Source organism: Providencia sp. CIM-Carb-044 (genome assembly GCF_033901115.1).
Taxonomy (GTDB): domain Bacteria; phylum Pseudomonadota; class Gammaproteobacteria; order Enterobacterales; family Enterobacteriaceae; genus Providencia; species Providencia hangzhouensis.
The window spans coordinates 403701-634386 of the sequence record NZ_JAXADV010000002.1; the positions used below are offsets into that span (position 1 = coordinate 403701).

At 39.6% G+C, this 230686-nt stretch carries 214 protein-coding genes, 1 tRNA gene, 6 pseudogenes and 1 riboswitch (1 of these 222 running past the window's edge); of the genes and pseudogenes, 105 read left to right on the forward strand and 116 right to left on the reverse strand.

Annotated features, from left to right (window positions below):
* Nucleotides 1-230, forward strand: the 3' end of a protein-coding gene (gene dsbB, locus SJ312_RS05155; RefSeq protein ID WP_004254030.1) for a disulfide bond formation protein DsbB. It extends 286 nt beyond the left edge of the window; 230 of the gene's 516 nt are visible here — the last part of the coding sequence; its start codon lies beyond the left edge, outside the window; its stop codon occupies nucleotides 228-230.
* A 58-nt stretch (nucleotides 231-288) separates the two neighbouring features.
* Here dsbB and SJ312_RS05160 read toward each other — a convergent pair whose 3' ends face one another.
* The 4 genes from SJ312_RS05160 to SJ312_RS05175 all read right to left on the reverse strand — a co-directional run bounded on the left by SJ312_RS05160 (nucleotide 289) and on the right by SJ312_RS05175 (nucleotide 4857).
* Nucleotides 289-2571, reverse strand: coding sequence for an FdhF/YdeP family oxidoreductase (locus tag SJ312_RS05160; RefSeq protein ID WP_112307137.1), 2283 nt, complete (start codon nucleotides 2569-2571; stop codon nucleotides 289-291).
* Between the two features lie 281 nt (nucleotides 2572-2852).
* A complete protein-coding gene (locus SJ312_RS05165; RefSeq protein WP_004254028.1) occupies nucleotides 2853-3152 on the reverse strand; it encodes a DUF333 domain-containing protein in 300 nt (99 codons plus the stop codon).
* Between the two features lie 46 nt (nucleotides 3153-3198).
* Nucleotides 3199-3531 carry a DMT family transporter gene (locus tag SJ312_RS05170; protein ID WP_004254027.1) on the reverse strand — a complete coding sequence of 111 codons (333 nt, stop codon included), beginning with the start codon at nucleotides 3529-3531 and terminating at the stop codon, nucleotides 3199-3201.
* Nucleotides 3532-3657: 126 nt separating this feature from the next.
* Nucleotides 3658-4857, reverse strand: a complete 1200-nt coding sequence (locus SJ312_RS05175; protein WP_164565264.1) for a sugar transporter — start codon at nucleotides 4855-4857, stop codon at nucleotides 3658-3660.
* Between the two features lie 371 nt (nucleotides 4858-5228).
* Between SJ312_RS05175 and SJ312_RS05180 the strand changes: the two genes are divergently transcribed.
* Nucleotides 5229-5450, forward strand: coding sequence for a DUF2594 family protein (locus tag SJ312_RS05180; RefSeq protein WP_004253922.1), 222 nt, complete (start codon nucleotides 5229-5231; stop codon nucleotides 5448-5450).
* 176 nt (nucleotides 5451-5626) lie between these two features.
* Here the strand turns inward: SJ312_RS05180 and SJ312_RS05185 are convergent, their stop codons facing one another.
* The 7 genes and pseudogenes from SJ312_RS05185 to SJ312_RS05215 all read right to left on the reverse strand — a co-directional run bounded on the left by SJ312_RS05185 (nucleotide 5627) and on the right by SJ312_RS05215 (nucleotide 13462).
* Nucleotides 5627-5905, reverse strand: a complete 279-nt coding sequence (locus SJ312_RS05185) for a hypothetical protein (RefSeq protein ID WP_004253921.1) — start codon at nucleotides 5903-5905, stop codon at nucleotides 5627-5629.
* A gap of 200 nt (nucleotides 5906-6105) precedes the next feature.
* On the reverse strand, nucleotides 6106-7488 hold the full coding sequence (locus SJ312_RS05190) for an alanine/glycine:cation symporter family protein (protein WP_094960510.1): 1383 nt from the start codon (nucleotides 7486-7488) through the stop codon (nucleotides 6106-6108).
* Between the two features lie 346 nt (nucleotides 7489-7834).
* A complete protein-coding gene (htpX, locus tag SJ312_RS05195) occupies nucleotides 7835-8716 on the reverse strand; it encodes a protease HtpX (RefSeq protein ID WP_004253918.1) in 882 nt (293 codons plus the stop codon).
* Nucleotides 8717-9133: 417 nt separating this feature from the next.
* A complete protein-coding gene (locus SJ312_RS05200; RefSeq protein WP_094960509.1) occupies nucleotides 9134-9832 on the reverse strand; it encodes a cell envelope biogenesis protein TolA in 699 nt (232 codons plus the stop codon).
* A 286-nt stretch (nucleotides 9833-10118) separates the two neighbouring features.
* On the reverse strand, nucleotides 10119-12161 hold the full coding sequence (gene prc, locus SJ312_RS05205) for a carboxy terminal-processing peptidase (protein WP_004253916.1): 2043 nt from the start codon (nucleotides 12159-12161) through the stop codon (nucleotides 10119-10121).
* Nucleotides 12162-12180: 19 nt separating this feature from the next.
* Nucleotides 12181-12870 (reverse strand): RNA chaperone ProQ, encoded by a 690-nt coding sequence (gene proQ, locus SJ312_RS05210; protein WP_036957687.1) that lies wholly within the window; start codon nucleotides 12868-12870, stop codon nucleotides 12181-12183.
* Nucleotides 12871-12980: 110 nt separating this feature from the next.
* A pseudogene (locus SJ312_RS05215) lies at nucleotides 12981-13462 on the reverse strand (GAF domain-containing protein).
* A gap of 132 nt (nucleotides 13463-13594) precedes the next feature.
* Here SJ312_RS05215 and yebS point away from each other — a divergent pair.
* The 3 genes from yebS to SJ312_RS05230 all read left to right on the forward strand — a co-directional run bounded on the left by yebS (nucleotide 13595) and on the right by SJ312_RS05230 (nucleotide 17516).
* A complete protein-coding gene (gene yebS / locus SJ312_RS05220) occupies nucleotides 13595-14821 on the forward strand; it encodes a membrane integrity lipid transport subunit YebS (protein ID WP_094960507.1) in 1227 nt (408 codons plus the stop codon).
* A complete protein-coding gene (locus SJ312_RS05225; protein ID WP_110591781.1) occupies nucleotides 14796-17135 on the forward strand; it encodes a PqiB family protein in 2340 nt (779 codons plus the stop codon). The genes yebS and SJ312_RS05225 overlap by 26 nt, the downstream gene beginning before the upstream one ends.
* A 147-nt stretch (nucleotides 17136-17282) precedes the next feature.
* A complete protein-coding gene (locus SJ312_RS05230; protein ID WP_004253902.1) occupies nucleotides 17283-17516 on the forward strand; it encodes a DUF1480 family protein in 234 nt (77 codons plus the stop codon).
* Nucleotides 17517-17938: 422 nt separating this feature from the next.
* On the opposite strand, the gene SJ312_RS05235 is transcribed toward SJ312_RS05230, so the two are convergent.
* The 4 genes from SJ312_RS05235 to ftnA all read right to left on the reverse strand — a co-directional run bounded on the left by SJ312_RS05235 (nucleotide 17939) and on the right by ftnA (nucleotide 20376).
* On the reverse strand, nucleotides 17939-18286 hold the full coding sequence (locus SJ312_RS05235) for a YebY family protein (protein ID WP_004253900.1): 348 nt from the start codon (nucleotides 18284-18286) through the stop codon (nucleotides 17939-17941).
* 64 nt (nucleotides 18287-18350) lie between these two features.
* Nucleotides 18351-19247, reverse strand: a complete 897-nt coding sequence (gene copD / locus SJ312_RS05240) for a copper homeostasis membrane protein CopD (protein ID WP_110591782.1) — start codon at nucleotides 19245-19247, stop codon at nucleotides 18351-18353.
* 1 nt (nucleotide 19248) lies between these two features.
* A complete protein-coding gene (gene copC, locus SJ312_RS05245) occupies nucleotides 19249-19635 on the reverse strand; it encodes a copper homeostasis periplasmic binding protein CopC (RefSeq protein ID WP_004253895.1) in 387 nt (128 codons plus the stop codon).
* Nucleotides 19636-19872: 237 nt separating this feature from the next.
* Nucleotides 19873-20376, reverse strand: a complete 504-nt coding sequence (gene ftnA, locus SJ312_RS05250) for a non-heme ferritin (RefSeq protein WP_004253892.1) — start codon at nucleotides 20374-20376, stop codon at nucleotides 19873-19875.
* 291 nt (nucleotides 20377-20667) lie between these two features.
* On the opposite strand from ftnA, the gene SJ312_RS05255 reads away from it, so the two are divergent.
* Entirely contained in the window at nucleotides 20668-20898 is a 231-nt protein-coding gene (locus SJ312_RS05255) for a DNA polymerase III subunit theta (RefSeq protein ID WP_004253885.1), read from the forward strand.
* Nucleotides 20899-20977: 79 nt separating this feature from the next.
* Here the strand turns inward: SJ312_RS05255 and yebF are convergent, their stop codons facing one another.
* Complete coding sequence (gene yebF, locus SJ312_RS05260; RefSeq protein ID WP_004253880.1) at nucleotides 20978-21343, reverse strand: protein YebF; 366 nt, start codon at nucleotides 21341-21343, stop codon at nucleotides 20978-20980.
* A gap of 180 nt (nucleotides 21344-21523) precedes the next feature.
* Nucleotides 21524-21703 (reverse strand): YoaH family protein, encoded by a 180-nt coding sequence (locus SJ312_RS05265; protein WP_004253877.1) that lies wholly within the window; start codon nucleotides 21701-21703, stop codon nucleotides 21524-21526.
* A 124-nt stretch (nucleotides 21704-21827) separates the two neighbouring features.
* Between SJ312_RS05265 and pabB the strand changes: the two genes are divergently transcribed.
* The 8 genes from pabB to mntP all read left to right on the forward strand — a co-directional run bounded on the left by pabB (nucleotide 21828) and on the right by mntP (nucleotide 30261).
* Complete coding sequence (gene pabB / locus SJ312_RS05270) at nucleotides 21828-23198, forward strand: aminodeoxychorismate synthase component 1 (protein WP_110591783.1); 1371 nt, start codon at nucleotides 21828-21830, stop codon at nucleotides 23196-23198.
* Entirely contained in the window at nucleotides 23191-23751 is a 561-nt protein-coding gene (locus SJ312_RS05275) for a CoA pyrophosphatase (RefSeq protein ID WP_004253869.1), read from the forward strand. Before pabB ends, SJ312_RS05275 begins: the two co-directional genes overlap by 8 nt.
* A 280-nt stretch (nucleotides 23752-24031) precedes the next feature.
* Nucleotides 24032-25396 (forward strand): L-serine ammonia-lyase, encoded by a 1365-nt coding sequence (locus SJ312_RS05280; protein ID WP_036957685.1) that lies wholly within the window; start codon nucleotides 24032-24034, stop codon nucleotides 25394-25396.
* A 681-nt stretch (nucleotides 25397-26077) separates the two neighbouring features.
* Nucleotides 26078-27040 (forward strand): PTS mannose transporter subunit IIAB, encoded by a 963-nt coding sequence (gene manX / locus SJ312_RS05285; RefSeq protein WP_206535593.1) that lies wholly within the window; start codon nucleotides 26078-26080, stop codon nucleotides 27038-27040.
* A gap of 81 nt (nucleotides 27041-27121) precedes the next feature.
* Nucleotides 27122-27925 carry a PTS mannose/fructose/sorbose transporter subunit IIC gene (locus SJ312_RS05290; protein WP_004253851.1) on the forward strand — a complete coding sequence of 268 codons (804 nt, stop codon included), beginning with the start codon at nucleotides 27122-27124 and terminating at the stop codon, nucleotides 27923-27925.
* A 12-nt stretch (nucleotides 27926-27937) separates the two neighbouring features.
* On the forward strand, nucleotides 27938-28789 hold the full coding sequence (locus SJ312_RS05295; RefSeq protein ID WP_004253848.1) for a PTS mannose transporter subunit IID: 852 nt from the start codon (nucleotides 27938-27940) through the stop codon (nucleotides 28787-28789).
* 89 nt (nucleotides 28790-28878) lie between these two features.
* A complete protein-coding gene (locus tag SJ312_RS05300; protein WP_004253844.1) occupies nucleotides 28879-29337 on the forward strand; it encodes a DUF986 family protein in 459 nt (152 codons plus the stop codon).
* 151 nt (nucleotides 29338-29488) lie between these two features.
* Nucleotides 29489-29632: riboswitch (yybP-ykoY riboswitch) on the forward strand.
* Between the two features lie 47 nt (nucleotides 29633-29679).
* Nucleotides 29680-30261, forward strand: coding sequence for a manganese efflux pump MntP (mntP, locus tag SJ312_RS05305; RefSeq protein WP_004911288.1), 582 nt, complete (start codon nucleotides 29680-29682; stop codon nucleotides 30259-30261).
* Nucleotides 30262-30293: 32 nt separating this feature from the next.
* On the opposite strand, the gene rlmA is transcribed toward mntP, so the two are convergent.
* Nucleotides 30294-31118, reverse strand: a complete 825-nt coding sequence (rlmA, locus tag SJ312_RS05310; protein WP_036957684.1) for a 23S rRNA (guanine(745)-N(1))-methyltransferase — start codon at nucleotides 31116-31118, stop codon at nucleotides 30294-30296.
* 133 nt (nucleotides 31119-31251) lie between these two features.
* Here rlmA and SJ312_RS05315 point away from each other — a divergent pair, with 133 nt between their 5' ends.
* Nucleotides 31252-31722: a GNAT family N-acetyltransferase gene (locus SJ312_RS05315; RefSeq protein WP_036957683.1), complete on the forward strand. Its 471-nt coding sequence runs from the start codon at nucleotides 31252-31254 to the stop codon at nucleotides 31720-31722.
* 103 nt (nucleotides 31723-31825) lie between these two features.
* Here SJ312_RS05315 and SJ312_RS05320 read toward each other — a convergent pair whose 3' ends face one another.
* Nucleotides 31826-32563: a phosphatase gene (locus SJ312_RS05320; RefSeq protein ID WP_319867126.1), complete on the reverse strand. Its 738-nt coding sequence runs from the start codon at nucleotides 32561-32563 to the stop codon at nucleotides 31826-31828.
* A 208-nt stretch (nucleotides 32564-32771) separates the two neighbouring features.
* Nucleotides 32772-34001: an alanine racemase gene (gene alr / locus SJ312_RS05325; RefSeq protein ID WP_319867128.1), complete on the reverse strand. Its 1230-nt coding sequence runs from the start codon at nucleotides 33999-34001 to the stop codon at nucleotides 32772-32774.
* A 380-nt stretch (nucleotides 34002-34381) separates the two neighbouring features.
* Between alr and SJ312_RS05330 the strand changes: the two are divergent.
* A pseudogene (locus tag SJ312_RS05330) lies at nucleotides 34382-35480 on the forward strand (porin).
* 358 nt (nucleotides 35481-35838) lie between these two features.
* Here the strand turns inward: SJ312_RS05330 and SJ312_RS05335 are convergent.
* Complete coding sequence (locus tag SJ312_RS05335; protein ID WP_004253824.1) at nucleotides 35839-36822, reverse strand: aldo/keto reductase; 984 nt, start codon at nucleotides 36820-36822, stop codon at nucleotides 35839-35841.
* A 61-nt stretch (nucleotides 36823-36883) separates the two neighbouring features.
* On the opposite strand from SJ312_RS05335, the gene SJ312_RS05340 reads away from it, so the two are divergent.
* Nucleotides 36884-37825, forward strand: coding sequence for a LysR family transcriptional regulator (locus tag SJ312_RS05340; RefSeq protein WP_110591787.1), 942 nt, complete (start codon nucleotides 36884-36886; stop codon nucleotides 37823-37825).
* Between the two features lie 229 nt (nucleotides 37826-38054).
* On the forward strand, nucleotides 38055-38537 hold the full coding sequence (locus tag SJ312_RS05345; RefSeq protein ID WP_110591788.1) for a glutathione peroxidase: 483 nt from the start codon (nucleotides 38055-38057) through the stop codon (nucleotides 38535-38537).
* 123 nt (nucleotides 38538-38660) lie between these two features.
* Here SJ312_RS05345 and guaA read toward each other — a convergent pair whose 3' ends face one another.
* Nucleotides 38661-40238 (reverse strand): glutamine-hydrolyzing GMP synthase, encoded by a 1578-nt coding sequence (gene guaA, locus SJ312_RS05350; RefSeq protein ID WP_136135441.1) that lies wholly within the window; start codon nucleotides 40236-40238, stop codon nucleotides 38661-38663.
* An 85-nt stretch (nucleotides 40239-40323) separates the two neighbouring features.
* Nucleotides 40324-41790, reverse strand: a complete 1467-nt coding sequence (gene guaB / locus SJ312_RS05355; protein WP_004253607.1) for an IMP dehydrogenase — start codon at nucleotides 41788-41790, stop codon at nucleotides 40324-40326.
* Between the two features lie 171 nt (nucleotides 41791-41961).
* Between guaB and xseA the strand changes: the two genes are divergently transcribed.
* A complete protein-coding gene (gene xseA / locus SJ312_RS05360) occupies nucleotides 41962-43329 on the forward strand; it encodes an exodeoxyribonuclease VII large subunit (RefSeq protein ID WP_165879788.1) in 1368 nt (455 codons plus the stop codon).
* A 62-nt stretch (nucleotides 43330-43391) separates the two neighbouring features.
* On the opposite strand, the gene SJ312_RS05365 is transcribed toward xseA, so the two are convergent.
* From SJ312_RS05365 to maeB, 5 genes are all read right to left on the reverse strand, one after another.
* Nucleotides 43392-45650 (reverse strand): TonB-dependent receptor domain-containing protein, encoded by a 2259-nt coding sequence (locus tag SJ312_RS05365; protein WP_319867132.1) that lies wholly within the window; start codon nucleotides 45648-45650, stop codon nucleotides 43392-43394.
* A 140-nt stretch (nucleotides 45651-45790) separates the two neighbouring features.
* The gene (locus tag SJ312_RS05370; RefSeq protein WP_165879783.1) at nucleotides 45791-47923 is read right to left on the reverse strand and encodes a S9 family peptidase; all 2133 of its coding nucleotides are present in this window, start codon (nucleotides 47921-47923) and stop codon (nucleotides 45791-45793) included.
* A 12-nt stretch (nucleotides 47924-47935) separates the two neighbouring features.
* Nucleotides 47936-48739: a cell envelope integrity protein TolA gene (locus tag SJ312_RS05375; protein WP_165879781.1), complete on the reverse strand. Its 804-nt coding sequence runs from the start codon at nucleotides 48737-48739 to the stop codon at nucleotides 47936-47938.
* Nucleotides 48740-48884: 145 nt separating this feature from the next.
* Nucleotides 48885-49751, reverse strand: coding sequence for a ChaN family lipoprotein (locus SJ312_RS05380; protein WP_228677085.1), 867 nt, complete (start codon nucleotides 49749-49751; stop codon nucleotides 48885-48887).
* Nucleotides 49752-49869: 118 nt separating this feature from the next.
* On the reverse strand, nucleotides 49870-52149 hold the full coding sequence (gene maeB / locus SJ312_RS05385; protein ID WP_004253593.1) for an NADP-dependent oxaloacetate-decarboxylating malate dehydrogenase: 2280 nt from the start codon (nucleotides 52147-52149) through the stop codon (nucleotides 49870-49872).
* A 531-nt stretch (nucleotides 52150-52680) separates the two neighbouring features.
* Here maeB and SJ312_RS05390 point away from each other — a divergent pair.
* The 4 genes from SJ312_RS05390 (at nucleotide 52681) to SJ312_RS05405 (ending at nucleotide 55628) form a co-directional block, all read left to right on the forward strand.
* Nucleotides 52681-53301: a LuxR C-terminal-related transcriptional regulator gene (locus tag SJ312_RS05390; RefSeq protein WP_036957668.1), complete on the forward strand. Its 621-nt coding sequence runs from the start codon at nucleotides 52681-52683 to the stop codon at nucleotides 53299-53301.
* Between the two features lie 146 nt (nucleotides 53302-53447).
* Complete coding sequence (locus SJ312_RS05395; RefSeq protein ID WP_036957666.1) at nucleotides 53448-53819, forward strand: ArsC family reductase; 372 nt, start codon at nucleotides 53448-53450, stop codon at nucleotides 53817-53819.
* A gap of 13 nt (nucleotides 53820-53832) precedes the next feature.
* The gene (dapE, locus tag SJ312_RS05400) at nucleotides 53833-54963 is read left to right on the forward strand and encodes a succinyl-diaminopimelate desuccinylase (protein ID WP_110591794.1); all 1131 of its coding nucleotides are present in this window, start codon (nucleotides 53833-53835) and stop codon (nucleotides 54961-54963) included.
* Nucleotides 54960-55628: a M15 family metallopeptidase gene (locus tag SJ312_RS05405; RefSeq protein ID WP_153673363.1), complete on the forward strand. Its 669-nt coding sequence runs from the start codon at nucleotides 54960-54962 to the stop codon at nucleotides 55626-55628. The genes dapE and SJ312_RS05405 overlap by 4 nt, the downstream gene beginning before the upstream one ends.
* A 54-nt stretch (nucleotides 55629-55682) precedes the next feature.
* Here SJ312_RS05405 and SJ312_RS05410 read toward each other — a convergent pair whose 3' ends face one another.
* Nucleotides 55683-56075 carry a DUF454 family protein gene (locus tag SJ312_RS05410; protein ID WP_094960491.1) on the reverse strand — a complete coding sequence of 131 codons (393 nt, stop codon included), beginning with the start codon at nucleotides 56073-56075 and terminating at the stop codon, nucleotides 55683-55685.
* A 328-nt stretch (nucleotides 56076-56403) separates the two neighbouring features.
* Here SJ312_RS05410 and SJ312_RS05415 point away from each other — a divergent pair, with 328 nt between their 5' ends.
* Nucleotides 56404-56595 (forward strand): YpfN family protein, encoded by a 192-nt coding sequence (locus SJ312_RS05415; RefSeq protein WP_004253577.1) that lies wholly within the window; start codon nucleotides 56404-56406, stop codon nucleotides 56593-56595.
* Here the strand turns inward: SJ312_RS05415 and SJ312_RS05420 are convergent.
* Nucleotides 56576-58597, reverse strand: coding sequence for a tRNA(Met) cytidine acetyltransferase TmcA (locus tag SJ312_RS05420; RefSeq protein ID WP_165879778.1), 2022 nt, complete (start codon nucleotides 58595-58597; stop codon nucleotides 56576-56578). The two genes, SJ312_RS05415 and SJ312_RS05420, sit on opposite strands and share 20 nt — an antisense overlap.
* Nucleotides 58598-58604: 7 nt before the next feature.
* Complete coding sequence (locus SJ312_RS05425; RefSeq protein WP_004253572.1) at nucleotides 58605-59057, reverse strand: DUF441 domain-containing protein; 453 nt, start codon at nucleotides 59055-59057, stop codon at nucleotides 58605-58607.
* 582 nt (nucleotides 59058-59639) lie between these two features.
* On the opposite strand from SJ312_RS05425, the gene SJ312_RS05430 reads away from it, so the two are divergent.
* The 5 genes and pseudogenes from SJ312_RS05430 to SJ312_RS05450 all read left to right on the forward strand — a co-directional run.
* A complete protein-coding gene (locus SJ312_RS05430) occupies nucleotides 59640-60065 on the forward strand; it encodes a PPC domain-containing DNA-binding protein (protein WP_036957661.1) in 426 nt (141 codons plus the stop codon).
* A gap of 36 nt (nucleotides 60066-60101) precedes the next feature.
* On the forward strand, nucleotides 60102-60683 hold the full coding sequence (locus SJ312_RS05435; RefSeq protein ID WP_036957659.1) for a membrane protein: 582 nt from the start codon (nucleotides 60102-60104) through the stop codon (nucleotides 60681-60683).
* A complete protein-coding gene (locus SJ312_RS05440; protein WP_096863898.1) occupies nucleotides 60684-61388 on the forward strand; it encodes an energy-coupling factor transporter transmembrane component T in 705 nt (234 codons plus the stop codon). It begins immediately after the preceding gene.
* Nucleotides 61379-62242, forward strand: coding sequence for an energy-coupling factor ABC transporter ATP-binding protein (locus SJ312_RS05445; protein ID WP_272574621.1), 864 nt, complete (start codon nucleotides 61379-61381; stop codon nucleotides 62240-62242). The genes SJ312_RS05440 and SJ312_RS05445 overlap by 10 nt, the downstream gene beginning before the upstream one ends.
* A 52-nt stretch (nucleotides 62243-62294) precedes the next feature.
* Nucleotides 62295-63050: pseudogene (locus SJ312_RS05450) on the forward strand (energy-coupling factor ABC transporter ATP-binding protein); the annotation flags it as partial.
* 53 nt (nucleotides 63051-63103) lie between these two features.
* Here SJ312_RS05450 and purC read toward each other — a convergent pair.
* The 4 genes from purC to dapA all read right to left on the reverse strand — a co-directional run bounded on the left by purC (nucleotide 63104) and on the right by dapA (nucleotide 67064).
* Nucleotides 63104-63817, reverse strand: coding sequence for a phosphoribosylaminoimidazolesuccinocarboxamide synthase (gene purC / locus SJ312_RS05455; protein ID WP_004911363.1), 714 nt, complete (start codon nucleotides 63815-63817; stop codon nucleotides 63104-63106).
* Between the two features lie 417 nt (nucleotides 63818-64234).
* Nucleotides 64235-64891, reverse strand: a complete 657-nt coding sequence (locus SJ312_RS05460) for a hypothetical protein (protein WP_243750205.1) — start codon at nucleotides 64889-64891, stop codon at nucleotides 64235-64237.
* A gap of 192 nt (nucleotides 64892-65083) precedes the next feature.
* Nucleotides 65084-66139 carry an outer membrane protein assembly factor BamC gene (gene bamC, locus SJ312_RS05465; RefSeq protein ID WP_004253551.1) on the reverse strand — a complete coding sequence of 352 codons (1056 nt, stop codon included), beginning with the start codon at nucleotides 66137-66139 and terminating at the stop codon, nucleotides 65084-65086.
* A 16-nt stretch (nucleotides 66140-66155) separates the two neighbouring features.
* Nucleotides 66156-67064, reverse strand: a complete 909-nt coding sequence (dapA, locus tag SJ312_RS05470) for a 4-hydroxy-tetrahydrodipicolinate synthase (protein ID WP_004253550.1) — start codon at nucleotides 67062-67064, stop codon at nucleotides 66156-66158.
* A gap of 287 nt (nucleotides 67065-67351) precedes the next feature.
* Between dapA and SJ312_RS05475 the strand changes: the two genes are divergently transcribed.
* Nucleotides 67352-67909, forward strand: a complete 558-nt coding sequence (locus SJ312_RS05475) for a glycine cleavage system transcriptional repressor (RefSeq protein ID WP_004253549.1) — start codon at nucleotides 67352-67354, stop codon at nucleotides 67907-67909.
* A 14-nt stretch (nucleotides 67910-67923) separates the two neighbouring features.
* Complete coding sequence (bcp, locus tag SJ312_RS05480) at nucleotides 67924-68394, forward strand: thioredoxin-dependent thiol peroxidase (RefSeq protein WP_004253548.1); 471 nt, start codon at nucleotides 67924-67926, stop codon at nucleotides 68392-68394.
* Nucleotides 68395-68441: 47 nt separating this feature from the next.
* On the opposite strand, the gene SJ312_RS05485 is transcribed toward bcp, so the two are convergent.
* Nucleotides 68442-69506, reverse strand: a complete 1065-nt coding sequence (locus SJ312_RS05485; RefSeq protein ID WP_004253547.1) for an AI-2E family transporter — start codon at nucleotides 69504-69506, stop codon at nucleotides 68442-68444.
* A 196-nt stretch (nucleotides 69507-69702) separates the two neighbouring features.
* On the opposite strand from SJ312_RS05485, the gene SJ312_RS05490 reads away from it, so the two are divergent.
* Entirely contained in the window at nucleotides 69703-71166 is a 1464-nt protein-coding gene (locus SJ312_RS05490; RefSeq protein WP_319867143.1) for a M48 family metallopeptidase, read from the forward strand.
* A 12-nt stretch (nucleotides 71167-71178) separates the two neighbouring features.
* Nucleotides 71179-71535 carry an arsenate reductase (glutaredoxin) gene (gene arsC / locus SJ312_RS05495; RefSeq protein WP_319867145.1) on the forward strand — a complete coding sequence of 119 codons (357 nt, stop codon included), beginning with the start codon at nucleotides 71179-71181 and terminating at the stop codon, nucleotides 71533-71535.
* 43 nt (nucleotides 71536-71578) lie between these two features.
* Here arsC and hda read toward each other — a convergent pair whose 3' ends face one another.
* The 3 genes from hda to upp all read right to left on the reverse strand — a co-directional run bounded on the left by hda (nucleotide 71579) and on the right by upp (nucleotide 74428).
* Entirely contained in the window at nucleotides 71579-72280 is a 702-nt protein-coding gene (gene hda, locus SJ312_RS05500; RefSeq protein ID WP_036957653.1) for a DnaA inactivator Hda, read from the reverse strand.
* A gap of 127 nt (nucleotides 72281-72407) precedes the next feature.
* Nucleotides 72408-73703, reverse strand: a complete 1296-nt coding sequence (uraA, locus tag SJ312_RS05505) for a uracil permease (RefSeq protein WP_004253542.1) — start codon at nucleotides 73701-73703, stop codon at nucleotides 72408-72410.
* A gap of 98 nt (nucleotides 73704-73801) precedes the next feature.
* A complete protein-coding gene (gene upp, locus SJ312_RS05510) occupies nucleotides 73802-74428 on the reverse strand; it encodes a uracil phosphoribosyltransferase (protein ID WP_004253541.1) in 627 nt (208 codons plus the stop codon).
* Between the two features lie 354 nt (nucleotides 74429-74782).
* Between upp and purM the strand changes: the two genes are divergently transcribed.
* From purM to yegS, 14 genes and pseudogenes are all read left to right on the forward strand, one after another.
* Nucleotides 74783-75823: a phosphoribosylformylglycinamidine cyclo-ligase gene (gene purM / locus SJ312_RS05515; protein ID WP_036957652.1), complete on the forward strand. Its 1041-nt coding sequence runs from the start codon at nucleotides 74783-74785 to the stop codon at nucleotides 75821-75823.
* Complete coding sequence (gene purN / locus SJ312_RS05520; protein ID WP_319867147.1) at nucleotides 75823-76461, forward strand: phosphoribosylglycinamide formyltransferase; 639 nt, start codon at nucleotides 75823-75825, stop codon at nucleotides 76459-76461. Before purM ends, purN begins: the two co-directional genes overlap by 1 nt.
* 238 nt (nucleotides 76462-76699) lie before the next feature.
* On the forward strand, nucleotides 76700-77287 hold the full coding sequence (gene speG, locus SJ312_RS05525; protein WP_004253538.1) for a spermidine N1-acetyltransferase: 588 nt from the start codon (nucleotides 76700-76702) through the stop codon (nucleotides 77285-77287).
* A 54-nt stretch (nucleotides 77288-77341) separates the two neighbouring features.
* The gene (ppk1, locus tag SJ312_RS05530; RefSeq protein ID WP_004253537.1) at nucleotides 77342-79411 is read left to right on the forward strand and encodes a polyphosphate kinase 1; all 2070 of its coding nucleotides are present in this window, start codon (nucleotides 77342-77344) and stop codon (nucleotides 79409-79411) included.
* 4 nt (nucleotides 79412-79415) lie between these two features.
* Entirely contained in the window at nucleotides 79416-80945 is a 1530-nt protein-coding gene (locus tag SJ312_RS05535) for an exopolyphosphatase (RefSeq protein ID WP_136135138.1), read from the forward strand.
* A 360-nt stretch (nucleotides 80946-81305) separates the two neighbouring features.
* Nucleotides 81306-82592, forward strand: a pseudogene (mgtE, locus tag SJ312_RS05540) (magnesium transporter); the annotation flags it as partial.
* 585 nt (nucleotides 82593-83177) lie between these two features.
* A complete protein-coding gene (locus tag SJ312_RS05545; RefSeq protein WP_094960480.1) occupies nucleotides 83178-84530 on the forward strand; it encodes an MFS transporter in 1353 nt (450 codons plus the stop codon).
* A gap of 248 nt (nucleotides 84531-84778) precedes the next feature.
* The gene (locus SJ312_RS05550; RefSeq protein ID WP_094960479.1) at nucleotides 84779-86023 is read left to right on the forward strand and encodes an MdtA/MuxA family multidrug efflux RND transporter periplasmic adaptor subunit; all 1245 of its coding nucleotides are present in this window, start codon (nucleotides 84779-84781) and stop codon (nucleotides 86021-86023) included.
* Nucleotides 86023-89145: an MdtB/MuxB family multidrug efflux RND transporter permease subunit gene (locus tag SJ312_RS05555; RefSeq protein ID WP_110591802.1), complete on the forward strand. Its 3123-nt coding sequence runs from the start codon at nucleotides 86023-86025 to the stop codon at nucleotides 89143-89145. Before SJ312_RS05550 ends, SJ312_RS05555 begins: the two co-directional genes overlap by 1 nt.
* Entirely contained in the window at nucleotides 89145-92246 is a 3102-nt protein-coding gene (gene mdtC / locus SJ312_RS05560; protein ID WP_165879770.1) for a multidrug efflux RND transporter permease subunit MdtC, read from the forward strand. The genes SJ312_RS05555 and mdtC overlap by 1 nt, the downstream gene beginning before the upstream one ends.
* Nucleotides 92236-93624: a two-component system sensor histidine kinase BaeS gene (gene baeS, locus SJ312_RS05565; RefSeq protein ID WP_004253515.1), complete on the forward strand. Its 1389-nt coding sequence runs from the start codon at nucleotides 92236-92238 to the stop codon at nucleotides 93622-93624. The genes mdtC and baeS overlap by 11 nt, the downstream gene beginning before the upstream one ends.
* 2 nt (nucleotides 93625-93626) lie before the next feature.
* Nucleotides 93627-94334, forward strand: a complete 708-nt coding sequence (gene baeR, locus SJ312_RS05570; protein ID WP_405029949.1) for a two-component system response regulator BaeR — start codon at nucleotides 93627-93629, stop codon at nucleotides 94332-94334.
* A 128-nt stretch (nucleotides 94335-94462) separates the two neighbouring features.
* Complete coding sequence (gene yegQ, locus SJ312_RS05575) at nucleotides 94463-95848, forward strand: tRNA 5-hydroxyuridine modification protein YegQ (protein WP_004253511.1); 1386 nt, start codon at nucleotides 94463-94465, stop codon at nucleotides 95846-95848.
* Between the two features lie 462 nt (nucleotides 95849-96310).
* On the forward strand, nucleotides 96311-97210 hold the full coding sequence (yegS, locus tag SJ312_RS05580; protein ID WP_096863891.1) for a lipid kinase YegS: 900 nt from the start codon (nucleotides 96311-96313) through the stop codon (nucleotides 97208-97210).
* Nucleotides 97211-97256: 46 nt separating this feature from the next.
* Here the strand turns inward: yegS and thiD are convergent, their stop codons facing one another.
* The 3 genes from thiD to SJ312_RS05595 form a co-directional block, all read right to left on the reverse strand.
* Nucleotides 97257-98054, reverse strand: coding sequence for a bifunctional hydroxymethylpyrimidine kinase/phosphomethylpyrimidine kinase (gene thiD, locus SJ312_RS05585; protein WP_004253495.1), 798 nt, complete (start codon nucleotides 98052-98054; stop codon nucleotides 97257-97259).
* Between the two features lie 191 nt (nucleotides 98055-98245).
* The gene (locus tag SJ312_RS05590; RefSeq protein ID WP_319867156.1) at nucleotides 98246-99112 is read right to left on the reverse strand and encodes a YjjW family glycine radical enzyme activase; all 867 of its coding nucleotides are present in this window, start codon (nucleotides 99110-99112) and stop codon (nucleotides 98246-98248) included.
* Nucleotides 99084-100640 (reverse strand): YjjI family glycine radical enzyme, encoded by a 1557-nt coding sequence (locus SJ312_RS05595; protein WP_319867158.1) that lies wholly within the window; start codon nucleotides 100638-100640, stop codon nucleotides 99084-99086. Before SJ312_RS05595 ends, SJ312_RS05590 begins: the two co-directional genes overlap by 29 nt.
* Nucleotides 100641-101310: 670 nt before the next feature.
* Between SJ312_RS05595 and pagP the strand changes: the two genes are divergently transcribed.
* Nucleotides 101311-101886 (forward strand): lipid IV(A) palmitoyltransferase PagP, encoded by a 576-nt coding sequence (pagP, locus tag SJ312_RS05600; protein WP_094960472.1) that lies wholly within the window; start codon nucleotides 101311-101313, stop codon nucleotides 101884-101886.
* Between the two features lie 75 nt (nucleotides 101887-101961).
* On the opposite strand, the gene SJ312_RS05605 is transcribed toward pagP, so the two are convergent.
* Nucleotides 101962-103338, reverse strand: a complete 1377-nt coding sequence (locus tag SJ312_RS05605; protein ID WP_036957645.1) for an amino acid permease — start codon at nucleotides 103336-103338, stop codon at nucleotides 101962-101964.
* A 230-nt stretch (nucleotides 103339-103568) separates the two neighbouring features.
* Nucleotides 103569-103715 (reverse strand): PhoP/PhoQ regulator MgrB, encoded by a 147-nt coding sequence (mgrB, locus tag SJ312_RS05610; RefSeq protein ID WP_004253482.1) that lies wholly within the window; start codon nucleotides 103713-103715, stop codon nucleotides 103569-103571.
* 333 nt (nucleotides 103716-104048) lie between these two features.
* On the opposite strand from mgrB, the gene SJ312_RS05615 reads away from it, so the two are divergent.
* On the forward strand, nucleotides 104049-104432 hold the full coding sequence (locus SJ312_RS05615; protein ID WP_004253477.1) for a helix-turn-helix domain-containing protein: 384 nt from the start codon (nucleotides 104049-104051) through the stop codon (nucleotides 104430-104432).
* Between the two features lie 225 nt (nucleotides 104433-104657).
* Nucleotides 104658-105470, forward strand: coding sequence for a sugar-phosphatase (gene yidA, locus SJ312_RS05620; RefSeq protein WP_004253474.1), 813 nt, complete (start codon nucleotides 104658-104660; stop codon nucleotides 105468-105470).
* A 67-nt stretch (nucleotides 105471-105537) separates the two neighbouring features.
* On the opposite strand, the gene yddG is transcribed toward yidA, so the two are convergent.
* Nucleotides 105538-106437: an aromatic amino acid DMT transporter YddG gene (gene yddG, locus SJ312_RS05625; protein WP_094960471.1), complete on the reverse strand. Its 900-nt coding sequence runs from the start codon at nucleotides 106435-106437 to the stop codon at nucleotides 105538-105540.
* 188 nt (nucleotides 106438-106625) lie between these two features.
* The gene (locus SJ312_RS05630) at nucleotides 106626-108086 is read right to left on the reverse strand and encodes an alanine/glycine:cation symporter family protein (RefSeq protein WP_094960470.1); all 1461 of its coding nucleotides are present in this window, start codon (nucleotides 108084-108086) and stop codon (nucleotides 106626-106628) included.
* Between the two features lie 581 nt (nucleotides 108087-108667).
* Here SJ312_RS05630 and SJ312_RS05635 point away from each other — a divergent pair.
* Nucleotides 108668-108916: a DinI-like family protein gene (locus SJ312_RS05635; protein ID WP_004253462.1), complete on the forward strand. Its 249-nt coding sequence runs from the start codon at nucleotides 108668-108670 to the stop codon at nucleotides 108914-108916.
* Nucleotides 108917-109289: 373 nt separating this feature from the next.
* Nucleotides 109290-109661, forward strand: coding sequence for a hypothetical protein (locus tag SJ312_RS05640; protein ID WP_036957640.1), 372 nt, complete (start codon nucleotides 109290-109292; stop codon nucleotides 109659-109661).
* A 59-nt stretch (nucleotides 109662-109720) separates the two neighbouring features.
* Here SJ312_RS05640 and SJ312_RS05645 read toward each other — a convergent pair whose 3' ends face one another.
* Nucleotides 109721-110098: a hypothetical protein gene (locus SJ312_RS05645; RefSeq protein ID WP_110591808.1), complete on the reverse strand. Its 378-nt coding sequence runs from the start codon at nucleotides 110096-110098 to the stop codon at nucleotides 109721-109723.
* A gap of 286 nt (nucleotides 110099-110384) precedes the next feature.
* Here SJ312_RS05645 and SJ312_RS05650 point away from each other — a divergent pair, with 286 nt between their 5' ends.
* Nucleotides 110385-110609 (forward strand): hypothetical protein, encoded by a 225-nt coding sequence (locus SJ312_RS05650; RefSeq protein ID WP_094960468.1) that lies wholly within the window; start codon nucleotides 110385-110387, stop codon nucleotides 110607-110609.
* Nucleotides 110610-110798: 189 nt separating this feature from the next.
* The gene (locus SJ312_RS05655) at nucleotides 110799-111137 is read left to right on the forward strand and encodes a hypothetical protein (protein ID WP_004253447.1); all 339 of its coding nucleotides are present in this window, start codon (nucleotides 110799-110801) and stop codon (nucleotides 111135-111137) included.
* Between the two features lie 40 nt (nucleotides 111138-111177).
* Here SJ312_RS05655 and SJ312_RS05660 read toward each other — a convergent pair whose 3' ends face one another.
* Entirely contained in the window at nucleotides 111178-111681 is a 504-nt protein-coding gene (locus tag SJ312_RS05660; protein WP_110591809.1) for a DUF1543 domain-containing protein, read from the reverse strand.
* Between the two features lie 279 nt (nucleotides 111682-111960).
* On the opposite strand from SJ312_RS05660, the gene SJ312_RS05665 reads away from it, so the two are divergent.
* A complete protein-coding gene (locus SJ312_RS05665; RefSeq protein ID WP_110591810.1) occupies nucleotides 111961-113112 on the forward strand; it encodes a pyridoxal phosphate-dependent aminotransferase in 1152 nt (383 codons plus the stop codon).
* 43 nt (nucleotides 113113-113155) lie between these two features.
* Here the strand turns inward: SJ312_RS05665 and SJ312_RS05670 are convergent, their stop codons facing one another.
* Nucleotides 113156-113500: a DMT family protein gene (locus tag SJ312_RS05670; RefSeq protein WP_094960466.1), complete on the reverse strand. Its 345-nt coding sequence runs from the start codon at nucleotides 113498-113500 to the stop codon at nucleotides 113156-113158.
* Nucleotides 113501-113634: 134 nt separating this feature from the next.
* Here SJ312_RS05670 and SJ312_RS05675 point away from each other — a divergent pair, with 134 nt between their 5' ends.
* Both SJ312_RS05675 and SJ312_RS05680 read left to right on the forward strand, forming a co-directional pair.
* Nucleotides 113635-114126, forward strand: coding sequence for an N-acetyltransferase (locus SJ312_RS05675; RefSeq protein WP_110591811.1), 492 nt, complete (start codon nucleotides 113635-113637; stop codon nucleotides 114124-114126).
* A gap of 85 nt (nucleotides 114127-114211) precedes the next feature.
* Nucleotides 114212-114994: a class I SAM-dependent methyltransferase gene (locus SJ312_RS05680; RefSeq protein WP_110591812.1), complete on the forward strand. Its 783-nt coding sequence runs from the start codon at nucleotides 114212-114214 to the stop codon at nucleotides 114992-114994.
* Nucleotides 114995-115040: 46 nt separating this feature from the next.
* Here the strand turns inward: SJ312_RS05680 and SJ312_RS05685 are convergent, their stop codons facing one another.
* Both SJ312_RS05685 and SJ312_RS05690 read right to left on the reverse strand, forming a co-directional pair.
* Nucleotides 115041-115379, reverse strand: a complete 339-nt coding sequence (locus tag SJ312_RS05685) for a hypothetical protein (protein ID WP_226616956.1) — start codon at nucleotides 115377-115379, stop codon at nucleotides 115041-115043.
* Nucleotides 115380-115590: 211 nt separating this feature from the next.
* Entirely contained in the window at nucleotides 115591-115929 is a 339-nt protein-coding gene (locus SJ312_RS05690; protein ID WP_004253427.1) for a GlpM family protein, read from the reverse strand.
* A 357-nt stretch (nucleotides 115930-116286) separates the two neighbouring features.
* Here SJ312_RS05690 and SJ312_RS05695 point away from each other — a divergent pair, with 357 nt between their 5' ends.
* Nucleotides 116287-117939, forward strand: coding sequence for a methyl-accepting chemotaxis protein (locus tag SJ312_RS05695; RefSeq protein ID WP_110591813.1), 1653 nt, complete (start codon nucleotides 116287-116289; stop codon nucleotides 117937-117939).
* Nucleotides 117940-118146: 207 nt separating this feature from the next.
* Nucleotides 118147-118989 (forward strand): MBL fold metallo-hydrolase, encoded by an 843-nt coding sequence (locus tag SJ312_RS05700; protein WP_272574627.1) that lies wholly within the window; start codon nucleotides 118147-118149, stop codon nucleotides 118987-118989.
* A 91-nt stretch (nucleotides 118990-119080) separates the two neighbouring features.
* On the opposite strand, the gene SJ312_RS05705 is transcribed toward SJ312_RS05700, so the two are convergent.
* Nucleotides 119081-119470, reverse strand: coding sequence for a nuclear transport factor 2 family protein (locus SJ312_RS05705; protein ID WP_096863880.1), 390 nt, complete (start codon nucleotides 119468-119470; stop codon nucleotides 119081-119083).
* An 829-nt stretch (nucleotides 119471-120299) separates the two neighbouring features.
* On the opposite strand from SJ312_RS05705, the gene SJ312_RS05710 reads away from it, so the two are divergent.
* The 3 genes from SJ312_RS05710 (at nucleotide 120300) to tam (ending at nucleotide 122553) form a co-directional block, all read left to right on the forward strand.
* Nucleotides 120300-120509 carry a hypothetical protein gene (locus SJ312_RS05710; protein ID WP_004253420.1) on the forward strand — a complete coding sequence of 70 codons (210 nt, stop codon included), beginning with the start codon at nucleotides 120300-120302 and terminating at the stop codon, nucleotides 120507-120509.
* A gap of 330 nt (nucleotides 120510-120839) precedes the next feature.
* Nucleotides 120840-121727, forward strand: coding sequence for a PhzF family phenazine biosynthesis protein (locus SJ312_RS05715; protein ID WP_319867165.1), 888 nt, complete (start codon nucleotides 120840-120842; stop codon nucleotides 121725-121727).
* 67 nt (nucleotides 121728-121794) lie between these two features.
* Nucleotides 121795-122553: a trans-aconitate 2-methyltransferase gene (gene tam, locus SJ312_RS05720; protein ID WP_153673352.1), complete on the forward strand. Its 759-nt coding sequence runs from the start codon at nucleotides 121795-121797 to the stop codon at nucleotides 122551-122553.
* Nucleotides 122554-122600: 47 nt separating this feature from the next.
* Here the strand turns inward: tam and SJ312_RS05725 are convergent, their stop codons facing one another.
* Nucleotides 122601-122957, reverse strand: a complete 357-nt coding sequence (locus SJ312_RS05725) for an MmcQ/YjbR family DNA-binding protein (protein ID WP_165119709.1) — start codon at nucleotides 122955-122957, stop codon at nucleotides 122601-122603.
* 822 nt (nucleotides 122958-123779) lie between these two features.
* On the opposite strand from SJ312_RS05725, the gene SJ312_RS05730 reads away from it, so the two are divergent.
* The 4 genes and pseudogenes from SJ312_RS05730 to SJ312_RS05745 form a co-directional block, all read left to right on the forward strand.
* On the forward strand, nucleotides 123780-124103 hold the full coding sequence (locus SJ312_RS05730; protein ID WP_004253408.1) for a helix-turn-helix domain-containing protein: 324 nt from the start codon (nucleotides 123780-123782) through the stop codon (nucleotides 124101-124103).
* Between the two features lie 55 nt (nucleotides 124104-124158).
* Nucleotides 124159-124389 (forward strand): helix-turn-helix domain-containing protein, encoded by a 231-nt coding sequence (locus SJ312_RS05735; RefSeq protein WP_096863878.1) that lies wholly within the window; start codon nucleotides 124159-124161, stop codon nucleotides 124387-124389.
* 479 nt (nucleotides 124390-124868) lie between these two features.
* The gene (locus tag SJ312_RS05740) at nucleotides 124869-125126 is read left to right on the forward strand and encodes a YjhX family toxin (RefSeq protein ID WP_071585852.1); all 258 of its coding nucleotides are present in this window, start codon (nucleotides 124869-124871) and stop codon (nucleotides 125124-125126) included.
* 40 nt (nucleotides 125127-125166) lie between these two features.
* Nucleotides 125167-126282, forward strand: a pseudogene (locus SJ312_RS05745) (SAM-dependent methyltransferase); the annotation flags it as partial.
* 265 nt (nucleotides 126283-126547) lie between these two features.
* Here SJ312_RS05745 and SJ312_RS05750 read toward each other — a convergent pair.
* Entirely contained in the window at nucleotides 126548-126919 is a 372-nt protein-coding gene (locus SJ312_RS05750; protein ID WP_226616959.1) for a DUF4113 domain-containing protein, read from the reverse strand.
* Nucleotides 126920-127059: 140 nt separating this feature from the next.
* Complete coding sequence (locus SJ312_RS05755; protein WP_110591820.1) at nucleotides 127060-127626, reverse strand: hypothetical protein; 567 nt, start codon at nucleotides 127624-127626, stop codon at nucleotides 127060-127062.
* Nucleotides 127627-127752: 126 nt separating this feature from the next.
* Between SJ312_RS05755 and SJ312_RS05760 the strand changes: the two genes are divergently transcribed.
* Nucleotides 127753-128079, forward strand: coding sequence for a hypothetical protein (locus SJ312_RS05760; RefSeq protein ID WP_096863875.1), 327 nt, complete (start codon nucleotides 127753-127755; stop codon nucleotides 128077-128079).
* 34 nt (nucleotides 128080-128113) lie between these two features.
* Here the strand turns inward: SJ312_RS05760 and SJ312_RS05765 are convergent, their stop codons facing one another.
* Complete coding sequence (locus SJ312_RS05765) at nucleotides 128114-128473, reverse strand: hypothetical protein (RefSeq protein WP_004253383.1); 360 nt, start codon at nucleotides 128471-128473, stop codon at nucleotides 128114-128116.
* A gap of 278 nt (nucleotides 128474-128751) precedes the next feature.
* On the opposite strand from SJ312_RS05765, the gene SJ312_RS05770 reads away from it, so the two are divergent.
* Complete coding sequence (locus SJ312_RS05770) at nucleotides 128752-128994, forward strand: Rap1a/Tai family immunity protein (RefSeq protein WP_036957627.1); 243 nt, start codon at nucleotides 128752-128754, stop codon at nucleotides 128992-128994.
* A 69-nt stretch (nucleotides 128995-129063) separates the two neighbouring features.
* Here SJ312_RS05770 and SJ312_RS05775 read toward each other — a convergent pair whose 3' ends face one another.
* The 6 genes from SJ312_RS05775 to SJ312_RS05800 form a co-directional block, all read right to left on the reverse strand.
* Nucleotides 129064-129795: a hypothetical protein gene (locus tag SJ312_RS05775; protein WP_094960453.1), complete on the reverse strand. Its 732-nt coding sequence runs from the start codon at nucleotides 129793-129795 to the stop codon at nucleotides 129064-129066.
* An 18-nt stretch (nucleotides 129796-129813) separates the two neighbouring features.
* Nucleotides 129814-130164 (reverse strand): hypothetical protein, encoded by a 351-nt coding sequence (locus tag SJ312_RS05780; protein ID WP_004253374.1) that lies wholly within the window; start codon nucleotides 130162-130164, stop codon nucleotides 129814-129816.
* Nucleotides 130165-130528: 364 nt separating this feature from the next.
* Entirely contained in the window at nucleotides 130529-130789 is a 261-nt protein-coding gene (locus SJ312_RS05785) for a bacteriocin immunity protein (protein WP_094960452.1), read from the reverse strand.
* A gap of 2 nt (nucleotides 130790-130791) precedes the next feature.
* Nucleotides 130792-131124 carry an HNH endonuclease gene (locus SJ312_RS05790; protein ID WP_319867170.1) on the reverse strand — a complete coding sequence of 111 codons (333 nt, stop codon included), beginning with the start codon at nucleotides 131122-131124 and terminating at the stop codon, nucleotides 130792-130794.
* A complete protein-coding gene (locus SJ312_RS05795; protein WP_319867172.1) occupies nucleotides 131090-131572 on the reverse strand; it encodes a hypothetical protein in 483 nt (160 codons plus the stop codon). The genes SJ312_RS05790 and SJ312_RS05795 overlap by 35 nt, the downstream gene beginning before the upstream one ends.
* A 118-nt stretch (nucleotides 131573-131690) precedes the next feature.
* Nucleotides 131691-132014: a colicin-like bacteriocin tRNase domain-containing protein gene (locus SJ312_RS05800; RefSeq protein WP_140172509.1), complete on the reverse strand. Its 324-nt coding sequence runs from the start codon at nucleotides 132012-132014 to the stop codon at nucleotides 131691-131693.
* On the opposite strand from SJ312_RS05800, the pseudogene SJ312_RS05805 reads away from it, so the two are divergent.
* A pseudogene (locus SJ312_RS05805) lies at nucleotides 131969-132160 on the forward strand (integrase); the annotation flags it as partial. The gene SJ312_RS05800 and the pseudogene SJ312_RS05805 sit on opposite strands and share 46 nt — an antisense overlap.
* Nucleotides 132161-132279: 119 nt before the next feature.
* Here the strand turns inward: SJ312_RS05805 and icd are convergent.
* Nucleotides 132280-133533, reverse strand: coding sequence for an NADP-dependent isocitrate dehydrogenase (gene icd / locus SJ312_RS05810; protein WP_004253371.1), 1254 nt, complete (start codon nucleotides 133531-133533; stop codon nucleotides 132280-132282).
* A gap of 540 nt (nucleotides 133534-134073) precedes the next feature.
* On the opposite strand from icd, the gene rluE reads away from it, so the two are divergent.
* The 9 genes from rluE (at nucleotide 134074) to SJ312_RS05855 (ending at nucleotide 143105) form a co-directional block, all read left to right on the forward strand.
* Nucleotides 134074-134724, forward strand: coding sequence for a 23S rRNA pseudouridine(2457) synthase RluE (gene rluE, locus SJ312_RS05815; protein WP_319867175.1), 651 nt, complete (start codon nucleotides 134074-134076; stop codon nucleotides 134722-134724).
* Complete coding sequence (locus tag SJ312_RS05820) at nucleotides 134717-135166, forward strand: NUDIX hydrolase (protein ID WP_319867177.1); 450 nt, start codon at nucleotides 134717-134719, stop codon at nucleotides 135164-135166. Before rluE ends, SJ312_RS05820 begins: the two co-directional genes overlap by 8 nt.
* Nucleotides 135167-135305: 139 nt before the next feature.
* Nucleotides 135306-136409 (forward strand): tRNA 2-thiouridine(34) synthase MnmA, encoded by a 1104-nt coding sequence (gene mnmA, locus SJ312_RS05825; RefSeq protein WP_319867248.1) that lies wholly within the window; start codon nucleotides 135306-135308, stop codon nucleotides 136407-136409.
* Between the two features lie 2 nt (nucleotides 136410-136411).
* Nucleotides 136412-137038, forward strand: coding sequence for a high frequency lysogenization protein HflD (gene hflD / locus SJ312_RS05830; RefSeq protein WP_319867178.1), 627 nt, complete (start codon nucleotides 136412-136414; stop codon nucleotides 137036-137038).
* 17 nt (nucleotides 137039-137055) lie between these two features.
* Complete coding sequence (gene purB / locus SJ312_RS05835; protein WP_110591827.1) at nucleotides 137056-138426, forward strand: adenylosuccinate lyase; 1371 nt, start codon at nucleotides 137056-137058, stop codon at nucleotides 138424-138426.
* Nucleotides 138427-138667: 241 nt separating this feature from the next.
* Complete coding sequence (phoP, locus tag SJ312_RS05840; protein ID WP_004253350.1) at nucleotides 138668-139342, forward strand: two-component system response regulator PhoP; 675 nt, start codon at nucleotides 138668-138670, stop codon at nucleotides 139340-139342.
* A 1-nt stretch (nucleotide 139343) separates the two neighbouring features.
* Complete coding sequence (gene phoQ, locus SJ312_RS05845) at nucleotides 139344-140801, forward strand: two-component system sensor histidine kinase PhoQ (protein ID WP_319867180.1); 1458 nt, start codon at nucleotides 139344-139346, stop codon at nucleotides 140799-140801.
* Between the two features lie 248 nt (nucleotides 140802-141049).
* Nucleotides 141050-142174, forward strand: coding sequence for a cupin domain-containing protein (locus SJ312_RS05850; protein WP_004253337.1), 1125 nt, complete (start codon nucleotides 141050-141052; stop codon nucleotides 142172-142174).
* A 331-nt stretch (nucleotides 142175-142505) separates the two neighbouring features.
* Nucleotides 142506-143105 carry a LysE family translocator gene (locus SJ312_RS05855; protein ID WP_110591829.1) on the forward strand — a complete coding sequence of 200 codons (600 nt, stop codon included), beginning with the start codon at nucleotides 142506-142508 and terminating at the stop codon, nucleotides 143103-143105.
* Nucleotides 143106-143272: 167 nt separating this feature from the next.
* Here the strand turns inward: SJ312_RS05855 and pepT are convergent, their stop codons facing one another.
* Nucleotides 143273-144508 (reverse strand): peptidase T, encoded by a 1236-nt coding sequence (gene pepT, locus SJ312_RS05860; RefSeq protein ID WP_004253330.1) that lies wholly within the window; start codon nucleotides 144506-144508, stop codon nucleotides 143273-143275.
* Nucleotides 144509-144893: 385 nt separating this feature from the next.
* On the opposite strand from pepT, the gene SJ312_RS05865 reads away from it, so the two are divergent.
* Complete coding sequence (locus SJ312_RS05865) at nucleotides 144894-145604, forward strand: SDR family oxidoreductase (protein WP_004253328.1); 711 nt, start codon at nucleotides 144894-144896, stop codon at nucleotides 145602-145604.
* Between the two features lie 51 nt (nucleotides 145605-145655).
* Here SJ312_RS05865 and cobB read toward each other — a convergent pair whose 3' ends face one another.
* Nucleotides 145656-146489, reverse strand: coding sequence for a Sir2 family NAD+-dependent deacetylase (gene cobB / locus SJ312_RS05870; protein WP_110592593.1), 834 nt, complete (start codon nucleotides 146487-146489; stop codon nucleotides 145656-145658).
* A 419-nt stretch (nucleotides 146490-146908) separates the two neighbouring features.
* Between cobB and SJ312_RS05875 the strand changes: the two genes are divergently transcribed.
* Nucleotides 146909-147397, forward strand: a complete 489-nt coding sequence (locus SJ312_RS05875; protein WP_094960443.1) for a TIGR00645 family protein — start codon at nucleotides 146909-146911, stop codon at nucleotides 147395-147397.
* A gap of 139 nt (nucleotides 147398-147536) precedes the next feature.
* Nucleotides 147537-148082 carry a class IV adenylate cyclase gene (locus SJ312_RS05880; RefSeq protein WP_004253319.1) on the forward strand — a complete coding sequence of 182 codons (546 nt, stop codon included), beginning with the start codon at nucleotides 147537-147539 and terminating at the stop codon, nucleotides 148080-148082.
* A gap of 75 nt (nucleotides 148083-148157) precedes the next feature.
* On the opposite strand, the gene lolE is transcribed toward SJ312_RS05880, so the two are convergent.
* From lolE to lolC, 3 genes are read right to left on the reverse strand one after another with little or no spacing between them, the layout of a single operon-like run.
* A complete protein-coding gene (lolE, locus tag SJ312_RS05885; protein WP_004253316.1) occupies nucleotides 148158-149405 on the reverse strand; it encodes a lipoprotein-releasing ABC transporter permease subunit LolE in 1248 nt (415 codons plus the stop codon).
* Complete coding sequence (lolD, locus tag SJ312_RS05890) at nucleotides 149405-150106, reverse strand: lipoprotein-releasing ABC transporter ATP-binding protein LolD (protein WP_096863868.1); 702 nt, start codon at nucleotides 150104-150106, stop codon at nucleotides 149405-149407. The genes lolE and lolD overlap by 1 nt, the downstream gene beginning before the upstream one ends.
* The gene (gene lolC / locus SJ312_RS05895) at nucleotides 150099-151301 is read right to left on the reverse strand and encodes a lipoprotein-releasing ABC transporter permease subunit LolC (protein ID WP_004253308.1); all 1203 of its coding nucleotides are present in this window, start codon (nucleotides 151299-151301) and stop codon (nucleotides 150099-150101) included. The genes lolD and lolC overlap by 8 nt, the downstream gene beginning before the upstream one ends.
* A gap of 276 nt (nucleotides 151302-151577) precedes the next feature.
* Here lolC and mfd point away from each other — a divergent pair, with 276 nt between their 5' ends.
* Nucleotides 151578-155021 carry a transcription-repair coupling factor gene (gene mfd / locus SJ312_RS05900; RefSeq protein WP_112308296.1) on the forward strand — a complete coding sequence of 1148 codons (3444 nt, stop codon included), beginning with the start codon at nucleotides 151578-151580 and terminating at the stop codon, nucleotides 155019-155021.
* A gap of 69 nt (nucleotides 155022-155090) precedes the next feature.
* Here the strand turns inward: mfd and umoD are convergent, their stop codons facing one another.
* The 22 genes from umoD to yceD form a co-directional block, all read right to left on the reverse strand.
* The gene (gene umoD, locus SJ312_RS05905; protein WP_004253302.1) at nucleotides 155091-155687 is read right to left on the reverse strand and encodes a UmoD family flagellar biogenesis regulator; all 597 of its coding nucleotides are present in this window, start codon (nucleotides 155685-155687) and stop codon (nucleotides 155091-155093) included.
* A 591-nt stretch (nucleotides 155688-156278) separates the two neighbouring features.
* Nucleotides 156279-157583 carry an NAD(P)/FAD-dependent oxidoreductase gene (locus SJ312_RS05910; protein ID WP_004253300.1) on the reverse strand — a complete coding sequence of 435 codons (1305 nt, stop codon included), beginning with the start codon at nucleotides 157581-157583 and terminating at the stop codon, nucleotides 156279-156281.
* Nucleotides 157584-157995: 412 nt separating this feature from the next.
* On the reverse strand, nucleotides 157996-159615 hold the full coding sequence (locus SJ312_RS05915) for a bifunctional metallophosphatase/5'-nucleotidase (protein WP_319867184.1): 1620 nt from the start codon (nucleotides 159613-159615) through the stop codon (nucleotides 157996-157998).
* A 35-nt stretch (nucleotides 159616-159650) separates the two neighbouring features.
* The gene (locus SJ312_RS05920; RefSeq protein WP_004253295.1) at nucleotides 159651-161003 is read right to left on the reverse strand and encodes an OprD family outer membrane porin; all 1353 of its coding nucleotides are present in this window, start codon (nucleotides 161001-161003) and stop codon (nucleotides 159651-159653) included.
* Nucleotides 161004-162345: 1342 nt separating this feature from the next.
* Nucleotides 162346-163365, reverse strand: a complete 1020-nt coding sequence (nagZ, locus tag SJ312_RS05925) for a beta-N-acetylhexosaminidase (RefSeq protein ID WP_094960434.1) — start codon at nucleotides 163363-163365, stop codon at nucleotides 162346-162348.
* Between the two features lie 64 nt (nucleotides 163366-163429).
* Nucleotides 163430-164302, reverse strand: a complete 873-nt coding sequence (locus tag SJ312_RS05930) for a phosphotransferase (protein WP_319867186.1) — start codon at nucleotides 164300-164302, stop codon at nucleotides 163430-163432.
* The gene (gene lpoB / locus SJ312_RS05935; protein ID WP_004253278.1) at nucleotides 164295-164873 is read right to left on the reverse strand and encodes a penicillin-binding protein activator LpoB; all 579 of its coding nucleotides are present in this window, start codon (nucleotides 164871-164873) and stop codon (nucleotides 164295-164297) included. Before lpoB ends, SJ312_RS05930 begins: the two co-directional genes overlap by 8 nt.
* 2 nt (nucleotides 164874-164875) lie before the next feature.
* Complete coding sequence (locus tag SJ312_RS05940; RefSeq protein ID WP_004253275.1) at nucleotides 164876-165268, reverse strand: YcfL family protein; 393 nt, start codon at nucleotides 165266-165268, stop codon at nucleotides 164876-164878.
* Between the two features lie 13 nt (nucleotides 165269-165281).
* A complete protein-coding gene (hinT, locus tag SJ312_RS05945) occupies nucleotides 165282-165632 on the reverse strand; it encodes a purine nucleoside phosphoramidase (protein WP_036957623.1) in 351 nt (116 codons plus the stop codon).
* Nucleotides 165633-165672: 40 nt separating this feature from the next.
* A complete protein-coding gene (locus SJ312_RS05950) occupies nucleotides 165673-166464 on the reverse strand; it encodes a metal-dependent hydrolase (RefSeq protein ID WP_004253269.1) in 792 nt (263 codons plus the stop codon).
* A gap of 12 nt (nucleotides 166465-166476) precedes the next feature.
* The gene (gene holB / locus SJ312_RS05955; RefSeq protein ID WP_110591836.1) at nucleotides 166477-167469 is read right to left on the reverse strand and encodes a DNA polymerase III subunit delta'; all 993 of its coding nucleotides are present in this window, start codon (nucleotides 167467-167469) and stop codon (nucleotides 166477-166479) included.
* A 24-nt stretch (nucleotides 167470-167493) separates the two neighbouring features.
* Complete coding sequence (tmk, locus tag SJ312_RS05960) at nucleotides 167494-168123, reverse strand: dTMP kinase (protein WP_004253248.1); 630 nt, start codon at nucleotides 168121-168123, stop codon at nucleotides 167494-167496.
* A gap of 5 nt (nucleotides 168124-168128) precedes the next feature.
* Nucleotides 168129-169151, reverse strand: coding sequence for an endolytic transglycosylase MltG (mltG, locus tag SJ312_RS05965; RefSeq protein ID WP_096863863.1), 1023 nt, complete (start codon nucleotides 169149-169151; stop codon nucleotides 168129-168131).
* A 52-nt stretch (nucleotides 169152-169203) separates the two neighbouring features.
* On the reverse strand, nucleotides 169204-170034 hold the full coding sequence (gene pabC / locus SJ312_RS05970) for an aminodeoxychorismate lyase (RefSeq protein ID WP_153673343.1): 831 nt from the start codon (nucleotides 170032-170034) through the stop codon (nucleotides 169204-169206).
* 150 nt (nucleotides 170035-170184) lie between these two features.
* A complete protein-coding gene (fabF, locus tag SJ312_RS05975; RefSeq protein ID WP_071585850.1) occupies nucleotides 170185-171435 on the reverse strand; it encodes a beta-ketoacyl-ACP synthase II in 1251 nt (416 codons plus the stop codon).
* Nucleotides 171436-171512: 77 nt separating this feature from the next.
* Complete coding sequence (gene acpP / locus SJ312_RS05980; protein WP_004253236.1) at nucleotides 171513-171749, reverse strand: acyl carrier protein; 237 nt, start codon at nucleotides 171747-171749, stop codon at nucleotides 171513-171515.
* A gap of 155 nt (nucleotides 171750-171904) precedes the next feature.
* Nucleotides 171905-172639, reverse strand: coding sequence for a 3-oxoacyl-ACP reductase FabG (gene fabG, locus SJ312_RS05985; RefSeq protein WP_004253233.1), 735 nt, complete (start codon nucleotides 172637-172639; stop codon nucleotides 171905-171907).
* 7 nt (nucleotides 172640-172646) lie between these two features.
* Nucleotides 172647-173579 (reverse strand): ACP S-malonyltransferase, encoded by a 933-nt coding sequence (fabD, locus tag SJ312_RS05990; RefSeq protein ID WP_319867191.1) that lies wholly within the window; start codon nucleotides 173577-173579, stop codon nucleotides 172647-172649.
* 18 nt (nucleotides 173580-173597) lie between these two features.
* A complete protein-coding gene (locus tag SJ312_RS05995; protein WP_094960620.1) occupies nucleotides 173598-174548 on the reverse strand; it encodes a beta-ketoacyl-ACP synthase III in 951 nt (316 codons plus the stop codon).
* A 9-nt stretch (nucleotides 174549-174557) separates the two neighbouring features.
* On the reverse strand, nucleotides 174558-175598 hold the full coding sequence (gene plsX, locus SJ312_RS06000) for a phosphate acyltransferase PlsX (RefSeq protein ID WP_094960424.1): 1041 nt from the start codon (nucleotides 175596-175598) through the stop codon (nucleotides 174558-174560).
* Between the two features lie 12 nt (nucleotides 175599-175610).
* Entirely contained in the window at nucleotides 175611-175781 is a 171-nt protein-coding gene (rpmF, locus tag SJ312_RS06005; RefSeq protein WP_004253223.1) for a 50S ribosomal protein L32, read from the reverse strand.
* A gap of 12 nt (nucleotides 175782-175793) precedes the next feature.
* Nucleotides 175794-176318 (reverse strand): 23S rRNA accumulation protein YceD, encoded by a 525-nt coding sequence (gene yceD / locus SJ312_RS06010; protein WP_004253206.1) that lies wholly within the window; start codon nucleotides 176316-176318, stop codon nucleotides 175794-175796.
* Between the two features lie 143 nt (nucleotides 176319-176461).
* On the opposite strand from yceD, the gene SJ312_RS06015 reads away from it, so the two are divergent.
* On the forward strand, nucleotides 176462-177049 hold the full coding sequence (locus SJ312_RS06015; RefSeq protein WP_110591839.1) for a Maf family protein: 588 nt from the start codon (nucleotides 176462-176464) through the stop codon (nucleotides 177047-177049).
* 42 nt (nucleotides 177050-177091) lie between these two features.
* Here the strand turns inward: SJ312_RS06015 and rluC are convergent, their stop codons facing one another.
* Nucleotides 177092-178051 (reverse strand): 23S rRNA pseudouridine(955/2504/2580) synthase RluC, encoded by a 960-nt coding sequence (gene rluC / locus SJ312_RS06020; RefSeq protein ID WP_110591840.1) that lies wholly within the window; start codon nucleotides 178049-178051, stop codon nucleotides 177092-177094.
* A 543-nt stretch (nucleotides 178052-178594) separates the two neighbouring features.
* Between rluC and rne the strand changes: the two genes are divergently transcribed.
* Together rne and SJ312_RS06030 are read left to right on the forward strand one after the other, a co-directional pair.
* A complete protein-coding gene (rne, locus tag SJ312_RS06025; protein ID WP_165880204.1) occupies nucleotides 178595-181873 on the forward strand; it encodes a ribonuclease E in 3279 nt (1092 codons plus the stop codon).
* A 198-nt stretch (nucleotides 181874-182071) separates the two neighbouring features.
* A complete protein-coding gene (locus SJ312_RS06030; protein WP_004253191.1) occupies nucleotides 182072-182362 on the forward strand; it encodes a putative quinol monooxygenase in 291 nt (96 codons plus the stop codon).
* A 220-nt stretch (nucleotides 182363-182582) separates the two neighbouring features.
* Here SJ312_RS06030 and SJ312_RS06035 read toward each other — a convergent pair whose 3' ends face one another.
* Genes SJ312_RS06035 through SJ312_RS06045 form a run of 3 tightly spaced genes read right to left on the reverse strand, consistent with a single transcriptional unit; the run spans nucleotide 182583 to nucleotide 186282 of the window.
* Nucleotides 182583-183398 (reverse strand): dimethyl sulfoxide reductase anchor subunit family protein, encoded by an 816-nt coding sequence (locus SJ312_RS06035; RefSeq protein WP_136134352.1) that lies wholly within the window; start codon nucleotides 183396-183398, stop codon nucleotides 182583-182585.
* Between the two features lie 2 nt (nucleotides 183399-183400).
* The gene (locus SJ312_RS06040) at nucleotides 183401-183949 is read right to left on the reverse strand and encodes a 4Fe-4S dicluster domain-containing protein (protein WP_165119705.1); all 549 of its coding nucleotides are present in this window, start codon (nucleotides 183947-183949) and stop codon (nucleotides 183401-183403) included.
* Nucleotides 183950-183951: 2 nt separating this feature from the next.
* Nucleotides 183952-186282, reverse strand: coding sequence for a molybdopterin-dependent oxidoreductase (locus SJ312_RS06045; RefSeq protein WP_153673340.1), 2331 nt, complete (start codon nucleotides 186280-186282; stop codon nucleotides 183952-183954).
* A 210-nt stretch (nucleotides 186283-186492) separates the two neighbouring features.
* Here SJ312_RS06045 and SJ312_RS06050 point away from each other — a divergent pair, with 210 nt between their 5' ends.
* Nucleotides 186493-187182: a helix-turn-helix domain-containing protein gene (locus tag SJ312_RS06050; protein WP_036958098.1), complete on the forward strand. Its 690-nt coding sequence runs from the start codon at nucleotides 186493-186495 to the stop codon at nucleotides 187180-187182.
* 66 nt (nucleotides 187183-187248) lie between these two features.
* On the opposite strand, the gene tmaR is transcribed toward SJ312_RS06050, so the two are convergent.
* A complete protein-coding gene (gene tmaR / locus SJ312_RS06055) occupies nucleotides 187249-187581 on the reverse strand; it encodes a PTS system regulator TmaR (protein ID WP_004253179.1) in 333 nt (110 codons plus the stop codon).
* 124 nt (nucleotides 187582-187705) lie between these two features.
* A complete protein-coding gene (locus SJ312_RS06060) occupies nucleotides 187706-188989 on the reverse strand; it encodes an MFS transporter (RefSeq protein WP_004253175.1) in 1284 nt (427 codons plus the stop codon).
* Between the two features lie 347 nt (nucleotides 188990-189336).
* Between SJ312_RS06060 and sbcB the strand changes: the two genes are divergently transcribed.
* Complete coding sequence (gene sbcB / locus SJ312_RS06065; protein WP_319867196.1) at nucleotides 189337-190764, forward strand: exodeoxyribonuclease I; 1428 nt, start codon at nucleotides 189337-189339, stop codon at nucleotides 190762-190764.
* A 72-nt stretch (nucleotides 190765-190836) separates the two neighbouring features.
* On the opposite strand, the gene dld is transcribed toward sbcB, so the two are convergent.
* From dld to yieE, 9 genes are all read right to left on the reverse strand, one after another.
* Nucleotides 190837-192576, reverse strand: a complete 1740-nt coding sequence (gene dld, locus SJ312_RS06070) for a D-lactate dehydrogenase (protein ID WP_004253168.1) — start codon at nucleotides 192574-192576, stop codon at nucleotides 190837-190839.
* A 298-nt stretch (nucleotides 192577-192874) separates the two neighbouring features.
* Nucleotides 192875-194260 carry an APC family permease gene (locus tag SJ312_RS06075; RefSeq protein WP_110591844.1) on the reverse strand — a complete coding sequence of 462 codons (1386 nt, stop codon included), beginning with the start codon at nucleotides 194258-194260 and terminating at the stop codon, nucleotides 192875-192877.
* Entirely contained in the window at nucleotides 194250-194462 is a 213-nt protein-coding gene (locus SJ312_RS06080) for a hypothetical protein (RefSeq protein ID WP_004253162.1), read from the reverse strand. The genes SJ312_RS06075 and SJ312_RS06080 overlap by 11 nt, the downstream gene beginning before the upstream one ends.
* 360 nt (nucleotides 194463-194822) lie before the next feature.
* Nucleotides 194823-196805, reverse strand: coding sequence for a ligand-gated channel protein (locus SJ312_RS06085; protein WP_096863852.1), 1983 nt, complete (start codon nucleotides 196803-196805; stop codon nucleotides 194823-194825).
* A 268-nt stretch (nucleotides 196806-197073) separates the two neighbouring features.
* Nucleotides 197074-197862 (reverse strand): ABC transporter ATP-binding protein, encoded by a 789-nt coding sequence (locus SJ312_RS06090; protein WP_094960415.1) that lies wholly within the window; start codon nucleotides 197860-197862, stop codon nucleotides 197074-197076.
* Nucleotides 197856-198950 (reverse strand): FecCD family ABC transporter permease, encoded by a 1095-nt coding sequence (locus tag SJ312_RS06095; protein ID WP_004253151.1) that lies wholly within the window; start codon nucleotides 198948-198950, stop codon nucleotides 197856-197858. Before SJ312_RS06095 ends, SJ312_RS06090 begins: the two co-directional genes overlap by 7 nt.
* Nucleotides 198951-198969: 19 nt before the next feature.
* The gene (locus SJ312_RS06100; RefSeq protein WP_187710389.1) at nucleotides 198970-200106 is read right to left on the reverse strand and encodes an ABC transporter substrate-binding protein; all 1137 of its coding nucleotides are present in this window, start codon (nucleotides 200104-200106) and stop codon (nucleotides 198970-198972) included.
* Nucleotides 200107-200356: 250 nt separating this feature from the next.
* Entirely contained in the window at nucleotides 200357-201847 is a 1491-nt protein-coding gene (locus SJ312_RS06105; protein ID WP_004253146.1) for an amino acid permease, read from the reverse strand.
* Between the two features lie 406 nt (nucleotides 201848-202253).
* Complete coding sequence (gene yieE, locus SJ312_RS06110; protein ID WP_004253145.1) at nucleotides 202254-203117, reverse strand: DNA-binding transcriptional regulator YeiE; 864 nt, start codon at nucleotides 203115-203117, stop codon at nucleotides 202254-202256.
* A gap of 194 nt (nucleotides 203118-203311) precedes the next feature.
* Between yieE and SJ312_RS06115 the strand changes: the two genes are divergently transcribed.
* Nucleotides 203312-204391 carry a YeiH family protein gene (locus SJ312_RS06115; RefSeq protein ID WP_110591848.1) on the forward strand — a complete coding sequence of 360 codons (1080 nt, stop codon included), beginning with the start codon at nucleotides 203312-203314 and terminating at the stop codon, nucleotides 204389-204391.
* Nucleotides 204392-204491: 100 nt separating this feature from the next.
* Nucleotides 204492-205337 (forward strand): deoxyribonuclease IV, encoded by an 846-nt coding sequence (gene nfo / locus SJ312_RS06120; protein ID WP_036957604.1) that lies wholly within the window; start codon nucleotides 204492-204494, stop codon nucleotides 205335-205337.
* A 63-nt stretch (nucleotides 205338-205400) separates the two neighbouring features.
* On the opposite strand, the gene fruK is transcribed toward nfo, so the two are convergent.
* Nucleotides 205401-206336 (reverse strand): 1-phosphofructokinase, encoded by a 936-nt coding sequence (fruK, locus tag SJ312_RS06125; protein WP_004253135.1) that lies wholly within the window; start codon nucleotides 206334-206336, stop codon nucleotides 205401-205403.
* A gap of 164 nt (nucleotides 206337-206500) precedes the next feature.
* Between fruK and SJ312_RS06130 the strand changes: the two genes are divergently transcribed.
* The 3 genes from SJ312_RS06130 to yeiP all read left to right on the forward strand — a co-directional run bounded on the left by SJ312_RS06130 (nucleotide 206501) and on the right by yeiP (nucleotide 209069).
* Nucleotides 206501-206938 (forward strand): nucleotide triphosphate diphosphatase NUDT15, encoded by a 438-nt coding sequence (locus SJ312_RS06130; RefSeq protein WP_004253127.1) that lies wholly within the window; start codon nucleotides 206501-206503, stop codon nucleotides 206936-206938.
* 160 nt (nucleotides 206939-207098) lie between these two features.
* Complete coding sequence (gene mtr, locus SJ312_RS06135) at nucleotides 207099-208343, forward strand: tryptophan permease (protein ID WP_110591849.1); 1245 nt, start codon at nucleotides 207099-207101, stop codon at nucleotides 208341-208343.
* Nucleotides 208344-208496: 153 nt separating this feature from the next.
* Nucleotides 208497-209069, forward strand: a complete 573-nt coding sequence (yeiP, locus tag SJ312_RS06140) for an elongation factor P-like protein YeiP (protein WP_004253124.1) — start codon at nucleotides 208497-208499, stop codon at nucleotides 209067-209069.
* 136 nt (nucleotides 209070-209205) lie between these two features.
* On the opposite strand, the gene SJ312_RS06145 is transcribed toward yeiP, so the two are convergent.
* Nucleotides 209206-209550 carry a hypothetical protein gene (locus tag SJ312_RS06145; RefSeq protein WP_004253122.1) on the reverse strand — a complete coding sequence of 115 codons (345 nt, stop codon included), beginning with the start codon at nucleotides 209548-209550 and terminating at the stop codon, nucleotides 209206-209208.
* A 336-nt stretch (nucleotides 209551-209886) separates the two neighbouring features.
* Between SJ312_RS06145 and SJ312_RS06150 the strand changes: the two genes are divergently transcribed.
* Together SJ312_RS06150 and mepS are read left to right on the forward strand one after the other, a co-directional pair.
* Nucleotides 209887-210486 carry a YrbL family protein gene (locus tag SJ312_RS06150; RefSeq protein WP_004253120.1) on the forward strand — a complete coding sequence of 200 codons (600 nt, stop codon included), beginning with the start codon at nucleotides 209887-209889 and terminating at the stop codon, nucleotides 210484-210486.
* A gap of 815 nt (nucleotides 210487-211301) precedes the next feature.
* On the forward strand, nucleotides 211302-211886 hold the full coding sequence (gene mepS / locus SJ312_RS06155; RefSeq protein WP_004253117.1) for a bifunctional murein DD-endopeptidase/murein LD-carboxypeptidase: 585 nt from the start codon (nucleotides 211302-211304) through the stop codon (nucleotides 211884-211886).
* Nucleotides 211887-212146: 260 nt separating this feature from the next.
* Here the strand turns inward: mepS and SJ312_RS06160 are convergent, their stop codons facing one another.
* The 3 genes from SJ312_RS06160 to rsuA all read right to left on the reverse strand — a co-directional run bounded on the left by SJ312_RS06160 (nucleotide 212147) and on the right by rsuA (nucleotide 215028).
* Nucleotides 212147-212488, reverse strand: a complete 342-nt coding sequence (locus SJ312_RS06160) for a hypothetical protein (protein ID WP_004260080.1) — start codon at nucleotides 212486-212488, stop codon at nucleotides 212147-212149.
* Nucleotides 212489-213117: 629 nt separating this feature from the next.
* On the reverse strand, nucleotides 213118-214302 hold the full coding sequence (locus tag SJ312_RS06165) for a Bcr/CflA family multidrug efflux MFS transporter (RefSeq protein ID WP_110591851.1): 1185 nt from the start codon (nucleotides 214300-214302) through the stop codon (nucleotides 213118-213120).
* Nucleotides 214303-214320: 18 nt separating this feature from the next.
* Nucleotides 214321-215028, reverse strand: a complete 708-nt coding sequence (gene rsuA / locus SJ312_RS06170) for a 16S rRNA pseudouridine(516) synthase RsuA (protein WP_110591852.1) — start codon at nucleotides 215026-215028, stop codon at nucleotides 214321-214323.
* A 223-nt stretch (nucleotides 215029-215251) separates the two neighbouring features.
* Between rsuA and SJ312_RS06175 the strand changes: the two genes are divergently transcribed.
* Both SJ312_RS06175 and rplY read left to right on the forward strand, forming a co-directional pair.
* Nucleotides 215252-217009, forward strand: a complete 1758-nt coding sequence (locus SJ312_RS06175) for a DEAD/DEAH box helicase (RefSeq protein WP_319867203.1) — start codon at nucleotides 215252-215254, stop codon at nucleotides 217007-217009.
* A gap of 165 nt (nucleotides 217010-217174) precedes the next feature.
* Entirely contained in the window at nucleotides 217175-217456 is a 282-nt protein-coding gene (rplY, locus tag SJ312_RS06180) for a 50S ribosomal protein L25 (protein WP_004260060.1), read from the forward strand.
* A gap of 97 nt (nucleotides 217457-217553) precedes the next feature.
* Here the strand turns inward: rplY and yejK are convergent, their stop codons facing one another.
* Nucleotides 217554-218555, reverse strand: coding sequence for a nucleoid-associated protein YejK (yejK, locus tag SJ312_RS06185; protein WP_004260056.1), 1002 nt, complete (start codon nucleotides 218553-218555; stop codon nucleotides 217554-217556).
* Between the two features lie 242 nt (nucleotides 218556-218797).
* On the opposite strand from yejK, the gene SJ312_RS06190 reads away from it, so the two are divergent.
* The 3 genes from SJ312_RS06190 to SJ312_RS06200 all read left to right on the forward strand — a co-directional run bounded on the left by SJ312_RS06190 (nucleotide 218798) and on the right by SJ312_RS06200 (nucleotide 220912).
* Nucleotides 218798-219025, forward strand: coding sequence for a YejL family protein (locus SJ312_RS06190; RefSeq protein WP_004911940.1), 228 nt, complete (start codon nucleotides 218798-218800; stop codon nucleotides 219023-219025).
* 21 nt (nucleotides 219026-219046) lie between these two features.
* Nucleotides 219047-220762 (forward strand): LPS biosynthesis-modulating metalloenzyme YejM, encoded by a 1716-nt coding sequence (gene yejM / locus SJ312_RS06195; RefSeq protein WP_110591854.1) that lies wholly within the window; start codon nucleotides 219047-219049, stop codon nucleotides 220760-220762.
* A gap of 73 nt (nucleotides 220763-220835) precedes the next feature.
* Nucleotides 220836-220912 (forward strand) — tRNA-Pro (locus SJ312_RS06200).
* An 85-nt stretch (nucleotides 220913-220997) separates the two neighbouring features.
* Here SJ312_RS06200 and SJ312_RS06205 read toward each other — a convergent pair.
* A complete protein-coding gene (locus SJ312_RS06205; RefSeq protein WP_219108900.1) occupies nucleotides 220998-221108 on the reverse strand; it encodes a DUF4113 domain-containing protein in 111 nt (36 codons plus the stop codon).
* 164 nt (nucleotides 221109-221272) lie between these two features.
* Complete coding sequence (locus SJ312_RS06210; protein WP_096864892.1) at nucleotides 221273-222004, reverse strand: class I SAM-dependent methyltransferase; 732 nt, start codon at nucleotides 222002-222004, stop codon at nucleotides 221273-221275.
* Between the two features lie 295 nt (nucleotides 222005-222299).
* On the opposite strand from SJ312_RS06210, the gene SJ312_RS06215 reads away from it, so the two are divergent.
* Nucleotides 222300-222719 carry a GNAT family N-acetyltransferase gene (locus tag SJ312_RS06215; protein WP_004260038.1) on the forward strand — a complete coding sequence of 140 codons (420 nt, stop codon included), beginning with the start codon at nucleotides 222300-222302 and terminating at the stop codon, nucleotides 222717-222719.
* Nucleotides 222720-222737: 18 nt separating this feature from the next.
* Here SJ312_RS06215 and SJ312_RS06220 read toward each other — a convergent pair whose 3' ends face one another.
* Nucleotides 222738-223271 (reverse strand): GNAT family N-acetyltransferase, encoded by a 534-nt coding sequence (locus SJ312_RS06220; RefSeq protein WP_004260035.1) that lies wholly within the window; start codon nucleotides 223269-223271, stop codon nucleotides 222738-222740.
* Nucleotides 223272-223493: 222 nt separating this feature from the next.
* On the opposite strand from SJ312_RS06220, the gene SJ312_RS06225 reads away from it, so the two are divergent.
* The 4 genes from SJ312_RS06225 to SJ312_RS06240 all read left to right on the forward strand — a co-directional run bounded on the left by SJ312_RS06225 (nucleotide 223494) and on the right by SJ312_RS06240 (nucleotide 227082).
* Nucleotides 223494-223754, forward strand: coding sequence for a DinI-like family protein (locus SJ312_RS06225; RefSeq protein ID WP_004260032.1), 261 nt, complete (start codon nucleotides 223494-223496; stop codon nucleotides 223752-223754).
* Between the two features lie 631 nt (nucleotides 223755-224385).
* Complete coding sequence (locus SJ312_RS06230) at nucleotides 224386-225060, forward strand: response regulator (protein WP_004260024.1); 675 nt, start codon at nucleotides 224386-224388, stop codon at nucleotides 225058-225060.
* The gene (locus tag SJ312_RS06235) at nucleotides 225050-226411 is read left to right on the forward strand and encodes a sensor histidine kinase (RefSeq protein WP_110591894.1); all 1362 of its coding nucleotides are present in this window, start codon (nucleotides 225050-225052) and stop codon (nucleotides 226409-226411) included. Before SJ312_RS06230 ends, SJ312_RS06235 begins: the two co-directional genes overlap by 11 nt.
* A 95-nt stretch (nucleotides 226412-226506) precedes the next feature.
* Nucleotides 226507-227082 carry a cysteine hydrolase family protein gene (locus tag SJ312_RS06240; protein ID WP_004260017.1) on the forward strand — a complete coding sequence of 192 codons (576 nt, stop codon included), beginning with the start codon at nucleotides 226507-226509 and terminating at the stop codon, nucleotides 227080-227082.
* A gap of 25 nt (nucleotides 227083-227107) precedes the next feature.
* Here SJ312_RS06240 and SJ312_RS06245 read toward each other — a convergent pair whose 3' ends face one another.
* Entirely contained in the window at nucleotides 227108-227944 is an 837-nt protein-coding gene (locus SJ312_RS06245; protein ID WP_319867209.1) for a D-amino-acid transaminase, read from the reverse strand.
* Nucleotides 227945-228396: 452 nt separating this feature from the next.
* The gene (locus tag SJ312_RS06250; protein WP_165119703.1) at nucleotides 228397-228921 is read right to left on the reverse strand and encodes an anti-virulence regulator CigR family protein; all 525 of its coding nucleotides are present in this window, start codon (nucleotides 228919-228921) and stop codon (nucleotides 228397-228399) included.
* Between the two features lie 347 nt (nucleotides 228922-229268).
* Here SJ312_RS06250 and SJ312_RS06255 point away from each other — a divergent pair, with 347 nt between their 5' ends.
* Nucleotides 229269-230519, forward strand: coding sequence for a mechanosensitive ion channel family protein (locus tag SJ312_RS06255; RefSeq protein WP_094962319.1), 1251 nt, complete (start codon nucleotides 229269-229271; stop codon nucleotides 230517-230519).
* Nucleotides 230520-230686 lie beyond the last annotated feature (167 nt).

A 230686-nucleotide genomic window follows, 5' to 3' on the forward strand; every position in this document is an offset into this window, starting at 1 on the left:
AACTTTATCCTTCTCCATTTGCTTCTTGCGATTTTTTCGTTAATTTCCCTGATTGGTTACCATTACAAGAGTGGGTCCCTGCAGTGTTTGAAGCAACAGGTGACTGTGCCGTTAGGCAATGGGCATTCTTAGGGCTTGATATGCCACAATGGTTAATTGGTATCTTCGCGGCTTATCTCTTAGTTGCAATCATTGTTATCATCAGCCAATTCTTCCCAGCCAAAAAATAATCTTTAAAACCCCAAATGTTAAATTCAACATTTGGGGTTCCTAAACAATCACATCTATCTATTGAATGACTCTCTCTAATTTCACAGGGATATTTTTATACGCAGGAATACCACATTGCGGGTCGAAATTATCTAATGAAATTAAATTATTGGCTTCAGGGAAATAAGTGGCAACACTTCGGTCTGCCATATCATAGATCACCACAGTGAGGTTATCTAAACGCCGTTTTGTTGGTTTTTGTTCACGGTCTAATGCGATGAGATTCACTTTATCTCCCGCCTGTAACTTCTGTTTTTGGGCTTCTGCACCACTGATGAAAACAACATCTCGTTGCCCAAACACACCACGGTATCGGTCATTTAGCCCATAAATTGTAGTATTATACTGGTCATGGCTGCGTAATGTTGCCAAAATCAATTCACTGTTTACTGCTGAATTCGGGTCTTCAATAACGCCTTCTGTCGGTACAAAATTAGCTTTACCTGATTGAGTTAACCAACGACGCTCAGAAGCAGCGTTTGTCAGGTGAAATCCTCCCGGTATTTTAATACGTGCATTGTAATCATCAAAGCCAGGTAATACCGCCTCCATTGCGTCACGGATCAAGTCATAGTTACCGATAAAATCATCCCATTCGACTTTACTCTGAGGTATTGCCGCTTTAGCTATTCCTGCGATTATCGCACACTCAGATTTAAGGTAAGGGCTACATGGTTTAAGTAAACCTTTTGATGCGTGAACCATCGACATTGAGTCTTCTACAGTAACACATTGCACACCACTGCTTTGTCTGTCTATTTCACTGCGACCCAATACGGGTAATAAGAATGTTTGCTTAGCTGTTAATAAATGGGAGCGATTTAGTTTAGTTGCAGTATGAACCGCTAAATCAAGCTTTTTCATACCAGCAAAACAAGCGTCTTTATCAGGCATTGCAACCGCTAAATTTCCTCCCATGCAAATTAAAGCATTCGCTTTTCCTTCAGAAATGGCTTGCATGCTCGCGACCGCAGCATGACCGAATTCGCTTGGTGGTTTAAAACCAAATCGTTGTTCAATTTTGTCTAAAAAGCTTTTTGACGGTTTTTCTGTAATACCAACGGTTCTATCACCTTGCACATTTGAGTGGCCACGCAATGGGCAGATACCCGCACCTTCCCGACCAATATTACCCTTAAGTAGCAGCAAATTGACTAATTGCTGAACATTCTGCGTACCATGTTCGTGCTGAGTGATCCCCATGCCATAACAAATAATGGTGCTTTTTGCTTCAATATAAAGGTCTGCAATCTCTTCGATAGACTCGCGTGGCAAGCCAGAAACCCTTAAAATATCCTTCCAGCTTGTTGTCAGTAAGTCATTTTTTAAAGCTTCATAACCCTGTGTATGAGTTGATATAAAATCAGTATCGAGAATAGGCTCTTTTCCTGCATCTACTGCGGCTTGGTGCTTTTCAATCAATAACTTCATAACCCCTTTAAGTAACGCAGTGTCTCCACCAACACGAACTTTATAATAGTGCCCCGCTAAAGGTGTAGATTCTAGCGTCAGCATTTCTAACACGTCTTGTGGATAGGTAAAACGCTCAAGACCACGCTCTCTTAAAGGGTTTATTGCAATGATCTTTGCGCCGCGTTTAGAAACTTCACGCAATGAGCTCAACATCCTCGGGTGGTTAGTCCCAGGGTTATGACCTATACAAATCACTAAATCTGCTTTATCAAAGTCGTCTAATAATACCGTCGCCTTACCGACACCAATAGAGTTAGCAAGACCAACACTCGTTGGCTCATGGCACATATTTGAACAGTCTGGAAAATTATTTGTTCCATATTCACGAGCCAGTAATTGATATAGAAATGCGGCTTCATTTGAAGTCCGGCCGGAGGTATAAAATTCAACGGTATTTGGGTCTGAATAACTTTGTAAACGCGTACCTATTTGTTGAAAGGCTTCTTCCCATTCGATAGGTTCATATTTATCTGTTTGTGAATTATATTTCATGGGGTGAGTTAAACGCCCTTCATCTTCTAAATGAAAGTCATCCCATTCGAGTAATTCTGTTACAGTATATTTAGAAAAAAATTCCGGGGTTGTTTTTTTAGATGTTGCTTCCCAAGCAATTGCTTTTGCGCCATTTTCACAAATATCAAATGATGCTGTATGTACAGGGTCAGGCCACGCACAGCCAGGGCAATCAAAGCCATCCACCTTATTCATTTCAAACATTGCAATGATATCGTGTCCTACTTTCATTTGGCCACGTAAAGCTTCTGCAACTGCTTTTACAGCCCCCCAACCCGCAGCGGGGCCATCATACTCTTCAATTTTCTTTTTCATTAGGCATTACTCTTTAATAAATGGAAATGTCTTTATATATGCTTTTATAATTATTTAAACTTTTCTTTATTATTTAATATTAGTAACTTCGCCGTTAAATATCAATAATTAAAATAAACACTTAAATAGATGTTCATAATTAGATGATTTATAAATGAGTAATTAGAATATAATTAAAAAAAGAAATGATGAATATTAATTTAACATTCAGTTATAATAAATGCATGAAGTTAATTAACTTTCCATTAAAAGAAAATTAATTAACTTCATAAAAAGAAGAGTTATATACAAGAGCCAGATTGTATAATGTCAACAGCACAACGTTTACCATTCGCAAATTGGCATACTGCAGTTTGTGACCCATTTAATTCTAATGTGAGTGCGGGCAACCCACCCGCTGACATACAAGCTTCTTGTGCACCGGGGCCTAAATTGACCACTTGTTGAGCATACTGACTCGCAGAATGTTCCACAGATTTATCCACGTTTGAACTACCACACGCAGATAACATGACAGATATAACACCAATAAGTGACATTGCTATTATTGGCTGAAAAAAATGATTAACCCTATGCCTCATTCCCTGCTTCTCCTATCATGCTACCTGAACATTTTGCACCAACTGTTTAGTGCCCGCCGCTTTTTGAAAATAAATTGATGACTAAAACACCAATAATAATTAATAGCATACCAATAATTGCAGGTAAATCGAGTTTTTGGTTGTAAATATAAATTGCAGCGACGGAAACCAACACGATCCCTAAACCTGACCAAATTGCATAAGCAATACCCAATGGCATTGTTTTTACTACCTGCGAAAGCCCCCAAAAAGAGACAGCATAGCCAACAATAACAATCAAAGACGGCCAAAAACGACTAAAACCATCAGATGCTTTCAATGTTGTCGTCGCAATGACTTCTGCAATAATAGACATCAACAAAAAACCCAAACCCTTCATCGCCTTTCCTTATTATTAGAATTAGTAATAATGAAACTTATTATTTTCCTATATACAACAAAAAAGCTCTGTCTATCCTGAAAATAACCCAGAGCTTTTATATCTTCTTCATGGTGCTAAGACGAGTTAATGATTTGAAGCTACGTCTATTCTATCAGTAAGAGATTCACTATAGCGCTTGAATAGATAAACACATAAAGCAAAGGCTATCAGACCGATCGCACCACCAATATAACCAATTTGAGTCATCCCCAAATGAACAATAACTTGGTTACCTAACAGCGCACCAGCGCCAATACCAATATTAAAAATTCCAGAAAAAATTGACATTGCCAAGTCAGTAGCATCAGGAGATAAATCAATCACCTTAACTTGCATCCCTAAGCCAATGCACATCATCGCCATTCCCCAGAACACTGATAACATAACCAAAGACCAAACATCTCTACCTAATGGCATCAGCAATAATAAACAAATCGTCATAAATGCGATTGCTGCAGGTAAAAATGATAATGAAAACTTGCTGCTGTAACGACTAAATATTACGCTTCCGAAAATACCGGCACCACCAAAAATTAGTAGTAGTAAAGTAGCAAAATTTTGGCTTTGCAATGCAACCTCTCGGACAAAAGGTTCAATATAGCTATAAGCTGTAAAATGTGCGGTAACAGCTAAAACAGTTAATGCAAACATTCCTACAAGTGCAGGCCGTTGGAATAGCATAGGAACACTTTTTAACGAACCAGAATGTTCACTTGGTAAGCGAGGTAAAAAGCGGATCAACACAACCATAGTAAACAATGCAATGATACCAATACCTAAAAACGTCGCCCGCCAGCCTAAAAACTGCCCAACCACTCGACCAAGGGGAAGCCCTAATACTGTCGCTAAAGCGGTCCCCGTTGCTAATAACCCAAGAGCTTGGGCTTTTTTACCTGCAGGAGCAACCCGAATAGCTAAAGATGCAGTAATTGACCAAAATACCGCATGGGATAATGCAACGCCAATACGCCCTGCTATTAGAATATCAAAACTCCACGCAAACCCTGAAATAATGTGGCTAATAACAAAAATAACGAATAAAAAAGCTAATAATTTGCGACGCTCTATTTTACTGGTTAATAGCATTAAAGGTAACGACATCAAAGCCACAACCCACGCGTAGATTGTTATCATCAATCCAGTATGTGCGACCGTCATATCAAAGCTTTTTGCAATATCACTGAGTAATGCTACAGGCACAAACTCTGTTGTGTTAAAAACAAATGCAGCGACCGCTAATGCTATTACACGGATCCAAGCTGTTTTTCTAGAAACTTGCGTCATATTTCTCTTAGCCTTTACTTTCCCACAAATAACATACACAACGGTTTAATTGTGCGTAAAAATTGCTGCGAAAGGATATTGGTATTTCATACAGGATTGAGTTGTCACTAAGCAAGCTAGGTTGCTAATAACTCTTTTTATGTGAATTGTATCACATTTTTTCATTACTCATAAAGGCTCCTCTTTGCCTAATTGGCAAGAACAATATCATGTCTGCTTATTTTTATTCTCTCGACTATTCTGTTTCATTATTCGTTCAAATTTAAGTCATTTATCTGAATATTTATTACATTCAGTTATCTGAAAATACATCGCATTACTTTCTATGCTACAATCTCACTATTATTTTTTATGCTTAAAGGACCGCTTTAATGAAAAACCATTTTCCTACTGAACCTAACGTTAATACCTTAGCAGATGAAGTTACTTGCCTAAAAAACTTATTAACGCATATGCTAAAAGCTATCGGCCAAGCTGATGCAGGTAAGATTTTGGTCAAGATGCAACGTGAAGTTGCACAAATGGAAGACGAAAAACAGGCAGAAACCTATAAAAATACGTTAGAACAGATAAAAACAGCGTATCGCCAATAGATTATTTAGCGATAAATGCTATTTTAAGGATATACATGCTATAAAGTGGTTTAAACTGCACAAATAACTAAGTTTTAATCATGAAAATCATCTATCTTTGTTCATGAATTAAACCATTCTTTATTCATTTAGCTCCCCCTTCAGAACCCTATGAAGGGGGCTTTTTTTTCTACAACTTATGTATTATTCCGTTTATAAATATCTTGGCAATGCTGAATATATTCATCGACTGTTGTATCGTCGGTTTGCTTATCCCAACTTTTCTGTTCTTCAAAAGCCCACACTTCAAACGTTTGCCCAAAGTTAGCGCCTGACATACCAACTTGCTTATAAATCCGATGGTAAAAACCTTGCTCAGAACGGTAGATCTCAAATTTAAACGGAACTAACCTAGCGGGATTTGTCGTTGTCAAAAAATCATTACCAAACAATAACGTTTTCTCCAGAATATCCATTCTATCCCCTTGTTTAATTTATAAAATACGCATGGTTTACAACTTCTCTTCTAAGCATAGCGCATTTAACGCCATCCCGTAATTTTACCTATAAAAATAGATGATTTATATATTACCTATCGATAGGCTTGATGAATGAGAGGAGAGATATTAATGAAATAATAAGCTTCACTATTAAAATGAAGCTTATTATCAATAGATTATGATTTATTGTCGTACAACTGTTTTGCCATATCAATGCTGTCTGCGTTCACATCTTTTATATGGTCACGTGTTAACCGATAAACAACAGGGCTTAAAAGTAACAAGGCAATCAAATTAGGGATCGCCATCATGGCATTTAGTGTATCTGCCAACAACCAAACAAAATCAAGTGATTGTGTTGCGCCGATAGGTAAAGCAATCAGCCATAAAACTCTGTACGGCTTTATTGCTCGCAACCCAAATAAATATTGCACACATTTTTCGCCATAAAAGCTCCAACCCAGAATAGTGGTAAATGCAAACACGGCTAATGCGATAGCAACAATATAATTTCCACCGGGAATTGCCGTTTGGAATGATGATGCGGTTAATGTCGCGCCTGTTTCACTGGTCAGCCAACCACCAGTAATAATGATAGTTAACCCTGTGACAGAGCACACAATGATAGTGTCAATAAATGTCCCTAACATCGCAATGAGTCCTTGGCGAATAGGGTTTTGTGTTTTTGCAGCGGCATGGGCGATAGGTGCACTCCCCAAACCTGCTTCATTGGAAAATACGCCTCGTGCAACCCCAAAGCGTATTGCAGCCCATACAGCAGCCCCCGCAAACCCACCTTGAGCAGCAACAGGGTTAAAAGCCGAGGTAACAACCAGAGAAAGTGCCGCAGGGATCTCAGTAAAATAAATACCAAGCACAATGACCCCCGCGCCAAAATAGGCAACAGTCATAAATGGGACAAGTTTTCCTGCAACATCAGAAATACGTCGCAGCCCACCAATCAATACCGCACCAACTAATAAAACTAAAGCCCCTGCGGTCAACCATTTATGCACACCAAAGTTACTTTCTAGCACATCTGCCACTGAGTTCGCTTGTACCGTATTGCCGATACCAAAACTGGCACATGCACCGAAGAAGGCAAACAGTGTTCCCAGCCAAATCCATTTAGGGCCTAATCCATTTTTAATGTAGTACATTGGGCCACCAATATATTGGCCATATTTATCGACTTCACGAAAACGGACAGCTAACACCGCCTCAGAGTATTTTGTTGCCATTCCTACCAATGCCGTCATCCACATCCAGAATAACGCTCCCGGCCCTCCCATGACCACTGCGGTTGCAACTCCGGCAATATTCCCTGTACCAATCGTTGCCGATAACGCTGTCATTAATGCATTAAAAGGTGATATTTGTCCCTCACCGCGTGATTCATTCTTTTGAAACAATAACTTAAAACCTGTCCCAATTTTTCTTATCGGTAAAAATGCAAGCCGGATTTGCATATAAATACCAACGCCTAAGATCCCAACCAGCATTGGTACTCCCCAAACCACTCCATTTAGTTCACTTAACCACGTAGTTATCAAATCCATCCTACCCCCAATTAATTCATATTAATTAACAAAACAATCGAATTCATAACAATTCCTTATCAATCTAATAAAGATTAAAAGTAAAATAAAAGCGAACAAATTTTCAGTAATTCATCATTTAAAATAAAAGATTGTGAGTAAGCTCACTTGTGATTTATCGATTACAGTTATTAATACAATTTATTGCGAGTCAGAATTAGAATTGAGTTTGTTAGCTATGAATGGGTATTTTGAGGGAGCATATTTATCATATTGTATAGATAAAAAATGCCCAGTAATTAAATTATTACTGGGCAGATACTAAAATCGTTGTCTATTTAAAGCTAACTTTAGACTATTATTTAGGCTATTTTAAATATTCACCTGAGCGCAATGCTTCAATACGTTTGTCTAATGGTGGGTGTGATAAAAATAATTCACTGAATGCTTTACCACGACCATTGATGCAAAACGCCATCAAACGGCCTTCTTCTTGTGGCTCATAGCTCGTTTTCAACCGTTGCAATGCAGCTATCATCTTTTCACGGCCGACTAATTTTGCAGAACCTGCGTCCGCATGGAACTCACGATAACGAGAGAACCACATAGTAATGATGCTTGCCAAAATACCGAAGACGATTTCAAGTACCATGGAAACCGCAAAATAAACCATTGGGTTACCATTACTACTTTCACTTTCGTTATCACTGTTGGACATAAAGCCTGCCGCAACCTGTGCGATAATACGTGAAATAAAGATGACGAACGTGTTCACCACACCTTGTAATAAGGTCATCGTCACCATGTCACCATTCGCGATGTGGCTAATTTCATGAGCGATAACAGCTTCCGCCTCATCACGACTCATATTTTCTAATAGCCCAGTACTTACTGCAACAAGCGAAGCATCACGGCGAGCCCCTGTTGCAAACGCGTTAATATCTGGAGCATGATAAATAGCCACTTGTGGCATCTGAATTCCAACTTGTTTTGCTTGACGCTCAACAGTTGATACTAACCACTGTTCTGTTTGGTTACGTGGAGTTTCAATAACCTCACCACCCACTGATTTTAGAGCCATCCATTTGGACATCAGTAGTGATATGAAAGCACCACCAAAACCAAATAGGCCAGCCATGATCATGAGGCCTTGGACACTACTACCTCTGATCCCAGTTAAGCTTAGGATTATCCCAAACACAAACATAACCGCTAAGTTTGTGAGTAAGAATAAAGCAATTCTCATCATTTTTTATGTATTCCTTGGTAAAAACAAATATACGTAGAATTTACTTTATAAATAAGGTTTTTTCACACTTTTTCAAGTGCATTAACGCGAAAACCCTAAAAAATAACATAACTTTACATAGCTGCGTTCAAAACTCATCATTATGCTCTAAATAAATGATAACTTCTTTAGTAAGAATTTAACCATTTGTTTTTAAAGGCTCATTTTGTAACCATTTAAATTCAAAGCTATTTGTAATTGAAACGATAAAGCTAGTTAGCCAATCACCAAAAACAATTTAGTGTATTTATCTATATTATCACTCACATTGTTTGCCAAATGAATGAATATTTACTTTTACTTCCACTCTATTAAAAAATAATGCCACATTAAGTGGCACTATTCTGTTCTATCGCTGTCTGTTGTTTAGTTCTCGCGCTAATTAGTTTTCTCTTTAGTCGATTTTGTTGATTTCTCTTTTGCTGTCTTAGCTGTTTCTTTATCTTTGGCTTTAGACGCTTTTTCTTTTACCGCTTTTGCTGATTCTTTATCTGCCGCTTTGCTAGCTTTCTCTTTCACTGCTTTTGCTGGCTCTTTATCTGTCGTTTTGCTAGCTTTCTCTTTCACTGCTTTTGCTGGCTCTTTATCTGCCGTTTTGCTAGCTTTTTCTTTCACCGCTTTTACTGATTCTTTATCTGTCGCTTTGCTAGCTTTTTCTTTCACCGCTTTTGCTGATTCTTTATCTGTCGTTTTAGCGGCTTTTTCTTTTACTATCTTAGCTGTATCTGATGCTTTATCACTGGCTTTGCTTGCTTTATCAGAGGCTGTTTTACTGGCTTTATCACTCGTGCTCTTTATTGAGTCAGAAACCGATGGTTTACTTGATTGTTTAGCAACACCTGCACCAATCGAAGCACCAGCCGCTTTCGCTTTGCTGTTAATATCATTTTTTAATTCTATGGTACACACTTGCTCTGAGCGACTTGTTGAACCATCATTACAAATAAATTTACCATCTTCACAGCGATCTATTCCCCCTTTACTTCCAGAACATGGGTAATTTCTTGCATTCGCTGTATTAATAGATGCAATCATCATTACACTAACTGCCATTAATCCTACAAATAATTTACGCATGGTATTGTCTCGTTGTTAAGGAAAGCTATACCAAAAGTTTAGGATAAATTAAGTAAAGGTAAAGAAACCTATAATTAATCATCAATTTCAGTCAGTCGTTTTGGAAAATAAAATAAATAAAGAATAAAACTGCACTAATTTAATAGCTACTGACTAAAAACACCAAAATTAACAATAAATTAACATTTGATTTTCTATTTTCTAAGCGGATTAAGATAGCGTTAAAGAAACTCAAAAAATTAAGCCAGCTTTCGCTGGCTTAATTCCGTTAAACACTAAGAGAATATTATTTATTATTTGATAATAGCTTAGTATGTTGATTAGCTAAGTCGATCGCCATTTTCACCGTTTCATCGAGGTATGGGTCTGGCCCCTCATAATCTTTAGGCAAATCATCAATTGATTTCAATAGTGGTTTACCTTCCCGAGTATTACGTTCATTTATACGTTTCAATTTTGTCGCTTCAAGTTCTGAATCTTCTTTTTGGCGCTCTGCATAGTTGAGCGAAATAAGATTCTTACTCTCTTTGTTTACTTTATAGCGAGCAATATCTTCATCAATATAGTTGAATTCAGGGTCTTTGCTAATACGTGCCAAATGCTGAGTTTTTATTGGTGATAAATCAGAAGACACATTACCAACAGGTGTATATTTTGCCGGAGGAATACTATCCCATGGTAATGCATTGTCCTCAAAGCTTTCTCCAGTTTCAGCTGGGTCTTGGCCTGTAGGCATTATCACATCAGGGGTTACACCTTCACGTTGTGTGCTACCACCATTAACTCGGTAAAACTTCTGAATGGTATATTGGACAGAACCTAATGAAGGCCATTCTGGTTTTAGCATTTGATCGTAAACACGGCTCAAACTACGGTGCTGCTGAACAGTTCCTTTACCAAAGGTCGGTTCCCCAACAATCATCGCTCTGCCATAATCTTGCATTGCTGCAGCAAAAATCTCAGATGCGGATGCACTAAAGCGGTCGACTAAAACAACAAGAGGCCCCTTATAATAAATAACATCGTCATCATCAATATCTTGGCGAACTTGACCGTTATTATCACGAACTTGAACAATTGGCCCTTTCGGAATAAACAAACCTGATAAAGAGACCGCTTCGGTTAATGCTCCACCACCATTACCGCGTAAATCAATAACCAATGCGGAAACATTATCTTTAGCCAAGTTTTGCAATTGAGTTTTAACATCATTGGTTAAACCAACATAAAAACCAGGAATATCTAAAACAGCAACTTTATCTTTACCTTGCTGTTTAATCGTCAGTTTGACTGCTCGGTCTTCCAGTCGGATCTGCTCCCGAACTATGGTGACAATATGAGGTTTCGCCCCTTTAGTATCAGAAACGACTTCTAACCGAACTTTACTTCCTTTCGGGCCTTTAATTAAAGCAACCACATCATCAAGGCGCCAGCCAACCACATCAACAATAGGTTTACCCGTTTGGCCAACACCGATAATTTTATCGCCGACTTTTAGCTCTTTACTTTTAGCAGCTGGCCCCCCAGCAACTAATGAGTTAATAACCGTATTTTCGTCATCTTGCTGTAATACCGCACCAATTCCTTCTAATGATAAGCTCATTTCTGAATTAAATTGTTCAGTATTACGAGGCGACAGATAACTTGTGTGTGGATCAATTTCACGAGCGAAAGAGTTAACTATCAATTGAAAAACGTCTTCACTTTGCGCTTGCGTTAAACGCCGCAACGCAAAATTATAGCGTTTTGTCAGTTTCTCTTTGATTTCTTTATCATCTTTACCTGATAGTTTTAAATTCAACCAATCATAACGCACTTTTTGGTCCCATAGACGATCAAGCTCTTGCTTATCTTTAGGCCATGGTGATTTTGAACGGTCAACTTCAATAGAATCAGTCGCATTTAAATCGATGGGTTGCTCTAAACGAGCCAATGCATATTTAAAGCGCTCGAAACGTCTTTCCTGAGACAGGTTATACAGGTCATAGAACGTATCTAATTTGCCATCCTCAAGCCACTGACCCACTTTGCCTTTATCTTTGGCGTATTGGTCAATATCGGATTGAAGTAAAACATTATGACCGAAATCTAACATATTGAGATAACGATCAAATATCTTCCCAGAAAACGCATTGTCTAAATCGAATTGGCGATAATGTGAGCGAGTAAACCGAGAGGTGACCCTTTCACTCACAGTACCGTGCTGTGCACTCTGTTTTAAGACAGGTAACTGAGCCGCAGTGACCGGAGCCACTGCTTGAGTATTAGCTATTGCACTGCCAAAAGTCGCTAGACTTACCACCAATGCAATTTTAAGAAGTTTGTTCATGACCTGATTGACCTCCGTATCAGAACTTTAAATGTTCCGCGCGTACAATCATTGCCAGCCCTGTTGGCAATTGAACCCTAACACCATCTTTCGCAATTTCCAGCACAGAGGCGTCCATCACACTGGTACCGACTTTCACTTTCAAAGTTTGACCAATTTGAAGGGTATTGATATCAGTGACTGATTTCAGATTTTGCTCTGGCGCAGGTGTATTACGACGAGGGGCTTTAGCAGATGTATTTTGCGAGCGTTCTTTATTATCTGACGGACGGCGACGAGGCGTTTTTTCTTTAGCTGCATCTTGATTACGAGGGGTTTTCTCACTCGCTTTTTTCGCTGCTGGACGTTTTTGTGCTTTTTGTTCAGCACGTTGTGCTTGAACGCGAGCTTTAGCCTCGGCTAATTGTTGGCGCGCATGAGCAATATGTTCTGCATCTAATTCACCACAATCTTCACCATTTAAGTCAACGCGTTTAGCGCCCTCTTTAACACCGTAGAGATAACGCCAGCTAGAAGTATACATGCGTAACGCAGAACGTAATTGCGTTTTGCTAATACCATCTTCTTCTTTTAAGCATCCTACGATATCTTGAAAAATTCCGACTTTTAACGGACGTGCTTCGCCTTCAGCGATAAAACAGCGAGGAAAACGCTCTGCTAGAAATGCGATAACTTCTTTACTACTATTCAACTTAGGTTGATTTTCCATGAAATTTCCTGATAACAACGATTTTGCCAACCTCACGGGCATGAACAAGCCGACATTATAATCGTGTTGCTGACAATTGCCACGTTACTATTAATTTAACTGACCATTATTTAGTGATATTTAGGCATAGAACACATTGCCAGATGTTGGCACAACTGGTTTACAAGGTGTTGTAGCCCTTTTTCGTCTTCTTGGTCGAATTGGCTAATATTTGGGCTATCAATATCTAAAACCCCGATAATTTGCCCACTAACTACCAAAGGGAACACAATTTCAGCGTTACTTGCTGCATCACAGGCAATATGACCTGGGAAGGCATGAACATCTTCTATACGCTGAACTTGGTTATTACTAAAAGCTGTACCACAAACGCCTTTACCAAAAGGAATTCGAACACACGCAACTTTACCTTGGAAAGGACCCAGAACTAATTCTTGCCCATTACTGAGATAAAAACCAGCCCAGTTAACCCCTTCTAAATATTCATATAATAATGCACTGGTATTTGCTAAAGTTGCAATTAAATCATACTCACCTGCAAGTAATGCAGAAGATTGTCCGAAAGTTCAAGATAATACTTCTTTTTATCCATAATTATTTCTTGTAATAATCAAGCAATTAATCGAATGTTTGTAAGCGTAGCCCTAAGGTTACCAATTTGTCACTTTGAGGTAAATTTTTTTACACTAGATTACATCTAGGTAACCACCTAAAATGAGTCAATATGAACTACATTAACCACACTGATTTGCTTTTTCAACGTTGTAATCATTGCAATCAGAAGCTACTAACCCCTCGAGCCAACGTACGACAAGTCGTTGTTTGTCCTCGCTGTTCTAGTCAACTTAATGATGGACGTTCTTGGTCACTCAACCGTTTATCAATACTGGCTATCACATTACTGATGCTTGCTCCCATTGCTTTTTGGCAACCCCTTATTTCTATTCATTTATTAGGAAGCCAAATTAATGCAAATGTCATTGAAGGTATACGCTTAATTAATCAACAAGGGGATCCATTTACTGCCAGTATAGTGGCTTTTTGTGCTATTGCAGCCCCCTTATTATTACCAATTTTAATTTTATTGTTATCTATTGGTCAGCATATCAATTTGAATCTCCGGCCTATTCTTTTAGTGTTAAGCCACATCAAAGAATGGGTTATGTTAGATGTTTACCTAATAGCATTGGGTATTGCCGCCATTAAAATGCAAGATTACGCAAGTGTATTCATTGGGCATGGCTTAGTGGCTTTTATTACTATGTCTATTCTCAGTTTATTAATTCTCATCCACATAAACCTAGATGAGTTATGGCAAAAATTTTATCCCATCAATAATAAAAAAGTACAAGATAACTCGCTAACTTGCACGGCTTGCCATTACACTGGGCCCGCAAATTGGAATGGGAAATGCAAACGATGTCATCGCCCTCTTCATTATCGGGAACCTTATAGCTTACAAAAAACTTGGGCCGCACTAATTGCTGCCATGGTGTTATTGTTTCCTGCTAATTTAATGCCAATCTCTATTTTTTATCTCAATGGACAGCGCTTAGAAGACACCATTTATTCTGGGGTTGTCTCTTTAATTGATTCAGGTAACTGGCCAATCGCAGTTATTGTATTCATCGCCAGTATACTGGTTCCATTTATTAAGATTATTATTATGATATTGCTACTGTTTTCTATCCATTTAAAAAGCAATACTGACCCTATTTTACGTATGAAATTACTTAGGTTTGTTTCGTGGATTGGTCGTTGGTCAATGCTAGATTTATTTGTCATCGCCTTGATGATGACACTCGTTAACCGTGATCAACTCATGTCTTTTACTATGGGGCCAGCCGCACTGTATTTTGGTTCAGCCGTTATTTTAACAATTTTGGCTGTTGAGTGGTTAGATAGCCGTTTAATTTGGGATTCTTATGGAAAATCAAAACCTACAAAATGAACCCTCTGAAGAAATATCAGAAGCCATATTACGCAAACGCAGGCAAATTTCGCCTTTCTGGCTATTGCCTTTAGTCGCTATTTTCATTGCAGGCTGGCTTTTGTTTCAACATTGGGCTGAACGAGGAACGGATATCACTATTGAGTTTACATCCGCACCTGGAGTCGTCGCCAATAGAACGCCTATCCGGTATCAAGGGGTTGAAGTAGGTTTAGTACAATCCGTTGCTATCAGTAAAAATATGAAAACCATCATTGTCACTGCTAGTGTGAATAAAGATATGCGGCCAGCCTTAAATTCAGGGACTAAATTTTGGTTAGTGACCCCCAAAGCATCGTTAGCGGGTGTTTCTGGTCTTGATGCTTTAGTTGGTGGAAATTACATTGGTATGTTACCAAGCACAGGCACAGAACAGTTCTCTTTTGTTGCACAAGACACACCACCGCAGCTAGACATTGATAAAGGTGAATTACTTATTCACCTGACTGCTCCAGATTTAGGCTCACTGAATGAAAACTCGCCTATTTATTACCGGAAAGTCCCTGTTGGTTATATTTCAGACTACACCATTTTGCCTGATAACCAAGGGGTTTCCATTTCTGCCGTTGTCAAAAAACCTTATGTTCACTTGGTCCGTAAAGAGAGCCAGTTTTGGAATGTGTCAGGGCTACAAGGCAGCTTTGACCTTAAATCTGGCGCTAGCGTAAAAATGGAAAGCCTTTCTGCTGTTATAAATGGCGCCATTGCTTTTGATTCACCACAAGACAGCCCACAAGCAGAAGAAGGGCAAAAATTTGTCCTACAAGACAGTAAAAAAATAGCCCAAACCGCAGAACAAGATGGTAAAGACCCCCTGTTGCTAACACTTTGGGCACATGACACTTATGGCGTCGATAAAGGCCAACCTATTGTTTATAAGGGCATTCAAATTGGTGAGGTGTTACAGCGTCACTTAGCAACTGAGAAAGTAAATTTTAATATCCTGATATATGATGAGTTCCAACATCTTGTTCGAGAAGACAGCAAGTTTGTTGCTAATAGCCGAGTGGATATCCAATTAGGTCTTAATGGATTACAATTCCAAGGAGCTACTCCCCAAGAGTGGTTAGATGGTGGTATTCATCTGATAGCAGGACAAAGCCAAGAAAAACTCCCAGAAACTTTTCCTTTATATCGTAGTGATGATAATGCAAAAGCGGGTATTTTAGGGGCTTTACCACCCACAACTATCACTCTCAATACCACAACATTACCAGACATTCAGGCAGGCTCTGTTGTTCTTTATCGCCAATTTGCAGTCGGCAAAATAATTGCCATTAAACCGACCAAGGCTGGGTTTGCGATCAATGTAAATATCTCAAATGAATATCTTCACTTACTCACTGAAAACAGTGTATTTTGGGCTGAAGGTGGTGCAAAAGTTCAACTTAATGGTAATGGTTTAACCGTTCAAGCGGCACCGCTGAGCCGAGCCATTAGCGGTGCTATTAGCTTTGATAACCTGGATGGAGGTGTTGCCAATACTGCTCGCCAACACACACTTTATCCAAATGAAACCTCCGCGAAAGCAATAGGAAGCATCATTACATTAACAACATTTGATGCATCAAAACTCTCAGAAGGCATGCCTATCCGTTATTTGGGCATCAATATTGGCCAAATTGAATCATTAAAATTGTCATCTGATAAACGTGAAGTACAAGCAAAAGCCATTCTATACCCTGAATATGTCAGTGCTTTTACCCGGTTAGGAAGCCGTTTCGCAGTTGTAACACCTGAATTATCCCCTGCGGGTTTAAATAATTTAGATAGCATATTACAACCCTATATTAGTGCTGAGCCAGGACGTAATAATAAAAGCCGTTATCAATTTGAATTACAAGCTGCAAATATTACAGACTCGCGTTATCTAGACGGTTTAACTATTTACCTTGATGCGAGTGATGTCGGCTCCGTTCAAGTTGGCACGCCTATTTTATTCAGAGGCCTAGAAGTCGGTGTTGTTACAGGTCTATATTTGGGAGAGCTTTCCGATCGCGTATATGTTGCCACACGCATTGGCAAGGAATACCAATATCTCATTCGCAATAATACAGAATTTTGGCAATCTTCCGGTTTTAATTTCTCATTTGGTTTAACTGGTGGTGTCGCCAAGAGTGGGACTTTCAAACAATTTGTACGCGGTGGCATTTCCTTCGCAACCCCGCCGTCAGTGCCTTTAGCCCCAAAAGCCAAGCCTGAACAGCATTTCATCCTGAAGTTGGAACCCCCTAAAGATTACATGGGCTGGGGAACTTCTATTCCTAAAAAATAACCACTATTAGGGTGCATATTAACCACATATAGCACCCTAACCCTTCATGCGTCATAAAAATTATTTTGGAAATTAATTCCATTTATACTATGCTTAATTTCATTGGGCTGTTTATATATAGTTAAAATCAATGAATGAGGTGCAGTTATGTGTATTGTAAAATTGAAAATATCTTCCTATGAAATTAATGATGCAGTTATGGCTTCCCATAAAAGCGACACAGTGAGTATTCCATGTGATTCTGATACCGATTTTTGCATGCAGCTTGATGGCTGGGACGAGCATACAAGTATCCCTGCAACTTTAGATGAAAAGCCAGTCCTGCTCTATCGTGATCGTTATGATAAAGAAAATCACCATTGGGTGATGAAACTTGCTTAAGAATTTTGTTAGTACACTTAGGCTATTGACTAAGCATATAAGTAGGTAGGAACTGAAAAGCTGATATGAAATGAGAACTAACAAAATAATAGGCAAAAAAAGAGGCCTGGTAGATTCCGATTACCGGGCCTTGGGAAATGGCTCTGGCAGAGCCGTGCGCTAAAATTGCCATTGAGACGTAACAAAGTACACTCTAATACTAGCTTTCAATGCACGTTCTTACCATGTTTATTATCAATATTTTCACATATTATTAACACAATTTATTTCTTGATTTTATAATATTGAACTATTTGTTTAATAGGTTAAACCTATTCACCTAATCATTCAAACCTTTCAATCAATCAACTAATTGAATAACAATGATAATTTATTAATTCACCACTTCCTTTATGCTCTAATGGTTTTACTTTGCTATCAGCTTAGTTGCTAACACACAACTTTTCAGCGGCTTCTTTTATAGGTAATATTCTTTCCACAACTGTCTTGGTGCTATCGATAGGCTTAAGCAGCACATCAATAGGCTGTGCTTTAATTTCTTTTTTATTCATCAATTCAGTTGCAATATCATTTAATGGATATTGCATTAATGTCGCAGGGTTAATAACGACCAAAGCCCCATTATGACGGCACTCTAACATGACCTCCTCACGAGTAAATGGCCAATCATCTCCAAATTGTTTCTTACTCACGGATGTTAACGGTGCAGAAAAAGCAGTACTTACGGTACCAGCCAATAACAGTGTGCAAATAATGAGTTTAAATTTCATGGTAGTGCCTTATCAAACATTAAAGATATCTTCGCGTTATTATCAATTAAATATAAAAGTTTAGCTAGATTGGCTGGTAGCTTGCAAAAATCGCCACCGAAAGGATAGCCATAGTCCCTAACAGTAACTCAACCCAACTGTTAATAATTAGGGTGTTGACCCGCCCTTTTTGTTTAATAATCGGTACGATGTAATAGCGATTGATAATAGCCAATAGAAGCATTCCCCCCACTAAAATGATCTTAAACCAAAGTAGTGATTGGTATTCTGACCCTGAATAGTTTAATGGCCAGCCAGGTAAGAGCGTTATTGCACTAATGACTCCAGTAATAATAACCAGTGCAACAGAGATGTGACCATAACGCGAAAAACGCATCATGGTATTCACAATGTGTTTATCCATCCCTTCGACCATTTCTTTTTTATTGCGTAAAAATTGAATGCAAATTAAAAATGGCCACAAACCGCCAAACCAATAGGCTGAACTAATAAGATGAATGAATTGATTGATGCGGTGGAGGGTTCCGAGTAAGCCATCATGCATAGCCGCGTGCCCAATAAAAGCATGCAAACCAAGTAGGATCACTGAAAAAACCAATATGAGTTTCAATCGCAATTGGATTGGTTTTACAAATAAAACCAATAACAATAATACAGATGACAAAAGTTCCCAACGCCATACTTGACCGAATGACGTCCCTAAAACCCCTTGCCATATATCCAAATCGATACTATCTTGCCAACCATCTCCCATCAGGCCTGCTTGTGCAAGCATCCAACCAAAAGTTGTTAACACGGTAACGATGGCACAGAAGAAAATACCTTTATTCAAATAGCGGCTGAGCAAATAATTAAATGGCTCACGACTAAGTACCACTGCAAATATTGACATTCCACACATCAATATTGCAGCGATAAAATGAATAAAGCGAATAAGGGTATAAAAAGCTTCTAGTGACATATTATTTCACTGTAAAGCTATACGTTCCTTTTGTTTTGTGTCCATCGACAGAAACGACGCTCCAATTAACGTCATATTTCCCAGCAGCGAGCTTGTCTTCCACAGGGACAATCACTTTTGTATCGTTACTTGGGTCTAACGTTGCTTTACCGGTTTTCACTATTTTATTTTCAGGACCGATAATACTGACCTTAGTGAAATTAACTTCAATGCCTTCAGAAAAGCTTAATGAGATAGACTCAGGGGCTTGTTCTACTGCCGTACCTTCAGCAGGAAGTTGGTCTTTTAAGTGCGCATGTGCAAATGCCTGTTGGAACGACATACCTAAAAAAAGAACTGCGACTGCGCTAAGTTTGCGCCATGAAGATTTAATAGGGTTAATTGGCATAGTAACCTCTTAATTTGCAGGTGAATTTAGAATAATTACCAATCATTATACGGAAAACAAACCATTTTACCGCTTAAAAATGGGTTTTATCGGCCTATCCTGTGAGTTTTCACACAAAATGAAAAGAAAAAGACTTATGAACATTGAATTGCAGGATTCATGCCCATAAGCCTAGAGAGGTCTTTATGTATTACATGGAGATAAAACGATATTTCTATTTACTTACTGGCGTGTAGATTAAACATGTGTTGCCGCTGACATGTTTTTCAAATCTTTATCTAACAAGAATAGTGCCTTACCAGACTCACCCACCATATCCAGTTTATCCAGTACTGATTTAAATAATTTCTCTTCTTCGTGTTGCTCTGCAACATACCATTGTAAGAAATTAAATGTAGAATAATCTTGTGTTGTCATTGCTAAATGAGCCAATTTATTAATTTCACGAGTAATTAATTGCTCATGTTCATAAGTTTGATGAAATACATCGCTAATTGATTTGAAATCAACTGGTGGCGCTGCAATTTGCCCTAACAGGGGTAATGCCCCAGTGTCACTAAGGTAATCAAATAAACGCTGCATATGTTCCATTTCTTCTTGTGAGTGTGCTTTTAAGAACGCTGCAGCACCTTCATAGCCTTTGTCACTACACCAAGCGCTCATTTGCAAATAAAGATTTGCAGAATAAAATTCAAGGTTTAATTGTTCGTTTAATTTTTTGACCATATCTGTAGTTAACATATTTATGCCTTATCGATTAATTATTCATGAGTATATTATGCACAGTATTAAAACAATTAAAACCCTAAAACAATCTTAAAACAAAAAAATCCAATTTACTGATAATTAATAACTTTTGTTAAAAACAATAATAATCAATCTCATTATCTTTCCCTGCTTTTTCCCTTAATTACTAATATATAAATAGAGAAATTTAACTATTGTTTTTCATTATTCCAATTAAGGTATTGAGATTTTTTCTCATTATCCAGTTACAATAATGGCGTATGAATTTAACAGTAGAGATCAAATATGAGCCATAATCTTGCTTTATTGCCTAAAGATGAAATGGATAAGGTCAATGTCGACCTTTTAGCTTCCGGTGTTGCATTTAAAGAACGCTATAACATTGCCATCATTGCTGAAGCTGTTGAGCGAGAACAACCCGAGCACTTAAGGGAGTATTTCAGGGAGCGATTAGTCTACTACCGACAACTGTCGCAAAACTTTGCACGTATGCCTTATGAACCACGAAATCGCTAGTCTCACGAAGGCACAAAAGAAATGATACAAAAAAGGGATAACCTTAATGGTTACCCCTTGATTCTCAAGATTAAAAAATTTATTTCGCCGTATTATATGTCACTGTATTATTTTGGCAGTCTACCGCGACTGAATAATGTAAGTCAGATTTTGCACCACGAACAACTAACGGTACCCTGTAGCCTGTTTCCGTTTTAGTGACTTCACTATCATTGACCCATGCAACCGCTTTCTTGCCTAAAGCCGCTTTTTCATCTGTCCAGCGAGGTAAACGATTATGCATAAAATCGCTTTTCACTTGTGCTGCAATTTGTGGCTCAGTTAACGTACCACAACTGACGAAAGGCGCTGCTTTACCTTCTTCATTATTTGCGCTTAACGCAAAAGAGCTAAAAACCAGCGCACAAGTACCTAAAACTACAGCAATTTTTTGATTCGCTTCCATACCATCCTCCGATACCTATTACTAGGTAAAGATTTTTGATTAGTTTAGCGGCATATTTCAGCCTATCAGATACCAGTTATCTTCTGGTTATTATCTAGTCTTCATTGATAAATAGAATGACTTAACTAATATTAATCTATCAGGTTTATGCATGGATGTTAATAGTATGTTTACAGATTATTAATTTTCATCATCAAAACGAACATGGATTTGCTCTTTACCTTGGTGCTTCTCCCTAATTTCTTGAGCAACTAATGCAATTGCCTCACCACTACTCATACCTTCCGCCATCAATTGATGAATTTTTTCAACTGCTTCTTGCTGTTCTTGGTGATTAAGTGCTGGCATACCAGAAAACATGGTTTAAACCTCATGAATAAAAGACTAAAATCAATAGTTAACATTTTAACATCTCTTCGATTATTAAGATAAGAATATATGTTAATCTGTATTGATTCACTTGCGGAAATTTAGACTCATCATTATGGTTATCAAAAAAATCCAATTACCTTATAGCCCAAACACTGCCATTGATTATTTTACTCCACTGGCACACCAGCCATGGGCGATGTTACTGCATTCAGGTAATGCAAAACACTCACATAATCGCTTTGATATTATCGTTGCTGACCCTATTGCCACACTGACGACTTATCAGCTTGAAACAACTATCTCAGAGCAAAATCAGGCCCCTATCGTTTCTGAATCAGATCCTTTTGAACTTCTTCAAGGGTTGCTTGATAAATACCAACCGAAATACCAGGAAGAGACCGAATGTCCCTTCAACGGCGGTGCCCTCGGCCTTTGGAGTTATGATTTAGGCCGGCGCATTGAAAAATTACCTGAAATTTCAACCACAGAACTACAATTTCCAGACATGGCGGTTGGCATCTACTTGTGGGCACTTATCGTTGATCACCATAATAAAACAACTACATTAATTAGTTATGATGATGTTGATGCTCGGTTAGCTTGGCTACATAGTCAAAAAAAGGGCCGTAAAAACAAATTCCAATTAACCTCGGCATGGCAATCTAATATGTCTGAAGAGACATATCATCATAATATTGCGCGCATCCATGAATATTTACGTAATGGTGATTGTTATCAAATTAATTTAGCACAAAGATTTAAAGCTAAGTATAAAGGAGATGAATGGAATGCGTTTTTAGCGCTACTTGAGCGCAATGGAGCTCCCTTCTCTTCATTTATACGTCTCCCCGAAAATGCGGTTATCAGTATTTCACCGGAACGTTTTATCTTTCTGCAAGATGGGGATATTCAAACCCGCCCAATAAAAGGAACGCTTCCGCGCCTAGATAATCAACAAGATGATCTTGCACAAGCTGAAAAACTGGCTAATTCAGTTAAAGACCGCGCAGAAAACTTGATGATTGTTGACTTGCTACGCAATGATATTGGTCGCGTTGCCAAACCGGGCACGGTCAGTGTTCCTGAATTATTTGCTGTTGAAGCTTTCCCGGCAGTGCATCATCTGGTCAGTACCGTCACGGCAAAGTTAGATAGCCAATACCGTGCAACTGATTTATTACGAGCGTGTTTTCCTGGGGGTTCAATAACCGGCGCACCAAAAGTGCGTGCAATGGAGATAATTGAAGAATTAGAACCCCATCGCCGACATGGCTATTGTGGAGCAATCGGCTATATTAGTTTCAATGGTAATATGGACAGCAATATTACTATTCGTACTTTACTGACATATAAAAAGCAGGTTTATTGTTGGGCTGGCGGTGGTATCGTTGCAGATAGCCAAGCAGACAAAGAGTACCAAGAAACCTTTGATAAATTAAGCCTGATTTTACCTTTATTAGGAGCGCTCAATAACGATGACTGAACTGAATAACTTTATCAATCGTTTTCAGTTTACTTTGCCGGCTACCCGCCAGTCTGGACCTAAGGCGGGTAAATCGGCAGCCGTTCTTTTGCCCATTATCAATAAACCCAATCCGACATTACTTCTCACACAACGCTCTCCTTTTTTACGCTCCCATGCAGGCCAGGTCGCATTTCCAGGAGGGGCAAGTGACCCGGAGGATGGTACGCTTGTGAATACCGCGCTGCGTGAAGCATATGAAGAAGTGGCCATCCCTCCTGAAAAAGTCACGGTACTGGGTCAGTTAAGCCCCTTGCAAAGTTATGGTGGCTATGAAGTTACGCCAATCGTTGGTTTGGTACCAAATAACATTCAATACCAAGCCAACCCTAGTGAAGTCGCTGCTATCTTTGAAGTTCCCTTATTTGATGCCCTTTCATTACAACGCCATAAATATGTCGATATTAACCGTTCAGGGCGGCATAACCGCATCTTTTTTTATTGGTATAAGGGGCATTTAGTTTGGGGGTTAACCGCTTCAATTATTCACCAACTTGCTTTGCAATTGGATTAACGTTTAACACAACTTTTCACCATACAATGTTACTATTGCAGTAAAATCTATTTAAGATGACAAAATATCACGTCATATATGACAAAATATACCTCTACTACCTGTCGCTTTTTTAGCCACATCACAGACATTTTGTGCTATTTACAATCAATTACCCTTCAGCAACTACCTTATTTCAAAAAATACTTTAAACTTACTGGTTAACACTACTAAATAACAGTAAAGTAGCGCCTTTTAAAATAATGCACTACATTTTCATCTTTTTTTTAAGGAGTCCTGCGTGATAAGCGTTTTCGACATGTTTAAAGTGGGCATAGGCCCTTCAAGCTCTCATACCGTTGGTCCAATGAAAGCTGGGAAAGAATTTGTCGATGATTTAGTAAGCAAAAATTTATTACCTAACGTCACTCGTATTTCTGTGGATGTTTATGGGTCATTATCGCTTACTGGAAAAGGGCACCATACTGATATCGCCATTATTATGGGGCTAGCAGGTAACTTACCTGCCACTGTCGACATTGAATCCATCCCAACTTTTATCAAAAATGTAGAAGAAACAGAAAAGTTATCATTAGCGAATGGTCTTCAGGTCGTTGACTTCCCTAATGAAGGTGGCATGAATTTTCGTCAAGACAACCTGCCATTGCATGAAAATGGCATGACAATTCATGCTTTTGCAGGTAATGAAGAAATTTACACCAAAACTTATTATTCCATTGGTGGTGGTTTCATTGTCGATGCAGAGCATTTTGGCGAATCTACTCTTGATAGCAAACCGGTCTCTTATCCGTTTAACTCTGCGGAAGAGCTACTACTAAATTGTAAAAAATCAGGCCTTTCGATTTCTAGCTTAATGATGAAAAATGAGTTAGATCTTCATTCTAAAGAAGAGATCGAAGCCTATTTCGCTGATGTATGGCAGACAATGCAAGCCTGTATTGAGCGTGGTTTAAGCACCGAAGGTGTATTGCCGGGCCCATTGCGTGTTCCTCGCCGTGCACCGGCACTAAACCGAATGGTCACTTCATCAAGTAAGCTATCTAATGACCCTATGAATGTGGTTGACCTGATCAATATGTATGCCTTAGCAGTGAATGAGGAAAATGCAGCAGGCGGCCGTGTTGTAACAGCACCGACTAACGGTGCGTGTGGTATCGTACCTGCCGTTTTAGCGTATTATAATCATTGCATAGAACCGGTAACGCCAGAGCTGTATATGCGTTATTTCTTAGCTTCAGGCGCCATTGGTATTTTATACAAAATGAATGCTTCCATTTCAGGAGCTGAAGTTGGCTGCCAAGGGGAGGTCGGTGTGGCATGCTCTATGGCTGCAGCTGGTCTGGCCGAATTATTTGGCGGTAGCCCTGAGCAAGTTTGTATCGCTGCTGAAATCGGCATGGAACACAATTTAGGTCTAACTTGTGACCCTGTTGCTGGTCAAGTACAAGTTCCTTGTATTGAGCGTAATGCAATCGCATCTGTTAAAGCGGTGAATGCCACACGTATGGCCCTACGCAGAACAAGTGAGCCACGGGTTTCACTTGATAAAGTCATTGAAACTATGTACGAAACCGGGAAAGACATGAATGCGAAATATCGTGAGACATCCCGAGGCGGGCTAGCCATCAAAGTACAATGTGACTAATTTTATTCTCAATTAATTTAAGCCTTAAGCACCCTTTCCTATTCTGTTATGTCTTTGAACAGTATTTTGAGGGTGCTTTTTTAATCTGCATTAAAAAGTTTTCTTTATTTTTTAGTCACCTTTCTCTTCCTAAACGCTCCAATTCACCTAATCAATTACCCATAATTTTTTCATTGAATTAACTCGGTTTTCTTATACTCAACACATCACATCAAAACGAAATTCATACTATTTTGTGCTAAAGATTGTTTTGAGCTGAGCAAGAGATAACTAATTTCCACTAAAAATTGATTACTTTTCACTCTAAAAATCAATATGGCACTATTTTATTTACTTTTTTTGTTACCGATAACACAAAAAGAAACCAGCAAAAACAAAATAATCAGATTATTAATTTTATTTAATTAAAATGAATAGCAGAAAAATGCAATTCGATATCAATTTTTAGGTGTATTCTTATTTTTCTGACGCGAAACAAGTTTTTAGGATAATGCAAGATGATATGCTAATAATGTAATTGATACTAACAGTGCCATAAATGAGTTTATGGCTATTATAAGACGTTTGTAATTATTCAGCTAAAATTATCATACAGGGGAAACTGATAAAAAGGAGTCTAACTTAAGTGTCCATTTTATCGACAGATAATGTTTTGTTTTATCTATCTATGAGGGAAAAATAGTGAGTATAGCTATTATGATTGGTACACACGGAGTCGCTGCAGAGCAGCTTCTTCGAACAACCGAAATGTTAATAGGCGAACAAGATAATGTGTCGTTTATTGATTTTATCCCTGGGGAAAACGCAGATACCCTATTTGATAAGTACACCCAAAAGCTAACTGATTTAGATACATCAATGGGTGTCTTATTCCTTGTTGATACATGGGGAGGCAGTCCATTTAACGCAGCTAGTCGCATTGTTAATGAACATGATAATTATGACATTATCACGGGTGTAAATGTTCCAATGTTAGTTGAAACATTCATGTGCCGTGACGATAACCCATCAATGAATGAACTTATCACTGTCGCCCTAGAAACGGGTCGTGGTGGTGTTCGTTCATTTAAATTCAAAGAAGTTGAAGCTGAACCTGCTCCTGTAGTCTCGAGTACTCCTGCCCCTGCACCAGTGAAAGCCGGCCCCGGTGAACATATGGTGATCGCACTTGCTCGTATTGATGACAGATTAATTCACGGGCAAGTCGCAACACGCTGGACGAAAGAAACCCAAGTTAAGCGCATTATTGTGGTCAGTGATGACGTAGCAAAAGACCAAGTTCGCTCTACATTGTTAAAACAAGTCGCACCACCAGGTGTCACTGCACATGTTGTCGATGTTGCTAAATGTATTCGCGTTTACAATAACCCGAAATACGCTGGTGAGCGCGTTATGTTGCTTTTCACTAATCCAACTGATGTTAAACGTATCGTCGAAGAAGGTGTTGACGTCAAGTCCGTTAATATTGGTGGAATGGCATACCATGATGGCAAAACAATGGTCACAAATGCCGTTTCTATCAACCAAGAAGACATTGATGCATTTAATTATTTGAACGACAAAAAGATTGAACTTGAAGTTAGGAAAGTCTCATCAGATAGCAAAGTTTATATGATGGACTTGATTAATAAGCTCAAAAAATAATTTTTATAGCCATTTTTTATATTAATTTTAATCCATTACTCAAAACAGATTTTAAAACTTTTGGTTACAGGAGATTAAACAATGGAACTTACCGTTGTTCAAATAGTAATGGTCTTCATCGTCGCGTGTATCGCGGGGATGGGATCAATCCTTGATGAATTCCAATTTCACCGTCCTCTCATTGCCTGTACGCTTATAGGTATTGTTTTGGGAGATATGAAAACGGGTATCATCATCGGCGGTACATTAGAAATGATCGCACTTGGGTGGATGAATATCGGTGCTGCCGTTGCACCTGATGCCGCTTTAGCTTCTATCATTTCAACGATTCTCGTTATTGCTGGTGGTCAAAGCATTGGTGCAGGTATTGCCATCGCCATCCCACTCGCAGCAGCGGGACAAGTATTAACCATTATTGTTCGTACTGTAACGGTTGCATTCCAACATGCTGCTGATAAAGCCGCCCTCAATGGCAATCTAACTGCAATTGGCTTTATCCATATCTCAGCTTTATTACTGCAAGCCATGCGTATCGCAATACCTGCGTTAATTGTCGCCATTTCTGTTGGTACATCAGAAGTACAACAAATGTTGGATTCTATCCCGCAAGTTGTTACTGACGGCCTGAATATTGCTGGTGGTATGATTGTTGTTGTCGGTTATGCGATGGTTATCAATATGATGCGTGCAGGCTACTTAATGCCGTTCTTCTACTTAGGCTTTGTTACCGCGGCATTTACTGACTTCAACCTGGTTGCTCTTGGGGTTATCGGTACTGTTATGGCTATTTTATATATCCAACTCAGTCCAAAATACAATAAATCGCAAACTGTTGTTACCCAAGGAAATAGTAGCAATAACAACCTTGATAATGAGCTAGACTAGGAGGAACGTATAATGGTAGATATCACTAAGCCAACGGCTAAAAAGCTTACACAAAGCGATATTCGCGGCGTATTCTTACGGTCTAACCTATTGCAAGGTTCTTGGAACTTTGAGCGTATGCAAGCCCTAGGCTTCTGCTATTCAATGGTTCCCGTTATTCGTCGTCTTTATCCTGAAAATAATGATGATAGAAAACAAGCCATTAAGCGCCATCTTGAATTCTTTAATACACATCCGTATGTTGCAGCGCCTGTTCTGGGTGTCACAATGGCAATGGAAGAGCAACGTGCCAATGGTGCAGACATTGATGACGGTGCAATAAATGGTATCAAAGTCGGTCTAATGGGGCCATTAGCCGGTGTTGGTGACCCAATTTTCTGGGGAACTGTTCGCCCAGTATTTGCGGCTCTCGGTGCAGGTATCGCAATGACGGGTAGCTTACTTGGCCCTCTTCTGTTTTTTGTTTTGTTTAATCTTGTCCGTTTGTTAACCCTTTATTATGGTGTTTCATATGGCTACAAAAAAGGGATTGATATTGTTCAAGACATTGGTGGCGGTTTCCTACAAAAACTAACTGAAGGAGCATCAATTCTCGGTTTATTTGTTATGGGAGCCTTGGTCAATAAATGGACACATGTCAATATTCCACTTGAAGTGTCGCGGATCAAAAACCCAACAACAGGTGCTGAAGATATTACCACCGTCCAAATGATCCTTGATCAACTCATGCCAGGTTTAGTACCACTATTGCTAACCTTCGCCTGTATGTGGCTGTTACGTCGTAAAGTTAACGCATTGTGGATTATTATCGGCTTCTTTGGTTTGGGTATCCTTGGTGCTTGGTTAAACTTCTTAGCACCATAATTTTCCACCATTATTTGAATTGGGAGGTTGCAGCCTCCCTTTTTTAATTTTAAGCTCTGCATTATGTTCACTTATCCAAGGGTTCACAAATGACCTTCAATGATGCCATTCTTGCTATAATCATTTTGATCATGCTTGTTTATGCAATTTATGATGAATTCATTCAGCATTTGCTAAAGGGTAAAACATTATTAAAAATTAATCTAAAACGAAAACATCGGGCCGATGCTATTATTTTTATTGTTCTAATTTGTATCGTTATTTATACAAATATTGTACGCCATGGTAATTTATTAACCACTTACTTATTATTGATTACTATTTTTATGTCAATCTATTTGGCGTTTATAAGAACACCTAAGCTATTCTTTAAACAGAATGGTTTTTATTTTGCCAATGCATTTATATTATATGACAGAATAAAAACAATGAACTTATCCGAAGACGGTGTATTAATAATAGGTTTGGAAAAAAAGAAAATTAACATCCAAGTTTCACATCTTGATGATTTACAAAGAATTTATGAATTCCTTATTAATCATAAGTAAATAAGTTTTATATTATCACTAAAAACAAGGTTAATTATAAATTTAATTAACCTTGTTTTTGCCAATATCCTTATTGATAATAATTCTCAATAACATTTAATATCCACAATTAATTAAGTGTTGCCTTTAATATAAAATATGGTATCTTTCTTTCCACGTCATTGGGGAGTAGCCTGTTCTGGTTTCATATATAAGACCAGAAAGTCCGTATCAACATACTCGTTTGGTTTCAAACGTGGTGCGGACACCAAAATTCGGTTGGCAAGACCATAGACACATAAATAAGCCTTTTGGTTGGGGGTAATTTATGTGTATATGGAATCACCCAACCGAGGTTCTATTATGAGTTTCTATGCTACCCTTATCTTAGCCCTTGCCCTATCAATGGACGCCTTCGCTGTTGCTATTTGTAAAGGCGCCGTACTTCATAAACCCCGCTTTAGAGAAATTCTCCGTACTGGTTTTATTTTTGGTTTTATTGAAGCCATTACACCGATTATTGGTTGGGGTATCGGGATCCTAGCTAGCCAATATGTTATCCGTTGGGATCATTGGATTGCATTTGGTTTATTGTTTGTTTTAGGTGCTAGAATGATCTGGCAGAGTATTAAAACAAAAGATGAAGAATGCTGTTCTAAACCTTCTAGTCATAGCTCAACAAGCCTTATCTTTTCTGCGATAGCCACCAGCCTTGATGCAATGGCTATCGGTCTAGGTTTAGCTTTCTTGCAAGTGGATATCGTTCATACTGCAATGACTATCGGCTTAATGACAATGATTATGGCAACTATTGGTATGATGATTGGCCGCTATGTTGGCCCATTACTCGGAAAAAAAGCAGAAATTATCGGTGGGTTGGTTCTAATAGGTATTGGTTTTAATATTTTATTCGAGCACCTCGAATTATTTATGTATGCCCATTAGTTTTTGTGCCCCCTTATATGGGGGCAATAACCTTACTCTGCATCAGATTGATAAACGCGAATTAAAAAATCAGCCGTATATTCTTTCACTTCAGCTTGTTGCAGATTCTCTTTGACCTGTTCTGATGCACGCCAAGCAAATGGGGTCATCATCAACAATTCATAAGCTTCTTGCCCTGTCAGTGCCATTTTATAATTTAATTGGCAACTATCTATTAGCGAAAAATTTGGTAAATCTTCATCTTTAGTTGGATGTAACTTAACCTCATCGTAAATTAACGCTTTTAATTCTTGCAGATGCTCTGCCGCAGGCGTAACAGTAATTAACATACCTTTAGAAACTAATACACGGCTTAATTCTTGTGCTTTGCAGGGTGCGTAAATTCGGACAACTCCACCTAAGCTGTTATTTGAGAATGGCAAGCGATGGCTTGTACCGACGCAAAAACGAACGGATTTATACCGTTTCGCCGCATAGCGAACCGCCACCTTCGAAACATCTAAGCCCAGAACCGTATATTTTTCAAAATGTTTTGCAAGTTCCCGAGAGAAATAGTCTGTGTAATACCCTTCCCCACAACCAATGTCTAACAAACTAGTATTAGATGATGGAATAAACTGAATAATTTTTTCTGCCACCTTTTCACGCATCGGGTGGTAATGTCCTGCATCAAGAAATTGTCTACGTGCTTGCATCATTTCAGCATTATCACCGGGGTCTTTAGACCGTTTATGTTGTACGGGCAACAAATTAACGTAACCCTCTTTCGCACAATCGAACTGGTGATTTTCTGCGCAGCGATAGCTGTTATGCATAAAGTTAAGTGGTGTAAAGCAGAGGGGGCATTGATAATTCATAAAAGTCACTGATTTAAAAATAAGGGTGAGTATACCATATTCAAATTAGTTTTCTTTCTGTTATATATATTGCTTTTTAACTGTACTTTTTGTTCTATGAAAGAAATAAAAAAACATTAGCAGGTGTATCATGATGAAAATTAGGTTAGCAACCCCCGATGAAGCTGAACATCTTTGGTTTATACGCAACCAAGCCATTCGCCATGGTTGTACAACGAGTTTTGATGCAAAAACGATCAGCACCTGGACACCTGATGAAATGCCAGTAAGTTATATACGTATTGTGAAAAATAACCCATTCTTTGTCGCGGTAAATAAAAATGATGAACCCGTTGCAACTGGCTATCTTAATCTAGAGGCTAACAGTGTTGATGCCATATTTACTTTACCACAGTACACTGGCTGCGGAGCTGCGGGCTTAATATTAGATGCTATTAAAGCTGAAGCCAAAAAGCGAAATATTAAAAAATTGGTATTAGATTCATCACCGAATGCGGAACGCTTTTATCAGAAACATGGATTTACTTCGATTAAGCATGCTAGCTACTACTCTTCTCTTGCTCAAGTTGAGTTAAATTGTGTTCAAATGGAAATTGAATTATAACTTTCAATATAACTTGAATTAAAAGCCACTTCACCTTTTGTGGCTTTATTATACCTAATATTGACTGTCTTTAAGAACGCAATGTTAAATAACTGAATAACTATTAAAAATCAGCAAATTCAGGGATAGGCTTACGCCCATGGGACTCTAAAAAATCCAATACACGGCGTGGAGTAACATTTAAAATTTGTGATTGCGGAAAATCAATTGATTCCAACATTTCAACTACGCGGTCAAAACGGCCGAGATACCCAGCAAAATGCGAGTCCGAACCTAATGCTACCCACCCGCCAGTTTCTTTAACGGCCTTTGCTATTTCTAAACAATTCTTTTGACTACCCGCTCTTGAATGCAAGAATGAGGAGTTATTCATTTCCAAAGCCACATTACAATCTTTCGCAGCTTGTGCTACCGCTTTAATATCAATGGGATATTTGGGATTTCCCGGATGGGTAATTATTTGCACTTTACCGCTACGGATCGTGGCAATCATAGCTTCTGTATTATCAGCTAAACTTTGGGGTTCAAGAACCGGTTCATGGAAACCAGCTAAAATAATATCCAAATGACGAGCAATCTTTTCATTCCAGTCTGTCTCACCCAACTTGTTTTTTATATTCGCTTCAATACCGTACAATAAACCAACGCCATCAACAATTCTCGGTAAGATAGGCATATTACCAAAGTGCCATTCATGTGGAGCATCTTGCATTTCAGGGCCGTGGTCGGTAATCGCAAAGAGTTTCACACCTCGACTTGCGGCTTCAGCAAAATATTCATTAACAGTGCTATATGCATGGGTGCTGGCAATGGTATGCGTATGTAAATCAACTTGATACATAAATGATATCCTTCTAATTCTTTTATTTTCCTTCTGAGTCAATCCGCTCAAAAAAGACTCTACCAACCTAACATATCAGCTTATAAGTTTCGATAGTCATTCCCCTAAACCGCATTTTATCGACATATTGGATAAAATCCGAAGAGACATTTAGGATAAAAAAACCCGCGATTATTGCGGGTTAAAATATACGGAATTAAAAATTAACCTAATCAACTAAGATACGTTTATTGGTTGCACCCCACAAAATTGACATTTCGGTAAATAATGCACCGCTGATGTCTTCAACCTCTTCGGCCGTAATTTCAGCATGACCTTGTTTGCCAAAAAATACAACTTCATCTCCCGGACTAACGTATTTTAAATCAGTAACATCAACCATGACCGTATTCATTGATGTTTTTCCTAAAACAGGAACTGTCTGGCCATTAATTAATGCATGTCCCGCATTGCTAAATACACGGCGATAGCCATCTGCATAACCTACAGGGATATTGGCTAATACAGAATCACGCTTCAAGGTATAAGTTCTATCATAACCCACTGTATTACCTTTCGGATAATGATTGACAGAGGCGATGTTCGATTTCAGCGTCATCACACGTTTATAGTCATTTGTCGCAACGGTATCACCGTAGAAAATACCACCTACACGTACCATATCCAACCATGATTCTGGTACGGTAATAGTTGCATAAGTATTCGCGACATGTAATGTAATGTCTTCACGTTTTAACCCTGTCACATTCAAGACTTGTTGAGACTCTTTCTTGAATTTCGCAAGGTCTTTACGGATCTGAGCTTCATCCTCTTCTGGATAATGAGACATAATGCCCACGATTTTTAATTGCGATAACTCCGCGATCTGTTTTGCTTCATCTAAGCCAGATGCACTACTGACGTCTAGCCCATTACGGGACATCCCTGCCGAGTTTAGCGCAAGATGGATAGGGATCACTTTATTTTGTTTTTTCGCAATCGCATTCAAGCGCTGCGCCATTGCTAAATTACCAATTAACTCTTCTGTCTCATATTGTGTGGCCTGAGCCATTTCTTGTTCTGTCGCACTTCTCACTCGCATTAAGCAGCCTTTAAAACCTAAGTCTCTCACGGTTTTAAGCTCTTGGTTATTTGTTACCCCAATACATTGCACATTATTTTCAATCATTATTGGCGTAACTAAAGAAAGGTCATGTCCATAGGCATCCCCTTTCAAAACAGCGCACAGAGAAGACTTATCCCCCAGCAAGTTTTGTACTTTTTTGATATTAAAATCTAATGCACCACGTGATATTTCAATCCATGCGTTATTAACCACCGCAGGTTGGTTTTGTGTCGCATAAGTTTCTACTGGTGTTTTGATATTATTTGGTTGCTGACAAGCTGTCGCAGCAACTAATAAAGGGAGTAATGCCAGATACTTCAAACGTAAAGCCACTTATTATTCCTTATATCTAGTGATTTCTACCAAGATATTATTTTTAGGGTTCTGGGTTGATATAGACAAAATTTGTATAGGTTTTAAATAATACCAACCTTAGCATTTCAAACAAGTAATAATTCACGATTTATGCATAAAAAATCACTTATACATAAACATAACTCTTTCATCACATTGATTTTGATTTTCTAAAAATAAAACATTTGGTTGAAATCACCATAAATTAAATTATTTTTATTATTTAATAAGTTAGCCGTATTGTTTCACTAATATTTAATTTTGTTACATTTTTTATTTGGCGAATTAAAATGCTTAAATGATAATAACTATCAATTAGGAACTATTGCTAAATATCACTCAATCCATAAGGCTATGTTATGAAGTACAAATTACTCGCACTCATTATTCCAACACTACTTACTGCTAATGTTGCTAACTCCGCTGAAATGTACAATAAAGATGGTAATAAGCTTGATGTGTATGGGCAAATCGATGTTCGCCATCATATTGCCAAAAGCCGTAGTGGCGAAGATGGTGATGACTCACGTGTCAGACTGGGGCTAAAAGGTGACACACAAATCACCGACCAACTCATTGGTTTTGGACGTTTTGAATGGGAAACTAAAACTAACCAATCAGAATCAACTGAAGAAAATAGTAATCGTTTAGCTTATGCAGGCTTAAAATTTGCAGATTACGGCTCCCTCCCTTGATTATGGCCGCAATTATGGTGTTATTTATGATACCAATGCTTGGACAGACGTATTACCTCTCTGGGGAGCGGATACGATGGATCAAGAAGATAACTACATGCTAAGCCGTAACCGTAATTTACTCACTTATCGCAATAATAATGCCTTTGGTTACATTGATGGTTTAAGCTTTGCATTACAATATCAGGGGAAAAATGGCGAACAAAACCTGTCATCCGGTGATGAATTAACCGATAACGGCGATGGTTTTGGTTTATCTACAGCTTATGAATTAGGTTATGGTATTTCCCTCGGTGGTGGTTACTCCTCATCTTCCCGTACACCAAAGCAAAAAGATGCCACAACTAGCAGTGCGACTGGTAAACGCGCTGAAGCTTGGAACGTAGGGGGAAAATTTGAATACGAAGATCTCTATTTCGCAGTCATGTATGGCCAAACGCTTAATATGAGCCGTTTTGGTAATGATAATATGGAGTCAGTAGCAAATAAAACTCAGAACTTGGAAGTGGTTGCCCTATATTCTTTTGACTTCGGTTTAACCCCATCAATTGGCTATAACTATTCCAAAGGTAAAAACTTAGGCAGCTTTGGAGATAAAGAATTAGTAAATTATATCGCCATCGGCTCAGCTTATGACTTTAATAAAAACCTAAGTGCTGTCATCGACTATAAAATCAACTTGTTAAACGATAATGATTTTACTGACCACTACAAAGTGAATACCGATAACGTACTTGGTTTAGGGTTAGTGTATCAGTTCTAATTTTAGAATTGAGTGAAAAGCAAAAGCGTCTGTAAATTACAGGCGCTTTTTTACGGGTAAGCTTTGACAATAAAAATATCTCTCATCATCTTCATGACCTATTCCCTAGGAACGGGAAGCTCTGTTGCTTTACCCTCGATAAAGCAGTTGTAAGATACAAAAGTATCTAACCCCATACATAGAGGCCCCTTTTCCTAAATAAATTCCTATAATGGTATACCTATTTTTTCTAACGTCTTTGGTACTAATAAAAAAAGGCACCAGTAAAAAACTGATACCTCAATTATTGTTGCCAAATAACATTCACAGAATATGACAGCACAGGGCAACTCTATTACTCTACAAAATGATGCTTACCTTACACATTAACACCTTTCATTCCTTCAGCAGTATAACGGGAACCCACAGGTTGAAAGCTTTCTAGCGCTTGTGTTATTTGCAGTAAATCCTCCGATGTTAGGTCAATATCAGCGGCAGCAAAGTTATCTTCAAGGTGTTTAACTTTATTCGTTCCTGGTATTGGTACAATGTTATCTCCTTGAGCTAGCAACCAGGCCAGTGAAATTTGAGCAGGTGAACATGACTTGTTACTTGCCATCTGCACGATAAAGTCAGCTAATGTGCGATTAGCTCTAAGGTTCTCTGATGTGAAACGCGGTAGCGTATTACGTGCATCATCGCTCTCGAACCTACTTTCGGCATTAAAGCGCCCTGTTAAGAATCCACGTCCTAACGGGGAATAAGGTACAAAACCAATCCCTAATTCTTGGCAAGTTGGCAATATTTCCGTTTCAACATCACGCGTCCAAAGCGAATACTCAGTTTGGATTGCAGTAACAGGATAAACTGCGTGTGCCCTTCTAAGGGTTGCCGCACTCACCTCAGACAACCCAATGTGAGCAATTTTCCCTTCAGCAACTAACCCCGCCAGCGTGTGCATTGTCGTCTCTATTGATGCAGAGGGATCTAGACGATGGATATAATACAAATCAATACATTCAACACCTAATCGACGAAGAGAGCTTTCACAGGCGCTGCGTATATATTCTGGACTATTATCAATCCTTCTCTCATATTCACCTGGTCGGCGAACAATACCGCACTTTGTCGCGATTTTAACATCAGAACCTACTTGTTTAAGAAAATGCCCAATCAACTCTTCGTTATGAAAATTGCCATAAGTATCCGCAGTATCCAGCATCGTACAGCCTAGTTCGATAGCTTTTTGTAGCACAACCATGGCAGCCTGATCATCTTGCGGCCCATAGAACTCGCTCATCCCCATACAACCGAGTCCAATTGCCGAGACTTCAAGTCCATTACCCAAAATACGTTTTTTCATTATCGCTCTCCCTTGGTTTATTTTATGTTTTTCAGTATATTTTCCATAAATGGAGATTTATATGACTAATGAAAGCAATCCATTTTCCAATAATGGAAAACAAAACGATAGACAGCATTCAAATTGGGATGATGTCAGAGTATTTTTAGCGATTGCTCGAGAAGGCACGCTAAGTGCTGCATCTAAAGCATTGAAACTTGGAATTGCAACCACATCTCGGCGTTTAGAACGCCTAGAAGAGGCATTACATGTTCGGCTATTCACTCGAGACCAGCTTGGTTACAAGCTTACCGATGAAGGAAATGCATTAATTTCTCAGGCTGAAGCCTTAGAACAGGCGGGTTATGCATTTGGCAATGCCGCGCGGAGAAAAAGCGAAAGCGTGATGGGCCATGTTTGTTTAGCTACCGCTCAAGGCTTAGCCGATCATCTAATCATCCCTGCTCTGCCTTCACTAACCAACGTGAACCCTAATCTCACAATTGAAATTGTAACTGGGGTGTCGACAGTGAATTTACACAGGCGTGATGCGGATATTGCACTGCGTATGGTTAGGCCTGAACGCGGTAATGTGCGTATTCGTAAATTAGGCACATTGGGGTTTGGCCTTTACGCCTCAGAGAGTTATTTACAGCGTAGACCAAATCCAAACAGATTGAGCTCTCTAGAACAAGATGATTTTATCGGTTGGTCGGAAGCACAGCAGCACCTCCAATCAGCACAATGGTTAGAAAGAACGCTAAGAGGAAGAGCTTGCCGGCTCACTACCAGTACGATGTCAGCACAATTTAGCGCAGTCCAAGCGGGTATTGGCATGGCTGTTTTGCCGCATTTCATTGCCCAAAAGATGGGACTGATTTGCCTACAAGATAATATAGGCTGTGACCAACCTATTTGGCTAGTCATTCACTCTGATCTCGCTCACTCACGAAGGATCAGGGTTGTCGCTGATTTTTTGAATGAGTTAGTTGCAAAGGAACATGAGAGGTTGCTGATGCCATAAGCTCCCTCCACTTTGACACGGGCTGATACCATTATTTAGCCAGCGAATGTTTATAGCGGGATTAAAGCAAAGGGCTAATATCTAATATTTCAATCAATGGGAGAACAGCCAGTATGTTGTTTTTACCTTTAGAATTTGCCAAGATAGCCAGGTAAAAGACTTCAGACCTACCACACAATCAGCGGCGATATTGGCTTATGTCGATTAGCTCTATTCTAAGGATCCTACTATGGCCCCCTTTCATCAATTAGCAGCGACAAGTCTCGGCGGGCAACTTATCTCTATGAAAGACTACGCTGATAAGGTGGTTCTCGTCGTTAATACCGCCAGTCATTGTGGTTTTACACCACAATACAACGGCTTAGAATCACTCTACAAGAAATATGCTCCTCAGGGCTTTGTGGTGCTTGGTTTCCCCTGTAATCAGTTTGGCAAACAAGAACCCGGTAGCGCTGAGGAAATCGCGCAGACCTGCTTTATTAACTACGAAGTGAGCTTTCCAATATTCGAAAAAGTCGACGTTAATGGGAGCTCTGCTCACCCGATATTCCGTTACCTGAAAAACGAGCTACCAGGTCTAATGGGTGGGCGGATCAAGTGGAACTTTACTAAATTCTTGGTCGGGCGTGACGGTAAACCGCTCAAACGCTTCGCACCATTCACTACCCCTGAAAAAATGGAAGCAATAATCCTTTCTGCACTTCAAATTTAAGTGTTCACTAATTTGCTCAATTAAATCGAATGCTATTAAAGACTAAAAAACAAAAAAGCCCACTTTTACATGGGCTTAAGTTGTTATTTTGCCAGCCAGTGCCAGCTAATTCTTATTGGGGGATTATTCCCACTCAATAGTCGCAGGTGGTTTGCCGCTGATATCATAAACGACGCGGGAAATACCATCGACTTCATTAATGATGCGGTTTGAAACGCGGCCTAAGAAGTCATAAGGTAAATGTGCCCAATGAGCGGTCATAAAGTCGATGGTTTCAACTGCACGCAGTGAAACAACCCAGTCATATTTACGGCCATCACCCATGACGCCAACAGAGCGGACAGGTAAGAATACGGTAAATGCTTGGCTAACTTTATGATATAAATCTGCTTTGTGCAGTTCTTCAATAAAGATAGCATCTGCACGACGTAATAAGTCACAGTACTCTTTCTTCACTTCACCTAACACGCGAACCCCTAAACCTGGGCCTGGGAATGGGTGGCGATACAGCATATCGTACGGGAGGCCTAATTCGAGACCAATTTTACGGACTTCATCTTTAAACAATTCTTTTAATGGCTCAACTAAACCAAGTTTCATGTCATCCGGCAGACCACCTACGTTATGGTGAGACTTGATAACGTGCGCTTTGCCAGTTGCTGATGCTGCTGATTCGATAACGTCTGGGTAAATTGTTCCTTGAGCCAACCATTTGATATTAGGCAGCTTAGATGACTCTTCATCAAATACTTCGATAAATACGTGGCCAATTTTCTTACGTTTAGCTTCTGGATCGCTGATCCCAGCTAATGCATTTAAGAAGCGATCTTCGGCTTTTGCATGGATGATGTTCAGGTCAAATTTACCTGCGAACATTTCCATTACTTGGTCTGCTTCGTTTAAACGCAATAAACCGTTATCAACGAACACACAGGTTAAACGTTTACCAATTGCGCGGTTTAATAGCAACGCAGTAACCGATGAATCAACACCACCCGATAATGCGAGCAGTACATGGTCATCACCAATTTGCTCTTTTAAACGCGCTACTGTGTCTTCGATAATTGCCGCTGGTGTCCACAGGGCTTCACATTGGCAAATATCTTTCACAAAACGCGTTAAAATATTTAGGCCTTGGTGAGTGTGAGTCACTTCTGGGTGGAATTGAACACCGTAGAATTTCTTCTCTTCATTTGCCATGATGGCATATGGGCAGCTTGGAGTGCTGGCGATAGTTTTAAAATCGGCAGGGATAGCTGTAACTTTATCACCATGGCTCATCCAGACATCAAGTACTGGTTTGCCAGCTTCGTTCAGAGAGTCATGAATATCACGGAATAATTCACATTGCTCAGTGATTTCGACATTGGCATAACCGAACTCACGTTCACCAGAGACTTCAACTGCACCACCCAACTGCATTGACATGGTTTGCATGCCATAACAAATACCTAATACAGGAACACCTGCATTAAATACGTAATCAGGAGCTCGTGGGCTATCTGACTCAGTCGTACTTTCTGGCCCGCCAGAAAGAATAATACCGTTTGGATTAAATCCTCGAATTTGTTCTTCTGTAACGTCCCACGCCCAGAGTTCACAGTAAACGCCAATTTCACGAATACGACGGGCAATCAGCTGTGTATATTGTGAGCCGAAATCAAGAATAAGAATGCGATGTTTATGGATATTTGTTGTCATTTGAGGAGAATTCCAAAAATTCAAGTCAAAAATAAGAATCGGTGACGCAATCAAATGAATGCGCCACCCTGAGAAACTTTATCGATTATTGCCCCAAACGGTAGTTTGGAGATTCTTTCGTGATAGTAACATCATGAACGTGGCTTTCTTGGATACCGGCTCCACTGATGCGAACAAATTCTGCTTTTGTTCTTAATGCATCAATAGTACCACAGCCCGTCAGGCCCATACAGGAGCGTAAGCCACCCATTTGTTGATGAATGATTTCTTTTAGGCGACCTTTGTATGCTACGCGGCCTTCAATGCCTTCTGGCACTAATTTGTCTGCTGCATTATCAGATTGGAAGTAACGATCTGACGAACCTTTAGACATCGCACCCAGTGAGCCCATGCCACGATATGCTTTGTAAGTACGGCCTTGGAATAAAATAGTTTCTCCCGGAGACTCTTCAGTTCCTGCGAACATTGAGCCAACCATCACACAGGCTGCGCCTGCCGCGATAGCTTTAGAGATATCACCTGAGAAGCGAATACCCCCATCCGCGATAACAGGAATACCCGTACCTTCCAGAGCTTCTGCCGCTTCTGCAATAGCCGTAATTTGTGGTACACCCACACCAGTTACGATACGAGTTGTACAAATTGAACCAGGGCCAATACCGACTTTAACGGCGCTAACACCTGCATCAGCCAGCGCTTTCGCCCCTTCCGCGGTTGCTACGTTACCGCCAATGATTTGTAAGTCAGGGTATTTTTGGCGGGTTTCACGAATACGTTGTAATACGCCTTCTGAATGACCATGTGATGAATCAATTAATAAAACGTCAACACCAGCAGCCACCAGCGCGTCAACACGCTCTTCATTTCCTGCACCAGCACCAACAGCAGCACCAACACGCAAACGGCCTTGCTCGTCTTTACACGCGTTTGGCTTACGTTCTGCTTTTTGGAAGTCTTTAACGGTGATCATCCCTAACAAATGAAAGTTATCATCGATCACTAAGGCTTTTTCTACACGTTTTTCATGCATTTTTTGTAAAACAATTTCACGTGCTTCGCCTTCTTTCACGGTGACTAAACGTTCTTTTGGCGTCATCACAGCAGTAACAGGCTGGTCCAAATCCGTCACGAAACGAACATCGCGGCCCGTAATAATACCAACTAATGAGTTGTCGTTTGCAACTACTGGGTAACCTGCAAAACCATTGCGCTCAGCCATTTCTTGCACTTCACGAATGGTAGTATCAGGCGTTACTGTCACAGGGTCAGTGACGACACCACTTTCATGCTTTTTCACGCGGCGAACTTCTTCCGCTTGGCGCTCAATAGTCATGTTTTTATGGATGAAACCAATGCCACCTTCTTGTGCTAATGCAATAGCAAGATCAGATTCAGTGACAGTATCCATGGCTGCAGAAAGCATAGGAATGTTCAGGCGGATGTTTGCAGTCAGTTGAGTTGATAAATCTGCGGTATTCGGTAATACGGTTGAGTGTGCAGGAACGAGTAAAACGTCGTCGAAAGTAAGTGCTTCTTTTTTAATGCGTAACATAGGCAATATCCCACCAGGCAGCGTTATGGAAAGGTATAAAATATTGCCGCGGCATTATACACACCGAAAACGGTTGCTTCCAGCGTTTTTTTGAAAAAAAACTTGATAACTCCTATAACTGCGTTAGTATCTATCGATTAAGTCATTGTTTTAAAATTTGATCTGGCTCACATGTCGACTTCACAAAATAACGCAATTTACTCGGTTAGCAAGCTTAACCAGACTGTTCGAGAACTTCTTGATAACCAAATGGGCCGTATTTGGTTAACCGCTGAAATTTCCAATTTTTCACAACCAAGTTCAGGTCATTGGTACTTAACCTTAAAAGATGACCGGGCTCAAGTGCGTGCGGCAATGTTCCGTGGGCAAAATGCACGAGTCACTTTTCGCCCACAAAATGGCCAGCAAGTTTTAGTTCGAGCGACAGTGACCTTATATGAGCCTCGAGGTGACTACCAATTAATTCTTGAAAGTATGCAGCCAGCCGGTGAGGGCTTACTGCAACAGCGTTTTGAGCTATTAAAACAAACGCTAAGCGCACAAGGCTTATTTGATATTATTCATAAAAAACCGCTACCTAGCCCTGCTAAATCTGTCGGTATCATTACATCAGCAACCGGTGCAGCCCTACATGATATTTTAAATATTTTACGCCGCCGGGACCCTTCTCTGCCTATCATTATCTACCCAACGGCAGTTCAAGGTGAATTGGCACCAGCGCAAATTGCTCGAATGATTGAGCTAGCAAATTTGCGTCAAGAATGTGATGTGTTAATTGTCGGTCGCGGTGGGGGCTCCCTTGAAGATTTGTGGGCATTTAATGAAGAAATCGTTGCTAGAGCTATTTTTGCTAGTCAACTGCCTATAATTAGTGCTGTTGGTCATGAAACCGATGTGACGATTGCGGACTATGTAGCGGACGTAAGAGCACCAACCCCATCTGCGGCAGCCGAGCTTGTTAGCCGTAACCAGCTAGAAATGCTGCGGCAGTTAAAATCTGCACAGCAACACCTTGAAATGGCAATGGATTATTACGTGGCAGGCCAACAACAAAGGTTTGCTCGTTTGCATCACCGTTTACAGCAACAGCACCCGCAATTACGCTTAGCACGGCAACATAATCAACTTAATTTATTGCAACAAAAGCTAGCACAGTCGATGACTCGGCAACTACAAAATTCGACGGCTAAATTCGAAAGAGTTAATCGCCGTTTGCTACAAAATGATTTACGCCCTCAGTTGCAAAAACAACAACGTCAGTTGCAACAAACACAATATCATTTGCAAAATATGATCACGAGTTTGGTCAATAGCTATCGTCAACGTTTTGCTGTCGCGTGTTCGAAAATGGAAGCTGTCAGCCCATTGGCAACACTTGCTCGCGGCTTTAGTATTAGTGAGACAGCAGAAGGCACCGTGTTGAAAAAAACCAGCCAAGTAAAATTAGGGCAACCACTGAAAACACGCCTTAATGATGGCTGGGTTGAAAGCCAAATTACCCACATTGAGAAAGTTAAAACCAAAAGAGTATCGAAGTGATTATTTTAACCACTTATCTCGATTAAAATAACGGGATAAGTGGTTGTAAATTTATATACTGGTTAGAAACGTACCTGCCCACCTATCATATAAGTACGCCCTCTACCCGTTTCGTTATTTCGCCCTCGTTCTTCCATAATTGCACCTGAATTTGCGCGATTTAATGCATCGGTATAGTTTTTATTCGTCACATTGTTAATAGTCATCATCAATTTAACGTTTTTATTAATTTCATAATCTGCATATACATCAATAATGGTTGGTTGTTTCTCATATTTCTCCGTCATAGCATCACCATTTTGGTCGCCATCTGGAACTGGGCTAATCCGTTTGGAGGGGCCAGTCCATGTGATCGTTGAACCGAGTGTCAGTTTTTCATCAAAGAAGCGTACGCCTGAGTCTAATGTTAGGTAATAGTCAGGTAATTGAGTGAAATCCCCTGCACTAAATAAGGAGGTGCTATTAATAGAAACCGGCTGTTTTCCTGACTCTTTGGTATATGAAACCATTGAATAAAATACACCTGCATCATAGTTGGCTTGCAATTCATACCCTCGTAAATTTACATCTCGATGGTCATTCACATACATTTCTGCTCGCTGAGACATTGGTGGATTCTCTTTATCCCAGACATCATCATTAACTAAACACCAATCAAATTCATCCTGTGGATTGGAACGACAAAGTACAAAAGCTTTACTCGTGATATAATCTTTAACTTGGGTATGAAACCACAATGCTTTCAGATTGAATTGGTCACCATCTACCACTAAATCAGGTTTTAAGCTATTAAACCCAACCTGCCAAGTTTTTGATTTTTCACCCTTAAGAAATGGATTCATCGTCTGGCCACCATTTGAGGAGAAAAAAGCTTCTTGTGAATTCGGTGCACGCATGGAATGTGCGTAACTAACAAAGGGCTGGAATTCAGGAATGATTTGAGCGGATAACAATATACCTGGGTTAATCCCACTATCTTTAATGTTCAGATTACTGGCTTCTTGGGGGAAACATTTTTCGGTTTCATCACACGCAGGCTTATAACCTTTCACGCTATAATTGAGGTAATTAAGGTCAAATATCGCTGTATAGATATCGTATTTCGCTTCAAACTGAGTATATACGCTGGCAATATCTTGTGTTCCACTTGGTGAAAATGGATTGTTTATCTGGGTATTTGGGTCTTCAACCGATTGTGCTTCCTTACTGTATTTGGTTTTCATTAATTTCGAACCTACTTGCCATTTATAATCCACATCTCCATAAGAAAAATGGCTAGTATTGGATAAATTAATACTATCGGATTTATTTTTAGATATGGCATTTTTAAAGGCTCCACCAATAGGATCCCCTTGAAGTTTCTGTTCATTATTGCCATGGCTTGCCAAGATTTCCACATAAATTAATTCATTTAATGGGGTGTATTTATATTTAAGATAATAGTCATCACTATTAATCTTTCTGCTGGTTAATTTATTTTGTAAGAAACGCCCACTAAATTCTAATTCATGACTGTCATTAGGTTTATATTTCAACTTTGCCAATTGAGATTGTGGCTTTTGTTTGAATGAGGGATCTGTGGCAAATTCATCACTATTGAAACCATCACCGTTTTTATAGCTGCCGGGGATATTATGACCACTAATTGCAATTAAACCACCAAAGTAACCATCATCCTGTAATTGCGTTTTACCCGCAACGGCAACCATTCCGTTATAACCGAGACCATTATCCCCCCAGTTAGCTTTACTACGCAGTCCGTATAAATTGTCGTTAAAAATGACGTCATCAATTCCGATAGTGCGGAAATTCGCACTTCCGGCTAAAGCATTAATGCTATTACTGCCATTCAACTGCCCTTTCTCCACTTCCACTGAGACAATAAAGTTTGGATCAATTAATGAACCAAAATCATTACTCGGCTGCATACCGTGGGTATATTTGCTCGGTGAGATACCATAATAACTTTGTGTAATACCATCAACCATCATATTCACGCGACCAAAACCACTCAGTCCACGAATATTGACGTTAACCGTACCTTGGCTGGCATCCATTTGAGTATAGGTGCCGGGCATGGTGCGAATAATTTTATCCATCGACTGCAATTTATTTTCTGTACCAACCGCACTATAAGCACCTGGTTTTTCTAATGCTTTGACTAGTGGGGTTTGTTTCTGCGCACCTGAAACTTTTAATTGGCTAAAATTAACCAAACCTTCTTTCTGCTTATTTTGCTGCTGTGTATTTTCAGCCAAAGCGATCCCTTGGTAGCTAGTGGCAATAATGCCAGCTACCATAATTATTGTTTTATTATTCATTAAACCATTCCTGTAAACGTACTGAGTGTCATACGCTCACACCGCTAGCACAGGCCAAATAGTGCCTGTGAAAAGGCTCAGCAACAATGTGATTAATCTTGTTGCTGGCCTAAAATCACCTAAATTTTATAGGTTAATTATTATTTTAAATATGGAAAATATTTGTCTTTATTTTCAAGCATAAGAATAAAGCTATATTCTTGGGCAATATCATCGAGTGCATTAAAACGCCCTGATTTACCGCCATGGCCCGCATTCATATTCGTTTCTAATAATAATAATGAATTACCTTGTTTAATATCTCGCAATTTAGCCACCCATTTTGCAGGTTCCCAGTATTGAACTTGGGAATCATGTAACCCTGTCGTCACTAAAATATGTGGGTAATGTTGTGCTTTGATATTGTCATAAGGGCTATACGCTTTAATTCGCCAGTAATCCTCTTCATTTTCAGGGTTACCCCACTCGTCGTATTCCCCAGTAGTTAGAGGAATTGATGGGTCTAACATTGTGGTTACCACATCTACAAATGGAACAGCGGAAACAACACCCTCGTATAAGTCAGGCGCCATATTCACCACCGCTCCCATTAATAAGCCACCCGCACTGCCCCCCATGGCATACACATGCCCTGCTTTACCATAACCTTCTGATAATAACCCTTTGGTTGCATCAATAAAGTCAGTAAATGTATTCATTTTGTGGATTGTTTTGCCTTGTATGTACCAATTTTTACCTAAGTCACCACCACCACGAATATGTGCAATCGCGTAAACAAAACCGCGATCCAATAAAGACAAACGAGATGAACTAAAAGAAGGGTCTATGCCATATCCATAAGCGCCATAACCATAGACTAACAATGGATTTTGACCATGCTTGAAAAGATCTTTACGGTAAACTAAGGAAACAGGGACTTTTACCCCATCTTGTGCAGTGACCCAAATACGCTCACTTTGGTAATTTTGCTTATTAAAATCTTTAACTTCTTCTTGTTTTAAAAGCTGTTTTTCTTGAGTCAGCATATTAATTTCATATACTGAAGACGGTGTGGTCATTGATGAGTAGCCGTAGCGTAATGTGTCCGTATCAGGCTCAGGGTTATTCCCAATCCACGCCATGTAAGTTGGGTCATCAAAGCTCACTTGGTTTTCTTTATGCGTTAACCAACTGATTTGGCGTATATTTACTAAGCCGTTTTGGCGCTCTTCTACCACTAACCAGTTATTAAATAACGCAAAACCTTCAAGATCAACCCCATCACGTGGTGCAATAAAGCTTACCCACGGCGCTAAAATATTGTCTGCAATATATAAACCAAACAATGGGTGCTGGTGATTAGAACGAATATAGAATTTACCATTGAAATGATCAGGATAGTACTCAACCCCAACTTGACGTGGTTTTAAGATTTTAGCATCATTTTGTGGCTGATTTGCATCAATTAACCGATATTCAGAAGTTTCAGTACTCGTGATACCTATTAAAATAAAATCTTTTGACGTCGATTTCGCTAAACTAACGTAAAAAGTATCATCCTTTTCTTCATACACCAGTTTGTCTTGAGTTTGCTGTGTACCGTATTGGTGCCTAACCACTTGATAAGGAAGCAATGTTTGCTTGTCCTTATTCACATAGAATAGCGTTTGGTTATCATTAGCCCAAACAATATTCCCTGATGTATTGGTTAATGCATTCTCTTGCCACTCGCTCTCATCAATTTTTCGAAATGACACTGCAAATTCATTACGCCCTTGGCGATCTTCGGCAATGGCAAGCGTGGTATTATCTGGCGAAATAGCTAACGCGCCCATACGATAATATTCTGTGCCTTCGGCACGTTCATTACCATCAACTAATACAACCCATTCACCCTGGCTATTTACCGGGCGTCTTTCATAGATAGAATAATTTTTTCCCGCAACCACTCGTGAGCGGTAAGTATAACCATTATAATTATAGGGAACTGACTCATCGTCCTGCTTCATACGCGAAAAGAGTTCATCGTAAATCTCTTTTTTTAACGACTCACCTTTCTCTAATTGTTGCTTTGTATAGTCATTTTCTTGCGTTAAGTATTCGATAATTTCTGGAGACTCACGTTGGTCATCCCTTAACCAATAATAGTTATCAACACGGACATCTCCGTGAGTAGTCATTGTATGTGGTTGTTTTTTGGCTATTGGTGCTGACATTCTATCCTCCGCAGCACTAGTTGCTGCATATAAACCAAGTAATGTAATAAGACAAAACTCAGTAAGTTTATTACGCATAATTCATCCAATCTATTTTTCATTAAGAGTAAAATCAATAGGGATCCTGACTGTTACCCGCCCGTTGATTAAAATTTCAGTAGGTGGTTCAGGTAAAGGTGCCGCTCTTGATAAAACCTGCAAGGCTTCTCTATCCAACGATCGCGTTCCAGATGAACTCACCAGCTCGCTATCAAGTAAAAAACCTTGTGGGTCAACCGTAAATGTTACTACTGATTGACCAACTCGCCCTCGCCTTACGGCATCTTCAGGGAAACGCTTGTATTTATTTAATTTACCCAATACTTGTGCTTCCCACAGCCTTTTCGCGTTATCTATCGATTGTGACTGGCTATTAAATTCTGCGGCAATTTTCTGAGTCTGTAATGGCGCTGCTGCATCACTGGTGACAGGGGCATCATTGGCTTTTGAATCAGTCGCTTGTTTTTGTTCAACCACCTGCTTTTCACGCTTTTGTTTTTTTACTTCAGCTATTCGTTTTGTACTCACCGTCTTAGCCACTTGCACTTCTGCCTGCTCATTGATGGCTAATGGTGGGATAATTTTCTCTTCTGATGGAGCCTCATAGGCCTGACTCGCCACCGCTAACTCTTGTAGTTGACCAATGTTAACTTCTGTCAATTGTTCGGCTTGCGACTCTATCGAAATTTCCATCACCACTGATGGTGGAGGCAATAGCTCTTCCCATTGTTGATTATAAGTTACCCATATATAGCCCCCAACCACAGCGACATGAAGAGCAATTGCCAATGCGAACCACCCACTCATCTTCGTCGTTCGCTTTAAATACTCATTTTCAAATGTTGTTATACTCATTTTTATCTTATGTACTTATGTATCTTCACATAAACGCAAATGATAATTAATAACAAATGAAAATGGAAATCATTTCTTAATGAAAATAAAGAATACTTCACAAAATTAACTTTTTTGAAATCATTAGGTTGCTATTATTTAGTCATCATTTAGGGGTATACCAAACAAAATCAGCATGTAAATGGTCTATTTCTTCCCCTCTCTCTGAAATAATTAACACTTTGACTGATTCGTCAGGTGCGAGGTCTTGCACATGTAAAGGTACCCCAATAGCTCTTGTTGCATGGTAGCCACCTGCAAATAAGAGCGCGGGTGTAGGTGCATTTAATAACGACTCTGCCATACGGCGGTCACGCAACTGCTGTATAAAGGTCATTTTTACCACTTGTTCCGCTGTAAGTTCCCCACCATGAGAGCTTTCAATCGTTTTACTGATGAGTTCTTGAACAATAGGCTGAGTCGAATACTGCCCCATTATTGATGATGGGTTAGCGTAGGCGGAAAGCACCTCTTCTTTATCTAGGTTTGCAGAAAGTAATGGATAAGGTGAGCTTAGCAAATGACGGATTAAAGCCCCATACTGTTCCCAAGGCCAACCACTGTTCCATTTTATGGCGGACTGTAACTTTTCGTCACGAATATAAGGATTACTCTGCATCTGTGCCTGTACCCGACTCACACCTTTTTGCTGTGACGGTGTCAGCATTTCGAGTAAAACCGCACCTTGAGGCCGTATTTTTGGCATCTCTTGTACAAGCCATTGCTCAATTTGGTGATGATAGTGGTTATCATGCTTTTCTCCAACAATCACACGTGGAGATTGAGCAAGCTGCTCAACTAATTGCTGAGGTGTTAAAGACTTACCTGTTGCTAAGTCAATAATTTGGTCGCTTGCTGTTAGCTGGCTATCCAATTGTACGTTTGTTGGCTCAATTTTTTGTGTACAACCAATAAGAAAAAATAACCCAACCATTAAAGTGGCTATTCGAGAGGTCAATCTAATTGAAATCATTATGCTTTCCATCTTATGTAGTCAAGCTCACAAGATACAGATAATGAGAATCATTTTCAACAAAAAGGCTCCTATGAAACCATAGAAGCCTTTAACACAAATTAATTAATATTAACCTTTAGAGTGGGTTTGTTTGTGCTTCAACCACTGCCAATGCCACCATATTCACGATACGACGTACCGAAGCAATTGGTGTTAATATATGCACAGGTTTCGCAACCCCCATTAACACAGGCCCTACAGTCACACCATCAGAGCTTGTGACACGCAGTAAATTATAACTAATACGTGCTGCTTCCATATTTGGCATAATTAATAAATTTGCTGAACCTTTTAATGGACTATCAGGCATCACATCTTTACGGATAGATTCAATTAATGCGGCATCCGCATGCATTTCACCATCAATTTCCAAATGTGGGTCACGTGCTTTGATCATCGTTAGCGTATCACGCATTTTTTGTGCAGATGCGCAATCTGAAGAACCAAAGCTAGAACGCGATAACAGAGCCACTTTTGGCTCAATACCAAAGCGTCTTACCGTATCCGCTGCCATTAACGTGATTTCAGTTAGCTCTTCCGGTGAAGGGTCTTCATTGACATAAGTGTCTGCGATAAACGTATTACCCGTTGGTAATAACAATGCATTCATTGCACCTGCTGCATGAACACCCTCGCGGAAACCAAATAAATCTTTAACAACTTCATAGTGTTCGCCATAACTGCCCACCGTACCACAAATCATCCCGTCGGCTTCGCCACGCAACACCATGATCCCACCAATTAAGGTTGGGTTATTAATCACCGCACGGCGCGCCATTTCTTGGGAAATACCACGACGTTTCATGATTTGGTAGTATTCTTGCCAATATTCTTTATAACGCGGGTCGTTTTCGTTATTAACCACTTCAAAATCTTTACCTAACTCAATATGTAGGCCGAGTTTTTGAATACGCATTTCAATCACACTTGGGCGCCCAACTAAAATTGGGAAGGCTAAACCTAAAGACACTAGTTCTTGAGTCGCATGCAATACACGCTCTTCTTCCCCTTCTGCTAATACAATGCGTTTTTTCGCCGTCTTAGCTTGAGAGAAAATAGGTTTCATGAATAAATTTGTTTTATAAACAAATTGATTTAATTTTTCGATATAGGCATCAAAGTCTTCAATTGGACGCGTTGCTACCCCTGAATCCATAGCTGCTTTTGCCACTGCTGGCGCAATTTTCACAATCAAACGCGGGTCAAATGGTTTCGGAATAATATATTCAGGGCCAAAGAATAAATCTTGGTTGCCATACGCAGAAGCCACTTCTTCACTTTGCTCAGCCAATGCAAGATCTGCAATGGCATATACACAAGCCAGTTTCATTTCTTCATTAATCGTTGTTGCGCCAACATCTAGCGCACCACGGAAAATGAATGGGAAACATAATACGTTATTAACCTGATTTGGGTAATCAGAACGACCAGTACAGATGATGGCATCAGGGCGAACTTCTTTTGCCAAAGGTGGTAAAATTTCGGGTTCAGGATTAGCCAATGCTAAGATTAGAGGATCTTTTGCCATGGTTTTCACCATTTCTGGCGTTAAAAGACGTGGACCTGAACAGCCTAAGAAAATATCTGCATTAGGAATCGCATCAGCCAAAGTACGTTGGCCGTTATCTTCAATTGCATACGCGGCTTTGGTGACATCCATGCGTTCATCACGGCCTTTGTAAATCACCCCTTTTGAATCACAAACGGTGATATGTTCGCGTTTCAACCCCAACGCGACTAATAAATTCATACAAGCGATTGATGCCGCCCCTGCGCCAGAAACCACCAGGCGCACATCACCAATATCTTTTTTAACAATACGTAAGCCATTGATAACAGCGGCAGTACAGATGATTGCGGTACCGTGTTGGTCATCATGGAATACAGGGATTTTCATCCGCTCACGAAGTTTTTGTTCAATATAAAAGCATTCTGGTGCTTTGATATCTTCTAAATTAATACCGCCAAAAGTCGGCTCAAGAGACGCAATGATATCAACTAACTTGTCTGGGTCTGTTTCATCAACTTCAATATCAAAGACATCAACACCAGAAAACTTTTTAAATAGTACACCTTTTCCTTCCATGACAGGCTTACCAGCTAAAGCACCGATATTACCTAACCCAAGGACAGCCGTACCATTAGACACGACCCCGACAAGGTTACCTTTAGCGGTGTAACGATAAGCTTTAAGTGGGTCATCTGCAATTTCAAGACATGGCACTGCAACACCTGGTGAGTATGCTAATGCGAGATCTCTCTGGGTTGTTAGTGGTTTAGTTGGGGTAACCGTAATTTTCCCAGGATGTGGAAACTCATGAAAATCAAGAGCACTTTGTTTTAATTTGTCATCCATCGTCAAGTCCTTTCAAAATAAGTAAGGTAAGAGCGATAACAGTATAAACACATCTCTCTAGCAAATCATGATCATACTGGCAATTTCCAGAAAAATCTTTCAGTTACAATAGAGTTAGGCCACCGTTAGAGTAAAACGTAATCACATTGATTATATTTTACTATATCGAAACACTTCTCTAATTTTTAAGATATTAACTAAAAATAATTTATTATTAGTTTTATGAGGTTAATATATATAAAAAATTAATCACATTATGAACCCTATCTTAAATACCTTCTCCGTTTAATATTGATTTAAATATTAGATATGAATTTTCTAATTTTAATGTATTATCAACAAGTATCTTATTGTTATTAGCGAGGGATATAATATATTAAGCAAAGAAGTAACATTAAGAATTCCCCATACTGATTTTACAATTATTAATACTCCAATTAAATATAATAAATATATCAAAATTAAACTGTCTATTTTATGGAAAGTATCAAACTAGACCTTGAATTTTAAGACATGAAAAAGGAACCCTCTATGTCTAAATATACCGTAATGATTGTTGATGAGCACCCTCTTATACGCTTGGGATTGCGCCAGCTCATAAATACCGATACGCACTTTATTGTCACAGCAGAGTCCTCTTGTTGTTACGAGGCCTTAAGCATTGCAAGGCAGCTACAGCCTAATCTAATTATTATAGATACCAATATTCAAGGTATTAAAACATTTGAAACGATACGATTACTTCGTAAGCACTGCAATAATAGCTACTTATTAGTGTTATCTGCTTCAACAATTAAAACAGATATATATGGCGCTATTGATGCAGGAGCACAAGGGTATTTATTAAAAAGCAGTGAGCTTGACATGTTATTTTATAGTATGAAGAAAGCCTCTAGAGGGCAATTAGTTTTCAGTGAAAAAATATATCAGCATCTTATTTCTCGTCATAATTATAATGACCCACTCTCATCACTGACACGGCGAGAATCTGAAATTTTACATGAAATGGCTGTGGGTTTAAAAAACCGTGAAATATCTAATTTACTTTTTATTTCTGAAGAAACGGTTAAAGTTCACATTAGAAATATTCTTAAAAAATTACGTGTTCGCTCTCGTCTTGAAGCTAGCTTAATTTATATGCGTTCAAGATAATTTTTTCTAATTATATTAATTAACAAAGCTAAATTACGAATAATTTAATTATAAGTTTATTATATATTTCTCACATTTGGGCTAGATCCTAAGCGATTTTTGCCTCATTATGTATGGATTATCGCTAGTTTTTTGAGGAAAATCATATGCCCAATACATCTAACTCTCCTTATATCATGTACGGAATTAAAAACTGTGACACCATTAAAAAAGCACGCCGTTACTTAGAAGACAATGGAGTTAACTATCAGTTTCATGATTATCGTGTTGATGGTATTAGCGATGAATTACTTTCTACCTTTATGGAACATATTGATTGGGAAGTGTTAGTAAATAAACGAGGAACAACTTGGCGTAAACTGACTGATGATGAAAAAAATGCAGTGGTTGATTCAAATAGCGCGAAAAAAGTGCTAATTGCAGAGCCCGCCATGGTCAAAAGACCCGTACTTGTTTCTCCAGACAACCGTTACTTAGTTGGGTTTAGCGCAAATGACTACCAAAACTTCATTCGATAATCAGGCGGTTATGATGGATTGCCCAGTTATTCAACTTGCCAAAGAACTGATCTCACGCCCTTCTATCAGCCCTGATGACCAAGGTTGCCAAGCGATACTGACTGAGCGTTTAAACCAACTCGGTTTTACCGTTGAACCAATGCATTTTGGTAACACATTAAATTTTTGGGCACATCGAGGTACTCAAGGTCCAACCCTCGCATTTGCAGGCCATACCGATGTCGTACCAGCAGGCAATAGTGAAAATTGGCAAACACCCCCTTTTAACCCGACAATTATCAATCAACATTTGTATGGTCGCGGTGCTGCTGATATGAAAGGCTCAGTCGCAGCAATGGTTGTCGCCGCAGAGCGCTTTGTCAAAAAGCACCCTCAACATCAAGGGCGTTTGGCCTTTTTAATCACATCAGATGAAGAAGCCGATGCGTTAGATGGCACGGTCAAAGTGGTCGAAACATTGATGGCACGTAATGAACGCGTTGATTACTGTTTAGTCGGTGAGCCTTCAAGCCAATCTCATTTAGGCGACATCATAAAAAATGGCCGTAGAGGCTCTATTACGGCAAATCTTACCATTATGGGAACGCAGGGGCATGTTGCCTATCCTCATTTAGCGGATAACCCGGTACATCGAGCAACTGCTTTTTTGCAAGAACTCACATCAACTATTTGGGATAACGGCAACGAATTCTTCCCTGCCACCACTATGCAGATTGCCAATATTCATGGTGGTACAGGGGCAAGTAATGTGATCCCTGGTGAGTTATTTGTTCAATTTAATTTTCGTTTTAGCACCGAATTGACCGACACACAAATACGTGACAGGGTCACTAGCATGCTAGAACGCCATGGCTTAACATATAAAATAGAGTGGTCATTATCTGGGCAACCATTTTTAACTGAAAAACAAGAACTTGTCACTGCAACTTTGCAAGCAATTCATGAATTAACTGGTCTTAATGCAGAGTTATCCACAAGCGGTGGAACCTCCGATGGCCGTTTTATCGCCCAAATGGGGACTCAAGTTATTGAGCTCGGCCCACTGAATGCCACCATACATAAAGTTGACGAATGCGTTAACGTCAAAGACTTGCAACAGCTGGCCTTAATTTATGAACGGGTCATGGAGTTATTGTTATTATGATCACTATTGCCATGTTAACAGGCCGCTCAACTGACCATTTAGTGACACTTGGCGGTTCTCATCGCCTACAGTTCAATGCCACCAAAGCATTTTTAGCCATGCAACAAGCGGCTGTAAAGTCAGGGTTCAAGTTACAATCGGCAAGTGCATTTCGTGATTTTTCACGTCAACAGTTAATTTGGAATGAAAAATTTACCGGTCTCCGCCCTGTTCTTGATGCACAAAGCCAACCTTTAGATATTACAACGCTTTCTGAAGGCGAGCTTTGTGAAGCTATTTTACATTGGTCAGCATTACCCGGTGCAAGCCGCCACCATTGGGGAACCGAAATAGATGTTTATGACCCATTACGTATTCCTTTAGGGCAAACGTTACAGTTAGAGCCTTGGGAATATGAAACTGACGGCTATTTTGCTGAACTGAACCACTGGCTGACGGATAACATGGCGACATTTGATTTTTATCGCCCTTTCACTGCAAAAAATGCAGGGGTTGCCTATGAACCTTGGCATATTAGCTACTGGCCTTTATCCCATGAAGCAGAACAGCTTTTAACGCCAGAAGTCATTAAACAAGTTCTCCTACAAGAGGATATTTGCGGAAAAAACTGGCTAAACAGTAACTTAGATTATGTATTCGAACGCTATATTAAAGCTCCTGAATAATTTCTAAGCTAACAGAGCAACTTCTATCACGCCTCATAGATTACGCTACATAATTTATGGGGCTTTTTTCTTTTTCGTGGCAATTTGTTCATCAACAACTGGAAGCCGATACATAAAAATAAGCAGCCAACACAACAGTGCCAATAAACCAATTTTTAACCATAAATAGCTAACAACCCAGATTGATAGTGAAAAAGTGAGTATTATCAATACAATTGCTTTTGGTTTTGCCCCTTTCGGTAGCCCTTTATGCTTTTGCCAGTGACGGATATATCCCCCAAACCAAGAGCGATATAATAACCAATGGTGAAAGCGTGGAGATGAACGAGAAAAACACCATGCCGCTAATAACAAGAAAGGCGTAGTCGGCAAAACAGGAAGAATAACGCCAGCAAAAGCCAGCGCAACAGCTAACCATCCAATAACAATGAGGAACAATTTTTTCAAAATTACTCCCCCTCCCTAAAAAATAAATCAAATGGTAAAAGCCGCATAAAATCTGTGGTAACTCATAATAATATCAATGGTATACTCTAATGGTAAACACGCTTAATGAAAAGTCGCTTTTGCCGATTGGAATGATTATTGTTCCCATAGCTTTCTTTCTCAGGAATCTTTGAGGTTTCAATGATAGATATTTATTTTTCTTTATATCATTTAGTTTCGATGAAAAGATGCAAAAAAACACAATAGAGGCATACACTAGTATGTACTAGGGTAACTGATCGATATCAACGCACAGACAGCTCAAAAGAATGACGAATGGAAGGTGAATATGCAATGGTTAGCCGACTACTGGTGGATAATTTTACTCTTATTGGTAGGTATTATCTGGAATTCAGTCAAAGAAATGATGAAATTGGACCCCAAAAAATTTTTAGATAACAAGCCTGAAATCCCTCCGCATCAGGATAATAACCATCTTTGGGATGATGAAGACGATTGGCCTAAAGACAAGAAGAAGTAATTTTCTGCTTTATTTCAGCTAAAAGTGCTGGTTGGTATTGTTTTACCTGTATACCAACCTCTTCTCTTACTCGTTGTAGCCATTGCTTTTGCCCTGTTATACCAACATCTGCGCAAATCTGTGCGATGGGTTCACATGACACCAAATGCCGTCTGAGAAGCGAAAGCCCGTTTTTTTCTTCCTTCAATAAACGCAGAATCGCACTTTCACTCGCCGAAATGGGCCGTTTAAACTCACTAAACCCGATGAGTTCAACCCAATCATCTGTCGTTAATTGCTGCTGTGAGTCTGTTGTGAAAGCAAACTCTTGTAAATCACTGCGCCAATATAGGTCACGTTTTAACCGTAACTCCCCCTGTTCACAAAGTTGGTATGCACGGTTTGAAATAGGTAAAATAGCCATCGCGGTAAAACAGCCACTACTGGCTTCTTTATGCGAACCTATTCGTATTAACCGAAAGCCCGCTTTTTGCCAAAATGCCACTAAGTCTGGTGTTAGCCCAAAACTAACAGATATAAAGTCCAAGCCTTGCTCTGTGGCGAACGCTTTTTGTTTTGCTAGCAGTGTTAAACCAATTTGGCGCCTACGGTGGTTCGCATCAACGGCAATACGCATCACTCGGCGAGATAGCCATTGTGCCGCAATGGGGAAATAACTATGAGCTGCTAAAGATTGGACAACTAAATTTCCTCTTGGTCGACGAAGCCCAGCCCATATTTGCCAGCTCAATGATTCGGTTAACTGTCCTTCATCTACCATCCATAATGCACCTAAATAGGTACAATCATCAGACTCGGCTTTTGCCACCATAAAATGTTGTTGCTGGGCATCCAATAGTCGTCGTAAATCTAATGGTGACGTTCGATAATGTGCACTCATCAATAAGCCATAAAACGCTTTTAATTGCTCATTATTTTCCGCTAATGATGCCTGAGTTAACGCTTTATATTCAGTATTTCCAGCAAGAACCGTTTGAGTGGTGGGTTCTTGCAGCAATAAAGCCTCATTGACCCACAATTCTAAGGGATCATTAGCCGCATAGCGCATTGGGTTATCAAGTTGTAGTAAAGTGAAATGGGCTAAAGTTGCACAGAACTTTAGCGTAAATCCACGCCCTGTTCCTTCATAACCATCGACTGTCGTAGTTAATAAAACTCGGGGAAAATACCCCACCAGCTCACGTAATATATAATTAGGAATAGCAGAAGCTTCATCGATGACTAGCCAATCTGCTGTTATTTTTTCATTGCTGCGGCAGTACGCTAATAAGTTATCAGGGGACCAAAAATTAATCTTTTGTCCTGCGTGCCGACTTAAAACTTCCGTCGCCACTTTGGCGGGAGCACAACACCAACTCTCTCCCATAAATTGTTTTATTAACATCCCAGCTATTGCAGATTTTCCGCGCCCTCTCGGGGCTATCAAGCCCCAAATGCCATGTTTTGCTTTTAATAATTGGCTAATTATTTGTTGCTGCTGTTCTGTTGGCTGGCCTGTCGGTGCTTGCCATAATGGTTTGTTATTTAGTAATGAAAAATCAGGCTCATCTCCTTGTTTATAAAATAAAATATCGGAAGATGTTTGGAAAGTCCGTTGCAAATGGTGAACAAAATTCGGTGTCGGAATTAGACCCAATTGTTCATTCCAACGTAGGCTGTCTAGATCAGCATTTGTCGCCCACTCAGTTTGAGGTGCAGTACATAAAACTAACAAGCTCCCTGCTTTTAACGTGCCAGCAAGCATGGCTAGGGCTTCACTATGAAAACCTTTACGCGCATCAAAGATGCCATGTAAAAATTCACGGCCCAATAATAGATGTGCATTTTCTGGGGAAACCCCTTGTGGCAAATTCGCTGAAATGGTTAACCAGTCGCCATCAATGGCTGTCTGAAATTCGTTGAGTTGCTGTTCCACCCACGCACTGTCACCAGAAAGAACCATAAGACGACGCATGCCAACCATATGTAGCTGTTCGATAATAACAGGAAGCAATTTCACCATCGTAATACTATGATTTACCAATTAATAGTGACAAGATCCCGGCAGCAATTAAAGGCCCTACAGGAACACCACGGAATAAAGCAACACCAATAACAGTTCCAACAAGTAAGCCTGCAACAGTAGAAGGTTGATGGGACATTAATGTGACACCTCGGCTACCTAACCAAGAAACGGCGATCCCGATGACAATTGCAAGAATCGATTTCCAATTCAAAAATGAGCTCAATACTTCATTTGCCGTTATTTTACCGCTCGCAATTGGCGCCATAACACCGATAGTTAAGATAAGTATCCCAATGGTTAAGCCATATTTTTCAACCCATGGAAAATAATTATTCAATGGTGTTATTCTGACCACCAATAAAAATAACATCGCAAGAGTGACTGTCATATTATGACTAATGATACCTAACCCGGCTAATACCAGTAAAATGATTAATGTTGGATCAACATGACTCATAGATTTATCCCTGTAAAACGCATAATTATAATTTATTAGCAGCAAATAGACTGATTTAAAAACATGTTATTGGCTCATCATCAAAGAAGCAAATATTAACGCCAACTCTTTTTATTTTTACGGTAACGATATTTTCATTAATAAAAAACCTTACTATTTCCGCACAATTTATTAACTCAAGTGCGACATTTTAGCTGTTCTTTATTATCTATTTAATACTTTTCAAAAGAGGTCTTCTTAGCATATTTCACGGTGACAAGCCGAATTGTACATAAAATTAGCATGGCAATACAGATAACTCCCATCGCCACCAAAACTTAAGCTAAATATTCGAAATATTCATCACTGTTTATTTTTTTATTTCTGCATTTTTTTTATATTTATCATCATAAAAACCAACTTGTGGTGCCTTTTGCTGAAGATAGTCCTAAATACCTTTACAACCAGACAATCCATCTCAATTACGTATAATAATCACCAATAATTAATACAGAAAAATCATAACTTAGCATTATTTATAATTTTAATGATTTACATGGTTGTGCGACGCTCTGCGCAAGCACAATGATTAGGATTAACAATATGAACCAATCTTTATCCCCCTTTTCAAACGCTCGTTTTATTGCTATCCGCTTAGTGCCTGGAGAAGATGCGCTTTTAGCATTAAAACGAAAAATTGAGCAACACAGCCTACAAGCTGCATTTATTGCCAGTAGCGTCGGCAGCTTAACTCATGTCGCACTGCGTTTTGCAGGACAAGAGAACACGTTTCACACAACAGGCAAATTCGAAATTGTTTCATTAATTGGCACTTTAGATGCTAACGGCGAACACCTGCATTTGTCTGTCTCTGATGAAGAAGGGAAAGTTCTCGGTGGCCATATGATGCCGGGTTGTACTGTTAGAACAACATTAGAGCTGATTATTGGGGAACTTGAAAAAGTTAATTTCACTCGTGAACCTTGCCCTTTGTCTGGTTATGAAGAGCTTATCATCACTTCTCGCTAATTTTATTATTCCATTACTGTAAGGAATGACTTTGTCATGAGTAAAACGTCGATTATTTCTAGTCGTACACTGACTTTAATTGTTTTTTCTATTGCTATTAATATGGTTATTGGCCAATTAAGCTCAATGTTAAAACTGCCGATATTCCTAGATTCTATAGGAACATTAATTTGTGCATTATTAGCAGGCCCTTGGGTTGCACTATTGAGTGGATTATTAACAAATCTATTATGGGGTTTACTCAGCGGCCCAATTGCAGCGGCTTTCGCCCCTGTCGCGATGATGATTGGCCTGAGTGCTGGGTTATTAGCTCGCGCAGGTGGTTTTCGCACCTTACCAAGAGTGATTTTATCCGGTGTTGTCATTACTTTTGCGTTGATGATCGTTGCTGTTCCCATTCGCACTTACTTGTTTGCAGGAACAACCGGTAGCGGCGCTGACTTTTTTGTCGCGTATTTTCATGCTGTTGGCGATAACTTATTAGAATCGGTGGCAATTACAGTATTAGGCGCCAATATTGCAGATAAAGTCGCATCAGCCATTATTGCTTGGTTATTGGTTCGACAATTACCAGAACGTGTCCAACGTAATTATCCAAATATGGCTAAGGTCCGTTAAATGCATCCATTTACCTCGCTGACAATTTGGTTTTGGCTCAGTGTAAGCTCGCTTTTCTTACCATTGAGCTGGACATTAATTCTGCTAGGTTGCAGCACATTTGGTGTTTTATTATTTTGGCGGCCCGCACGCCACCGATGGAAAATAGTTGCGTGGATTATGCTTCCCATGGCGGCAGGGCTTTGGTTAATTCATGGTGGCTGGCTAGCTCAGCTATTAACCGGAGCCACATTAAAAAATAGCCGCCCTGAATTTGCGTTGGCATTGTGGTTTAAGTTATTAACGATTATTAGCGCTTCTCAACTTTGGCTGCAGTATGTACCGACTGAACGTTTCATTCGTGCTTTGTTTGCAAGCCGTTTACCTGCAAGTTTTGCATACCTACTCGCAGGCCCGTTATTACTTGCAGAACAATTTCGCCAGCAATTAAACACTATCCGTGAAGCCCAATTAGCGAGAGGCGTTCCTCTTGATGGGCGCTTTTGGCAACGTGTTATATCGTTACCTGCCCTATTATTTCCACTTGCCAGTAATACCTTAAGTGAACTAAGTATTCGTGGAGCCGCATTAGATATGCGTGGTTTTCGTTATTGTGCCAAACGCACCACATTAAACCCGCCTAGAGATAGCTCTCTCCAAGCAGTACTTAGATATGGGTTAGTTCTGTTAATTTTCATTGAAGGTGGTCTCTCTCTGTGGTGGTAAATCTACAACAAATGCGCTTCATTCCACAAGGTGCGGAGCAGTCCCTATTAGGGCCGATTGATCTTCAGCTAAACGCAGGCCAATGGCTATGCATATTTGGCGGTAACGGCAGCGGAAAAAGCACATTAGCGCAAATACTCGCCGGTTGGCACAATGACCTCATTCAGGGGAAAATCGAAGGAACCGCAGAGATATTACGAGCGCCCTTAGCTGACAACTCCGTGGTTCAGGTGTCTATATCACGCCAACTAGTTCAGCAATCCCCCCAATTACAACTTTCAGGCTGCGCGTTTACCGTTGAACAGGAAATTGCGTTCGGGCCTGAGAACCTCGGTTTAACACCCGACGAAATTAGTGAGCGAGTTGAGCTTGCCATTGAACTGACGTTTTGTAGGGCACTGCGAACGCGCCATCCTGCAACCTTGTCAGGCGGTGAAGCGCAACGAGTGGTGTTAGCAAGCGCATTAGCGATGCAACCCAAACTCCTGTTACTTGATGAAGCCTTTAGTCGGCTCACACCGAGTGCAACACAACGCATCTTAACGCAATTACAACGCTATACAGAACAAACAGGCTGTAGCATTATTTTTTTTGAGCGCAACTTATTACCAGCCACCAGTTTCTGTGACTCATTCCTTTTGCTGAGTACGGGTAAAACCTTTTTAGAGGCTGGGAAAATGGTCGCAACAGGTGGTTTAAATGATGTTTTTCTTGATGCCATTGAAACAATCAATATGCCAGATGCTTGGCGCGCGGTAGGTGAACTGCTCAAATTAGGGTATTGGCAAGGAAATATTCCCCACGATGAAGCACAATTGCTACAGATGTTTAAGGAGCGATATGTTACAGCTTGAAAACCTGAGTTATCGTTGGCCAAGTTCAACTATTGATAACATACAATCTTTATCTCTATCTATTCACCCTGGTGAATGGGTCGCTGTAGTTGGGGATAATGGTGCAGGTAAATCAACGCTATTGCGCCTTTTAGCGGGGTTATTGCGCCCAACACAAGGTGATATTCGGCTTGATAGCCTGCCGCTTAATCTTCTTTCCTCCCCACAAAGAGCTAACCATATTGGGATCTTATTCCAAGAAGCTGAGAAACAAATTTTTCATAGTTGTGTACGTGATGAAATTGCTTTTGGTTTAAAACGCCAAAAACATCATAAACGTGATATTCAAGCGCGAGTACAGCAAGCACTTGAAATTTGTCACTTATCCGATGTGGCGGATAAACACCCTTTAGATTTACATGCAGGCCAACGCAGGATGGTTGCTGTTGCCTGCTTAGAGGCTGTTTCACCTAAACTATTGCTACTTGATGAACCAAGCCGTGACTTTGATGCCTTTTGGATGCGAAAATTCGAAGACTGGCTGACACTACAACGCGAAAAAGGGGTAACTGTCGTTTCGATTAGCCACGATCTTGATTTTGTCGCCCGCCATTTTCAACGTGTAATACATCTATCAAATGGTAATCTAATCGCTGATGGTCAACCACTGGAAGTATTAGGTCATCCAGAGTTACAAGTTGAAAGCCCACTTCCCGCACCGACATTGATATCACTTAGTCAGCAACTACAAACAAATACTACTGATACCACTCTTTCATCATGGATCACACATTTTATTAACCAACAGTCGCGCCCGATTAATAACTAAAAAAAATAGCCTGCAATGCAGGCTAAAATCTCATTCAAATTATAGGAAATTAATTAATCTAACTGCACGCCAATACGGCGGGCGACCTCTTCGTAAGCTTCAATTAGACCACCAAGGCTCTGACGAAAACGGTCTTTATCCATTTTATTCAGTGTTTCTTTGTCCCATAAACGGCTACCGTCTGGGGAAAACTCATCACCTAAGACAACCTGGCCTTTATACAAGCCGAACTCCAGTTTAAAATCGACTAAAATTAACCCTGCATCTGCAAAAATTTTACTGAGCACTTCATTGGCTTTGTAGCTTAGCTCACGCATTTTAGCCAAATTTTCTTTACTCACCCAACCAAAAGTCTCACAGTACGATTCATTCACCATCGGGTCGTGCTTGGCATCGTCCTTTAAGAATAAGTCAAATAAAGGCGGGTTTAACACCATGCCTTCTTCAACACCTAAGCGTTTTACCAGTGAACCCGCTGCACGGTTGCGGATCACACACTCAACCGGCACCATATCTAACTTTTTCACTAGAGCTTCTGTGTCAGACAATAATGCTTCCATTTGCGTTGGAATACCGGCTGCTTCTAATTTGCTCATAATGAAATGGTTAAACTTGTTATTTACCATACCTTTACGGTCAAACTGCTCGATACGCTCACCATCGAGTGCTGATGTATCATTACGGAACTCCAGAACCAGTAGATCAGGATCCTCTGTGGTATAGACTGTTTTTGCCTTACCACGATACAACTCAGCTTTCTTTTGCATCTTACACACTCCAGGGATGTGATTAAACTAAACAAAAATCAACCTGCACAGCAGATTCAGATAAGTAACAGAAGAACAAAAACCATTCAAATGGCCTATTCATTGTTAATTTTCTGCTCTGTTTCAGTCAGTTACTGAAATTCACCATATAAAACGCTAACTAGCTGATATTCAATATTTTATAATTGACTGCTAATCATGATAATAAAATTCCGGAGCGGACGCAAACGATTACTTAACCATAAATACTGATTTTTTGTCCATTTGTTTTAAGTGAAAACATGAAAGATAAAATTAGCCTTCCAGAGAAGGAAAATTGAAACTGATGGAATGCTAATTAATAATTAACTAAGCATATAGGTTACGATAAGCATTAAATAAACAAAATACAGTGCAGAGAATAAACCATTGCCGAAGTTATTCTGCTGAGATTAAAGGCATTTTACTGATAACCACCAACCTATGCGTGTGAAGCTCTATATCTTTACCCCAATACAAGTCTACCCAATTTAAGTAAAAATCATCCATATCTTTAATAAGGCTTAATGGGCGATCTTCTTCTTCACTATTTGAAGCATAAACATAGTATTTTTTATCAAATGCCCAGCTAATCATCATTTCCCAGAAGCGTTGCCCTGCATCCGTTTGTTCTTCATCCGTTACCATAATGCAATATGAATTAAGGAGATAAACAAAAAATTTCCGAGGTAATTCTTTTATAATTTCAATATATTGATGAACAGTACTTCGCCAAACCTTAATTTGTGTACACGTCGTTTTACCCATCACAATGTCTTGGCGAAATTTTAGTTCAACAAGATAGATGGTTTCCGGTTTTTCCCCATTAGCAATCAAGCGATATTGTTGTTTCCTGCGTGATTTTACTAGTCGGTAACCTTCCGGTATATCAAACTCCGGCAAACTAAAATCTATTACCCCTTTAGTTAGAAAACACTGTGTATTAACTATATTACTGGCTGTTATTCTCAGTTTTTGGTTAAACTCAGCCCCTGATATTTTCCTTGGCATACAATCACGACTGTTTTTGATGGGTTTCATCGCGTGATTATCCATTTCTATTTTCCTTGATGTTAGCTATTTTCGTTGAAGTATATCCGAAAATAGTGGGATGACAAATCCATCAAACTGAAGTTAACCCTACCAATAATTGATGCTAAAAATGCCAATACACCATTAAAATTACCCATAAAAAAACCGCAGCTTGTATTTAAGCTACGGTTTAATTCGTCATCTAAAAATGTTGAATTATTGCTTTTTGGCTGGTGCTTTACTAAACGCCGCTTTCAGTGCAGCAACCATTTCATCATTTTGTTTTTGTGTTAAAGGAACACCTTTGGTGGTGATAAATTGCAGTGTACTACGGTTATTTAAATCACCGACCTGCACTTTATAATCCGCTTCTGGCACAGTTGGGTCATCAATGCCCAACGCCTGCCATTCTGAACTGCTTAAACCTTTATAAGTCACCATCACAGAACCACTTGAACGTGTACGGTCACCCACTTTCATGCCAACACTTTCTAAGGTGTGTGGTAAGCGTTCCCATACTGCATCAAATGGCGCACGAACAACAACTAAAGGTAAGCCAGTATCATCACTACCTGTTTGAACATCAATGATACCATAAGCATTTTGGATGCTATTTTTGTTTGAAGTATCACGCAACGTATATAAGTTATCGGTTAATTCATTCAATAACAGTTTGTTATAACGTTGAGTTTCGACAACATCGGTAATGGTCTCACCACCTTGACGTAAGCCTAAGCTGGTTACCGTTAACGCCATCATACCATTTTCTGGTTGCACTGTTACTTTATGGCGACTCTCAATCGGTACGTTTTCATCTGCACGATCCCATTTGACCCAATCGGTTTCAATTGAGCGAGAACCATCATCTTTAGATGAAACTGGAATACCTCTTTGCTCTAAGATCATCGTAACTTGTGACCAAAGTGCACTATTTTCAGGTGTATTTTCTAGCAACAAACGACTTGCTTGAGCGCTATCCTCTGTACGAGAACCCGCTAATTGCGAAATTGTCAGTACTGGCGGACGAATGTCTAACGCTTTCCCTATTGCCCCTGTTGATGTGGCTTTAGGGATATCATACTCACCATTTTGTTCTGGTAATGTCAGCCCTTGTGGCACATTCAACACTTTCAATGGCGCAGCATTGAGATATTCCTCATCACCACTGACCTGACGTTTATAGCGCTGATCGCTGGAGCAGGCTGCCAGTAACACGACAAGTGACAGGCCAGCAACCTTCATAACCTTCGATTTTTGCAATAATGTTGCCATTAAAATTCCCTAAATTTTACAGTAACCCAGCGAGCTTCAAGGCTTCCTCAACTTTTTGCTGGCCCGAGGTGGTTAACGGTGTCATTGGCAACCGTAATGTACCATCTGCAATCAGGCCTAAGCGATGACAGCCCCATTTCGCTGGAATTGGATTTGGTTCAACAAATAACTGAAGATGAAGCCCCATCAGTTTTTTATTTAATTCACGCGCCTCAGTATATTTGCCTGCAAGCGCTAAGTCACACATTTTTACCATCTGTGGTGCCGCAACGTTGGATGTGACTGAAATAACGCCTTGACCACCCAGTTGCATGAAATCAAGTGCTGTTGCGTCATCACCTGTTAACAGTACAAAATTATCATCAACCAGTTCTTTGATTTGATGAACCCTAGCTAAGTTCCCTGTTGCTTCTTTAATTGCAACAATATTCGCCAGTTTTGCTAAACGCCCAACGGTTTCAGGCAACATATCACAGCCAGTCCGTGATGGTACATTATAAAGAATCTGTGGCAAGCTCGTGTTTTCTGAAATTGCTTTAAAGTGTTGATATAACCCTTCCTGAGAAGGCCTATTATAATAAGGTGTTACCGTCAGGCAAGCAACTACACCACTGTTTTCAAACTCATTTGTCAGCGAAATAGCTTCAGCTGTCGCATTTGCGCCTGCTCCTGCAATAATAGGAATACGGCCATCCGCTAATTCAAGTGTCGCTTTCACGACATCCACATGTTCTTTGTGCGTTAAGGTTGCTGATTCGCCAGTTGTACCAACAGAAACAATCGCAGTTGTTCCGCTTTCAACATGATAATCCACCAATTTTTTTAAGCTGGCTTTATCTAAACGCCCCGCCGAATCCATTGGTGTGATAACTGCAACAATGCTTCCCGTTAAAAAATCTTTATAATTTGCGTTTCCATTAGCCATAGCGATACCCCCTCAATAATTGAACTACCATGTTACTTTTTCATTTCAAAGAAGAAAACCACCCAACAGCAAGAATTTAATGAATTTTGTTAATGCCGAGCACATTAACTTAAATAGAAGTAATAATTCACTGATATTTCTCGCAAGAGTCTATTTCCCCTCTTGGCAGATTGTCTTTTTTATGGTTTCCTTACCTTCATAGTCAGTCAGTTTTTAGTGCTAGAATTTTACTGCTATATTCTAATCAAATGTTTAACTGACATAATTAAAATACTAAGGAATAGACTTTGCCTAAGACTGAACAGCAATTTCTTGTCATTACTGCGCTGGGAACAGATCGTCCGGGCATTGTGAATACTATTACACGGCTAGTCAGCGAGTGTGATTGTAATATTGAAGATAGTCGCTTAGCGATGTTTGGCAAGGAATTTACCTTCATTATGATGCTTTCAGGCAGTTGGAATGCTATCACCCTTTTAGAGGCGACATTGCCACCTAAGGGTGCCGAGCTTGATTTGCTCATCGTAATGAAAAGAACCCAGAGTGTTCAAACAACCTATTACCCATCGACAGTAACAGTGAATGTTGTTGTTGACGATGCACCCCGTATTGTCGAGCAATTCACAAATTTATTCACAACCTCGCAGTGTAATATCGCAGAGCTTGTTTCTAAAACACAACCAGCCAATAATGATATGCCCGCTCAACTGGAGATTCAGATTACTGCACACGACCCGTTGGACGATAATGGCATAATCATAAAAAATAAATTTCAACAACTGTGTACAATGCTAAATGCTAAAGGCAACATAAGTATTGTTAACAACCCCAACATGCAAAGTTAACGGAGATATATGTAATGAACCCATTGAAAGCCGGTGATAAGGCGCCTCAATTTAGCCTTCCTGACCAAGATGGTGAGCTCATCAATCTTTCTGATTATCAGGGTCAGCGCGTATTAGTTTACTTTTATCCTAAAGCGATGACCCCTGGTTGTACTGTTCAAGCGTGTGGTCTACGTGATGAAATGGATACACTTAAAGCGAAAGGTGTCGAAGTATTAGGTATTAGCACAGACAAACCAGAGAAACTGTCTCGTTTCGCTGAAAAAGAGATGTTGAACTTCACTTTATTATCAGATGAAGACCACCAAGTATGTGAGCAATTTGGGGTTTGGGGTGAAAAACAATTCATGGGGAAAACCTATGATGGGATTCATCGTATTAGCTTCCTCGTTGACCCTACTGGGAAAATAGAACACGTCTTTGACAATTTTAAAACCAGTAACCACCACGAAATCGTGCTTGATTACATTAATACACACGCTTAATCGCCACATCTTAGTGCTGTATGCCCCCATACAGCACTATTCCTAACCTAGTTTTGTGATTCCGTTGGCTCTTCCGGCCATACGTGAATGACCGCTTTAATCAGTGTTGCTAATGGGATTGCAAAAAATACGCCCCAAAAGCCCCATAACCCACCAAATATCACAACAGATAAAATAATCACTAGTGGATGCAAATTTACCGCTTCAGAAAACAATAAAGGCACAACAACGTTGCTATCCAAACCTTGGATCACTAAGTAAACTAACATTAGGTACCAAAATTCACTGCCGATACCGAACTGAAAGAGCGCAACAATAACCACTGGGATCGTGGCCGCTACCGCACCAATATAAGGGATTAATACCGCTACTCCGACAAGCACCGATAACAATACGGAATAGCGCAAGTCAAAATAAGCAAAACATAAATAGGTCGCCACCCCAACAATCACCATTTCTGTTACTTTCCCTCGTAAGTAGTTGGTGATTTGTTCATTCATTTCGACCCAAACTTTGCCCACTAACAAACGATTTTTGGGTAATAACTTAAGAAAGCTTTTGCTGATACGTTCTTTATCTTTTAAAAGAAAAAATGTCATCAAAGGCACTAGAACTAAGTAAACCGCCAAAGTAAAAATACCAATTAATGATGCAACTGACGCTTTAACCACTGAGTCTGCAATGCCTGACATGCGGCTACGAAGGTTATCTGCCATCATATCAATAATGCCAACATCCACTAATGCGGGGTATTGCTCTGGTAATTTCTGTGCGAATTCATTGAAACGGTTAACCATATTTGGTAGATCGGCCATCAAATTAATCCCTTGCTGCCATGCCGTCGGCGCAATAATTAAAATAACCATGGCACTTATTCCAGCGAATAAGGTCAAAATAATGCCGACAGCAACTGAACGAGATAACCCTATACGCTGTAATAAATTGGTTGGCCATTCAAGTAAATAAGCTAAAGCAATTGCCGCCAGCAATGGAGCCAGTATACTGCTGAAAAAGAAGATGATCACAAACCCCGATACGAGTAATGTAAAGAGGGCTATGGCTTGTGGATCAGCAAAACGCCGACGATACCACTGTAAAAACAATTCCAGCATTTATTGCTCCTGGGGGAATTAGTGCAAAGGACAGTTCCTAAAGTAACGAAAATTATACCGAAGAACAGATTTTACGATAGCTTTTGCTATCATGTGTTTTAAACTTTTCGCGTTTTTAGGTGCCTTACTTAAACATACCCGAAATAAAGTCGGTACTTACCCTAAATTTAAATGTTGTATGGGATACTCACGTTTCATGAAGAAAACTTTAAAATATCCATTATTGGCTTTCATGATCGCTGCGCTAATGAACGGTTCAGTTTTACCTGCTTATAGCGCAATTGAAGATACCTTACCCGATATAGGAACGACGGCGGGAGGCACTCTTAGCATCAACCAAGAAATTATTATGGGAGACGCAATCACACGCCAAATACGAGCCAGTACCCCTCTTATTTATGACCCACTGTTAACTCAGTATGTTAACAAACTTGGCATGCGCTTAGTAAAAAATGCCGACTCAGTTAAAACACCGTTTAAGTTCTATTTAGTCAATAACCCCAATATTAACGCATATGCCTATTTTGGGGGTAATGTCGTGCTGCATTCCGCATTATTTCGGTACAGCCAAAATGAAAGCCAGCTCGCATCAGTCATGGCTCACGAAATATCTCACGTCACGCAAAGACACCTTGCGCGAATGATGGAAGACCAGAAAAGCACCACTCCTCTCGCGATTGCAGGGACCATTGGTTCTTTACTGTTAGTGATGGCGAATCCTCAAGCCGGTTTTGCCGCTTTAACAGGAACAATGGCTGGGGTTCAACAAGGTATGATCAGCTTTACCCAAGCCAATGAACAAGAAGCTGACCGTATTGGCTTGCAGACATTAAGGCGCTCTGGCTTTGACCCACACGCCATGGCTGATTTTATGCAAACGATGTCAGACCAAACTCGTTATATGTCGAAGCCCCCTGAAATCCTATTAACGCACCCCTTACCGGATAGCCGTTTAGCGGATGCAAGAAACCGCTCTAATCAATATCCTAAAGTGAGTGTGCCATCATCACTGGATTTTATGTTAGCTCGCGTTCGTATTTTGGCCATGTATAGCACCGAGCAAAAACATGCCTTAGACCAAATTATTGAAAATTACGGGAAAGGTTCTGCACAAGAGCAAATTGCGGCACAATATGGTAAAGCGTTACTTCTTTCTCAGGACAAAAAATATGCAGAAGCAGGTAAAATCCTGACAGAGCTATTAGCGAAACAACCTGATAACCCTTGGTTTATTGATAGTATGACGGATGTCGATATCGAACAAAATCAAGTTGCTAGAGCAGTTTCGCGTTTACAAAACGCATTGAAAAAAACACCGAAAAATACTGTTTTCATTGTTAACCTTGCCAACGCATTAATTAATAATCATCAATATAAAGAAGCAACAACCTTGTTGAATAAATATACGTTTGATTACCCTGATGACCCGATTGGCTGGGATTTACTGGCTGAAGCGTCTGCAAAGCAAGGTAAACGTACAGAAGAACTCGCCGCTTACGCAGAAGGAATGGCATTACGGGGTAATTATGACACTGCGATTAATTATCTCAGCGATGCTAGCCGTCAAAGCCGTTTAGGCAGCTATGAACAACAGCGTTATGACGCTCGCATTGATGCGCTTAGAAAACTACAATTACGTGACAAAAATGCAAAACCGTAAGGAGTTAAAATAATGACGGATTCGATTAAGATTTACCACAACCCACGTTGTTCTAAAAGTCGTGAAACCCTAGCCCTTTTAACTGATAAGAGTATCACTCCCACGGTGGTCGAATATTTAAAAACACCCCCAACGGTAGCTGAGATCAAAAAACTCCTTAAAATGTTAGGCTTTAAAGATGCTCGTCAATTAATGCGCACCAAAGAAGAGCTGTATAAGGAATTGAATTTAAACGATGACAGCTTAACTCAGGACCAACTCATTAAAGCGATGCATGAGAACCCTAAGTTGATTGAACGCCCTATCGTTGTTAATGGTGATAAAGCACGCTTAGGCCGTCCGCCTGAGCAAGTCTGTGAAATCTTATAGTCACTATTTTGGCAGCTATGCGGCTGCCAACTCGTTTAGTCTACTAAAGTTTTAGAATATCTTTTACGAAAGGGATCGTTAATTTGCGCTGAGCAACGATGGATGCGTGGTCAAGTTTGTTTAAGATATCAAACAAGGTTCCCATTTTTCTATCTAAACGTTTTAATACGAAACGGCACACATCTTCCGGTAATTCGAAACCACGAATACGAGCACGTAATTGCAGTGCCCAAATTTTATCTTCGTCGCTCAGTGGATGCAGTTTATAAATTTGTCCCCAATCAAGGCGAGAGGCTAAATCAGGTAATTTCAGTTCGATTTGCCGAGGTGGCCTATCTCCAGTGATTAATAAACAAGTTCGGCCAATCTCCAAAATACGATTATATAAATTGAAAATCGCCATTTCCCACTCTTCATCACCCGCGATGCACTGAATATTATCAATACAAACGAGTGATAAATGCTCCATACCGTCTAGTACTTCAGGGACAAAATATGCACGTTTATCTAAAGGGACATAGCCTACTGCAATGCCTTGTTCAGACAGTTCAGCACAAGCCGCATGCAATAAATGGCTTTTTCCACCACCTTCTCGCGACCAATAATAGATATAACTACCGTGTGGTTGATTAATAGCAGACTGAATAGCAGACAGCAACGCCCCATTTTCCCCTGCATAAAAGCTTGCAAAGGTTTCATCATCTGGCAGATATAGTGGTAATGAAAGCTGTGATGGTGTGTTCAGAAGCGCCTCTGGCTGTACAAATCAATTTTCATCTAGCAGTTTACCATAAAAAACACGGATAGATGAATAAGAACGGTGAGCAAATGCCGCTCGATCAACCGAACGGCAATAGGGAAAATCACATAGCTTATTTTTTATTGCTATCAAGCTCTTGCACTTCAGATGTTACAAATTGCTTTTCAGGCCTAACAAACGTTATAAAACGGAACAATAATGCCATAAATATCCCGACAATCGTCGCCAGTGCCATACCTTTAAGTTCCGCTTGACCGATATGGATAACCGCACCACTAACACCAATAATTAAAATCACTGAGGTTAAAATCAAATTCTGTGGCTTGTTATAATCAACTTTTGAATCAATCAACACACGAATACCTGATGCACCAATTACCCCGTATAATAAGAGTGAAACCCCGCCCATGACAGGAACCGGCACTAATTGGATAGCAGCAGCTAATTTACCAACACAAGATAATAAAATAGCAATAATTGCGGCTCCGCCAATTACCCATGTGCTGTATACCTTGGTAATTGCCATTACCCCAATATTTTCACCATAAGTCGTATTCGGTGTCGAGCCAAAGAAACCTGAAATCACCGTAGAGAAGCCATTCGCAAACATTGAGCGATGTAAACCTGGCGATTTCATTAAGTCACGCTCAACAATATTCGCCGTGACCACTAAGTGCCCTACGTGCTCAGCGATAACTACTAAGGCCGCAGGTAAAATGGTTAAAATAGCAAACCATTCGAAGCGTGGTGTATAAAATGTTGGGATAGCAAACCATGGCGCTTCAATAACGGGTGTAAAGTCTACAATCCCCATAAAATAGGACAATGCATAACCCGCTAAAAAACCAATCAAAATTGGGATTATAGATAAAAACCCACGGAAAACGACCGCGCAGAGAATAGTGACTGATAATGTGGTCAGGGAAATAATTAACGTGTTCGAATCAACCACTGCGCCATCTTTAGGTAATAGCCCTGCCATACCTGCAGCGGTTTGAGCAAGCTCTAAACCAATTACAGCTACGATTGCCCCCATTGCCGCTGGGGGGAACATGACGTTGATCCACCCTCTTCCTGCAACTTTAACAATCAGCGCAACTATACAGAACAACACGCCACAAATGATAAAGCCGCCAAGTGCCAATTCATAACCTAATGGTAATAAAATCAACACAGGGGAAATGAATGCAAAACTTGAACCTAAATAAGCCGGAATTTGCCCTTTACAAATAAATAAGTACAGCAGCGTTCCTATTCCATTAAACAGCAAAATTGTCGCGGGGTTTACACCAAACAGAATCGGTACGATAACGGTTGCGCCAAACATAGCAAACAGGTGTTGAAGGCTCAGTGGGATAGTTTGTAATAATGGTGGTCTTTCTTCAACACTGATGGTGCGACGAGTCATGTGACTTTATCCTCTTTTAGCGAAATGGCTAATCACTGAATAAGCAGTGAGTCTCTACAATTAATCAAAAAAAAGCCGACTTCTCAGTCGGCTTATCATTATTTAGTACCAAATATCTTGTCGCCCGCATCACCGAGACCCGGAACGATATACCCCTCTTCATTTAAATACTCATCAATTGAAGCGGTATATAATTCAACATCTGGATGCGCAGCTTCTAACGCTTTTAAACCTTCTGGCGCTGCAACAAGGACTAAGATTTTAATCGAGGTACAACCCGCATTTTTTAATAAATCAATAGTGGCAATCATTGAGCCACCCGTCGCTAACATTGGGTCAACCACTAATGCCATACGTTCTTCAATGTTAGATGCGAGTTTTTGGAAATAAGGGACAGGCTGCAGTGTTTCTTCATCACGATAAACACCCACCACACTGATACGTGCACTTGGAATACTATCTAATACACCATTCATCATACCAATACCAGCACGGAGAATTGGTACTACAGTGATTTTCTTACCTTTAATTTGTTCTATTTCTACAGGACCACACCAACCATCGATAGTCACTTTTTCAGTTTCAAGGTCAGCAGTTGCTTCATAAGTCAGTAGGCTACCAACCTCTGAGGCCAGTTCACGAAAGCGTTTTGTGCTTATATCATGATCTCGCATCAGGCCGAGTTTATGTTTAACGAGAGGGTGTTTTACCTCAACGATCTTCATGGGTTTCTCCTACTATTTAAGACGGCGGCGGACAAAAAAATCGCCGGATTATACCTCTTTTAGCTTTGGTTGCCACTAGATAACGCTTGATTTTGGTCAAAACAACAACGATTAACACAATTTTTTTTAGAATTATACCTCATCTCAGTTAAGTTGAAATTGGCTAAACCGCAAATTTGATTTAAATAAAATTATTTATTATTTTTCTGTACGGCTTCTTAGCAATCCCCTTTTTTGAATCACGAGTACTAAAAAAATTTCCAACACAAAGCTATCGCAAACGTTTGCCTAGCCTGTTAGAATAATGTCAATGATGTTATTTTTCTCAAAAATGCAATTGCCTTGGGGGCCGTAGTGACTGATAAAACCTCTCTCAGCTATAAAGATGCCGGTGTTGATATTGATGCGGGTAACGCCTTGGTTGAACGTATTAAAGGTGTCGTAAAAGAAACCCGCCGCCCAGAAGTCATGGGAGGTCTTGGGGGATTCGGTGCATTATGTTCCCTACCGCAGAAATACCGTGAACCTGTTTTAGTTTCAGGCACTGACGGTGTCGGTACCAAATTACGCTTAGCAATGGATTTAAAACGTCATGACTCCATTGGAATTGACCTTGTGGCTATGTGTGTCAATGACTTGATTGTTCAAGGCGCAGAACCTCTGTTCTTCCTTGATTATTATGCAACCGGTAAACTGGATGTGGATACCGCTACTAGCGTGATTACAGGTATCGCAGAAGGCTGTAAACAATCTGGTTGCGCATTAGTTGGCGGTGAAACCGCTGAAATGCCTGGTATGTACCATGGTGAAGACTACGATGTGGCGGGTTTCTGTGTGGGTGTTGTTGAGCGCTCAGAAATCATCGATGGCAGCAAAGTGAGTGCTGGGGATGCCTTAATTGCTTTAGCCTCTAGCGGCCCTCATTCAAATGGTTATTCGCTGGTTCGCAAAATCCTTGAAGTCAGTCAAACCAACCCTGAAGAAACGCAATTAGATGGAAAACCTTTAGCTGATCACTTATTGGAACCAACACGCATTTACGTTAAAAATGTATTAGAGCTGATCGCAAATAGCGATATCCACGCCATTGCACACATAACTGGTGGGGGGTTCTGGGAAAATATTCCTCGCGTACTACCTGACAACACACAAGCGATTATTGACGGCAGCAGCTGGCAATGGCCCGCAGTCTTTAATTGGCTACAGCAAGCTGGTGATGTTAGCACCCATGAAATGTACCGTACTTTCAATTGTGGTGTGGGGATTATTATTGCTCTGCCACAGCAAGAAGTCGAAAATGCACTTGCTCTGTTGAATAAGCTTGGTGAAAACGCATGGCAAATCGGTACAATTGGTGCATTACCTGCGGGTGAAGAGCAGGTTGTGATCCGCTAATGAAAAAAATAGTTGTCCTCATTTCTGGCAGTGGCAGTAATTTGCAATCATTAATTGATAGCTGCCACTCTGGGGCAATTGGCGCTCAAATTGTTGCTGTTATCAGCAACCAAGCCAATGCTTATGGGCTTGTTCGAGCACAACAGGCTGGGATCCCAGCCTGTTATTTAGATGCGAAACAATACACTGACCGCCAAGCATATGATGCTGCATTACTCGCGCAGGTTGACCAATTCCAGCCTGATTTAGTCGTATTAGCGGGTTTTATGCGTATCTTATCAGCCCAATTCGTCAATCACTTTGCCGGAAAATTACTCAATATCCACCCTTCTTTATTACCGAAATACCCCGGTTTACATACACACCGTAAGGCGCTGGAAAATGGGGATAAAGAACATGGCACATCGGTGCATTTCGTGACCGAAGAGCTGGATGGCGGGCCGGTTATTTTACAGGCCAAAGTGCCTATCTTTGAACAAGATAGCGAGGAAGATATTATCGAGCGGGTTAAAGCCCAAGAACATGCGATTTACCCATTAGTCGTTGAATGGTTTATCAGTGGCCGATTAACAATGCAAAAAGGTAACGCTGTGTTAGATAACCAAATTTTACCGCAACAAGGTTATGCTAACGAGTAACCTTCGTGACAGCGATAAATAGAGATTTAAGGGTGGATATCCACCCTTTTTTCGTCGTATTTCACATGGAAATAACATAAAACGGAATTACGTTAAAAAGCCTCAGTCCGAAGTAAAATAAATTATTTTTCAACAAGGTGAACATCTCTCTGTGCTGTGTCATTATTTTATCGTAAATAAATGTTATCCTTATAATCGAAGAACAACACATTTTTCCTAACTAAATAGAGGTATTTTTATGACAACCGGGCAAGTTCATCCGTTTAGGTTGCGCCCACTTGAACGTGAAGATTTAGCATTCATTCATCAGCTTGATAATAATGCCAGTGTTATGCGTTATTGGTTTGAAGAACCTTACGAAGCTTTTGTTGAATTAAGCGATCTTTACGATAAACATATTCATGACCAGTCTGAGCGCCGCTTTATCGTTGAAAATGACAGTGAGAAAGTGGGCCTAGTCGAACTGGTAGAGATTGATTATATTCACCGACGCTCTGAATTTCAGATTATCATTGCACCGAGCCATCAAGGGCATGGCTATGCGAGTCGCGCTGCGCAATTAGCAATGGACTACGCGTTTTCTGTACTAAACTTATATAAACTTTATCTTATTGTTGATAAAGAAAATGTCAAAGCTATCCATATTTATAATAAACTAGGCTTCCATACTGAAGGCGAACTGATCGACGAGTTCTTTGTCAATGGCCGTTATCACACCGCTATCCGTATGTGTATTTTTCAGCAGCAATATTTTACGATGAAACAGCAATCTGCTAATCCAGAAAGTGTTATTACCCAAGATAAAGCAATTAAACAACACATTTAGCTAACTGGCTGGTATCATAGCCACAAAGTAACAAGAGTCTAATATGGAGTTAGAATGTCCCAAGAACGTCTCTATCATGAAAAAGAGTTAAGCTGGCTGTCTTTTAACGAGCGTGTTTTACAAGAAGCAGCCGACAAGCGTAACCCTCTTATTGAGCGAATGCGTTTTTTGGGTATTTATTCCAATAATTTAGACGAGTTTTATAAAGTCCGCTTCGCCGACGTTAAACGCCGTATTTTAATTAATGAAGAACGGGGTTCGGCAAGCGGTGCTCGCCACTTGTTAAAGAGAATTCAGTCAAGAGTTGCCAAACAAGAACAAGAGTTCGATATTCTCTATAATGATTTGCTATTAGAAATGGCGCGCAATCAAATATTCTTGATTAACGAACGTCAAATTTCGCCTCGCCAACAGATTTGGTTACGTCAATATTTCCGGCAGAACCTGCGCCAGCATATTACGCCAATATTAATTAATCCTGACACCAATCTGGTTGAGTTTCTAAAAGATGACTACACGTACCTTGCCGTTGAAATCATCAATGGCAATCACATTCAGTATGCGCTATTGGAAATTCCATCCGATAAAGTGCCTCGGTTTGTTAACTTACCGCCGGAAATGCCAAAGCGTCGCAAGTCAATGATCCTAATTGATAATATCCTTCGCTATACACTGGATGAAATTTTCAAAGGCTTCTTTGATTACGATAAGCTTAATGCTTATTCGATGAAAATGACGCGTGATGCAGAGTATGACATCGCAACAGAGATGGAATCGAGCTTACTTGAGATAATGTCGTCCACATTAAAACAGCGTTTAACCGCAGAGCCCGTCCGTTTTGTCTATCAACGTGATATGCCTGACGAAATGGTTGCTCTTTTACGTGAAAAGCTGGGGTTATCCAGTGATGACTCTGTGATTGCTGGCGGTCGCTATCACAACTTTAAAGATTTTATTAACTTCCCTAATGAGGGAAATAAAAATTTATTAAACAAGCCATTACCAAGGCTGCGTCACCGCTGGTTTGATAATTTCCGTAACGGTTTTGATGCCATTCGTGAACGCGATGTGCTGTTATATTATCCCTACTATACCTTTGAACATACTTTAGAATTATTGCGCCAAGCGTCTTTTGACCCGAATGTATTGTCGATAAAAATTAATATTTACCGTGTTGCGAAAGACTCACGCATTATCGATTCCGTCATTCATGCTGCCCATAATGGAAAAAAAGTCACGGTGGTCGTTGAGTTACAAGCTCGATTCGATGAAGCCGCCAATATTCATTGGGCAAAACGGTTAACCGAAGCTGGCGTGCATGTTATTTTCTCCGCGCCAGGGCTTAAAATCCACGCGAAATTGTTTATTATCTCGCGTATGGAAGAAGGGCAAATCGTTCGCTACGCTCACATTGGTACGGGTAATTTTAATGAAAAAACCGCTCGGCTTTATACCGATTACTCGCTACTCACAGCAAATGAGCTGATCACCAACGAAGTTCGTCGGGTATTTAGTTTTATTGAAAACCCCTATCGCCCAGTGACTTTCGATAATTTAATGGTGTCTCCACAAAATACACGGATTCGTTTAATGGCCTTAATTGACCAAGAAATCGAAAATGCACTCGCTGAACGGCCAAGTGGCATCACATTAAAAATTAATAATCTAGTCGACAAAGAATTGACCGACAAACTGTATGATGCCTCCAATGCAGGTGTCAAAATTCGTTTATTAGTCAGAGGAATGTGCTCTTTAGTGGCGGGTCAAGTCGGCTATAGTGAAAATATTCAGGTAACCAGTATTGTTGACCGTTTTCTTGAGCATGACCGTGTCTATGTTTTCACCAATGCGGGTGATGAAAAAGTCTTTATTTCCTCCGCTGACTGGATGACACGCAATATTGACTACCGTATTGAAGTTGCCGTTAGTTTAGTCGACCCGCATTTAAAACAACGGGTATTGGATATTTTAGAGCTGCAATTTAGCGATACCGTAAAAGCACGTTATGTTGACAAAGATTTAAGTAATCATTATGTTCCCCGCGGAAATAAACGAAAAATCCAAGCCCAGCTTGCTGTGTATGATTATTTAAAATCAATCGAAACACCTGATACAAGAGCTTAAAAATATGCCAATAACCAACGCCTCAACACCGAGACCACAAGAAATTGCGGCTATAGATTTAGGCTCCAATAGTTTTCATATGGTCATTGCTCGTATTGTCAACGGTGCATTGCAAGTTCTCACTCGTTTGAAAAAACGTGTTCACCTTGCCGATGGCCTAAGTGATACCAATGAATTAAGTGAAGAAGCCATGGAACGGGGCCTTGCCTGCCTCGCGTTGTTTGCCGAACGGTTACAAGGATTTTCCCCTGAGAACGTGTGTATTGTTGGCACACACTCATTACGTGTCGCAACGAATGTGAAACTATTTTTGCAACGCGCAAAAGAAATCATGCCCTATCCTATTGAAATCATTTCAGGCCAAGAAGAAGCTCGATTGATTTTTATGGGCGTTGAACACACCCAACCCGAAAAAGGCCGCAAATTAGTACTTGATATCGGTGGTGGTTCAACTGAGTTAGTCATTGGTGAAAAGTTTGAACCGCTTTTGATTGAAAGCCGCCGTATGGGTTGTGTGAGCTTTGCTCGCACTTACTTCCCAAATGAAGAAATCAATCCTGAATTTTTCAATCGCGCCTACCTAGGGGCTTGCTTAAAGCTAGAAAGCACTGCGATTTTATTTAAAAAACAAACTTGGGACGTCGCGATGGGTGCCTCGGGCACCATCAAAGCTGCCCATAGTGTAATACAAGAATTAGGCTATAAAGACGGTGTTATCACCCGTGAACGCCTTATCGAAATCAAGCAAATGGCGTTGAAATATAAGTCATTTAGCGCACTAAATATACTCGGCCTCTCTAATGAACGTAAACACGTATTTGTCCCAGGTTTAGCCATTTTACTTGCCGTCTTTGATTCATTAGAAATTAAAGAGTTACGTTTATCTGACGGTGCATTACGTGAAGGTGTTTTATATGAAATGGAAGGCCGGTTCCGTCACCAAGATATCCGTCAACGTACTGCATTAAGCCTTGCTGAGCATTATAATATTGATAGAGAGCAAGCTAAACGTGTATTAAAAACGATGGAAGAGCTCTATTTCCAATGGGGGCAGCAAAACCCTAAACAACTCAATCCACAGTTAGAATCCATTTTAATATGGGCGGTTATGCTCCATGAAGTTGGCTTAAGTATTAATCATAGTGGTATGCACCGCCATTCTGCTTATATTTTGCAAAATACTAACTTACCGGGTTTCAACCAAGAACAGCAACTATTACTGGCAACATTAGTACGTAATCATCGTAGGGCTATTAAGTATGACGATATCCCTAAATTTAATTTATTTAAAAGAAAACAATTTATGCCGCTTATCCAAATTTTGCGGCTAGCCATTTTGTTAAATAATCAACGCCAATCTACAACAATCCCTTCTTCGTTACGGATAGAAACGGATGATGGGCACTGGACTATCTATTTACCATCTGAATATCTCGTGCAAAATGCATTGATGTTATTAGATTTAGAAAAGGAAAGTGGCTATTGGGAAGATGTTCCCGGTTGGTCGTTAACTATTTGCGCAGAAAATGAGTAATTTGCGGCCATTATTGTAGTGATTTGTTCTTATTATTCATCATTGATGACTTGAAAATCACCGCTTATTTGACTCAACTATTTGATATATTATTTAAATAGGCGACAATAATGATAATAAATTTCGTCCGCTCGCAGACGAATTCATAAAAAGCGCTTTTGCGCTGCTATTGCTTTAAGGATTAAAATGTCACAATCTGCTTTCTCAACCGATGCGGCGCCAACAGTCAACCCGCACTCTCAAAAACTGGCACATATTCGCCAGCAAATCCTGACGCTATTTTTAGATGACGAAGAGTTCGTCCATGCGCTTGTTGAAAATGATCAACACGTCAGTATTGATGATAAAGCAATTAGTGAAAAAATTAGTCTTGTAAAAGAATTGCTACTTGATTTACACACTGCGGATATCGCCGATATCTTAGAAATGCTCCCTTATGATGAGCGTCTCGCGTTATGGCGTCTTGTTGATAATAACGAACGTGGTGAAGTGTTAGTTGAGGCCTCGGTTTCTGTTTGGGATAGCCTAATTAAGGATATGTCTGACAGAGAACTACTGCGCGCCGTTGCCAACTTGCATGTTGACGAACAAGCTTATATTGCTGAGCATTTACCTCGTGACACCATGCGTCGGCTCCTCACCTATTTAGAACCTAGCCTGCGAAGCCGTATTCGCGAAGTTTTACAATATGCGAAAGATAGCGTCGGCCAAATGATGGATTTTGAATTCGTCACCGTACGCCCAAATGTGACGCTAAAAACGGTTCAACGTTATTTACGCCAACGGGGCAAGATCCCAGAAGCGACCGACAAAATTTTCGTTGTCGATAACAGTAATTATTTACAAGGTGAATTACCTCTAACCACTATTTTAACGCAATCCCCTGAAAAAATAGTGGCCGATGTCATGAAGACTGACACAGTGACCTTCTTGCCTGATGAAAAAGGCGAAGACGCAGCGAGTGCGTTCGAACGTTATGACTTAATTTCTGCAGCTGTTGTTGATAACAACGGCCTACTAATGGGCCGCCTGACGGTTGAAGATATCGTTGATAACATTAGTGAAGAAAACGATAACAGTATTCGTCGTATGGGGGGGTTAAGCCCTGAAGAAGACGTTTTCGCCCCTGTCGGCCAAGCCGTTAAAACCCGTTGGACATGGCTAGCCATTAACCTATGTACCGCTTTTGTGGCTTCTCGTGTTATTGGGGTTTTTGAAGATACGATTTCCCAATTAGTCGCCCTTGCCACATTAATGCCTATTGTGGCAGGAATTGGCGGTAATACGGGAAACCAAACCATTACCATGATTGTTCGTGCCATTGCCCTGCACCAGATACAAAACAATAGTTTCTCTTTCTTAATGTTAAGGGAGCTTGGTGTCGCCTTTATTAATGGGGTTGTATGGGGAGGAATTATGGGTGTCGTCACCTACTTCCTTTATGGCGATATCGCTATGGGTGCAGTTATGACATTAGCAATGATCTTGAACCTACTGATGGCGGCTATTATGGGCGTGCTTATTCCACTCATTATGCTGAAAATGGGCAAGGACCCTGCTATCGGTTCTAGCGTGATGATCACCGCCATCACAGATACAGGCGGTTTCTTTATTTTCCTTGGCTTAGCCACTCTATTCCTCGTTTAAATTCGCTTTGCACGCGTCCTACTCTTAGATTAGGCGCGTGCAATTTACAAAACACTCCCTCCGACAGCAAATCCCAGCCAAAAAACCAAAACCCCGCAAACAACCCTTTTATTTATCTATTAATTAAATGATTTTATAGTTATTTAGTTTATCTAGATTAATAAAGTTAATTATAACGAATAATATCTAGGTAATATTTACTTACCATAATTCAGTAAGAATTTATTAAATTAAATATAATTAACGCTATAACTCACTAATTTAAATATACGATATTCTGCAAAATTCATATTATTAACATCATATAAGGTTATTTATCATCATACCAAATCAATACGCTAACAAATCAAAACTAATTGGAATGTCATTCTTGTTTTTAGGGTTGAGGTTTACAGAATATAGAATTTCCTGCTATAAATATACTCATGCAAGAAAGATACTGTGTATTAAACTAAGTTATACCCATCCAACGTTTTATACCTCTTATCTGCACCAATAAAAATGATTAGCTCATTATTATGAGTCAATGCTTATTATTTTGAATTTATGCAATTTAGTATTACAGGTAGTTAGAAGGAAACTATAATGACACCGCAAACCGCCAGCCAGCCCTCTGCGAGACCTTTGGGCAAAGAAGACTATAAAACATTAGGCTTATCCTCTTTAGGGGGAACTCTTGAGTTTTATGACTTCGTTATCTTTGTTTTTTACGCAAAAATTATTTCCCAACTATTTTTCCCAGGGGATAACGAATTTCTCGCGCTAATGGCAACACTGGGTCTATTTGCAGCCGGTTACCTTGCTCGCCCTCTTGGTGGCATTATCATGGCTCACTTCGGGGATAAAATTGGCCGCAAGAAAATGTTTACCCTCAGTATTTTCTTAATGGCATTCCCAACGTTTGTTATTGGTTTCTTACCTACTTATGAAACCATTGGCGCTGCTGCTCCATTATTACTGCTGTTAATGCGTATTATGCAAGGTGCCGCGATTGGTGGTGAAATGCCAGGTGCATGGGTATTTATTGCAGAACATACACCAAAACAACGTTATGGTTTAGGTGTCGGTACACTGACTTCTGGGATCACCGGTGGTATTTTATTAGGCTCTATCGTCGCAATTATCATTGAGCGCTCTTATACCACAACTGAAATTCATGATTTTGCTTGGCGTATTCCATTTATTCTTGGTGGTGTTTTTGGGTTTATCTCTGTGTATTTACGTCGTTTTTTACAAGAAACCCCGATATTCAAAGAACTGGCAGCCAAAAAGGCCTTGTCACAAGAATTACCCGTCAAAACCGTGATTAAGTCTCATAAACAAGCTTGTATGATCACTGCGGCACTGACGTGGTCATTATCAACCGCTATCGTTGTCACCATTTTGATGACACCAGATGTGGTGTTAAAAGGGATCTATAACATTGATAGGAATGTGGCATTGCAAGCTAACTGCGCGGCGACATTGACCTTAACATTAGGCTGTATCTTCTGGGGCTGGTTAGGCGATAAAACCGGAACTCGTACCTCAATGACTTTATCATGGGGTGGATTAGCCGTAACAGCAATTTACTTTTATTCATCATTATCCAGTGATATTGCGGCGAGTACGTTGATTTTTAACTATGGCTTGATGGGCTTCTTTGTTGGCGCGATTGCAACCACTCCAATTATCAGTACACGCGCATTTCCACCTGAAATTCGCTATTCTGGCCTGTCATTCGCTTACAATGTGGCTTATGCAATTTTTGGTGGTTTAACACCAATATTAACTGGTGCTTGGTTGCAGCAATCTCACATGGCACCTGCCTATTATGTCGCTGGCGTCTCATTATTAGCGGTTGCTGTAGCCTTCATTCCTCTATCTTGGAAAGGTTGGACTGTCAATTCAGAGTCTTCAAACGAAAAATCTGCGGTCTTAAAAGCTTCTAGTTTATAAAATCGATTGCCCCCTATTTACTCGGGGGGCAATCTTAATTGATACAAAATTATTCCCCCGCTCTCCCCCTTTACAAGCACTGAAGTATACAAGTACAGAAATTGACACTTATTCATATTTCCTCCATTTTTCTTTGTACCTATCACGTTAAACTACTAATATGTCTAACTGACTCTTTTTTGTTAGTTTTTTAGTATACAGCCTGACGGATCTCATCCACTTTTTTTGAGTTAAGCGAATTACCCAAAATGAATAAACAAAAACAACGTAAACCTTTTATTCGCTCTGCCATTTTTATTGCCATTATTGCGGTAGCTGGCGTTTCTTGGTACTTTTATCATCAAGAAAAACAATCAGATACACAATCTACTGGCACCGTAGCAAAACCAAACTCACAGCGAAGCGCGATGGGCCGCCCACCACGTGTGTTAGCCCCTGTGCAGTTTGCCGTTGCTGAACAAAAAGTCGTTCCACGATTTTTATCAGGCTTAGGCACAGTGCAAGCAGCAAATGTTGTCACTGTAACCAGCCGTGTTGAAGGCCAGTTAATGCAGCTGTATTTTACCGAAGGGCAATATGTCAATAAGGGAGATTTATTGGCACAGATTGACCCTCGCCCATTTGAAGTTCAGCTATCACAAGCTGAGGGGCAATTAGCTAAAGACAAAGCAACGTTAGCTAATGCGCAATTAGATTTAGCGCGTTATCAAAAGCTTGCTGGCACTAAAGTGATTTCGCAACAAGAGCTAGATAACCAAAAAGCGGCAGTATTACAGGCACAAGGCAGTATTAAAGTCGACCAAGCGGCTGTTGATAATGCCAAACTGCAATTAACCTACAGTAAAATTACTGCCCCCATCTCAGGGCGGGTTGGTTTAAAACAAGTTGATGTCGGAAACTTTATCTCTTCAGGAACCTCAACCCCTCTTGTTGTTATCACACAAACTCAACCCGCAGATGTCTTGTTTGCTTTACCTGAAGGTGATATTCCCGCGATCCAGCAAGCACAATCTTCCGGTGAAAAAGTATTGATTGAAGCTTGGGACAGAAACAATATCGCGCTAATCGCAAGCGGTGAACTACTCAGTACTGATAACCAAATTGATGCTGCGACCGGCACTCTTAAAATAAAAGCGCGCTTTACCAATGAAGAAGAAAAACTTTTCCCTAATCAATTTGTTAACGTAAAAATGCAAGTTGAAACGCTGCAAAATGCCGTGGTGATCCCAACCGCTGCACTGCAAATGGGCAATGAAGGTCATTATGTTTGGGTATTGAGTGATGATAATAAAGTCAGCAAACACAATGTGACCGTGGGGATGCAAGATAGCCAACAAGTCGTTATTGAAAGTGGGCTCGCAGCAAATACCAAAGTCATCACCGATGGTGTTGATAAACTCACCGATGGCACAACTGTCGAAGTCGTTACCGCTGAAAGCATCGCCAAAAAAGAGCCCCGCAAAGGTAAAGCCAATAGCGCGGAGAAAGCGTAATGCAGCCTGAAATGTTAAAAGGCGGTGGGCCTTCTCGTTTATTTATTTTGCGCCCTGTGGCTACCACATTATTCATGGTGGCTATATTACTTGCAGGGATCATCGGCTATCGCTTCTTACCTGTTTCAGCCCTGCCCGAAGTCGATTATCCGACGATTCAAGTTGTTACCCTTTACCCGGGAGCCAGCCCCGATGTGATGACCTCTGCAGTGACTGCGCCTTTGGAAACCCAGTTTGGGCAAATGTCGGGTCTTAAACAGATGTCATCGCAAAGTTCAGGAGGAGCATCAGTTATAACACTGATGTTCCAATTAACGTTGCCTCTAGAGGTTGCCGAACAAGAAGTCCAAGCAGCGATTAATTCCGCCAGTAGTTTACTGCCTTCGGATTTACCCTATCCTCCGATTTATAATAAGGTAAACCCTGCTGACCCGCCTGTACTCACCTTAGCGGTCACCTCTGATGCGATGCCATTAACGCAGGTACAGGATATTATTGAAACGCGAATTGCCCAGAAAATATCCCAAGTTAATGGAGTGGGTTTAGTCACCTTAGCCGGTGGTCAACGCCCTGCTGTTCGCGTGAATTTAAACCCACAAGCCATGGCAGCCAAAGGGCTGGATAGCGAAACCATCCGCCTAGCCATCAACAATGCTAACGTCAACTCCGCAAAAGGGAGTTTCGATGGGCCAACGCGAGCAGTGACGCTTTCTGCTAACGACCAAATGAAGTCACTTGACGACTATCGTCAGCTTATTGTGGCCTTCCAAAATGGTGCGCCTGTGCGTTTAGGCGATATTGCAACGATTGCACAAGGTGCCGAAAATGCCTATTTAGGGGCATGGGCAAATAATGAACAGGCGATTGTGATCAATGTGCAGCGGCAGCCCGGTGCTAACGTCATTGAAACCACAGATACCATTCGTACGCTGTTACCCGAATTAATTGAAAGCTTACCTAAATCGGTTAATGTCGATATTTTAACCGATAGAACCAGTACTATTCGAGCGTCCGTTAATGATGTACAGTTTGAGTTAATGTTAGCCATCGCCCTCGTGGTGATGGTGATTTATTTGTTTTTACGCAATGGAATTGCCACCTTAATACCGGGCATTGCGGTACCGCTGTCCCTCGTTGGTACCTTTGCAGTCATGTATTTTTGTGGTTTTTCTGTCAATAACCTCACCCTAATGGCATTAACCATCGCCACAGGTTTTGTGGTCGATGATGCGATAGTGGTGATTGAAAATATTTCCCGCTACTTAGAAAAAGGCGATAAGCCTCTGGTCGCTGCACTCAAAGGGGCGGGTGAAATCGGGTTTACCATTATCTCCCTCACCTTTTCTTTAGTTGCAGTATTAATCCCGCTGTTATTTATGGGGGATATTGTCGGCCGGTTATTCCGCGAATTTGCCATTACCCTAGCCGTGGCTATTTTGATCTCCGCTGTCGTCTCTTTGACGTTAACGCCAATGATGTGTGCGCGTTTATTAAAACCAGAGTCGCAACATAAACATAACCGTTTTGAACTAGCGTGTGAGCGTTTCTTTGACCGTATGGTTGCTGGATACGCAATTTGGTTAAAACGTATTCTTAATCACCAATGGTTAACGCTTTCTGTGGCGCTAGGCACCATGGTGCTGACTGTTTTGCTGTATATGTGGATCCCAAAAGGGTTTTTCCCGTTGCAAGACAGTGGAATTATTCAGGGTTCAATTGAAAGCCGTCAATCTATTTCTTTTGCGGCCATGGCGCAAAAGCAACAGGAAGTCGCGTCAAAATTATTGGCAGACCCTGCGGTTGATAATGTCACCACTTATGTGGGGGTTGATGGTAGCAACCCAACATTAAACAATGCGCGTCTCCAAATTACCTTAAAGCCCCTTGATGAGCGTGAAGATAGAGTGGTGGCGATTATTGATCGTCTACAGCAATCCGTGGATAACATTGCCGGGGTGAATTTATATTTGCAGCCTATGCAAGATCTCACCATCGATACGCAAGTTGCACGCACACAGTATCAATTTACGTTACAGGCCGGTTCACTAGAGGAATTAACCACTTGGGTTCCACGCTTGTTAGATGCCCTAGAGCAACAACCTGAACTCACCGATGTCAGTAGTGACTGGCAAAATAAAGGGTTAGTCGCCTATGTGAATGTTAACCGTGATACCGCAAGCCGTTTTGGTATCACAATGTCAGCCATTGATAACGCTTTATATAATGCATTTGGGCAGAGAATGGTTTCGACCATATACACACAGTCAAATCAATATCGTGTGATATTAGAACATGACACACAGACACGTGATGGTATGGATGCGCTGAATGATATTCGTCTAAAAGGTACTGATGGAGCCATTGTGCCACTAAGCACCTTGGTAAATATTCAAGAAGGTAATGGGCCATTAGCCATTAATCACCTCGACCAATTTCCCGCGGTGACATTCTCGTTTAATGTGGCGGATGGCGCTTCGCTTGAGTCAGCCGTCAATGCCGTGAAGTTGGCCGAATCACAAATTGCTATGCCAAAATCCATTACCACACAATTCCAAGGAGCGACTTTAGCCTTTGAAGCTGCACTAAGCAGCACTATCTGGTTAATTGCAGCCGCAATTGTGGCGATGTATATCGTATTAGGCATTTTATATGAGAGCTTTATCCATCCGATTACGATTTTATCCACCTTACCGACTGCGGGGGTTGGCGCATTACTTGCTTTAATGATGGCAGGGAAAGACCTTGATGTTATTGCAGTCATCGGCATCATCTTATTAATTGGTATCGTGAAAAAGAACGCCATTATGATGATTGACTTTGCCCTTGCTGCAGAGCGTGAACAGGGAATGTCCCCTTATGATGCCATCTACCAAGCTTGCCTACTGCGTTTTCGCCCAATTTTAATGACCACCATGGCGGCATTACTAGGAGCCTTGCCATTAATGCTAAGTACAGGTGTCGGTGCAGAATTACGCCAACCATTAGGAATTTGTATGGTTGGTGGCTTAATTATGAGCCAAATCCTCACCTTATTTACCACACCGGTTATTTACTTATTGTTCGACCGTCTTTCTCATTATTTTAAAGACCGTCGCCAAGCGAAGAAGGCACAGGTGTCATAATGAAGCGCTTCTTTGCTCTATTTATTAGCCGCCCGGTAGCAACGACGCTGATTAGCGTTGCGATTACTTTGTGTGGTGCCCTGAGCTTTCTATTTTTACCGGTTTCTCCGTTGCCTCAAGTAGATTACCCTGTGATTAACGTGACAGCGTCACTTCCTGGGGCGTCACCCGAAACCATGGCGTCCTCCGTTGCGACACCTCTTGAACGCTCTTTAGGCAGTATTGCTGGGATCAGCGAAATGACCTCAAGCAGTGCGCTTGGGCGAACCACTATTACCCTTGAGTTTAATCTCGACAAAGACATTAATAACGCGGCTCGGGAAGTGCAAGCTGCGATTAATGCGGCGCAAAACCTGCTGCCCAGCGGTATGCCAAGCCGTCCACGTTATTACAAGTCTAACCCGTCTGATGCGCCAATTATGATTTTAACCATGACCTCAGAGACCATGGGTACTGGCGAAATTTATGATATTGCATCTACCCGTTTAGCCCAGCGAATTGCGCAAATTGAAGGGGTTAGTGAAGTTTCAGTTGGTGGCGGCTCGCTCCCTGCCGTACGGGTTGAACTCAACCCAACCGCCCTATTTAACCAAGGGGTTTCCCTTGATGCCGTGCGCTCAGCCATTAGTAGTGCTAACGTTCGCCAACCGCAAGGCTATATCAATGATGACGAAAAACGTTATCAAGTACAGACTAATGATGAGTTAAAAAAAGCAGCCGATTATCGACCAATTATTGTTCATTACAGCCAAGGCAATGCTGTAAAGCTCAGCGATGTCGCCAATGTTAAAGATTCCATTGAAAACGTACGCGCTGCCGGTATGGCAGACGGTAAACCGGCTATTTTGATTGTCATTCGTCGTGAAGCTGGCGCCAATATTATTGAAACAGTGAACCGTATTCGTGCTGAATTGCCTGAATTCAATGACATGATCCCTGCCGCTATTGATTTAAAAGTGGCACAAGACAGAACACCGACCATCCGCGCGTCTCTAGCCGAAGTGGAACGTGCTCTACTGATTGCCGTTGCCTTGGTGATCCTCGTGGTGCTGCTGTTCTTACGCTCAGGTCGCGCTACTTTGATCCCTGCCGTTGCTGTCCCTGTCTCATTGATTGGGACTTTTACGGCCATGTATTTATGTGGCTTTAGTTTAAATAACTTGTCATTGATGGCATTAACGGTTGCGACGGGCTTTGTGGTTGATGATGCCATTGTCGTATTAGAAAATATCTCGCGTCATATCGAAAATGGTAAAAAACCGTTTATTGCGGCGGTTAAAGGCGTGCATGAAGTCGGCTTTACCGTCGTTTCCATGAGTATTTCCTTAGTGGCTGTTTTTATTCCGCTACTGCTTATGGATGGACTGGTCGGCCGTTTATTCCGCGAATTTGCCATTACCCTTGCAACCGCTATCGGTATTTCTTTGGTGATCTCATTAACGCTCACCCCTATGATGTGTGCTTACTTACTGAAGAAACGCCCTCGCAACGTCAAAGCCAAACATCGCGGGTTTGGACGTGTGTTGCTGCGCTTGCAAGAAAGTTATGGCATCGCTTTAAAATGGGTACTCGAACATCGCCGTAGTGTTCTCGCGGTGCTATTTGCCACAATCGGCTTAAACGTTTATCTGTATATTACCGTTCCGAAAACTTTCTTTCCTGAACAAGATACCGGCCGTGTGCTGGGCTTTGTTCGCGCAGACCAAAGTATTTCATTCCAGTCAATGAAAGAAAAAATGACCCGTTTTATGCAGCAAGTTAAAGCCGACCCAGCGACGGATAATGTCACCGGTTTTACTGGCGGTAGCCGGGTAAACAGCGGTTTTATGTATATCTCATTAAAACCACTGGGTGAACGTACTGAAAGCTCAGCTGAAGTCATTAATCGGTTACGCATGAAATTAGCCAATGAGCCAGGGGCTAACCTGTTTATGATGCCAGTACAAGATATTCGTGTGGGAGGTCGACAAGCCAATGCCAGCTATCAGTTTACGCTGCTTGCGGATGAGCTTTCTGCATTGCGTGACTGGGAACCCGCCATTCGTAAAGCACTCGGTGAATTGCCACAGCTGACAGATGTGAACTCAGATAAGGAAGACAAAGGTGCAGAAATGGCGATCACCTACGATAGGGACTTAATGGCCCAGCTAGGTATCGATGTCCGTGAAGCTAACAGTTTGCTTAACAATGCATTTGGTCAACGCCAAGTTTCCACTATTTATGAAGCGATGAACCAATATAAAGTGGTGATGGAAGTTGCCCCTGAATATACGCAAGATGTCAGTTCCCTCGACAAAATGTTTGTTATCAATAAAGATGGCGATGCTATCCCGCTGTCTTATTTTGCTCGTTGGCAGCCGGCGAATGCGCCATTAAGCGTGAACCACCAGGGGCTATCAGCTTCATCCACTATCGCATTTAATGTCGCTGACGGTTATACCTTAAATGATGCCATCGTCGAAATAGAAAAAACCATGACTGCGCTTGGCGTGCCATCTACAGTGCGAGGGTCTTTTGCAGGAACGGCACAAATATTCCAAGAAACTTTACAGTCACAATTATTTTTGATTTTAGCCGCTATTGTGACTGTCTATTTAGTCCTTGGGATTCTATATGAAAGTTATATTCACCCACTGACAATTTTATCAACTTTGCCTTCTGCTGGTGTCGGTGCATTATTAGCCCTTGAGTTATTTGACACACCATTTAGTTTAATCGCTTTAATCGGCATCATGCTATTAATTGGGATCGTCAAGAAGAACGCCATTATTATGGTGGATTTTGCTATTCAAGCACAAAGAACAGCGGGTTTAACCGCTCAAGAAGCCATTTTCCGTGCCAGTTTATTACGTTTTCGCCCTATTTTAATGACGACACTCGCCGCCATTTTTGGTGCGTTACCGTTAATGTTAGGTAGTGGTGATGGAGCAGAACTACGTCAACCTCTCGGGATCACCATTGTCGGTGGCTTAATAATGAGCCAATTGCTGACTTTATTTACCACTCCTGTTGTGTATTTAAGTTTTGATAGCTTAAGGCAACGTTGGCAGCGCAAAAAGTCATTAACGCATAAGATTGTGGAGAATAACCATGAAGCTTAGGTTAAATAGCGTTAGTACTCGGCTTTTTTTAGCTATTTTTGCGACATGCTTATTGCTAGTGCTAATTATGCACCAAGGCGTGCGCATGAGTTTTCAACATGGCTTTATTGACTATATTAAAGAAAATGACCAACAACGCGTTGAGCAGGTTTCTTCCGCCCTTGCGGAACAATATGAAGAAATGGGCAATTGGCGGTTTTTGATTGGTAATGATCGCATTTTTTTTCGCATTCTGCGCTCTGTAGAACATCAACAGCATCGTGGCCCGATGCGACAGCGCTGGCGAACCATTTTTTGGGTTTATGATACACAAGACCGGCTAATTTTCGGGCAAGACACGCCCCTACCGAGCAAAGTTCTCCGTGAGCCTATTGTTACTAGCAATGGCGAAACCGTCGGTTGGCTCGTTGCCAGCTATGAAACGGGAATCAGCAGCGCCCTTGACCGCCGTTTTGATACCAAACAAATGTATACCAGTTGGATCATCGCTGGGCTGTCTTTATTTGTGGCTCTGATTGCCACATTGTTCCTTGCCCGTAGTTTTTTGAAACCCATCAAGCGGTTACTCGAAGGCACTAACCGGCTCGCCAATGGTGATTTTGCCACGCGGGTTCCTGAGTCTGGCCGCGATGAACTTGGGCAACTGGCTAAAGATTTTAACCATCTGGCCTCTACCCTTGAAAAAAACGAACAAATGCGGCGTGATTATATGGCGGATATTTCCCATGAGCTCCGCACGCCGTTGTCAGTTCTGCGAGGCGAATTAGAAGCGGTGCAAGATGGCGTCCGGCAAGCCACTCCCGAAACAATCAATTCCCTACTGAATGAAACCCAAACTTTAATTAAGCTGGTTAATGACCTCCACCAGCTCTCGTTATCGGATAGAGGTTCTTTGGTCTACCGTATGCAACTTACCGATATTATCCCTTTAATTGAAATGGCAATAGGCCAAGCCCGCTGGCGGTTAGAAGACCAACAACTTTCAGTTGAACGGCAATTTATTGCACAAGGCAACGTGTTTGCAGACCCTGACCGCATCACTCAGTTATTCTATAACTTAATGGAAAACAGCTTACGCTATACGGACCCACAAGGTAAAATTGCCATTCAAGTCACACAAGACCACAACCAGCTCAGTATAATTTGGCAAGATAGCGCCCCGGGGCTGTCTGCTGAGCAATGCCAACATTTATTTGAACGTTTTTACCGTGCTGAAGGTTCTCGTAATCGCGCCAGTGGCGGTTCAGGCTTAGGGTTGGCCATTTGCTATAATATTGTTGAGGCTCACCATGGAACAATTTCCGCAGCACCGTCACCATTAGGTGGTGTCAAAATTACCATTAATTTACCGATTCAATTAAAAGACAAAGGTTTATGATCATGACTGAACAGAGCAATACCCCTATTTTGGTTGTGGAAGATGAACCCAAGCTAGGCCAACTGCTGTTCGATTACTTACAAGCTGCAAATTATCAACCCGCATTAATTGCACGGGGTGACCAAGTAATCGACTATGTTAAACAACATCAACCTGCACTCATTTTATTAGATTTAATGTTACCCGGTATGGACGGCATTTCAGTATGTCGTGAACTGCGAAAATTCAGTGATGTTCCCATTATTATGGTGACAGCAAAAACCGAAGAAATTGACCGTTTATTAGGGTTAGAAATTGGGGCTGACGACTATATTTGTAAGCCTTTTAGCCCGCGAGAAGTCGTGGCTCGAGTCAAAACGATTCTACGCCGTTGCCAGCCAAATATGGCAACTAGCAATAACCAAACTAATAGTAATAATCAATCCAAGCTTATTATTGATGAAAATGCATTTCAAGTACGCTATGGCTCACACTTACTTGAACTCACGCCCGCTGAATTTCGGCTACTCAAGTTTATGTCTGATAATGCAGGTATGGTGTTTTCTCGCGACCAGTTACTGGATATCTTATATGACGACCACCGCGTAGTAACGGACCGTACAATTGATAGTCACGTCAAAAATTTACGCCGTAAATTAGAGTCCCTCGATAACGAAAAAACCTTTATTCGTTCAATATACGGCCTCGGCTACCGTTGGGATGAATGTTAAGTAATCAATAGACATACTATTCTTGTGGGATATTTGGTTTTTTTATCAAATGGGAGTAAAATCCTCATCCCTTAAAAACACTCTCTCGTATGAGTGAGTGCTGACTTGACATCAGATAGAGAATAACCATGTTTACACCAGAGCTTTTATCCCCTGCCGGTTCATTAAAAAATATGCGTTACGCCTTCGCGTATGGCGCAGACGCCGTTTATGCAGGACAGCCCCGTTACAGCTTGCGCGTACGAAATAACGAATTTAATCACGAAAACTTAGCTAAAGGCATTCAGGAAGCCCATGAGTTGGGTAAAAAGTTTTATGTGGTGGTGAATATTGCCCCTCATAATGCGAAATTAAAAACCTTTATTCGTGATTTAACCCCCGTCATTGAAATGGGCCCAGATGCTCTGATCATGTCTGACCCTGGCCTTATTATGATGGTTCGTGAAGCGTTTCCTGAGATGGATATTCATTTATCTGTGCAGGCCAATGCAGTTAACTGGGCATCGGTGAAGTTTTGGAAACAAATGGGCTTAACACGTGTGATCTTATCTCGCGAATTATCCCTCGAAGAAATTGCTGAAATTCGTCAACAAGTACCGGAAATCGAACTTGAAGTCTTTGTCCATGGTGCCCTTTGTATGGCCTATTCCGGCCGTTGTTTACTTTCCGGTTATATTAATAAACGCGACCCAAATCAAGGGACTTGCACCAATGCTTGCCGCTGGGAATATAACGTACAAGAAGGTAAAGAAGATGATGTGGGTAATATTGTCCATGTGCATGAACCGATCCCTGTACAAAATGTAGCACCAACTTTAGGTGCGGGCGCGCCAACAGATAAAGTCTTTATGATAGAAGAAGCTAAACGTCCAGGCGAATATATGACGGCCTTTGAAGACGAACATGGCACTTATATCATGAACTCTAAAGATTTACGTGCAATCGAACACGTTGAAAACCTAACAAAAATGGGTGTTCACTCATTAAAAATTGAAGGCCGCACAAAATCGTTTTATTACTGTGCTCGTACTGCACAAGTCTATAGACGTGCGATTGACGATGCTGTCGCAGGAAAACCCTTTGACCCAACGTTGTTATCTACTTTAGAAGGGTTAGCACACCGTGGTTACACTGAAGGTTTCTTGCGTCGCCACACTCACGATGCCTACCAAACCTATGAATATGGCTATTCTGTTTCTGAAACTCAGCAATTTGTGGGTGAATTCACAGGTAAACGTGTCAATGGTATGGCTGAGGTTGATGTAAAAAATAAATTTAGCGTTGGGGATAGCTTAGAGATGATGACCCCGGCGGGTAATATTGTCTTTACTTTGGACTCATTAGCAAACCGCAAAGGTGAAGCGATTGATGTTGCACCCGGTAACGGCCATGTAGTTTACCTGCCAATCCCTGAGGATGTCGATGTTAATTTTGGTTTGTTGATCCGTAACTTAGCAGGAACAACGACCCGCGCACCTCACCAAACTCAGGCAGAAAAACAAATTGCAGGCTAACCGCCACTCCGTGTTTTTTAAATAGTTTGTTCGCTAAAAGCCAAAATCTCATCGTTTAACGTTTTGATATTTTGGCTTTTTTTTATCTATAATATGATATTATTTCACTTTATATGCGTTTTCTTATATGAGAATCATTCGCGTTATTGACATTTACATTGAAAAGTGCACTGAATATCCAATTTTATGCAACAGATCACATCAATTGGCTATTCAATATCGTATAGTCACTCTTGAAAACGAAGAACTAGAAAGTCATAAAATAAGACTAGGAACCACCTCCTTGGCTGGCTCAATCTCCCTTGAGCTAGCCATTTCTTTTATCTGCAATTTCTATTTCATTTCTCTTGTTAACGCTATTACTGTAAAAAATCTAAAATAAGCTCATCAATATCTTATAAATCCATTTATACTCATTTTAACGAATATTTGCCATATGTTAAGCCGAATGGATGGGTATATATGAATCAATATCAGTCAGCCATGATTATCCTTAATGGTAAACAAGCCAATCACGCTGAGCTGCGAAAGGCCATTACTCACTTACGTAATGAAGGCCATCAAATTCAAGTCCGTATTCCGTGGGAATTGGATGATACTTATTATTTTATTTCTCAGGCAATAAAACACGGCGTTGATACCATCATTGCCGCAGGAGGTGACGGCACAGTAAATGCGGTTGCCAGTACCTTGATGAAGTTCCCGAGTGACTCTCGCCCTACTTTAGGAATTCTCCCGATGGGAACGGCAAATGATTTTGCCACCAGCGCGAATATTCCACTGGATATTGAAGCCGCCCTTGCTCTCTCATTAAAAGGTAAAGCAGTTCCCATTGATATTGCGCAAGTCAATAAACAATATTATTTTCTCAATATGGCGACTGGCGGCTTTGGGACGCGTATTACCACCGAAACGCCTGAAGCACTGAAATCAGCATTGGGCGGTGCCGCTTACGTGATAAATGGCTTATTGCGCCCTGATACGCTGAAAACGGATATTTGCCGCATTGAGGGTGAAAACTTTAGTTGGGAAGGTGAAACGTTGGTCATCGCTGTCGGAAACGGCCGCCAAGCGGGCGGAGGGCAACAACTGACACCGCAAGCACTAATTAATGATGGCGCATTAAATTTACTGATTATTCCTGCAAGGGATGTCATACCCGCATTTTTAGCGAACCTATTTTCAGACGATAAAAACGAGCACTTGGTCGAAAAGCAATTATCATGGGTAAAAATCTCATCTCCTCACGATATGATCTTAAACCTTGATGGTGAGCCATTATCGGGAGATACCTTTACGTTCGCAGTGCAGCCGAATGCTATTCAGTGCCGGTTGCCGCCTCAATGTAACTTATTAGCTTAAAATATAACGAGAAAGCCCTAGTGTTCGGGCTTTCAATCATTACAGGCTACCACCATGCATGGAAGTGGTGTACTGGGCCAATCCCCTTGCCAACTTCTAAACTGTCCGCTTGCTCTAACGCAGCTTGTAAATAGGCTTTAGCCTGCGTAACCGCTTCTTGCCAATCAGAGCAACGAGGGCGCAGAGCAGCCAAAGCCGCTGACAAAGTACACCCAGTACCATGGGTATTTTTAGTATTTACGCGAATAGAGGTAAAGCGCCATTCACCTTCAGGTGTGATTAACCAATCAGGGCTTTCAGCATCACTTAGGTGCCCGCCTTTCATCAACACCGCTTGGCAACCTTTTTCAAGTAACTTATACCCCTGAGTCAACATTTGGCTTTCTGTTTGTGCAACTTTTTCGTCTAGTAATACCGCGGCTTCAGGGAGATTCGGTGTAATTATAGAAACGAGGGGCAATAATTGTTGGCGCAGTGCATCAACCGCATCGGGTAATAGTAACGGGTCGCCACTTTTAGCCACCATTACAGTATCCAATACCACATACGGAATAGGATATTGCTTCAGCGCCTTCGCCACAACTGCGATATTACTTTGGTTAAATAACATGCCGATTTTTGCGCTATCAATTCGCACATCACTGAGAACAGAGTCTAATTGTGCCGCCACAAATTCAGGGGGTAAGTCTTGGACGGATTGCACGCCTCGGGTATTTTGAGCCACCAATGCCGTCATCACACTCGTACCATAAGCCTCTAACGCAGAGAAAGTTTTTAAATCCGCCTGAATACCCGCCCCACCCGATGGGTCTGTTCCGGCTATGGTTAACGCATTGATCCTCATGAGTGATTCCCCTTTTCGGCTAAAGCATTTGAATAGATTGATAAGCGAGGTTTACTGAAATCATTTTAAATCAAACAATAAAACCGCCTTGATTGTCTCATATCATTTAACAAATACCAGCGGTTAGTGAATGAATTTTAATGACTTAGATAAAAAGGGGAAATATATTACACAGGAAAAATTAGCGCGACTTATAAGTACACATTAGGCAAATGAATATTACCGACACCTCGCTGTTTTAATAGCTGGGTAAATGTCTCTACTTCCGTTTGGGTTGCCGCAGGCCAGTTAGCCGCTTCATTTTTTACGCCATGTTGCTGAAAAGCATTAACTTTTATTCGTGTGTTTGCAGGAAGTTGATTTAAGAAATCAGCCAGTTTATCAATGTGTTCTAGATAATCTGTTTGCTGAGGAATATATAACAAACGCAATTCATACAATTTCCCCGCTTGGGCCAGAAATTGAATTGATTGAAATACACGTTGGTTATCTTTCCCAGTTAATCTTAAGGCACACTCATCACTCCATGACTTTAAGTCAATCATCACGCCATCAGTATACTCAATTACCTTACTCCACCCCGCAGAAGCAAGATGGCCATTACTGTCAATAAAGCAGGTTAAATGTTTCAGTTCCGGCGTGTCTTTGACCGCTTTAAATAATTCAATAATAAAGGGTAATTGTGTTGTTGCTTCCCCGCCACTAATGGTTATGCCATTCAGAAAGGCAACATTTTTTTTCAAGTCATTGATAGCATCATTAACACTTAATGATACTGTCATTGGGCTTGAATTCTTAGTGCACGTTTGCAAACAAGTGTCACAGAGCTGGCAGGCATCGCTATCCCATATAACCTTACCGTCAACAAATGATAACCCATTGTGAGGACAGGTTAAAACGCAGTCCCCACAGTGGTCACAAAGCGCCATAGTATATGGATTATGGCAATTCAAACAACGTAAATTGCAACCTTGCAAAAAGATAACATGTCGATTGCCCGGCCCATCTACGCAGGAAAAAGGAATAACCTTATTCAGCGTAGCGCATCGATTGCTCATTGCTGATGACTCGCTGCTGACGGGCTGTAATTTTACAGTTCTTAGTCGCTTCTTCACCTAACCAGGTAGTATTGCTTCTAGAACCTTGTTCTTTGTATTTTTCGATATCTGACAAACGCACCATATAGCCAGTGACACGGACTAAATCATTACTTGCCACGTTTGCGGTAAATTCGCGCATCCCACAACTAAACGCCCCTTTGCACAATTGCATTAATGCTTGCGGGTTTTGTTTAATCGTTTCATCGATGGTTAAAATGTCACTGATCCCAGATAAATAGTGTTTGTGATGAGGTGCAACGGCTTGAATATGCGACACAGGATCGGGTTCTTCACCATATGGAATACGAGCCCCCGGCGTCGTTCCTATGTCTGAGCTAATCCCAGATTGCGCATGAAGCATAGCTCGGTTTTTATAGCCATATTTAACCGGTGTTGTTTCAACAAAGTCTGCCAATTGTTCACTAATTTGATAAGACAATGGTAAAGCTGGTGAATTCGCTTGGTACTGGCCTTTCACGCCATCTTTTTCCATCAAGATATTCACGGCCTCTGCTAAACCATAAATACCAAACATCGGTGCAAAGCGTTCTGGCTCAATTAACCCCTCTTGAACAAGAAAACTGGTTTGGAAGAAATTAGATTCCTCATATAAAAATGCGCTACGTGTTTCAATGAGTTCCATTTGTAACTCACAATACTTTTTCAATTGCACATTTAAAAAATCAGCTGAATTTTGACTGCGTAACGCAACTTCGCGCAAATTAATACGAACTAAAGTGCTTCCGCCACCCGCAACAGGTAATGCATTATAACAACTGACAATACCGTAACCTTGTTTATCGAATGCCGCACTATGAACAATATCATTTGCAATATGTGGCTTACTACATTCACAAATATTCTCAATCGCTTGCAAGAAAAGCGACTCTGGTGTGCGTTGTGGGTGATAGACAAATGTCAGGTTAGGTGCGACTTGTTTCAGTTCTGCATCAATACGTAAAATCAAACGGCAAATAACGTTGTCATCAGGCCCATTATTGGCATGCATAAAAGCATCAGGTAGAGTTCGGTCTAACTGCACCCAGAATCTTTTTAGTTTTGGATACAGTTGTTCTTCTGTCAACTCACCCACGTATGGCATGAGGACTTTATCTAAATACCCTAAAAACACAGGGAAATTGGTTACCGAAGGGACGTGGTGGTACAAAATCATCAGATGATTAAGGGCGTCATCAAAGTCCTCAGCAGGGGCTAACTCTAAGTATTTTGAACCTTGCTTGAGGTATTTTACATAATCGGGCAATACATAACGTGGCTTATACGGTGCATTTCCTTCATACATATCACAAATAATACGTTCATTTAACGCATCCGTTAGGGGTTGGCTCATCGCAAGGTAAGGAATATTGCTATCGGCCTCTATCGCTAAAAAATTGGCTTTTTGTTTTGGTGATAATATTTTGTCTGTAGCGATAGCCAAGCATTTTGCTTGATATTCAGTCAGTGGTTCTTGGCGTTTCATCATGGTGATGTTCCTTTGTTAGTTAGAAGCCATAGTTACGCACAGCAATGTATATGCTATAAACCTTTAAGTACTCGCTCCTACCCGTGTTGACATGCAGCAGCTTATACCTGCCGCCTATAACACTCATTTCATCCCATTGAGACAAGTCATTATTTGACGTGCATCATACTTTTTAGATTTGTTTGCACGCTATTTTTCATAAATGTCTGCTCTATCAACATTACTAGTCGTAATCACCTAAATTGTTAAAAATATCTTTTATTACAAAAAGTTAAATACAACAATAATGAGTGACACAATGTTTTCTCTTATTCTTGATTAAAAAATTCTCTTTCATTTTTTCTTATCAAATAACGGCCTTATTAATAAGAAAATGAAATACCTTATCTATTATTATTGGTTATTTTTAGGAGGATTAGCCTATTCAATAACCAATCTGATAAGTTAACATCCAATTTATCTATCGGTTATCCTACTTAAAAACAGGCAAAATTAAACGGTTCTACCATGACCAGCCAATTATTATCCTTAACTATGTAATAAATACTGTTATATTCTGTACATCTTAATTAAAATAATTTCGCTCAAAATTATAATAATAATGCTAATCTGATAATCATTAGCGAGCTAATCATCATTTTTATATCTGCGATACAGAACTGGATTTACAATGAGAGTTTATAAAAACATACAGTTGGCCGTAGGTGCATCGCTACTCATGAGCGCCTCAATCTGCATATCATCGCCTGCCGTTGCACAAGAGCAATCGGAAAATTTATGGGATACATTTAAAAGTAATGTCAGTACCACATGGGACTCAGACAAATATGAGCTATACGTTCCCGCTGTGACTTGGCACAACCGTGCAATGTACGACAAGAAAAAAACAGATGAATATAACGAGCGCCCTTGGGGTCTGGGCTTTGGTAAATATCGTTATGATGAAGACAATGACTGGCATGCTATCTATGCAATGGCATTTAAAGATTCACATAATGATTGGGAGCCAATTGGTGGTTATGCATTCCAAAAAATGTGGATCCCCGGGGACATTGATGGTTTTCGCATGGGAGCTGGCTTCACTCTCAGTGTTACTGCTCGCAAGGATATGTACTATATTCCGATCCCAGCACCGCTTCCTCTGGTATCAGTGGAATATGACAAACTTTCGCTACAAGCCACTTATATTCCGGGAACTTATAATAACGGTAACGTATTATTCGCTTGGTTACGTTGGCAATGGTAATTTAAGTACTTCATTACTGTATAAAAAGGCCGGTGGGATATTCCCACCGACCTTTTTATTATCAGAAAATCAAATTTAGCTCAGCTGTTGGCTTTTAGCTAAATCTTGCTTTTTAGCCCCTGAGAACTGGTACCCAACCCATAGAACCGCTATCCATAATGGCATAATTAATACCGAGATACGTAAGCCGTCCATTGTCAGGATAATCCCTAAAATTAACAGCAAAAATGCTAAGCATAGATAGTTCCCAAATGGATACCAAATGCTTTTAAATTTCGTTTCAACACCTTGTTTGTTCATTGCCGCTCTGAACTTCAAATTTGAAACACAAATCATAATCCAGTTCAGAACTAACGTCGTCACAACCAATGACATTAATAATTCGAAAGCCTTACCTTCCATCACAAAGTTAATTAAAATCCCGCCAGAAGTCGCAATACCTGAAACTAATAAAGCCATGACTGGAACGCCACCTTTATTCACTTTTGCAAGAAATTTAGGTGCATTACTTTGTTGTGCCAAACCATACAACATACGGCTTGTCGCATAAGCCCCGCTGTTATAAACAGACAACGCAGCGATCAAAATGACAACGTTCAACGAATTAGCAACTAGTAAGTCCCCTAATTCGTGGAAAATTAATACAAATGGGCTTGTTTTGCCATCAAGGTCAACCCAAGGGTACAACGCTAACAATACGGCTAACGAGCCAATATAAAAAATCAAGATACGGTACACAACTTGGTTTATCGCTTTTGGAATGCTTTTATCTGGGTCTTCTGCCTCTGCGGCCGTAATACCGACTAGCTCTAAGCCCCCAAATGAAAACATAATAATAGCCAAAGCCATTATTAGCCCATTAAAGCCATTAGCAAAGAAACCGCCATACTCCCATAAGTTACTCACTTTCGCTTGTGAGCCACCATGACCGCTAAGTAGTAAGTAGCAACCAAAAATAATCATAGCTACGACAGCAATAACTTTTATCAATGCAAACCAGAATTCCGTTTCCCCATAAGAGCGAACATTAACCAAGTTAACGGCATTCACCGCAATAAAAAACACCGCGGCAGAAACCCATATCGGGAGCTCAGGCCACCAGTGTTGCATATATTTACCTGCGGCCGTCAGTTCTGTCATCCCAACAAGGATAAACATAACCCAGTAATTCCACCCTGAGAGGAAACCCGCAAACCCCCCCCAATACTTAAATGCAAAGTGGCTAAATGAACCCGCGACAGGTTCCTGAACAATCATTTCTCCCAACTGGCGCATGATAAGAAAAGCAATAAACCCACACAATGCATAGCCCAGTAAAACTGATGGCCCTGCCATTTGTATGGTTGTTGCTATTCCGAGGAATAACCCTGTACCAACAGCGCCTCCCAAAGCAATCAATTGGATATGCCTATTTTTTAATCCCCGCTTTAGCGTCTGTTGCTGTTGCGCCATAACTTTACCCTTTCGTCCTCTTACTTGCTTTTTATCGCCCAAACTAATGATAATGACACAAGTTTATTTGAATTTTCTTATTAACACTACATTCATCTGGCGCTGTTTTTACCCTATTCTACGAACCAGAAGCTGGTGCTATTAGTTATTTTTTTTCATCACATAACAAAATGATACCGCAGGATAGTTACCCCAACTCAATATCATGGATTGTGCATTAAAAAGCAAATTCAAAATGGTAACAAGTCAGTTACACGACAAATACCAAAAATAAAGTCCTCTCCACCTTGGTCGCACAGGCTATCCATCGCTAAAAGATAGAGAAAAATACAGGCCAAGATTGCGCTTATAACAATAATTAATTTACGACCAAACACCGATAATTCCTTCATATTTCTATGATGATTTTATTTTTCAAATGATTACAATACTAAGGTACTGCCATTTTATGATTGATATCACTTATGGCATTGCACGTAATGCGTTTATAAAATAAATGGTACTCTAATTTCGAGCCTTAAATTTGAGGAAAATATGCAATTGACCTCTTTTTACAAAAATTTCGCTCATTTTAGGTGCTATTGGCCATTAACTTATTCTGATTGTGCTTTTTTTATCCTAAAAATAGGAAATACCGCACAAGCAGCCTTTGTCATGATGAAATGAAGTTGTGTATACTTCTGCTACCGTAAAACTAGAAAACATTTGAGATGCCACAAGATAACCACTTAGCACTTGTTTATGCTTTGAGTAAATGGATAGAAGAACACTTAGGGCGCGTGATCCACTTAGAAGAGCTCGCGGCTTATTCAGGCTATTCACTTTGGCATATGCAAAAAATTTTTAAAGAAGTCACAGGGATTTCACTGGGTAAATACATCCGCCAACGCCGTCTTGCTGGTGCGGTTAACTTACTGCGCAACAGCAACCAGTCTATTTTCGATATCGCACTGGATTTTGGTTTTGGGTCACAGTCCCACTTTACCTATATGTTTCGTAAGGAATATGGCATTACGCCATTTGATTTTAGACAGAATGACCAAATCCAATTAGATGTTAAGCAACCGCTTCATTTGATTCATAATTATGAGTGAGAATATTTTAGCCGCATTAATCTATTGATTCACACACTGATGCTATAAAACATTGTCATTTCAACCTTTGACTATTGAACAGAGTTCCTGCGTTATATTCTGTTCAATTTCACATCAAATACCCATTATTCTAGTACGCGTAAAATTATAACTATTTGTATAATTTACATTCCGAATAATTGGAGTAAGGTATTGGCAGAAAGCACGAATTTTAGGAGGCATTGGATGTCAATCAAACTGGTCGCCATTGATTTAGATGGCACATTACTTAACTCCCAACACCAAATATCTCCCGTAGTAAAAGAGGCCATCACTCAAGCCAAGCAAAAAGGTGTCCATATTATTTTAGCCTCCGGTAGGCCATTTTCGGGTATATCCCCCTACCTGCGGGAATTAGATTTAAATACAGCGGATAACTACTGTATTAGTAATAATGGTAGTGTCATTCACCAAGCCAATGATGGCAGTCATCTGGCAGAAAATTTGTTAGATTTCGCTGACTTCCAATATTTTGAGGAACTGGCTAGAAATGTCGGGGTCCACATGCATGCTCTTGCGGATAACAGCATGTTCACGGCAAACCGCCATATTAGTCACTATACGGTGGCAGATGCTTATCTAACCCACACTCCGCTTATCTATTGCCCCGTTAATGAAATGGACTCTTCTCTGGAATTTACTAAGTTTATGATAATTGACCATCCAGAAAAATTAGATATGGGTATCAGCTATATTCCAGAGAATGTCTTTGATAATTACTCTTTAACTCGAACAAGCCCATATTTCCTTGAGGTATCAAATAAAACCTCAAGTAAAGGCGCTGCGTTAGAATGTATCTGTGAAAAACTAGGCATTACACCGGATAAAGTCATGAGTATTGGAGACCAAAACAATGATATTCAAATGCTGCAATACGCCAGTGTTTCTGTCGCAATGGGCAATGCTTTAGAGCCAATTCGCCAAATGGTTAAATTTGTCACCACAACCAATGATGAAGATGGTGTTGCTGTCGCCATTAATAAGTTTATTAATGTATAAGCCCGCAAAAAATTTCACTTCAGTATATTTTCCGTTGCAGCGCTTACACCAGTATGCGCTGCCATTTTTAACCGTGTATTGGTTTTTGCCTAGTCGCTAAAAAGCAAATCACCGACCCCATTGTCACCATTAACACACCCTGCCAAAAACTTAACGTTAATGCGGTACTTAACAACATAGACGCGAATGCTGTCGATATAACTGGAGTGAAATAAGAAAGCGTCCCTAGAAAAGCCACATTGCCCTTGATAACCGCAAATGTCCATAATGCATTCGCCCCACCAGTCGCAATAGAGGCAACGAGTAATAACAACAGGCTTTCGCTATTGATAATAAACGCTGTTGGCGTACTAAAAAAATACAAAATCCATAACCCAATAGAAGTCATGATGAAAAATAATACCATGCCATTGTGACCACCAGAAATACGCTTGGTAACATTACTATAAAATGACCAAACAATGGCTCCAATAAAAGCTAAAAAATAACAAAGTGGGTTACTTTGTATATTTGCCAAAATAGTTTGCACCGACAATGGCTGATTGCCTGAAATTACCCAGATCAACCCCATAAAAGCTAAAACCAACCCTAATCCTAATAATAAAGTGAAACGCTGGCGGTTAAAAAACACAGCAAGTGCGATAGTAAAACTTGGCCACAAATAATTCACCATACCAAGTTCAATAGCTTGTTGCCGGTTATTAGCTAATCCTAACGCCAAAACAAAACAGATTTCATAGCTAACAAATAACACCGTTCCCCAAAGCAAATAGCGTTTAGGATATTTCGTTATTTTTGGTATCCCCATAACGAGTACCAATACAAGCGAACCGACTGTATACACTAATGCAGCACCACCCACAGGCCCAAAGTTTTCACTTACACTACGGATCAGCCCTACCATTGTGCTCCACAACAAGATTGATATAACCCCATACAGCGTTGCGGCATACTGATTCAATTTCATAATTTTCTCAGCTATTTAGTTTCGAAATTGGTATTTATTGTAATAATACATTTATTTTATCACCTTAAAAAACCTTATAGCTCAAATAATTATAATGCAAGCGCTTATTCTTATTACGCATTGATAATATTTCATAAAAAAAATTCTCAGGCTATCACCTAAGAATTTTATGCTTAAAATGTTTTGTATTAGCGAGATGTTTCTTTCTCAACCCACTTATCAACTTCTTCTTTTTCCCATATCCCTTCCTCAAACTGTTTCTTTAATTCAGGGTGTTGATTGATATCAAAAGTCGGTATTTTGCCGGCAACTAACTGCTGGTTATAATCTTTAGCAAGTTTGAAAGCGATACCCGATAATAAAAGGATCGCAATTAGATTAGTTATCGCCATTAAGCCCATCGATAAGTCTGCGAGTTTCCAAATAAATGGCATTTCAGCGAGCGCACCAAACATCACCATACCCAACGCAGCTAAACGGAAAATAAATAACCCAGCTGTATGATTATTCTCGAGAAAAATCATATTACTTTCGGCATAAGCATAATTAGCAATGATTGATGTAAATGCAAAAAAGAAGATAGCAATTGCAATGAACGTACTTCCCCAGCTACCGACAGCAGAAGAAAGAGCAAGCTGTGTCAATTCAATCCCATTAATGTTATCCATTCCACTTTCTAGAACGCCAGATGATAAAATAATAATGGCGGTCGCACTGCAAATAACGATGGTGTCCATAAATACACCAAGCATCTGTACATACCCTTGTGACGCAGGATGTGGTGGATAAGGTGCCGCAGATGCCGCTGCATTTGGTGCAGACCCCATCCCAGCTTCGTTAGAGAATAACCCCCGTTGAATTCCTTGTGTCATTGCCTGGGCAACACCATAACCGACAGCCCCACCCGCAGCCTCTTGCAGACCAAATGCATTTCGAATTATCAGCATAAAAACTTCAGGTAATCGTTCAATATGGTGCCCAACAACCCAAAAAGCTAATAACAAATAAGCTAACGCCATAACTGGAACAACTAATTCAGCAACTTTCGCAATGGATTTCAATCCACCAAAAATAATAACTCCGCTTAATAAAACTAAGCCAATGCCAACATAAATTGGATTGAAATCAAAGGCGACTGCGGTTGCTTGAGCAATAGAATTAGCTTGTACTGCATTAAATACTAAACCAAAGGCAATAATCAGGAAAATGGAAAATAATACGCCCATCCAGCGTTGGTTTAAGCCTTTCTGCATATAATATGAAGGCCCACCTCGATAGTTTCCTTTATCATCTTTGGTTTTGTATAACTGTGCGAGAGTACACTCAATAAAAGACGTAGCCATTCCGAGTACAGCGACGACCCACATCCAAAAAATAGCGCCTGGCCCACCTGCTGTTAGCGCAATTGCAACTCCGGTTAAATTTCCTGTGCCGACCCTAGCGGCTAAACTTGTACATAATGCCTGAAAAGATGAGATACCCGCACTATCGGACTGTTTACTATTTTTTAAGACACTAAACATATGACCAAAATGCCTAATTTGAATAAACCCTGATCGAAGAGTAAAATACAGGCCGGCACCCAGTAATAAATAAATAAGTAAAGAACCCCAAATAAAATTAGTTAATGAGTTTATAAATTCTATCAAATTACACTCCTTTTTTATTAGAACGATTAATAAATAGTTAATCGAAAATCAAAACCTCACATTTAAAATATAACTCCAGAAAAAGGAGTTCAGCTTACAAAAGCCAAATCATCTTAATATGATTATCAGAAATTATATTTTTTTATCTTTAATGTAAATTGATTTTCGCTTGAACAATCATTAACTACATTACGTTTTAATAAAAACAAGTTAGACATTTACAAAAAAATACATGTAACATATTGAAAAATCTAAGCATGATAAAATCATTTATTATTTAACAAAAAACCAATCAAATGATTGAATTATAGTATTTATTTTAATCAAATAGTCACTTAAACAAATAAAAGCCTATTATTTATTTCACATCGTCAATTTTAATTAGCTTATCCTCTAACTAAAACATTTTTCATATTAACTTTATTTAACTCATTTGCTATTTGGAATATTGACTCAATGAATAACGTTAATTCACAACGCCGAAATCAATCAAATTGCAATCATCATAATTAGATTATTGCTTATGCTTTCACTTAACAATAAACTGAGCTTAATTAAATTTATAAACAAGAGGTTAACGCATGGAAATTAATATTAAGTTATCTGATGACCCACTTTCTCAGCTCCCTGAAAAATCATATGAATCCTTCATTGCAGAACTGAAAGCTCGCGTTTTAGAAGTCTACCCTGGTAGTTATCTATTGATTACTCATGATAATGGCCCAACAACCTTTCAAACTAAAGGCTTTCATGATGATAACGAAGCACATATTGTTTTACATGAACTTGTCGAAGATGTATTAAAACATGGTCATTGGTTAAAACAATAAGCTCTCTGTGAGGTTATGAATAGAACCAGCAGTGGTCTGCATGATCGCTAGCTGGTTGTTTTAACTCTCCTATATTTCAATAACGCTCTTCCAATATTTATCCAAACTCTGATCAAGATCATACTTAATCTTAACTTTCACCAAAATAAGTGGAAATCGCTTTACCTCACACCGTTATATGGTAATGTATATAACGCAATTTTCATTTACATTGCTTTTGCTAATTATAGCGGCCAGTATTTATACTGGCTCTTTTTTATGAAATCATGCTAAAACCCATTCGACATCCCCCGTTTTAGGTCTAATCTGCTATAGTATTTCTCTAATACCAGATAGAGTTATTATTCATTGTGTGCAAAATAGAGGTATGACTATGAAGCGTTTATTACTGGCTTTTTGCCTGGCCCCAGCCCTTGTTATGGCTGATAATGCCCCATTAAATATTAGTGAGATAGCCAACGATTATTGTGAAATCACAGGTCAAGCACTAAGTGAAGCATACAGCACTGACAAAACTAGCAGTGAATTAACCCAAGAAACCATTGCTAAACTGAAAAGTGAAAATGTCGATCTCAAGCAATTAGCCACTGTTGAGTCAGACCTCCGCAAAAATCTAACTTCAGCGATTGATACCGTACGTAGCAATAAATCTAAATTTGCTAATGAAGCTGACTTCAATAAATCATTAAATGATTCTGTTTCAGCTTGTAAAATTCAAACTGAACTTCTTTTGAATAAATCTTAATCATTTAATTTTTCTAGGAAACAAAAAAGCGCTCAACTTTTACTTTGAGCGCTTTTTTATCAATTAGCTTGTTTTTTAACACACAACTGTTCAATAGAAAATTGTAACTCCGGTGTTTCACTAATAATCAGCTGCCCATGTTCAGAAAAACCCCCTTCCTTAACAATCACATTCGCAACAAATGGCAGAGCGTCGTCTTGGGAAGATAAATGGTATAAGCCACAAACTCGATAACTCTCCCCTTCCTTAAACTCATTTTTTTGTACTATTTCAACATCACTAAACTCAACTGCTGATGAGTTGCCGAATTTCTTTTCCACCAAGCTTTGTGCTTCATTTTTAACATCTGAATCACCAATACTCGTATAAGAATGGTATGCAAATACTCCTAAAGCCAATAGCAGTACAATCAGTAATTTTGTTTTTATACGCTTCAACGCATCACCCTTTCTACTTTATGATAAATCGAACTAGTATAAATGGATTATATCAGTTTGAATAAACAATTTGAGCTTTTGGCTCTACTATTTGATATTCCCTCTAACCAATTGCTATTTTCTCATAAAAATCGAACTTTAATATTGAAAATTTTTCTAAAACATTCCTATCACTATTGATTCAATTTATATCTATTAACTTAACATTAATAAAAAAAACATTTTTTATTTTGTTAGCTAGTTTTATACTAACCTCTATACTGTTAGACTAATTTAATCTATTTTTATGAAAGAAAAGATCGTTAAAAATCTCGTTAACTTAACTCATGGCAATAACAATGATGTTAAAATAGCTGCAATAAATGCATTAGGTGATTATATTTGTTCAATTGAACAAGAAGCCGCCATCGATAGACTGTTAGTATTATGTGATGATTATAATAAAGATATTGCCGTTGCATCAATTATATCAATCAGCAAACTCGCTAAGTTTTTCAATGAAAAACAATAAAACAAAACCAACAGAGAATTATAATTTAACCTCACTCTCATTTCATTAACAAACTATTTTCATTGTGAAGAAACAATGAATATAAAGTGACTGAATTATGGTTTATTCATTTAGATAAGTAAATGTAATTGAATTACATAATTAGAATGGCAGAATGATAATTAATAAATATTCTAAAGGAGATATCACATGAATATATTAAAGCCATTAATTCTTAGTGCAAGTTTAATCGCTATCAGTTTTTCAACATTTGCTTACCCAGGGGATGGGAATGGTTCATGGCACCGTGGTGGGTACCAAAATCAACACCAATATAATGATAGACCTTGTGATAATTATCGTCACTCTAATTATGCAAATCGTCACCGTGGTATGATGCAGTATTCAACATCAATTCAAACAGCTCAGCCAGATGAAACACTGAAAAAAATTGCTGCAGATGCTCCTAAAGGAGAAAATGGTAAACAATATATGGTTAAAGTTGCAGTTGTAGAAATTACGCCTAATACCCCTGTACAAGGTCAGTAATTTTTACCAAGGGTAGAATAACACTACCCTTGGTATTATTTTATATTCCGATTGGCTGGTAACCTTGCCACTGAGGAATAAAGTGATTTCCATTTTTATTTTCAGTTAGATGTATATAAAAATCACCAACTTGTTGTAGTAATAAGCAATCATCCACATCTTTCAAATTATCTTTATGTTGTTGCTGACTATTTGTTAATAGCGCCTGAAGTGCTTTTTGTTTAGCCTCATGTGCAGTTTTAGCAACGAATAAATCAAACTCGTGTAATTCCGCAAGGTTGCTTGGAATATATCCACCTACATTAACAAAATAAAGGCGATATTCACTTGTTGAGGGTTCTTTTCGTAATTCTATTTCAAACCCATCTGCCCAATTAATCACTGCATAGCCATCAATATGGAGCTTGTCTTTATCACCAAACCAATTTTCTCTTAATGTCGGCCAAGCATCTGTAGGTTGCTCTGCTGCCACAAACTGAACATCATGCACTTCAATATTAGACTTACCTGCGTTACCACCCACATAAAACATGTATAGCTTCATTATTGTTCCTATTATAGCCAAATAATCATCATATAAATTATTATATAACGAATTTAATTCATAGCACAATTACTTATTATTCTAGTCACTCCCGAGTTAAAAAATTTTATCTTTTAATATCAATTAAATAGATAAGGTTGAATTTCCTATGCAATGATTTGAAATAGTTAACCCAAACAATAAAGTGAATAAAAAGTCATTTTATCTATATAATTATTTACTTTGAGATAATTATGAGTAATCTAATACATTCAAAAATAATAATTTCAGGGAATAACTATGGATCGTCGTTCATTTCTTAAATCCAGCTCATTAGTGGCTGGTGGGCTTGCGCTTAATTCATTGTTTAATCATGCGGTTGCACAAAATAGTAACATTGTCTTACCGAGTGAAAAACACCCATTACTATTGAATTTCAATGAAAACTCATTAGGGATGTCCGAAAAGGCTAAAGAAGCTATCATTAAGGCATTACCTAATGCATTCCGCTACCCTGATGATGCTCGTGCTGAATTACAGAAGAATATTGGTGAGCTCTACAGTTTATCCGATGAGAACATTAGTATAGGCAATGGTTCATCTGAAACCATTCAAGCCACTGTCGCGATGTTGGCAAATAAAGCGAAGAAACGGGGTATCAATATTCAGCTCGTCACACCTGACCCAACATTCAATTATGCAGAGCTATACTCCCTACCATTAGGGGTGACGATAACGAAAATTCCTTTAAAAACCGATTTATCATTTGACTTAGCAAAAATGGAACAAGCCGCTAATGACTTTGATGGTTTATCAATGGTCTATATTTGTAACCCAAATAATCCGACGGCAATGATCACGCCTTATAGCCAGCTTGATAAGTGGCTGAGTAAAGACTCTGACAACACATTTTTTATCGTTGATGAAGCTTACGCTGAGTTTGTTGAAGACCCGAACTTTACAAGTGCTATTGAATTAGTCAAAAAAGGTCAAAACAACCTGATTGTCACACGTACCTTCTCTAAAATTTTTGCCTTAGCAGGCTTAAGAGTCGGCTATGGGGTCGCAACTCCCGAAATTATTGCTGCTGTAGATACGTTTTTATCTATTGATAATACTAATACAGCAGGTGCGGTTGCTGCGATTGCATCACTAAAGGATAAATCATTTATTCAATACAGCCTAAAATCCAACGATATATCGAGAAAAATCGTAGAAAAAGCATTAAACAAAATCGGGCTGGAATATGCTCCATCACAGGCTAATTTTATTTTCCATAAAGTTAAAGGGGACGTAAAAACCTATCAACAACGTATGGCTGATGCTCATGTCATGGTAGGTCGTGAATTTCCACCAGCGGTTGGCTGGAATAGATTAACGCTAGGAACCCCCGAGGAAATGCAGCAATTTGTTGTAATACTGAAACAATTCCATGAAAAAGGATGGGTATAAACTAAGTCAAATCCAAAAAGAGCAGCTCAAACTGCTCTTTTTGTTAAAATGGCCCCTTAAATATAAAAAAGGCCCCCGCAAAAATGAGAATAAAACCTATTAAATGATTAATGGTAAAACTTTCACCTAAATACAACACCGAAAAAAGAACAAAAACACAGAGTGTTATCACCTCTTGCATTGTTTTTAATTCAGCTGCACTGTAGTACTGATGCCCTAACCGATTAGCTGGCACCGCAAAACAGTATTCAACCAATGCAATTAACCAGCTAAAGAAAATAACAACATACAGTGGCTTTGTTGTAAATTTTAAATGTCCATACCAAGCAAACATCATAAATACATTTGAAATAACAAGTAAAAATACTGGATAAAATTTAGTTAACATACTGATTCAATAGACAAAGAATAAATAACCGATATTATGGGGTTAGAAGTAACACATTACAATGTGCTCCCACAAATCCCGCTACTCTTCATATCATAAATTTAAACGTATTTAGCAATCATTACGAGGGAATAATGAATATTAAATATGAATTAATGACACAATCAGATTGTCCTGCTGTGGCTCAATTATTGCAATCTAATTCTGAATCCCAACAAGGTGGGTTACTCGGTGAATATCCTCAAGCTAAAGTCAACGCTATGTTTTCAGGGAGTCTAACTACTGTTATAGCCAGAGATGGAAATAAAATTATCGCAGTCGTATTTAGCTTTGATCCTCATTCTTCATCCCTACCCGCTATAGCACATTTGATCATTAAACAGCATACGGAAATTATACAGAATAATTGGTTCTATGGCCCTGTTTGTATTGATAGAAATTATAGAGGAAAAAATATTCTAAAGATCCTTTTTGATAGCGTATGTTCGTATAACCAAGGAAAGCCTATTGCATTTATCAATGCAGATAATCTTAGGTCCCTTTTTGCACATAAGAAGATAGGAATGAGTAATGTCACTAATTTTGAATTTAATGGCACCTCATATCATTTAATGGTAGGAAATTAATTATGTACCAACCGGTACATTTTTATTTCAATTTGCTCATTTTTTGCTACACTGTGACAAATTATTGTATGCAGAAGGTCTTTTTATGACAGATTTCATGAGTGCCAACCAAAAAGCATGGGATAAACAAGCAGAATCGCAACTTGCTTGGTCAACCCCCGTTGATTCCAAAACTATCAATGAAGCTAAAAAAGGAAAGTGGCAGGTTCATCTAACTCCAACTCCTGTTGATGACGCTTGGTTAGGTGATGTAAAAGATAAAAAAATTCTCTGCTTAGCCTCTGCTGGAGGACAACAAGCTCCAGTACTCGCTGCCGCAGGGGCGAATGTGACTGTTTTTGACTTTTCTCAAAAACAGCTTGAGCAAGACAAAATGGTGGCAGAAAGGGATAATTTAACATTAGAGATTGTTCAAGGTGATATGCGCTCATTACACATGTTTGCGAATGAATCATTTGATATAATATTTCACCCTATTTCTAACCTGTATATTCCAGATGTTAACCCGGTCTGGCAAGAATGCTACCGTGTTTTAAAACCAAATGGACGACTGTTATCCAGTTTTTTTAATCCTGTTGTTTTCATTGGAGAACGTGATAAGCGATATGATGAGCAAGGCATAATAAAACCAAGTCATACTATGCCGTACTCCGAGCTATCAACCCTATCAACAGAGCAAATAGCGCAAAAGCAAGCAAGGCGAGAAGCTTTTGTGTTCGGTCACTCATTAACAGATCTTATTGGAGGGCAAATAAAGGTAGGCTTTTATATCACTGGCTTTAAAGAAGACTGGCAACCTAATCCACGATTTGTCGTTGATAATTATCTGCCCACATTCCTAGCAACGATGGCAGTTAAAACAAATTAATATTATTGGTGCTCGTTTTGTTTGTCACTCAACGAGCTATATTAAATTAGCTTCTTTTACAATACCTGTCCCACACAGATTCAAATTGCTCTGCGGGAATAATATCATCTGTTTTTTCTACAAAAGGAATGGATATCATTACCTTGCCAGCTCTATTTTTATGGAGTCTAACGATAAACCTTTTATAGCCATGGGGTAATTCATTTTCAAAACCAAAGACTTCGCCACAATAATAGCCAGTTTCATCCCCCTCTTCACTTTTGGTCAATACATAGTATTGAACATTTTTATAATTTGCAGCTGAGGGGTAAGCAAGAAAATCTTCGACAGAACTTTTCACTCGACCTTCAGTATCTAACTCAGGATCAAGTTTAATTTCAGTCATAATTCCTGCAATATACGCGCAACCAGCAACTAATAATAATACCAAGGTTCTTAATAACATTTTAACTGTACAACTCAATGGAAAACACTGCTTATCATTATAGTTAATACTTAGATTTTTGCGACTATAGCCCATAAGGCTTAAGCTATCAGCTTATCGTGATAGTTTAGTTTTATCATTATTTACAGTTAATTATTTCTCCCTATGTTATTTATTGAGTGAGTTGCCATATATAAACCAATATTGCTGCTGTTATTATCCAAATAACAGTTGCAATACTTAAACTTCCCCAAGCCGTCATTTTCGTTGCTAGCAAATATACCGTTAATAAATACATTGCATAAGGGATGAGTGACCACAGCCCAAACAATGCCGTTTTTCTTAGTGCTTCTGTGCCTTGTTCTTGTACAACGATAACATGTGCAATTAATGCAAATGTAGGAAATAATGGAACTAAACCTGCAATATAGTAAATTTTACTACGCGAAAACAGTGCAATAATCAATACAGCTAAAGCGCCTAAAAGGCATTTAAAGAATAAAGAAAGCATACCGCACTCAAAGCCAAAGTTTTAAAGGTTGACTATTATTATCACAAATAATTCGTAAATTAACTGTATTCTAAGTAGCAATGTACAACAATTATTTCCTCCCATTCTCTCTCGATCAGTAAAACCCCTTAATTACTTTCAATTTTATGAGCTAAGTCAAATTGTTGGATATAAAGTATCCAGAGTTAGTGCCGATACATTCATTTAGTCCCTACGCCTGATGCTTCCGCGTGACTACATATAACTTTTTAGCTATCGGACAGCTTCGATTTGCTCATGGTTAATCATGTTATGTTTAGAAGTCGTACTTAGTATGCGTTCAAACATACTACTCGATGGTATGAAAGGAAATAATCAATGATGTCTGGTAATTTAAAAAAAATTAATTTTAGTTCACCTAAATTCTCTTTTTCTGGTTTTAAAACGACAACTCTAGTCTGGTTTATTTCAGGCCTGCTTATCGTCCTTCTTCTTTCAACCTGTTGGTTTTTCTTTAGTTCTTTAAAGCAATATCAAGAGACATTATCCAAACTCGACACTATTTATAATGAACAAACACAACTGAATAATACGTGGCAATCTTTATTACAAGCACGAAACACATTGAATCGCGCTAGCTCTCGTCATTTATTGGTTATCAATAAGATGAAAACATCAAACACTGACATAGATAGCCTCATCGAGTTTTATCATAAAAAAATAACAGAAACAGGAAACTATTGGGATGCATTCACATCCGCCTCAATCTATAAAAACGGTGATGAATTTGCTGAACTAGAAAAATCATATAAAGCGTTATATGCTGCATTGAATGAACTTTCTGTATTTTTAGTTCAAGGAAAAACATATGACTTTTTAAACCAACCTACTCAAGGGTTTCAAGATACATTTGAGAAAAACTACGTTAATTATCATCAACAGTTAAATAGTAATTATCATGATATTGCTCTTGCAAGTGAGCAATTGTATAAGCAAAGTTTGATTGGCTTAATCGTTACTATCTCAATCGTTATCCTCGTGACTCTATTTATTCGATTTATCCTACAGTTTTTCTTTATTCGCCCACTAAACCAAGTTATTGATGGTATTGAGAAAGTTAGCCATGGCGTTCTATATCATACCTTTGATAACAAAGGTTTATATGAAATTAAATTACTTAAACAGCATGTATCTAATATGCAAAGTAAGCTGATTGATATCGTTAAAAATATCTATGACAACACTCATCATATAAAAGTTGAGCTTGGAGATATCACCCAGATGAATCACGACCTTTCTATTCGAGCAGATCAACAAGCCGCGGCAATTGTCGAAACCGCAGCCAGTGTCGAAGAACTCGATTCATCTTTTAAATTAAATACAGCTCACACCAACCAATCGTGCCAATTGATGTCAGAGACAAGTGTAACCATTGAAAAAAGCAATGAACTTATTTCTGATGTTGTAGAAAATATGGATGATATCGTCGATTTTTCAAAAGAAATCAGTAAAATCACCTCAACCATTGATAATATTGCTTTTCAAACTAATTTATTAGCATTGAATGCCGCTGTAGAAGCTGCCAGAGTGGGTGAACATGGCAAAGGGTTTGCGGTCGTCGCAAATGAAGTGCGCGAATTATCAATTAGTTGTACTCAAGCATCCAAAGAAATCAAGCTATTGATTAATAATTCAAATGATAAGATTAACCACTGTTTCCAATTAGCAGCGGATGCAAATGACAATATCGTTTCAATTGCACAAGACACATCTAATATCAATGAAATGATCCAAAGTGTTGCGCTTGCCTCAAATGAACAAACCCATGGGGTGAGTCAAATACATCTAGCAATCAATGAATTAGATAACACCACTCAAGCGAATGCAGCTATGACTCGTGAGTTGCAATCATCCTTAAAAGCTTTAGAAGCTCAATCAGATCTATTAGAAGATATTATGTCTATTTTTCATACAGAGCCAACCAATCCCCATGAAACAGGTGATGAAATTCAACAAGAAGTAAAGAAGTAAAAAAATTTGCCTAGCAATGTATAAGCTTATATCGCAATTTATTTAGGAGGTTGGCTGTCGATAGTCGCCTCCGACCTTTTTTATAATTTTCTCGTATTCCTCTCATTTCCTCAATTTTTATAATTATATTTTATTGCCATTTAGTAATTTGTTACTGTTTATCTGATACAACAGACTACGATTACTTCTATTAAACATGAGCTCATGATGACAATAAAAATTACTGTTCTTGTAGATAATAATACCCTGATTGATAGTTATTTTTGTGGTGAACCCGGTGTTTGCTACTATATCGAAGCTGATGATAAAAAAATATTATTCGATACAGGTTATTCAGATATATTTATTGATAATGCGAATATTTTACATATTGATCTTGCCGATATTACTGACCTGGTACTTTCTCACGGCCACAATGATCATACATGGGGCTTAGGTCACCTAATTCAACACTTTGACCGCCGTAACATTGAAGCACCTGAAACTAAACACCTGATATACCATCCGGATGCGCTAATTCCCAAAAAATTTCAATCTAAAGTCATCGGGACAAATACATCTAAAGACATTTTAGCTTCTTATTTTCATTGTATAGAAGCGACAAAACCATACTATCTTTCTGAAAAGATGATTTTTTTAGGCCAAATTCCTAGACTCAATAGTTTTGAGGGAAAAGAGCCAATTGGTACTACACTCGACTTCAATCATAATATCATTGATGACTATGTGTTTGATGACTCAGCACTTGCAATTAAAACGTCTGAAGGCCTAATTGTAATAACGGGTTGCTCTCATTCTGGAATTTGTAATATTACTGAATATGCAAAGCATGTAACTGGCATAAATAATATTGTCACTGTCATAGGTGGATTTCATTTACAGCAAGCATCAAAAGAAATTTTGGAAAAAACAGGTAATTACTTTAACCAGCAGGATATAAAATTTATACACCCATGCCACTGTACAGATCTCAACGCAAAAATACATTTGGCAAAATATGCACCAGTACAAGAAGTTGGTACTGGATTACAGTTAATTTACCCAAGTTAATATAAGATAGAATAGAAGTAAGGTAAAACCTTGTTTTAATATAGGTTTTACCCACAATAGTAGTATTCAGTATTGTACAAGCAATAAAGATTTAGGTTCTTGAGCCTAAATCTTCATCAGTATTATTACCTTTAACCATTCTTGTTAATTCTTCGCAACGGGTAATTTTTCCATCTTCTATTTGAAAACAAGCGAATACCTCAAATTCACTTACTGAACCATCTTTTTTAGTGGCTTTTGCCAGATGTTGAGTATGAACACATCCATCCCCCTCTGCGATAGATTTAATAGTAATAACAATCGACTCAGTGGCTTCTTTCAATACCTGCAGATGTGCAATAAATTCATTAAAATCAATTTGTTTTCCATCAACAACTTGAATATATTTATCCGAAAAATACTGTTTAGCCACAGGCAATGAACCAATATTCTCACCCAATACCGCATTTAATGCTTGTATTACCCACTGTGCATTAGTCATCTTTTATCCCTTACATTAAAAAGATTATTTATAGCTGTTATGGGAGTAATATTTTATATTTCAAGTCAAAACCGATTTAATTGTCTTTTTAATTATGTTCCTATACTATACTTCAATAATTTCCCATTTGTCCGTGAGATAATCTATAAAATAATACTCGTTTTTACTCTTATTATGTTTTTGTATTCAGTCAAAACCTTACATTCATCTCGCCAACTTTAGTTTGATTTATGTATTATTCTCAATAAGTTAATCATAAGCATTAGATATCATGTAGTTACACTCACTCGGAATTAGGTTCTAAAAAAAGAAATTAATATTAAAAAACAATTAGTTGCTTAGTAATTTCAAACGCAAGCCTCCCTGTAAAACATTTATTTTAATTTTATGCTTACTCTGATTTGGATTAATCCTTAATCACTGGTATTATCTGATAGCCTATCTAAGCAATAGGCACCTTATAACAATAACTATAAATATACATTTCCATTAGATACCCCTGCTTGCAGGGGCTTTTTTTGCTAAATGATGGCATACCTTAGAAACAACGCCCTTCAATAACCTGTGATATTTTCCTCATTTTGCTACCCACTAGATCTTATTGGATAAATCGGACGATTATTCAACGGAATAGGCATCTATCATGGATACTATAGGTGGTGACGTCTCCATAACTTAAACTTAAGTAATAAATCGTGAGAAATTTATATATTTATTATGATAATTTTAAGAACAATGACAGTTACAATTTTTAACTATTTGTAAAGGAAATAAACATGCAATTAGAGTAAATTAATTAATAATTATAATTTACATAAAAGGTACTTTTATGCGATTTAATCTAACTCAAGTAAATATATTAGAAGAAAATACAAAAGTTACAGGCTTGCATATAACTTTGATCGGTGACGACAACTCCACTCATACACTTAAAATGGATATCAAAGGGTTGGATACCATGAATATGAATTTAAGAGACATAGAAAAATATGCTATTAAACAACTTAAACATAGCTTTGAACATTGCTCTAATGGTTGAGGCTTATTACCTAGCTTAGGTAATAATAAGTTTTATTGCCATATAAATAAAATTTTTTACTATTCATCTAGGTCTTGAAGGATTTTGTATATTTCTTCCGCATAATTTTATGCAGCATATATTTCAATTATTTTCACCTGCATCAAAATAAATCACCCAACTTATATCAAATTTTCAATCAACTTCAACTTAACTCTTTATAATATTGAGTTCTGCATCGCTATCATGTTATCTCAATAGATTGTTTATATTTATTCTATTATACAATGAGTTAATGCTAATATATTGTCTATACTTCTTGTTAAATTTTAACCAATCAATAAGATCCCCATGCAAAATAAAAATACCAATTCAGTTGAGCAAGCTATCCTGGTATACCTTGTCAATTCTTTCACACAAAATAATTCTGGTGGTAACCCAGCAGGTGTTGTCCTCAACCCGCCAAAACTCAGCACTTCACAAAAAATTGCTATTGCGCGGCAGGTCGGTTTTTCAGAAACTGCATTTGTCTATAACGGCGAAGAAACTGATTTTATAGTAGATTTCTATACTGCTGAAGGTGAAGTTGATTTTTGTGGTCATGCCACATTAGCTGTGTTTTCTACTTTAGCTTCACTTAAGCAACTTACTGATGGGCTTTACACTCAAAAAACCAAAGCAGGTATTCTGAGCGTGTCTGTTAGCCCAAATAACATCGTTATGGAGCAAACACTACCAACCTTACGCAATGGGCCCAGTATCAATGAAGTAGCAACAGCCCTTGGCATAACTAACGAAGTTATTGCTGAAACAGGCTTACCTATCATGATAGTTTCAACAGGGTTACCCGACATTATTATTCCAGTTAAAGCTGGTCATTTAGATTTGCTACAGCCTAATTATGAGGCAATAGCAAGGCTAAGTCGTGAATTCAAAGCTATCGGTTTTCATGTATTTGAGCTAAACCATAACTCTTCGACCACAGCACATTGTCGAAATTTCGCACCGCTCTACGGAATAAATGAAGAATCAGCAACAGGCAGTGCTAGCGGAGCCCTTGGCTGCTATTTGGTCAATTATGTTTTACCAAATGAAACTCATTTTTTGTTTGAACAAGGTCGTGCAATGGGATGCCCGTCATTAATTCAAGTAACAATTAACTCGCAAACAAAAAATATTATTCAGGTAGAAGTTGGTGGTCAAGCTGCTCTGATGGGTACGCAAATAATTCATATTTAGCCAGAAATACAATATGCTCAGCCATAGGTTATGATTTAATCATCTAATAATACAATGAGGCTCACACATGCAAGATTGGAACCCAGACTTGTACCTACAATTTAAGCGGGAAAGAACTCGTCCATCATACGACTTACTCAGTCATATTCATGTCTCTAACGCATGTAATTTAACTGATTTAGGTTGTGGGCCCGGTAATTCAACTCAGATACTTCGTGAAATGTATCCATTAGCAAGAATAATGGGAGTTGATAATTCTCCCGCTATGTTAGTTGAAGCGAGAAAGAATCTTCCTGATTGCCAGTTTACAGAAGCGAACATCGCAACCTGGGTTCCTGAAACCAAGCAGGACCTTATATTTGCCAATGCATCCTTACAATGGTTACCTGATCACAAGGTATTATTTCCTCACCTAGTTAACCAACTACAAAGTGGCGGTATTTTAGCCATTCAGATGCCAAATAATTGGAATGAACCCACACATGCTTTAATGCGCAAAGTAGCCAATGAGCAATCCATTTCTGCGATATATAGAACAGCACTTTTATCAATAACTGAATATTATGATTTGCTTTCAGCAGCTACCTGCTCTGTTGATATATGGCAAACAACTTATTACCACGTCATGCCATCTATTGATTCAATCATTGATTGGTTAAGAGCAACAGGGTTGAGGCCTTACCTTGAAAACTTAAATAAAAAGCAAAAAGAGCAATTTCTCGCACGTTATCATGAATTATTAACAGAAACTTACCCAAAACAAGATAATGGCTATGTTTTAATGCCATTTCCTCGATTATTTATCATTGCTAAAAAACTTAACTAGCTAGTATAGAAACTTTCCCTAAGGATGGGGTGCAATATAATAAACTGTTATGCTGTTAACTTATAACTATCTTCGATTAACTCTTTGAGTTCACTATCGGTAAGGCTCCCTGGCAGCTTTATCGTAATCCAATGCTCTTTATTCATATGATATGCCGGATAAATATCGTCTTTTAACCGCAATGAGCCAATGAGTTCAGGGGGAGCTTTAAGGTTGACGATATTAACCATCTCTTCATTTTTATTTGTATCTAATTTATTTGATGAAATGCGCATAATAACTGCAAACCATTTTGCGTTATTTCTTCTCCTAAAAACAATATACTCAGGGAACTTCCCCCAAGGGGTCTCAGGATCCACGCCATAATTATGCTGAATATAATCAACCAATTCACTTCGGTTCATGTTATCACTCCAGTTCATTAATGAGCTTCAGCCATATCAGCCATCCTCACTATTGCATTTCTTCTAGTTCACTACCTTTTTTTCAAAAAGCGTGACTTCGGGTTACACAGTATCTGCATATAGTTATACGTTATATATCACTAAAAAGCAGTATAGCTGTATGAATTCCACCATTGTATCCCTCAAGAAATAGTTTCATACTGAAACATAAAGTGAAAATTTAACCTCCATAATTAATCTCCTCAAGTATATAAAATCACTGCCGATACTCTAAATAATTGCGGCTAGATTTAATATAAGCACATTATTATTTACGATAAAATCAGCACATAAGAAAATTTTCCAGATTGTTTTATCACTAGTAAACCAGTTATATTGTAACAAAATATTTCAATTGATAATATTTTATTTCAAAAATGATACAGCGTTGTAAATGATAATATTATTATATGTATAAATTAAATAAGAAAAATCGAATGTAAATACAAAATAAATAAAATACTAAACAATAAGCATAATTTAATCATTGAAGTTAATATTCAAGATACCATAAAAAATGAAACCGCAAATACTCTTATTGCGTGTATTCGCAATTGCCACTTCATTTGCCTTGTAATATTTTAAAAACAAGAAATATCAAATTAATTGTTATTTATCATGGAATTAAGTCCAAACAAAAATAAAATCAAACGATTGATTTTTTCGTATCAATCGTTTATACCGATGAAAAATATTCCATCAAGCGTTATAAACGATTGTACTTAATATTATTATTTGACTAATTTTTATCTCAGAAAATTCTTACTCACTATAGAGGTTAATATGGATCGTGCTATTTTAAATAGCAAAGTAAACATCTTAATTGGAAATTATTTACGACAAAAACGCATTGAAAATGACCTGACCGGAGAAGACATAAGCAAATTACTTCATGTCAGCCAACAGCAGGTTTCACGCTATGAAAATGGTATTAATACTATATCATTCAGCCTAATTTTACTATTTTTAATAAAATTAAATATTAGTGTCGAATCCTTCTTTGTTTCTTTATTAAAAGAATTAGAGAGTGATGGCGAAATTATTAATTTAGGATTGCGTTTATATTCAAATTCATTGCCACGTAGAAATCAATACCTTTATCTGTAAATAAATTTAAATAAAATACTGCGCTAACACCAATATAATAGATAGAAAGATAATAATGAAAAAAACCACACAAAGAAATAAGAACCTTGGTGAATATATAAGAAACATTAGAGTAAATAAAAAAATATCAACTCATGAAATGGCAGATAGTCTAAATATTACAGACAGCCATTATAACGAATATGAAAGTGGAAATACTTCAATTTATGCAGATCATCTAATAATCATATCTAAAATATTTAATATACATATAAACGTATTTTTAAATGTTTATCTGAGAAATTAAACAATATCTCCCGCGTTAGAAGGCTTGCTCCTGCTAGCCTTTTAACCTTCCTCCCATAATTTTCTTTATTCTTAGACTTGAAACTAAGCCATTAAGTTGAGTAAAACTTAGGATTCATCTTCTGGCACTAAACTAACCATAAACAGAACTCATGGTGCTGCTCTGTTCGAGGAACAGACATTGCTAACAGCATTCTATGTGAATGAACGGGGGAGCATGCCAAAGTTAAAAAAGGAATTTGATGAAGTAAATCACACTTTATTGTACTGTACATACCCATATTTAAATTGTGTGTTAACATTAACCCTGTAAATACCTTTCAACTCAACCCGAGGCTTTGATGCTGGAGAATGTAATCATCCGGTAATCAGTTTATCGACCTTTTCAGGCCGAACTGATTATCAATGCGCCGAAATCGAATGCGAACACCGCAGTGTGTTTGCGAATTTTGCACATGATGATTAAACAGGTTTTCCAGTATGAATTTATCCCGTCAGGAACAACGTACCTTACACGTTCTCGCTAAAGGTGGTCGTATCGCGCACGTCCGCGATGCGTCTGGTCGCATCACCGCCGTTGAATGCTACACCCGTGAAGGGCTGTTGCTCACCGACTGCACCCTCTCCACTTTCAAAAAACTCAAAGCTAAAAAACTTATCAAGTCCGTCAACGGTCAGCCGTACCGTATCAACACCACCGGGCTGAATAATGTTCGTGCACAGCTTGATAACCGCTAAGGAGAGCATAATGGATTTCAATACCCTTGATAGGTCGCTCGATTTCATCATGATGACGTTTGGAGAACTGACGGATGCGTGCACCATCATCAGCCGCTGCGCACTACGGCTGGAGCCTGATGATCGGCTACTCACTGAAGTCCATACTTTCGAAGAAGTTAAACGTCAGGGAATAACTGAAGCAAATGGTCATACCACCCGTTTCGGCAGCCAGATGACGGCCTTGAGCAATGACGAGTACTTCAGCCTGCTCGATAATGTCGGATTTACCCTGCTTCCTCCTCCTGAAAGCCACGACTGGCCAGTCAGCGAGACATTTGAAGGAAAGCTATTTGCTCTGCTGGCTGAAAAAGCAAAAAACATAGAGGAACTTCCTCTTAATACTCAACACAATAAAAGGAATTCAGCATTGGATATCCCACGTATTTTTACCATAAGTGAAAGCGAACATCGCATCCACAACCCGTTCACCGAAGAGAAGTACGCCACGCTGGGCCATGTACTACGTATGAAGCCGGATGCTCGCATTCTTGACCTCGGCAGTGGCTCGGGGGAAATGCTTTGTACCTGGGCCCGGGATCACGCCATTACTGGTGTCGGTATCGACATGAGCCAGTTGTTCAGCGAACAGGCTAAACGCCGCGCGGAAGAACTCGGCGTCAGCAGCCGGGTTCAGTTCATACATAACGACGCCGCTGGGTATGTTGCAGAGGAGAAATTCGACGTTGTCGCCTGCATCGGGGCGACATGGATTGCTGGTGGGTTTGCTGGGACCGTCGGGCTGCTGGCTCAGAGCTTGAAGCCGGGCGGATTCATGCTTATCGGCGAACCCTACTGGCGTCAGCTACCAGCAGCGGAAGAGATAGCTCAGGCCTGTGGCGTTAACGCAATAGCTGATTTCCTGACGTTACCTGAACTTATCCGCGCTTTCGACGGCCTCGGCTATGACGTAGTGGAAATGGTGCTGGCAGACCAAGAAGGCTGGGACCGGTATGAGGCCGCGAAATGGCTGACCATGCGCCGCTGGTTGGAAGCTAACCCTGACGACGACTTTGCCGCAGAAGTCAGGGCCGAGCTAACGGTCTCGCCGAAACGTCACGTGACTTACACGCGGGAATACTTTGGCTGGGGTGTGTTTGCACTCATCGCCAGGTAACAACAGACTCCCGGTATTTTTTGGAAATACCGGGGCTTCTTCTTTGCATTGAACAAATGTATTGTTCTGCTCCCTATAAACTGGATTACAAAGGATACAAGCTATGTCTATTGTTAAGGCAGAGCAGAAAATTATATTCAATTTGGCTCTGTGTCCTAGTTGTGTCAGGCCAAAAAGCAAAGTCCATATTGTTTGTGTTTCACAGCTCTTCTCCCTGCTTTCTTTTATTTATTCAGCAATACATTTAAAACGCTCAGCCCATTTCTTAGCTTTTAACCACTGGCAATTCATCAAAGTTTGTTGTGTAAGCAGGCGATAACATTTCTCTTTTCATTTTGTATCCGCTATCGCCGCCCTTACTAGCAAACCACACTTTACCCTGCCCGCTCTTATTAATGGCATCTAATGTTTTCATTAACTCATCATTATTACGAAATGGTTTTTGTGTTGAAAACATATCAAACTGAGTAATATCTGAATCGGTAAAATCAGATAGTATGATGCCTGCTTTATAATACCGGTAACCGTCACGCCAAATAGTATTTAACCCACGCATTGCTGCATTGATAATATCCCTGGTATCACTGCTGGGGTATACTGATGGAATCAATTGAGTATTGGCTTGACGCACTTTCACAGTTAACTTCGTTGCTACCTTCAACTGATTGGATTGTAAATATTGAAGACAGCCCTGCCAGTTGGGTCAATGATCGCTGGGTAATGCAATGAAATTAGCCCAAGGACGGGCTAGACAGAAATTAACACTAACTATTTATCTTACTGCTTAAAGCACTCAGATTTTGCTTTATCGTACACCTCGGCCCACTCTTTTCTATCTAAAGTCGGTGTGTTTAGTACAATCGTGGTTACCTGCCAACCTGCATAGCCATCCTCGTATGCAAGTAAACCAGTTACATAAGGACTATTATAGGTGAATGACATTTCATCTGGCGTGTTGCTCTCGTTGGCTTTTTCTTTATAGCGGCTTGTGAGCTCAGCCCGCACATTTTTAAAATCCTCATCAATAGCTTTTTTATCTTTTGATGATTTGCTATAGCTAACCTCGTTCAATCCTATGAACTTATCGCCTGACCTTGGAGTAAAGAACCCTAATTCATACACCCAACTGCCTGTGTGTTCTTCATTAGCCTTAATTAGTTTTAACTTGCTTATTGGGCAACTAACTTCCTCACTAACAATGATGTAATTGCCAGAAATACTTTCTTTGACTTCATCTACCGATGCTTGCCATTTAAACCCGAATGGAGCGGTATCTTTATTATTTTCAGCAACAGAACCAAAGCACGTCATCATTAGCAAACTAGCAACTACGTATCCTTTCATCTCACCATCCCATCAATTAGTTTCAGTAATGTTAGCCTAGCGAGGATGCAAATTGAAGCAAAGCACACTTTCAGATTATGTATTTAAGTGATATTTTATTTTCACTAATTCAATAAGGATGACTTTATGGGTGTAGAATTTCATATTACTCGTGCTGAATGCTGGTTTGATAGTGAAAGCAGTCCAATCAGTAGCGATGAGTGGCTAGCGCTTGTTGAACAAGACCCAGAGCTAAAAATAAATGCTATTAACGGTGAGTTTAACGCTTTATGGTTCGGTAATAGCACCTACGAAGAACCTTGGCTTGACTGGTACGAAGGTAGGATTTATACCAAATGGCCTGATACTGCCCTCTATATAAAAATGCTAGAAATCGCCAAAAAACTACATGCTAAAGTAATGGATGATGAATGTGGTATTTATGATAAACCCGAGTCTTGGATATATCCTTAATCGATGCTCATAACAAAAAAACTGCCGAAGCAGGTTAATCATTAGGGCTTAGGTTGCTAATTAGACTTTTAGCTTTATCGCAGTATTCTTCAATATTTGGTATTTCCTTATACTTCGGGTCATCTGCTTTTAACTTACAGCCCATGCTAGCTTCGCCTTGGGAATAAGCCAAAGCAACCATGTTATCAACTAAACGCTTACAAGTACGTATGTTGCCATGTTTTTCAAACGCACCACATAGAAGTGCTTTCTGTCGATTAATACTTGCCGCCATATCTGGCACTACATCATCTTCTGTAATTTCAGGCCGTTCATTAGCGCCAACACTCGCAATGCTGACAAATGAGCTAAACGAAGCTAGACCTAAAAGCAATACCACCAATCCCTTTTTCATACATCACCACATTTAAGCTAAGTACGTAAATTCTAGGATAGATGCAAGCTTCAGGCAATAAAAACCGCTGAATTAGGCCAGCTAGACTTGTCATTTTTAAAGTATAAGAAAATATGATATTTTGCGCCCTACCAAAACACTAAAATATTAATTATTCTCTGAGACTTCTAATGAAAAAACTTTTACTTCTCCTACTAATCCCTATGCCACTTTTTGCTCAAAATTACCTTTGGGATGGGAATTCTGTGCATGAATATAGTCAAGCAAGGGAGCGTCTAATGAATGACACTCTGTTAGATGCTAACGATGTTGTTAAATCGGGTATGTACTCGGGCTATATTGCGGGAACATTTGACCTTGGTTCAGGCATTCTTTTCTGCCCACCACGTAGTGTTACTTTGAACCAAGCTATGGATGTTGCGGCCAAGCACCTAAAGAATTCACCTGAAGCTCGTAACAAGCAAGCAAGTCATCAGGTAGTGGATTCATTTATTAGTGCATGGCCATGCCCGAAGAAATAAGGTCTGTGGGTGAGGCCCCTCTACTTAGGCAATAAAAAACCCACCGAAGTGGGTTTAGCTGTTAATACATTAGTCAATATTGTAAATTCTATCTTTGCTGATAATGTTTACTATATGGTGACATGAGTCCATTGATAACTTCCTAGGCTCCCATTTAGCGATATCCGCTTGAGATAAGCCTTCTGCACTCCACGGGATTATACCGTTGTACCCACAGCCAGCCTTTGATAGCACATCAATGAATTTTTTTTGGATGGTATCATAGATCCTTACTTCACCAATACTGGTCATGCCAGACACCCACAACGAACCACCACCTATAGTTTGTAAGTTATCACATACTATATATTCATGCTTCAGTAACAAGCACTTATAAACATTACGAGCTACGCCACCAGCCTGATAATCATCAAGAATAGCCACGCCCCTAATTTGCTTACCTGTCTTTATCGCTGAACCATCAAAAAAAGTGAAGTCATTATAAGCAACACGCCCAATTAAAGTATCATCTTCTTCCGCGTGCATTCCTAACTCAAGCAGCTCACCAATGATATGTTCATCAGAAAATCGGTGACTTCTCAAAAACTCAGCATGGTCTGCATAAAAACCTTCAGTAGTACAACCTAATGCGACAATTTTAGAGTAATAATGAAACTCGCTGCCAGTAAGAGCGTATTCCGTGATTTTTAGTAAATCGCCCTCAACAGTAAGATAATGGAAAGACTCTATCTCATCTTCTCTTTCACATTCTGGCTTTCTATTCAGATCCTTTGAGTAACTACTGGTAAAGTTTGGAGCCATTCCATTCTCACTATCTTATTAATGGACAGACAACTTCTGATAATTTGACATGTAACCAAGAATTGAAGATTTAATTTTTTCAATCACATCAGTTATGCTTTGATTTAGTTCTGGATATTGCGTGCTAGGGTCAACGACTATATTAATCTTTTTTTGGCGATATGATAACTCAGCAAAAGGAACAATTTCATATTCATCGCTTTTGTTATCATTTTCGATAGTAACAATAAACAACTGTCTATTCGGATCCTTTCTCATACTAAGGCGACGAACAGAGAAAAACTTTTCAGTATTATCATCAAAAAATGTATTAACAAGTTCTGTTGCATGGCTAATTGTTTGTACAGATCTGGTATGTTCAGTTCTCATATAGCCCCCTTGTTAGTTTAGATTAATGACATTTTGACGGGTAATTAAGCAATATGCTTAAGATAGCTGCGATCATATTAAAGTGTTTAAGCTAACTTAACAACCCCAGTTGTATGTCATATAGACATTTATAAGCGTTTATAAGAGTCTATAAGCGTCTTGAACATGGTGGTTCAGCTTTCGCTCTATTTTTATGGAGCAATTCTAAAGCTTTTGACTCCATCAGTTGAATATCATTAAATACGGCCGCTTTATTTTTGATGTTAAGCAAATCCATAACCTGAAATGGCAAGAGGATAAGCATCAATGATTCATCCTTAAATCATTGATGCTCTATGTTTAGCTATTCCATTAGCAGTAGTTCTTAGCCTTTTTTGAAACTAGGCTTGCCATTTTTAGCCCGCCATTCTTTGACTGTTTTTAAAATTCCGACTGGAGAATCATCGGCTCCATCCTCTGGGTAGTAAATAAGATCACTTCCGCTTGGATGCTCTGTTACTTTTTCAAAGTGAGTCACAAACTTAATTTGTTCTTCCTCACTTGCTGTATCTGCATTACAAATAATTGTTAATAACTTTAAAAATTCAGATTCTGTATAATCAGTAATATTATTTTTTAGTTCCATTCTTATTTACCTCTATGGATATCAATATGTCTTTTCGGGGTCGTAACTCTTAAATTGTCCATGTTATAGACTTCTCCCCCTTCACTAATTGGGTTGTCATGGTGCAACTCATGTACCTTTCTACCACCAACTTGATCTTTTTTCCTAGCAAAAGGCGAGTATCCTTTAGAAACAAGAGTTTTATTATTCTTACTAAGGTTTTTAATCAATTCTGGAAATTTTGATATCTCATCCCAGATGGCCTTCCTGAACTCATCAAAACTGTTGAATTTCTTACCTCGTAATTTATTAGCTACTTGCTCAGGAATAGGAGCACCATTTTTCTTTACTGGCATCATTAAGCCATTTATCGCCAACTTTTTTGCCTTTTCCTGTAGCAGTGCCAGGCTTTTTACGCTTCTCTTCTTTTTCTTTTTTATCCTTCGCTTTCTTTTCTTTAGCTTCGGCTTTTTTCTTTTTCTCTAAAGCTATGCCCAGCTTTCTCTCTGCTTCTTTAATTGCTTTTTCAGCGTCTAAAAGTCGCTCTTTTGCTAATGTGAAACGCTCTACAATAGACTCATAAATTTCCGGATCATCAATTAGAACTTCAGGTTCGCTACCATCATCAGTCTCATATCCATATACGCTAGCAATACTCAAAATGTTAATAACATAATCTTCAGGATTACGATTGAGTAAATATGACAATGCTTTTTGATTATCAATTTTTTCAATATATTCAATACCAAATACGCTAGAAATTACCTGACTTGACTGTTTAATTTGTAAAGGATTTTTACTCACATCAGTTAAAGCACCGCCTTCCGGAGAGCTTTTAGTTTTATCGAGTTCTCTTTTTGCTGTCTGAGTGTCTGAGCATCTACATCTGCTTGTGATAACTCGCTACTTGCTTGCTTCCAATCTAATTCTGCAGCTTCAGCTGGATATAAAGCACGCCAATCTCGGTTAGCTTCTCAATCAGTTGTTTTTCTTGTGCAGTCGTTGGATTCTTCGATATTGAAATATAAATTGGCGCATGGTCGCCACCAAAATCAACAATCCCCTGATATGTCTCAGACGTTACACTCGGAATAACCGATTCTGGCTTAACATTGTCATAAGACGGTGTTTTAAACGATGCACTCGGCTTTTTATCCGTCATTTCAATCTGTAATGCCGGTTTACCTGGTGCAATTTCAACAGAATAAATGCGGGTTAACATGGCCAGAAAGATCAGCACCTTCATTTCATGAACAACGTTCTTTATCGGAAAGACTCTATCGAGAACAAGGTATCAATATTCAGAAACTTCTTGGCCATAAGTCACAGAAAATGACCGATAAATATCATGATGACCGAGGAAAAAATTGGCAGGTTTTAGCTATAAAATAACGATTGTTTTGTAGCCTGTTTTGCAGAAGAGTTTTGCAGGGGTTTTGCAGAAGAATTTTTCTAGGCAAAATAAAACGGGAACTATTAAGCTCCCGTTATTAATCACACCACGTAATAAATTACATGTGTTTAATGATAGCGTCACCGAACTCGCTACATTTCAGTAATTTAGCACCTTCTAATTGACGTTCGAAGTCATAGGTTACAGTCTTAGCTTCGATTGCGCCTTCCATACCTTTAACGATTAGGTCAGCCGCTTCAGTCCAACCCATATGGCGCAGCATCATCTCAGCAGAAAGGATGATAGAGCCTGGGTTAACTTTATCTTGGCCTGCATATTTAGGTGCAGTACCGTGCGTTGCTTCAAATAATGCGCATTCAGAACCAATATTCGCACCTGGTGCAATACCGATACCACCGACTTGTGCTGCTAATGCATCAGAAATGTAGTCACCATTTAGGTTCATACACGCGATAACATCATATTCAGCTGGGCGCAGCAGGATTTGTTGTAAGAAAGCATCTGCAATAACATCTTTAACAATGATATCTTTGCCTGTTTTAGGGTTTTTAATTTTAACCCATGGGCCGCCATCTAATAATTCACCGCCGAATTCCTCTTGTGCTAATTGGTATCCCCAATCTTTAAATGCACCTTCAGTGAATTTCATAATGTTACCTTTATGAACTAAAGTCACTGAATCACGGCCGTTATCAATAGCATATTCAATTGCTGCACGAACTAAACGCTTTGTGCCTTCTTCTGAACAAGGTTTAATGCCAATACCACAGTCTTGTGGGAAACGGATTTTAGTCACACCCATTTCATCTTTCAGGAATTTAATAACTTTGTCTGCTTCTGCACTACCCGCTTTCCACTCAATACCCGCATAGATATCTTCAGAGTTTTCACGGAAAATAACCATATCCGTCAATTCAGGTTGTTTAACTGGGCTTGGCGTGCCTTTGTAGTAGCGAACAGGACGTAAACAGATATACAGGTCAAGTTGTTGACGTAGTGCAACGTTCAAGGAACGAATACCACCACCAACAGGAGTTGTTAAAGGACCTTTAATTGAAACACGGTAATCACGGATTAAATCGAGGGTTTCTTCTGGTAACCAAACATCTTTACCATAAATTTGTGTAGATTTTTCACCGGTGTAAACTTCCATCCAAGAAATTTTGCGCTCACCGTTGTAGGCTTTTTTAACTGCCGCATCAACCACTTTTAACATTGCTGGTGTAACATCGATACCAATGCCGTCACCTTCGATATAAGGGATAATTGGGTTGTTCGGAACGTTTAGTTTGCCTTTTGCATCAATGGTAATTTTAGCGCCTTCTGCCGGAACTACTACTTTGCTTTCCATTAACCTCTCCTTTCACTTGCGTATTTTGCTTGTTAATTTTTTGTAAGAGACGTGTCAATACTACTTCAATCTGCGTCGAACGCCAATGATTACTCATCTAAGCTTCAATGCCGATCGCATTTAACGTACTGTTTTATCTTGTAAGTTAATCAAATAACTATTTATAAACACTGTTAAATCAATAAATTAATTTAAGCATTCCATTATTAGAAATAAATCAAACCACGATGAAAAGTTGTCAACGACGCATTTGAGCGAATGACTTAACTTTTGTTAAAATATTTTCCTAACAACAAATAATACTAGCAAGTTAACTCAAATTAAAAATACGTTCCGCTCACACTATCGTCATCCAAATAAACTCATATGTACTTATTTTTAAATGAAAAATTGTTTTTATTGATTTAAATGCTTTTAAAGTTGTTAATTAAATATTACATCGCCATGAAAAATACGTTCTAGGATCAAACCGCTAAATCTCCTACACTAGATAGGATAAACCGCCATAAATTAAAACTAATAAATTCTCATTGAATGACCATGAACAGACCGAACAAAAAATCAGTTCCGAAAAAAAATCGTTACTCGCCAACCTCTACTGCGTTAAAGCATAGAACTAAGCGGATTTCGGTTAGTTCGCAAACATCAACTAAAATCATTTTATTTAACAAACCCTTTGATGTTTTACCTCAATTTACTGATGAACAAGGCCGCGATACATTAAAAAAATATATTCCAATCACCGATGTATACGCAGCAGGACGTCTTGATAGGGACAGTGAAGGTCTATTAATTTTAACTAATGATGGAAAACTACAGGCTCGTTTAACGCAACCACAGAAAAAAACAGGAAAAATATACTATGCTCAAGTAGAGGGTATTCCCAGCGAAGATGCATTGCTAAAATTTCGGCGAGGATTAACATTAAATGATGGTCCAACGCTCCCCGCAGGGATCGAACTAGTTGATGAACCAGAATGGCTATGGCAAAGAAACCCGCCTATACGGGAACGTAAAAATATCCCGATCAGTTGGTTAAAAATCACCTTATATGAAGGACGTAATCGGCAAGTCCGTCGTATGACGGCAAATATAGGTTTTCCAACACTTAGGCTAATTCGCTATCAGATTGGTGAATTTAATTTGGGAAATCTTTCAGTTGGCGAATGGAAGGAGATAACTGTTGTTTAAACCTAATGTGACTGTAGCAACTGTTGTGCATGCTCAAGGCAAATTTTTAGTCGTGGAAGAGTTGATAAATGACAAACCCACTTGGAATCAACCCGCTGGGCACTTAGAAGCTGGTGAGACGATTTTGCAAGCCGCCGAACGTGAATTACTAGAAGAAACTGGAATCAAAGCCACACCAACACAATTAATTAAAATTCACCAATGGATTGCCCCAGATAAAACCCAGTTTATCCGCTTTTTGTTCGCCGTAGAACTTGAATCCATTTGTGAAACACAGCCACAAGACAGTGATATTAGCGAATGCCACTGGCTGACCGCCCAAGAAATTATAGATAGCAACTGCCTGCGTTCACCATTAGTGGCTGAAAGTTTACGCTGTTTTCTCACAGGAAAACATTATCCTCTCGACATCTTAACAGCTTACGGCGATCATTATCGTTAAGCACTAAACTTTTGCTTGGTGAAGATTTCACCAAGCAATAATATTCCCCTCTAACTCTGGTGTAATGCGGGAACAACATGCTAAAGTATGGGGCTTGATTTTTCCGCAGTGAGATATTTCCATGTCAAATAATAGTACCATGTCAGATAACAGCCAAAAAAAAGTCATCGTCGGTATGTCCGGTGGTGTTGACTCCTCTGTATCCGCTTACTTGCTACAGCAACAAGGGTATCAGGTTGCTGGTCTGTTTATGAAGAATTGGGAAGAAGATGACGACACAGAATATTGCTCAGCTGCGGCTGACCTTGCCGATGCGCAAGCCGTGTGTGACAAACTGGGTATTGAACTTCATACCATTAATTTCGCTGCTGAATATTGGGACAATGTCTTCGAACATTTTTTAACTGAATATAAAGCTGGTCGCACACCAAACCCAGATATTCTCTGCAACAAAGAAATCAAATTTAAAGCTTTCTTAGAATTTGCTGCTGAAGATTTAGGCGCAGATTACATTGCCACTGGTCATTATGTGCGTCGCCGTGATATCAATGGTAAAAGCCAATTATTACGTGGCTTAGATGGCAACAAAGACCAAAGTTATTTTTTATATACCCTGAGTCACGAGCAAGTCGCTAAAAGCCTTTTTCCAGTTGGTGAGCTCGAAAAACCTGAAGTACGCCGTATTGCCGAAGAAATTGGCTTAGTTACTGCGAAAAAAAAGGACTCCACAGGGATTTGTTTCATTGGTGAGCGTAAGTTTCGCGACTTTTTAGGCCGCTACTTACCTGCTCAACCCGGCCCTATCGTCACTGTCGATGGCGAAACAATTGGTCAACATGAAGGTTTGATGTACCACACCTTAGGTCAGCGTAAAGGTTTAGGTATCGGTGGTACAAAAGAGGGCTCTGAAGAACCTTGGTATGTTGTCGATAAAGACGTTGAAAATAATATTCTTATCGTTGCTCAAGGCCATGAACACCCTAGGTTAATGTCTGTTGGGTTAATTGCTCAGCAATTACATTGGGTTGACCGTAAAACAATGACTGAACCACTACGTTGTGTAGTAAAAACACGTTATCGTCAAGCGGATATCCCTTGTACGATAACCCCATTAAGTGATGATCGCATTGAAGTTACATTTGACTACCCAGTCGCGGCTGTCACTCCAGGTCAATCCGCCGTATTTTATATCGATGAAGTCTGTCTCGGTGGCGGTATTATTGAAGCCCGTATTCAGGAGTAAATGTGGCAAAAAACTATTACGACATTACGCTTGCTTTAGCGGGTATCTGCCAAGCAAGCGCGATGGTTCAAAAACTCGCACATGAAGGTGTTTGTCTCGAGAAAGACACTGAAACCATGGTCAATTGCCTCACCAATATGAATCCAAAATCAACTTTGGATGTATTTGGTAATGATGCCGAAAATTTAAAGACCGGTCTCAATGCCATGTTAGGCATGTTAACAGGCGGTAATAGTGGTTTATCCGCTGAAATGACACGTTATATGTTAAGTATTATGGTACTTGAGCGCCGTCTTAATAAAAATCAAGAAGCGATGAACCAACTTGGTCAACGTATTGAACAATTTGAGCGCCAAGCTGACTATTTTGAACCGCTCTCTGAAGGTGTGTTTAACGCACTTGCGGGTATTTACGTCGACGTAGTCAGCCCTGTAGGACCTCGAATTCAAGTCACTGGTTCCCCAGACATTCTCAAAAATACACTCGTTCAAGCAAAAGTTAGAGCCACTTTGCTCGCAGGTATTCGCTGCGCAGTGCTTTGGCAACAAGTTGGTGGAAGTCGTATCCAACTCATGTTCTCTCGCAATCGTCTGGCTAATCAGGCGAAAGATATTTTGTCTCACCTTTAAATCTGGAGTTGCTACCAATGGAATTATCCTCACTGACCGCTGTATCCCCGATTGACGGCCGTTACGGTGATAAAGTCAGCGCTTTACGCACTATTTTTAGTGAGTTTGGTTTACTGAAATTTCGCGTACAAGTTGAAGTTCGCTGGCTACAAAAACTGGCTGCAACCGCTCAAATCAAAGAAGTTCCTTCATTTGACGCTGACGCAATCGCTTACTTAGATGAAATTGTCGCGAACTTCTGTGAAAAAGACGCAATGCGTATCAAAGAAATTGAACGCACAACCAACCATGATGTGAAAGCTGTAGAATATTTCCTAAAAGAAAAAGTAGCCAACATCCCTGCTCTTCATGCAGTTTCTGAATTTATCCACTTCGCTTGTACTTCAGAAGATATTAATAACCTTTCGCACGCATTAATGCTGAAAACTGCTCGCGAAGAAGTATTACTGCCACAATGGCGTCAAATTATTGATAAAATCAAAACAATGGCTCATGAGTACCGCAATTTGCCGTTGCTATCGCGTACTCACGGCCAACCTGCAACGCCTTCCACCATTGGTAAAGAGTTTGCCAACGTTGCTTATCGTTTGGAACGCCAATTCCGTCAGCTGCAACAAGTTGAAATTTTAGGTAAAATCAATGGCGCAGTTGGTAACTATAATGCACACATGGTCGCTTACCCTGAAGTTAACTGGCACGAATTTAGCGAAACCTTCGTTACGTCTTTAGGCATCCAATGGAACCCATTCACCACGCAAATTGAACCTCATGATTATATTGCTGAGTTATTTGATTGTGTCGCTCGTTTTAACACTATCGTGTTAGATTTCGACCGTGATATTTGGGGCTATATCGCATTAAATCACTTCAAACAAAAAACAATCGCTGGTGAAATTGGTTCTTCTACCATGCCACACAAAGTGAACCCGATTGATTTTGAAAACTCTGAAGGTAACTTAGGGTTAGCAAATGCCGTCTTAGGTCATTTAGCGAGCAAGCTCCCTGTTTCTCGCTGGCAGCGTGACTTAACGGACTCGACTGTATTACGTAATCTCGGTGTCGGCCTAGGTTATGCATTGATTGCTTATCAATCAACCATGAAAGGCTTAAACAAATTAGAAGTTAATGAACAGCATTTACTGGATGAATTAGACCAAAACTGGGAAGTGCTAGCTGAGCCTATTCAAACTGTAATGCGCCGTTATGGCATTGAAAAACCATATGAAAAACTCAAAGAATTGACCCGTGGCAAACGCGTTACCGCTGAAGGGATGAAACAATTTATTGATGGTTTAGATTTGCCAGAACACGAAAAAGTGCGTTTAAAAGAAATGACACCGGCTAACTATATCGGTTACGCTGTCACTTTTATTGACGAACTAAAATAGTCTCAATATTTTCAAAATGGGCGGCTTCTAAGTCGCCCTTTTTAATTATCATTCTGAATTCCCCGTTCTATTCCTTATGCTAAATTATCTAGAGATAAATATAGATAAAATATTTTTCCGGTTCGTTTGATTTATATTTACTTAATCTCTTGTCGTTATTCAGAACTCTTTTTACCATAGCGTAACTAGTGCTACTATTTGAATCAGTTGTAGCTATCTCTTTTCAATATGAGGGTTTCCGATGCGTATTCTTATTGTCGAAGACAATGCGTTACTTCGCCACCATTTAACCGTACAGCTTAAAGATCTGGGTCATCAGGTTGACTCCGCTGAAGACGCAAAAGAAGCTGACTATTTTTTACACGAAAGTTGCCCAGATATTGCGGTTGTCGATTTGGGCTTACCTGATGAAGACGGGCTTTCCATGATAAAACGCTGGCGTGGCGAGCACGTCAATATTCCACTTTTAGTATTGACGGCTCGGGAAAGTTGGCAAGAAAAAGTACAAGCCCTAAACAGTGGTGCAGATGACTACGTGACGAAACCTTTCCAACTAGAAGAACTGGTCGCCCGTATGCAAGCTTTAATGCGCAGAAATAGCGGTCTCGCTTCCCAAGTACTCGAATTAGGTAATTTCGTTATTGACCTCTCACGTAAAGAATTTACAGTTAATGGTGAAACCGTCAAACTAACTGCTTTTGAATACACCATTATTGAAACGCTGCTCCGCAATAATGGTAAAGTGGTTAGTAAAGACTCGTTAATGCGCCAGCTTTATCCAGATGCCGAACTTAGAGAAAGTCATACTATCGATGTTTTAATGGGCCGATTACGCAAAAAAATTCAACAATTCCATAGTGATGATGTAATTGTTACTGTACGCGGCCAGGGTTATCGTTTTGATGTGAATGGCTAATATGTGGCTAAGTAAATTTAAGTTCAACCCCCTTTCGCTACGAGCACGTTTTCTTTGTGCAACATCAGCGGTGATTTTGGCTCTCACCTTATCCTACGGTATTGTTGCAATTTTGGGGTATTTAATTAGTTTCGATAAAACGACTTACACCTTATTACGTAGCCAAAGTAACTTAATTTATAGCCTAGCCCAATGGCAAAATAATAAAATTGACATCCGAGTCCCACCAAATTTTACTTTGAATAACCCAACTTTGGTTATTATTTATGATGAACAAGGACTTGTGCTATGGCGTCAACGTGATGTGCCTAGCGTTGAACGGCTGATCCGTAATGATTGGCTAAAAAAAGAGGGCTTATATGAAATTGATACGGATATCCGTGAAACCCGCCAACTACTAGACGATAACCCCGAATTCAATACCAAGTTAGATGACATGGATAACGATGACGAACCGCTGACTCATTCCGTGTCCGTCAACCAATATGCAGCAAGTGAAAACCTGCCCCCGCTCACCATCGTCGTTGTAGATACTCTACCACAGGACTTACAAAATACCGGGTTAGTTTGGGAATGGTTTGGCTATGTGTTGCTGGCAAATTTAATCTTAGTCATCCCATTATTATGGCTAGCCGCCTACTGGAGTCTACGGCCAATCAAATCATTAGTATCACAACTCAGTAGCCTAGAAAAAGGTGAACGGGATACACTGGACGAGAACCCACCGTATGAACTTCGCGGCCTAGTACGCAACCTTAATATTTTGCTAACAAATGAGCGAAAACGCTACAGCAAATATCGCACCACACTTTCTGATTTAACACACAGTTTAAAGACACCTTTAGCTGTTTTACAGTCGACATTGCGGCTACTTCGTTCAGGCAAACAAATGAACATTGAACAAGCAGAGCCTATCATGCTTGAACAAATTGGCCGTATTTCTCAACAGGTGGGTTATTATTTACACCGCGCATCAACGCAAGGTGATGAAAACATGATGCTACGTGAAATTTCATCTGTCCCATCAATACTAGATAGCCTTGCAAGTGCCCTACATAAAGTTTATCAGCACAAAGGTGTTTCTATAACGGTTAATGTTTCTCCTGAAACAACATGGCTGGGTCAACCCAATGATTTTATGGAAGTGATGGGTAATTTCATGGAAAATGCGTGTAAGTATTGCCTTGAATTTGTTGAAGTTAGTGCTGTTGTAGGTGCTGATAGCTTAACATTAGTTGTCGATGATGACGGCCCAGGGGTGCCTGAAAGCAAACGTAGTTTGATCTTCGTTCGAGGGCAACGCGCAGACACCCTTCGCCCAGGTCAAGGTTTAGGCTTATCTATTGCAGTGGATATTATCGACCAATATGACGGGGAAATCATAATTAGTGACAGCCCTCTTGGCGGAGCGCGTTTATCCGTCACATTTAGGCAGCAATCTATGATTGAAGATAGTTAATCTGTGATATGTGTCCGTTTACCCCCTATTTTACAAACCATTTCCGGTATACTATTTGTGAAGTGTTTTATGAAAAGTAATTTAGGGTAACTGATTGGTTTACTCTCAAGATAAACCTTTACTATATGTTTCTCATAAAGTTTATTTAACATCATACCATTACACATATAGGTCATTTTGTAGTATTGAGACCGGGTATATTGCAATAAACTGATTAGCTATATTTAGCAGCTCCAAGGGACAATAAGATGGATTACAAACTAAATCTCGACTGGCAAAGTTTCCTCGACAGTCACTGGCAGAAGCGCCCACTGCTTATCAAAAAAGGGTTTGCAAATTTTATTGACCCTATCTCGCCTGACGAACTTGCAGGTTTGGCGATGGAAGATGAGGTTGATAGCCGTTTAGTTAGCCATAAAGAAGGGATTTGGCAAGTTGGCCATGGCCCATTTGAAAGCTATGACCATCTCGGTGAAGAAAATTGGTCTATTTTAGTTCAGGCTGTTGACCATTGGCATCACCCAAGCTCTGCGTTGATGAAACCATTCCGTGTACTTTCAGACTGGCGAATGGACGATTTAATGATCTCCTACTCGGTCCCCGGCGGTGGTGTAGGTCCTCACCTCGACCAATACGATGTATTTATTATTCAAGGTGAAGGCCGCCGTCGTTGGCGCGTGGGCGAAAAAATCCCAATGAAACAACATTGCCCGCACCCTGACTTACTGCAAGTACAACCTTTCGATGCCATCATCGACGAAGAAATGGAACCCGGCGATATTTTGTACATTCCGCCTGGGTTCCCACATGAAGGCTACGCCATTGAACCTTCATTAAATTACTCGGTTGGCTTTCGTGCACCAAATACTCGTGAATTAATCAGTAGCTTTGCCGATCACTTAATTTCTAACGATTTAGGCAGCTACCGCTATAGTGACCCTGATTTATCATTCCGTGATAACCCCGCGGAGATCTTGCAAGGTGAACAAATTAAGCTGCGTGAGATGATGGAATCACTCATTAATGACCCTGAGCTCTTTCGCAAATGGTTAGGTGAGTTTATCTCCCAATCACGCCACGAGTTAGACATTGCGCCACCTGAACCGCCTTATGAGCAAGAAGAAATCTATGATTTGCTAAAAACTCAGCAAGAAACATTATACAAATTAAATGGTCTCAGAGCATTACGCGTTGGCGACCAATTTTTTGTTAATGGTGAATGCTTGGAAACTGAGTGTTATGAGGCCGCTGATAGTTTATGCCGCTATGATGCCGTTAATAGCGAAAATTTAGCTGATGCCATTGATGATGTTAATTTCATCGCACTGCTTACTGCGCTCGTTAATAATGGTTATTGGTATTTTGATGATTAATCGGTACTGATAATATTAAATTTATATTTGTGAAAAAGGCCCATTCATTATGGGTCTTTTATTAAAAATAATATTATTAGTATGATATGGCAGCACCCTCCTGACCATCAATTGAAAACCGCTGACTACAATTAACACATCATTATTAATAACTAAATTATTTATTTTAATATATATTATATCCCGCTAGCACCTACTCGCAATATGTCCCCTTCTTGCCCGTAAGCACGCAAAGATAAAGCACATTATTTGATTCAATTTTAAACTGTTTTGACTTCACCGTCGCCAGTCACGCACAGCGTTAATTGTCCCTTTTAAAGATGATAACAACATGAACATAGAAACTCTTTTGGCTTTATCATTGTTTTCCTTTGTGACATCCATAACTCCAGGCCCAAATAATATTATGTTACTTGCTTCAGGTATTAATTTTGGATTTAGAAAAACATTACCTCATTCATTTGGAGTATCAATTGGTTTTCTTATTATGTTAGTGGCAGTAGGGCTCGGTGTAGGTGCATTGATTCAATCATCCCCTATGGTTTATTCGATATTAAAATATTTTGGAATTATTTATTTGTTCTGGCTTGCATGGAAAACCACTATTAGCCATTCAATTGCACAGACAAATAACCAAGAAATTAAACCACTAACCTTCTTAGAAGCGGCGTTATTTCAATGGATAAATCCTAAAGCCTGGATGATGGCAGTCTCTGGAATGGCGATGTATACCAATACAATTTCACCTTATTTATCAATGTTGCAAGTCGCTGTCATATTTGCAGCCATCAATTGGCCATGTGTTGCTATCTGGGCTATGTTTGGTAGTAAATTAAGAGAAAGGCTAAAACAACCTAAGATATTAAAGCGCTTTAATTTAGTCATGGGAGTTTTACTGGCACTTAGTGGTATTTCTGTATTATTTCAATAACAACAGTAAGAGTGCTGACAAACATATTATGTTTAGCGGCAAGTCGAATAGGTTTTGAAAATAAATTAGGAAAATCAATTTATTGATTTTCGGCTGATAACACAAAGTGGGAAAAACCACGCTTTTATCCCACTTTGTCAACAACCTCTCTTACTTCTCATAAAATATCACGATTGCCGTGCGTGAATGGCCGTTAGCTCCGCAATACGCATAATCACACTAACAGCCTGCTCCATACCTTCTTGTGTTATAAACTCATGTTTACTATGGAAATTATAACCACCTGTGAAAATATTTGGACATGGTAAACCGCGATGTGAAAGCTGTGCACCGTCGGTACCACCACGGACAGGTTGAATAACTGGTTCAATGCCACAATCAAGCATTGCTTGTTTCGCTAATTCAATAACATGTGGGTACTTCATGACCTCTTTATGCATGTTATAATAGGTATCATCAAGTGTCAGTTCGATATAACAGCTTGGGTGCAGCCCTTCGCCAACTTTTTCAGCAATTCGAATTATATTTTTCTTCCTAGCTTCAAAGCCTGCTAAGTCAAAATCACGAATAATATAATTCAACTCGGCCTTTTCAACTGTACCTTTTAACGATGTTAAATGATAAAACCCTTCATACCCTTCTGTATTTTCAGGTGTTTCATCAGGTGGTAACATCGAATGAATACGGTTCGCTAGCCCTAATGCATTCACCATTACGCCTTTAGCTGTACCGGGATGAGTGTTATTGCCAACAATTTTAATGGAAACATTAGCCGCATTAAAATTTTCATACTCTAATTCACCAACTCCACCACCATCGACGGTATAGGCCCACAATGCATCAAATTGTTTAAAATCGATATGGCGAGCCCCGCGTCCTATCTCTTCATCAGGGGTAAATGCAAGACAGATTTTACCATGAGGAATATTTTTTTCCTTTAAACGTACGAGGGCTGTGATTATTTCTGCAATACCCGCTTTATCATCGGCACCCAATAAAGTTTTACCATCTGTCATGATCAGCGTTTTACCAATCATTTCATGGAGTACCGGAAACATCACAGGGGATAGCACTTCATCACCAATACCTAACGCAATATCCCCTCCTCGATAATTTTCGAGGACTTGTGGACTCACATTTTTACCTGAAAAATCAGGCGCTGTGTCTAAATGTGAAATAAAACCAATAGTAGGAACATCCCAATCAACGTTTGACGGTAAATAAGCCATCACGCAACCTTGATCGCTTAGCGTTATTTTTTCAAAACCTAACTCATTCAGTTCATTAACTAATGCACGAGCGAACTTTAACTGTCCTGCACTGCTGGGTACTGTTTTTGCGTTTAGCTTTGATTGTGTATCGAAAGCGGTATATTCAAAAAACCGCTCTAAGAGTTTGTCCATACCCTTCCCCCTAAAATATCAATGCCTATATTATGGGAAAGATCACAGATTCAATTATTGTCTCAAATCAGCTTTCCTGTTAATGCTCACTATTTTTTATGATAAATCTTTAAAGAAATTTATTTTTTAGCCTATCTTTTACAGGTTGGCTATTACTGCAGCAATCAATACCTATAATAAATAAGGGTAATAATCAAATTGTATTAATTATTCGATTATTATTTATTTGTTACCTAAAAGCACACCATTTGGTTAAATATCATTCATCCACTACACTAATCATCAATCATTAAATTGAAATAGTATGCTATATATGAAGCCTTATTATTTTATTTACTAGCTAATAATAAACAAAACAAAATTTTACTCGTTTATAGGAAAATTCATGTCAAAAACATGTTTAATTTATGGTGTTAGCAAAGGATTAGGTAAGGCATTAGTCGAAGGATTCCCTGAAAATACAGACCATATTTACGGTGTTTCTCGCTCAAAACCCCCTTTTGAGCAAACTAATTTTACGTGGATCCCTGCTGATTTAAATGACATTAATAGCGCGAATTCCATTAAGTCTGTTATTCAGAGTCAACCTATTCATACCTTAATTTATAATGTGGGTATATGGGAGAAACTCGCTTTTAGTGAAGAGTACCAATTTGAATCGACTGATGACATAGAGCTGCTGAATATGGTTCAGACTAATATCAGCGCCTGTTTATTAAACTTAAAAGCACTGTTACCCAATTTACGTTTAGCGAAAAATAGCAAGATTATATTGATTGGTTCCACATGGGGTTTAGATAATCATAATGGCAAGGAAGTCACCTTTTCTGCTACCAAATATGCCATCAGGGGAATAGCTCAATCGTTAAGAGAAACATTACGGGAAGATAAAATAGCGATATCGGTTATAAATTTAGGTTATTTAGCAACTGAGTATCCACTCACTACCCCAGTTGACGAAGTCATTGAAAAAAGTCATGGGCAATTGATCCCATTACAAGACGTTGTCAATGCCGTACGCTTCATCGCCAATACGAGCAATGCAACCTGCGTCAAAGAGATTACGATGCCAGCCATGATGGATACAAACGTCTAACCTATAAGAGGAAACAATACGTTTCCCCTTATAATGTTATGTATTGAAAGCTTATTCCGCGGTATTTTTAACCTGTAACTCAGTAATAAGCTTATTGATATATTCAACAACGACTTTGCTGGCTAAACCATAGTGTTTTTCATCGAACTCACTTTCCACTTGGCTAGGCTCTAAATTCAGTTCGACCGTATGTGCCCCATGTAATTTAGCTTCATGAACAAAGCCTGCAGCAGGGTACACATGGCCAGAGGTTCCAATAGAGATAAAAATGGTCGCAGATTCAAGGGATTGATAAATATAATCCATTCCAATTGGCATTTCACCAAACCAAACAATATGGGGCCTCAGCGGCTGAGGGAATTGGCAACAATGACAGCGGTCATCGACCGATAAATCCCCTTTCCACTCCAATACTTGATTTGACCAATTACAGCGAACTTTTAATAGTTCACCATGCATATGGATAACCCGCTGGCTTCCCGCTCTTTCATGTAAATTGTCTATATTTTGTGTAATTAACAAAAAGCGGTCACCAAAAATCTCTTCAAGCTGTGCAAGTGCATAGTGAGCAGCATTAGGTTTAATATTTTCTTGCTGTAACTGCCGACGTCGCTCATTATAAAAACGTTGTACTAATTTAGGGTTACGTTCGAAACCTTCAGGCGTTGCCACATCTTCAACGCGATGCTCTTCCCATAAACCATCCGCAGAACGGAATGTTTGGATCCCAGATTCGGCTGAAATACCTGCTCCTGTTAAAACGACAATATTGACATTTTTCATATTACCCAATCTATTATCTATATAAAAAGACCGGTTACGAAGTCGCTGGCGGCGTATACATTTATTCTTACGAGCTTTTTTCAACCTATAACGAAATCGCAACATCAAAGCTTCCTTTCATCCATATAACCAATAAACTTATATCATGTTAAATATTAATTGTTTTTATCATGTCATTACGACACAAACTTATAAACGCTGATTGTTTGGAATTTTTAAAATAATCAAGCTCCAAGTATATACTTTATTGGCATACTAACTATTTCCTTACCAGCACTGATGACATTATCTAAATGTTAACATACTAAAACGCATCATCTTGCTGAATGCAAATAAAAATATCAAAGGCATCGATTTTGTCACTTTTTATTCATAAAAACGACACTAATATTTCATAAATTCGCCATAAAACGTTCGTAACTGTAAAACAATAAAAAAACCTTTCTCGTTCACTCTCCGTGCAGTTAAAATACGCCTCGCAGATTTTACTGTGTTGCTAATTCACCACTAAAAGGGGTTTCATGGAAAAGTTTTTTGAAAGAGCGATGTATGCTTCACGTTGGATTTTAGCGCCTATTTATTTTGGGCTTTCACTGACACTATTGGCTTTAACCATTAAGTTCTTTCAAGAGCTATACCATATTTTGCCAAATATCCTTTCAATTCCTGAAGCAGACTTAATTTTGACGCTATTATCATTGATTGATATGGCATTAGTCGGTGGGTTATTGGTGATGGTGATGTTTTCTGGTTATGAGAACTTTGTCTCCCAAATGGATATCCCTGACAGCAGTGAAAAACTAGGCTGGCTAGGTAAAATGGATGCTTCATCATTAAAAAATAAAGTCGCGGCTTCCATTGTTGCTATTTCCTCCATTCACCTATTAAAAATCTTCATGGACTTGAAAAGTGTCTCAAATGACAAGTTGATGTGGTACGTCGTTATCCATTTAACCTTTGTATTATCTGCATTCGTTATGGGCTATCTAGATAAAATGACAAAAAAATAACCAGTAGAATTTATGCTAAAAGTGCCTAATTTAAATACCTAGGCACTTACCTATTCGCTAATCTCATCTTTATCTCCCTCGTCGATTTCCGCTTTGTGTTACCATCATTATCCTGAAGGTTAGTACCAAGGAACTTTACATGAGCCAACATTTTGTCGGTAAATATGAAGCTGAAATTAAATTTCATTTACCGGACCCGGATACTTTTCTGCATAAAATAAAAGCCGACTTGGCTGAACCCTTTACGGAAAATAATACAGAAACAGATTGTTTCTATGAAAACCCGCATCTACCACTAGCTGACAATGGCGTCAGTATGTGTGTACGTGAAATGGTGCCATCAGGCATAAAATTATGGATAGTTAAAGGGCCTGGAGCTTCTGAATGCAAAGCCATTAATATTGATGACTGCCGCCATGTACAAAACATGTTAACGACACTGGGATATCATTGCTACTTAACCACAACTAAAATAAGAAGCATTTATTTCCTGAATGACATCCACATTACAATTGACCACCTTAGTGGGATCGGCTGGTTTGCTGAATTTGCCATTATGACAGATGAGCAGGATTTACTTGAAGCTCTATATCAAAAATTGATGGCGACCGCCAAGCAATATGGGTTTACAGAAGAAATGGTGGAAACTCGTAGTTATAAGCAGATGTTTTTAGCTGCGCAGTAATCATAGGAAGAGCCAATAAATTTTTAGAATTGTCTCCTAAAAACCATTGGCTCTCTAACCCTATAACCCTAATAGCTATTGCCCGCTAAGAATACGTGCAGGGTCTAATTTGCTTGCCCTACGAGCAGGATACCAACTAGCTAGTAAGCTCAATACAATGGTTGTAATTAAAACATAAACCACATCCATGACATGCAATTCAGAAGGTAAAAAGTCAATAAAATAAACATCACCCGATAAAATTGGATGGCCAACAATAGCCTCTACCACCTTAATCATGGGTGTTAGATTTAATGATATGACGACCCCAAGCACAACGCCAATCAATGAACCAACAAGGCCACCCAACAAGCCATACCATAAGAAAATAGCACGAATTTGCCTATCTTTTGCCCCTAAGGTACGCAATACAGCGATATCACTACTTTTATCTTTAACTGCCATAACAAGGGTAGAAACAATATTAAAACACGCAACGCCAATCACCAATATCATAGCTAAGTACATGATACTTCTAACCATTTGAATATCATTATACATATAGCCATAATCGCCTATCCAACTTTTTACGACGACATGATGCATTGTTTTCAAGCCTGCATCATAAACGACTTGATCGGCAATAAATGGGTCTGTTGCTTTGATTTCAAACCCTGTCACACCATCCCCATAGTCGAGATATTCCTGTGCATCTGCGAGTGGAACGAGCGCTAACTGGTGATCGAGCAAACCACTAAGTTTAAAAATACCCGTCACCTGTACACGAATACGCTTAGGCTGTTGAATTTTCAAGCTAGCATCGGTATTTGGGATCATGATTGTGACCCAGTCCCCAACCTTCACATTCAATGCATCCGCCACACCTTGGCCTAAAATAATTGATTGTTTGCCTGCATCAAAATGTTGCCAAGCATCATTGAGAATGAACTGAGGTAACGCACTGACTTGTGGCTGAGTTTCTCGTGAAACCCCCATGACTTGAATTGCTTTTAAATTTGCACCACGTTCAAGTAACCCCGTAAAATTGATGTAAGGGCTAACACCTTCTACACCGGGCGTTTTACGGATAACTTGCTCAGCAAACTCCAAATTTTTATACGGTGGCTTAACAGCAAAAATTTGCCCATGGGGAACAACAGATAACACACGGTTATTTAATTCGCGTTCAAAGCCATTCATTGCGCTTAAACCGATAATTAGCACCGCGACCCCAAGAACAATCCCCAACGTTGAAACTATCGAGACTAACGAAACCATCCCTGTTCGGCGTCGACCACGGCTGAAACGCAGCGCCGTGACTAGTGAAAGAGGCAATTTAGACATTACCGAGCCCCCAAGGTAATTTCCTGTTGCAAATGCCCATCTCGCATTTCCAATTGGCGGGATAACCGCCGAGCCAGAGTCATATCATGGGTGACGACTAAAAATGCGGTCCGCTGTGTTCGGTTTAATTCACCCAACAACTCAAAAATGGCATCTGCATTACGTAAATCAAGGTTACCTGTCGGCTCATCTGCCAAAACAAGTGCTGGCTCATTCACTAACGCCCTTGCAATAGCAACACGCTGGCGTTCTCCCCCTGATAATTCAGAAGGCCGATGCCCTGCTCGGTGTGCTAACCCAACTGCCTCTAACATTTCAGTTGCTTTAGAAAACGCAGTTTCTTTCGCAATCCCCCCAATTAATAAAGGCATTGCCACATTTTCAAGGGCAGTAAAATCCGGTAAAAGGTGATGAAATTGATAAATAAAACCGAGATCTTTATTACGAATAGCAGCACGCTCATCTGAGGTTAATTGATTTATATGCTGTCCACGAAAGATAACATTCCCTTCTGAAGGGGTATCTAGGCCACCCAATAAATGCAATAAGGTACTTTTACCTGAACCAGAACTTCCCACGATGGCCATCATTTCCCCACGCCCCATGGAAAAACTGACATTTTTCAACACTTGCGTCGACAATGTCCCTTCTTGATATGTTTTGCTTAATTTTTCACAGACCAGAAGTGGTTGTTTATTCATAACGTAAAGCCTCAGCAGGTTGAACCGCTGCTGCACGCCAAGAAGGATAAAGCGTTGCCAGCAGAGAAATCAGCATTGCACTTAGTGCAATAATTAAAATACCAGAGTAATCAAGCACAATAGGTAAAGAGACGCCTTTGGGTAATAAACCGATCAGCGGCATAATGACATTCAGTTGACTAGAAAGTATCGTGCCTAATATCGTGCCAATGAGTGAGCCAATCACCCCCGCTCCAGCGCCTTGGATCATAAATATCATTAAAATACGCCAACGTTTGAGACCTAGGGTTTTTAAAATAGCCACTTCGCCTTGCTTTTCCATCACTAACAGTGATAGCGAGGTAATAATATTAAATGCCGCCACTGCGATAATTAAGCTAAGCAATAAGCCCATCATATTTTTTTCCATGCGAACGGCTTGGAAAAACTCCCCTTTACGCTCCCGCCAGTCTTTCCATACTAAGCCATCTGGTAACGCTTGCTGACTTAAAACGTCAACTTGTAAAGGCTCATCTAAATATAAGCGCCACCCAGTAATGTGGCCTGCGGGATAACGAAGCATACGTGCGGCATCTTGTTGTGCCACGACCAGTTCACTCGTATCCGCTTCCCCATTTGTTTGGAAAATACCAGCCACAGTAAATAGGCGCTGGCTTGGAATGCGCCCCATCGGTGTTAACTGACTCACGCCTGGAATAATTAAGCGAACCTCATCACCACGTTTTACCCCGAGTGTTTCTGCAAGTTTATTCCCGAGAAAAACATTATAACTGCCTTCTTTGAGGTCATTGCGTTGCCCAACAACCAGTTTATCCAATAACAGCGAAGATTCTTCGGGGTCGATTCCCCCCATAACGCCCACGCCAACATTGGTTCGGCTTTGTAATACCACATCAGATTGCACAATAGGTGCGATCTGGCTGACACCCTTTAAATGTTGTAGATCGGATATTGGATATTTTGCTGGGTCTATATTTCCAGAGGCAGAGGTTAAAATTGCCTGCGGCATATAAGCAAGTATGCTATCTTGTAACGATCGCTCGAACCCATTCATCACTGAGGTGACGGTTATCAATGCCGCAACCCCTAGTGTGATACCAATAGCAGATAAACTGGATACGAAACGCCCAAATTTATCCGCAGCACGCCCACGTAAATAGCGTAGGCCTATAAATAATGAGACAGATTGGTGCATGAAATCTATGATGCCCCTGTTGCCAAAGCGAAGTGTTCAGCGATAATAAAGGGTACGATTGATGAATGGAACCACCCGATGGTTTTTTTTCTGCTTTAAGTGCCTTTTTGTCTGACTTTCAGACGAATTACGAGTTAAAACTGATTGTTTTGTTATAAATTTTGTAGTTTAACTATTTGTTGATTAACTTAACTATTTTTCGTACAAAAATTGGCTATGTTTGGGCTAACTCTTGTTTAACTGCTTACTAATCGCTGTGAGATACCGAAGATTTCTATGTTGTCAAAATTTCGTTATGAACTCCCTAGTCGTAGTGGCGATGTTCGCCATTTAGGTTGCCTTATCGGGGCGGCTGGTGCACTTGAATGTGGAGAAATAATACAACGTCACCAAGGGCCTGTGATCATCGTGACACGTGATATGCAAAATGCATTACGTTTAAGAGATGAAATTCAACAGTTTACACAACACCCTATAGAGACTCTTTCTGACTGGGAAACATTGCCATATGACAATTTCTCCCCCCATCAGGAAATTATTTCTCATCGTTTATCGACACTGTACCGTTTGCCCAGTTTGCAAAAAGGCGCATTAATTCTTCCCGTCAATACATTGATGCAAAAAGTCTGTCCTGCTGACTTTTTAACCAGTCATGCCTTAGTGATGGCAAAAGGTGACAAACTTTCCCGTGATAACTTACGTAATGAGCTCGATAACGCTGGCTACCGCCATGTAGAGCAAGTCTTAGAGCATGGTGAATATGCCACACGGGGCGCTTTACTCGATTTATTTCCCATGGGTAGCTCGTTGCCGTTTCGTATTGATTTCTTCGATGATGAAATTGATAGCTTACGAACGTTTGACGTTGACTCACAAAGAACACTCGAAGAAGTAGAGCAAATCAATTTACTCCCAGCTCATGAATTCCCGACCGATAAAGACGCTATTGAACGTTTCCGCAGCCAATGGCGCGAGCGCTTTGAAGTTCGCCGTGATCCAGAGCATATTTACCAGCAAGTCAGTAAAAATACCTTACCGACGGGTATCGAGTATTGGCAGCCTTTATTCTTTGCTCAGCCACTGCCATCTTTATTTGAATATTTACCGCCATCAAGTTTAATTGTTTCTCAGAGCTTACAAGAAGCGGCTGAACGCTTTCAGGTTGATACTCAGCAGCGGTATGAAAGCCGTGGTGTTGACCCAATGCGCCCATTACTCCCCCCTTCTGAGCTATGGTTAACTGTTGAACAACTTAATCAATCGTTAAAAAAATGGCCGCGTATTCAGTTATCCCTCGAATCTTTACCCAAAAAAGCGGCAAATACTAATTTAGATTACCTGCCATTACCGGATATCAGCACACAAGGGCAAAGCAAAACGCCGCTTGAAAAATTGCGTCAGTTTACTGAACAATTTGATGGAACCATCGTCTTTTCTGTGGAAAGTGAGGGCCGACGTGAAACCGTTACCGAGCTATTAGCCCGTTTAAAAATTCGCCCTGAAATTATTCAAAGCTATACTAGCCCTACTGACAGCAGATTTGCCATCACCATTGGTGCCGCTGAACACGGCTTTATTCAATCCGATATCCATAGGGCATTAATTTGCGAAAGTGACCTGCTTGGGGAGCGTGTTGTTCGTCGCCGGGCAGATAACCGCCGCACCATTAATACTGACACCCTCATTCGCAACTTAGCTGAATTACGCCCTGGGCAACCTGTGGTACATATTGAGCATGGTGTAGGCCGTTACCAAGGTTTAATTACCTTAGAAGCGGGCGGTATTAAAGCCGAATATTTAATTTTAACCTATGCCGGTGATGATAAACTGTATGTTCCTGTTTCTTCACTCCATTTAATTAGCCGTTATGCAGGTGGCGCTGATGAAAACGCCCCATTGCATAAATTAGGTAGTGATAGCTGGGGTCGTGCACGCCAGAAAGCCGCAGAAAAAGTACGCGATGTTGCTGCAGAACTGCTTGATATTTATGCACAACGAGCCGCTAAGGCTGGCTTTGCATTCAAGCATGATAAACAACAATACCAAGAATTTTGTCAAGGCTTTCCATTCGAAACGACGCCTGACCAAGAAGTCGCCATCAATGCTGTTCTCAGTGATATGTGCCAACCATTAGCAATGGACCGACTCGTGTGTGGTGATGTGGGCTTTGGTAAAACCGAAGTGGCAATGCGAGCCGCATTCCTTGCGATTAATAATAACAAACAAGTTGCCGTTTTAGTCCCCACGACACTACTTGCACAACAACACTATGATAATTTTAAAGATAGGTTTGCTAACTGGCCTGTCCGCATAGAAATGTTATCACGCTTTAAAACAGCGAAAGAGCAACAACAAATTATTACCCAGACCGCGGAAGGCAAAGTTGATATTCTAATTGGTACCCATAAGTTGCTACAAAGTGACTTAGTATGGAAAGATTTAGGTTTGCTCGTCGTCGATGAAGAGCACCGCTTTGGTGTCCGCCATAAAGAACGAATAAAGGCTATGCGTGCAGACGTTGATATCTTAACGCTGACCGCCACACCTATTCCTCGTACTCTTAACATGGCCATGAGTGGTATGCGTGACTTATCTATTATCGCCACACCACCAGCACGCCGTTTGGCTGTAAAAACCTTTGTGCGCCAATATGATGACTTAGTTGTCCGTGAGGCAATTTTACGGGAAACCTTACGTGGCGGCCAAGTTTATTACCTTTACAATGATGTTGAAAATATTGAAAAGGCAAAGGCTCGCCTTGAAGAGTTAGTCCCTGAAGCACGTTTTGTTGTTGGGCATGGCCAAATGCGCGAGCGCGAGTTAGAACGCGTAATGACAGATTTCCATCATCAACGTTTTAATGTATTGATATGCACCACAATTATTGAAACTGGTATTGATATACCAACAGCGAATACCATTATCATTGAACGCGCGGATCATTTCGGATTAGCTCAACTCCATCAACTACGTGGACGAGTTGGTCGCTCTCACCATCAAGCATACGCTTACTTACTCACCCCGCATCCCAAAGCTATGACCACCGATGCACATAAACGCCTTGAAGCCATTTCATCATTGGAAGACTTAGGAGCTGGTTTTGCTTTAGCAACTCACGATTTAGAAATTCGTGGTGCAGGTGAATTACTTGGTGAAGACCAAAGTGGGCAAATGACCACTATTGGTTTTACCCTGTACATGGAGCTATTAGAAAGTGCTGTTGATGCGCTTAAAGAGGGGCGTGAGCCTTCATTAGAAGATTTGACTAGCCAACAAACAGAAGTTGAGTTGCGTATGCCTGTTCTGTTGCCAGACGACTATATTCACGACGTGAATATTCGTTTGTCTTTCTATAAACGAATAGCCAGTGCAAAAAACAGTCAGGAGCTTGACGAATTGCGTACAGAACTGATCGACCGCTTTGGTAGTTTACCTGACGCAGGTAAATTCCTATTAGCGAACGCAGCTATTCGATTACAAGCTCAAGCTCTTGGTATTAAACGTATTGAAGCTCATGAAAAAGGTGGCTTTATTGAGTTTAGTGATAAAAATAAAGTCGACCCAAGTTTCTTAATAAGCTTATTACAAAACCAGCCACAAACTTATCGGTTAGATGGCCCTGTTCGACTAAAATTTTTCCATGATTTAACAGAAAGAGTTTCTCGACTAGAGTTTATTAAACAATTACTCATTGGGTTTGAAGAGCATCAAATTAGCTAAGTTTGATGCTCTAAAATGATAAAAGGCTACTCTTGTAGCCTTTTATCTCTATAATATTTATAGAAAAAATTATTCCATAAAGCCAAATGTATTTTTATTCGGTTGCAGTTCTAAGACTGCTGATGAGTTTTTTGTGATTGGTAATTCATTTTGCTGTAAACAATAAAAGGGTAATAATTCTTTTATATCACTGCGCATGGTTTCACATACTGAATTGGATGAAGTGAGCACCAAACGCCCTTTATCATCTAAAGGAATAAACATTGATGGTTCATAGGATGTTCTGACTTTTCCAACTGTTTTACCAATTTGGTACACAACGTCATATCCAACAATCACTAATTCCATTTTTTGTGTGTTAACACAGGTTTGATTTTGCATATCAAATAGAGATGGAAAGCTTTTTCCTTGTAATGCTTCAATCATAAAAATCATTTTGCATTCGCTTTGCGCAGGGTGAAAACGAGAAAGGGATTGCTGATTAAAGGTGCCTAAAACCCCTGTTACTGTACAATTTTCGTACTCAACAAGGCGATTCGCTTTGATCGGCTCAACCGATAATACCGTAGCCAATTTAGTTTCCGGCTCTTGGCTGAATGAATTCACGAGCAATACAATAAGGAGCATCACTACAGTTGCTAATAACAACTTAAATTTTAGCTTCATCGTGTTAACCCTTATTAAAATATGCCGTGCCTATTGTAACCACTACTCAAAATAATTCGATAATTACCTACTAATAGTGTTGTTTTTTAGAATTATCTTAAATTATCATTAAAACATATGTTTATTATAACTGTTTTAGAAAAAATAAACTTTACCATTAGTGCAACTTCACCTATTGATTACAATCAAAAATATTACTGTTTTAAATCAATAAGATAATAGAACAATCCATTATAGTTGACGGTTATCGTTATATAAATGGATTTACATCTTAATTATTTAATAACTTAAGATAAGTTAATATTCGGATCATTTATTTTATATTAATTTCTAGGTTTAAGTTTCATTAAAATAAAATATATATTTATATAAGTAATAGTGACAATATAATCGATAATTAACCTATTAAATTTGATCTAAATAGTTTTTCTACGCAATATTTAACATAGATAAACCTTGACAGATTGAGTTAATATATTTATTAACATTATTATTTATCATTATAAATAATAAAAAATAATGCACCTGTTATACGAATATAAAGGTGCATAGTGCTAATAAAACCAAATTAAACAAGTAGCTAGTCGTTGACTAGTGCAATTTTAACTTTGGACGAATAATTCTGTTAATACTGCCAACAAGCATCATTAGCCCCGTTTTAATGTAACCGTGTAATGCGATTTGGTGCATACGGTATAAAGAAATATACACAAAACGAGCGATACGCCCTTCTACCATCATATCCCCACGCATTAAATTCCCCATTAAGCTGCCAACTGTACTAAAGCGAGACAGTGAAACTAATGAGCCATGGTCTTTATAAACATATTCTTTTAAAGGTTTATCTTTCATTAAAGCGACAATATTATCATAACAAAGGCTGGCCATTTGGTGAGCTGATTGAGCCCTTGGTGGCACAAATCCCCCTTCTGGCTTAGCGCAAGAAGCGCAATCGCCAATGGCAAAAATCATATCGTCACGAGACGTTTGTAACGTTGGTTTTACCACCAATTGGTTGATACGATTTGTTTCTAACCCAGCGATATCTTTCATGAAATCAGGTGCTTTAATCCCTGCAGCCCAAACCATGAGATCCGCATGAATTTTACCATCTTCTTTCGTATTCAAACCATCTGCATCAGCACTGGTTACCATAGTTTTCGTCAATACATTCACGCCGAGTTTATTAAGTTCTTGATGTGCGGCACTTGAAATTCTCGGCGGTAAAGCCGGCAGGATACGTTCACCCGCTTCAACTAGTGTGACATTCAATGCATCTGTGTCTAGCCCTTTAAAGCCATAACTGGTCAGTTGCTCTACTGCGTTATAGAGTTCCGCTGATAACTCAACGCCCGTTGCACCGCCACCAACAATGGCAATATTAACGCTCTCCTCTGCGTTATCACGAACTGAGTAACGTAAAAACAGATTTAGCATTTCGTCGTGAAAACGGTGCGCTTGGTGTGGGTTATCTAAGAAAATGCAGTGTTCTTTAACACCTGGTGTACCAAAATCATTCGACGTACTTCCTAACGCCATCACTAAAATATCGTATTCTAGTTCACGCAAAGGGACCAATAATTCACCATGTTTGTCATAAAGTTCACCGAGAACCACTTTTTTATTTTCACGGTCAATATTCGTGAGTGAACCTAATTGGAAATTAAATGCATTATGGCGAGCATGGGCCAAATAGCTTATCGCATCGACGCCATCATCTAACGAACCTGTCGCCACTTCATGTAATAGTGGTTTCCATAAATGGCTTGGGTTGCGGTCAACCAAGGTAATTTGTGCGCGTTTTTTACGGCCTAGCTTACGGCCTAAACGTGTTGCCAGTTCTAATCCACCAGCCCCACCGCCGACAACGATGATTTTGGGTTGAGATAAGGTCATAAATCCCTCGAAACAAAATATATTAATGTTATTTAAGGTTTCTCATAAAAAAGCCTTATATAACAATAATTAGCCACAACTAACACTAACCCTATTAGAATATCATGACTGGTCTATTGGTAATACCAAATATTGATTCACATCAATTTAGTTGATTATTATGACTACGATCACATTCGTCAAATCATTTTTTTCCCCAAACGAATCGAGTCAGCTTTTTAGCCGTTATATCAATCAATTGTTTAAATTCACAAAATCATAATGATAATGAGAATTATTACTTTATCATTTTTTATTTAGTAAACACAATCAATCCCCCCTTCTCATCGTTACCCCATGCCGGAAATTAAGCACAAAAAAACTCTGAGGATGATAAACACCCTCAGAGTTTTTAATGGAATATTAAATTTTATTATTTAATTTTCTTGATACGCACATCCGTTGGAACGGAAACTGGTGAGTTATCTTTAAAGTACTGCATTAACGCTTCGTTATCTGGCAGGCTATAAACACGGTCTTTACCTTGGTTGAAGGCAGAGAAACGGCTACCACCCGTTGCTAAGAATTCATTCGCAGCAACACGATAGCTTTTATTCATGTCTAACGGCTTACCGTTTAATTTCATTGATTTTTGAATAACTTTATCACCCACTGGGCGGCTGTCATCCCACTCGTAGTAAAAACCTTTAGAAACTGGCATAACTTGTGGACGAGCACGATCCCACTGCTGCTCAAGCGCTTGTTTAATTTGTGCACCTGTTAGCGATTGCGTAACAACCACGTTAGAGAATGGCTGGACAGTGAAAATATCACCGTAAGTTAATTCCCCTGCTTTCATATCAGCACGAATACCGACACTGTTCATAAACGCAATTTGCGCACCGCCCGCTTCTTTGCTGGAAGCTGTATATAATTGCCCATCAGCAATAATCTTACCTAGAGTTGAATCTCCTGCAGGCAATAATTTTTTATCCACATTTGCTGTTAAAGAGCCCATCACTTGTTGCGAAATAGGCAAGGCAATTTTTTCGTATTTTTGTACGAACGTGGTTAACTCAGGGTTTTTCTCATAACGGCTCGTTTCAACAGGGATATTCTTTGCATTGATACTAACAATATCTTTCGTATTTCTATCAATCTCAATATTCAATTGAGATAATAAAGTCCCGTTAGACTGGGCTGAAATTACTGTCATCCCATTGATTTCACAATTGTAAGCTTGGTGTGTATGACCGCTAACAACAAAGTCTACATTCGCATCTAATTGTTTGACGATATCAACAATTGGGCCTTTGATATTATCACAACGGTTAATATCTTTAACTTTGGTATCAACCTGTTGTGTTGCGCCTTCATGGATCAGAACACCGATACTGTTAATACCTTGTGCTTTTAATAATTTCACTTGGTTATTAATAGTTTCGACTTCATTTTTGAATTCTAACCCTGCGGTTCCACTTGGTGTTACGATAGCCGGCGTACCTTCTAACGTTAAACCAATAAATGCCATTGGAATGCCATCAAACTCTTTAATAAAGTAAGATGGGAACAGAGTTTCTCCTGTTTCTTTCACAATAACGTTGGCCGCTAAGTAGTTAAAATTAGCACCATCAAAGGAATCTTTACCCACACAACCTGCTGTTGGGTGACAGCCGCCGTTTTGTTTTCTCAGAAGCTCTTCTTTACCTTTATCAAACTCATGGTTACCAACTGCACTGGTTTCCATACCAATCGCACTTAAGGCTTCAATGGTAGGTTCATCATAAAACATTGATGACAGTAATGGGCTTGCCCCGACTAAATCACCCGCGCCAACAACGATAGTTTTATCATTTTGCGCTCTTAATTGATTAACCAGCGTGGCAATTGACTCAATACCACCTAATTTACCATCACCCGGGGCTTGTAAAGCCCCATGGAAATCATTAATACCAATGACTTGTACTTTTACGGTATCTGTATTTTTGGGAGCACAACCCGCTAAAAGTGCACCAGAAATGAGCAGTGTGAGTAATCCAATTTTATGTTTCATTTATTTTACCTTTTTTAATCCTTTTCAACTATCGACTACATTTTGAAACGATAAGTCGTTGTCATTGATCCAGATAACGAGTGTGCACGACGTGAGTGACCATCATATAATTTTGGCGTCGTGTAGTCGTTCTCCTGACGGTGGTGCCAGCCCAGACCGCCACTTAACGAAACAGAAAGGTTTTCAGTTGGTTTCCAATAGCTGAATAGACCAAATTGACCTTGTTTTAATCTTTCACCTTCATATTTAAATTCTGAATAGTTAGTACGCGCACCAACAGAGAGTTCTTTACTAATACGATACTCTGCCGCCATTGCAACCATGGTTTCACCATCGCGTACGTAGTCGATATCTGCATAGGCTGGTGAGTTAAAACGGCCACGAGTGTTACCAATTGGGTTACGCGCAAACTGGCCTACGCCATTCGCTTTTTTCGCTTGGGTATGAGTTAAACCTGTGCTTAACGTCCAAGGTGACTCAGGAATACGCCATTCTGCCGTTCCTGCGTAGTGCCATGCACGTTTGTCAAAATTACGCTTCCCTTTTTGTTTATCGGTTTCAGTACGTTTACCATCACTACCGTATTCATGGTTATAGATTTGTGTACCTAGTGTCACATCTGAAGTCAGTTTATATTTTGCTTCTAAACCTTGCTGACGGAATAAATCATCTGCTTGACCATAGAAATAGTATACTTTCAATGGTTTAGTATTGTAGTTAATACCACCTGTAATGACATGATTAACATTGTGTCGAACACCATTAGCATCAGTGAAATACATCGCATCAATATTTGGGCTATCGCGACGCATGACTTTCTTATCGAGATATAATAAATCCAAACTCCAATCACTGATCGCAGTATTAGTGTAGTAACCGCTATAACTGTTCAATGATAAACGCTGTGAATTCGTGAAAATACCCGTATTTTTCAGCGTAAACCAACCTGCTTTCGCATTAAATTTTACTGGCTCAAGGTCCAGTTTTACTTTTGCATAACGTTGACCAATTTTGTTGTACCCTTTCGCATGGCCATCATCATTATATAAAATTGCACGGGAGGCGAAGTCTTTACTTGCCCCCAGTTTGATACCGCCGTAATAAGAGGCATCAAAGCCAATTACATCAGCAAAATAACCTGATTTGAAATCTGCTTGAAAGTTTTGTCCCCAAGCATTCGCAACTTGTTTTCGATAACGGTTTTCGTTTTTATCAAAACGGTTTTCTGTTTTTAAGTATTTCCACATGTTGCGGGTTGACAGCTCTAGCTCCGAATCCGCAATGAATGAGTTTTCCTTGATAGAATCTTCCCAGTTGCTGGCATTTGCCATTGCTACCGCTAAATAGCAAGGAGAAAGCATTAATAACGCAATATTTTTAACTTTCATTGGAATTAACCTAGTTAATGATTATTTGAATTAATTTTATGCTGTGCCATGTTTCCATGAACAACAAAACACCATTTTTATTTTTAGCTTAATAAAACAATTTAACTTAAAGACAAACAGATACATCCATTTCAAACACATAAGTCATTTTAAATATAAAATTCAATACAGTATTTTCCTGTATTTGTGTTTACTTATTACTATGAATAGAAATATTCCTTATAAGAATTCAAAAATACATTATTGATTCGATAGCGCCACTTACTCATATTTGGTGTTTATCTAGCTTAAACCTCACACTTCGGCACTGTATTTATCGACACTGTATTATTTATTAAGAAAAAATTGCACTTTATTTCCTATATAATTTTTTAGAGCAAAAAATATCCCTGAGAAATAATCATCTCAAATAAATTTGAATATTTAACTTAAAATGCAACTATTAAATTGCTATTTTTTTAATTGATTACTTATCACTCTAAATTGTCATAAATCTTTCATAATACGAATGCTATCGTAATTTTATGTCAATTAAAACGATCGCTGTCACAACACGCCACATCAGTTGCAATAAGCTACTTTTTAATAGTGATGCATGTCACATTTTATTTTAAGGTAAATTTAATATGTAACTCATTATTTTGAATAGAATTTCATCGGCAATTCATTTATTTGTTAACTCATCCACTTAAATAGGTATTTGTAATAGCTTTATACATATAGGCTATATGTGTAAAACTTCACCCAATAGAAACCTTCACATGAATGCGTAGTATTTGTTGATGTATATTTACTCATGATCGTTCTATAGCCCCCTCATAAGAGAAAGTATTATTCTCTGTAGGCAAATTTAAATTAAGTAACACTTGAGCAAATGATAGGCACCAATAGTTATTAAGCACTGATTGAATCATTCTATTTTTCATTTATTTAAAATCATCTTAACTTTTTTAGATGATTGCTTTCATTATTAAAATTAACATAGCTATACCCAGCACTCTAACCATATAAAAACCCAGACTTAATGCAAATGTATGGTTATTTATTTCAATTAAACTCAAAATATAATTACCAACAAATTAAATAATCAAAATTTCTATTTTATTTTTTCAAAAATGAAACATAATACTAATGAGATTAATAAAAACCTTCTAATTATTTTTAATAGTGAAATAAGTATTAGTTCATTTTTATCAAATATAGTCGAAAAGAACATTGAGATTAACTGTAAAAAAACAAGAAAGTTACGGGTAACTTTTACCACAAGTCATAATTTTATTATTTTACTTATGCAAAAAAGGCCAGTAATAAATTACTGGCCTTTCAGATGTACTAGAAATTATTAGCGATGTTCTTGCCAGCGCTCATGCAAATCAACGAGTTGACGATGGCTATTTTTCCAACGCTCAACTGCTTGCAACTCTGTTAAACTATATTGTCGGCCGCTATGATATAGCTTAGAAGCTTGGCTATCATATTGTTTCGGTAAGTTATCTAAGACGCTGACTGCACCTTCACGATTATTACAGACTAAAATCATGTCGCATCCCGCATTCAACGATGCCTGGGCTCTTTCAGGATAACTTCCCATCACCGCAGCGCCTTCCATCGATAAATCATCAGAGAAAATGACACCATGAAAACCAAGTTGCTCTCGCAATACTGATTTTAACCAAAATGGTGAACCGCTCGCAGGGCGATCATCAGCTTGGGTATAAATAACATGAGCAGGCATAACTGCATCGAGTAGCTCTCGTTGTATAAAGTCTTTAAAAATCAACATATCTTTACCACGAATTTTCTCCAAGGAGCGGTCATCCCGTGGTGTTTCTTTATGTGAATCAGCTTTCACTGCACCATGACCAGGAAAGTGTTTCCCTGTCGTTTTCATACCCGCACTGCGCATACCTTTAATAAAACGTTCTGCCATGACCATCGCAATTTCTGGGTCTTCGTGGAATGAGCGTTCGCCTATCGCAATACTTTGATGGCCAAGATCCAAAACAGGTGCAAAACTAATATCAATATCCATGGCTATCATCTCTGATGCCATTAACCAACCCGCCTCTTCAGCGAGTTTAGCACCATCGATTTCACTATTGAGTGCTGCAAATGCCTGAGCAGAAGGCAATGCGGTGAAACCATCACGGAAACGTTGTACTCGACCACCTTCTTGGTCAACAGCTATCAACAACCGGTGTCTTGATGCATCACGAATTTGGCGGACAAGCTCTCGTAATTGGGCTGCGTCATGAAAGTTACGGGTAAACAGTATTAACCCCCCCACGGATGGGTGAGCTAATATTTCGCGCTCTTCGTTGTCCAATTCATAACCCTGAACATCTAGCATTATAGGGCCCATAACATGCCTCACTTATTAAACTAATTGTCTTAATCCGATACTGTTTTCTGATAGCCTTTGGCTATCAACCTATTAAACCAAAATATTGCCGTAATAATTGTGAGTGTACCAAAAAGTCAATTGACTGGCTTTCATTCCACTGCACTTCATACCACATTAATGTCATATATTTTACCCAAGGTGCCCATGATTGACAGCTTTTCGCCAATTGCTGTTTGTCTCGATAAGCACCGTGAACATTACAATATTGTGTCAAGAAAAAATCTCGCTGAATGTCAGTCAGACCATTAAATTGGAAATAGGTTTCTAAAGAGAATGCGATATCTGTATTTGCCGCATACTCCCAATCCAATAGCATTAGCTGCCCTGTTGATGTGCGAACAATATTTTTTGCATGAATATCCATATGGGCAGGCGCCAGTTTCAGCATTTTGGGAAAAGCGTCAGAGGTAAAATGGCGATGGAGTTTTTTCCAGCGAGGTGATAACCGTTTTTTATCAATTAAATAGCCATAATGAGATATTTCATTGCGGAGTTGTAAATGATACCCCAGCAGTGGAGCACAATGTAATTGTGTGGCTATATTTGCAAGCTCACACTGGTAACTGGGCAACAAAAAAGTATTGTTATCAGGGTGTTGCCCTTCACACCACCCTAATAATAACCATTGTGAATTCCGACCAATCACTTGAGGTGTAAATGAATAAGCGCGTAATTGCTGCAATATCCGCGCTTCTTTCTTTCGGTCAACATACAAAGCAGTTTGTGCATTTCCATCTGCACGCGCTATCAGCTTCACTTCGCGAGCAGGTAGAAAACATTCCAGTAAATAACTTCCACCTGACAACCCTGTTAGTGAGGATATTTTCCAATCGCGTACAGATATTGTAGGAAAATGTGTCACTAACAGTCGAAAAAGTGACTGCTGGTTACTCAATATTGTGCTTTCCAGTCCAAACAATTTCACCCGTTTGCACATCCATCAACTGCATTTCAAGGCTTCTTTCTTTATTTGAACCTGACATCACGCTGTAAATCACATACTCCGCTTGGACATAGCGGCCTAACCCTATCGCTTTGCTACGGGTGACTAAGCTGTCTTCTTGTGATAAACCGAGTGTTTTACGTGCGGAACTCACCACACTGGCGGGAACCACTTTAAAACGATTGGTGTTCTCAACCGCGGTTGTCATAACTGATGTTACAGTTTGCACCGGTATTGAACCATTCGTGTTATTTTTCACTGAATCAACTAACAGTACTTTGCCGTTTTCGACCCCATCCGCACTGGCCATTTGGTTAACTAAAGGTGTAATGGAAGCGGACCAATCTGTTGTTTGTTGCTTTGGTGGAGTTGGAACAACATCAACGGGTGGCGGAGTCACTTCTGGTTGTTTTTCCGGCTCTACTGGCACAATTGGAGGTTGTGTACCTGGTTGTTGAGGTGGATATGAAGGGCACCCAGCCAAAATTAATGTCGCGGCAGCAACCATTAAGATGCGTTTCATTATTATTCTCCGGCCTTTGACGATAAAAATACATGAACACGTACATTTGTTGCACGTGGAGAAGAAGTCACAGCACGAACTTTCACATCAGAATTTGCTGCGATTTGCTGATACAAGGTATTCGATGTTTCTACGTTTAACCCTTGCTTATCATACCAGTATAAACGATAAGCAATATTCACCACTTTAGGCTGTGAATTACTCATGTTAATAGTAGCGATAGTTTGATGATTTTCACTACCTATCACTGGGTTTTCGACAATGACCCCTTGTGCAAGTACTGCGGGCTCCATAATGATGCGCTGTTGCTCATTAAAAACCAGCCCTTGTGTTTTCTTAAATATGCAACCACTTAGCAACACAGTTACCAAAGCAAGTAATGCAATACGGTTCATTGCCGATCCCTTATTATTTCGCCAATAGCGGCCCTAATGGGCGACCACCCACTAGATGCATGTGGATATGAAACACTTCTTGCCCTGAATGTTCATTGCAGTTCATGATTAAACGGTAGCCATTCTCTGCAATACCTTCTTCTTTGGCTATTTTCGCTGCAACAGTAAACAAACGGCCTAATGCAAGTTCGTCATCCACAGTAACATCATTAACAGTTGGAATTAATTTATTAGGAATAATAAGAATATGAGAAGGTGCTTGCGGCGAAATGTCACGAAATGCGGTGACAAGTTCATCTTGGTAAACCACGTCTGCTGGGATCTCGCGACGGATAATTTTACTGAAAATCGTTTCTTCTGCCATTTCAATTTCCTTAGTCATTTAATCGTTCTAGTGAACTAATTTATACGTTATTTGTGCCAACATTTAAATGAAACAAACGATTGAAGTTTTGTGTCGTAATTTCAGCGAGTTGCTCAACACTAACCCCCTTTAGCACCGCCATATACTCAATAACATCCCGGACGTACGCGGGTTGGTTTTCCCTGCCACGATGAGGAACAGGAGCCAAATATGGCGAGTCAGTTTCGACTAAAATTCGGTCTAAAGGAACAACACGGGCGGCTTCTCTAATTTGCTCTGCGTTACGAAATGTGACGATCCCTGAAAATGAGATATACATACCTAAATCGAGTAGTTCAACAGCCGTATCTTTATCTTCAGTAAAGCAGTGTAATACCCCGCCACAGTCCATCACATTTTCTTCGCGTAGAATAGATAAGGTGTCTTCTCGTGCCGCACGAGTATGCACAATGACGGGTTTATTGACTTCACGACCTATGCGAATGTGCTGACGAAAAGACTCTTGCTGCAACGCGGCATTTTCTTGCTGATAATAGTAATCCAGCCCAGTTTCTCCTAGCGCAACAACCTCATTTCCTGCGGCTAATTGTGCTAGTCGTGCGAAATCATATCCTTCGTCTAAATTGAGAGGATGAATACCACATGAAAAAGCAATATTGTCACGCATACCAATCATTTTTTTCATGCTTTCAAAACCGTGCAACGTTGTAGCAACAGCTAACATGAAGCGGACATCACGGGCCGAAGCCTTTGCGATAACATCGTCGACATTCGTATGTAATTTTTCATAATCTAAACAGTCGAGATGACAGTGTGAATCAACAACAAACATATTTAACTCTTTTTAAAATGTAGGGAGAGACAACGAAGCTTCCCATTGTAATAATTGATTTGTCAGAATCAGTTCCTGATTCAGTGCAGGAACTGTCAGTAATTGATGGCGGCAATATAACCACTTATCATACATATTTATTAACTGTGTTCGATTCATAGCACCAGCTAATTGCAGAACTTGAGATTGCTGATCTTGGTTGATGCAAAAAGCCCCAGCCCCTTGTTGAATTTTAATAGCATCCGCCAATAAGCTAAGTAGCCAATTTAAGGCATCAGGCGCTTCATCAATATTCAAACTAGGCAGCAAACTCAACATATCCCCCGTTTGCAATGCATGACCTAAACTATGGCATAGTGCATTACGTTTTTGCCAGCGTTGTTCATCCAATAAGGCTAGTGCAGAAAGTGGCGCACCTTGGCATATTTTTAATGCCGTTATCGCATTTTCAACAGCAATACCCGGCTTTTGCTTTTGCAACCAGTAGAGTGCTATTTGTGGATCGGGAGCAGGTAAGAAATGACTTAGGCAACGGCTGCGAATGGTCGCAAGCAAATTCTCTTGTTTATCACTTCCAAGTAAAAAGTAAGTATCCTTTGCTGGCTCTTCCAATGTTTTCAATAACGCATTAGCTGCTGCATCTGTCAATGCTTCAACCTGTGGAATATACACCACTTTGTTGCCGCCTTGTTGAGCATGGCGACTCAAGGTTTCAATCAATTTTCTAACCGCATCAACACTAACAGTAGACTTCCCTTTTTCTACTTCAATAATATGATAGTCAGGATGATTACCAGCGAGCATCAAACGACAGCTGTGGCATTGCCCACAGCTTTTTAGCCCGTCTCTTTCTTGGCAAATAAGCCAACGACTAATTCCATAGCATAGTGCTTGTGCCCCATTTCCCGGTATTGAGTGAAGCAGTAACGCATGGTGGCCTCTACCGTTTTGGTACGCAGTAATAATTTGTCGGTAAGGTTCATTTAACCAAGGATACCAATTCATGGGATTAATACCTTATGTGGTTTATCAAGCACGCGCTAACCATTGTGTCAACGTTTGGCGAATATCTTGCTGTACTTGCTCAATATTTTGGCTGGCATCAATAGTGAGTATCGTTTCATCACCCGCAGCCAGCTCAAGATAACGGCTGCGTGTTCTTTCGAAAAAGGCTAACGATTCTTTTTCAATTCTATCTAATTCACCCCGTGACCTTGCACGTTGTAAACCTAATTCAGGAGGTAAATCAAGGTATAAGGTTAATGAAGGTTTGAAATCGCCCAACACTAAGTCACGTAATGATTGCATCAAATGACGATCAATTTCACGTCCCCCCCCCTGATACGCTTGGGAAGATAAATCATGACGGTCACCGACCACCCATTTGCCAGCCGCTAATGCAGGTTGGATCACTGTATCAACCAGTTGTACACGGGCTGCATATAACATCAGCAATTCAGCCTTATCCGTGACTTTATCACCTGCAATACCTTGCTTTATGAGCTCACGGAGTTTCTCTGCCAATGGCGTTCCACCAGGCTCTCGAGTAAAAACAATATCTGTGATCCCTGCTTGGTTCAACGTTTCCACAACCGTATTGATTGCAGTTGTTTTACCAGCGCCTTCGAGTCCTTCAATAACAATAAATTGGTTTTTCATTTTTATCAGTTTTGCTGTTCAAATTGGCGGTAAACTTTAACGGCACGATTGTGGTCGTTTAGATTACGACTAAAAGTATGCCCACCTTTACCATCTGCGACAAAGAATATGTAATCCGTTTTAGCCGGATGTGCGGCAGCCTTTAACGATGCAAGGCTCGGCATTGCAATCGGTGTTGGTGGCAAACCATCAATCTTATAAGTATTGTATGGTGTGTAATTATCTAAATCACTACGATAAATTTTACCACGATACTTTTCACCTAACCCATAGATGACGGTTGGGTCGGTTTGCAGACGCATATTTTTCTTTAAGCGGTTAACAAATACGGATGCAACCTGGGCTCTTTCACTATCAATACCGGTTTCTTTTTCAATAATCGAAGCCATAATAAGCATTTCATAGGCATTCTTATAGGGTAAATCCCTATCACGCCCTTTCCACTCTTCATCAAGGCTGTTTTGCATACGTTTATAAGCACGTTTTAAAATTTCAGCGTCTGTTGTCCCCGCTGTGTATAAATAGGTATCAGGATATAGCCACCCTTCTAAAGTCCCTTCTCCGTTAAACCCAATCAGGGCGTGCAGTTCTGTCGGGGTTAAGTTGGTAGTTTTATGCTCTAAGTAAGGAGCATCACGTAAAATATTACCCCAATCACTTAAACGGTTACCTTCAATAAAACGGATCGAAAATTGTGCTTCTTTACCACTTACAATTAATTGTAGTAGTTGTTCCACATTCATACCCGGTTGCAGGCGGTAAGTTCCTGCTTTTAGCTGAGCCAGTTCAGGGCGTAGTTTGAGTAACCATTGAAATTCATTCCCTTTTTCAAGAATGTTATCTTCAATAAGTAACCCTTCAAATGCGACACGCCCAGTTCCTGCTGGTACCGTAAAAATTTTTTCTTGTGTGATGTTAATTGGCGTTTTGGCATAGTCCAATACTTGACGATATTGCCAATAGACCGCGGCTGCGACAATAGCAGCCAAGGTAACGGCGATTAGAATGATTTTTTTGGCTAATTTCATTTATTGACCATTTCAATGCGTGTATTGGTAACAATTAATTCATTTATAAAAACTAAATTTTGCAACGCAAAAATAGATACTCAAACAGCTCACGAGACGCAAATTGTAATGGTGGAAGTTGTTTATCCATTTGAATACTTTGTACCGGTAAAACTGGCATCAGCGCATTACAAATAACCACTTCATCACAATGAGTTAAGACGTTAGCAAAGCGTTCCACCTGTTGAAGATGGTACTGGCTATCTTGTAACAGTGATATTATCTTTTGTCTCATTAATCCATTCACACCACTATGAGATAAAACTGGGGTATACACTGTTTGACCAATTCGCCAGAAAACATTAGCACTACAGCATTCAACAATAATACCGTCGGTGTCTAGCACAATAGCTTCATCTGCATTAAGTTCATCAACCTCTTGCTTAATAAGGACTTGTTCTAAGCGGTTGAGGTGTTTCATCCCTGCTAGCAATGGGTTACGAGCCAATGGAATTTGGCTGAGAACGAGGTTAGCCCCTTTGCACTGTAATTGGACATAATTATTCGGGAAGGGAGAAACGCTGACTATCACCGTCGGCGAGGTAAAACCTTTAGAGCTATATCCTCTACCACCAGCACCGCGACTAATAATCACTTTGACCACAAATTCGTCTTGAGTCTGTTCTGCACAAACCTGCTTTAGATGCTCTGCCAACCTTTCCCAATCTGGCTGAGCAATTTTCAATCTTTGGCTATCGTGCTTTAACCGAACAATATGCTCATTTAACATTTTAGCTTGCTGATTAACGCCATGTATGGTCGTAAAGCAGCCGTCCCCAAAAGAGACTGCGCGATCAGTAACACTTATTTGCTGGCAAAGCTGCCCATTAACCCAATATGACATTGATAATACTTATAATAAAAGCTGATAAATCAGACAGTAATCAAGTGGGATTATCATAAACTAAAGCGAAGAACTGTGCAAAGAACTGGGCAAAATAAAGCCCCAGCCACAATACGTGACTAGGGCTAATGACTAACGGTAATAGATTAATTATTCGCCGTGATAACGACGGAAAATTAATGAACCGTTGGTGCCACCAAAACCAAACGAGTTACACAGAGCATACTCCATGTTATCCACTTTACGTGCTTCACCTGGAACAAAATCCAGTTTGCACGCTTCATCTGGGTTATCCAAATTAATGGTAGGTGGAACAATTTGATCGCACAATGCCAAAATAGTGAAGATTGACTCAATAGCACCTGCAGCACCAAGTAAGTGCCCAGTCATTGATTTAGTTGAGCTGACTAATACATCTGTGCCCTCACCAAATACATTAACGACTGCTTGTGCTTCTGCTAAATCGCCTGCAGGAGTTGAAGTACCGTGAGCATTGATATACCCCACGTCACTCGCTTTGATTCCTGCGTCATTTAGTGCATTTTCCATTGCAAGTGCTGCACCCGCACCATTTTCAGGTGGTGATGTCATATGGTAAGCATCACTGCTCATCCCAAAACCTGCAATTTCTGCATAAATTTTTGCACCGCGTGCTTTCGCATGTTCATACTCTTCAAGAATAATGATACCTGCGCCATCTCCCAGAACAAAACCATCACGGTCTTTATCCCATGGGCGACTTGCCGCTTGCGGGTCATCGTTGCGAGTCGATAATGCACGCGCTGCACCGAAACCAGCCACACCAAGTGGTGTAGTCGCTTTTTCAGCGCCGCCTGCAACCATTACATCGGCGTCACCGTAAGCAATCATACGAGCTGCATGACCAATATTATGCACACCTGATGTACAGGCAGTTGCAATTGAAATACTTGGACCACGGAAACCGTACATAATGCTTAAATGACCAGCCACCATATTAATGATGGTCGATGGTACGAAGAATGGACTTACCTTACGAGGCCCACCGTGCAGTAATGACTCACAGTTGTCCTGAATTAAGCCTAACCCACCAATACCAGAACCAATCGCTGCACCAATTCGAGTAGCATTGGCTTCTGTTACTTCCAATCCAGCATCTTTAAAGGCTTGAAAGCCAGCAGCGATACCATATTGGATGAATGGATCCATTTTCTTTGCATCTTTACGAGAGATGCCAAATTCTTCGTAATTGAAATCTTTTACTAAGCCAGCAAATTTAGTTGCGTGGTTAGTAGTATCAAAATGATCGATTAGGCTGATACCACTCTGTCCGTCACAAACAGCTTTCCATGATGACTCAACTGTGTTGCCGACAGGAGATAACATGCCCAGTCCGGTTACGACTACACGACGCTTAGACACGTATTTCCTCCAAGGAGGGAAAAGTTACAAAAGGAACATAGGCGATCGAGTGATCGCCTAGATAAGTTTTCGTACAATTATTTAGATGCGTTCTCGACGTAGTCAATCGCAGCCTGTACTGTTGTGATCTTTTCAGCTTCTTCGTCAGGGATTTCGCAATCGAACTCTTCTTCCAGAGCCATAACTAGCTCAACTGTGTCAAGAGAATCAGCGCCCAAGTCATCAACAAATGAAGCTGTATTTACAACTTCTTCCTCTTTAACACCCAGTTGTTCAACGATGATTTTCTTAACGCGTTCTTCGATAGTGCTCATACTATTAAAATTCCTATCAAAACTCGCTTTCGCGATGGTTTTCGTAGTTTATGAAATACAGGAAAAGATACAACCCAATCCCGGCTGTTGGAACTATTATTTTGCATTATTTAGCGTTAGATAACATTAAAAATGCAAATAGTTCCATCATTTCTTTAGATCATGTACATGCCACCATTGACATGCAATGTTTCACCTGTGATGTAAGCAGCTTCATCAGAAGCTAAAAACGCTACAGCACTGGCAATTTCTTGTGCATCACCCAGTCTATCCGCAGGAACCTGAGATAAAATGCCTGCACGCTGTTCATCTGTCAATGCTTTAGTCATATCAGTTTCGATAAAACCAGGTGCAACGACGTTGACAGTAATACCACGAGAAGCGACTTCACGAGCCAATGATTTGCTAAAACCAATTAACCCTGCTTTCGCTGCTGCATAGTTAGTTTGCCCCGCATTTCCCATCACACCGACAACGGATGCAATTGAAATAATACGTCCACAACGTTTTTTCATCATGGCACGCAAAACGGATTTAGACAAACGGTAAACGGATGAAAGATTGGTGTCAATAATATCTTGCCATTCATCTTCTTTCATACGCATCAATAGGTTATCACGAGTGATACCTGCATTATTAATCAAAATATCAATTTCACCAAATTCTTCGCGGATTTTGGTCAAAGTTTCTTCGATTGATGCTGCATCAGTCACGTTTAATGCTAAACCTTTACCTTTGCCATCAAGATAAGCGGTAATGGCTTCTGCGCCTTTTTCGCTGGTTGCTGTCCCGATAACAGTAGCACCACGAGCAATTAATGTTAAAGCAATCGCTTTACCAATTCCACGACTCGCGCCTGTTACCAGTGCAATTTTTCCTTCAAAGCTCATGTCGTCCTCAGCTATTTTCTAAAGCAGTGCTTAATGATACAGGATCATTGACTGCGACGGCAGTTAAATTAGAGACAATTCGCTTGGTAAGACCAGTCAATACTTTTCCTGGACCTACTTCAATAAGATGTTCAACACCTTGATCTGCCATTAATTCTACTGTTTCCGTCCAGCGTACTGGATTATACAGTTGACGGACTAAAGCATCACGAATATTTTGTGCCGATTTCTCAATTTTAACATCAACATTGTTAATAACTGGATAGCCTGGCTCACAAAAATCAATTTTTTCTAACGCTTCGGCTAATTTATCAGCAGCTGGCTTCATTAATGCACAATGAGAAGGGACGCTAACAGATAATGGTAATGCGCGTTTTGCACCCGCTTCTTTACATGCGATACCCGCACGTTCGACTGCCGCTTTTTCACCTGCAATGACGACTTGGCCTGGTGAATTAAAATTAACTGGTGAAACCACTTGGCCTTGAGCGGCTTCTTGGCAAGCTTTTTCAATTGATTCATTATCTAAACCAATAATGGCATACATCGCACCAGTTCCTTCAGGAACGGCTTCTTGCATGAGTTTTCCGCGCAATTCAACCAGTTTAATCGCTTGTTTGAAGTCGATAACACCCGCACAAACTAAAGCAGAATACTCACCAAGGCTGTGACCCGCCATCATCGTTGGCATTGCGCCATTTTTGTCTTTCCAAACACGGAAAATAGCCACAGAAGCTGCCAATAACGCAGGCTGTGTTTGCCATGTTTTGTTTAATTCTTCTTCTGGCCCATTTTGTACTAACGCCCAGAGATCGTAACCCAATGCTTCCGATGCTTCAGCGAATGTTTGCTCAACCAGCTGATTTTCTTCAGCTAGTGCCGCTAACATACCTAAAGACTGAGAACCCTGTCCGGGAAATACCATAGCAAATTGTGTCATGTCTATTTTCTCAGTTAATTAAAAACGAACCAATGCAGAGCCCCAAGTGAAACCACCACCAAAGGCTTCTAAAAGCACAAGTTGACCACGCTGAATACGGCCATCACGCACCGCTTCATCCAACGCTGTAGGAACTGATGCTGCTGAAGTATTACCGTGACGGTCTAATGTGACAACGACTTTATCCATTGTCATATCTAATTTTTTCGCCGTCGCAGAAATAATTCTTAAATTTGCTTGATGTGGGACTAGCCAATCAAGTTCTTCTTTGGCAATACCGCTCTGTGCTAATGTTTCATCAACAATATGCGCTAATTCACGCACTGCAACTTTAAAGACTTCATTACCTGTCATGGTCAAATAGGCAGGGTCTTCAGAGCAACGGCTACGATTAGGTAATGTGAGTAAATCACCATAACGGCCATCTGCATGTAAATGTGTCGAAATGATACCCGGCTCTTCAGATTCGCCAATAACCACAGCCCCTGCCGCATCACCAAATAAAATAATTGTGCCACGGTCTTCGGGATCTAATGTTTTAGATAATGCATCTGCACCAATAACTAATGCTTTTTTAGTCATGCCCGTTTTAACGAATTGATCAGCAATACTAATCGCATAAGTAAAACCTGCACATGCAGCTGCGACATCAAATGCCGCACAATCTTGAATACCAAGCATTTGTTGGATTTGGCAAGCAGCACTAGGGAAAGCGTGAGTTGCTGATGTGGTTGCGACGATAATTAAACCAATGTCGGTTGCATCGACTTGTGCCATGTCCAACGCATTTTTGGCCGCATGAAAACCCATCACTGAAACACTTTCTTCTTCGTTAGCAATTCTTCTTTCATGTATGCCAGTGCGTGTCACAATCCACTCATCAGAAGTATCAACCATTTTTTCCAGATCAGCATTGGTACGTACTTGTGCTGGTAAGTAGCTGCCTGTTCCTAAGATTTTACTGTACATAGCCATAGGTTATTGATCACTCCTGGGTAAAACAATATTTAGTCGCGCTGTTATTCTTTCTGGGACTTGTTTTTCAACAGCTTGTACTGCGCGGTCAATAGCCGCTTTAAAAGCGCCTTCATTCGCTGCACCGTGACTCTTGATGACAATACCTTTTAATCCTAACAGAGTCGCACCGTTATACTGGTCGGGGTTCATGTCCCCAAAACGTTTCATTAAACGTTTTTTTAACCATTTTTTCGCCAGTTGCATAAACCAACTGCTTTTTTTATGTTGATCGCCGGTCGATTTTATCAATGAAAGGATGACGCGTATTACACCTTCCATCGTCTTCAATGAGACATTACCTGCGAAGCCGTCACACACTAACACATCGGTTTTACCTGTCAGTAACTCGTTACCTTCTACATAACCAATGTAGTTAATTGATGTCGTTTCTTTTAATATTGAGGCGGCTTCGCGGATATTATCCAACCCTTTACTCTCTTCTTCGCCAATATTCAGTAACGCAACTCTCGGTTTAGAAATGTTAACCACTTCTTCAGCCATCACGGAACCCATTACGGCAAATTGGACTAGCATATCACTACTACAATTAACATTAGCGCCTAAATCTAGCACTACTGTTTGACTTTTTTGCTGATTAGGTAGGATTGTCATTAGCGCTGGGCGCTCAATCCCCTCTATAGACTTTAGCATTAATTTCGCTAAGCCCATCAGCGCACCCGTATTTCCCGCACTCACGCACGCTTGTGCCTGCCCTGTCTTCACTAACTCTAAGGCCACTCGCATCGACGTTCCTTTGCTTTGTCTTATCGCGTTTGATGGTTTTGCATCGTTTGCGATAATGCCGTCAGCAGGAATAATTTCGACGCGCGAAATTAGCTCAGCACTTTGTTGTGCAAGCAAAGGTTGAATGGCTTCGGGTTGACCGACAAGCAGTAATTTGAGTGCTGGATTAGATGCCAGTGCCTGCAATGCAGCAGGCACCGTGACGCGGGGACCAACATCCCCGCCCATAGCATCTAACGCGATGGTTAGATTAGCCAAGGTAACAACAAATTACTTGTTGATAACCTTACGGCCACGGTAGTAACCATCTGCAGTCACATGGTGACGCAGGTGAGTTTCACCGGAAGTTTTATCTACAGAAACTAGGGTAGCAGTCAGTGCATCATGTGAACGACGCATACCGCGTTTTGAACGAGTTGGTTTATTCTGTTGTACGGCCATTGACCTTACTCCTTAAGTACTTTTCTTTAAACTGGCTAATACGGCAAATGGGTTTGGTTTTTCTGCCTCGGGAGGCAGTTCACCATACACCATGTCCGCTTCGGACACTTCACAGTGTTCAGAATCATGAACCGGAACCACTGGTAAGGATAGAATTATTTCATCTTCTATCATTCCCAGCAAATCTATTTCACCAAATTCATCAATTTGAATCGGTTCATAGAGCTCCGGTAATGCTTCGGCCTTTTCGTCATTGACGACAGGACTAAAACAATACGATACGTAGACATGATGTTTGAAATCAGTTCTGCAACGTTGGCATTGTAAGGTGACATCCACTTGGGATTTCCCCTCGATGACAGTCAAACGCTGATTATCAATTTTAAATGATAATTCGGTTTCTACATCACTATCTACACTGACTACTGATTCGGCAATTCGTGTAACTTGCTCAGATGTATAACTCCCAACATAGTCGAGGTTTTTCTGAGCTGCACGCTGCGCATCGATAGTCAGGGGTAATTTTACCTTTTGCATAAGGCGCGCATATTAACTTTGTAATGAGCTATAGTCAAAGAAAAAGGCGGGGTAAACTCGCCTTTTCACCAAAAAACCGTAGGTTTTACGTTTTATAGTTTAAAATGAGTTAACCCTTTTGGCTACGAGTTTCGAGAAAAATCATGAAATCGATTATTTTGGCGTCAACTTCAACATACCGACAAGCCCTACTAAAAAAACTGGGATTGCCTTTTTTAGCAGTGGCTCCCAATATTGATGAATCGCCCATATTGAATGAGTCCGCTCAGGCTTTAGTCATGCGTTTATCTCATGAAAAGGCCAACGCACTCTCTGCTCAATACCCTCAGCACCTGGTTATCGGTTCTGACCAAGTCTGTGTAATTGGAAATAAAATTATGGGAAAACCGCATAATTTTGATAATGCCTTTCAGCAGCTTAAATCCGCGTCAGGTAATAAGGTCACTTTTTATACTGGCCTATGTTTACTCGATACTGAAACAGGTAAGTTTAATGTCGAGTGTGAATTGTTTCACGTTCATTTTAGATCACTATCTGACGCCGAAATAACTAATTACTTACTTAAAGATGAGCCTTATCAATGTGCTGGAAGTTTTAAATCAGAGGGATTAGGGATTAGCTTATTTGAACGTTTGGAAGGGCGTGACCCCAATACGTTAGTGGGGCTTCCACTTATTCTATTACTTGAAATGTTACGCCAACACCAAGTTAGTCCATTATTTGATAATTAATCATTTAACTGGCAGGTAATACCTGCCAGTTAATTAAATGACCTACTTTTCTGCTTTACGACTACGTAATATTTTTAGGCAGTGATTCAATTGGTTATCTAATGGAGCTTGCAAACGCATCTCTTCACCCGTTTTAGGGTGTGTAAATTTCAGTGCGCTCGCATGCAAAAATAAGCGGTTTAAACCTGTTCCGGCCAGTTGGCTATCAAATTGCTTGTCACCATAACGGTCATCAAATGCAATAGGATGCCCCGCATAGAGAGTATGCACACGAATCTGATGCGTACGCCCTGTGACAGGGCTCGCTTTTATTAAAGTTGCATTATCAAAACGCTCTTCCACTTTAAAGCGTGTCTCTGATGGCTTCCCTTCGCTGCTAACTTTAACAACACGTTCACCACTTTGTAGAATATTTTTCAGTAAAGGAGCTTGAACAACTTTCATGTGGGACTGCCAATTACCTCTTACGAGTGCTAAATAATCTTTTTGCATTTGTTTTAAACGCAATTGTTCATGTAGTGCGCGAAGTGCAGAACGTTTTTTTGCCACTAACAAAATCCCAGAAGTGTCTCTATCCAAGCGATGGACTAATTCAAGGAAACGCGCTTCGGGTCGCAAAGCCCTCAAGCCTTCGATAACGCCAAAGCTTAAACCACTTCCACCATGAACAGCAGTACCAGATGGTTTATTCAGCACTAAGAGAACGTCATCTTCAAATAAAATGCAATTCGCTAATGCAGCGACCTTATCCAGTTTAGCCGAAACCGTTGCAGTTTCACGCTCAGCAAGCCTAACGGGAGGAACGCGGACTTGGTCCCCTTCGACTAATTTATACTCAGGCTTTATCCGCCCCTTGTTAACACGCACTTCCCCTTTGCGGATAATGCGATAAATCATACTCTTTGGTACACCTTTAAGTTTAGTGAGCAAAAAGTTATCGATACGCTGCCCAGCTTCGTCATCGCTGATGTCAATAAATTGAACTTGATTTTGTGTATTCATTCGGGAATGCATTAACTCTAATTGATTAAAATATGCTCTTATTCGCTTTCCCTATCATACCGACTCCACAAAATTTTTTATCTTTTTTTTTAATTTGGTTATTTTCTGCATGATTTATCCTATTTCTAAATAAAATTTCCATATAACTTCCGTATCGACTTGCTATAATGCCTATGGCAATGGAATAATATGAAGTTGCTAAGATGTTTAAAAAACGAAAGTTAACGTTTTATAGGATTTCTTATTTGATGGCGTAACAGTGCAGCAATGGCGTAAGACATTTAGCAACATCAAATAAATTAGCGAGCAACGAATTTTGGCTTATTGGGTTAGGAACTTCCGTTTTCTTTAATAACTTACGGCATCCTGATTAAGAACGCTGAATTTTTAATCTAAAAATCAGGTTCACCGAATACTGCGCGTCTCTATACGAACGACTGCCGCGAGGCAGACGGTTTTGTAAAAATCACGAGGCCATCGGTTTACAGTAGCTCTTTCTTTCGCTGCTCTTTATTTAAAAGAAAATAATGAGTAAGTAATAACATGAAAAGAATGCTAATAAACGCAACTCAACAGGAAGAGTTGCGTGTTGCCCTTGTTGACGGGCAACGCCTCTATGATTTGGATATTGAAAGTCCCGGTCATGAGCAAAAAAAGGCCAATATTTACAAAGGTAAAATCACTCGTATCGAACCTAGTCTTGAAGCTGCTTTTGTTGACTATGGCGCTGAAAGACACGGTTTCCTTCCTATCAAAGAAATCGCTCGTGAATACTTCCCAAGCAACTATCACTCCCAAGGCCGTCCTAACATTAAAGATGTGTTAAAAGAAGGCCAAGAAGTTATCGTTCAAGTGGATAAAGAAGAGCGTGGCAATAAAGGTGCCGCATTAACCACCTTCATTAGCTTGGCAGGAAGTTACCTCGTTTTAATGCCAAATAACCCACGTGCGGGGGGCATTTCACGTCGTATCGAAGGCGAAGACCGCACTGAGCTAAAAGAAGCGCTGTCCTCTTTACAAATTCCAGACGGCATGGGCTTAATCGTTCGCACCGCGGGTGTGGGTAAATCTGCAGAATCACTGCAACAAGATTTGCTCTACCGTTTACGTCACTGGGAAGCGATTCAAAAAGCCGCTGAAAACCGCCCTGCACCTTTCTTGATCCACCAAGAAAGTAACGTTATTGTTCGTGCATTCCGCGATTATCTACGCCCAGATATCGGTGAGATCCTAATAGATAACCCGAAAGTTGTCGAAATGGCACGCAACCATATCGAAGCTATCGGCCGTGGTGATTTTGCAAGCAAAATCAAACACTACAGTGGCGATGTTCCACTTTTTAGCCACTACCAAATTGAATCACAAATCGAATCTGCGTTCCAACGCGAAGTTCGTTTGCCATCAGGTGGTGCATTAGTTATTGATACCACTGAAGCTCTGACCGCTATCGATATCAACTCCTCACGTTCAACACGTGGTGGCGATATCGAAGAAACTGCGTTCAATACTAACTTAGAAGCGGCTGATGAAATTGCACGTCAATTACGTCTACGTGACCTAGGTGGTTTGATTGTTATCGATTTTATCGATATGACGCCAGTTAGGCATCAACGTGAAGTAGAAAACCGCTTACGTGAAGCTGTACGCCAAGACCGTGCTCGCATTCAAATTGCACGCATCTCTCGTTTTGGTTTATTAGAAATGTCACGTCAGCGCTTGAGCCCATCGTTAGGTGAATCCAGCCATCACGTGTGCCCTCGCTGTTCAGGAACAGGAACCATTCGTGATAACGAATCACTTTCCCTGTCTGTTCTTCGCCTTATCGAAGAAGAGGCACTGAAAGAAAATACTCACGAAGTGCATGCCATTGTTCCTGTACAAATTGCATCTTACCTATTGAATGAAAAGCGTAAAGCCGTTAGTGATATCGAACAACGCCAAAGCCATGTTCGCGTTGTGATTGTCCCTAATGACCAAATGCAAACGCCTCACTTCCATGTGATCCGCATTCGTAAAGGTGAAGAGGTAAATACTTTAAGCTATAACTTAGCTCAATATCACGAAACCGTCACTTTGACACAAAGTGACGAGACTACCGCTGAGCGCAAAATCCCTGAGCAACCTGCAATTTCAGCTTTTGCACTGCAAGAGCCTGTAGACATGTCTACAGTGAAGCCAAAAGAAACTGCAACAAAAGCACCAGTAAAATCAGTGGCAACTGAACCTGCATCCCCAGGTTTGTTCAGTAAAATTGCGGCTTTCTTCAAGAACCTATTTGGTGAAGAAGAAAAAGTGGTTGAGAAACCAGCGCCGAAAAACCGCAATAATAATGACCGCCGCCGTAACAATGATCGTCGCAATAATAATCGCCGTAATAATAATCGTCGTGATCGCGATGAAAATGAAACACGCGATAATCGTGACAACCGTGATAATCGCAATAACCGTAATACGTCATCGGATGATGCGAACACTCGTAATAAAGGCCGTAATAATAAAAATACGAGCCAGCAAGATGAGCAAGCAACTGAGTCTAACAATCGTGACAACCAGCAGCAACGTCGCGAACAACGTGCTGAGCGCCGTCGTCGCCAAGACGAAAAACGTCAACAACAAGTGGCCAAAACTCAGCAAGATGCTCAGCAAAGCCATGTCGAAGATGCGGTGGAAAAGGAAGAAGAACAACGTCCGGTTGCCCCACGTCGTCAACGTCGCCAATTAGCACAAAAAATCCGTATTACTGATAGCGAGCAAATCATTACTCCTGTTGAAACGGCACCTGAAGTAACCACTGAGCCAGTTGCAGCATTACCTGCACCAACGGTATCTGTGAACCAAACTGAAGGTGAAGTACAAACTGAAGAGCGTCAAGAAGCCGTGGCTCAAGTTGATGGTGAAGAAAAACAAGACACCATCATTCCACGCCGTTCTCGTCGTTCACCTCGTCACTTGCGTGTCAGTGGTCAACGTCGTCGTCGCTACCGTGATGAGCGCCATTTGACTAAATCACCAATGCCATTAATCGCTGCCGTTGCCTCACCAGAGCTTGCGTCTGGCAAAGTATTTATTCATTACCCGATTGCTCAGCCTCAACAAGAAAGCATGGCAATCATCACCAATGAGGAAATGCTTGAACAACAAAGTGTTAATGAAGCTTCTGTAGCTGAAACCTCAAATGTTACCGCGTCACAAAGCCACGTAATTGTCTCTCCAGTCGTGGCTGAAGAGGTTAAACACGAGGTACAAGACACCACTACAGAAACGGTTAATGTAGAAGAAACCCCATTAGCTAACGAAGCAACGGTTGTTGAACACATTGTCGAACCAACTCCAGTTGTTGTTGAAGAGAAAACTGATGTTTCGCAAGAAGTTGAAACCATCGAAGCTGTAAAAGAGACTGTAGAAATAGTGGCTGAAGTTATTGAGCCACAGGTTGAAATAGCTCAAACAGAAGTGGTTGAAAGCGTTTCTATTTCGGACGAACAAACAACGCCTGTTATTGTGAATGAAGTCGTTGAAGAAGCGCAACGTCCACAAGTTTCTGTCACGGCATCAGCCGAGGTAGTCAGTGTCGAGGAAGTTATCGAACCTGTTGCCGTAGCTGAACCAGCAACGGTAGCAAGCAGCCCAGCGGTCAGCTTACATAAACGTCATGCTTATTCTCCAATGACAAAAGCGCCAGCACCTGCAAGTGCTGCTGCACCATTTGAGATCACTGAATATCAGCGTGAAGCCTCAACCTTTGAAGGGAAAGGCGGCGCAGGTGGTCATGTTGCTTCAAACGTCGCAACCTCTGCAATGGCAAAACCATCTAGTCACTAAAACTTAATAGTTTTAAAACACAGAAGCCTTGATAAGAAACTATCAAGGCTTTTTTATTACAATACATTTCATGAATAATAAATTTTTTAATTAAAAAAAACTCATCATCTCGCCAGTTTTTTACATTGAGCTCTCAACGAATTTGTGTTTGTATTGCTGTGTTTATACACAGTTATTTTATAAAGAAAAGGGAAATATATGTTAAAAGTCATTGCGGAAGATTTTATTCAAAGCGAAGCGATTGAGATTGTTATGCCGCTATACCGTGAATTGGTCGCTGCAACTAAACAAGAACCATTGTGTATCAGTTATGACCTTTACGTTGACCAAAAAGATCCTGGGCACTTTATTTTTATCGAGGAGTGGCCGAATCAAGAAGCGCTCGATATTCACTGTGCCAGCGAACATTTCAAACGCCTAGTTCCTCTAATCAACAGCTATAAGCGTTCGGACCCTATTATCAAACTGATGAATGGTGCTTTTGAATAAGCACATTAGCTAAACGTACCCCCAAGCATATAACTAGAACCCATACACAACACTACAGGCCGAATTCTGATATCGACAAAAAAACCTACATAATCCTCTAAATAGTTCGGTCTGTCGCTAGGCGGCAAGCTAAACGAGGCCCTAGGAGCATACATAAGTATGTGACTAGGGCGAGTGTGCGACGCCAACAACGCGACAGGCCGAAATATGACGAGGATTTTTAGAACCAAGGAGCTTGGATCATAACCGCTCCATAAAACAAGGCACGACCCGCTAATTCACCGCTAAATATGGCTAATATCACTAAGGCAATTAAAATCGCCGATGGCGGTTTCTTATATCCTTTCATCGCCACAATGCAAGGCAATAGCATACTCATCACAACTTGCCACCACAGCAAATAGCTTCCACCTTGGCTTGCAGGTAATTGCAGGCGAATGATTTGCGCGATTAATACCAATGCAACGCCTATAAGCACACCGACTTTAATTGACGATGGTAATGGCTTTCCTTGCCCAATGACAAATAAGGCCACTAGACTAAAACCAAGGACAATTGCACTGCCTATAAATGCGATTTGTGTTGCCGGAGTATGCCATAATGGGTGAGCGACCATTTGATAATAAACTTGTGCTGTGACAAGTATAGCGGCTAATCCTCCAATCCCACTTATCCAGCCTAATATCGTGTTGCGCATGTTTACTGTGGGTTGCAACCAGCAAGATAGAGCCCATAACGTGACAACGCCATTTAATAATACAAATGTCACGGCCTCGCGGCTTAACCATGAATGGCTTAACCCCAAAACGGAACGGTATGCTTCAAGAGGCACACCTAAATGCCCCATTGACATCGATGAGCCAATAACTTCAATCAACCATATCAATAGCACTGCTCGACGCAATACAGGACCTGATAATAGGGACTCTTGGCTGGCTTTCATTTGGTAAATAGTTAATGCGAGAACTGCCCCGATCCCCCACTGGCTCATCACTGTAAAAAATACCAGAGGGAGTTCCATATGTTTAATATCCATGATTAGTCCTCCATCCCAATAATCACAATATTTGGATTACTAATTGTGTGATCGGGCATATTATAGCGCTGCTCCAGTACCGCCCAATTTGTCATGTGCTTTTTACGTAGCTCGGTAATATCACCAAACTCAATAGCGCCCGTCGGGCAAGACTCCACACACCTTGGTAGTAGCCCTTCATCTAACCGTTCTGCGCACATATTACACTTGCTCGTTTTCCCTTCGGCAGGATCAAAAACAGGAGCATGATATGGGCAAGCCATGATACACATCTGGCAACCGATACATTTTTCATGGTCTTGAACGACTATGCCATCCGCCCGTTTGGTATAGGTGTCAGCAGGGCAGACTTTCAAACATTGAGGGTCATCACAATGATTACAAGACATCGTAATAAATGCTTGGGCATTCGGTGAGTCATCATTAAATTCGCGAACTCGACGCCACAAAACCCCTGGTGGGGTGACATTTTCGGATTTACAGGCCATTGAACAAGTACGGCAACCATAGCAATCTTTTGTATTTATCAAAAAACCATATTGCTTAACCATGATTACGCCTCCCTTCTGACATCAACTAACGTACTATTACAGCAGTGCCCTGTTCCCAAATGTTCAACTTGGTCATTCGTGACATGACTGCTGCTTCCCCCCTGCTGCTCCCACCAGCCGTTATCTAGTGAAATCACGCCTTTTTTAATATGCGTTGTCACAACAGCAATGGCTCTGTGTTCTCCTCGGTCATTAAAGGTGATTGCCCATTCCCCATTTTTAATGCCTCTAGATTTAGCATCTTCAGGGTGAATTAAAACATTCGGCTGGTTTCGTTGTACTTCCAGAATCCATTCATTCATTCCATGACTTGAATGCACACTACGCGCTAACTTGCGCTGAACCGCCATTAATGGATACTTTTTGGCTAATTCAGGTGAACCTTTAACAGACTCAGTCACTTGGTAGTAAGCGACGACAGGTGAGAAATTTTTCTTTTGCCAATCTTCAACAAACAAGTGCGCTTTTTTAGTCGATGTTCTAAAAATACCGTCTTTGAAAGGAATCCAGTCTCCTTCTACGGGACGTACTGGGCCTTTTTCTAACATTTGACGAGTGATGCCTGAACCGACTAAACAGGCATCAATGTAATGTTCTATTGGCTTATTGAATACATCTCCAAAGCCAAAACGCTCTGCTAACCGTGCAAAAATCCAATAATCGGGTTTTGCTTCACCAACAGGTTCGACGGCTTGTTCCATTAATTGAACATATTGGCTACGTACCCCCGCCATCAAACTTGTATCTTCAAAAATCGTTGTAACAGGTAGGACTAAATCTGCATATAACGCTGTTGAGCTCATGAGATTATCAGCCACTACCACAAATGGAACTTTCTTCAGAGCCTCCCGAACCTTGTTAGTATTCGGTAATTGGGTCATAACCCCCATTGTCATAATCCACCAAAAATTAATCGGATGCGGCTTTTCATTGACGATAAAATCGCCAACTTTCGCCACTGGAATAGGTGGAATATTTTTCACATTCGGAGCAGGAGGAACGATTGGACTAAAGTTAGCCATTTGCCGAGCTCCCCCGGCATCACAAACACCCGCACCTCGTTTACCGATATTGCCAGTGAGTAGTGCAAGGTAGAATTGACTTCCTGCAACATAAGCACCGTGCTCAGTTCGCTGCGCTCCTGACATATTTTGCACAATCATTGAAGGTGTTATTGATGAGTAATCCCGAGCAAGACGTACGATAGTTTCCGCTGGAACATCCGTTTCTTCACTGACTCGATCAACATCCCATGCTTTGGCTTGTTGATAAATTTGCTCAAAAACCGTGGTATACCCCAAATCTTCAGGAAGCTCATGTTGGAATAGTGCCGGTTTAATACCCGATGAATCATGTCGAACTAATTTTTTGCTTAATATGTCGAAAACTAAATAACTGTCCTTATCGTCATGATTTTGCCTAACTTGTTTCTGGTTGGTGTCAACTAAATAAACAGCGCCTGTATGTGTTCTAAGGAAGTTTTCGTCTATTCGGTTTTCTTCAATAATGATTTTGATCATTCCCAATGCCAAAGCCGTATCCGTCCCTGGAATAATCGGGACCCACTCGTCTGCTTTTGCCGCGGTTTCACTATAGCGCGGGTCAATAACCACTAGTCGAGCACCATTTCTTCTCGCTTGGTTATAATTTTTAAAATAGGCTTGCATGGTAACAGCAGGGTTATTTCCCCAACACAAGATATAGCGGCTGTCGGCTATCGTATCTCGGGTATCTGCATACCTTAAACCTAGCATTGGGATCATCGCTGCTGTTACCGCTGAACAACACAATGAACCCGCCTGTTTCGTTGCTCCGCCTAAATAATCAAAAAAGGCTTTTCCCATATCATTCTTGATAGAGTCCATATTCCCTGCATGCGTGGAAATAAATAACCCTTCATTACCATATTTATCAATGGTTTCTCTGATATTTTTTTCGATAAGATCCAGCGCTTCATCCCAGCTTATCGGTTTGAATTCCGCTTTACCTTTTTCGCCGACTCGCAGTAATGGGGTTTTGATGCGTTGTTCATGATAGACCCATTTAGTCCGGCTCATACCTCGCAAGCAACATTTGACATTAAACCCTTCAGTCGCCTGTATTTTCATCAGTTTACCTTGATAGGTATATGCAGTTAGGTTGCAATGTAAACACTCCATTGCACAAGTTGACCGAAATGTTTTGTAGTCCGACAATTTTAGTCGCACTTTAGGTAAGGGGTGATTGCTGTTTTCTTGTGTATAAGAACAGGGAGCAATACTCGCCAACCCCACAACACCAAGCCCTTTAAGCAGAGTTCGGCGTTTCAAACGTAGTGAATTTATAGTTTTCATTATAGTAAACCTCGACATTGCTTTTTAAAGTTCACTATATATATACCCCATTCACCAAAAGTGAACTTGAGTAGCATCAATAATTCTATCTATTTATAGGTAATAACGTACTACCTCTTTCGGATTATTTGTTTGTCACGTCGGGTCGTTAGCAGCACAAGGCAACTCATGGTAAAATACCCAAACTTGTTAAATTTAGGTGGTTTATGTATGTCTACTCTGCAAGGTGTTAATTCTGTTGATATAGCCGTAAGCATTTTAAATTATATTGCTCAGAATGGAGGTATTGCGCGCGCAGCGGATATTTCAAAAGGCTGTGAGATATCAAAAAGTCGGCTACATAAATATCTTGTTTCACTATGCCGTACACAAATGCTGTATCAAGATATTCAAACTAGCCGTTATGGCTTAGGCCGAAATTTAACCTTCTTAGCCAATTTTGTTAAACCTGAAGACTCTTATATCGACACTATTAATAATGCTTTGATTCAATTTCGTGATGAACAAAATGTCTCAACAGGTGTTGCCACCCGCTTAGGGAAAGCACTTTCTTTGGTTAAATATAATCGTAGCTTTAAAAATATTGAAATTGACTTTTTACCTAACACGCCATTGCCTGTCGTAAAAAGTGCGGCAGGGCTGGTTTATTCAGCATTTGATGGCCAATTTGGCTCTAATTCCTATTCACAAGACGAAATTAATAAAGTGACCCAACAAGGTTATGCTATCCGTTACCAACCAACAGAAGGTATTCCCGGAGCGCAATCTATTGCTTGTCCTGTATTTAATGGCGAAGGTCAGCTTGTTGCTGCCGCAGTGACGATGGGATTTATTGCAGAAAATGAAATGGAAAGATTAGCAACTGCATTAATCAAACAAGTTAATAAACTAAATTTATAACAACAAACCTTCATGATAATAACTCAAAAACAATAAAGCCGAGATTATCTCGGCTTTATAAGTTGATTATTTTACATCGATGCGAGGCAATTCACCCATTTCTTTGAGTTTTTTAGATATTTCACGGCGCTCTTTGGAAAGCTCAGCGTTCTTGATAATATAATCATCAACACGATCATCATAATCGCTACGCATGTTCGCAATAATTGCCTGAATATCCTCAATCGACATGCCTGGTTTTATATATTCACTCAAGTTATCCAGTAGCAAAACACGCTTCTGGTTATCACGAATTTTTTTCTCATTGTCGGTGATTTCACGACGAATTTTATTTTTGCGACGAAACATACGCACAAATTCCAGAACATTTTGGAAAGACGGCTTGTTAGCGTTGTCCATGTTTAAAACCCTCTAGTCAATATTCAAAACGCATTATCTATTAACACAATACATTCTAATCCTATCGTGTTACAAGCCCGTTTCGCATATTTATCAAATTATTCCACTGAAACTTGATTTCACTTTATACTTTAACGACCAAATTATCAGAGTGATCTTTATCAAACTTATTTCTCTGATCTTTACTTCCGATTTCTTGATTACCTGTCCCGTCACCTCTGAGACAAAATGCAGATAATATTGTCGTAATAATCACAAATCCCCCCATGACGAGATAAGTATGAGCAAAACCAATTTGATCGTATCCCCAGCCAGCTAATGGCGATAAAATACTTGCAACTACAGAGCTCATGCAGCTAAAGCCAACCAAATAAAGTGTCGATGACAAACGTTTATCAAAATGAAGGCTGTTATATTTAAAAATCGCGACTAAAAGAATCGGGAGTTCAACGGCATGCAGTAATTTCATTATCGATATCATAATTGCACCATCAACTAAGCCTGAACCAATAATGCGTAACGCCATCACTGAACTCGCAAATAATAACCCATTTTTAGCACCTATCCGATTGACGATAAATGGTGCTAAAAACATCCCCCCTGCTTCCAAGAAAACCTGCAATGAGTTTAGATAACCGTACATCTCATTACCTAATTGTTCATTCTGAAATTGATGAGCAAAATACACCATAAATTGCTGGTCATATACACTGTATATACAGGTTCCTAATACAAATAATATTAAAGCCCAAAATTGAGGTTGTACAAACAATTGTAGAGCGTCTTTCACGGTTATCGTAGAAGGTTTGCCATGTTCAAGGCTATTATAAGCATCCGTATTTGCCGTTTTTAATTTCAATAGAATAACTAAAAATAATAGGCCTGAAACAGTTGCCATAATAAAATTGTAATCAGGGTTCACGTTAATGTTACGCCCGGCAAAAAAGGTAGCTGTCGCCCAACCCAATGAGCCCCACATCCTCGCTTTACCATACTCAAAATTACGTAATCGGCTGACCCTCTCTGTATAAGACTCAAGCACCCCAATCCCTGCGTGAAAGGTCATACCAATAAATAAGCCACCAATTGCACTGCCTAAAAATACATTCCATTTTAGCAACGTACCAAAAACCATAAAAAATGGCCCTGATGCAATCAGTAATACTGCAATAAATAATAGTAAATTTTTTCGTAACCCTAATTTATCCTGCATGAATCCATAAAGTGGTTGCGCGCAAAGCGCCACAATCGAAATACAAGAAAAAATAACCCCAGTATCTGCGCCATCTAAACCAACATATTTACGCAGCCAGATTGCAACGACAGAAAATGTTGATGACCAGGTGAAAAAGAAAAAAAACAATAATGCACTCAAAGAGGCATAATACTTTCTTGAACCACGATTCATATTTCATCACCTAACAAAAATTATCCTGATGAAATGTTAAGGTTAACATTAATTACAAACCACAAAATCACCTATTAATTGTGATGTTAATCACCAATGTTAACGTTAACAATTAATATATGTGACGGTTATCACAATACTTATAACTTAAGATAACGACCTCCTGCTGGGTAAAATATTCTATCGAGTTATCAAATTAAACTGCTATCAATCGCGCCAGTTCAATATCAGATAGCCTTGGTTTAGCTTTCACAGTAGATAAGGTATCATTAATCAACAATGTATAGTGAATACCAATAAATTAACCACTATCAATCTACTATATAACCATCGAAATGGTGAAAACGTTGCAAGATAATAAAAAACAACCTACTTTTTTTATTCATGACTATGAAACTTTTGGTAAGCGCCCTGCTCTTGATCGGCCAGCGCAATTTGCAGGCGTCCGCACCGACCTTGATTTTAATATCATTGAAGAGCCAGAGGTTTTTTATTGCGCTCCAGCTGATGACTATTTGCCGCAACCTGAAGCCGTCATGATCACTGGGATCACCCCACAGGTCGCATTATCTCAAGGCGTTAATGAAGCCGAGTTTGCTAAACGAATTCATGCGGCTTTTAGTGTCCCCAATACCTGCATTATGGGTTACAACAATATTCGTTTCGATGATGAAGTTACCCGTAATATTTTTTATCGAAATTTTTATGACCCGTATGCCTATAGTTGGCAACAAGGAAATTCACGTTGGGATTTACTCGACACTTTGCGTGCCTGTTTTGCGCTTCGCCCTGAAGGTCTTCAATGGCCAGAGAATGAAGATGGCCTGCCGAGTATGCGTTTAGAACATTTAACTAAAGCGAATGGTGTTGCTCATGAAAATGCTCACGATGCAATGTCTGACGTTTTAGCCACCATTAACATGGCAAAACTGTTGAAAGCCGCTCAACCCAGAATGTTTGATTATTTTTATCAATTAAGAAATAAAAACAAAATAAGTCAACTTATTGATATTGTAGAAATAACACCACTAGTTCATGTGTCTGGTATGTTTGGTGCATTACGTTCTTATGTCAGCTTAGTCGCTCCTCTTGCTTGGCACCCTGACAACAAAAATGCCGTTATTATGTGTGATTTATCTGCTGATATCTCACCATTAGTTGAGTTAGATGTTCAACAATTGCGTACCCGATTATATACACCTAAAGCTGAATTGGCAGGCGCTTCTCCCGTTCCTGTAAAACTCGTTCACATTAATAAGTGCCCTATTTTAGCACCAGAAAAAACACTGCGCCCTGAAGATGCGGAACGAACCGGTGTTGACCGTGACTTGTGTATGCGCAATCTGGAAACTTTACGCAAGAACCCTGAAATTCGTAATAAATTAATTGAGTTATTTAGCGAACCACAAGTATTTACAGAGTCGGATGATGTCGATACACAAATTTATAATGGATTCTTTAGTCCTTCTGACCGCTCAACCATGGATATTATTCGTGAAACATCGCCACAGAACTTGCCTGCATTGGAACTCAGTTTTGAAGATAAGCGCATGAAAGAGCTCTTCTTTCGCTATAAAGCACGTAACTACCCTGCCACCTTGTCTTATGATGAGCAGCAACGCTGGTTACAGCACCGTAGAGACTACTTTAGTGAAGAGCGTTTAACAGAATATATGCAACAAATACAGCTATTACTTGTAGAGCATCAACATGATGAAAAGCGTTGCCAACAATTAAAAACATTGATTAGCTATGCGAGAGATCTCGCCAGTTAATTTAGTAATAAAAAAGGCAGATATTGAAACGTTTCCCAATACCTGCCTTTTGTTATTTATACGACGCGTTCATTAATGATCATGAGTATGAGCGCATCCACAATCCCCTTCCCAATTTTTGCGTTTAGTTGTTTTACCTAAACCGGGGTTCATTGTATTTGTTGGGTCAGATTGTTTATAAAATGATTTTAATTGTTCTGGAGCTTTATATAAATGCCCTACGTTATGTTCCGCAGGATATTGAGCCCCCCTTTCATCTAATAAAGCTAACATTTTTTCTTTTAGTTCTTTCGGGTCAACGCCTTTTTTCAAAACATAGTCTTGGTGCATAACATGGCACATAAAATGACCGCAGTATAATTTATGAACTAATAGCTTTTCAATTTCTGGTGGTAATGTTTCAAACCAATTTCTATCATTGCGACGTAAAGCAATGTCGAGAGGTAATACATCTTCCACATCTTTATTATGAACAGCGTGATAACGAACAGCGGAGCCAGCAGCGGCAAAGCGGTGTAAAAATGCTTTTGCCCCCTCTTCTGGTGTACATTCAAAATAGCCGCCATCGGCGCTTGCAAAATAAGATTTTAGCCAAACTTTAGCCTCATCAATGCCATCTCCGGCCATTTTTAACATTAAATGGTGTTCATAACGATCACGAAACTCTTTCATACGTGGTGGTAAATGGGAAGGCCATAATTTACTGAGAACCTGCATAGTACGGTCAATCAGATTTGATGGCAGGAATGGGACTTTATTTAATACTGCATCAATACGCCCTTTAATAGTGAAAAACATTGGCATTTTGTCAGTGCCAAATTTATCAATCATTAAAAAGGTATCTTTACCATAAACTTCTGCTATATCGAAGCAACCACGGTGCATATATTCACCTGCAACTGGCAGGTTTTTAAATTCACTTAAAATATAACGGCGTATATCTTCCAAAACGTCAGGGTTATTTGAACCGATATAAAATACCTGTGTTTTTTTATCGGCTGGGAAGGTATCTAAACGAACCGCAAACACGGCTAATTTTCCTGCGCACCCTGATGCTTCAAATAGACGACGTTCATCCGCGTTAAAGCGTGATGGTGTATCTGCATCAACATCACGAACGCGCTCTGCATACTCATGGTCAGAAGCGAGTTTATCGCTAACTTGTACGTCTTCACTACTATAGCCACGATTTTGTAAATTCGTCAGGATTTCTTCTGGTGTGTTACCTAAATCAATACCTAGGTGATTGACAAGCTCCACTTTTCCATCGTCACTGACTCGGCCATAAAGAGCAAGCTCAGTATAGGCGGGGCCTCTACGCACTAATGAACCGCCAGAACTATTACAAATACCACCCACAACTGAAGCTCCAATACAAGAAGAGCCAATCAAAGAGTGCGGTTCACGCCCTAATGGTTTTAAGATTTTCTCCAAGTCGTACAAAGTACTCCCCGGCATCGCAACGACTTGGTTGAATTCCGGTAAAACTTGAATTTGGTTTAATTTCAACGTACTAATAATGACGATATCGCGATCATAGTCATAGCCACTCGGTGTAGACCCTTCGGTTAACCCTGTATTCGCCGCTTGCATCAGGACAATTTTGTCTGCTTCAACACACGCCTTGAAAACATACCACTGTTCGAGCAATGTTGTTGGAAATACAACCGCGATTGCATCCCCCATACCAGAGCGGAAGCCTTTACGATAACGTTCTGTTTTATGTGGCTCTGTTAAAATATTTTTTTTGCCAACAATATTCCTAAGCGTCAGTAATAACCGTTGATTCTCAGGTTTCTTTGCATCATTCATTTGTGTGCCTTATTAATCGAATTCGTGATTATCATAGTTCTGCATTATGTGTTGTAACAACAATATCACATAATATTATGATGTTAATAGGCTACACGCTTTATCTTAAATAATTCTTAAAGGATAAAAAAATAGCGCCTTAAGGCGCTATTTTTGAATCTAATTCTGGACATATTCAAAATAGTTCGTGTTGTAGCAAGACGCCGAGCAAAACGATCATGGGGAGCATACATAAGTATGTGACCCATGTCGTTTTGAGAACGCAACGCCGCTACGGCGCGAAATATGAAGAATATTGTTAAACGTCGCTCATTTGCGGCATAGGCCGCTTAAACATACGTGTCAGCACAGCCATATAGACCAAACCAACTGCCGTCCAAACCAACCCGTAAACCATTGAGTCTTCTTCGATATTCAGCCATAACACACACACTGTCAGTGTACCAATAACAGGCAAAATCAAGTAATTCAGGATATTTTTGAGCCCTGTCATGCGGCGTTCACGAATAAAGAATTGGCTGATAACCGAAATATTAACAAAAGTAAACGCGATTAACGCACCAAAGTTAATTAACGCGGTTGCAAAATCCATTTCAAACCAGATAGCGCCTAATGCCAAGAAACCAACCATTAGTACGTTGTATGCCGGAGTACGCCATGTTGGGCTTACATAACCAAACACTTTTTCTGGGAATACCCCATCACGCCCCATAACGTACATTAAACGTGCGCTACCTGCGTGAGCCGCCATACCTGACGCTAATACCGTAACACATGAGAAAACCAGAATGATTGACTGGAAGAATGCACCAGCAACAAAACGCATAATATCTGGCTGTGTTTCATTAATATTCTTAAAACGTGAAACATCAGGGAAATATTGCTGTAAGAAGAAAGACACAGTAATAAAAATAATTCCACCGATTAACGCGGTTAAGAAAATAGCACGTGGGATCACTTTGCCTGCATTAGGTGTTTCTTCTGACAGTGAGCTTAATCCGTCGAAACCTAAGAATGAGAAACAAAGGATTGTTGCCCCAGCAATAAGCGGGATCACTTCGGTTTTTTCATTAGCAAATGGGTTAAATGTCCAAATCTCACCTGAACCTTCACCATTTGAAACGCCGTGAATCACTAAGCCCGTAAAGACCGCCATTACCCCAATTTGGATAATCGCAATCACGGTACTTAAATTCGCTATCACGTTGATACCGCGTAAGTTTGCTGCTGTCATCAATATGACTAATCCCACAACAAAAATCGCTGGCTCAACATTAGGGAAAATATCTTGTAAATAAATTTTAGCCAATAAGATGTTGATCATTGGCATAAAAATATAGGACAGCAAGGATGTCCAACCCACCAAGAAGCCAATATGTGGGCTCATTGATTTTTGGGCGTAAGTGTACGCTGAACCGGCTGATGGGAAACGTTTCACCAATTTACCATAGCTCAGAGCAGTAAACAGTATCGCAGCAAGTGCAATAATGTATGAAGTTGGAACATGTCCACCGGTTTTATCTGACACCATTCCGAAGGTATCAAATATCGTCATTGGCTGGATATACGCAATACCGATCATGACCACTTGCACCAATGTTAAGGTTTTTGCAAGTTGTACGCGGTTATTCGCACCCGTTTGATTGTGACCGATGTCTAATGGAATTGGCGTATTATTTTGCACGTCTAAGCCCTCCCATAACTTTCGATTGCATACTACTTCGGCTTAATCGACAGTTACTGGGAAGACTTTGCATCTGCCTATAGGCAGAGAAAAACGAAGAAAGGGAGAAAGGCGTGTGAGCGAAGCCACCGAGAGCCCCGTAGTCATCGATACGGCAGCCGCCAGCGCCTGGCCCTGCTGCGAATGCGAAAAAGTAAGCCATAAAAGCATTCCTCAAATCGGTAGCGTAAAATGTTTGCTACACGTAAATATTAAAATTATCTCTCCGGCTCTATGTCCGGCCCCGCTAGAATGAACGTTCCTAAAAACAAAAAAACCGATGCTTCATTTGATTAAGCATCAGTTATTTTTTAGTTCGCGCATTTTGCACGCCATAACCACAAATAGCAAGTTAAATTGTTAACAAATCACCCTATTTTCCATGAGAAATTTTGATTATTTCTGACTTTTTACCCTATCTGCTTATAACTTTTTTTTCTTATGGTTTTAATCAGGTTTTAATCAGCAAAAAACCCTTTGGTAGAAGCCAAAGGGTTTGGATTAATCGAGATTAATTATTCGATTAGAAGTTGTAGTTGATACCGATATTGTAGCGACGGCCTTCTAATTCGGCACCGTAAGTCGCATTATCGATTCGGCGATCTAAGACGTTATAGACACCACCAACAATGTTCGCGTTCTTGTTAAGCTGATAACTCGCACCTAAATCAAATAAAGCATAAGATGCTGTACCACTTGACATTTTTTGTCCACGACCTTGGTATTCAGAGGTTTTACCACGGAAATTCATACGCGTCCATGTTTCTAAATCTTCAGTAGTTTGCCATGTCAGAGTGGAGTTAGCCATATGTTTAGGCTGTTTATTTAATGGCTTACCTTTATTTACACCACTTTTTTGTTCAGTATCAGTATAGGTGTAGTTAGCTGCAAAGCTTAAGTCATCCACAATACGCCAGTTGAACGTTAGTTCAACACCTCGCATTCTTGCTTTATCAACGTTCGCTTTATCGCTGATGAAACGATACGGTTTGTTAGGCTTGTCACCTTCACCATCTTGAGCTACTGTACATGCTCTTACTGTGCTACTATTTTCTTCACAACGCCTAACTTCAGTAATTTTATCTTTAAAGTCAGTGTTATAGATAGTTATCCCAGCAGTAATATTATCCTGATTGTTCCAAATAACACCAATTTCTTCAGTAATACTTTTCTCTGGTTTTAAATCAGGATTACCATAAATAACGGCATTTCCTGCACTACCGCCTGTTGCTTGTCCCCAGTTTGCGGACGATTCACGCAAGCTTGGTGCTTTATAACCTGTAGTTACCCCACCTTTAATTGTCCACTGTTCATCAGCATGCCACACACCATATAAACGTGGAGTCCAGTGTGAACCGTAGTTTTCGTCTTTATCCATACGAATACCACCGGTTAACGCAAAATCATTGGTCATTAACCATTCATCTTCTGCAAATAACGCCCAGCTATATCGTTCAAGCTGATTATACTGTTTAAATTTATTACCTTCGTCTTTCAACTTCTCTTTACGATATTGACCACCAAGGCTTAAACTATGATCCCCCAATAAAAAGACACTTTGATTACGGAAAACAAGGTCTTCTGCCGTCATTTTACGGCCTGGGTTTTTTGTCTCATCGTATTGAACATAGGTATCTGTTGATGCAATATCATAAATACCCGTATGGGTTAATGCCATATGAGTCAACTCATATTTGCTAAAACCGCTACCGTCGCCTCTTTTGCTGGTATAACCCTCACGGTCATCACGATGTTGGTTATCACGTTTAAATTCTGCGTCGAAGGTATTTTTGTCATCTGGAGTCAACGATACCGTTGCTCCACCACTCGCCATGATTTGACGGTTAAAACCATTAATGATTTTATCTTCACCACGATGTGAATATTGTCCTTGTAGTTTCACACCCAGTAGACCATCAATTAATGGACCTGAGGTGTAAAAGCTGCCTTGCCCTGTATTACCTGAATTTTTACGTTCCGTAATTGTTGCGTCTGCACGTAAACTGGTCGTCCACTCTTGTTGAACACGACGAGTGATAATATTGATAACCCCTCCCATCGCATCTGAACCGTACAGCGATGACATTGGGCCACGTACTACTTCAATACGCTCAATGGCGGGTAATGGTGGTAACCAACCTTGTTCAATACCAGAACCATCACTATTTGGGCGAGTGCTGCGTGTATCAACGCGTTTACCGTCGATTAAAATCATGGTGTATTTAGCATCCATACCACGGATGCTGATGTCTGAGCTACTGCCGCCTCCAGTGACTAAAACACCCGGTACATCTTTTAATGCGTCAGTCACATCACGATAAGCTTTAGTTTCGAGTTGTTCGCGAGTTACTACAGAAATAGACGCAGGTGCATCTTCAATTTTCTGTTGATAACCTGATGCTGTTGTTACATAGATTTTATCTTTACTGTCATCAGCAAATGCAGGTGCCGCAGCAATAGCCGCAATTATGCTAATTGCCACTTTTCTTTTATTAAAAACAACCATTCCCAACTCTCCAAGAGATATTTTGTTTTATATATGAATTGATTTGCTCACATTGATTTCATTGAATCAAAAAATATTTTTTATTATTGGGGTATTTAAATACCCATAGGAAATCCATGGTAAAAACCATTATATAATTCAATTAAATTTCCTGTGGGTAATTACTATTAATTAATATTTAATTTGTTTTTTTTATATTACATCCTCTCATTTTATTTTTATTTAATGTGCTTGCCGAGTGCTGCAAGCACATTATTCCATTACGATATTAACTTGCTAATTTATCAACCAGCCCATCTATTAGGACTTGCGGAACACCTTGCGAACAACGTTCGATACGACCGCGTACACCATAGACCTCAGCAAGGCTTTCAGGGGTAATTACCTCAGCAGGTTCACCTTGTGCAATTAAATTACCTTGCTTCAGCATTAATACATGTTCTGCGTGTTTGAGTGCAATATTAATATCATGAACCACCACAACCGTGATTATATTTCGACGCTTCGTTTCTTTTGCGACTAAATCCATCACATGATATTGGTAATTTAAATCCAGTGCACTTAAAGGTTCATCTAATAACAATAAATTGGGTTGACGAATTAAAGATTGTGCCAAACCCACTAATTGTTTTTGACCACCTGAAAGTTGGTCTAAATAACTTAACGCCAAATGTTCAATACCCAATTGACGTAATAACCCCATCACTTCGTCTTTACTATTCTCATTGCTCAAACCGCCTGAAGCACGTTGAGCAACAATCACTGACTCTAAAACATACAGATGTACACCAGCAGGTAACGTTTGCGGTAAATACACCACATTTTGTGCTCGCTGGGCAAAACTCTGTTGGGTTAAGTCCTGACCATCCAGTAACAGCTGCCCTGTTGCCTTATTTAACCCCGCCAACGACCGTAATAATGTGGATTTACCACTACCATTTGGCCCAAGTAATACCGTGATCTTGCCGCGAGGTAAGATATCCGTCGATAGGTTCTCAATTACGGGGCGCTTTGGGTAACCTGCATTAAATTGGTTAATAATCAGGCCACTCATGATACGTTCCCTCTATGACGTAAAATAATGCTTAAGAAGAACGGCACACCCACTAACGATGTCACAATCCCAACAGGAATAATCACACCCGGAATAATATTCTTCGATGCAATTGAGGCCATTGATAAGATTAACGCCCCAATTAATGCACTTGCTGGCAGATAAAAACGGTGATCTTCACCAAAAATCAACCTTGCAATATGCGGCGCGACTAAACCAATAAAGGCGATAGGCCCCACAAACGCCACCGCTAAAGCCGATAAAATACTAATACGTAATAATGTTGTTAGCCTTAAACGGCGCACATCAATACCGAAACTGATCGCCCTATCTTCACCCAACCTTAAAGCCGTTAATTTCCATGAACTCATCATGGCAACCGGGAAAACAAGCGCGAAAACCAATGCCATCACACCAAGTTTTACCCATGTTGCTTTTGATAAACTGCCCATCGTCCAAAAAACTAGACCTTGCAAAGTGTCTTCTGTTGCGATGAATTGCATCATAGAAACCAATGCATTAAAGGTAAACACAAGTGCAATACCGAACAATACGACACCTGAGGTTGCTACACGCGTCCAGCGAGTTACCGCGTCTAACATCAAGGCTGCTAATAATGCAAAAATAAAGGCATTGGCTGATATTACCCATTGGTCAGGCACGCCTGGAATTGCAATGCCAGAAACAATCGCCAATGCGGCACCAAAAGCCGCCGCATTAGATACCCCTAGTGTAAATGGGCTCGCTAACGGGTTATTAAGGATCGTTTGCATCTCAGCACCAGCAAGTCCTAAAGACATGCCGATCACCACGGCCATCAATGCATATGGCAAACGGATATCCCAAACAATGACTCGAGTTCCTGCATCAACTGCTTCTGGGGTCATTAAGGTTTGCCATAAGCGTTCAAGGGATAACCCTGAAGGACCTAAGGTGAAATCAATAACCAGTGATAATAAAATCGCAGCGACGATAACAGCTATCCATGTCAATCGACGACGCAACATATTTTGATAATGTTGTTTTACATTGTTGTCAGCCTGAATCGCTGCTTTTTCAGCCGCCACTATTGGCTCGCTCGTGATACTCATCAATTCTTACCCATTTTCATTACTTTTCGCTGACCCAATATACACCTGTTGGTTCGATAGCGAGAAACTCTCTATGTAATTCATCCAGTGTTTTTTGCGGTTCAAGATCGGTAAATCGTTCTGGGTAAAACCATTTGGCGAAAACTTGTGTCGCAATCACATTGTATGGAGAGTTATAGTAATTGTGCCAGATAGCATAATCTTGCTTATCTTTTATAGCTGATAGCGAGCTAATTCCTTTACGTTCAGTTATTTTTTTCAGGCTTTCTTTCGCATCAGCTAATGAACTTTGCGCCCCTAATTGAACGCCTGCATCTTTACTACCCGGCGCTTTTGCACCAGATGCAATGTAAATATTTGGGTCCGCAGCAATGATTTTCTCTAAGTTCATCGTACCAAGCGCGCCCGGCAAAACGCCTTTAGCAATATTTTTACCACCCGCTAAATCAATAAAGTTCCCCATATTTCCATCGCCAGCGGTACCACAGCAATCTTCAAATGCTCCTGCACGTAACTCAATAAAAACACTTGGTTTTTTATCATCTGGTATTTTAGAAGTAATATCAGTGACTAATTTTTGGTTTCTTTCATAAAAATCGACATATTTATTTGCTGCCTGTTCGCGGTTCAACGCTTTACCAAGTAAACGCATACTTGGTAATGTGTTTTCCAGTGGTTTATCACGGAAATCCACAAATACAACAGGCACGCCGGCTTTCTCAAGCTGGTTAACTAATTCACTGTTTTTACCCGGCCCATGGCCTGACAAACCAAAAATCGCAATATCAGGGTTTAGGGTTAATACTTTTTCTGAACTGACGCTATCTGCGCTGGTATTACCAATCAGTGGAATATTGTCAATTTCAGGGAATTTAGCTTTATAAACAGAGTAGGTTTGAGGGTCTAGTTTTCGAAGGTCACCTTGCCAACCGACAATTCGGTCAATAGGTTTATCACCTTCCAGCAGAGCTATTGCACTAAACAGGCGCCCTTCGCCTAATAAAATGCGATTAACATTATCAGGAACCTCAACAGTACGGCCTGCAATATCAGTCACTGTTGCAGCCCAAGCGCTCATACTGGCACTTGCTAATAACGCTAAACCTATTCCTTTTACTACCGACCTAGCTACAGACTTCTTGGCTACCGACGACATAGTATTAAGCTCCACTATTAACCTCATTGACTTACCTTTTTTTTATGCGGTAACAATAAAGCAAATAAGAATACTTATCAATACGATTATTAGTTTAATCATGACTTTCATCAATGGAATTCTGTGACCATTATCGTAAAGCCAAACATTCAGCCTATTTTACCGCCAAAATGCAGGTTTGTTGCGCTATATATAAAAAAACAGCACCCTATAAAGAGTGCTGTTTTTTATGATAGATATTCTAAGAATATTATTTATCTAAATTTTCTCGGTAACTTGGAAAGCTCATATCTTTATAGCGAATAAACGTTGTTTTCTTCACTATCTTATAACCAAACCAAATTGCTAAAAACAGCGGAATTCCAATATAAGTTGCCGTAACCCCTACCCAATCAATTTTATCTTCTAAAAAGGCTTGGTAGTTTTGGCCTAATGTAATTGTTAAACACAAAATAAAGGCAAAAATAGGACCAATTGGGAAGAAACCTGAACGGTAAGGTAAGTCATTAAGATCTTTCCCTTGTGCAATATAGCCTCTACGGAAACGATAATGGCTAATTGCAATACCTAACCAAGCAATAAACCCTGTCATCCCCGATGTATTTAATAGCCACAAGTACACCGTCTGGTTTCCAAACATGGAACTCAAGAAACATAAGCCCGCAATAACCGTCGTTGCTAACAACGCATAACGAGGTACGCCACCTTTAGATAAACGAGCGAAAATACGTGGTGCTTTACCTTCACGCGCTAAGGTATACAACATACGCGTTGATGCGTACATACCCGAGTTACCTGCCGATAATACTGCCGTTAAGATAACCGCATTCATCACCGCAGCAGCAGATAATAAACCTGCATTTTCAAATACTAAAGTGAATGGACTCACACTAATATCTTTTACATCATTACGCAGTAAGCTTGGATCAGTATAAGGAATGATCAAACTAATAATTAAGATTGCAAAGATATAGAATAACAATATCCGCCAAAATACTTTGCGTACTGCTTTGGGAATATTTTTGGCAGGATCTTTCGATTCCCCCGCAGCAATACCGATTAATTCAGTTCCTTGGAATGAGAACCCAACTATCATTGCCACGCCAATCATTGCTGAAAAACCACCCGCAAAAGGTGCATCACCAATTTCCCAGTTATGCCACCCGGCATTTTCCGCACCGCTCATGATGCCAAAAATCATTAATACGCCAACAACAATAAAAATAACGACTGTGGTGACTTTTATTAATGAGAACCAGTATTCCGCCTCACCAAACCCTTTCACAGAGATGAAATTCAGTAAGAAAATAATCGCAAGGAAAATAGCGCTCCAAATCCAACCTGGGGTATCTGGGAACCAATAGGTCATCACCAATTGAGCAGCAACTAAGTCAACTGCAATTGTTACAGCCCAGTTGTACCAGTAGTTCCACCCTAGTGCGAAACCAAAACCTTCATCGACATATTTTGCACCATAGGTTGCAAATGAGCCTGAGACAGGCATATAAGCGGCTAATTCACCTAAACTGGTCATTAAAAAATAGACCATTAAGCCAATGATAGCATAAGAAAGGAGTGCTCCACCGGGGCCTGCTTGTGCAACCGTTGCACCGGATGCAACGAATAAACCGGTACCGATAGATCCACCGATAGCAATCATCGCAAGATGGCGCGCCTTTAACTCACGGCGTAGTCTTTGTGGGCCGCCCTGCGAGATAGTATTGGTATGTTGTTCTGACATTTGTTCCCTGTATTTTATTATTCAGCTAATATCGCATGGATTCTAGCAAAATAGACTGTGAGAACTAAGCAACTCTTCACTGTTATAAGATACCTTCATAATTCATACAAAATTATAAGTAAAACGCGTTATCTCAAAAAATTCAGTATACCCTCTTAATAAGAGGACGACGTTTTATTCTCTTTATCGTGTCTGTAGCGGCAAATGTGACTGTTCAAGGCACATAAAAAGTGCAGCCAACAACGCGATAGCCTATCACTAGTGCAACACATTCACTGCAATCCTCTATAGCTTTTAGCGTGTCGCTAGGCGGCAATTGAGACTATCCAAGGAGCATACATTAGTATGTGACTTGGGTCGTCGATTGCAGCCAACAACGCGACAGGTTAAAAGATGACGAGGATTTTTAATTACAGTAAGACAGAAGATTAGTAATCGCACTCGAAATATGCTTTTGACGGTGATAAATCAAATATAGCGTTCTTTCTAAATGAAGGTCGTCTATTTTTAATTCGACTAGAGAGCCATTTTCTAATTGTTCTTCGATCACTCGACGTGATAAACAGCTTATACCTATTCCATAACGAACTGCATGCTTGATAGCTTCTGAATTTCCTAGCTCCATCAAAATATGAAAGCCCGGAAGATGTGCAAATAATAGTTGGTCAAGGACATCCCGTGTACCTGACCCCCTTTCACGCAAAATCCAAGGCGCGTCACGCAAATCTTTTAAAGAGACTTTTTTATTCGCTAATGGGTTTTGGGGGGAAACAAAAATAACGAGCTCATCTTTTAACCATGCTTTAGAAATTAATTCAGGGCTATGACAAACACCTTCAATTAACCCAACATCCGCCCTAAATTCCATGACTGCCTTAATAATTTCTTCTGTATTACTAATAAAAAGCTCTAAAGGAATATCAGGGTGGTCATGACGATACCCCGCTAAGACTTCGGGTAAAATATAATTACCAATCGTTGTACTGGCAGCAAGACGCACGGCGCCCATCTCTTTTTTAAAGAGTTGCTCAACTTCTAACCCTTGCTCTAATAACGCTAACGCTTTGGGATATAAAAGTCTTCCGTGCTCATTAGTAACAAGTCGTTTACCCACACGGTCAAATAATTGAACGCCTAATTGACCTTCTAAATCCGTTAGCGACGCACTGACTGCAGATTGTGAAAGCGCTAATAACTGAGATGCTTGCGTCGTGGAGCCACTCTTTAATACTTCCGTAAAAACCTCAAGTTGCCTAAGTGTAATTCGCATAAAGGTAAGCCCCAACGTGATTTTTAGTATTTGTAATAATAATGTTAATATTAACGATTTATTTGCAATATTCCAGAAGAAACTTTCTAATCTATTTTAGTGGTAGATTATATGAAGACAATCAATTTAAATTATTATTGATTTTGTTATATCCTTATTACTAAATCTTATAAGCGGTAATAAAGAGCATTATCATGAATAAAAGTGACACCAGCACCCTTGAGCGGAATAACCTAAATCCTATATTAAAACTGATACCCGGTATTATTTTAGCTGGTATTCTGACTGCTATTGCAATTTACCTAGGTGACCAACCTTGGTTTATGGATATCGGCTTAGGTGCATTAACCCTCGCAATCTTATTAGGAATTATTGTAGGGAATACTTTTTACCCCGTAGCCAGTCAATCTTGTGATGCCGGCATTAAATTTGCTAAGCACTATTTTCTCCGTGCGGGTATAATTTTGTATGGTTTTCGCCTTACTTTCCAACAAATTACGGATGTAGGTGCTACAGGGGTTATCATTGATGCCTTAACATTAACCTCAACTTTTTTATTAGCATATTGGCTAGGTAAAAAAGTGTTCGGTCTTGATGAAGAAACCACGTTATTGATTGGTGCAGGTAGTAGCATTTGTGGCGCAGCCGCAGTCATGGCTACTGAACCCGTGGTGAAAGCTTCTGCAAGTAAAGTTGCGGTTGCCGTATCAACGGTTGTTATCTTTGGGACTATTTGTATTTTTGTTTATCCTTGGATTTACCAATTAAATGCGCACTTTGGCTGGTTTCCTGCAACAGAAGAAACTTTTGGGATTTATATCGGTTCAACAGTACATGAAGTTGCACAGGTTGTTGCAGCAGGCCACACTATTGGTACTGAGGCAGAAAATGCCTCTGTCATCGCCAAAATGATCCGTGTAATGATGCTTGCGCCTTTTTTGATTATTTTATCGGCTTTCTTAAGCCGTAAAACAGCCGCAAACCAAACAACAAACACTCAGAAAAGTAAAATTACGATTCCTTGGTTCGCCGTATTTTTTATTGTTGTCGCAGGTTTCAATTCACTCAATTTACTGCCCCATGTATTAGTACAACAAATCATAGCCTTGGATACGATTTTACTGGCTATGGCAATGGTTGCTTTAGGGTTAACTACCCATGTTAGTGCTATTCGCCAAGCGGGTATTAAGCCATTACTGATGGCACTTATCCTATTTGTTTGGTTGATTGTCGGTGGGCTCTTAATTAACATACTGATTCAAAGCATTTTTTAGCATATATTCTCCTCATTTTTAGCCACCTCAATGGGTGGCTTTTTTGTTGATTTCATTTATTTGCTTATTAATGGCATACTCCAACAAAAAGGAGTCAAAAATGAAATATATTGGAGCACATGTCAGCGCCTCTGGTGGGGTTGACCAAGCTGTTATTCGCGCACATGAAATCAATGCAACCGCTTTTGCTTTGTTCACAAAAAATCAGCGCCAATGGAAAGCTGCGCCACTAAGCGAAGACGTAATTAAGAAATTTAAAGATAACTGCAAAAAATATGGGTACGGTAAACACCAAATCCTTCCTCATGACAGCTATTTGATCAATTTAGGTCACCCCGAATTTGAGGCTCTAGAGAAATCTCGTGTCGCTTTTATCGATGAAATGCAGCGTTGTGAACAATTAGGTATTGATTTACTTAACTTTCACCCCGGTAGTCATTTAAAGAAAATTGAAATTGACGATTGTTTAGCTCGCATTGCTGAATCTATTAATATTGCGCTTGCTGAGACCGAAGGCGTGACCGCTGTAATTGAAAACACGGCGGGACAAGGCACTAACTTAGGCTTTGACTTTACGCATCTTGCAAAAATTATTGAACGGGTGAAAGATAAAAGCCGTGTAGGCGTTTGTATTGATACTTGCCACGCATTTGCCGCAGGTTATGACTTACGCACAGCCGAAGATTGTGACAACACATTTAGCCAATTTGCAGATATTGTTGGTTTTGAGTTTCTAAAGGGAATGCACCTTAATGATGCTAAAAGTGAATTTGCCAGTCGTGTTGACCGCCACCATAGTTTAGGTGAAGGGAATATTGGTTTTGTTCCATTCACGTATATTATGCAAGATAGCCGTTTCGATGGTATCCCCTTGATTTTAGAAACCATTAATCCCGATATTTGGCCGCAAGAAATTGCATGGTTGAAAGCACAGCAAAGTAGCTAATTATTGGCTTTCTAATATAACAACCCCCGCATTATCATGTGGGGGTTGTTTGAAATTCATTAACTATAACGATTTCATTTCAATTTTTGCCATCATATCCGCTAATTTGTTTCTATTTTTTAAACCGACATCTGGCTGAGAAACGGATAGTGCAGAAATTGCGGTCGCCATACGTAACGTATGCTCGCTGGACTCACCATTGAGTAACCCATAAGCTAGCCCTGCTACCATCGAGTCACCAGCCCCAACCGTGCTTATCACTTCACAATGTGGCGGTTTCGCCAGCCAAGAACCCGAAGCATTAACCCACAGAGCCCCTTCTTCTCCTAATGAAATAACAACATGAGAAATTCCTTTGTCTCTTAACTCATGCGCTGCGGCTACAACATCTTGTAAATCTGGCAGTTTTCGGCCAACCCAACTTTCTAATTCATGACGATTAGGTTTTACTAGCCATGGTGACGCTTTCAAACCTGCCTTTAAGGCTTCTCGGCTACTATCGAAAATAATACATGGGCATAATTGGCGAAGGCGAGTCATCCAACGAGTGAATTCTTCTGGGTCAATACCACTTGGTAAACTTCCGCTGACAACGACCATATCGAAATGGCCTAACCAATTAAGTGATTCGGTAGAGAAACGGTTCCAATCTTCTTTACTGACCTCAAAGCCTGAAAAGTTAAAATCCGTTGACTCCCCATTATTTTCCGTGAGTTTCACGTTAATCCGTGTACGCCCTGGCACCATACTAAAACGGTTCGCCATGCCATTTTCACTGAAAAAATGTTGAAACTCTTCTTGGTTATCCTTTCCCATAAAACCACTAACAGTGATATCAATACCTAAGTCACGGAGCACTTTTGCGACATTGACACCTTTACCACCCGCGTTGAGGCTAGCGGTTTTGACTAAATTGACTTCACCAACTTCGATAGTAGAGCATAAGCCCACAAGGTCGTAAGCAGGATTTAATGTAATTGTAGCAACCCGGCGAGTCATAACCACTAATCTCCCTTATCATGATTATCGTGTCTTTAAATTTAATTATAGTTATAACATTAAAGCATATTGTTTTCAGTGATATTTGTACTTTTTCCTGCTTGTTTTTCTACAAGATTATGTCAGGATCAGCGCGCTGAAAAATAAAATAATAAGGAGAATATATGTCTCAGCATACTCACGTCGTCGCTGGTGTTGGTGTTCTAATCACTAATAAACAGGGGCAAATTTTGATGGGCAAACGCAGTAGTAAACATGCGCCCTATTGGTCCATTTTCGGGGGACATGTGGACCCTGGTGAGTCCTTTGAAGATTGTGCCATTCGCGAAATAAAAGAAGAAATTGGTATTGATATCCAAGCTCCAACTGTTTTTGGTATCAGCAATAATTTACAGACTTATCAACAAGAAGGTAAACATACCGTTTCTATTTGTATGCATGTTGAATATAACGGTGAGGTTGAACCTCAAATTATGGAAGCAGATAAATGTGAAAACTTAATGTGGGTTTCACCTGATAAGCTCCCAGAGCCTCATTTTGAAGCTAGCCGCAATGCTGTTGACCTCTGGCTTACACAACGTTTCTATCACCACAAAGCCTAATCAAGTGTAAACGTACAACATCCTCTTTTTGTACGTTTATCATCCATCCCTTTCTAATTACTCATTTTTCCCTATTTTATTCTATTTACGATATTTACAATACTGCACTCTTACCGTATCATTTGGCTAGTACAGTGAAACGATATATTTAGGAGCCACCATGGCTATTGATGGAACAACACAACAAAAAAATCCTTCTATATTAGGAGGTGCGATGATCATTGCCGGTACTGCGGTGGGTGCGGGTATGTTTTCAATTCCTATGGTGACCTCCGGCGTATGGTTCACAGGCTCTGTCATACTGTTAATTTATACCTTTATTTGCATGTTACTTTCTGGGTTAATGATTTTAGAAGCCAATATGAATTACCCAGCTGGCGCCAGTTTCCATACTATGGTCAAAGACTTATTAGGCACGACATGGAATTCTATTAACAGTTTATCCGTTACTTTTGTGCTTTATATTCTTACTTACGCCTATATTTCTGCAGGAAGCTCTATCATCACCGCGAATTTGTCAGAAAAAATACAAATACCACAAGCGGGTGCAGGCTTTATTTTTGCATTTATTGTGGCTTTTTTTGTGTGGCTTTCTACTCGTGCTGTCGATAGGTTAAGTACCATTTTAATTGGCGGGATGGTCATCACCTTTATTATGTCAATCGGTGGAATGATTTCAACCGCATCACCAGCTATCCTATTCAACCAAACTGAGCATGGTGAAAGCCAATATCTTCCTTATGCCTTAGCCGCATTACCCTATTTATTAACCTCATTTGGTTATCACGGTAATGTTCCTGGATTAGTTAAATATTATAATAAAGATAGCCGTAGTGTTGTTAAGAGCCTAGTGTATGGGGCTACCATTACCGTGGTTATCTATATTTTGTGGCAGTATGCGATCCAAGGAAATATTCCAAGAACATCATTTATTGAAATCAGAGAAAATGGCAACAATATTGATGCATTACTGGCTCAAATGAATATTTCTACCCAGAGCAGCTTTATATCTCAATTTTTGAACCTGTTTTCTTATATGGCTCTAGCGAGTTCTTTCTTAGGCGTGTCTTTAGGGTTATTTGATTTTATTGCTGATTTTTTCAAATTTGCAGATAACAAATTTGGGCGCCTTAAATCTGTCTTAGTCACTTTTTTACCACCAACAATACTCGCACTGATTTTTCCTAATGGGTTTATTTATGCGATTGGTTTTGCAGGGTTGGCAGCTACTATTTGGGCAGTCATTGTCCCTGCGCTGATGGCGAAAGCAAGTCGTAAACGTTACCCTAACAACAGCTACAAAGCACCAGGTGGGAGCTTTATTATTGGCTTTGTGATCCTCTTTGGATTAATTAATGCGGTTGCTCATTTATTGTCACTATCTGGCTTACTACCTATTTATTAACCCTTTCAGTGTGGATATCGCCCTCTGGTTATATCTACACTGATATGTCACCTAAAAATTTTTCACTGAAAATTGACTTCAGCATCTTGCCTAATTCTTTATCTGCGAGTAATTTTGTCGCACTCTTTTTGACAACCCTAAAGAAGGTTATTTATGGCCAAGGCCAACGAAATCAAACGTGGTTTAGCAATTAACTACAATGGCAAATTATTACTTGTAAAAGACATTGATATTCAAGCACCTAGTGCTCGTGGAGCGAGTACATTATATAAAATGCGCTTTACTGATATCAAAACGGGCCAGAAAGTTGAAGAGCGTTTCAAAGGCGATGATATTTTAGAAACAATTTCCCTAACCCGTCGTGGAGTGAGCTTTTCTTATATTGATGGTGATGAATATGTCTTTATGGACAATGAAGACTATACTCCCTACCTTTTCAAAAAAGCCGATATTGAAGAAGAATTACTTTTCATTCCTGAAGAAGGGTTACCAGGAATGCAAGTGTTAACAATGGATGGGCAAGTTCTTGCTTTAGAGTTACCGCAAACGGTTGATATGGTCATTATTGAGACAACCCCAGCAATTAAAGGGGCTTCGGCTAGCGCACGAACTAAGCCTGCAACGATGGCTACAGGGTTAACAGTTCAAGTTCCTGAATATTTAACAACCGGTGAAAAAATTCGTATTCATATCGCTGAGCGTCGTTATATGGGCCGTTGTGATTAATTTCTGCTTTTGATTTGAAAGAAATAAGCCTTTATATGCCTATGAATTTATTGTTCATAGGCATATGTCATTAAAATTAAACATTGCATACCTTCTCATCTTAGTTTGCTATATTCAATTTGTGTTCGTCTCAAAATTAATCGTATTTTATTGTGTAAATACCTAGGGTTTTATCTTTATTAATCCAGTTGAATTGTTGAGTACCTTTTTGATTCGGAAGCAACATTTCTTGATTCTTTAGTTTACGAATATCTGCAGATGCGGTTTCCAATTTACCACTATCATTCCAGCATTTGGTTTCTACTTTATTCGCATTGGCTTCGACAATACAAGGCGCTGCTACAATAGCTCCAGTAAATCGAATAACGCCTGTATTGCTGCGTTTTACCTCACTGTTTTCAGATGCAAATACTGAAAAGCTTGAGTTCAATGCTGTTACTGCTAAAAAAGCCATTACCATTTTTTTTACTGAGCTATTCATAACGAAATTCCCGTTTAAAATTATGTTATCGTCACTTCCTGTAATTTATTTACAGTTAAAGTATTTATTTGGCTGAATTGCCTGAGGACGACATACTAATTCCAAAGGGATATTAATAATTTCATTTATAGCCGTAGTTTTTTATTTTTTGTTTTATTATTTATCAAAACAAAATATATGACTTGCCTCACACTTAATTAACCACACAAAATGCAACACTTTATAAATATAATCTATTAGCATTGGTCAATTAATTTATAAAAATCGTCGCTATGCCATTTTAGGTATATCTATATATCAAACACCTTAAACTTGTTAAAAAAAGTGTTTATTATCATGAATATGAACTTAGATAAAAAAATTTTATTACCTTCTGAAAACTTGATCGCATCAGGCAGGCAACGTGCTTGTTATCAGCATCCTGAGTATAATCACCTATGCGTAAAAGTTCATTTAAGTGGGCGAGATGATAAAGAAACATTAAGAGAGGTTCGCTATTATAAACGCTTGTATAAAAGGAATCTTACCGTAAAAACGATTTCTCATTACTATGGCACCCAGCAAACTGATCGGGGGCTAGGGTACGTATTCCAATTAATCAAAGATAAGACAGGAAATGTTTCAAATACCTTAGATTATTATCTTAAAAATAAACAAGTTTTTTTAAAACATAAAAAAAACATGAAAATTGCTTATGAGCAATTTAAAAAGAACATATACAAAGAGGCTATTACCACGATGGCGCTCAAAACTTATAACATCGTTTATCAACTAGGCTATAAACCTTATGGTCAATTTATTATTATAGATAACCTTGGCTCATCTAACCTAATCCCCATTGATTATTTCTCAACTAGAATTGCTCGTTCCACCCTAAATCGCCGGTTTGCTGATTTCGAACAACGACTTTATCGTGACTATAATCTTAAGATATAGTCACATTCCTCGCCCCCTATTTTGCTGTCACCATTAAATATCTAGTTATATTGACGTATTATTAGAGTTGCTCTAACAATACATTGGTTATGAATGGTTATGGTAGAATGCTACTCACTAGTCGATATTAATATTGTGGAGAATTACTAATAAATACAACCAGAAAATACTGATATACATACAGTACTTTTATTTTTTAAATTATTTTCTGAGTGTTTTTTATTCTAATGGACTTTCTTAACAAAAATTAAACTGTTTATTTGAGTACAAACACACTCCCTCTAAATAAAAACTTAAACTTCTTTACACTTCTAGTTTGAAAAGTCCTTAATTATGCAAATCCACTGAAATAACACATAGAAAAGTGTGATTTAGTTCATATTTTACTAGTTAAAAATACCATCTTTATAAGTAATATCCTTCATTGTAGACAATTGTCACATAAACCAATGGCAAATAGGCACTTTTATCTAATGTTTTGTAAATTTCACCCCTATTAACTCGCCATTTTGCTTTTGTTTATGTATGCTCTTAAAGGTTTGATTTGGTACTACTACGATGCTGAATCTTCTAAACAAAAAAATGTAAAGAATGTCTTAGTAAATTTAGTAAATATTGACTTATCTCCTATACTCAATAAGTCATTAAATATGACTAGTACATTCGAAGTTTAGTGGTACTACGATAAACACTTTCTGCGAAAAACACAGTTTTGCCATCTATAATGCGTTTTTCACAGGGATAAGTTTAGTTTTTTTGTGTCTTTTTACACAATAAAGTACTAAAAAGAAAAATGGTAAGGGATATATATAAGAATGCTAACCTCTGAAAAACTTAAGCGCTATGCTTGGCGCATTGTTCCGGCAATTGCAATCGCCGTAACGCTCACAGCATGTACCAACCCAAAGTCAGCTAAAAACACACAATATACTGCTAAATCAGATACTCGTATGCTAAATGGTTCTGCGGGTGACTCGTTGACGATGGCATCTCAAGATGAATTCGAAGAGTTAGTACAAAGTGTTGATACTAAATCTAAAATAATGGATCAATACGCAAGCTGGAAAGGCGTAGCTTATCGTCTTGGCGGCACAACAAAGAAAGGTGTTGATTGCTCAAGTTTCGTACAGAGAACATTTCTTGAACAATTTGGTGTTGAACTCCCTCGTACGACCTCTGAACAAGAATCCTCCGGCAAAAGCGTAAAACGTAATAATCTAAAAGTCGGTGATATTGTTTTATTTAAAACAGGCCGTACTATGAAGCATGTTGGCATTTATATTGGTGACCAAAAATTTGTCCATGCATCAACCAGTAGTGGTGTTATCGTTTCTGAAATGACTAACTCATACTGGAGCAAAAGATATTATGCCAGCAGGCGCATTATTAATGGCTCATAAGTTTTTATAATATCCTATATCCCTTCCCAATAAAAAAGCTTCCATTTGATGGAAGCTTTTTTATTGGGAATTTTTTGACTAAACTTAGTGATAGCTATTTGATTTTTAGGTAAAAAACAACTAAAACACCAAGCCCACCTCGCGATAATACTCATTCAAAAACAAGCTTTAAACACGTAACCGAATAAAACCTGTAACTAAAATAATAATCAGTAATCAAGCCACTATAACAACTAATAAAATATTAAATATACTCAAAACTAAGCACTATAAAAACCAGAAGAAAGTTCTGCAATAGCAACGCCAGAGGCTTTTAAACGGCACATAGCTGCCAACTCATCATTAGCATGAATAAATAGGCAAATTTCTTTTTGCCACTCTAAGATCGCGTTGGCAATCTGCATATCTGATAATGATTCAGACAATTGTTGCATTGCAATACAATCTGTCGCACAGTCATGGCTAAGTAATTTCAGCCCCACAAGCTTATCGCTATCGGCATCATTCATAGGTACAACTTCAACATCCGTACCTATTTTGCCTGATAACCAGCGGTAGCTTTGCGGTAGCCTGTGCACCACCGAAAGACCTAATTTTTCCACAAAGATATCCTATTGATACATTCTAGTATTTTGCCAAGTATTGATATTTAATTTCTTACTTGACCTAACATGGGCTTAAGCCACTCATTCATCGTTCAAACCGAACTTAAAGTTATCCAAAAAGTAACATGAATGTTAAATACCGAATCTTAAATATAACATTAAAAAAACAAAATGTCGTTAAATTTTTGTGACATAAATCATTGCATATTCATTTTAATAGCAAATATATTAAAATATAAACTAATTTTGATCGCTACATCCTAACATCTTGCATAAAACACTTAACTTTTTTTTACATTTTTGAAAAGAAAATAGTAAAAAACAGTTTATTTTTGAAGTAAATCCAAATTTTTATTAATGAATAATGTTGCAATGCATATCAAATCACAAAACATAAACTTAACAAATTCAGCTGTAATGATAATTGATTTAGATCATTTTTCACCAAAGATTATTAATACCACTGCGTTATCACTCGGCTTTATCGAGCAATCACTTTTATCTCTAATAGATAAATGAATTATATGGGAAAGTAACTAGAACAAACTTTGATTAGTCCGTTATAAATAATGAAGAAGAGAATTGAGTGTTCTCAGTTTCATCCATGAAACTTGAAAACATATGATTTATTTTGTTTTTTTGGCTAGTAAAACAAATAACATCGAGAGCGCCACGCAAGCAACCATAGAGCCGACCATTGGCCATGCGCTCTGAGCAGGTATTAGTGATAACAAAGTTCCAACGAGTGCGCCAATTGAAAACCTTATTGTTCCTGCCAATGAAGAAACGGTTCCTGCAATATGTGGATAATTATCCAAGATCACTGCCATTGCGTTAGAAGTGATCATCGCTATTCCACTAACATAGACTGCAACACCGATAACCAATGTCCAAAAATCTAATGCAAATGCCGTTGTAACAAGCAACCACACGCCCATCACAAATTGGATAATAATACCAAAGTAAAGCATTTTCTCCGCGCCGAAATGCCTTACATAACGGCTATTAATAGTCGTCATAATAAACAGGAAGATGATATTGATACCAAAATAGTAGCCGAAATTCTGTGGAGATACCCCATTTAAATCGATATACACAAAAGCGCCTGCATTTAAGAACGAAAACATCCCTGCAAAGGAAAATGAGCTCGCTAATATATAGAACAATACTTGTTTTGCTCTAAATAAAGTCGCAAATTGCCTTAATGTTGTTCCAACATGAAATTTTTGCCTTTTGGCAACGGGGAGTGTTTCCCGCACAAAACAGCTCACTAAAATAACAGCGATAACCGCAGCAATAGCGATGCTCCAAAAAATTGCATGCCATGAGAACCAGCGCATTAGCTCTCCCCCTAAAATAGGGGCTAATAACGGTGCGATTGTCATCACTAAGACAACAAAAGACATACTTCTTGAGAATTCATCACGGGTAAACATATCCCGCATAAGTGCATTAATCACAACACTTGCAGCTGCCGCGGCAAAACCATGTAAAAAACGCAACCAAATCAGTGAGTCAATCGATTCAGTGATAGCACAAGCCGCTGAAGCAATTGCAAAAACAACGACTCCACCCAAGATAACAGGTTTACGACCAATGCTATCTGCCATCGGCCCATAAAATAATTGCCCTATAGCAAAACCAAAAATGTAGCTATTGAGCGTCATTTGAATGCGCCCTTCATCTACATTAAAATAATGCATCATCGTCGGAAAGCTTGGCAGGTACATGTCGATGGCCAACGGCATTAACATCGATAATAAACCTAGAATTAGTATCAGCCCCAAATAGGATGAACGCTGCTGTTGCACTCTTTAAACTCCTGCTATTTATTTACGTGGTACGTTAATACTGTTGATCTCTTCTTCCGTCAGTGGACGGTATTCTCCGGGCTCAAGAGTCTCATCGAGCCAAATTTCACCAACGCGTTCACGGTGTAACCCACAAACATGGTTCCCCACCGCAGCAAACATGCGTTTCACTTGATGATAACGCCCTTCACTAATCGTCAACCTGACATCTCTAGGGCTGATAATTTCCAGTTTTGCTGGTTTAGTTAGGTGTTTTTCCCCGTTAAGCATAACGCCCTGAGTAAACTGCTCGGCAACATCATTGGCGATATCGTCACTCAATTGAACTCGGTATGTTTTTTCACAATGATGCTTCGGTGAAGTAATGCGATGTGACCACTGACCATCATCAGTTAATAAGACAAGCCCCGTTGTATCGATATCTAAACGCCCTGCTGAATGCAGTTTTTGTGCGAGAGGCTCATCAATAAAAAAAAGAATTGTTGGATGTGTTGGGTCATCTGTTGAGCAAATATAGCCTTGTGGCTTATGTAACATAAAATAACGCGGCCCAGTAACTTGCACGAGGACATTACCATCATAAGCGACTTCATGATCAATCGTAACTTGAAAGGCCCCTGACTTAACGATTTCATCATCAACCGTTACGAGCCCTGCGCGTAATTCTCGCGCTACCAAACTTCGGCTTATCCCTAATTGCTGGGACAAAAATTTATCCAGTCGCATAGATTCTCTTAACTTGATGGAATGCCAGCGAAGCGTACAATAACGCTCAACTGTCAGAATATAGAGTGAAAGGTTGTTGTGATTGCTATCACATAATTCATTATAACAATAACCCCTGTGAAGTGATAGTTTCACCGCAGCAACTTACATCTTTAGACAGAGTCATCGTTTTAAATTAAATTTAACGTCATTCACCTGATTTAATTACATAATACTGAATAATATGCCTTTTGTATTACGCCCTTACCAACAAGAAGCTGTCAATGCGACGGTTGATTATTTCCGCAAGCAGACTGCCCCTGCCGTGATTGTCTTACCAACAGGAGCAGGTAAAAGCTTAGTGATTGCCGAATTGGCTCGGCTTGCTCGCGGGCGAGTGTTGGTATTAGCCCATGTGAAAGAATTAGTTGAGCAGAACCATGCTAAGTACCTCGTATATGGCCTACAAGCCGATATATTTGCCGCTGGCCTGAACCGCAAAGAATCTCAAAGCAAAGTGGTTTTCGGTAGTGTGCAATCTGTTGCTCGCAATCTTAAGGCATTTGACGCACATTTTTCCCTAGTAATTATTGATGAGTGTCACCGTATAAGTTTGAATGATAAGAGCCAATACCAACAAATTATTCAAGTTTTACAAGCTAATAACCCTTCATTACGTATTTTAGGATTAACAGCCACCCCTTACCGCCTCAACAGTGGCTGGATTTACCAATACCATTACCATGGCATGGTACGTGGTGATGAAAATTGTTTTTTTCGAGAGTGTATTTATGAACTACCTCTACACTATATGATTAAAAACAAATTCTTAGTTCCACCTGAACGCTTAGATATGCCTGTTTTACAATATGATTTTAGCCAAGTTTCACTGACATCATCGGGTATTTTTAACGAACAAGAACTTAATTTGTCATTAAAAAAACAACAACGCATTACGCCTAAAATTATTGAGCAAGTTATTGAATATGCAGCACCGTTACAAGGCTGCATGATCTTTGCTGCGACGGTCGAACATGCCAACGAAATTCTGAGTTATCTACCGAAGAATAGTGCGGCATTAGTGACGGCTGAAACCCCAGCAATTGATAGGCAAGCAATTATTAAACAATTTAAAAATAAAGAATTACATTATCTCGTTAACGTTTCAGTATTAACAACAGGGTTTGATGCACCTCATGTCGATGTGATTGCTATTTTGCGCCCAACAGAGTCAGTGAGCTTATACCAACAAATTGTTGGCCGAGGATTGCGCCTTTATGAGGGAAAAACACGCTGTTTAATCTTAGATTACGCAGGTAATCCACACGATTTATTTCGGCCTGAAGTGGGGTCAAGTCAACCAAATTCAACCAGTGTGCCTGTGCAAGTTTTTTGCCCATTATGCCAATTTGCGAATATTTTTTGGGGAAAATGTACCTCTGATGGGCAAATTATTGAACATTACGGCCGGCGCTGCCAAGGCTGGGAAGAAGATGAAAATAAGCAGAAAAAACAATGTGAATTTCGTTTTCGCTTTAAACAATGTCCACACTGTGGTGCAGAAAATGATATAGCGGCTCGTCGCTGTCAAAAATGCCAAGAAGTGCTTACCGACCCTGACGATATGCTAAAAGCCGCCTTAAAACTCAAAGATGCGTTAATTATTCGTTGTGGTGGTATGCAATTCATTACAGGGAGTGATAACAAAGGTGAATGGATTAAAATCAATTATTATGATGAAGATGGAACCTGTGTTTCAGAACGTTTTCGCCTAGCCACACCCGCACAAAAACGCGTGTTCGAATATCGTTTTTTACGTGAGCATCAGCGTGCCCCAGGTGTTCCGTTTAAGTGGAATAATGCAAATGATATATTAGTGCAACAATCTTTATTACGATATCCCCAATTTATTGTCGCGCGCAAAAAAGAACGCTTTTGGGAAATTCGAGAGAAAATCTTCGATTATCAAGGGCGTTTTCGCGTTGCTGCTCCCCTGTCATAACGCGAAAATGATCATAATGATTGCTGGATGGCCGATTTTTCGTTAAAATGCCGCCCGCCTTCCGATATCTTGTTCTCTGAATGGATTATCCTAGGCCAAATCTCGAACCTGCTGCTGGGTCGCCTGTAGCAGGAATTTATATTTTCTTTTTATAGAGAAATAGTAATGTTAACTATCAATGCAATTGAACGTAAAGAGCAGGGTAAGGGTGCGAGCCGCCGCCTGCGCAGAGATAACCAGCTTCCAGCTATCGTTTACGGTGGCAACCAAGAAGCTATCTCTGTAACTCTTAACCACGATGAAATCATCAACCAAGAAAGCAAAGCAGAATTTTACGAAGTTCTGAATCTGGTTATCGATGGTAAAGAAACAAAAGTAAAAGTTCAGGCTGTTCAACGTCACCCATTTAAGCCAAAAGTGACGCACATTGACTTCCTGCGCGCTTAATTAAAGCCCACAGCCGAGCTTTAGAAATTTTCGGGACGCCGAGTAAATAACGCCGCAATTGCGGCGTTATTTATTTCTACCTCTTCAACACCACAACCTATTTAGTACCACGGCGTTGTAATTGATCACGCAAATTAGGTGGTGTGCCACGAATGGTTAACGTATCAGTGACAGGGTCCCAAAAGATACGCTCCCCCATGAGCATCGCATCAAAGCTAATTGTGATCCCTCCACCACTCCCCGAAAACTTCGTTAATTGCTTTAACGTTCCTCTATCGGCAGGGAAACTTTCTTCGAGTTGATAATCATTTTGGCGAGCGAAATCGTCAAAGCTTTGTTCTTCAACCATTGGCAGCTCTTTTGCCAACGCCTGCAGCTCAATTTCCTCTCCAGACTGTAATTGTTCTGTGCAATAACTATGTACTTGCTGGCGATAAGCTTGGCGCGTATTTTTGTCCATTTGTGCATTGTCACAAAAATCATCAAGTGCCTGAACCAAGCCTTTATTCTGAACTTTTGCGTTTAACCCTTCAGATGCAGCCAGAAAATCCATAAAGAAATCAGAAACTTTCCGCCCTACTCTACCTTTTAAGAAAGTTAAATAGCGTTTTGACTCAGGATTGGTCTCCCATTCGGTTAAATCAATACGTGCGACAATATCTGCATGAGGAATATCTAAATAATGTGTCGTGCCTAAGTCCAATGATTCTGTGACAAACATGCTGTCACAACTATTGAGCACCGCAATTAATAAGTATTCGACCGCGAGGTAACGGTATTGACAAAAGAGAACCACGCCCCCTTCCGCAAAAGGATATTTGGCTAATTCATCTTTCAAGCGAACCGTCATCGCACGGCTGAAACCTAAAAATTCTTCTTCGCCCTTACGCAATAACTTTAACGCATCAGCAAGTTCACTTTCTTCGTTAAATTCACCAAATGCTTTACTTTTAGCACTATAGACGCGGTGCAATTCTGCCATCATGTCTTGTACGACACCATCTGCTGTCAATAGAGAATCCCGCAACATCACCTCTAGGGTCTGCTCATCTCTTTTAATTAGCTGGTGTAAAGCTATCTGGTTAATTTCCAGACTCATTGTTGGCTCCTTCGTTATAGCGAAAATAATGTTGCGCGTATTCAAACATTGATATTATTCATCTGCAACAGAAACCATCATTTGTTCTATTTTTAGCCTGATTACGCTGAACTAATACGCACTTTACGAATCTGAATTAACATTATTCCCATTTAAACAAAAATTTGTTGCGAAGAAAGAAGAAAAACCAACTGTGATACGCTATGATATGTAGCTTTCATTAATTTAGGATGTCTCAATTTATGCCACAATCATCTCGCTATAGTGATGAAAAAGTTGAAGGTTTACTTTCTGACCTCGTGAGTGTGTTAGAAAAAAATCACACCCCTGTTGACCTTTCCCTCATGGTGTTAGGTAATATGGTAACGAATCTGCTGAATACGTCGGTTGCGCCTGCGCAACGTAAAATGATTGCAGAATCATTCGCAAATGCATTACTTTCTTCTGTTAAAGAAGATCAATCACACTAATTGATTAATGAAATAAACAGTATGGTCACCCACCTGCGCTACCGTGACAAAGTCTCTAACATGATTGGTTGGGGGCACTGGTTTGCACTATTCAATATACTGCTTAGCCTCGTGTTAAGTAGCAGCTATCTGTTTATTTTTGATTGGCCAGATACCTTAACTGGCCGAATTTATGCTTTCGTCAGTTGGTTAGGTCACTTTAGTTTTGTGGTCTTTGCGACTTACTTGCTAATTATTTTTCCACTGACCTTTATTGTTATGTCTCAGCGGTTGCTGAGGCTACTTTGTGTTGCCCTTGCAACGGCAGGAATAACACTATTAATCTTTGATATCCGTGTTTTTAGTCAATTCGGTTTGCATTTAACACCGCAAGTTTGGGACTTGGTCATCAACCCAACTAAGGGGGAAATGGCTCGTGAGTGGCAACTGATGTTTATCAGTATTCCCATTATCTTTCTTGTTGAAATGTTATTTGCGACTTGGAGTTGGCAAAAACTACGTAGTTTAAACCGCCAAACATTCGGCAAACCTCTGGCGGCTATTTTTATTGTGACTTTTATTATGTCACATCTGATGTATGCATGGGCCGATGCTAATTTTTATCGCCCTATCACCATGCAACGCTACAATTATCCATTGTCGCAACCCATGACAGCTCGCAAGCTACTTGATAGGTATGGCCTATTAGACTTAACCGAACATCAAAATCGTGTATTCCAACAAGGTAGCCCAACGGCACTTAAGTTAAACTACCCATTGAAACCTTTAAGTTATTATGACCAAGGCGCTGATTACAACTTATTATTGTTGGTCATTGATGATCTAGGGAATAAATCTCAACAAGATTCTATGGGGGCGTTAAACGAATTTAAAGAAATCAGTACGCAGTTTACGAATCACTACACAGCTGGGCTACGTAACGATACTGCGCTATTTGGCCTATTCTATGGTATTTCATCGACTTATTTCGATAATATTCTCAATGGCCGCCATCCATCAGCGCTAATTGAAGCCTTACAACATCAAGGGTATCAGTTTGGTTTATTCTCAACAGATGGCTTTAATTCTCCATTATTCAGACAAGCTATTTTAGCTGATTACTCATTACCTGCAAAAACTGCAGATAATGACAACTTAACCGTTACACAGTGGAATAACTGGCTAGATAACCTTAAGAACGGCTCGCCTTGGTTCTCTTTCCTGAATATTAAAGGAACACCTGGAAGTGCAAAAACGAATGAACAAATCAATCGCGTAATGGCCGCATTACAGCGTGATAATCGCTTGCAAAATACCATTGTTATTGTGACGGCAAATTACAATAACCAAGGAAAAGCAGAAAACGAATGGTTAGATGGTAAACGCTTCAACCGTGATAATATGCAGGTACCACTGTTTATTTATTGGCCAAACACACCTGCACAGCAGATAGATAAGCTAACAAGCCATCAAGATGTGATGACAACACTGATGCAGCGTTTATTACATGTCAGTAATCCACCTGATGATTACAGCCAAGGTGAAGATTTATTTAGTGTTAAACGTACTTACCCATGGGTGATCACGGGTGACAACGACGATGTTGTCATTACCACAGATAATGCCACTCTCTACATGGATCAAAATGGCCAGTTTAATATCTATGATAAACAAGGTGCCATAGAACGAAATGAAAAACCTGATTTGGCTGAGTTGTTGAAAATCTTTACTGAATTAAAGCGTTTTAATGAAAATTAGTGCTTAAATATCAACCAGTCGCATCATAAGTCTATTGCTTTTAGAAGCAAATTGAGTAGTATTAATCAAAGTTCGGCATGTAGCGCAGCTTGGTAGCGCACCGTCATGGGGTGTCGGGGGTCGTAGGTTCAAATCCTATCATGCCGACCAACTTTTTCTAAGAAAACCAACCTGTTACGGTTGGTTTTTTTGTGCGTGAAATTTTAGGTGGGCAAAAGTCGGGTAAAAATCCAACTTATTTTCTAACTTTAACCACTGCTAATTCATCAAAATTTGTCGTGTAGGCAGGTGACAATATTTCTCTTTTCATTTTATATCCGCTATTACTACTCTTACTAACAAACAATCATTACACATACCTGTCAATTACTACCCATGACTATATTTCTCATAGTAACTAGTCATAAGCCATTGTGTGCATTATGCCAACAACAGTCTTTAACGATTCATTGAACCATAATAAATCGCCTTGTGATCTGTATTAAATTTTACCAAAACATAAGGTTTTAATTATGGCTTTTGAGCACTAATAATAAATATCATTGGTCTCTCTTTTTCCTCATCTAATGTTGGATTTTCTATAATTTGCTCGCACGACGGCCCCCACTCGTCCAGTTCAATTATTTCAAACCCAGCAGAAATTAATAAGTTAATCCAAGTGGATAATTTTCTGTGTTGCTTCACGACACCATCAGCAAACCAATGGCTAATTCTATTGCCTTCTTGCTGGTACTGATTAACCGGCCAGGCTTTATTACCATACTTATCTATACACCATTCTTGAATAAGTGGTGCGGTGTATATTGGATGTTCTGCAGAAAAAATCACCCTCCCACCTTGATTTAGAGCTTGATATAACTTAGTTAATAGAGAATAAATATCGACCACATAATGTAGAGCCAGCGAACTATAGATCAAATCATACTGTTCAGTAGGTAAGCTCAACTTTTCCAAATCAGCACGTAAGTATGTTATAGCGGAATCATCTGTCATTGAAATCGCCTTTGTTAACATTTTTTCTGAGAGGTCAACGCCTGTTACCTGTGTTGCCCCTTGAGCACTTGCCCACCGACAAAACCAGCCATAACCACAACCTAAATCTATAATAGATTTCCCATTTAAATCTGGTAATAACCGTTGTATTGCATCCCACTCTGGTGCACCACTTAGCCCTTCGACTGAGCGAGGCAATGTTGCATAGCCTGCAAAAAAATCAGGGTCATCATAAATATTTTGAGACATGGTTTATTCCCCAATAATAAGAAAATTAGGCTAATCATATTCTATATTTCTTAAATTTGATAAGAATTACCACTGTATAGATTAACAACGACTCAATGATAGCAAAGAGCGAGCTTTATGGTAGATTTTTAGTTAACTGCCCATAAGATTAAAATTGTTTTAATTCAATAGGTTAAAAAAACAATAATTGTAATGAACTTATTTTAAGTTTTCATATTAACCTTTTATTTAAACCATCCTATACTGTAATATTTTTGAATTAATACATTTAGCATTGACAAATAACTGATTAATAATGAAAACTAACTTTAGAGTAGCAACACCAATTGATATAAATGCTATATTTTCCATAGATACCATTGCGACCGCAGAACGCTATAAAGACATTACCCAATGGAGCGAGCAAGGAATATGTTATGTACTGGAATCCAACAACGAAATATTGGCTTATGGCGTTCTACATTATCATTTCTATTCCCATGCCTTTATAGAACTATTAATGGTAAATAAAAACCATCGTCGACAAGGCCTTGGCCTCATTTTAATTAATAAACTAAAAATGCAGAGTAAACCCCAAAAGATTTTTACTTCTACAAATCAATCAAATACAGCCACTCAACAGCTTTTAATAAAAGCTGGCTTTGTTCCTAGTGGCTACATTGAAAATTTAGATGATAATGATCCCGAACTTATCTATTGCTATATACCTGATTAACCCCATCGATATGAAGAACTATAATAGCGTTTTATCCATCACAACCGTTTGTAAGATGTGATTAAATTGCTGATACGTTTCTTGAGCAATCTCTTCTGGATAACTTAGCACCCTAAGCTCATGCGGCTTATTTTCTGGGTAATAACTTGGATGAGCATGGACGTATTCATTTTGTTGAAAACCACAATGCTGATAAAAAGACCAACGTTTTTGGCTGATTTCATCAATAATAGGGTCTATTTCTAGAATCACTTTGCCTACATCATGACAAAACTGTTTTAGTACCTTTTGCCCATAACCTTGCCCTCTTAATACGGGGGAAATGGCAAAATGTTCAATATAATAATAACCTTCGATTTTCCAACAACCAATAAAGCCAATGAAAATGTCATTTTCTTTGAAATTGAGCAAATAATAATCGCCATGATTCAATATTGCCTTTCTTCCCTGATAGCTTCTTTGTTCATATAACGGAAAAGCGGTGTCATATAACTGGTTAATCATTGCTATCGCTTGGCTATCTTCACTTTTAATTCTTAAAGCATGTAACATTTAATCGAAACTCACCTTCATCAAATATATTTTATAGAATACCTATTTTTAATTTTCTGACAATTATTTTATCAAGCGCTCATAAGATTAACTTTTTGTTTTATATTGATATTATTTTTTCACTTAATTTACTGATAAAAATATTTGCAGCTCTATATTGACTTTTTTGTCTAATAGTTCTAAAAATACTGTATATTAATACAGTCTTTACTAGAGGCTATCATGTTACGTATCGAAGTATTATTTGATAAAAACGCTCCGCAAAAACCCAGTTCAGTGGTTTTACAAGCTCTTGAAACTGAGATTTTACGCAAACTTCAGAACCAATATCCTGATATGGTAACTCGGGTTGGGTTTAGCTCACAACAACGCGTTAATATTTCAGGAACAAAAATAGCGGAGGATAAAACTCGTATTGAAGAAATACTGGAAGAAATATGGATGGATGATGGTTGGGTCCCAGAAGAAACAACAGAGGATTAACCAAATACTTAAAAGGAATGTTTTACCCAATGACATTCCTTTTTTACTAATACGTGAGGCTTTTTACACCTTCATAAACTGGCGCAATATTGACTCCCCCCCTCCAAACAACAAAAGTACTTTCATCAGCCAGAGAACAACTGCAAGGTAACACACTGATTATTAAAGCAGCTAGTTGTTTTAAATTTCTTATATCTAAATTTTACTCATTTTTAATTAATAGATTTTATGCCTAAGAAAGGTTTTAATTTGTTTCACTGGATTCAACTTTTCATTCTCTTCATTAGTTGTTCTAACCTGCGAAATACAGTTAGTAATATTTGCACAAGTAGAAATTTCATTTAGTTTTAGGGGTGATAAACTAACTGTGGACGTATTATTAAAATCTTTTCCAATAAAGATTAAAGCAAGCGCGATTGCGACTATAAACAATGGCACCTCATAAAATGCGTGTTTCATTATCAATGCTCTTATTGCTTGAATGATAAAACGATAATAAACAGTCTATTTTTTTGTACCTTAAAGATGCGTTAAACCAACCTTAAGATATGCTTAAATACGCTTCAAACTTGAACTGTTCATATTGTCTGACGCTCACTGCCTGCTTATACTGGCTAGTAGAGGTGATAATATGAATATCCTATTAGTCGAAGATGATCTTCAATTGGGAAAAGCACTATGTCGTGGGCTGGAGCTTGCAGGTTTTAATCCTTGTTGGGTAAGGCTACTTGCTGATGCAAAGTTACAACTCGCATCTCGCAATTTTGACCTAATGCTCTTAGATTTGGGCTTACCTGATGGCGATGGTCATGACGAGCTCATAGCTTGGCGTAATATGGGCGAAACTATTCCAATAATCATTCTCACGGCAAGAAACCAAATGGATAACTTAGTTTCTAGTTTAGATTCAGGTGCTGATGACTTTTTAACAAAACCATTTGCTATGCCTGAACTTATTTCCCGAGTGAAAGCCGTTAGTCGCCGTATGGCTGGGTTTTCATCTGAAATATGGCAATTGGGTAACCTGCAATTAAATCCACTTAATCATCAAGTAACCCTTAATGAGCAATTGCTACTGCTATCCGGGAAAGAATACCTATTACTCTATGAATTAATAAAAAATGCAGATAATGTTGTCAGAAAAACGGATTTAGAGCAGCGTCTATTCGGATTGGATGATGTAGAAAGTAACTCTTTAGAGGTTCATATTCATAATTTACGCCGAAAGATAGGTAAAGACCGTATAATTACTATCCGTGGCATTGGTTATCTATTAAAAAAAGAAGTGCCACTAAGTGAAAGTTAAATCATTTTTTATTTATACATTCGGGCTACAAATCAGTTCTGTTATTTTTCTTTGGTTATTATTAGTTGGCTGGCTCCAGTTTTTTTATTGGCCATCAATTCATGATGAGTTAAATGCACAACAGAATATCGTCACTCAAGGGTTTGCTAAAACACTTGATGTGGTTGCTGATAAACCTGAATATTTCAATAAAATAGCCGATAACCTACAAGAACTTTATTCTAGCGCAATGGAAAGTGGCGATAATATTAGTTATCGGCCTTTTATGGTTGTCAGAGATAAACAAGGGAATGTCTATTACCGGAACAGTGACAAATTACATGTTCCCTCCCTTAAATCCGTTTCTGAGCTCGCGGCATTACATAAAGACTGGCACTTTACTTCTGCATGGAATGATCAAAAAACCTTTGAGGTTGTCATTGCTGAATCTTATAGTGATCGTAAATCCTTATTAGGTAATCCAGCCGAAGGGACAGCCATCCCCCTCGCTTTCATTTTAGGTATTATGTTGCTAGCAATTTTAATTACCGCTTATTTTAGTTTGCGGCCTTTAAGACAATCAGCAAAACTCATTTCCAGCCGTCAGCCGGGTAATTTAACTCCTATAGAAACAAAAGAGCAATATAAAGAAATTCGGCCTATTATTGCTGCAATAAATAACCTTATGTCTCGTGTTGATGCTGCGAATCAACGTGAAAAGCGCTTCATGGCAGACGCCGCACATGAATTACGGACGCCGATTGCGGCTGTTATTGCTCAATTGCATTTGTTAATGCAAATTGATAATCCAAAAGAAAAAGGCGAAATTATTAATGATATGCAAGAAACTTTAAATCGTGCGGCCTCTCTATCACATCAATTAATTGACTTAGCTCGTTTAGAAACTGAAGATTTCTTGCTAAATAAAGAACAAGTTGACCTGCCTGCATTAATCAGCCATTTAATATCTTCACACATACCTTACGCCATTAACAAAGATATTGATGTCGAACTCCAAAGCCCAAAATCTTTTTATATCCTCACAGATAAACTCGCATTAAGTAATATTTTTACTAATCTGCTTGAAAATGCGATTAAATATTGCCCTGAAAAAGGGAAAATCAAGGTCATTTTAAAAGACCTAACCCCATTTGGTGGGACTATTTCTGTTCAAGATAACGGCCGTGGAATTCCAGAAGACAATCGCCAGCTTATATTTTCTCGCTTTTATCGAGTACCTGGAACAATGGAAACCGGAAGCGGTTTAGGTTTATCAATTGCCCAGAATTTAGCCCATAAAATCGGTGCTGTAATTAGAGTTACTGATGGATTAGACAATCAAGGTATTGGTTTTATTATTGACTTACCCTAAATCGAATAATGTTATTGAGTTAACAGCATTCACGCTTTTTTCCAGATAGTATACGCCGTTATACGTTAATATACTTACACCTAAAAGAGGCAATAATGTCCAAGGCATTAGTAATTATTGATCTCATTGAAGAGATAATTGGTAAAAATGGCTTATCTAATTCAAGTTACCAGCAAACTTGCTCGCGAAAAATCGTTGAAAAAGCTAATCAAGCGGCACAATATGCAAGAAACCATCATATTCCCGTGATTTGGGTTAAGGTTGGGTTTTCAGACAATTATCACGATGTTCCTGCTGGCTCCCCTATGTTTCAGCAAGCTAAAAAACTTGGAGCCTTAAAATTAAGTGGCACTGGGTGTCATTGGGCTCATGACCTTGAAGTGGCATTTCGTGACCCAGTAATGATTAAAAAAGGGGTTTCTGCATTTGCAGGAAATCATTTCCATAAATGGCTTACCGATAATGATATTACCGAGTTGTTTATTGGCGGAGTTAGTACCGTAAAGGCCATTCAAAGCACGGCTAGACAGGCTCATGATTTAGGGTATTTTGTTACAGTACTTGAGGATTTATGTGCCGCTCCAACGCCAGAACTCCACCAGCAAAGTATTCAGGCATTGGATGGCATGGTAACCATTTCTTCAGTTAAAGAATTTATGCAATTAAAATAACATTTAGATATCTCATGTGATTATTTTAATTTTGCAAGTATATCTCTCGTAGCCGGATAGCTAGTTTCCCCGGCTTACCTTCCCCAATGAATTGGTTATTCGCCATAATAACTGGCCAAACTAATGTTGTCGCCGAGGTAATAAAGACTTCCTTGGCTTCTAACATTTCATCAATACTAAATGGCTTTTCAACAATGTCTATTTGTTGTTCTCTAGCAAGTTGTAATATCGCTTGGCGAGTAATACCTGACAATATTTCATTATTTAACCCCCGTGTTTGTATTTGGTTTTGTTGATTAATAATAAAACAATTACTGGAACTTCCTTCAGTAATATAGCCGTTTTTAACAAATATAGCGTCGTCTGCACCTTGCTGTTTAGCGTATTCTTTTGCCATCGAAGCTGCTAATAAAGCAACTGTTTTAATATCACAACGCTGCCAACGAATATCATCTACAGTGACAACTTTTATTCCATATTTTGATTTTTCATTTTCAACAATCTGTGTCTTTTGTGCAAATAAGACTAATGTTGGCTTCGTCTGTTTATCCGGATATAAAAAACTACGTTGGTGTGCATTACCACGGGTCAACTGAAGATATACAAGCCCTTCTTCGATATTATTTTTCTGAACTAATTGAAGATGAATTTGTTTTAATTCTGCTAAATCATAAGGTAGTGATAGCTGTAATTCAGCACAAGAACGCTGTAAACGAGCCATATGACGATCAAAGTCAACGAGCTTACCGTTAATTATTGCTGTCACTTCATATACTGCATCCGCAAATAGAAACCCACGGTCAAAAACAGATACTGATGCGTCTTCTTCAGGTAAAAACTGGCCGTTCACATAAGCAATCATGAGTTATATTCCTTTATCAATCAAATCATTACCTAACCTCTGATTAACCATACACCATATTATAAAAATTACCTTTCAATTCTTCACACTTTTTGTGCCCATTTATGGATTTTTGCATGTCTTGTGGTAACAACTTGCAGTCAAAAACAAGTGCCAGACATTCCTTTAAAAAATAATTTAATATTTAAAATTATTTTTAATATTAACTTGACATTAACATGTTAATGGCTAAAATGCTCTCACGTGATCTGGATCACATTTTAATTTGGAGTTATCGATGAACAGCATCAAAGAATTTATCAGCAGTGTGCAAGAAGTTGTTGAATTACTGTCTAAACGTTTTATGTAAGCGAGTTAATCATTTTTTAGTCAATCAGACCTTTTAGTTACCTAATCATTAGCGTTGATTGCATTTATTTTGCACAACGACCTTGAAATCAAGGTCGTTTTTTTTATTCGAAAACATTTTCAATAATTTCTGCGACTATCGCTGTTCCTATCGCAACCAAGACAAGATCTTGGCCACTGATTTTCCATTCATACCCAACATAAACGGGTAATTGAGCTAAAAAAGCTGAAGGTAACGCTTTTTTGGCAATACCTGGAGGAAGTGGTTTACCCCGACCAACTTGCTTTGCAATGCCTGGCGGCAACCCTTGATAACCCGTCAAACCATATTCAATGGCCAAAGGCCTTACATTACCAAAACTCACATTAAAACTAATATTAGAACCTCGTTTCTTATCGTAATATTCGCTTGCTTTGGCATATTTTAGCTGTTGATTACCATCCCCTTTATTCGATTTATCTTTATTCTGATTTCCTTTGTTTCCATGAATTTGTTGATTTCCTTTACCATTCCCTTGGCCTTGATTGCCATTAGGAGATGAATTAGCGAGAAATGGAGTGCAGGCAATAACGGGTAATAAGATATACTGCAAAAGAACAGAATAAGTCGGCTTTTTAAATACGCTCATAATAAATTCCTGCAAAGTTAATATAACATTAGGAAGTTTGTAGAACATTATGCTTAGTTATGAAGACTCGCAATCAGAAAATCCTTATCACATGTAATGTTATGTAAATGTTACATAACTAATCAAATTAACGAACCCGCTCCTTTATAATGACTTTATTGTCATTAATATTGCATTCATATACTGCACAATACTTAGAACTAACAATAAGAATTAAGACGGAGTTTAATATTGTTCGCCATGAATTTTCATTGTGAATATGATAAGGTCTTTAAACTATCGAATATTTTTATAAACCGAATATTTTTATAAACCATTGTTCCTAACACCCTCAAGAAGGAGAAACCATGCAGCAGCAACTGCTAGACTGGGTACGTCAGTTCAACCAAGATTACGCTAACCTCGCCTCTTTACTTATGGTGCTCGGTTTAATTCTAATCGTCGCCTGCGTATTACACTTAATTCTGCATAAAATATTACTTCCTCAACTCGAAAAGCGCGGGCAAAAAAGTGCAGGAACTTGGATTCATTTAATAACTCAACATAATCTTTTTAATCGCTTTGCATTTGTTATACAAGGTGTTGTTGTCAATATCCAAGCTACGCTATGGTTACATTCAGGCTCGACTGCACAAGCCGTTCTAAAGGTCGGCTCACAGGCTTGGTGCCTATTATTTGGCTTACTAACCCTTTACTCCGTTCTTGATATTATACTTGGTGTACTCCAACGTGCTGCCAAAACCGCGCATTTACCTCTTAGAGGAATATTTCAAAGTCTTAAACTGATTGCCACAATTCTAATTGGCATCATGATTATTGCGCTATTAATAGGCAAATCGCCTCTGATTATTCTCAGCGGTCTTGGTGCAATGACCGCTGTTATGATGCTAGTGTTCAAAGACCCTATTATGGGGTTAGTTGCTGGGATACAACTTTCAGCCAACAACATGGTTAACATTGGCGATTGGTTAGAAATGCCTAAATACGGTGCTGATGGCGCTGTGGTTGATATTGGTTTAACTACGGTAAAAGTCCGTAATTGGGACAACACAGTAACCACTATTCCTACCTATGCACTTATTTCTGATTCATTCAAAAACTGGAAAGGAATGACAGAGTCTGGTGGGCGCCGAATTAAGCGTAGTGTCCGCTTAGATGCTAGCAGTGTGCATTTTTTAACATCTGAAGAAATAGCGTACTGTATTAAAGCAAATTTACTTGAGCCCTATATCGAGCAAAAAATATCTGAGATTCAAGTCTTTAATTCTAGCCTACCTGATGATAAAGCAATCCCTTTAAATCAACGTCGTCTGACAAATATAGGGACTTTCCGGGCTTACATTGAAGCTTATTTAAAATCACACCCTAATATTCACAAAAATATGACGATTATGGTCAGACAGCTAGAATCTGACTCAAATGGTATCCCAATCGAAATATATGCGTTTACGAATACAACCGTATGGGTGGAGTATGAAAGAATACAGTCAGACATTTTTGACCATATCTTTTCCATCCTTCCGCAATTTAATCTGATGGTACATCAATCACCTACCGGAAATGATGTTAGGATGATAGGCTATTCCCCAGAAAAATAATTAATACTAAGTGATTAGTTAAATTTTCTTATCCATCTACACCTAAAGTAGTATTTCAAAGAGGGAGATATCCCTCTTTTTCCTTACTTTTGACCCAATCGTTATATAATAATTAATACTTCGATAGTTAATAGAAATAGAACTAATCTATGTTATAGCGAACAAAA

Bases quoted from the DNA above. Each gene is read 5' to 3' on its own strand.
- SJ312_RS05775 (WP_094960453.1), bottom strand. From the start codon at position 129,795: ATGGCTCCAAACTTTACCAGTAGTTACTCAAAGGATCTGAATAGAAAG.
- phoP (WP_004253350.1), top strand. From the start codon at position 138,668: ATGCGTATTCTTATTGTCGAAGACAATGCGTTACTTCGCCACCATTTA.
- SJ312_RS05950 (WP_004253269.1), bottom strand. From the start codon at position 166,464: ATGTTTGTTGTTGATTCACACTGTCATCTCGACTGTTTAGATTATGAA.
- mnmA (WP_319867248.1), top strand. From the start codon at position 135,306: ATGTCAGATAACAGCCAAAAAAAAGTCATCGTCGGTATGTCCGGTGGT.
- xseA (WP_165879788.1), top strand. From the start codon at position 41,962: ATGTCGACTTCACAAAATAACGCAATTTACTCGGTTAGCAAGCTTAAC.
- mntP (WP_004911288.1), top strand. From the start codon at position 29,680: ATGAGTTTCTATGCTACCCTTATCTTAGCCCTTGCCCTATCAATGGAC.
- fabD (WP_319867191.1), bottom strand. From the start codon at position 173,579: ATGACACAATTTGCTATGGTATTTCCCGGACAGGGTTCTCAGTCTTTA.
- SJ312_RS05710 (WP_004253420.1), top strand. From the start codon at position 120,300: ATGCGATTTAATCTAACTCAAGTAAATATATTAGAAGAAAATACAAAA.
- mtr (WP_110591849.1), top strand. From the start codon at position 207,099: ATGGCTATTGATGGAACAACACAACAAAAAAATCCTTCTATATTAGGA.
- purN (WP_319867147.1), top strand. From the start codon at position 75,823: ATGAAAAAAATAGTTGTCCTCATTTCTGGCAGTGGCAGTAATTTGCAA.
- SJ312_RS05650 (WP_094960468.1), top strand. From the start codon at position 110,385: ATGAAAGAAAAGATCGTTAAAAATCTCGTTAACTTAACTCATGGCAAT.
- SJ312_RS06035 (WP_136134352.1), bottom strand. From the start codon at position 183,398: ATGGATATTAAACATATGGAACTCCCTCTGGTATTTTTTACAGTGATG.
- SJ312_RS06245 (WP_319867209.1), bottom strand. From the start codon at position 227,944: ATGATTGCTTATGTGAACGGCCAGTTTTTACCTGAAGAAGACGCATCA.
- SJ312_RS05595 (WP_319867158.1), bottom strand. From the start codon at position 100,640: ATGATGAAACGCCAAGAACCACTGACTGAATATCAAGCAAAATGCTTG.
- tmk (WP_004253248.1), bottom strand. From the start codon at position 168,123: ATGAAAAACCAATTTATTGTTATTGAAGGACTCGAAGGCGCTGGTAAA.
- SJ312_RS05200 (WP_094960509.1), bottom strand. From the start codon at position 9,832: ATGCGTAAATTATTTGTAGGATTAATGGCAGTTAGTGTAATGATGATT.
- SJ312_RS05545 (WP_094960480.1), top strand. From the start codon at position 83,178: ATGACACCGCAAACCGCCAGCCAGCCCTCTGCGAGACCTTTGGGCAAA.
- SJ312_RS06190 (WP_004911940.1), top strand. From the start codon at position 218,798: ATGCCACAATCATCTCGCTATAGTGATGAAAAAGTTGAAGGTTTACTT.
- SJ312_RS05680 (WP_110591812.1), top strand. From the start codon at position 114,212: ATGACAGATTTCATGAGTGCCAACCAAAAAGCATGGGATAAACAAGCA.
- SJ312_RS05685 (WP_226616956.1), bottom strand. From the start codon at position 115,379: ATGACTGAAATTAAACTTGATCCTGAGTTAGATACTGAAGGTCGAGTG.
- SJ312_RS05765 (WP_004253383.1), bottom strand. From the start codon at position 128,473: ATGAAAAAGGGATTGGTGGTATTGCTTTTAGGTCTAGCTTCGTTTAGC.
- copC (WP_004253895.1), bottom strand. From the start codon at position 19,635: ATGCCAATTAACCCTATTAAATCTTCATGGCGCAAACTTAGCGCAGTC.
- yejM (WP_110591854.1), top strand. From the start codon at position 219,047: ATGGTCACCCACCTGCGCTACCGTGACAAAGTCTCTAACATGATTGGT.
- SJ312_RS05380 (WP_228677085.1), bottom strand. From the start codon at position 49,751: ATGATTTCAATTAGATTGACCTCTCGAATAGCCACTTTAATGGTTGGG.
- fruK (WP_004253135.1), bottom strand. From the start codon at position 206,336: ATGACTCGCCGGGTTGCTACAATTACATTAAATCCTGCTTACGACCTT.
- arsC (WP_319867145.1), top strand. From the start codon at position 71,179: ATGACGGATTCGATTAAGATTTACCACAACCCACGTTGTTCTAAAAGT.
- SJ312_RS06150 (WP_004253120.1), top strand. From the start codon at position 209,887: ATGAATATGAACTTAGATAAAAAAATTTTATTACCTTCTGAAAACTTG.
- phoQ (WP_319867180.1), top strand. From the start codon at position 139,344: ATGTGGCTAAGTAAATTTAAGTTCAACCCCCTTTCGCTACGAGCACGT.
- SJ312_RS05175 (WP_164565264.1), bottom strand. From the start codon at position 4,857: ATGACGCAAGTTTCTAGAAAAACAGCTTGGATCCGTGTAATAGCATTA.
- SJ312_RS06095 (WP_004253151.1), bottom strand. From the start codon at position 198,950: ATGAGTATCACGAGCGAGCCAATAGTGGCGGCTGAAAAAGCAGCGATT.
- speG (WP_004253538.1), top strand. From the start codon at position 76,700: ATGACAACCGGGCAAGTTCATCCGTTTAGGTTGCGCCCACTTGAACGT.
- SJ312_RS05320 (WP_319867126.1), bottom strand. From the start codon at position 32,563: ATGTATCAAGTTGATTTACATACGCATACCATTGCCAGCACCCATGCA.
- SJ312_RS05390 (WP_036957668.1), top strand. From the start codon at position 52,681: ATGTCTAAATATACCGTAATGATTGTTGATGAGCACCCTCTTATACGC.
- acpP (WP_004253236.1), bottom strand. From the start codon at position 171,749: ATGAGCACTATCGAAGAACGCGTTAAGAAAATCATCGTTGAACAACTG.
- thiD (WP_004253495.1), bottom strand. From the start codon at position 98,054: ATGAGGATCAATGCGTTAACCATAGCCGGAACAGACCCATCGGGTGGG.
- SJ312_RS05920 (WP_004253295.1), bottom strand. From the start codon at position 161,003: ATGAAAGTTAAAAATATTGCGTTATTAATGCTTTCTCCTTGCTATTTA.
- yebF (WP_004253880.1), bottom strand. From the start codon at position 21,343: ATGGAAGCGAATCAAAAAATTGCTGTAGTTTTAGGTACTTGTGCGCTG.
- SJ312_RS06220 (WP_004260035.1), bottom strand. From the start codon at position 223,271: ATGTTACATGCTTTAAGAATTAAAAGTGAAGATAGCCAAGCGATAGCA.
- SJ312_RS05735 (WP_096863878.1), top strand. From the start codon at position 124,159: ATGAAAAAAACCACACAAAGAAATAAGAACCTTGGTGAATATATAAGA.
- ftnA (WP_004253892.1), bottom strand. From the start codon at position 20,376: ATGTTAACTACAGATATGGTCAAAAAATTAAACGAACAATTAAACCTT.
- guaB (WP_004253607.1), bottom strand. From the start codon at position 41,790: ATGTTACGCATTAAAAAAGAAGCACTTACTTTCGACGACGTTTTACTC.
- SJ312_RS06130 (WP_004253127.1), top strand. From the start codon at position 206,501: ATGTCTCAGCATACTCACGTCGTCGCTGGTGTTGGTGTTCTAATCACT.
- SJ312_RS05425 (WP_004253572.1), bottom strand. From the start codon at position 59,057: ATGAGTCATGTTGATCCAACATTAATCATTTTACTGGTATTAGCCGGG.
- guaA (WP_136135441.1), bottom strand. From the start codon at position 40,238: ATGACAACAAATATCCATAAACATCGCATTCTTATTCTTGATTTCGGC.
- SJ312_RS05265 (WP_004253877.1), bottom strand. From the start codon at position 21,703: ATGTTTTCTGGTATGCCAGCACTTAATCACCAAGAACAGCAAGAAGCA.
- SJ312_RS06050 (WP_036958098.1), top strand. From the start codon at position 186,493: ATGTCTACTCTGCAAGGTGTTAATTCTGTTGATATAGCCGTAAGCATT.
- dapA (WP_004253550.1), bottom strand. From the start codon at position 67,064: ATGGCTAATGGAAACGCAAATTATAAAGATTTTTTAACGGGAAGCATT.
- upp (WP_004253541.1), bottom strand. From the start codon at position 74,428: ATGAAGATCGTTGAGGTAAAACACCCTCTCGTTAAACATAAACTCGGC.
- pabB (WP_110591783.1), top strand. From the start codon at position 21,828: ATGGTTATCAAAAAAATCCAATTACCTTATAGCCCAAACACTGCCATT.
- SJ312_RS06240 (WP_004260017.1), top strand. From the start codon at position 226,507: ATGTCCAAGGCATTAGTAATTATTGATCTCATTGAAGAGATAATTGGT.
- tam (WP_153673352.1), top strand. From the start codon at position 121,795: ATGCAAGATTGGAACCCAGACTTGTACCTACAATTTAAGCGGGAAAGA.
- ppk1 (WP_004253537.1), top strand. From the start codon at position 77,342: ATGTCCCAAGAACGTCTCTATCATGAAAAAGAGTTAAGCTGGCTGTCT.
- SJ312_RS06100 (WP_187710389.1), bottom strand. From the start codon at position 200,106: ATGTCGTCGGTAGCCAAGAAGTCTGTAGCTAGGTCGGTAGTAAAAGGA.
- SJ312_RS05440 (WP_096863898.1), top strand. From the start codon at position 60,684: ATGCATCCATTTACCTCGCTGACAATTTGGTTTTGGCTCAGTGTAAGC.
- SJ312_RS06250 (WP_165119703.1), bottom strand. From the start codon at position 228,921: ATGAGCGTATTTAAAAAGCCGACTTATTCTGTTCTTTTGCAGTATATC.
- SJ312_RS05170 (WP_004254027.1), bottom strand. From the start codon at position 3,531: ATGAAGGGTTTGGGTTTTTTGTTGATGTCTATTATTGCAGAAGTCATT.
- SJ312_RS05235 (WP_004253900.1), bottom strand. From the start codon at position 18,286: ATGAAATTTAAACTCATTATTTGCACACTGTTATTGGCTGGTACCGTA.
- SJ312_RS05770 (WP_036957627.1), top strand. From the start codon at position 128,752: ATGAATGACACTCTGTTAGATGCTAACGATGTTGTTAAATCGGGTATG.
- yieE (WP_004253145.1), bottom strand. From the start codon at position 203,117: ATGCGAATTACACTTAGGCAACTTGAGGTTTTTACGGAAGTATTAAAG.
- rluC (WP_110591840.1), bottom strand. From the start codon at position 178,051: ATGAATACACAAAATCAAGTTCAATTTATTGACATCAGCGATGACGAA.
- bcp (WP_004253548.1), top strand. From the start codon at position 67,924: ATGAACCCATTGAAAGCCGGTGATAAGGCGCCTCAATTTAGCCTTCCT.
- SJ312_RS05690 (WP_004253427.1), bottom strand. From the start codon at position 115,929: ATGCTTTCTTTATTCTTTAAATGCCTTTTAGGCGCTTTAGCTGTATTG.
- maeB (WP_004253593.1), bottom strand. From the start codon at position 52,149: ATGGATGACAAATTAAAACAAAGTGCTCTTGATTTTCATGAGTTTCCA.
- SJ312_RS05230 (WP_004253902.1), top strand. From the start codon at position 17,283: ATGTGTATTGTAAAATTGAAAATATCTTCCTATGAAATTAATGATGCA.
- SJ312_RS05335 (WP_004253824.1), bottom strand. From the start codon at position 36,822: ATGAAAAAACGTATTTTGGGTAATGGACTTGAAGTCTCGGCAATTGGA.
- SJ312_RS05865 (WP_004253328.1), top strand. From the start codon at position 144,894: ATGTCAAAAACATGTTTAATTTATGGTGTTAGCAAAGGATTAGGTAAG.
- SJ312_RS05755 (WP_110591820.1), bottom strand. From the start codon at position 127,626: ATGAAAGGATACGTAGTTGCTAGTTTGCTAATGATGACGTGCTTTGGT.
- SJ312_RS05730 (WP_004253408.1), top strand. From the start codon at position 123,780: ATGGATCGTGCTATTTTAAATAGCAAAGTAAACATCTTAATTGGAAAT.
- SJ312_RS05405 (WP_153673363.1), top strand. From the start codon at position 54,960: ATGATCACTATTGCCATGTTAACAGGCCGCTCAACTGACCATTTAGTG.
- SJ312_RS05705 (WP_096863880.1), bottom strand. From the start codon at position 119,470: ATGACTAATGCACAGTGGGTAATACAAGCATTAAATGCGGTATTGGGT.
- SJ312_RS06215 (WP_004260038.1), top strand. From the start codon at position 222,300: ATGAAAACTAACTTTAGAGTAGCAACACCAATTGATATAAATGCTATA.
- SJ312_RS05490 (WP_319867143.1), top strand. From the start codon at position 69,703: ATGAAGAAAACTTTAAAATATCCATTATTGGCTTTCATGATCGCTGCG.
- SJ312_RS06225 (WP_004260032.1), top strand. From the start codon at position 223,494: ATGTTACGTATCGAAGTATTATTTGATAAAAACGCTCCGCAAAAACCC.
- SJ312_RS05780 (WP_004253374.1), bottom strand. From the start codon at position 130,164: ATGAGAACTGAACATACCAGATCTGTACAAACAATTAGCCATGCAACA.
- lolD (WP_096863868.1), bottom strand. From the start codon at position 150,106: ATGAATAAACAACCACTTCTGGTCTGTGAAAAATTAAGCAAAACATAT.
- baeR (WP_405029949.1), top strand. From the start codon at position 93,627: ATGACTGAACAGAGCAATACCCCTATTTTGGTTGTGGAAGATGAACCC.
- umoD (WP_004253302.1), bottom strand. From the start codon at position 155,687: ATGAAGCTAAAATTTAAGTTGTTATTAGCAACTGTAGTGATGCTCCTT.
- SJ312_RS05700 (WP_272574627.1), top strand. From the start codon at position 118,147: ATGACAATAAAAATTACTGTTCTTGTAGATAATAATACCCTGATTGAT.
- pepT (WP_004253330.1), bottom strand. From the start codon at position 144,508: ATGGACAAACTCTTAGAGCGGTTTTTTGAATATACCGCTTTCGATACA.
- lolE (WP_004253316.1), bottom strand. From the start codon at position 149,405: ATGTCTAAATTGCCTCTTTCACTAGTCACGGCGCTGCGTTTCAGCCGT.
- SJ312_RS05315 (WP_036957683.1), top strand. From the start codon at position 31,252: ATGAAAATTAGGTTAGCAACCCCCGATGAAGCTGAACATCTTTGGTTT.
- SJ312_RS05635 (WP_004253462.1), top strand. From the start codon at position 108,668: ATGGAAATTAATATTAAGTTATCTGATGACCCACTTTCTCAGCTCCCT.
- SJ312_RS05880 (WP_004253319.1), top strand. From the start codon at position 147,537: ATGAGCCAACATTTTGTCGGTAAATATGAAGCTGAAATTAAATTTCAT.
- SJ312_RS05660 (WP_110591809.1), bottom strand. From the start codon at position 111,681: ATGAAGCTATACATGTTTTATGTGGGTGGTAACGCAGGTAAGTCTAAT.
- SJ312_RS06085 (WP_096863852.1), bottom strand. From the start codon at position 196,805: ATGGTTGTTTTTAATAAAAGAAAAGTGGCAATTAGCATAATTGCGGCT.
- SJ312_RS06210 (WP_096864892.1), bottom strand. From the start codon at position 222,004: ATGTCTCAAAATATTTATGATGACCCTGATTTTTTTGCAGGCTATGCA.
- SJ312_RS05460 (WP_243750205.1), bottom strand. From the start codon at position 64,891: ATGGATAATCACGCGATGAAACCCATCAAAAACAGTCGTGATTGTATG.
- SJ312_RS05695 (WP_110591813.1), top strand. From the start codon at position 116,287: ATGATGTCTGGTAATTTAAAAAAAATTAATTTTAGTTCACCTAAATTC.
- SJ312_RS05190 (WP_094960510.1), bottom strand. From the start codon at position 7,488: ATGGATTTGATAACTACGTGGTTAAGTGAACTAAATGGAGTGGTTTGG.
- SJ312_RS05850 (WP_004253337.1), top strand. From the start codon at position 141,050: ATGGATTACAAACTAAATCTCGACTGGCAAAGTTTCCTCGACAGTCAC.
- SJ312_RS05290 (WP_004253851.1), top strand. From the start codon at position 27,122: ATGGAACTTACCGTTGTTCAAATAGTAATGGTCTTCATCGTCGCGTGT.
- SJ312_RS05605 (WP_036957645.1), bottom strand. From the start codon at position 103,338: ATGGCGCAACAGCAACAGACGCTAAAGCGGGGATTAAAAAATAGGCAT.
- SJ312_RS05715 (WP_319867165.1), top strand. From the start codon at position 120,840: ATGCAAAATAAAAATACCAATTCAGTTGAGCAAGCTATCCTGGTATAC.
- SJ312_RS05655 (WP_004253447.1), top strand. From the start codon at position 110,799: ATGAATATATTAAAGCCATTAATTCTTAGTGCAAGTTTAATCGCTATC.
- SJ312_RS05535 (WP_136135138.1), top strand. From the start codon at position 79,416: ATGCCAATAACCAACGCCTCAACACCGAGACCACAAGAAATTGCGGCT.
- purC (WP_004911363.1), bottom strand. From the start codon at position 63,817: ATGCAAAAGAAAGCTGAGTTGTATCGTGGTAAGGCAAAAACAGTCTAT.
- pagP (WP_094960472.1), top strand. From the start codon at position 101,311: ATGAGAGTTTATAAAAACATACAGTTGGCCGTAGGTGCATCGCTACTC.
- SJ312_RS05255 (WP_004253885.1), top strand. From the start codon at position 20,668: ATGAGCCATAATCTTGCTTTATTGCCTAAAGATGAAATGGATAAGGTC.
- lpoB (WP_004253278.1), bottom strand. From the start codon at position 164,873: ATGAAACGCATCTTAATGGTTGCTGCCGCGACATTAATTTTGGCTGGG.
- SJ312_RS06115 (WP_110591848.1), top strand. From the start codon at position 203,312: ATGAATAAAAGTGACACCAGCACCCTTGAGCGGAATAACCTAAATCCT.
- yceD (WP_004253206.1), bottom strand. From the start codon at position 176,318: ATGCAAAAGGTAAAATTACCCCTGACTATCGATGCGCAGCGTGCAGCT.
- yegS (WP_096863891.1), top strand. From the start codon at position 96,311: ATGAATCAATATCAGTCAGCCATGATTATCCTTAATGGTAAACAAGCC.
- purB (WP_110591827.1), top strand. From the start codon at position 137,056: ATGGAATTATCCTCACTGACCGCTGTATCCCCGATTGACGGCCGTTAC.
- holB (WP_110591836.1), bottom strand. From the start codon at position 167,469: ATGAATTGGTATCCTTGGTTAAATGAACCTTACCGACAAATTATTACT.
- SJ312_RS06060 (WP_004253175.1), bottom strand. From the start codon at position 188,989: ATGAATCGTGGTTCAAGAAAGTATTATGCCTCTTTGAGTGCATTATTG.
- SJ312_RS06015 (WP_110591839.1), top strand. From the start codon at position 176,462: ATGAAATCGATTATTTTGGCGTCAACTTCAACATACCGACAAGCCCTA.
- dld (WP_004253168.1), bottom strand. From the start codon at position 192,576: ATGAATGATGCAAAGAAACCTGAGAATCAACGGTTATTACTGACGCTT.
- SJ312_RS05430 (WP_036957661.1), top strand. From the start codon at position 59,640: ATGAACCAATCTTTATCCCCCTTTTCAAACGCTCGTTTTATTGCTATC.
- yejK (WP_004260056.1), bottom strand. From the start codon at position 218,555: ATGAGTCTGGAAATTAACCAGATAGCTTTACACCAGCTAATTAAAAGA.
- SJ312_RS06105 (WP_004253146.1), bottom strand. From the start codon at position 201,847: ATGTCAGAACAACATACCAATACTATCTCGCAGGGCGGCCCACAAAGA.
- mepS (WP_004253117.1), top strand. From the start codon at position 211,302: ATGCTAACCTCTGAAAAACTTAAGCGCTATGCTTGGCGCATTGTTCCG.
- yidA (WP_004253474.1), top strand. From the start codon at position 104,658: ATGTCAATCAAACTGGTCGCCATTGATTTAGATGGCACATTACTTAAC.
- SJ312_RS05165 (WP_004254028.1), bottom strand. From the start codon at position 3,152: ATGAGGCATAGGGTTAATCATTTTTTTCAGCCAATAATAGCAATGTCA.
- yddG (WP_094960471.1), bottom strand. From the start codon at position 106,437: ATGAAATTGAATCAGTATGCCGCAACGCTGTATGGGGTTATATCAATC.
- SJ312_RS05375 (WP_165879781.1), bottom strand. From the start codon at position 48,739: ATGAGTATAACAACATTTGAAAATGAGTATTTAAAGCGAACGACGAAG.
- rlmA (WP_036957684.1), bottom strand. From the start codon at position 31,118: ATGAATTATCAATGCCCCCTCTGCTTTACACCACTTAACTTTATGCAT.
- hinT (WP_036957623.1), bottom strand. From the start codon at position 165,632: ATGGCAGAAGAAACGATTTTCAGTAAAATTATCCGTCGCGAGATCCCA.
- rne (WP_165880204.1), top strand. From the start codon at position 178,595: ATGAAAAGAATGCTAATAAACGCAACTCAACAGGAAGAGTTGCGTGTT.
- SJ312_RS05225 (WP_110591781.1), top strand. From the start codon at position 14,796: ATGGAAAATCAAAACCTACAAAATGAACCCTCTGAAGAAATATCAGAA.
- rpmF (WP_004253223.1), bottom strand. From the start codon at position 175,781: ATGGCCGTACAACAGAATAAACCAACTCGTTCAAAACGCGGTATGCGT.
- mltG (WP_096863863.1), bottom strand. From the start codon at position 169,151: ATGAAATTAGCCAAAAAAATCATTCTAATCGCCGTTACCTTGGCTGCT.
- tmaR (WP_004253179.1), bottom strand. From the start codon at position 187,581: ATGGACAACGCTAACAAGCCGTCTTTCCAAAATGTTCTGGAATTTGTG.
- SJ312_RS05345 (WP_110591788.1), top strand. From the start codon at position 38,055: ATGGCCCCCTTTCATCAATTAGCAGCGACAAGTCTCGGCGGGCAACTT.
- yegQ (WP_004253511.1), top strand. From the start codon at position 94,463: ATGTTTACACCAGAGCTTTTATCCCCTGCCGGTTCATTAAAAAATATG.
- SJ312_RS05550 (WP_094960479.1), top strand. From the start codon at position 84,779: ATGAATAAACAAAAACAACGTAAACCTTTTATTCGCTCTGCCATTTTT.
- mdtC (WP_165879770.1), top strand. From the start codon at position 89,145: ATGAAGCGCTTCTTTGCTCTATTTATTAGCCGCCCGGTAGCAACGACG.
- SJ312_RS05670 (WP_094960466.1), bottom strand. From the start codon at position 113,500: ATGTTAACTAAATTTTATCCAGTATTTTTACTTGTTATTTCAAATGTA.
- yebS (WP_094960507.1), top strand. From the start codon at position 13,595: ATGAACTACATTAACCACACTGATTTGCTTTTTCAACGTTGTAATCAT.
- SJ312_RS06230 (WP_004260024.1), top strand. From the start codon at position 224,386: ATGAATATCCTATTAGTCGAAGATGATCTTCAATTGGGAAAAGCACTA.
- SJ312_RS06255 (WP_094962319.1), top strand. From the start codon at position 229,269: ATGCAGCAGCAACTGCTAGACTGGGTACGTCAGTTCAACCAAGATTAC.
- SJ312_RS05160 (WP_112307137.1), bottom strand. From the start codon at position 2,571: ATGAAAAAGAAAATTGAAGAGTATGATGGCCCCGCTGCGGGTTGGGGG.
- rluE (WP_319867175.1), top strand. From the start codon at position 134,074: ATGAACAGACCGAACAAAAAATCAGTTCCGAAAAAAAATCGTTACTCG.
- SJ312_RS05590 (WP_319867156.1), bottom strand. From the start codon at position 99,112: ATGAGCAATCGATGCGCTACGCTGAATAAGGTTATTCCTTTTTCCTGC.
- proQ (WP_036957687.1), bottom strand. From the start codon at position 12,870: ATGGAAAATCAACCTAAGTTGAATAGTAGTAAAGAAGTTATCGCATTT.
- SJ312_RS05790 (WP_319867170.1), bottom strand. From the start codon at position 131,124: ATGCCAGTAAAGAAAAATGGTGCTCCTATTCCTGAGCAAGTAGCTAAT.
- nagZ (WP_094960434.1), bottom strand. From the start codon at position 163,365: ATGGGCCCTATAATGCTAGATGTTCAGGGTTATGAATTGGACAACGAA.
- dapE (WP_110591794.1), top strand. From the start codon at position 53,833: ATGGATTGCCCAGTTATTCAACTTGCCAAAGAACTGATCTCACGCCCT.
- SJ312_RS05740 (WP_071585852.1), top strand. From the start codon at position 124,869: ATGAATTTATCCCGTCAGGAACAACGTACCTTACACGTTCTCGCTAAA.
- SJ312_RS06080 (WP_004253162.1), bottom strand. From the start codon at position 194,462: ATGGCTTACTTTTTCGCATTCGCAGCAGGGCCAGGCGCTGGCGGCTGC.
- SJ312_RS06040 (WP_165119705.1), bottom strand. From the start codon at position 183,949: ATGGTTAAGCAATATGGTTTTTTGATAAATACAAAAGATTGCTATGGT.
- rplY (WP_004260060.1), top strand. From the start codon at position 217,175: ATGTTAACTATCAATGCAATTGAACGTAAAGAGCAGGGTAAGGGTGCG.
- yeiP (WP_004253124.1), top strand. From the start codon at position 208,497: ATGGCCAAGGCCAACGAAATCAAACGTGGTTTAGCAATTAACTACAAT.
- SJ312_RS05875 (WP_094960443.1), top strand. From the start codon at position 146,909: ATGGAAAAGTTTTTTGAAAGAGCGATGTATGCTTCACGTTGGATTTTA.
- fabG (WP_004253233.1), bottom strand. From the start codon at position 172,639: ATGAGCTTTGAAGGAAAAATTGCACTGGTAACAGGCGCGAGTCGTGGA.
- pabC (WP_153673343.1), bottom strand. From the start codon at position 170,034: ATGTCATATTGGGTTAATGGGCAGCTTTGCCAGCAAATAAGTGTTACT.
- SJ312_RS06030 (WP_004253191.1), top strand. From the start codon at position 182,072: ATGTTAAAAGTCATTGCGGAAGATTTTATTCAAAGCGAAGCGATTGAG.
- lolC (WP_004253308.1), bottom strand. From the start codon at position 151,301: ATGCACCAATCTGTCTCATTATTTATAGGCCTACGCTATTTACGTGGG.
- htpX (WP_004253918.1), bottom strand. From the start codon at position 8,716: ATGATGAGAATTGCTTTATTCTTACTCACAAACTTAGCGGTTATGTTT.
- SJ312_RS06145 (WP_004253122.1), bottom strand. From the start codon at position 209,550: ATGAATAGCTCAGTAAAAAAAATGGTAATGGCTTTTTTAGCAGTAACA.
- SJ312_RS05615 (WP_004253477.1), top strand. From the start codon at position 104,049: ATGCCACAAGATAACCACTTAGCACTTGTTTATGCTTTGAGTAAATGG.
- SJ312_RS06175 (WP_319867203.1), top strand. From the start codon at position 215,252: ATGCCTTTTGTATTACGCCCTTACCAACAAGAAGCTGTCAATGCGACG.
- SJ312_RS05555 (WP_110591802.1), top strand. From the start codon at position 86,023: ATGCAGCCTGAAATGTTAAAAGGCGGTGGGCCTTCTCGTTTATTTATT.
- SJ312_RS05675 (WP_110591811.1), top strand. From the start codon at position 113,635: ATGAATATTAAATATGAATTAATGACACAATCAGATTGTCCTGCTGTG.
- SJ312_RS05395 (WP_036957666.1), top strand. From the start codon at position 53,448: ATGCCCAATACATCTAACTCTCCTTATATCATGTACGGAATTAAAAAC.
- SJ312_RS05760 (WP_096863875.1), top strand. From the start codon at position 127,753: ATGGGTGTAGAATTTCATATTACTCGTGCTGAATGCTGGTTTGATAGT.
- SJ312_RS05665 (WP_110591810.1), top strand. From the start codon at position 111,961: ATGGATCGTCGTTCATTTCTTAAATCCAGCTCATTAGTGGCTGGTGGG.
- SJ312_RS05640 (WP_036957640.1), top strand. From the start codon at position 109,290: ATGAAGCGTTTATTACTGGCTTTTTGCCTGGCCCCAGCCCTTGTTATG.
- SJ312_RS05800 (WP_140172509.1), bottom strand. From the start codon at position 132,014: ATGAAGGTGCTGATCTTTCTGGCCATGTTAACCCGCATTTATTCTGTT.
- SJ312_RS05435 (WP_036957659.1), top strand. From the start codon at position 60,102: ATGAGTAAAACGTCGATTATTTCTAGTCGTACACTGACTTTAATTGTT.
- SJ312_RS05300 (WP_004253844.1), top strand. From the start codon at position 28,879: ATGACCTTCAATGATGCCATTCTTGCTATAATCATTTTGATCATGCTT.
- SJ312_RS05485 (WP_004253547.1), bottom strand. From the start codon at position 69,506: ATGCTGGAATTGTTTTTACAGTGGTATCGTCGGCGTTTTGCTGATCCA.
- SJ312_RS05915 (WP_319867184.1), bottom strand. From the start codon at position 159,615: ATGAAACATAAAATTGGATTACTCACACTGCTCATTTCTGGTGCACTT.
- rsuA (WP_110591852.1), bottom strand. From the start codon at position 215,028: ATGCGACTGGATAAATTTTTGTCCCAGCAATTAGGGATAAGCCGAAGT.
- baeS (WP_004253515.1), top strand. From the start codon at position 92,236: ATGAAGCTTAGGTTAAATAGCGTTAGTACTCGGCTTTTTTTAGCTATT.
- copD (WP_110591782.1), bottom strand. From the start codon at position 19,247: ATGTCACTAGAAGCTTTTTATACCCTTATTCGCTTTATTCATTTTATC.
- SJ312_RS06045 (WP_153673340.1), bottom strand. From the start codon at position 186,282: ATGAAAACTATAAATTCACTACGTTTGAAACGCCGAACTCTGCTTAAA.
- SJ312_RS05725 (WP_165119709.1), bottom strand. From the start codon at position 122,957: ATGAACCGAAGTGAATTGGTTGATTATATTCAGCATAATTATGGCGTG.
- bamC (WP_004253551.1), bottom strand. From the start codon at position 66,139: ATGGCAACATTATTGCAAAAATCGAAGGTTATGAAGGTTGCTGGCCTG.
- uraA (WP_004253542.1), bottom strand. From the start codon at position 73,703: ATGACTCGTCGCACCATCAGTGTTGAAGAAAGACCACCATTATTACAA.
- SJ312_RS05185 (WP_004253921.1), bottom strand. From the start codon at position 5,905: ATGGATATTCTGGAGAAAACGTTATTGTTTGGTAATGATTTTTTGACA.
- SJ312_RS05785 (WP_094960452.1), bottom strand. From the start codon at position 130,789: ATGGAACTAAAAAATAATATTACTGATTATACAGAATCTGAATTTTTA.
- SJ312_RS05365 (WP_319867132.1), bottom strand. From the start codon at position 45,650: ATGAATAATAAAACAATAATTATGGTAGCTGGCATTATTGCCACTAGC.
- SJ312_RS05275 (WP_004253869.1), top strand. From the start codon at position 23,191: ATGACTGAACTGAATAACTTTATCAATCGTTTTCAGTTTACTTTGCCG.
- SJ312_RS05910 (WP_004253300.1), bottom strand. From the start codon at position 157,583: ATGACCTTATCTCAACCCAAAATCATCGTTGTCGGCGGTGGGGCTGGT.
- SJ312_RS05340 (WP_110591787.1), top strand. From the start codon at position 36,884: ATGACTAATGAAAGCAATCCATTTTCCAATAATGGAAAACAAAACGAT.
- SJ312_RS05940 (WP_004253275.1), bottom strand. From the start codon at position 165,268: ATGAACCGTATTGCATTACTTGCTTTGGTAACTGTGTTGCTAAGTGGT.
- SJ312_RS05415 (WP_004253577.1), top strand. From the start codon at position 56,404: ATGCAATGGTTAGCCGACTACTGGTGGATAATTTTACTCTTATTGGTA.
- icd (WP_004253371.1), bottom strand. From the start codon at position 133,533: ATGGAAAGCAAAGTAGTAGTTCCGGCAGAAGGCGCTAAAATTACCATT.
- SJ312_RS05855 (WP_110591829.1), top strand. From the start codon at position 142,506: ATGAACATAGAAACTCTTTTGGCTTTATCATTGTTTTCCTTTGTGACA.
- nfo (WP_036957604.1), top strand. From the start codon at position 204,492: ATGAAATATATTGGAGCACATGTCAGCGCCTCTGGTGGGGTTGACCAA.
- SJ312_RS05370 (WP_165879783.1), bottom strand. From the start codon at position 47,923: ATGCGTAATAAACTTACTGAGTTTTGTCTTATTACATTACTTGGTTTA.
- SJ312_RS05295 (WP_004253848.1), top strand. From the start codon at position 27,938: ATGGTAGATATCACTAAGCCAACGGCTAAAAAGCTTACACAAAGCGAT.
- SJ312_RS05180 (WP_004253922.1), top strand. From the start codon at position 5,229: ATGAAAAACCATTTTCCTACTGAACCTAACGTTAATACCTTAGCAGAT.
- prc (WP_004253916.1), bottom strand. From the start codon at position 12,161: ATGAACAAACTTCTTAAAATTGCATTGGTGGTAAGTCTAGCGACTTTT.
- SJ312_RS05420 (WP_165879778.1), bottom strand. From the start codon at position 58,597: ATGGTGAAATTGCTTCCTGTTATTATCGAACAGCTACATATGGTTGGC.
- mfd (WP_112308296.1), top strand. From the start codon at position 151,578: ATGTTGTCAAAATTTCGTTATGAACTCCCTAGTCGTAGTGGCGATGTT.
- SJ312_RS05995 (WP_094960620.1), bottom strand. From the start codon at position 174,548: ATGTACAGTAAAATCTTAGGAACAGGCAGCTACTTACCAGCACAAGTA.